The following is a 228,808-nucleotide window of genomic DNA, read 5'->3' on the forward strand; positions in this document are numbered from 1 at the left end:
GAGCAGATAGATCAGCAGGCTCGCGCAATAGACGACTTGCAAAATTACCACGCTGGCGACGAATGCTATCGCGCCCGTGGCGAAACCCTGCTCAAGACCCAAATACCACGCTGCAACCAGGATCAGCATCGTTGCGGGAATAAGGGCGTATGCGCGAAGAAAACGCCCAAGAAGAACACCCGCTACGGCGCTTGCGATCATCAGCACGACCAAGATCTGCCCTCCTGCTCTTGCACCAGAGATGTTCCGACGCATGATGGGCCGTATTGTAGCCACAGAACCGCTAAAAACATACCACTTTTACGCGGCCGCGGCCAATCTTTGGTGCGCCTGCCGCTGCGCTGTGGGCGCGCGGTTCTGTCGTAAAACGTGCTCGGTCGACCTGGTCTCCTGTTGGGTGCTTTTCGGTTCCAGGGGCTTACTTTTCCACCCGGGTGGTCGACCTCGGCAACAGGCCGACACGCAAATGCGGCAAGAGGCTTGTGATCAAGACGCCCCGGAGGAGACCAGTCCTAGCTCCCCTGGCTTTTACGCAGCAGGAGCCCGACCAGTTCTTCGAGGCTCTGCTCAATGTCCGCGGACTGCAAAGATCTGGTATCGGGCTCAGAGGAACGCGGCTCGATCAGACGCAAGCTTGCGCCGGAAGGCCCGGATTTCACTGGCTTCGGCTCCCGAATGGATACGGGTTTAAACGACTGAGGCATGTCATGGTTCGTCTGCTCAGTCATTGCGGGTTGAGGTGTGGCGTATCGCGCCCTGGTGCTTTCGTCCGAAGCTGGTCGCCTGGTTCTGAGCGCGGGCGAAACGTAGGGCTGCAAGTTCAAGTACTCGGCGTGCCGCTTACGAGAGATCAGCTCACGTGTGCCGTAGCCGGCCGCGAAGCCAATCGCGAGCAGAACAAATATGATGAGAAGCCCAACCATCAAACTATACGCGCCCACTCATAATTCTGCCTCAGAGTTAACCTGCTACCGTCTATATCCTGTAGTTGATAGATGCCGTAATTGACGATTTGAAGGCACGTCGTTCGCCGTATCCGTGTCGGGCTGCGCTCGCCTCAGGAGCGCTTCTGACGCGTCGTGAGCGATACGAGATATTCGCTGCATCCCCGCGATCCGGTGACTTGCCTATTTGCTGGTCAATGCGCCTTCGATTTGGCATCGCACGTTTCGTGGGTGATGCGACAGCCATCGATTGACAGCTCGCTCAACGTAGCGAACATCGCAAACAGGAAACCACGAATACCGAGATCGCCGTCTTGTCGTTACAATCCCCAGGTTCCGCCATCATAACCGACAGCCGCGCGCAGAAGATCGGGGCCGTCAACGGTTTTCGCGGACTCGCCATCTTGATGGTGATCCTTTTTCACTTGCTTGTTCCGTTTACATCCAGCGCGCCGGCATTTCCCGGCGAACTTGATCCGAATGGTCTCCTGGCCATTGTCGCGAAGCATGGCTTCTTGGGCGTAAATATCTTTTTTGTGCTCTCCGGATTCGTTCTGTACCTGCCCTATCGCACAAAGAAGCGAGTCATCGATCGGCTCGCCGACTTCCCGCATTTCTATTGGCATCGCGCAGCCCGGTTGCTTCCACTTTACTATACGGTTGTCCTCGTGACGGTTGCACTCCATGCCAAGTCGCCCGCTGGATCGCATGCGTGGTATCTGGAGCTCGGCGGACTGTTATCTACGCTTTTCATTTTTGTGCCGCACGGGTTTATGCCCCCTCCAATCCCGTATTGTGGTCCGTAGGCGTTGAAATCTGGTTCAGCCTTTTGTTTCCGCTGCTGATTCTTCTGATCGCGCGCTTCGGCCTTGGAAGACTGTTGCTGTTGAGCGTCGTCATCTGCTCAGCTTTCGTGGTGGCTGGGCATCTTATCGTGGTGGATCGGATTGGGATGTTTCGCCCGTTTGTGGGCGGAATATTTGGGTCGTGTTACCAATTCATTTTCGGAATGTTGGTTTGCGATCTCTACGTCAAGTCCAGGGACAGCGTTTCACTAAGGAGATTTCAGTCGCGCGGGCTGCTGCCCGGACTGCTGCTGATGATTGCCGCCATATATCTCAAGGATAACGGCCCCTGGGCTGTGAGCATTCTCTACGCCACGATCTTTTGCGCCGGGTTTTCCATGGTGCTGCTGGCGGTGTTGTGCGGGGCATGGTCCGCAAATCGCTTGTTCGAGGCGTGGCCAATTCAAGTCGTCGGATGCATGTGCTACAGTATCTATGCGTGGCATTCGATCATCATGGTTGAAATGATTCCACCCGATACGTCTTCGTTGCAAGCCACGCTTCGACTTTCGTTTCCGTATCTTGCAATAACGATCCTGCTAAGTGCGCTGAGCTATCGTTATATTGAATTTGGCCATCAAGGCGATTGGAGGTCGTTGTTCCTGTTGCGTAACTCCAATTCCGACGAGCTCACCGGCGCTGGGGTATCCCGTCGTGCTGAAGTCTAAACCGGTCGCATCGTCCTGAGAGGACGCCCTGCTGGGACATCTGGGACTGCGGGTCGAAGGTATGGTCGGTGCCCGAGTTCGCGGCTGCGCCTCAGTCCTGTGGCGAGGGCGTTGCGGACCTCGGCGGCTTACTGTTGTATTCGGCCTAGCGCGACTGCTCCGAAGGTCCGGCGGTGTGACAACCTGGGCGCTGATCATGCGAGTTGCTGCGCGTAGCCGCGGTGTCGAGCTGGCGATGGTCCACACCAAATTCTCTTTTACGTTTCAACGCTCTGTATAAGCAAGCGCCATCGATGACCGTCACGTCTCCGCTGGCGCCGCCTTGCTGCGTATCAGATCGCGGTGTAGATGTCGCGCATGAGCGATGAAACCCACTCCATTCGAAGCGGCTGGCTCAGCGCGGCCATCAAGGCGCACGGAGCCGAGCTGTGCTCGCTCAAGGACGGAGGCGGCATCGAATTCGTCTGGCAGGCGGGGCCGGAATGGCCGCGCCACGCGCCGCTGTTGTTTCCGATCGTCGGGCGCCTCGCCAATGACGAATTGCGGCACCGGGGCAAGACGTATCGGATGACCCAGCACGGCTTTGCGCGCGACAACCGCTTTGCGTGGACGGAGCGCGGCGAGAGCCGCTGCACCCTGGTGCTCGAAGACAGCGAGGCGACGCGTGCGCTCTATCCGTTCGCGTTCCGGCTCACCGCTGCCTATGCGATCGACGATTCCGGCCTTGATCTGACGTTCACGATCGCCAACACCGACAAGGAGATATTGCCGGCGTCGCTCGGCGGTCATCCCGCCTTCAACTGGCCGCTGCAATCCGGACTGGCAAAGGAGAGCTATGCGCTGACCTTTGCGAACGCGGAATCGTCTCCCGTCCGCCGTCTCGACGGCGGCTTGCTGCGCGCGACAACGGCACCAAGTCCGGTCAAAGATAAATCGCTGCCCTTGTCCGAAGCCTTGTTCGTGGATGACGCCATCATCTTCGACCGCATCGAGAGCAGCTCGGTCCGCTATGCCGCGGGGCAGGGCGCATCAACCGGGCCGTGGCTGAAAATGTCCTGGCGCGGTTTTCGCGAGCTCGGCGTCTGGTCGAAACCGTCGGGCGCGCCGTTCCTTTGCATCGAGCCCTGGCGCGGCCATGCCAGTCCCGCCGGCTTCGACGGCGAGTTCACCGACAAGCCCGGCCTGATGCATATCGAGCCGGGAGCGGAAGAACGCTTGTCGTTCCGGATCGAAGTCGGATCGTCCTAGAGCGATGCCTTCAGACCTCGATGCGCGTCAGGTCCTCACCGAGCACGACAGGACCTGAGTAGTCCCGCCGGACATCGTTGAGCAGCGCGTTCAGCATGGAATCGTCGGTGCGCGGCCGGTGATGGGTCAGGGCGAGCTTCTTGACGCCGGCCTTGGCCGCGACCTTGCCGACCGTATCGCCGCAGGCGATCGTGAATTTCGCAAGCCGGCGCAAGTGCTCATTGTTGATTTCTGGCGTTGCGAGGAAGCAGCACTGAACGAGCAGGTCGGCGCCCTCAGCCAGTCGCTCGAGACCGGGGCAGGGGACCGTGTCGCCGGAAATCGCAATGACCTTGCCCTCCGCCTCGAAGCGGTAGCCGAGACACATCCAGCGTTGGAGGAAGGCCCGCGGCATGTCGAGGCCGTCGCCATGCGAGACGAGCTCGGCGCTGACCTTCCAGCGGCCGGTGTCGAGAACGGGACCGGGCACGATGTCCGTTGCGACCACCGGTTTCCAGCCGCCGAAGGCCGGCTCGCCGCGATCCCGCCAGGTGATGTCCTTGTCGTAGACCTGCGTGATCAGCGTATTGACCAGCCGTTCGGTATCCGGAGGGCCATAGATGCGCAGCTCGTCCTTGCGGCCATGCATCCATGAATTCAGCATCACATCGTAGAGGTCGCCGATGTGGTCGAAATGGTGATGGGTGAGAAAGACCGTGTTGATGGCGCCGAGCGGCACGCCGGCCTTGCTGAGCTGCAGCGTGACGCCGCGGCCGGCGTCGATCAGGATGTTCTCGTCGCCGAGCCTGATCAGCGTGGTCGTCGCCATCCGGCGTGGATCCGGGCGTGGGCCGCCGGTGCCGAGCAGTATGACCTCCATGGCGCCACCTCCAGCGTGAAGATTTTTCACAGTAGATTTGAACACGGCAAGCTAAGCAAGCCGCATCAAGGACCAGCGCCGGAACGGAGCAGGCCGCTCAGCGCATGCCGGCCGCGGTGGCGGCGAGGGTCGGCCGGATGGTTGATCGGTCCACTCTCGCGGACGTCAGGCGATGCGCCAGATCTTGCGCATGCCGCTCGACCAGATGCCAGGTCGCGCGGGCGACGAGATAGCTGAGCGCGGCGGTGACGGCATAGGCGATGAGCAGCGAGACCAGCCCGTCCGCGAGCGGCCAGATCTGGCGCAGGCCATAGATCACCGCGAAGTGCGACAAATACATCGAGTAGGAATCGCGGCCGAGCGCCTCGAGCGGCCGCCAGCGGATCGCGAGACGGATGCAGCCGGCGACCAGCGCACCGAGCACGAGATTGATCATCAGATAATTGAATTCATGCGAGCCGGTGGCGCGGTCGGCGATGAAGGACAGTGCGATGAAGACGGCGAAGACCGCGGCATCCGATTTCGCAAAGCCGTCGCGCAGGGAGAAGAACAGCGCGCAGCCGACGAGGAAGACCGGAAGCTGGTTGAGGAAGCTGATGTGCAGCGTGGTCCAGACGAAGGCTTCGTTGCCCGATCCGTAATAGGCCGAGAACAGCGCGAAGGCGAACGGCTTGAACAGGCAGACATTGACGAGATGCAGCACGATCGCGAGCGCGAGATAGAGATGACGGCGTGCTCCGAACGCGATGATCAGAAGCGGAAAGACGAGATAGAACGTCATCTCCGCCGCGATCGACCAGTCGCCCGGCACGACGCTGTTGACGCTGTCCGGCCAGAAGCCGTGCAGGAACGTCGCGGTCAGGATCACCTGAAGCGGTCCGATGCCGTTGGGAGCGTTGGCGCTCGGCCCCGTGCCGTTGACGAGCAGGTAGACCGGGATCGCGAGCCAGAACAGCGGCGCGATGCGCAGGAAACGGCGGATATAGAACTTGCGCGCCGGATTCGTTTCGCTGCGCTGCGTCCACATCAGGCACATCGTCATGGCGCTGACGAAGTAGAACACGTTGACGCCGGTCCAGCCGCACATGAAGGCGAAGTCGACGGCGCCGATGTGCGACGGGAACGACTGCGAGACGTGGATCGCCATCACGCCGGCAATGGCGAGACCGCGCAGCAAGTCGAGCGTGTGCGAACGGCCGAAGGACGTTGCGCCTTCTTTGGTTCGACCGGCTGCCAAGCGGGCCTGCCCCTGCATCACGCCTTCTCCATGGCCTCGTGTCTGCGAGTGGGGACCATAGAGGCGGGGCCGGCGTTTCCGAAGCCGAAGGCGTCCTTTACGTTAACGGCGGTTGTCCGGAGCCGGATGTGCCGAATTGGCGGTGTCGGCTCGGCGACGGCCGTGCGGATCATGCTGGCATGATCATGCGCGGGATGAGAATTGTGGGCCAATTCATACTTAATACGTCAAGACCATGACCAATATTGTTTGGGCATCACAACACGCCTAGTATCGCGGCAGGCAATTTCGGGGGCTCGAACAGGTCGTGAATGGTCGTTCACAGGACAGCGCGTTGCGCGAGGACCTGAATTTCCAGGCCGTGCCGCAGACACACAGGACATCCAAGATCGTGGCCGATTCCGCCCGTCCGGAATTGCGCCCCGCCGGCCGCGAGCGGCTGATCGTCGTCGAAGACGATCCGGTGACGCGGACGATGCTGGTCGGCTATTTCAACGAGAACAATTTCGACGTGGTCGGCGCCGGCTCCTGCGCGGAATGCCGCCAGGCACTGCGCGCGCGTACCGATCTCGTCTTCCTCGACGTGCAGCTGCCCGACGGTGACGGCTTCGAGCTTGCCAAGGAAATCCAGGCGACCAGCAACGCCGGCATCATCTTCGTGACGCGCCGCGACACCGACGTCGATCGCATCCTCGGCCTCGAGATCGCCGGCGACCATTACGTCACCAAGCCGATCAACTTACGCGACTTGCTCGCACGCGTGCGCAGCGTGCTGCGGCGGCGCTCGCTCGATCGCAAGGCGGCGCGCAACCACAATTCGATCGCGTTCGGTGATTGGATCATCGACCTGACCCGGCGCGAGCTGCTTGGCAGCGACGGCAAGCCGGTGGCGTTGACCCGCGCCGAATTCGACCTGCTCGCCGCGCTGGTCGGCGCCGACGGCAGGCCGCTCAGCCGCGACTATCTGATCGAGGTGGTCAGCAACCGCCAAGCGGAAGTCGACATCCGCACGGTCGATGCGCTGGTGGCGCGGCTGCGCCGCAAGCTCACCGGCAGCGGCACGCCCGTGATCGGGACCGTCACCGGCGTCGGCTACAAGCTCGCATTAAGCGAACGGCTCTAGCGGCAGATCGGGGCATCGCCGTCAACGCGATGCGACGCGCTTCCATCTTGCTTCGATGCGAGCCTTGATTTGGCTGATCCGGGCCTCATGGGCGGCCCAATAGGCGCGGCTGGCGGCGGCCGTGCCCTGACGATAGCGGGCATAGACGGCTTTGGGCTGCGTCGACATCTTCGGTGCACTTGCCAGTTTTGCCGGCGCCGCGGGAATGGCCGGGGGCGCCGGAGCCGGAACGGCCGCGGCTTCGACGTTCAGCGATGCCGAGTTCATCGCGAGAAGCCGGTTACGAGCCCGGTTGCAATAGACTTGTGACCGCGGGGTCATCGTCTCCTCGCCATGACCCGCCCGATATTTCATGAGCGCACGGCAGAGATCCCCGGCCGCCAGGCGCCAAGCCTCGCTGAGATAAATCACCCCGTAATGGATGTTGATGTCCGGCTCTGCCAGTTCGGCATTGCTTCCGCGGAATCCCAGCATCGCCGCGGTCTCGGGCCGCACCTGCATCAGCCCGATCTCGCCGACGCTGCCGATCACGGCCGGGTTGTACCCGCTCTCGACGAAGACCACCGCTTCGGCGATGTCGGCAGGCAAATGGGTGTTTGCGATCTCTCTCTCGATGATCTTCCGGATCGCGGCGCGGGATGCCGGCGTTTCTCCGGCGCCGAGCTCGGTCCCGCCGTCCGGCAGCGCCGCCGTCGTGCGCGGCTCGTCCGGACCGCCGTCCTTGGCCTGCGCGCAGATCGGAGCCGACAAAAGCAGGGCGACCGCCACGCGTCCCCACGTCGCGCCAAGATTGAAGCGTGTTCGATCCCACAGCATGGGTCTGTGATAGAGCTTCCGAGTTAACAAACCGGCCTTGCGGCGCGGCAGCGGGGACGCATCAACCATAGCATGGTCCCGCAATTTGCATTGTGGTGCCTGCCTCTTTCGAGGCGGCCCCAGGGAAGTAAACGCCATGTGCGGCCGTCAGGAATGCCCTTTGGATGCGCCCGGCCCGCGGCGCTAGCGCTGGCTGGATGCCGCGGAGCGGTCTGCAGCGTCGCTGTGGAGCTCCCGTTCGAACTGCTGCTTCACCTTGGCGAGGTCATGATCCACGGCCGCGTTGCGCAGCATCGGGTTGAGTTCGACGTCGGTTCGCCCGACGTGTGCCGGAGACGATAGCGCCAAGGAACTGGCGAGCAGCAGGGTCGTTGCGAAAATGGTCATATCACTATTCATGGGCCCAAATGCGGCCATTTGTTGCCGGTGTCGGCCAATGGCTTTTGAGTTGGCGCGTGCAAGCCCAATGCTATGGTGCGGCAGGCCTCAATTTGACAAGGACGAGGTATTTCAGTGGCTGATGTTCATCCCGCGGCGGGCAAGCAGGCCTCGCCGGACGCGCTCACCAATATTCCGCGGCTGGTTACGGAATATTTCGCCGGCAAGCCTGATGCGGCCGACCCCGCGCAACGGGTTGCGTTCGGCACCTCGGGTCATCGCGGCACCTCGTTCAAGAACACCTTCAACGAGGGCCACATCCTCGCGACCACGCAGGCGATTTGTGACTACAGAAGAGAAAAGGGGCTGACTGGCCCGCTCTTCATCGGCATCGATACCCATGCGCTGGCAGAGCCCGCGTTGGTCAGCGCCGTCGAGGTGTTCGCGGCCAACGGCGTCGACGTCATGATCGACAAGGACGGCGGCTACACGCCGACGCCGGTGATCTCGCATGCGATCCTGACCTACAACAAGGGCCGTAGCTCGGGCCTCGCCGATGGCGTCGTGATCACGCCCTCGCACAATCCCCCCGAAGACGGCGGCTATAAATACAATCCGCCGCATGGCGGCCCCGCCGACACCGACGTCACCGGCGTGGTCGAGAAGCGCGCCAATGCTTATCTCGCCGATGCCCTGAAGGGCGTGAAGCGCATCGACTACGACAAGGCGCGCAAGTCTTCGAACGTTCACGCCTACGACTTCATCACGCCTTACGTGGCCGATCTCGGCAATGTCGTCGATCTCGACCTGGTCAAATCCGCCGGCGTCACGATCGGCATCGATCCGCTCGGCGGTGCCGCCGTGCATTACTGGCATCCGATCATCGAGCGCTACGGCCTCAAGGCCACCGTCGTGAACGAGGCGATCGATCCGACCTTCCGCTTCATGACGGTCGACTGGGACGGCAAGATCCGCATGGACTGCTCCTCGCCCTATGCGATGGCGAGCCTGATCGGGATGCGCGACCGCTTCGACGTCGCCTTTGCCAACGACACCGACGCCGATCGCCACGGCATCGTGACGCGCACCGGCGGCCTGATGAATCCGAATCATTATCTTGCGACCGCGATCTCCTATCTGTTCGCGCATCGCCCGGACTGGGGCAAGGATGCCGCGATCGGCAAGACCGTGGTGTCGAGCTCGATCATCGACCGCGTTGCGAAAAAGCTCGGCCGCAAGCTGGTCGAGACGCCGGTCGGCTTCAAATGGTTCGTCGACGGCCTCCTCACGGGCTCTTTCGGCTTCGGCGGCGAGGAGAGCGCGGGCGCCTCATTCCTGCGCCGCGACGGCACGGTATGGACCACCGACAAGGACGGCGTCATCCTCGGCCTGCTCGCCGCCGAGATCATGGCCAGGACTGGCCGTGATCCCAGCCAACTCTTCAATGACCTCACCGCCGAGTTCGGCGTGCCCCATTACGCGCGGATCGATGTTGCCGCCACCGGGCCGCAGAAGAACATTTTGAAATCCGTGACGCCCGAGCAGCTCGGCCTCAAGGACCTCGCCGGTGATCCCGTCCGCGCCACCCTGAGCAAGGCGCCCGGCAACGGCCAGCCTTTTGGCGGCATCAAGGTCGAGACCGATTTCGGCTGGTTCGCGGCCAGGCCGTTGGGGACGGAGGACGTCTACAAGATCTACGCGGAAAGCTTCCGCAGCACCGAGCACCTGACGCGGATTCAGGAAGAAGCCAAGGCGGGGCTTGCGAAGGTGTTCGGGGCGTAGGGCGCGGGGCCGGCGCCGCAGGGGGCCCCTCCAGCGGAGCGGTCGCCGTATCCTCCGGTGTCATCGCCCGCGCAGGCGGGCGATCCAGTACGCCGCGGCAGGAGTTGTGTGAACCCAATGTCCGCCGCGGAGTACTGGATTCCCCGCCTTCGCGGGGAATGACGGTGGATAGGTTTGTATACAGAATAGATGGATACGGTAATTAGATGCGCCACCTTTGAGCCTTGAATGATCTCCTTGCCGCCGCTACTGTATACAAAACGTATGCATAAGCCGTGGGAGCGAGCCGATGACAAAACCCTTCCCCATGAACGCCTGGTACGCTGCCGCCTGGGATGCCGAGGTGAAGCCGGTGCTGTTGCCGCGGACGATCTGCGGCAAGCACATCGTGATGTACCGCAAGGCCGATGGCTCGGTGGCCGCGCTGGAGGATGCCTGCTGGCACCGCCTGGTGCCGCTGTCCAAGGGCCGGCTCGAAGGCGACACCGTCGTCTGCGGCTATCACGGCCTGAAGTACAACGCGCAAGGGCGTTGCACCTTCATGCCCTCGCAGGAGACCATCAATCCCTCCGCCTGTGTCCGCGCCTATCCCGTGGTCGAGCGTCACCGCTACATCTGGCTCTGGATGGGCGATCCCGCGCTGGCCGATCCCGCGCTGGTTCCGGACATGCACTGGAATCACGATCCGGCCTGGGCCGGCGACGGCAAGACCATCCACGTCAAATGCGACTATCGCCTGGTGCTCGACAATCTCATGGATCTCACCCACGAGACCTTCGTGCACGGCTCTTCGATCGGTAACGATGCGGTGGCCGAGGCGCCGTTCGACGTCACCCATGGCGAGAAGACGGTGACGGTGACGCGCTGGATGCGCGGCATCGAGCCGCCGCCGTTCTGGGCCAAGCAGCTCGGCAAGCCCGGTCTCGTCGACCGCTGGCAGATCATCCGTTTCGAGGCCCCGTGCACCATCGCCATCGACGTCGGCGTGGCGCCGACCGGCACCGGCGCGCCGGAAGGCGACCGCTCGCAGGGCGTCAACGGCTTCGTGCTCAACACCATCACGCCGGAGACCGAGAAGACCTGCCATTATTTCTGGGCGTTCGTGCGCAACTACCAGCTCGGCGAGCAGCGCATCACCACCGAGATCCGCGAGGGCGTGTCCGGCATCTTCCACGAGGACGAGCTGATCCTCGAAGCGCAGCAGCGCGCAATGGACGAGAACCCGGATCGCATCTTCTACAACCTCAACATCGATGCCGGCGCGATGTGGTCGCGCAAGCTGATTGATCGCATGGTGGCGAAGGAAAACGCACCAACACATCTCCAGGCCGCGGAGTAGACGATGGCCGAACGTGAGGTTGACCGCTCCGTCTCGCAGACCGTGAAGGCACAGCTCGCGCTGCGCGACCAAATCCTGTCGGGCTCATTGCGTCCGGGCGAGCGCATCTCCGAGCTCCAGGCGGTGGAGACGACAGGCGTCTCGCGCACGCCGGTGCGCATGGCGCTGGTGCGGCTGGAGGAGGAGGGCCTGTTGGAGGCGATCCCCTCCGGCGGCTTCATGGTGAAGGCGTTCTCGGAGCGCGATATCTCCAACTCCATCGAGCTGCGCGGCACGCTGGAAGGCCTCGCCGCGCGCTTTGCCGCCGAGCGCGGCGTCTCCGCGCGCGAGCTCGAGCCGCTCAAGGAGTGTCTCGCCGCGATCGACGAATTGCTGCGCCAGGTGCCGATCTCGGTCGACGCATTTTCGTCTTACGTCACGCTGAACGCGCGCTTCCACGCCCTGCTTACGGAATTGTCGCGCAGCCCGCCCTTGATCCGGCAGATCGACCGCGCCTCGGCGCTGCCGTTCGCCTCGCCGAGCGGCTTCGTGATGGCGCAGTCGGCGCTGCCCGAGGCCCAACAGATCCTGATCATCGCCCAGGAGCATCATCGGGTGGTGATCGACGCCATCGAGAACCGCGAAGGCGCGCGCGCCGAAGCCGTCATGCGCGAGCATGCGCGGCTCGCGGTACGAAACCTGCGGCTCGCGCTGCGCAACCGGACCCATCTCGACCTCTTGCCGGCGCTCGCGCTGATCAAGACCGCAACCGATTGAGGCAATCGCCATGCGCTTCATCGAAACCTGGATTCCGGCGACGCTCGTCTCGACGCGCGACCTTGCGCCCGGCATCCGCGAATTCCTGATCCGGCCCGATCAGTTCGACGTCACAGCCTATCCGGTCGGCAGCCACATCAATGTCAGCGTCAGCATCGACGGCCTGCCGGAGACGCGGTCCTATTCGCTGGTCGGCGAAGCTTCGTCCCACGGCTTCAAGATCGCGGTGCGCCGCGCCGAGGATTCCCGCGGCGGCTCGCGCTATATGTGGCAATTAGCGCCAGGCGCGCGGCTCGACATCACGCAGCCCGCCTCGCTGCTCGCGGTGGACTGGGCGCGCGAAAATTATTGCCTGATCGCCGGCGGCATCGGCATCACGCCGATCCTCGGTGCCGCGCAGGCGCTAGCCCGCCGCGGCGCTGACGTCACGCTGCACTATGCCGTGCGTTCGCGCAGCGAAGCCGCCTATCTCGACGATCTCGCCGCGCTGCTCGGCGATCGTCTGGTCGTTCATGCCAGCGACGAAGGCAAGCGCCTCGATCTCGACGCGCTGTTCGCCTCGCTTCCTCAAGGCACGCTCGCGCTGTTCTGCGGCCCGATGCGCATGCTCGATGCCGCGCGCCACGCCTGGATCGGCGCCGGCCATCCGCTTTCAGATCTCCGCTACGAGACGTTCGGCTCCAGCGGCACGCTGCCGACCGAGACGTTCCGGGTGCGCTTGAAGGGCTCGAATGTCGAGCTCGAGATTCCACGCGAACGCTCGATGCTTGACGTGCTCAACGCCAGCGGCCACGACGTGATGTACGACTGCAAGCGCGGCGAGTGCGGTCTCTGCGCCATCGACGTGGTTGCGGTCGACGGCGAGATCGACCATCGCGACGTCTTTTTCAGCGACCATCAGAAGCAAAACAACCAGAAGATCTGCGCCTGCGTCTCCCGCGCGAGAGGCACGATTACGGTCGACACGCTGCTGCGCGCGGACGCGGTCTGACCGAGCCCGAAGCGGCATTCCGTTAGGAGAAATGGATAGCGCCGCGACCTCCACCTCTCCCGCCTGCGGGAGAGGTCGGCGCGAAGCGCCGGGTGAGGGTTCTCTCCTCTTGGGGAGTCCCTCTGCGGAGACACCCTCTCCCCAGCCCTCCCCCGCAAGCGGGGGAGGGAGCGCACCTCCTTCGTGGCCGCACCGATCCTAATCCGATCGAGGCCTACGCCGCGTAAATCGCCCGATACTTCTTCGCGTCCAGCAGCGCCAGCACGGCATCGGCCGCGACCGGCCGGCTGATCAGATAGCCCTGCACCTCGTCGCAACTGATCTGACGCAGATATTCGAGCTGGTCGGCGGTCTCGACGCCTTCGGCGACGACGCCGATGCGCAGGTCCCGCGCGAGCGAGATCACCGACTTCACGATGGCGGCGCAGTCCGGCTGCACCAAGACGTCGCTGATGAAAGACTGGTCGATCTTGATGCGGCTGAACGGCAGCTTGCGCAAATAGGTGAGCGAGGAGAAGCCCGTCCCGAAATCGTCGAGCGCCACGGTGACGCCGAGCTCCAGCAGCGCATTCAGGACTGATTCGGCCGAGCCGTATTTCGACAGCAGCATCGATTCCGTAATCTCGATTTCGAGCCGGCTGGGAGAGACCTTCGCATCGGCAAGCGCCTGCACGATGGTCTGGAGGACGCCGGTGTTGTGAAATTGCGCCGCGGAGAAATTCACGGCGACCCTGATCTCGTCCGGCCATTGCGCCACCGTCGCGCAGGCGCGGCGGATGACCCATTCGCCGATCTCGTGGATCAGCCCGGTCTCCTCTGCGATTGGGATGAATTCGCTCGGGGGCACCAGCCCCCGCGCGGGATGCTGCCAGCGCAGCAGCGCCTCGAAGCCGGTGATGCGGTTGTCGCCGAGGTCGAGGAACGGCTGGAACACCAGGAACAGCTCGTCCCTCGCGATCGCGCCCGCGAGGTCCGATTGCAGCGCCTTGCGGTCGCGCGACACCCTGTCGTCGCTGGTCTCGAAAAAGCAGATCGTGCCGGCTCCCGCCTTCTTGGCGCGATAGAGCGCGGCATCGGCATTCTTCATGACGTCGAGCGGCGAGGTGCCGTCGCGCGGTGCCAGCACGATGCCGACGCTGGTCGCGCCGACGATCTGGCGGCCCTCGATCTGGAACGGCTCGGTGAAGGCCGCGACGAAGCGCTCGGCGATCTCGAGCGCATCTTCCGGCCGCGCCAGATTGTTCATGACCAGCGCGAATTCGTCGCCGCCGATGCGCGCGACATGCTCGGCCGCGCGCGTGCAGCGTTGCAGGCGGCTGGCGACCTGGACCAGGAATTCGTCGCCGGCGGGATGACCGAACTGGTCGTTGACCTCCTTGAAGCGATCGAGGTCGAGCAGCAGCACCGCGAATTCCTCACCGGACAATGCCAGTCGTTTGAGCGCGGCATCGAGCGTTTCGTTGAAGGCGACGCGGTTGGGCAAATGGGTGAGGGGATCCTGCCGCACCGTGCGCTCCGCCTCGATCTGCCGCATCACGCGCCGCGCGAACGCGAACGAATTGACGAACACGCCGCGCAGCAGCACGCTGCCGTAGACCACGACGAGGAAGGCGATCAGCAGGAAGGCGAGATCGCCGTTCCTGCCGAGGCAGATGGCGATGCCGAGGAAGATGGGCGCGGTGAAGGCGATGGCCGCGATCGGAATCGTGGCGAACGCCAGCGCGCCGCCGGCTAGCATGCCCGAGCACAGGCAGGTGATGACGAGCTGGCCGCCGGTCGAAGCATCGGCGAAGAAGGCGACCGGGACGATGCCCCAGGCCGCGCCAAGGATGAAGGCGTTGCGCACCAGCCGGTGCATGGCGCGGCGCGAGACGAATTGCGGTTTGGTGATGCGGCGCGCGGCGTGGGATTGCACGCCGAACCCGATCGCGGCGCTGGCGACGGCGGCCGCCCAGATCAGGGCGGGCATCCTGTCCGGCGACTGCCACAACGCGATGGCCAGCACGATGGCGTTGCAGGCGTTGGCAAGCATGATGCCGACCGAATAGCCGAGCACCAGCGACATCTGCTCGGCCCGGATATGGCCGGCCACCGCCTCGTCGGTTGTGGGACCGCCAAAGGCCGACAGATCGCCGGCGAACAGCCGTGCGAAATAGCTGGTCGTTTGAGTCCGCATTCCAGAGCCTAGCAGCATCGGCCGATTGTCCGGCTAGAAGCGGAAAATTCGCTGCAAACCTTTGACGAACTATGAATTATCCCTAGCTGCCGCAATGGGAGTGAGCACTTCTACGTGTTCAAACGAAGGTATCGATAACAAATCGATACAAATGCGTGATGGCAGGAAATGTTCGCCCCTAACTCCGCTGTCATGCCCCGCGCAGGCGGGGCATCCAGTACGCCGCGGCCCCCCGACTTATCACAGCCGCCGCGGAGTACTGGATCGCCCGCCTTCGCGGGCGATGACAGCGGTGGCAGGGCGAGAGGCAGGCGCGGTCACCGCCCCAGCTGTTTCGGATCGTAGTAAAACCGTTCCTCGACCAGCTGGTCGCCCCGCCAGGTCTGCCACGCGATCTCGTCCAGTGTCCGCGTGACGCCCTCGGCGTTGGTGAAGCTGAAGAGCCAGCGGGTCGCGACGTGGTCGCCCTCGATCAGGCTCGGCCCGACACGCACGGCCTTGACGTCCTTGGATGCCGCCAGCACGCCACGCTCCTTGGCGACGAGCTTGTCGCGGCCAACCGTCGGGGCAGCGTTGTTCTCGTAGGTCACGGCATCAGGCGTGCAGAACTGTTCGATGGCGCCGATGAAGTCTCCGGCTTCCAGCCGCTGCGCAAACGCCTCGACAATGTCACGGCTCGGCATCGAACACCTCACAATCAAAACCGACTGATAGTCGGTAAATACCGACCGATGGTCGAAAAGTCAACTGGCCGCCGGTGCTCGATTGGATTAAAGCGAGAGTGAGTTGAAGCGATGCGAGCCGAGAACTCAGAACACCTCTCCCGTAGGGAGAGGTCGGATCGCATCGAAAGATGCGATCCGGGTGAGGGGTTAGGGTCTCCACTGTGTGCCCGCGGCCCCTCACCCGGATTGCACTGGACGATGCTTCGCATCGCCAGGCACAATCCACCTCTCCCCGTCGGGGAGAGGTGGACCTCGACGAGGCACATGGCGAAGCAGGCGGAACGGCGCGCGGCGACGATGGAAGCGATCCTGACGGCGGCACGCCGCCTGTTCGGGAGCCGAGGATTCGCCGCCACCACCATGGACGAGATCGCGGACGCCGCCCGCATTGCCAAGGGCGCGGTCTATCATCACTTCAAGACCAAGGAGGCGGTGTTCGAAGCCGTGTTCGACCAGGTCTCGCGCGACCTCGTTGTCGAGATCGATAGCGCCGCGCGCGCCGAGAAGGATGTTCTCGCAGCCATGGTTGCCGGTACCCAGCACTACTTTGCGGCGACGGCAAAGGGCCCCACCGGCCAGATCATCCTGCGTGATGGGCCCGCCGTGCTCGGCTGGGAACGCTGGCGCGAGATCGACGCCAAGCACTTTGGCGGCAAGCTGCCGCGCGCGATCGCGGCGGCGATGGAGGCCGGCCTGATCGCGCGCCAGCCGGTCGAGCCCCTGGCCCGGCTGCTGCTCGGCGCCGTCACGGAAGCCGCGGTCGCCTGCGCCGGGCGCGCCGATATCGCAAGGGCGGGTGCGGAATATGCCCGTGCGTTCAGGTCGCTGGTCGAGGCGCTGCGCCTGCGTGCATGATTGTGCTAATGCGAGATCAGTTTTGTAGGCGATGCGAGCCAAGAACTCGGATTCACCTCTCCTGTAGGGAGAGGTCGGATTGCATCGAAGATGCAATCCGGGTGAGGGGTTACAGTCTCACTCGCCGTTGCGGCCCCTCACCCGGATTGCTACGGACGATGCTTCGCATCGCCGAGCGCAATCCGACCTCTCCCCGTCGGGGAGAGGTGAAGCTCGCATCGCTGATCGAATTTAGCCTGCTCTAAGTGACGAAACTGGAAACGCCAACACCAACAAAAAGAACAGTAGCGCATGAACGCAAATTCCTCGCTCGCGCCGTCCGATCCCGAATTCGACTACATCATCGTCGGTGCCGGCTCCGCCGGCTGCGTGCTCGCCAACAGGCTCTCTGCGAATGGCAAGCACAGCGTGCTGCTGCTCGAGGCCGGCCCGAAGGATTCCAACATCTGGATCCACGTCCCGCTCGGCTACGGCAAGCTGTTCAAGGAGAAGACGGTCAACTGGATGTATCAGACCGAGCCGGAGCCCGAGCTGAAGGGACGGCAGGTGTTCCAGCCGCGCGGCAAGACGCTGGGCGGCTCGAGCTCGATCAACGGCCTGCTCTATGTCCGCGGCCAGCACGAGGACTACGACCGCTGGCGCCAGCTCGGCAACACCGGCTGGGGCTATGACGACGTGTTGCCCTACTTCAAGAAGGCCGAGAACCAATCCCGCGGCTCCGATCAATATCACGGCAGCGGCGGGCCGCTGCCGGTCTCCAATATGATCGTGACCGATCCGCTGTCGAAAGCTTTCATCGACGCCGCGGTCGAGACCGGTTTGCCCTACAACCCTGACTTCAACGGCGCCACGCAGGAAGGTGTCGGCCTATTCCAGACCACGACGCGCAACGGCCGGCGCGCCTCGACGTCGGTGGCCTATCTCGGCCCGGCGAAGACCCGCAGCAATCTCAAGATCGAGACCTCCGCACTCGCCCAGCGCGTCCTGTTCGAAGGGCGCCGCGCCGTCGGCGTCGAATACCGGCAAGGCGCGGCCTTGCGCCGCGCGCGGGCCCGCAAGGAAATCGTGCTGTCGAGCGGAGCCTACAACTCGCCGCAGCTGCTTCAGCTCTCCGGCGTCGGTCCCGCCGATCTCTTGCGCAAGCACGGCATAGACATCGTGCTCGATGCTCTCGGTGTCGGCCATGACCTCCAGGACCACATGCAGGTCCGCATCGTGATGCGTTGCTCGCAGAAGATCACGCTGAACGACACCATCAATCATCCGCTCCGCCGCACGATGGCTGGGGCGCGCTATGCGCTGTTCCGGAAGGGCTGGCTGACGATCGCGGCGGGCACGGCGGGCGCGTTCTTCAAGACCAGCCCGCGGCTGGCGTCACCCGACATCCAGGTGCATTTCCTGCCGTTCTCGACCGACAAGATGGGGGAGAAGCTGCACGATTTCTCGGGCTTCACCGCCTCCGTGTGCCAGCTCCGGCCCGAAAGCCGCGGAACCTTGCGCATCAAAAGTGCCGACCCGACCGTGCCGCCGGAGATCCGCATCAACTACATGTCGACCGAAACCGACCGCAGCACCAATGTCGAGGGCCTGAAGATCCTGCGCAAGATATTGAACGCGCCGGCGATGAAGCCGTTCGTGGTCAATGAGTACGATCCCGGCGCGAAGGTATCCACGGACGCCGAGTTGCTCGATTATTGCCGCGAGCGCGGCAGCACCATCTACCATCCGACCTCGACCTGTCGTATGGGCAATGACGCGCTCGCGGTGGTCGACCAGCGGCTGAAGGTGAGGGGGCTCGTCGGCCTTCGCGTCGTCGACGGCTCGGTCATGCCGGACCTCGTGTCGGGGAACACCAACGCGCCGATCATCATGATCGCCGAAAAGGCCTCCGACATGATATTGGAGGATGCGCGTTAGAGCATGATCCGGACCCGAAGGGCCGCGTTGGCGCAAAGTGGGAACCGGTTTTCCGATAAGATCATGCTCAAACAAAATGACGCGTCTCGAAAGGATCAGGACTTGGCTACGCGATTCAAGATCGGCACCCGCAAGAGCGCGATGGCGCTGGCACAGACGGAAGAGATTGCACGCCGCCTGACCGCCGCCGTGCCCGATCTCGACGTCGAGATCGTCAAGTTCGACACCACGGGCGATCTCGACCAGACCAGCAAGCTCCTGCCCCACGGCGGCAAGGGCGGCGCCTTCGTGGCGCAGATCCGCGCCGCCGTGCTGTCAGGCGAGCTCCAGGCGGCGATGCACTCGCTCAAGGACATGCCGGGCAACGAGGACACGCCCGGCCTTGTCATCGGCGCCACCTTGTCGCGCGATCCGCCCAGTGACGCGCTGGTGCTGCGCGACGGCGTGACGCTGGAGGCGCTGCGCCAGTCCCGCGGCAAGGGTTTCAAGATCGGGACCAACGCTGTCCGCCGGGCCGCCTATGCGCGGCGCCTGTTTCCGGAGGTGGAGGTGATCCACTTCCGCGGCGCCGCCGACACGCGCGTGCGCAAGCTCGACAACGGCGAGAAGCAGCGCCTGCCGGATGGCGGTGCGGTGGGACCGGCCGATGCGCTGATCATGGCGCGGTCGGGCCTCGACCGCGTCGGTCTTTCCAGCCGCATCGCCTACGAATTCACCGCGGCGGAGATGCTGCCTGCGGCGGGCCAGGGCATCGTCGCGGTCGAATGCGCCGCGCAGGACTGGCAGACGCGGCAGATCCTTTCATCGATCGACGATCCCGCCGCGCATGCCTGTGCCGATGCCGAGCGCGAAGTGCTGTGGGTGCTCAATGGCCACTGCAATTCGCCGGTGGCGGGGTTCTCGACCATTGCCGGCGATCAGATGTCGCTGTCCGCATCTGTGCTCGACCTCTCCGGCAATACCATCATCGAGGCCTCGCGCTCAGGCCCCGCCAATCGTCCGCGCGAGCTCGGCCGTGCTGTGGCGTTGGATCTGTTGGCCAGGGGGGCCGCCGAGATCATCGAACGCAGCCGGCCGCGCTGAGCCTGCCCGCGAAATCACAATCGGCGATGGTGTCATCCTGCGCCTGTTTTGCCCGACGTGTCAAACGCGCGGGGTGAGTCATGCCGGCCTAGATTTTTCAATGACTTGTCTACTGTGCATGGGGTTGTTTTCGCACTTTTTGTTTTGCCGCGCCCCTTTGGGCGAAATAAATCAGCCCCGCACGCGCCTCAGCATCTGCTCGACATGGGCGATCGGCGTTTCCGGCTGGATGCCGTGGCCGAGATTGAAGATCAGGCGCCCTTTCGCAAAATTCGCCAGCACGTCGTCGACGGCGCGGTCGAGCGCTGCGCCACCAGTGATCAACACCAGCGGGTCGAGATTACCCTGCACGGCGACCTTGCTCTGAACGCGCTCGCGGATGAAGGCCGGCTCCGCGGTCCAGTCGATGCTCACCGCGTTGACGCCGGTTGCCTCGACATAGGCCGGCAGCTGCGCGCCGGCACCGCGCGGGAAGCCGATGATCTTCGCATCCGGCACCTTTGCGCGCACGCCTTCGACGATGCGCCGCGTCGGCTCGATCGACCAGCGCGCGAACTCGGCGGGCGGCAGCACGCCGGCCCAGGTGTCGAAGATCTGCAAGGCATCGGCGCCGGCGGCGAGTTGCGCCAGCAGATATTCGACCGAGTTGTCGACCAGCGCATCGATGATTTGCGCAAAGGCCTCCGCATGCCGGTAGGCCATCATTCGCGCCGGCGCCTGGTCGGGCGTGCCCTGGCCGGCGACCATGTAGGTCGCCACCGTCCACGGCGCGCCGCAGAAGCCGATCAGGGCAACCTCGGGAGCGAGCGCGCCGCGCACGATCCGCAGCGCCTCGAACACCGGCGCGAGCTTGGAGAAATCGGCGCGCGCGGCCAGCGTCGCAACCTTCGCCGGATCATCCAGCGGTTCGAGCCGCGGGCCTTCGCCGACCTCGAAACGCACGGAGCGGCCGAGCGCATAGGGGATCACCAGGATGTCCGAGAAGATGATCGCAGCATTGAAGCCGAACCGCCGGATCGGTTGCAGCGTCACCTCGGCGGCAAGCTCCGGGTTGAAGCAGAGATCGAGGAAGCCGCCTGCCTTGGCGCGCACCTCGCGATATTCCGGCAGGTAGCGGCCGGCCTGCCGCATCATCCACATGGGCGGGATGGCCTGGCGCTGGCCGGAGAGCACGTCGATGAAGGGCTTTGTCGCAGATTGGGGCACGAGCTGTCCTGATGCAGATTGAGGTTCCTGATACACCGTGAGAGGCCTGAGCGGAACAGGGGAACCGGCGCAAATGCGCCGCGTTGACCAGCCAATCGAGGAGGATCTCATGGCTCAGACATTCAACCCTGCGCCGCACGACAAGCACGCCGACGATCTGCGCGAAGCGCTCGCCGCCGATCGCAACGCCAAGCTCGATGACGGTCTGAAGGATACGTTCCCGGCCTCCGATCCCGTGAGCGCCGCGCAACCGACACCCTCGAAGGCGGATGCGGATGCCGAGCACCCCTCGGTCTGGAACAAAGTTAAGGCCATCTTCAGCTAGCCGGCGGGAGCCGGATTCCGATAAGCACGCTAATGTTCTGTTAGCGATGGCCGATGCTTGCGTCCGTACGACTACGGGATCGCCGCGCATTGCTGCGGTAATTTCAGAGTTCAATAACAGAAGCGGCAGAGTTTCCGAACGATCGGAGAATTCTGCCGCATGAGTGCTGTGACCCAAAGAGCCGGATGGAGCCGTCTGCCGCTGCGCGCGGCCGCGTTCGTCGCGCTCACCTGCGCGACCATCCTTGGGATCAGCGCCTGGCGCGAATGGGCCGCGCGCGATGCCGTGCTCAAGGGTGCCGAGGCCGAGATGGCCAACGTTGCCCGCTCGCTGACACAGCATGCAGAGGACAGCCTCGATCTCCTGGATTCCGGCGTCGTCGGCGTCGTCAGCCGGCTGGAGATGGACGGCGCCGGCCCTGCCACGATCGCGAAGCTGCGTACCCTGCTGGAAGCGCGCAAGAAGGCCATCGAGCGCATTCACAGCCTCGGCATCATCGACGATCAGGGCAATTGGCTGACCTTGCCCGGCACGATCGGCTCGACCTTCAGCGACGACGCGTTCTTCCGCCATCACCAGCTCTCTCCGAAACGCGAGCCCCATGTCGGCCGTCCCGTGAAGAGCCTCCTGGACGGCGAATGGGTCGTCACCCTGTCGCGCCGCTTCAACAAGGCGGATGGCAGCTTCGGCGGCGTGGTGCTCGCGACCATCAGCTCGAAATATCTTTCGCATTTCTACGAGCAGTTCGAGATCGGCCGCAACAGCTCGGTGGCGCTGACGCATGGCGACGGCCTGATCGTCGCGCGCAACCCGAACAACGAAAAGTTCGTCGGACACAGTGTTGCCGACAAGCCGCTGTTCCGCGACGCCAGCCTGCAGCGGCCGGGCGGCGCCTATCATTTCAAGTCGCCGCTGGACGGCGCCCAGCGCGTCAGCTTCTTCAAGCGCGGCAGCCGCTACCCGCTGGTCCTGCTCGCTACCGTCGACAAGGACGAACTGCTGGCGCCCTGGCGCGCAGCCGCGATCTCCCGCATGCTCTACGTGGTCGCCCTGGTGATGCTGATCGCGATCATCGGTGCCATGCTGGTGCGGCAGTTGCAGCGGGGCCAGCGCATGGCCGCGGCCCTGATCGAGAAGGAGGCGCACTTCCGCTTGCTCGCGGAAGGCTCCAGCGACATGGTGACCCGCATCGGGCTCGACGAGCGGCTGCGTTATGTCTCGCCCGCGTCGGTGCGCCTCGTCGGCTGGCGCGCCAATCAACTCATCGGCACGCCTGCGCTCGCTGGCATCAATCCGGAGGATCTGCCGCAGGTCCAGGCGATCGTCGACGCCATGAAGCGCGGCGAGACGGAGGAGGCGCGCCTCGTCTATCGCAACGCGCACCGGGAGAACGGCGAAGTCTGGCTCGAATCGACCATGCGGGTGACGCGCAAGGACAATGGCCGCGTCGACGGCGTGGTGGCGATCTCGCGCGACATCACCGAACACAAGAAGCTGGAGACCAGGCTCGAGACGCTCGCGATCGAGGACAGCCTCACGGGTCTTGCCAACCGCCGTCGCTTCGACGAACGGCTGATGGAGGAATGGGCGCGTGCCTACCGCGACCGCTCCAGCCTCGCCTTGCTGATGATCGACGTCGACCACTTCAAGGCCTACAACGACGAATACGGCCATCCCGCGGGCGACGCCTGCCTCCGCCTGGTGGCACAGATCATCGCGACCGAAATGCAGCGTCCCGGCGATCTGGCGGCGCGCTATGGCGGCGAGGAATTCGCCATGCTGCTGCCGAACACCGATGCCGAAGGCTGCGCCCGGGTCGGCGACCGGATCAGGCGGGCGATCCGCGAGGCAGGCCTCGTCCACACCACCAACCATGCGACCGGTTGCGTCACCGCTTCGCTCGGAGGCGCGGCGTGCCGGCCGGTGCTGGAGCGCACGGCGGGCGTGGCCTCGCTCGTCGAGGCGGCCGATCAGGCGCTCTACGCCGCGAAGGAAGCCGGGCGCAACCGATTGATGATGTCGGGCGAAGTTGCCAGCCTGATGCTCAAGGCGTCCGGCCAGTAGCTCATCTTTTTCAATAATGCGGCGGGCGCTCGTTGGCAGGCCCCGGCGCATTCGCCTCGGCCTCCTGGAGCCGTTCGCTCAGCTGTGCGATCTGCCGCGTCAGCGCATCGATCTGCTTCCACTGCGCCGTGATGGTCTGGTTCAGCGTCTCGATCGTGTCGTCCTGATAGGCAAGGCGCATCTCCAGCGTGTCGATGCGCTCGCTCAGCGTCTTGATCTCATTCGTCACGGCCGTGGCCCTTGTCCAGTTCTCGCAGGCCAAGTTCTCGCAAGCCAAGTTCTCGCAATCCATGGCCGAGCGCGACGCGCTCGTCGAACACGAAGCATTCGCCGCGCCAGCGGCTCTGCGTCTCCGGCACCTGTTCCAGATATTTGAGGATGCCGCCTTTGAGGTGATAGACCTCGGCAAAGCCGCGCGCGAGCAGATGCGCGCTGGCCTTCTCGCAGCGGATGCCGCCGGTGCAGAACATCGCGATCCTGCGGTGCTTTGCCGGATCGAGCTGCGCGGCGGCAAAATCCTTGAACTGGCCAAAACTCTTGATGCCGGGATCGACCGCGCCCTCGAACGTGCCCATCGCCACCTCGAAGGCATTGCGGGTGTCGAGCAGCAGCGTATCGGGTGCCGCAATCAGCGCATTCCATTCGGCGGCGTCGACATAGGTGCCGACCTGCTTTGTCGGATCGGCGGCCGCATCGCCGAGCGTGACGATCTCCTTCTTCAGCCGCACCTTGAGCCGGCCGAACGGCATCGCCGCGGCGGTCGAGAATTTGAGCTCGAGATTGTCGAGCCGGCCGCCGAACATGTCGCCGTGCGCGAGCTCGTGAGCGAAGGCGCCGATCGCCTCCGGGGTGCCCGCGACAGTGCCGTTGATGCCCTCCTGGGCCAGCAGCACGCTCCCCTTCAGCGCCAGGCGAGCGCAGAACGCACGCAACGGCTCGCGCAGCTCGCGGTAATCCGGGAGGGCGGCGAATTGGTAGAAGGCGGCGACCTTGGTGACCGAATTGTTGTCAGACATGGCGGCTCGTTTAGCAGGCGACGGCCGCCCGGAAAACCCGCCATGGCTGAAAGCCGCGAGTGGTCCATACGCCCAGCGGATGGCAGCCATTTCATTGGTATGCCAGCATTGCTCCGGCTGGCCGGAATATGTCATGTAGGCCGGGTTTTTCCGAGATGGCGCGCCGTCGCGCCGGATGTCCAAGAAAGCAAGAATCGCATGAGAAACTTCCATTTCCCCGGCAGGTCCACGGTCCACGCCACCAATGCGATGGTGGCGACCTCGCATCCGCAGGCTTCGCTCGCCGCGATCGAGGTGCTGCGCGAGGGCGGCACGGCGGTGGACGCAGCGGTCGCCGGCTCGGCCGTGCTCGGCGTGATCGAGCCGCAATCGACCGGCATCGGCGGCGACTGTTTTGCGCTGATCCAGCCGCGGGGCGAGGGCAAGATCATCGCCTATAACGGCTCCGGCCGCGCGCCGAAGGCGGCGAACGCCGACTGGTATCTCGAGCGCAAGATCAATTCCGTCCCGCTGACCTCGGCCCATGCAGTCTCGATCCCCGGTGTGGTCGACGCCTTCGCCACCGTGCTGCGCGATCACGGCAAGTTCGGCTTCGACCGGCTGCTGCAGCCCGCGATCAAGGCGGCGGAAGAGGGCTACGTCGTCGCGCCGCGCATCGCCTTCGATTGGAAGAACCAGTTCGAGAAGCTGAAGGGCGGCACCAACACCGTGCGTTACCTGTTGCCGGGCGGCAAGCCGCCGGTGGCCGGCGACGTCATCCGCCAGGCAGAGCTCGGCAACACCCTGCGCGCGATCGCCAAGGGCGGCCGCGACGCCTTCTACAAAGGCCCGATCGCGGAGGACATGGTCGAGACCCTGCGCGGGATCGGCGGCCTGCACACGCTCGATGATTTCGCCGCGCACACGACGGAAGTGACCACGCCGATCGGCACCATGTACAAGGGCTATGACGTCTGGCAGTGCCCGCCGAACGGGCCCGGCGTCACCATGCTGCTGATGCTGAACATCCTGTCGCGGTTCGATCTGACCAAGTTCGCACCGCTCAGCGTCGAGCGCTTCCACCTCGAGGCGGAGGCCGCGCGCATCGCCTACATGAATCGCGAGATGCATGTCGCCGCCCCCGATCATATGAAGATCAACGTCGCCGAGATGCTCGCCAAGGGCTTTGCCGACGAGTACATCAGCAAGATCCGGATGGACGGCATGCTCGAGCTGCCGAATGTCGCGCCGCCGATGAATCCGTCGACCATCTACATCACGGTGGTGGACAAGGACCGCAACGTCTGCTCGTTCATCAACTCGATCGCCCATTCCTTCGGTTCGGCGATCGTCTCCAACAAGACCGGCGTCCTGTTCCAGAACCGAGCCGGCGGATTCCGCATCCAGCCGGGCCATCCCAACTGCATCGCAGGCGGCAAGCGCCCGCTGCACACGATCATGCCGAGCCTGCTCACCAAGGGTGGCCGTTCCGTGATGCCGTTCGCCGTGATGGGCGGACAGTATCAACCGACCGGCCAGACGCATGTGCTGACCAACATCCTCGACTATGGCTGCGACGTGCAGGAGGCGATCGACATGCCGCGCGGCCTGCACTACGAGGGCCAGTATCAGCTCGAGGACAGCGTGCCCGCCGCGATCGTCGAGGGCCTGAAGAAGCTCGGCCACAAGACCACCAGCGTGGTCGGTCCGCTCGGCGGCGCCCAGGCGATCTGGATCGACTGGGAGAAGGGCACGCTCACCGGCGGTTCCGATCCGCGCAAGGACGGCTGCGCGCTGGGCTATTGAGCGCCCGCGCGGTTCCCCGCGCAAGATCAGGAAAAGTTGACGAAGGGCGACGCGGCATTTGCTGCGTCGCCCTTTCTCGTTCGGAACGGAGCCCATTGCTTCAGGTTAAGGGGCGATGAGCGGTGCAGGCGTGCGCTGCTTGGTTTGAAGCAGTGGAGGCCGTCCATGTCCGATAAATCAAGTTCCAGAGCATCCGCATTCGATCGGCGCGCCTTCATGGCCGGCGTCGCTGGGAGCGCGCTCGTGCCGATGACGGCGCGTGCCGCCGCGCAGGACGCAAATGCGCCGGTCGCACAAGATCCGGCGCTTCCTGTCGAGGTCACCCTCCACGTGAACGGCAAGGACAAGCGCCTGAGCATCGATGCGCGAACCACTGTGCTCGACGCGCTGCGCGAACAGCTCAAGCTCACCGGCAGCAAGAAGGGATGCGATCACGGCCAGTGCGGCGCCTGCACGGTGCTGATCGGTGACCGGCGCGTGGTGTCGTGTCTGACGCTCGCGCTCGCCGCCGAGGGGCAGGAGATCACGACGATCGAAGGCCTCGCCACCGACGACCGCCTGCATCCGATGCAGCAGGCCTTCATCGACAACGACGCGTTCCAGTGCGGCTATTGCACGCCCGGCCAGATCATGTCTGCCGTCGCCTGCGTCAAGGAGGGGCATGCAAACAACGAGGCGGACATCCGCGAATATATGAGCGGCAATATCTGCCGCTGTGCCGCCTATCCCAACATCGTCGCCGCCGTGAAGCAGGCCGCGCCCGAGATCATGAAAGGCTAGGCGCATGCGACCGTTTTCGTATCAGAGGGCAACAGACCCTGACATGGCCGTGCAGGCGCTCAGCGCCGCCGCGGCCGCGAACAATCCGCTGACACAGGCCCCTGCGCAGCCGCTCGCCGGCGGCACCACGCTGATCGATCTGATGAAGCTGGATGTGATGCGGCCGGCCGCGATCGTCGATATCAATCCGCTCGCGCGCGACTGGTCGGCGATCGAGCCGAAGGATGACGGCCTGCGGCTCGGCGCGCTCGCGAAGATGTCCGACGTCGCCGCGCATGACGGCATCCAGCGCAACTATCCGGTGATTGCCAATTCGCTGAAGCTCGCGGCGAGCGCCCAGCTGCGCAATATGGCGACGCTCGGCGGCAACGTGATGCAGCGAACGCGTTGCAGCTATTTCCGCGATGTTTCCTATGAGAACTGCAACAAGCGCCATCCCGGCTCCGGTTGCGCCGCGATGGACGGCGTCAACCGCATGCATGCCGTGCTCGGCGTCTCCGACCAGTGCATCGCGACCTATCCAGGCGATTTCGCCCAGGCGCTGATCGCTCTCGATGCCATGGTCGAGATCACGGGCAAGGCCGGCACGCGCAACATGCCGTTTGCCCAGCTTCACAAGACGCCGGGCAGTACGCCCGACATCGAAACCACGCTTCAGCCCGGTGAGCTGATCTCGGCCTTCGCGGTGCCAGGACGCTGGCCGCGCTCGGTGTATCTCAAGGCGCGCGACCGGCAATCCTACGAGTTCGCGCTGTCCTCGGCTGCGGTCGCGCTCGACGTGCAGGACGGCACGATCAGGGACGCGCGCGTCGCGCTCGGCGGTGTCGCCACTGTGCCCTGGCGGGCGCGCGAAGCGGAGGCGCTGCTCAAGGGGCAAAAGTTCGACGAAGCCCTTGCGCAGCGCGTCGCCGATGCCGCTTTCGCAGATGCCAGGGGGCGGCGGCACAACAGCTTCAAGATCGCGCTCGGCAAGCGCGTGGTGGCACGCGCGCTCCAGCAGGCCGTAACGATGGAGATCTGATCATGACCGCTGCTGCTCCCGAGCCGAAGACGAACATGGGCCAGCCCGTGCCGCGCTATGACGCGGCCGTAAAGGTGACTGGACGCGCGACCTATGCGTCCGACATGCCGCTCGCCGACCCCGCCTATGCGTTCCTCGTCACCAGCGCCATCGCCAAGGGACGGGTCGATCGTTTCGATCTCGATGAGGCCGGACGTGTGCGCGGCGTGATCGACATCGTCACCCACGAGAACGCACCGAAGCTGAAGGACTCGAAGCTCTTCAGCAATGGCGGCTATGCGGGCACGACGATCCAGCCGTTGAAATCGGCCGACATTGCCCATGACGGCCAGATCATTGCGGTGGTCGTTGCCGAGAGCTACGAGGCGGCCCGCGAGGCCGCCAACCGCGTCAAGGTCAGCTACACGGCCACCACGCCAAGCGCGACCTTCGACTCGCCCGGAACGACCACGGCGGCAGCGAAGGGGCAGAATGCCCAGTTCAAGGAAGACCCGAAGGTCGGCGATTTCGCCAAGGCGTTCGACGAGGCCGAGGTCAAGCTGACGGCGTCCTACGACACACCGACGCAGCATCACAATCCGATGGAGCTGTTCTCGACGAGCTGCGTCTGGATGGGTGACAACCTCGTCATCTACGAGCCGAGTCAGTTCGTCTACGGCCTGAAGAACGGCGTCGCCGAACAGCTCGGCATCGACGCAGACAAGGTCCGCGTGGTCAACCCCTATGTCGGCGGCGGCTTCGGCTCGCGCGGATCGATGACGCCGCGCACCGCCATCATCGCCGCTATCGCAAAGCGCCTGAATCGGCCGATCAAGCTGGTCCCGACCCGCGATCAGGGCTTTACCATCACCACCTATCGCGCCGAGACCCGCCACGAGATCAAGCTTGGTGCGCGTCGCGACGGCAAGCTGGTCGCGCTCAGGCACGAGGGCGCCGAGGTCTCTTCGCGCCCCGATCCCTATTGCGTCGGCGGCACCAAGACGACGACGCGGCTCTATGCCTGTCCGAATGTCGACAGCCTCGTCTCGATCGTGCGCGCCGATCGCAACACGCCTGGCTTCATGCGCTCGCCACCGGAGGTGCCGTATCTGTTCGCGCTGGAGAGCGCGATGGACGAGCTGGCGGTGAAGCTGAACATGGATCCGATCGAGCTCCGCCGCATCAACGACACCACCATTGAGCCGATCAGCGGCAAGCCCTATACGTCGCGCTCGCTGATGGCCTGCTTCGACGAGGCCGCCAAGGCGTTCGGCTGGGCGCAGCGCTCGCCTCAGCCGAAATCGATGTCGGATGGCGACTGGCTGATCGGTTATGGCTGTGCCACCACCTGCTATCCGACGCACATGGGGCCGTCCGCCGCGCGCGTGCGCCTCCAGCGTGACGGCCGCACCCGTGTGGAGATCGCCGGCCACGAGATCGGGACCGGCGCCTACACCGTCATCGCCCAGACAGCCGCTGAGCGGCTCGGCGTGCCGCTTGAGAAGGTCGCCGTCTTCATCGGCGACAGCGATCTGCCACCGGCGCCGGTTGCCGGAGGCTCGAATTCGACGGCCAGCACCTGCTCCGTGGTGATGATGGTGTGCGACCAGATCCGGCAGCGCCTGTTCAAGGCGGTGATGCCGAGCCAAAGCCTGACGGACAAGGCCAAGGAGACCGTGGGTATCGGCCAGACACCGGCCACGCAGGCGGCGAAGGGCGACCGCGCGCTCGACCTGGAGAAAGCCTTCGACGCGCTTGGTGTCGGCGTCGTCGAGGAATATGGCGAGTGGAAGCCGGAAGACGCGCCGCTGGATTCCTTCCGCGCCATGCACAGCGGGCAGGTGCGGCTGGTCGGTGGCCACGCCATGAAAGACCAGATCGCCTATGCCTTCGGTGCGGAGTTCGTCGAGGTCCGCGTCAACCGCTTCACGCACGAAATCCGTGCGTCCCGTCTGGTCGGCGCGTTCGCGGCAGGCCGCATCATGAACCCGCGCACCGCGCGGAGCCAGCTGATGGGCGGGCTGATCTGGGGCATGTCGTCGGCGCTGCTCGAGGCCACCGAGATCGACGAACGCAATGCGCGCTACGTCAACGACAACTTCGCGGACTACCTCGTGCCCGTGAATGCGGACGTGCCCAGCGTCGAGGTCATCATGCTCTCCGAGCAGGACGATCACATCAATCCGGCAGGTGCGAAGGGCCTCGGCGAGCTTGCCAATGTCGGCACCAATGCGGCGGTCTGCAATGCGATCTATCACGCCACGGGCCAGCGCATCCGCAAGCTGCCAGTCCGGCTGGAAAATATCGAGGTGTGAGGGGTGGAAACCTCACCCGCGTTGCGCTAGACACCTCCCGCTTCAAACGGAAGGTGCCTAATGCAGCGTTTCCAGCGCGCACTCCTCGCCCTGATGTCGGCAGTCGCGATCACCGTGATCGCCGGCGTGTCGCATTTCGTTTCCACCACGGCCTCGGCCCAGACTGCAGGAAAGACCATGACCACAGCTTCAGGCTTGCAGATCATCGACAGCGTCGCCGGCACTGGCGCTTCGCCAAAGCCGGGCCAGATCTGCGTGATGCACTACACCGGCTGGCTCTACGAGAACGGCCAGAAGGGCAAGAAATTCGACTCGTCCGTCGATCGCAACGAGCCGTTCGAATTCCCGATCGGCAAGGGCCGCGTCATCGCCGGCTGGGACGAGGGCGTTGCCTCGATGAAGGTCGGCGGCAAGCGCACGCTGATCATCCCGCCGCAGCTCGGCTACGGCGCCCGCGGTGCCGGCGGCGTGATCCCGCCGAACGCGACGCTGATGTTCGACGTGGAACTGCTCGCGGTAAAATAGTTTGCGCCGTCATCCCGGGTTCGTGCTGCGCATCGCCCCGGGATGACTGAGCCATACGGGTTTGCTCGCGAAAGCAAGGTCTCGTGACTATGAGGGTTTCGATTTTGCTGTGGCTCGTGGGCGCGGCTTTGGGTTAGTTTGCCGCCCAAGGAACCAACAGAAAGCAAGTCCCATGACCGGCCATGACCACACGCATTCGCACCATGCACACGATCACGAAGATCGCTGGAAACATGACGGCGTGCGCGTCATTCCCGGCGACCAGCTCGATACGAACGTGCCGTCGACGGCAGGCATGGACCGTGCGGCCGCGATCAATTTCGCGCGCGTCGGCGCGCAGAAATTGTGGGCGGGTACGGTCAGCATCAAGCCCGACGCCAAGACCGGCGCGCATCACCACGGCCATCTCGAAAGCGTCATCTATGTGGTGAAGGGTAAGGCGCGGATGCGCTGGGGCGAGCGTCTGCAATTCACCGCGGAGGCCGGGCCCGGCGATTTCATTTTCGTCCCGCCCTACGTGCCGCATCAGGAGATCAACGCCAGCCCCGACGAGGTGCTGGAATGCGTGCTGGTGCGCAGCGACGGCGAGGCGGTCGCGATCAATCTCGATATCGAGCCGGTCGAGAAGCCCGAGACGGTGCTGTGGATCGACCCCGTTCACCGCGATCCCAACGAGAAGAAGTAAGGCCGTCCGAGGAGCGAGGTTCGGTGCGACAGAATCTCGCTGGGGGAAGGTCAAAAGATATTCGGAAGCCGTGTCGGATGGCCGCCGGCTGGTCCGTCCTTGGGCAGAACCCCCGCCAAGGAGCTTCCGATGCCCAAGATGATCTTCGTCAATCTGCCGGTGACCGACCTCAAGCGCGCCACTGCCTTCTACGAGGCGATTGGCGCGGTCAAGAACCCGCAATTCAGCGATGAGACAGCGAGCTGCATGGTCTTTTCCGAGACCATTTTCGCCATGCTGCTGACCCACGACAAGTTCCGTCAGTTCACGCCGAAGCCGATCGCGGATGCCAGGACCTCGAACCAGGTGCTGTTCTGCCTGTCCGCGGACAGTCGCAGCGATGTCGACGATATCGTCGGCAAGGCCGCGGCTGCGGGCGGGGTGGCCGATCCCAGTCCGAAGGACGAATACAGCTTCATGTACGGCCGCAGCTTCGAGGATCCGGATGGCCACATGTGGGGTGTGAACTGGATGGATCTCGCGGCGGCCCCTCTGCAGCCCGAGATGGCGAACGCCTGATCGCGGCCCAGAGCAGGAGTATTCAAATGTCCAAGGTCACGCCCTGCCTATGGTTCAACGGCGATGCTGAAGAAGCCGCCAACTTCTACGTCTCGCTGCTGCCCGACTCCAAGATCGTGCACGTCCAGCGCAACGTCTCCGATGGCCCCTCCGGCAAGCAGGGTTCGGTGCTCGTCGTCGAGTTCGCGCTCGGCGGGCAGCGCCTGGTCGCGCTGAATGGCGGAATGAAGATGGAGTACACCCACGCGCTGTCGCTGATGATCAATTGCGACGACCAGGCCCAGGTCGACAGCGTCTGGAACGCTTTCCTCGCCCATGGCGGAAAGGAAGAGCAGTGCGGCTGGCTCAGGGATCGCTGGGGCGTGGCCTGGCAGGTGGTGCCGAAAGTGATGTTCGAATTCCTGTCGAGCCCGGACAAGGCCGCGGCCGCGCGCGCGATGCAAGCGATGATGAAGATGGTCAAGCTGGATGTCGATGCGTTGCGTCGCGCGTTCGAGGGCAAGTCGGCGGCGTGAGCCGCGGCATGGTCACGCCACACACTCACTGTCATCGCCCGGCTTTGACCGGGCGATCCAGTACTCCGAGACGGTCGTGGTTCAATGATGGGCCGCGGCGTACTGGATGCCCCGCCTTCGCGGGGCATGACAGCTGAATGTGCGGCAAGCCATCACCCTAATAACTAATCCTAAGCCCCACGCCGCCATGGATGGTGTTGCCGACCGGCTGCGGGCCCAGCGTGCCGTTGGCGAAGAGATCCACGATCCAGCCTTTTTGCACGCGGAAGCCGAGGCGGCCGCCATATTCGAACCAGCCCTGGTTGCCCGTGGTCGGGACCACCACGCCGTTGCCGGTCACGGTCGCCACGATGCCGCTGTGCCCAGCAAACGACTGCACCCAGCCGCCGTTGATGTTGGCCTCGATGTTGCTGCCGTAGAGATGCGTCCACTGGCCGCCGATCTTGACCAGGCTGGTGCGGTCGGTACCGGTCGCGATCGTGGCATCGAACGGATTGAAGGCCACTGCGCTGTCGGTGTAGCCCGACACGCGCTGCCAGAGCTGCCAGACCTCGATGGAGGCCGCGACCTCGTCGCGCGGCGACAGGCGGCTGATCCAGCCGGCGCGGCCGTAGACCGCGTAGTTCGACGCGTTGGTCGAGCTGGTCACGCTCACAGGGCCGAGGCTGGTATTGTAGCTGCGCGTGTAGCGTGCCTTCTCCCACGGCGTCAGGATCGTGCCGACGTCGAAGAACGGGCGCGACGAGCCCCAGTCGGTGAAGTCATAACGCAGCGCGAAGGCGCCGATCGGTGCGCTCGTGATCTTGTAGCCGCCCTCGTTGTAGTGCGTGTAGGCGATGCCGGCGAGCAGCGACAGATTGCTGGTCAGCTCCTTGCGGCCGTGGATGCCGGCGGAGAACGAGCCGGCCGAGCCGAACGCGCTGATGCAGTCGCTGCAATTGATCTGCTCGTTGACGCCGAGCAGCACCGTGCCGAGCACGCGGTTGGTGATCATCTGGTTGAAGCGCTGATTGGCGAGGCCGCTGATCGAATTGCCGCTGGAATCCGCGCCGGTCGGCGTCGGGCTTGGCGATGGATCCGGGCTCGGCGCGGACGCAGGATCCGGGGTCGGCGAGGGTGACGGAGAATAGGTCGGCGTTGGGGACGGCGAATAGGTCGGGTCAGGCGTCGGCTCATCGCATCCGGATCCGCACGTCGCATGGGCTGCAGCCGGTCGAATATCCAGCGCAAAGGCAAGCGCAGCCAAGCCGGCCAGCGCGCCAGCGAGAACCCAGCGCTTGAAGCGGAGTTTCACCATTGTCACCGCCCGCACAGCATGCCGTCGTCTTGGACGGCAGGCGTGATGGTCGGCGAGGCGGCGGCATATTGGTTGACGGCGCAAAGCCCAGCGCTTGCTGCGCAGTTGGCGGCGAACGTCCAGGGCGGCGTGTTGGTCTTGGTGATGCCGACCTTGCCACCGGTCGAGGTGATGATCGCGGTGTCGCCGGGCTGGGTGAGCTGCACGCACTGAGAGCTCTTCGTGCAGACGTTGGCTGCGCCCTCCTGAAGCACGACGACGGAGCGGCCGCGCTGCGAGAGGATATCGAGCGTGGTGCCGCGCACGCCGATGGTCGCGAGCGGGGTCGTGATCTTGTAGGCGGCCTTGTCGGAGTGCCCGGTGACGAAGCGGAATGCGCCGGTGGTCATGCGGATCGCGACGTCGCGATAGCTGTGCTCGTCGTTGAAGACGGTGCGGTCGAGCTTCAGCGTGGCGCTCGGGCCCAGCGACAGGTTGGTGCTGTCGGCCATGACGAAGCGCGCCGCGCTGTCGGCGCCGGTGCGCACGGTCTCGTCGCGCAGCATGCTGTCGCCGACATTGATCGGCGTGGCGGTCGCGGCCACGCGCACCACTTCGTTCTGGATCACGACGGCTTCGCCGACGCGCGTCTGCGCCTGCGCGCAAGGGCCTGCGCACAATGCGGCCGACAACAGAGAGGGGAAAAGCCAGAAACGCAAATTCATTCTGCAACCGATCGATATGTCCCTGATCGTACCGGATCGCGCGCACTTGCGATGTGGCGGAATTATCACAAGCGGCGCGGGACGTGCGTGATGCTTAGTGACAGTTGCGGCAGAATGCGTTCAATGAAGATCGCGATCTCCTTTTTTGTCCGCGGTGACGCCAATTTGCCACGCAAAACATCTCCACAGCCGACGCTCGAATTGTCCGCGGTTCCAAAGGTGTCGCGGAGCGCAGTGATTGCCGTCGCGATTTTCCTGGTTGCTCATCTCGCACTCCTGATCGGTCTCGCGACGCCGGAGAAGTTCGTCTTCGACGAGGTGCATTATGTGCCGGCGGCGCGGCAGATGCTGACGCCCGTGATGTCGGAGCCGATGCTCAATCCGATGCACCCGCCGCTGGGCAAGGAGCTGATCGCGGCATCGATCGCAGCCTTTGGCGACAACGCGTTTGGCTGGCGCTATCCGGCGACCTTGTTCGGCGCACTCGCGGTCGTCGCGATCTATCTGTGCGGCCTCGCGCTGTTCTCCGCGCAAGGGCCCGCGATCGCAGCCGCGCTCATCGCTGGCAGCAACCAGATGCTCTTCGTGCAGGCGCGTATCGCCATGCTCGACATCTTTGCGCTCGGCTTCGGCCTGCTCGCGACCGCCGCCTTCATGCATGGCTTTCGAAAAGAGCGGCCGCATGCCCTGTTCGCGCTCACGGGCAGCCTGTTCGGCTGTGCTGCGGCCTGTAAATGGAGCGGCCTGTTTCCACTGGGCGTCTGCATCGTCATCGTTGCGGTTATCCGCCTGATGCAGGGCTGGCGCACGCTGTTTGCCGACGCCAGGCCGAGCGACTGGTACCGGCCCGATCTCTGGGACGGTTTTCGGGCGCAGCATGCCGCGCTCTGCTTCGCCGTCCTGCCGGCCTTGACGTATCTTGCCGCTTTCGTTCCGCTCTACGGATTGTCGTTGCCGGATTTGATCGAGGCGCAGCGGCGGATCTTCACCGACAACACCACGACGGCGATCGCCGGCCACACCTATATGAGCGCGTGGCCATCCTGGCCGTTGCTCGCCCGCCCGGTCTGGTTCCTGTTCGACAAGACGGCGGAGGACCACGTTGCCGCGATCGTCTTCCTCGGCAATCCGCTGGTGTTGTGGCCGGCGCTGCTGGCGCTCGCCGTGGTGCTGCGCGATTTCATCATGGCGCGGCGCTGGGATGCATTCCTGATTGCGGCGTTCTATTTCGGTCCCTGGCTCGCCTGGGCGTTGCTGCCGCGCACGCTGGGTTTCATCTATTACTATTTGCCGGCCGCGACCGCGGCGTCGCTTGCGCTGGTCTATGTGCTGCGCCGGGAGGGGCTGCCGCGCTGGCTGCTGTGGGCCTATGTCGGCGTCGCCGCGGCCGGCTTTGCGGTTCTGTTGCCGATCTCCGCGGCCTTCGTCGGCACCTCCATGCGAACCTTCGGCCGGCTGATGCTGTTCCAGAGCTGGATATGACATCGCCGCCTGCCGGATTAGAGCAGGCGGCGCGTTTCGTCAGGCGTAACTTGGAGATCACTTCGACGCGGTCTTGGTGTCCATGTTCACGACCTGGACGCGGCGGTTGATCGGGTCGGCGCCGTTGGCGGCGTCCTTCAGCTTGGTCTCGCCGTAACCGACGGTGACGAGATCAGCGCCGTTCAGGCCGTAGTTCTGCACCAGGTACTTCTTGATGGTGTCGGCGCGCCGTTCGGAGAGGCCCTGGTTGTACTGTTCGCCGCCGATCGCGTCGGTGTGGCCGGCGACCACGAAGGTCGAGCCCTTGAGCGCCGGATCGGACAGCGCCTTGCCGAGCGCTTGCACCGATGCCACCGACGTCTTGGCGATCTCAGCCGAGTTGTAGTCGAACTGAATCTCCAGATCGATCTTCGGCTTGGTCGCCGCGAGCTCTGCGATCTGCTCGCGTTCGCCCGTCGATAACGACCGGGTCGAGCGGTTGCGCACGGTGTTGAGGAAGGTCAATTCCTTGGCCTGCGCGGCGGTATCGACCTGCGGCCCCACGGAGAGGCCACGGGTTACCGGCTTCGGCTTCAGTGCATCCAGGATCTGGCCCGCGGAGACGTTGTTGTCGCCGGCCAGTGCAAGGCTCGCTGTCATCGACAGGGCCGCGGAGAGAGTAATCGCCTTCAGTCCAAAAAATTTATCAAAACGGGTCATTGTCGTGTCCTCGCTGTTACGCCTGATGGCGATTTGATGTTGCGAGCTTAGGGAAGGTTCAAAGGCCCGGATGTGATCCTTGTCACATTCGAAGCCACGAGCCGGAGGTCATTGTGTTCGTTCGTGGGTTGCGCCGAACCAAGCTCCCCGACCGTTCCCGGAAATCCGCGTTCACCGATCGTCGCAAAGGCGTCGCCCCACGGCCCGCCTACGAACAAGAATTCGTCCAGATGCGCGCCTAGCAGGCTTTGATCATTCAACAATTCGTCCGCGAGTGAGCCGAGTTCCATCCAGTGCCGAGGCCGAGCGATTACCAGCGTGACTACCAGTTCTATCGCAGCGGCCCGCCGGATCGGACAGTATCCCTGAGCTCAATGCCCATCTATATCGGCGCGGCGATGATCGCGGTGGCGATCCTGCTGTCGACGTTGATCACGGGGCTGACCTCCCGCTATGTCGGCCTGGAAGGGCCGGCCGAGGATAACATGTGGCTGGTCGATCGTCTTACCGGCAGCGTTTATCGCTGCCAGTCGGAGGGGCGCGGCAAGGCCTCGTGCGAGCCGGACGTCGCCACGGGTAGCATCGGGGAGCGGTCCACGACCCCGAAGGGAGGCCGCTGAGCCTTCCTGCCTTCGCACCGCAGCAAGAAAATTGTCTTCTCCACGAAACGTCTCTGCTGGAAAATACGTAGTTGCGAAGGCCGGCATGACGCCGGTTTCGTTTTACTTGAGGAGACGTTTCGATGAAGACCTTGCTCACGGCCGCAGCCTTTATCGCGTTCACGCTTTCGCTGTCGCCCGCTTCCGCGATGATGGCCTGCACCAAGGACAACATGATGAAGTCCGCCGCCGCGATGGGTGGCACGCCCGACACCCCGGCCAAGATGGCGGCGAACAAGGAAATGGCCATGGCCAACACCGACATGAGCAATGGCAAGATGAAGAGCGCCTGCATGCACTACATGAAATCGCAGAAGGCGATGATGGCCAAGTAGGCCTCGGCGCGTCATCCGGCCGCGCTGTCAGCAGATGGCAGCGCGGTTTCTCATTGGCCGCTTCTGAATCGTCTTCCTCTCGTCTTGTTCGCGCGAATCCCGCTACATTGCCTGCTGCAATGTCCCGCCCGCCCAAACCGCTTCCGATCACCACGACACAGGCCCGGCAGATCTGGCTACATGCCCAGCGGCTGGACGGGCGCGCGCCGTTCGGCGATGGCGCGCAGGCCGTCGCGGACGCGGTCGCTCATCTCGGCTATGTGCAGATCGACACCATCAACGTGATCGAGCGCTGCCACCACCACATCCTGTTCAGCCGGATCCCATCCTACCGCCGCGCCGACCTTCGCCATGCCCAGAGCGTCGAGCGAAGTGTGTTCGAATACTGGACGCATGCGCTGTCCTATGTGCCGGCGAGCGACTTCCGCTTCTTCCTGCCGGCGATGCGCGAGCACCGGCGCGAGGGCCATAAATGGTTCGCTTCGGTGCAGCCGGCAGACACACGCAAGGTGATGCGGCTGCTGCGCGCCGGTCCGCTGACGATCCGCGACATCGAGGACGACGTGCTCGTCGAGAAGGAGCATTTGTGGCAGAGCCGCAAGCCGTCGAAGCGGGCCTTGCAGCTCGCCTTCTATACCGGCACCGTGACCATCAGCGAGCGTCAGGGCATGCTCAAGACCTATGAACTGATGACGCGGCATTTCGGCTGGGACAAGCTGCCGAAGCCCGCGTCAGCGAAGGAGATCACGGCCTATCTGCTCGAGCGCGCGCTGCGCTCGCAGGGCGTGGTGAGCCTGGAGTCGATCTGCCATCTCGATGCGCCGCGCAAGAAGGCGGTGGCGGGCCTGATCGCCTCGCGCGTCCGCCGCGGCGAGCTCGTGCCCGTCGCGATCGACGGCGCGGGCAAGCAGGAGCATTGGGCGGCGCCGGGCGCGCTGGAGCTGGGTGAGCGGGCATCGCCGGATCTCGTCCATATCCTGTCGCCGTTCGATCCGCTGATCATCCAGCGCAAACGCACCAATCTCATCTTCGGCTACAACCATCTCTTCGAAGCCTATGTGCCGAAGGCCAAGCGCAAGCTCGGCTATTTCGCGCTGCCGGTCCTGGTCGGCGACGAGATCGTTGCCGCGCTCGACCTCAAGACGAACCGGCAGGCCAAGAAGCTCTTGATGCAGAAATGGACCTGGGTCGGCGAGGGCAAGAAGACCGCAGGCCGTAAGGAGCTCAAGCGCAAGATCGAGGACGAGCTCGATCGCTTCGAGAGGTTTCAATTAGCGGAGTGAGGCAGCTCGCCACGGTGTCGGTCTCGTAGCGTGGGCAAAGCGAAGCGTGCCCACCATCGTCATAGGTGATGCGGATGGTGGGCACGGCGCTATGGCGCCTTTGCCCATCCTTGTAGACCACGCACTGCGACAATTCGATCGAGCCAAACGCCAAGCAAAATCCCCACCGCATAGGCCACTAAATTCCACAGCGAAAAAATCCGCCCCAGCAGCAGCGCGCCGGCCGTCGTCAGCCGGAATGCATCGAGCCAGGGCGTATGCACCAGCCGTGAGAACTCGACCACGATGGCGATCATCACCGCGATCGCCGCGATCTGCGTCCGAGTAAGCCGCGGCAGCAAAACGCCGACCAGCAGAAACACCATCGTCGCCCACAACAGCGAGCCGCCGTACTTCACGACGAAGGCGGGCAGCCCGAGCGGAAAGCCGTACCAGCGCAAGGAGAGTCCGCTGACGATCACCCCGAGCGTGAGGGCGGCGCGGATCAGCGATGTCCGTAGCAGCGCAACAGGTTTATCCGGCTGCGCTCCATGCATTGCTCGCTCCATTGACTCTTTGCCCGCGATGCTGAAAACCGCCAACCAGCCCACAAAAGCAACAACCCGGGGGGAAGCCATGAGCCAGACCACCACCTATGCCGGTTCCGCCGGCGGTGCCAGGAACGCCAGCAAGAGCACCATCGAGACCTCGACCATCCGCGCCATCTCCTGGCGCCTGATTCCGTTCCTGGTGCTGGCCTACTTCTTCTCCTATCTCGACCGCGTCAATCTCGGCTTCGCCGCGCTGACCATGAATGCGGAGCTGAAGTTCACGCCGCTGATCTTCTCCTGGGGCGCCGGCATCTTCTTCATCGGCTACTTCATCTTCGAGGTGCCGAGCAACCTCGCGCTGGAGAAATTCGGCGCCAGCCGCTGGATCGCCCGCATCATGGTGACCTGGGGCATCATCTCGGCGCTGATGGCGCTGGTCAGTGGTGTCACGAGCTTCTATGTCCTGCGCTTCCTGCTCGGCGTCGCCGAGGCCGGCTTCTTCCCGGGCATCATCCTGTATCTGACCTATTGGTACCCGGCCGAATACCGCGCGCGATTCCTGGCAGCGTTCGCCATCGCCGTGCCGGTCTCGACCGTGATCGGCGCGCCGGTCTCGGGCCTCTTGCTCGGGCTCGACGGCATCATGGGGCTGAAGGGCTGGCAGTGGTTGTTCATCATCGAGGGCATCCCTTCGGTGCTGCTCGGCCTCGTCACCTGGTTCTATCTCACCGACAGACCGGAGAAGGCGAATTGGCTCTCGGCCGAGCAGAAGGCCTGGCTCAAGGCCAAGCTCGATTCCGAGATCGCCGCCAAGCAGGCGGTGAAGCATCCCTCGCTCGGCCAGGCGCTGTCGTCGCCGAAGGTGATCGCGCTCAGCCTGATCTATTTCGGCTTCGTCGGCGCGCTCTATGGCATGCAGTTCTGGCTGCCGCAGATCGTCAAGGCGTTCGGCCTCACCAACGCGCAGACCGGCTTCGTCACCGCGATCCCCTATCTGTTCGGCACCATCGCCATGATCCTGTGGGCGCGGCATTCGGATGCAAGCCGCGAGCGCGTGATGCATGTCGGTGCGCCGCTGCTGCTCACCGCGGTCGCGCTCGGCATCTCCTCCTATCTCACCGATCCCACCCTCACGATGGTGGTGCTGACGGTGGCCGCGATCGGCGTGTTCTGCCGCTTCGGCGTGTTCTGGACCCTGCCGACCGCCTGGCCGTCCGGCACGGCGGCGGCCGGCGCCATCGCCCTGATCAACTCGATCGGCAATCTCGCCGGCTTCGGTGGGCCCTATCTGATCGGTTGGGTCAAGGAAGCCACCGGCCAGACCTCGACCGGCCTGCTCGTGCTCGCCGTCCTGCCGCTGATCGCCGGCATCCTGGTCTTCATCGGCGGCCACGACAGCAAGCACGAGTTTGCGGAACAGGGCGGTAAGGGGGCCGCTAACCTCGCGATTCCGGGGTAGTCCTTCGGGCTATCTCGGAACGACGGCTCGGTACGGCTCGCTAATCCGCTTCGGCGGTTCTTTGCGAGCCTGCCAGCCCCAGAAATACCAGCATAGCGCGGTTGAGGCGCAAGACGTCTTCATCGTCGAGCCGCCCGACAAGCGTTCCCATCTTGGCTTTCGCCACCGTGGTGATCTTGTCGACCATCAGCCGTGATGGTGCTCGGAGGCCGTTGCGTTCGTTCGGCTCAATCTGCAATCGGAAGAGAGGTGCCTCAGTTTCGGCAGTCGTTAATGGGCAAACCGTGATCGATTCCGTTGCGTCAAAATTGTCGTCCTGCACGGATTACAGCCGGACGCGGCTTTCCCGCGTAGTCCTTTCCGCCGGCTACAGTCCAGATTTCGCCGCGCTCCATTCGCTGATGAACAGCCATCCTAGGCTTGCTCCACTGCTGCGAATCCGTCCGCTCTCGGACGGGTTTCAAGGGACGCCAGCCTGCGCTGAAGCGGGGTGAGAAAGTGTTCCAGTCTGAGACCCGTAGACCGCATGCGGTTGGGTCTATTCACAGATTATTCTGTCTCGTCAGGCCAATCGGAGATCGCATCAACGAAGGCCTGATCCTCGGATGCATGCGGGCTCGCCGCGACGGCCAGCGACTGACGATGTGCTTCTGACTTGAATGAGGGCGAGCGGACATCGGGTACCCATATCTGGATCGGCCGAAGTCCTTGCGCGCGGAGGCGCTCTCGATGCTCGCGTACCTTCACCCGTGACAACTTTGGCCTGGAAGAAGAGGGCATAGGGTCTCTCATTTCGGTTACATGTAACCCTACCACAAAAGAAGGCGTCGAGCCAATCGAAGGTCGACCTTACCACACCTTAACGATCACGCTTTCCTGATGACTGACGATTATTGACTTTTATCAGTGATTAGTCGACATTCCTCTCATTCGAGATGCAGGAGTGTCCTTCGATGTTCGTCCGGTCGGTTTTGTCCAGCTATTCCAGGCTCTTGGCGGGTGTCTCGCTGGCGCTGATGGCCGCTGCACTGGCCGGGTGCAATGATACCGTCGCCGAGAAGGCCGAGCCGCCGCGGCCGGTTCTGGTTGCGGCCGCCCATTATGATGCCGAGACGCCGGAGCGCAGCTTCGTTGGCACCATCCGGCCGCGGATCGAGAGCGACCTCGGCTTCCGAGTTCGCCGGCAAGGTCGCAAAGCGCCTGGTCGAGGTCGGCCAGACCGTCGAGATCGGTCAGCCGCTGGCAACTCTCGACGAGGTCGATTTGAAGCTGCAGGCCGAGCAGGCGCTGGCCGAGCAGACCGCCGCGACCGGCGTGCTGGCGCAGGCCGCCGCCGCCGAGCAGCGCGCCAAGGACCTGAAGGCCAAGGGCTGGACCACGGACGCGCAGATGGATTCGAGCCGCGCCGCCGCGGATGAAGCCCGCGCCCGCCTGAACCGCGCCGAACGCGCGCTCGAATTGAGCAAGAATTCCCTTTCCTACGCGACGCTCGTTGCCGACGCCCGTGGCGTCGTCACCGCAACGCTGATCGAGCCCGGCCAGGTGGTCGCCGCGGGCCAGGCTTCGATCCGTGTTCGCCCGCTTTGCCGAGAAGGAAGCGGTCGTCGCGATCCCTGAGACGCTGGTTGGACGCGCCAAGTCGGGCGTCGCCAGCGTCACTCTTTGGTCCGAACCGGACAAGAAGTACACGGCCAAGCTGCGCGAGATCGCGCCGGCGGCCGATCCGGCCACCCGCACCTATCTGGCAAAATTCTCGCTGCCCGAGGCCGACGACAAGGTCGCGCTCGGCATGACCGCGACGCTGACGCTGTCGGACGCGGCCACCGAGCGCGTCGCGCGGCTGCCGCTGTCGGCGCTGTTCAATGAAGGCGGCAAGCCCTCGTTCTACGTCGTCGACGACAACGGCGCGATCACGCTGAAGCCGGTCGTGGTGAAGTCCTACGAGAGCAACGACGTCGTCATTACCGGCGGCGTGGAGGAGGGCGCCAAGATCGTCGCCCTCGGCGTGCAGAAGCTCGATCCGAGCCAGAGGGTGCGGATCGTGTCGTCGCTGTCTTTCTAAGCGTTTACGAGTTCCGTCGTTGCAAGGCGAGTTTCGGCCCGAGCGCAAATGCGAAGGCTGAAGCGGCGAAGCGATCCAGAACCTGCCCAGCCCCCTGGATTGCTTCGCTGCCTCGCGATGACGCCTTGAACAGAGTGGCTGTCGTTTTTGGCAATTGGATCGTCTTTCGGAGAGTGCGATGAAGCGCTTCAACCTTTCGGCCTGGGCCGTCAGCCATCCGACGCTGGTGCTCTTCCTGATGATCGTGCTCGGCGTCGCCGGCTTCTTCTCGTATGAGAAGCTCGGCCGCGCCGAGGATCCGTTCTTCACGGTGAAGGTGGTCAACGTCTCCGTGATGTGGCCGGGCGCGACCGCGCAGGAGATGCAGACCCAGGTCGCCGATCCCATCGAGAAGAAGATCCAGGAGCTGCCCTATTTCGAGAAGGTGCAGACCTATTCAAAGCCCGCCTTCACCGCGCTGCAGGTGACCTTCCGCGACAACACCCCGCCGAAGGACGTGCCCTATCTCTTCGATCTGCTGCGCAAGAAGCTGGTCGACGTGCAGGGCCAGTTGCCGTCCGGCATCCTGGGACCCGTCGTCAACGACGAGTTCTCCGACGTCGATTCCATCCTCTACATGATGACCGGCGACGGGGCCGACTACGCCCAGCTCAAGAAAGTTTCGGAAGGCTTCCGTCAGCGCCTGTTGAAGGTGCCTGGCGTGACCAAGGTCGACGTCTACGGCAATCAGGACGAACGCATCTTCGTCGAGTTCAGCCACGCCAAGCTCGCCACCCTCGGCATCACGCCGCAGGCACTGTTCGATTCGCTCGCGAAGCAGAACAACGTGACGCCGGCCGGCACGGTCGAGACCTCGTCGCAGCGCGTGCCGCTGCGCGTCACCGGCGCGCTCGACGGCGCCAAGGCCGTGGCCGAGACGCCGGTCGAGAGCAACGGCCGCGTCTTCCGCCTCGGCGACATTGCCACCGTCACCCATGGCTATGTCGATCCGCCGAGCTTCGTCGTCCGCCAGGAAGGCAAGCCCGCGATCGGCATCGGCGTCGTCACCGCCAAGGGCGCCAACATCCTTGATCTCGGCAAGGAGGTCGAGAAGGCGACGAGCGAATTCATGAAGGCGGTGCCGCAGGGCATCGACATCAAGCTCATCGCCGACCAGCCCAAGGTGGTCGAGCACGCCGTCGGCGAATTCGTGCACTCCTTCATGGAGGCGCTCGTCATCGTGCTGTTCGTCTCGTTCCTGGCGCTCGGCTGGCGCACCGGCATCGTGGTCGCGCTGTCGGTGCCGCTCGTGCTCGGCATCGTCTTCGTCGTCATGAACACGATGTCGCTCGACTTGCACCGCATCACGCTGGGGGCGCTGATCATCGCGCTCGGCCTGCTTGTCGACGACGCCATCATCGCGGTCGAGATGATGGTGGTGAAAATGGAGCAGGGCTGGGACCGCATGCGTGCGGCGTCCTTTGCCTGGGAATCAACTGCGTTTCCGATGCTCACGGGAACGCTGGTCACGGCCGCTGGCTTCCTCCCCATCGGCTTTGCCAATTCCGCGGTCGGCGAATATGCCGGCAGCATCTTCTGGATCGTGGCGATCGCGCTGGTCGCCTCCTGGTTCGTGGCGGTGATCTTCACGCCCTATATCGGGGTCAAGCTGCTGCCGGAGATGAAGGCCCACCACAACCACGATCCGCATGCGGTGTACGAGACCCGCATGTACCGCGGCCTGCGTGCCATCGTGCAATGGTGCGTCAACCACCGCATCACCGTGGTGGTCGCGACCGTCGGCGTCTTCGTTGCCTCGATCGTCGGCTTCGGCCATGTCCAGCAGCAGTTCTTCCCGCTGTCGGAGCGGCCCGAGCTATTCCTCCAGCTCCGTCTGCCGGAGGGCACCGCCTTCAACGTCACCGAGAAGGCTGTGAAGAAGGCCGAGACGTTGCTCAAGGACGACAAGGACATCGAGACCTATACGTCCTATGTCGGCCAGGGCTCGCCACGCTTCTGGCTCGGCCTCAACCCGCAGCTCCCGAACGAGGCCTTTGCCGAGATCGTCATCGTCGCCAAGGGCGTCGAGGCGCGCGAGCGGATCAAGGCCAAGATCGAGAACGCCGCTGCCGAGGGCGTGCTGACGGAGGCGCGCGTCCGCGTCGACCGCTTCAATTTCGGTCCGCCGGTCGGCTTCCCCGTCCAGTTCCGCGTGATCGGCCCCGACGCCAACAAGGTGCGCGAGATCGCCTACCAGGTCCGCGACGTCATGCGCCAGAACAAGAGCGTCAAGGACGTGCAACTCGACTGGAACGAGCAGTCCCGTACCTCAAGCTCGTCGTCGATCAGGACCGCGCTCGTGCGATGGGCCTGACCCCGCAGGAGGTCTCGCAGGCGCTGGCGATGCTGATCTCGGGTTCGCAGGTCACGACGGTACGTGACGGCATCGAGAAGGTCGGCGTGGTCGCCCGTGCGATCCCGTCCGAACGCCTCGACCTCGGCGGCGTCGGCGATCTCACCATCACCTCACGCAACGGTGTGGCCGTGCCGCTGCAGCAGATTGCGAAGATCGAATATGCCCACGAGGAACCGATCATGTGGCGGCGCAACCGCGACATGGCGATCACCGTGCGCTCCGACGTGGTCGACGGCGTGCAGGCGCCCGACGTCACCAACCAGATCACGCCGAAGCTGAAGGCGATCAAGGACCACCTCGAGCCGGCTTACCGGATCGAGCCGGGCGGCGCGTTCGAGGAATCCGCCAAGGGTAACGCCTCGATTTTCATCCTCTTCCCGGTGATGGTCATGGTGATGCTGACGCTGCTGATGATCCAGCTGCAGAGCTTCTCGCGCCTGATCCTGGTGTTCCTGACCGCGCCGCTCGGCATCGTCGGTGCCTCGCTCGGGCTCAACGTCGCCAATGCCCCGTTCGGCTTCGTGGCGCTGCTCGGCCTGATCGCGCTTGCCGGCATGATCATGCGCAACACCGTCATCCTGGTCGACCAGATCGAGACCGACGTCTCGCACGGTCTGACCCGGCGCGAGGCGATCGTGGAGGCGACCGTCCGCCGCGCCCGTCCGGTGGTGCTGACGGCGCTGGCCGCGATCCTCGCCATGATCCCGCTGTCGCGCTCGGCCTTCTGGGGCCCGATGGCGATCACCATCATGGGCGGCCTGTTCGTCGCGACCTTCCTGACACTCTTGTACCTGCCGGGCCTCTATGCGCTCTGGTTCAGGAAGAGCCTGGACGAGGCGGGCACCCCCGAGCAGCCTGCCGCGCCGCAGCATGGGAGCGATGACCAGCACGCAATTCCGCTTGCTGAAGCGGCTGAATAAGTGAGAAGTAGTGCTGAATGACGAGTCCTGACAGATGACACTGGTTGCGGAACATATCGAAGGCGACACCCGGGATCGTATCCTTGAGGTGGCCGAGCGGCTGTTCCGCCAGATCGGCTATCAGAAGACCACGGTCGGGGACATCGCCAAGGAGCTCAGGATGAGCCCCGCCAATGTCTATCGCTTCTTCGAATCGAAGAAGGCGATCCATCAGGCGGTGGCGCGGGGCTTGATGGGCGAGGTCGAGCTGGAGGCGCAGCGGATCGTGACCCGGCCCGGCCCGGTGCTCCCGCGCTTCCGCGAGCTGCTCACCACCATCCATCGAATGAACACCGAGCGCTATGTCGGTGACAACAAGCTGCACGAGATGGTCGCGATCGCGATGGAGGAGGACTGGGACGTCTGCGTCGCCCACATGGAGTGCATTGCGGGCGTGATCGGCCAGATGATCGCGCAAGGCGTTGCCTCCGGCGAGTTCGAGGCGCCCGACCTGCAGCTCGCCTCGCTCTGCGCCTGCACCGCGATGATACGCTTCTTCCACCCCCAGATGATCGCCCAGTGCGCCACCAAGCCGGGCCCGACCATCGACCAGATGATCGATTTCGTCATCGCGGGTCTGTCGCCGCGCCACTGACGGCCGAAGCCGTTTCTTCCTATAAGCAAGCCGATCGCCCCGCGGCAGACCGGTTGGTGGCGGGCCAGGACGGATCAACAAATTCCGTCATTGCGAGCGCAGCGAAGCAATCCAGACCGTCTCCCCGGAGGGATTTTGGATTGCTTCGCTGCGCTCGCAATGACGATCAGGGGAAAGTCAGCGTGACCGACAAAGACCTGTACTTCTACGAGCCCTCCAAGGGGCACGGCCTCAAGCACGATCCCTTCAACGCCATCATCGCGCCGCGGCCGATCGGCTGGATCTCCTCGCGCGACGCCAGGGGCCACGTCAATCTCGCTCCCTACAGCTTCTTCAACGCGTTCTGCTACGTGCCGCCGATCATCGGTTTCTCCTCCACCAACTGGAAGGACACGGTCGAGAACATCCAGCAGACCGGCGAGTTCGTCTGGAATCTCGCCACGATGGATCTGGCGAAGCACATGAACGCGACCGCCGCGCATGTCGCCCCCGAGGTCGACGAGTTCGAGGTCGCGGGCCTCACCGCCGTGCCCGGTCGGCTCGTCAACGTGCCTCGCGTGGCTGAGAGCCCCGTCGCCTTCGAATGCAAGGTCTCCGACATCGTCCGCCTCAAGGGCGCTGACGGCAAGGAAGCCGACGCCTGGCTGACGCTGGGCGAGGTCGTCGCCGTCCACATCGACAAGGCCATGATCAAGGACGGCATCTACCAGACCGCCGCCGCCCGCCCGATCGTCCGCGCCGGCCGCCGCGGCGATTATTTCGAGATCAAGCCGGAAAATATGTTCGAGATGGTCCGGCCGGATTAGGCAGGCGCCTCTCCCTATGCCGTCATTCCGGGGCGCGCCGCCAGGCGCGAACTATGATGCGCAATTGCGCATCAGAGAATCCATTCATCCACCGACGCTGCCGGACGATGGATTCTCAGGTGCGCAATTGCGCACCATAGTTCACGCTTCGCGCGCCCCGGAATGACTTGGGGAGGCATTCAGCCCCATTCCCCCTCCCGGAACTGCCCCCACGCCCCGGCCGTTATGACCTTGGGGGCCACCCGGCCGCGTCAATTTTGCAGGCGAAGTGTTCGCTTCCGCCAGCCAGTTTCCGCTAAAATGCCCGATACCGCGCCGATGCATGAGGTCCGCCATGAGCTTCCGCCGCGACACTCTGACGAAGCCGATCTTCACTCTCGCGCGCGGCGTGCTGCCGGCGATGTCCGATACCGAGCGCGAGGCGCTGGAGGCCGGTGACGTCTGGTGGGACGCCGATCTCTTCACCGGAAACCCTGATTGGTCGAAGCTGCTGAAGGTCCCGCAGGCGAGGTTGACCGCGGAGGAGCAGGCTTTCCTCAATGGCCCCGTCGACGAACTCTGCGCCATGCTCGACGAGTGGAAGATCTTCTGGGAATGGCGCGACCTGCCGCAGGACGTCTGGCACTTCGTCAAGCGCGAAAAGTTCTTCGGCATGATCATTCCGAAGGAGTTTGGCGGCCTCGGCTTCTCGCCCTATGCGCATTCCGAAGTCGTGCGGAAAATCTCGACGCGCTCGATCGCGGCCGCGGTCACGGTGATGGTGCCGAACTCGCTCGGCCCCGGCGAACTGCTGATGCGCTTCGGCACGAAAGAGCAGCAGCAGCGCTGGCTGCCGCGCCTCGCCGACGGCCGCGACATTCCCTGCTTCGGCCTCACCAGCCCCGAGGCCGGCTCCGACGCCGCCTCGATGGTCGATACCGGCATCATCTGCAAGGGCGATTTCGAGGGCCGCGAAGTCCTCGGCCTCAGGCTCAACTGGCACAAGCGCTACATTACGCTCGGCCCCGTTGCTACGCTGCTTGGCCTCGCCTTCAAGGCCTATGATCCCGATCATCTCGTCGGCGATCAGGAAGAGCTCGGCATTACCGTGGCACTGATCCCGACCAATCTGCCCGGCGTCGAGATCGGTCACCGTCATCTGCCGTCGATGCAGGTGTTCCAGAACGGCCCGAACCGGGGCCGCGACGTTTTCATTCCGCTCGACTATGTCATCGGCGGCAAGGAGCGGCTGGGGCAGGGCTGGAAGATGCTGATGACCGCGCTCGCCGCCGGCCGCGGCATCTCGCTGCCGTCACTCTCGGCCGCCGGCGCTGCCTTTGCGGCGCGCACCACAGGTGCCTATGCCCGAATCCGCGAGCAGTTTGGCATCTCCATCTCCAAGTTCGAAGGCGTCGAGGAGCCGCTCGCGCGCATCGTCGCGACCGCCTATCAGCTCGACGCCGCGCGGCGGCTGACCTGCGCGGCGCTGAATGCCGGCGTTCATCCTGCCGTCATCTCCGGCATCATGAAGCTGCATGCGACCGAGCGGATGCGGGTCGCGATCGACGATGCCATGGACATCCACGGCGGCAAGGCCGTGATCGACGGTCCGCAAAACTATCTCGGCAATCTGCATCGCGCCGTGCCGGTCGGCATCACGGTGGAAGGCGCCAACATCCTGACCCGCAATCTCATCGTGTTCGGGCAGGGCGCCATCCGCGCCCATCCCCATCTGCTCGACGAGATGAACGCGCTCGCCGACACCGACCGCGAGCGTGGCCTCGCCGCGTTCGACAAGGCGTTCTGGAAGCACGTCGGCCACAGCTTCCGGACCCTGTTCCGCGCCTTCGGCCGGAGCTGGACCTTTGGCGCCTTCGCGCTTGCGCCTGACGCGGGCGATGCCACGCCATTCTATCGCCAGCTCTCGCGTTACTCCGCCGCCTTCGCGCTCTGCGCCGACATGGCGCTGCTGACGCTCGGCGGTGCGCTCAAGCGCAAGGAGATGCTGTCGGCGCGGTTCGGCGACATCCTGTCCGAGCTCGATCTGCTCTCGGCGGTACTGAAACGCTGGCAGGACGAGGGCCGGCAGAAGGAGGATTTCGCCGCGCTGGAATGGTGCATGGCAACGGGCTTCCGGACTATCGAGAACCGGCTCGCCGAAATCCTCGCCAATCTGCCGAACCGCTTTGTCGCAATCTTCCTCAAGCTCGTGGTCCAGCCGTTCGGTGCCCGCGTGCTCGGCCCCTCCGACCGTGTCGTGCACCAATGCGCGAGCCTCGTGCTGGAGCCCTCGGCGGCGCGCGAGCGTCTGACGCCGGATCTGGCCCAAGTCGATGACAACGGCGGCTTTGCCCGGCTGGAGCGCGCGTTCAAGCTGGTCGCAGGCACGGAGGCCATCGCCAAGCGCATGCGCGCGGCGCATGTCCGCGATTGGAAGGAAGCGGTCACCAAAGGCGTGATCACGCAAGCCGAGGGCGAGCAGCTTGCCGCGGCCCGCGACGCCGTCACTGAGGTGATCGAGGTGGACGATTTTGCGCCGGAGGTGCTGTCGCCGATTTACAAGAAATCCAGCGACGTGCATCAATTCTTCCAGGAACTCGGTGAACAGAGGGCGGCGAGCTGATGGCACGACCGGTTTTCATCGTCGACGGCAGCCGGACGCCGTTTCTGAAGGCGCGTTCGGGACCAGGGCCGTTCACGCCGGTCGATCTTGCCGTGCAATGCGGCCGGCCGCTGCTGGCGCGCCAGCCGTTCGCCCCGACTGACTTCGACCAGGTCATCCTCGGCTGCGTCAACGTGATCGCGGACGAGATGAACCCGGCCCGCGTCGCGGCGCTGCGGCTCGGCATGGGCGAGGACATGGTCGCCTTCACCGTGCAGATCAATTGCGGCTCCGGGATGCAGTCGATCGACACCGCCTATCGCTACATCCGCGAGGGTCATGCCGACATGATCCTGGCCGGCGGCACCGAGGCGCTGAGCCACGCGCCGCTGGTCTGGCCGAATTCCGGCGTGCGCTGGTTTGCCGGCCTTGCCAACGCCAAGGGCGTGGCTGCGAAGCTCGGCGCGGCCTTCAAGCTGCGCCCGCGTTATCTCAAGCCGATCATCGGCCTCGAGCGCGGACTGACCGATCCGGTCACCGATCTGAATATGGGCCAGACCGCCGAGGTCGTCGGCCATCTCTTCGGCATCACCCGCGCGCAGTCCGATGCCTATGCCGCCGAGAGCCATCGCCGGCTCGCGCATGCGCAAGACGCGGGTTTTCTCAAGGGCGAGGTCGAGACCGCGTTTTCCCGCGACGGCAAGTTCTTCGACCATGACGACGGCGTGCGCAAGGACTTCGACGGCCGAGACGCTGGCAAAGCTCCGGCCGGTGTTCGAGCGCCCCTGGGGACAGGTCACCGCCGGAAATTCCTCGCAGATCACCGATGGCGCCTCCTGGGTGATCCTGGCGTCCGACGCCGCCGTCGCCAAGCACAAGCTGGCGCCGAAAGCCGTCATCGTCGACAGCCATTGGGCTGCGCTCGATCCCAGCATCATGGGCCTGGGTCCGGTGATGTCGGCGACGCCGCTGCTCCAGCGCAACGACCTCACCATCAAGGACGTCGAGACCTGGGAGCTGAACGAGGCTTTTGCGACGCAAGTGCTCGGCTGCCTCGCCGCGTGGAAGGACGATAAATTCTGCCGTGAGATTCTCGGCCTCGACGGCGCAGCCGGCGAGATCGACCACGAAAGACTGAATGTCGACGGCGGCGCGATCTCGCTCGGCCATCCCGTCGGCACCTCCGGCAACCGGATCGTGCTGCATCTCGTCAATGCGATGAAGCGGCTTGGCACGCGGCGCGGCGTTGCCACCGAATGCATCGGCGGCGGGCTCGGCGGCGCCATGCTGATCGAGGCGGTGTGACCATGGATTCCAAGATCATGACCGCGCTTGGCGACCGCGTGCTGGTGCTCGGGCCCAAGCCTGCGATCGACAGTCCTTACAAGCACTTCAAGCTGACGCGCGATGCCGATGGTGTCGCCTGGCTGCTGTTCGACCGCGCCGAGACAAGCGCCAACACGCTGTCCTCGGATGTGATGGAGGAGTTCGACGCTGTGCTCGCGGCGATCGAGACCGAGCGCCCCGCCGGCCTCGTGATCCGCTCGGCAAAGCCCTCCGGCTTCATTGCGGGCGCCGACGTCAATGAATTCCGCGGCGCCAGCGATCCCGACATGGTGGAGACGCGCATCCGCGCCGCGCATGCGGTGGTCGACCATCTGGAAGCCCTGAGGTTGCCGACGGTGGCGGTCATCCACGGCTTCTGCCTCGGCGGCGGCCTCGAGGTTGCGCTCGCCTGCCAGGCGCGCATCGCCATCGAGGGGGCCCGGTTCGGCTTCCCGGAGGTGATGCTGGGCCTGCATCCCGGCCTCGGCGGTACCGCGCGCTTCACCGCGCTGGTCAATCCGACGCAGTCGATGGCCCTGATGCTGACCGGGCGCACCATCGATGCGCGCCGCGCCAGATCGCTCGGCCTCGTCGACACCGTCACGCAGGAGCGCCACGTCCACAACGCTGTGAAGGACGCGCTGTTCGGACGCCTGAAGCGGGCGCGGCCGGGCTTGCTGACGCGCGCGGCGGGTTTCGGCTTCGTGCGCGGGCTGCTCGCCAAGCGCATGCGCTCGGAGGCGGCGAAGGCCGCATCCCGCGAGCACTATCCCGCACCTTATGCGCTGATCGATCTCTGGGAGACCCATGGCGGCAGCAAGGCTGCGATGCTGAAGGCCGAGCAGGCGTCGTTCGCCAAGCTGATGGTGACGCCGACCGCACAGAACCTGATCCGCGTGTTCTTCCTGCGCGAGCAGATGAAGAAGGCGGCGGGCAGCGGCAATGCCGTCAAGCATGTCCATGTCATCGGCGCCGGCGCCATGGGCGGCGACATCGCGGCCTGGTGCGCGGGGCAGGGGCTGCGCGTCTCGCTCGCCGACATGAAGGCGGAGCCGATCGCCGGCGCGGTGAAGCGCGCCAACGAGCTCTACGCCAAGATCATCCGCAAGCCGACCGACGTGCGCGACGCACTCGATCGGCTCATCCCTGACATGGACGGGGAAGGCGTGCGCAACGCCGATCTCATCATCGAGGCCGTGCCGGAAAAGTTAGAACTGAAGCAGAAGGTCTATGCCGGCCTCGAGCCGCGGATGAAGCTAGGGGCGATCCTTGCGACCAACACGTCGAGCATTCCGCTCCAGGATCTGCGAACGACGCTGGCGCGGCCGGAGCGGCTGGTCGGCCTGCACTTCTTCAATCCGGTATCGCGGCTGCAACTGGTCGAGGTCGTCAGCCATGACGGCAACGACCCGCAAGTGCTGAAGGAAGCGCTCGCCTTCGTCGGCGCGATTGACCGCCTGCCGCTCGCCGTGAAGAGCTCGCCCGGCTTCCTCGTCAACCGCGCGCTGACGCCGTACATGCTGGAAGCGATGGTGATGCTGGACGAGAAAATCGATCAGCGGCTGATCGACGCCGCGGCCGAGCAGTTCGGCATGCCGATGGGACCGATCGAACTGGCCGACCAGGTCGGGCTCGACATCTGTCTCGACGTCGGCGACATGCTGCGCACCAAGTTCGGCGATCTCTTGCCGCCGACGCCCGCCTGGCTGCGCGAGAAGGTCACCAAGGTCGAGCTCGGCCGCAAGAGCGGAAAGGGTTTTTATGTTTGGAAGGACGGCAAGGCGGAGAAGGCAAAGCTTCCGGAGACCGGTCCGCGCGTCACCGACCAGATGATCGATCGCCTAGTGCTGCCGATGTCCAATGTCTGCGTCGCGGCGCTGCGCGAAGGCATCGTCGACAATGCCGACGCGGTCGATGGTGCCATGATCTTCGGCACCGGTTATGCACCGTTCCGTGGCGGTCCACTCAACTACGCGCGCACGCGCGGTGTGGAGAATGTCGTATCCACCTTGCGCGCACTGGCCGAGCGATTCGGCGAGCGCTTCGCGCCCGATCCGGGCTGGGACAATTTCAAGTGAGACAGGCATGAACGAACAAGCCATGACCGGGCCGAGCGGCGATCTCTGCATCCGCACGCTGGCGATGCCCGCCGACACCAACGCCAATGGTGATATCTTCGGCGGCTGGCTGCTCAGCCAGATGGATGTTGGCGGCGGTGTGTTCGCCTCGAAGGTCGCGAAGTCGCGCACGGTGACTGTCGCGATCGAAGCGATGAATTTTCGCAAGGCGGTCTATGTCGGCGATCTCGTGTCCGTCTACGCCAATCTCGTGCGCGTCGGCCGCACCTCGCTCACCGTGCATCTGGAAGCCTGGGCGCTGCGGCGCGGCGAGGAGCATCCGTTCCTCGTCACCGACGGCAACTTCACCTACGTCTCGATCGACGAGCACGGCCGCCCGCAGGCGGTTCGCGCGACCGACACGAGGATCGCGACGTAATCGCGCGCGACGCTCTGCCTCATCTCACGAAGATGTGCAGCACCGCCAAACGCGGCGCGACTAAGTCATCGCGTCGCGCCCTCGCCAAGAACCAGTCAAGAACCAGTCATAAAACGGATGAGGTCCCAGCGTACTCAATTGCGTGTCGATTCGGGGTGGAAACGGCCTCAAATGCCTGAGGAACCTTTGGGCAGGAGCACCGTTATTTGCCCGCACTGAGGAATCCACGGACCATGCCGGATAGCTACATCATCGAAGTCGAACTCGCAGACCGCAGGTATCGTCGTTCGTTCTTCCGGAGGCTACTGCTTCTTCGCTTCATCCCACCGCTTCAACCGCCTCGAAGGTCAACTCTTCCGTAACGCCCGCGAAGCCGAGCGCGCCGCGCGCAAGCTGATTAACGGCGATGAGAAGGAGGCGGCGTAAGCGCCGCACTCGTCATTCTGCGGCGCGCGAAGCGCGAGGTCGGAATTTTTTGCCGAGCACACAGCTGCCGTTCCTTCTCCCCTTGCGGGCGAAGGTGGCATAGGCTGCCTTCAGTGGCCGTTCTTAAGAAAACGCCGAAGCAAGGCTTCGGCGTTCTAAGAACGGCCGCCGAAGGCCGCCTATGCCACCCTCTTCCGCGCAAGGGGAGAGGGTAAGAACTGTCATCACAACTTCGTCGCAGCCCGCGAGAGCAGCTTCCAGTCGTCGCCCTGTTTCTGCCAGTTCATCAGGATGTGAAGGTTGGTCGACACTTTTTTCCTATCGGCTGCCATCTCCTGCTCGCCGAGCCAGTGGAAACGGACGATCGCCGCAGGGCCGACGACCTTGATGGTCGGGTCCTTGTATTCGATCGACAGGAATTTCGACTTGCCGTCGGTGGCGTTGGCGATGAAGGTCGCCTTGTCCTCGACCTTGCCGCTGGAATGGCTGTAGCTGAGATCGTCCCAGCACAGCGCGCCGAGCGCCTTCGGGTCGGCCGCGATCTGGGCGAGGCGGAAGGCCTCCACCTTCTTCGCCACGGCCTCTTCGTCTGCCGAGGCAGCGAACGCCGGCGCGGTGAGAGCGAGCGCGGAGACGGCGAGAGTTGAGAGAGCCAGATCGCGTCGGTTGATCGTCATCGTTTCCTCCTTTTTGATCTTGCGACGAGTGTTGCAGCCGCGCGCGACTTTGTCGAGTGTCGCATTGTCGTCATGTGGATACGTCATTGCGCGTGCGAGGTCGTATTGATACGTCTTTCGCATTGATGCGCTGCGCATGTGGGAAAGTACGGAAATGATCGAGGCCAAAAGGCAAGCGATGGGCAGGGCGTTGCTGTTCGACATCGACGGTACGCTGGCCGATACGGATCCGCTTCATCGCGAGGCCTTTCACCGCGTGTTCGCTCCGCGCGGGCACGTCGTGGATGATGAGCGCTTCAAGCGCGAGCTTCAGGGCTTTTCCAATGTGTCGATCGGGGAGCGATTTCTGCCGGACGAATCGCCGGAACGGCGGCTCGCGATCCTCGGCGAGAAGGAGGCGATCTTTCGTGATCTGGTGGTCGGGCAGATCGCGCCGATACCGGGGCTGATGGCGCTGCTCGACCGTGCAGATGGCGCCGGCATCCCCATGGTCGCCGTGACCAACGCGCCACGCCTCAACGCCGAGCTGCTGCTCTCGGGCCTCGGCATCACCGAGCGGTTCAAGGCCATCGTGATCGGCGACGAGCTGCCGCACGGCAAGCCGCATCCGCTGCCCTATCAGGAGGGGCTGCGTTTCGTCGGCGCCAGCGCGCCAGCCTCGATCGCGTTCGAGGATTCACGCTCGGGCGTGCAATCGGCCGCGGCGGCCGGCATTCCCACCATCGGGCTGCGCACCACGCTCAGCCATGCTGACCTCGTTGCGGCCGGCGCGGTCGCTTCCGCCAGTGCGTTCGACGATCCGGAGCTGCTTGCGCACCTCGCAGCCGCGATGGCGTGGTGAAGATCCTTGTCCGTTAACCGTGATCACGCATTGACCGGACGCGTGAACCGCCGCACCATGCAGCTTCCTGATGTGAGGCCCTTGCCGTGACCGGATTGACCCATCGCCAAGCCGAAATCCTCAACATCGCGCGCGCCTCGGGCCGCGTCATGGTCGAGGAGCTCGCGCGCCGGTTCGAGGTCTCCGCGCAGACCATCCGGAAAGATCTCAACGATCTCTGCGAGCGGAGATCGCTGACCCGCATCCATGGCGGCGCCATCATCGCCTCGGGCGTCGAAAACCTCGCCTATGAGGCGCGCCGCTTCGTCGCCGCCGACGAGAAGAAGGCGATTGGCGCCGCCGCGGCCTCGCTGATCCCGAACGGCTGCTCGCTGTTCATCAACATCGGCACCACGACCGAGGAGGTCGCGAGCGCGCTGACCTCGCACGAGGACCTGCTCGTCATCACCAACAATCTCAACGTCGCCATGCTGCTCTACCGCCATCCCCGCATCGAGGTGGTGGTCGCCGGCGGCACGGTGCGGCGCGCCGACGGCGCGGTGGTCGGCTCGACCGCGACGCAGCTGATCGGCCAGTTCAAGGTCGACTATGCCATCATCGGTGCGTCCGCGATCGATGAAGAGGGCGCTTTGCTCGACTTCGACTATCGCGAGGTGCAGGTGGCGCAGGCCATCATCGCCAATGCCCGCAGCGTCATGCTGGTCGCCGATTCCACAAAGCTGCGCCGCAGCGCGCCGGTGCGCATCGCCCACATCACCCAGATCCAGACCTTCGTCACCGACCAGGAGCTGCCCGAGCGCCTCGCCACCATCTGCCACAGCAAGGGCATCGAGGTGGTCGAAGCAATGCCGAAGGAGGTGAGGGAGATCGATGAGGCCCAGGCCGATGCACAAGACGCCGCGCCTGAAGCGGCGCCGGTGGTCAGGCTGCGATAGTACCTTAGGCGTCGCCCCACGGGTTGAGTAGCGGCACGCCGGTAGGTTCGAAATCCCCGACGTTGCGCGTAACGATCGTCAAGCCGTGAACAAACGCGGTTGCCGCAATAAGAGCGTCGCGTTCGGCCCGCGGGTTGGGAACGTGAAGTTGTGCGCAGCGCTGCGCCACGGCCGTGTCGATGGCCAGGATTCGGTCTTCAAAACGAGCCAGAATATGATTGTCGATCCAAGCGCGCAGAATGGCTCCTTGCGTGGTATCTTTGCGCTCGATAAGGCGTGCGCCAAGTTCGATTTCGAGTATCGAGATGACGGATATGAAGAAGCTTGCCGCCGGAATTGTGCTGGCCCAGGCGGCGACGTTGCGATGAGCTTTGTCTGGTCGCCTCAGTTCGGAAATGACATTGGTGTCCAGCAGAAACATCAGTCGAGATCGGCCGGCTTGAAGATCCCGCCGGCAATGCGCGGCGGATCGAAATCGAAGTCCGTTCCGGCCTGCGCCAAGGCTTCGGCAAGGCTCATGTGCCCGCCAGTTAGGCGCAAATAATCTTCGATCGTCAGCAGGACATGGGCCGGGCGGCCGCGGTCCGTAATAAAGACCGGTCCCCGCGAAGCCGCTTTTTTTGCGCCGCTGGTATCGTGATTGAACTCTCGGCTGGTGAGAGTGGTCACCATTGCTTGCACCTCCTGGCCGGGGCTTCGCCGGTACAAATCTTATGTAGGCATGTTACTACATTCAAGCCGTCAACGCATTTACTGGTAGCTCAATTCCCCGCTCCACTCAGTGAGTTCCTGCTTTGGGTCTGCGACTTGTCCGTCGCAACGTCCACAAAAAATGTTCCGCTTTCACTTCCTTTCGCCTCTCTTTCATCTTGCTTTCGTTTTGCGGTGTGATCTAATCAAAAGCGAAAGTAGCCGCTCGATGGAATGGGCGGTCTTCGGGGGATGCGTCTGTTGGAGCGTATTTTCGACCTCGCCATCATCGGAGGCGGTGTGAATGGCTGCGGCATCGCGCGTGATGCGGTGGGCCGCGGCAACACGGTTTTCCTGTGCGAAATGAACGATCTGGCGAGCGGGACGTCGTCCTGGTCGACCAAGCTGGTGCATGGCGGCCTGCGCTATCTCGAATATTACGAGTTCCGCCTGGTCCGCGAGGCGCTGATCGAGCGCGAGATACTCTGGGGCATCGCGCCCCACATCATCCGCCCCCTGAGGTTCGTCCTGCCGCATCACGCCGGCCTGCGCCCGGCCTGGCTGCTGCGCCTCGGCCTTTTCCTCTATGATCACATCGGCGGCCGCCACCTGTTGCCCGCCACGCGCACGATCGATCTCCGACGCGACGAGGTCGGCCGCCCGCTGATCCCGAACCGCTACTCCCGCGCGTTCGAATATTCCGACTGCTTCGTCGATGACGCCCGCCTCGTCGTGCTGAACGCGCGCGATGCCGCTGACAAGGGCGCCGAAATCCGCACCCGCACCCGCGCCACCGAGATCCGTCAGTCCGACGGCGTCTGGACCGTGAGCATGGTCAACACGCTGACTGGCGCGCGCTCGTCGATCCAGGCGCGCGCGCTGGTCAATGCCGGTGGTCCCTGGGTCGAGGACGTGCTCGGCCGCGGCGCCGGCGTCAACGCGAAGGCCAAGGTACGCCTGGTCCAGGGCTCGCACATCGTGGTCAAGAAGCTCTACGACCACGACCGCGCCTACATGTTCCAGAACGCCGACGGCCGCATCATCTTCGTGATCCCGTACCAGGACGATTTCACGCTGATCGGAACCACCGACCGCGACTATGACGGCGATCCTGCCAAGGTGAAGACGACACCTGAGGAGATCCAGTATCTTTGCGCCGCCGCCAGCGAATATCTGGCCAAGCCGGTCACGCCAGAGGACGTGGTCTGGACCTATTCCGGGGTGCGCCCGCTCTATGACGATGGCGCCAGCGAAGCCAAGGCCGCGACCCGCGACTATGTGTTCGAGCTCGACACACCCGGCGGCGTGCCGCTGCTGTCGATCTATGGCGGCAAGATCACGACCTACCGCCGACTCGCCGAAGAGGCGCTGGAACGGCTCGCGCCTTATCTTCGCAGCGCCAAAGCGCGCGAGGGCTGGACCGGCAAATGGCCGCTGCCCGGCGGGGACATGAACGTATCCGACATCGACGGCCTGATCGCCGAGCTCCAGCGCGGCTATCCCTTCCTCAGCCACGAGCATGCGCGGCGCCTCGCCCGCGCCTACGGCACAAGGGCGATCAAGCTGCTCGGCGATGCGAAATCGGCGGCCGATCTCGGCCAGGCCTTTGGCGCGACGCTGACCGAGCGCGAGGTCCGTTATCTCATGGCCAATGAATGGGCCGTTACCGCCGAGGACATCGTCTGGCGCCGGTCCAAGCTCGGCCTGCGACTATCTGCCGACGAGATCGCGGCGCTTGACGACTGGATCAGGACCCACGCTGTGCCGCAAACTCCCCTGCTGGAAGCGGGAGGACGCTCATGACCGTGACGCTCGATCACGTGACCCGGACTGTCGAGGGGATCCCGCACATCCGCGACGTCTCACTGACACTCGAGAGCGGAACCCTCAACGTGCTGCTCGGGCCGACGCTGTCGGGCAAGACCTCGATCATGCGGTTGCTCGCCGGCCTCGACAAGCCGACCACGGGCAAGGTGCTGGTCAATGGCAAGGACGTCACCGGCGCCGATGTGCGCCAGCGTTCGGTCGCGATGGTCTATCAGCAATTCATCAATTATCCCTCGCTCACGGTCTACGAGAACATCGCATCGCCCCTGCGCGTGCAGGGCAAGCCGCGCGACGAGATCGAGGCGCGTGTCGCGGAGGCTGCAAGACTGCTCCGCCTCGAGCCGTTCCTGAAGCGCACGCCGCTCCAGCTCTCCGGCGGCCAGCAGCAGCGTACCGCGATCGCGCGCGCGCTGGTCAAGGGCGCCGATCTCGTGCTGCTCGACGAGCCGCTCGCCAATCTCGATTACAAGCTGCGCGAGGAGCTGCGCGCCGAGCTGCCGCGCATCTTCGAAGCTTCCGGCGCGATCTTCGTCTATGCCACGACCGAGCCGACCGAAGCGCTGCTGCTCGGCGGCAACACGGTGTGCATGTGGGAGGGCCGGGCGCTCCAGATGGGCGAGACCGCCAACGTCTACCGCCGCCCGCAGACGCTGCGCGTCGCGCAGGTGTTTTCGGATCCGCCGCTGAATCTCGTCGGTCTCGAGAAGAAGAACGGCTCCGTGCAATATGCCGGCGGCACGACCTCACCGGCCTCGGGGCTCTATGCCGGCCTTGCCGACGGCGCCTATCGCGTCGGCTTCCGCGCGCATCAGCTCGCCCTTGCCAATGGCGAGGCCGACCGCCACGCCTTCCACGCCACGGTGACGGTGACCGAGATCACCGGTTCGGAGAGTTTCGTGCATCTGACCCGCGACGGATTGAATTGGGTGGCGGTGCTGCACGGCGTGCACGAGTTCGAGCCGGGCCAGACCATCGATGCCGTGCTCGACCCCAATGATGTCTTTGTCTTCGACGCGGCCGACCGGCTCGTCGCGGCTCCTGGCATAGCGTTTTCAAGCGAAGTGCGTAGCGGTTCGCGTGAAGAAAACGCGTCGAACAGAAAAAGCTCTTGAGGGAGGTGCGACATGGCCCGCATTGACCTCGTCGATCTCGCGCACTCCTACGGCGGCAACGATGCCTCGCCGGAAAGCTTTGCGCTGAAGCCCGTCACCATGACGTGGCGGCAGGGCGGCGCCTATGCGCTGCTCGGGCCGTCCGGCTGCGGCAAGACCACGCTGCTCAACGTCATCTCCGGCATCATCACGCCCTCGCGCGGAAGGATCATGTTCGACGGGGTGGACATCACACCGCTGTCGACCCAGAAGCGCAACATCGCCCAGGTATTCCAGTTTCCGGTGATCTACGACACCATGACGGTGGGGCAGAACCTGGCGTTTCCACTGAAAAACCGCGGCGTGCCGAAGGCCGAGATCGACAAGCGCGTTGCCGAGATCGGCCGCCTGCTCGATCTCGAACCCTATCTGAACCGCAAGGCGACGCGGCTTACGGCCGACGCCAAGCAGAAGATCTCGCTCGGCCGCGGCCTGGTCCGCTCCGACGTCGCCGCCGTGCTGTTCGACGAGCCGCTGACGGTGATCGACCCCGAGCTGAAATGGCAGCTTCGTTCCAAGCTGAAGGCGCTGCATCGCGAGCTCGACCTCACGATGATCTACGTCACCCATGACCAGACCGAGGCGCTGACTTTCGCCGACACAGTGGTCGTCATGCATGACGGCCGCGTGGTGCAGAGCGGCACCCCGGCCGAACTGTTCGACAAGCCGGCACACACCTTCGTCGGCTATTTCATCGGCTCGCCTGGCATGAACATCCTGCCCGCGGAGGTGAGGGGACGCGAGGCGCGGATCGGCGGCCATGTCATCGCGCTCAACCGCAGCTACGACAATTTGCCTTCGGGCGCCAAGATCGAGATCGGCGTCCGTCCCGAATTCGTCGAGGTCGTCGCGCCCGCGCCCGACCTGCTCACCGCGAAGATCGAGCGCATCGACGATCTCGGCCGCATCCGTTTCGCGCGGGCGCGGCTCGGCGACGCAAAGCTCGCGGCGCGCGCCCCTGGCGGATTCACCAGCCCGGACGGCAACGCCGGGCTGCAATTCGATCCGTCGCACGTCCACGTCTATGCCGACAGCCTTCTGGTGGAGGGAGCCGCCTGATGGACAAGACCGTCAACCAAAAAGCCTGGTTCCTGGTGCTGCCGGTGTTCCTGGTCGTCGCCTTCTCGGCGGTGCTGCCGCTGATGACGGTGGTGAACTATTCGATGCAGGACACCTTCGGCAACAACCAGTTTTTCTGGAACGGCGTCGGCTGGTTCAAGGAGCTGCTCGATCCCTCGACCGATCTCGGCGGCCGCTTCCTCGCCTCGCTCGGCCGTAATCTGTTTTTCTCGCTGGTGATCCTCGCCATCGAGGTGCCGCTCGGCATCGTCGTCGCGCTGTCGATGCCGCGCGAGGGCTGGACCGTCGCGGCCTGCCTCGTCATCCTCGCGCTGCCGCTATTGATTCCGTGGAACGTGGTCGGCACGATCTGGCAGATCTTCGGCCGCCCGGACATCGGCCTGCTCGGCTATGTCCTCAACGCGATGGGCTTCGACTACAATTACGTCTCCAACGACATCGACGCCTGGGTCACGGTCATCGTGATGGATGTCTGGCACTGGACCAGCCTCGTCGCGCTGCTCTGCTATGCCGGCCTGAAGTCGATTCCCGAAGCGTATTACCAGGCCGCCCAAATCGACGGTGCCTCGCGCTGGGCGGTGTTCAAGGCGATCCAGCTGCCGAAGATGAATCGCGTGCTCTTGATCGCGGTGCTGCTGCGCTTCATGGACAGTTTCATGATCTACACCGAGCCCTTCGTCGTCACCGGCGGCGGGCCCGGCAACTCCACGACCTTCGTGTCGATTGAGCTCGTCAAGATCGCGCTCGGCCAGTTCGACCTCGGCAAGGCCGCCGCGCTGTCGCTGGTCTACAATCTGATCATCCTGATCGTCTGCTGGATCTTCTACACCGTCATGACCAATGCCGGCGTCGAACGCAAAGTCCAGGCGGAGAGCGAGCCGGCGGTGGAGCCCAAGCCTGCGGCCGCGCTCAAGCCCGTGCCCGCGCTCAAGCCAAAGGAAGGAGTGGCCTGATGCATTCGATCCCCGGCCGCCGCCTCGTCATGGGGCTGTTCCTGATCTTCCTGTTGTTGCCGATCTATTGGCTCGTCAACATGAGCTTCAAGACCAACAGCGAGATCGTCTCGACGATGACGCTGTGGCCGCACACCCCGACGCTGCAGCACTACAAGCGCATCTTCACCGACGAAAGCTGGTATTCCGGCTATATCAACTCGCTGGAATATGTCGTCCTCAATACCATCATCTCGATCGCGGTGGCGCTGCCGGCGGCCTACGCGTTCTCGCGTTACCGCTTCCTCGGCGACAAGCACCTGTTCTTCTGGCTCTTGTCGAACCGCATGGCCCCGGCCGCGGTCTATGCGCTGCCGTTCTTCAACCTCTATTCGGCGATCGGCCTGTTCGATACGCCCTGGGCGGTCGCGCTGGCGCACTGCATCTTCAACGTTCCGCTGGCGGTGTGGATCCTCGAAGGCTTCGTCTCCGGCGTGCCGCGCGAGATCGACGAGACCGCTTTCCTCGACGGCTATTCGTTCCCGCGCTTCTTCATCAGGATCCTGGTGCCGCTGATCGCGAGCGGCATCGGCGTCGCCGCCTTCTTCTGCTTTATGTTCTCCTGGGTCGAGCTCCTGCTCGCGCGCACGCTGACCTCGGTGCAGGCCAAGCCGATCGCCGCGATCATGACGCGCACGGTGTCGGCCGCCGGCATGGACTGGGGCCTGCTCGCCGCCGCCGGCGTGCTCACCATCATCCCGGGCGCGCTCGTGATCTGGTTCGTCCGCAACTATATCGCGCGCGGCTTTGCGCTCGGTCGCGTGTAAGGAGGCGAGCATGGAATCCATCGCATGGATGGCCTGGACATTGCCGACCGCGATCTTCTTCGCTGGGCTGGCCTGCACGCTCGCGGTGATGACGTGGCTCGCCGCGGTCTACCCGGAGGCCGAGCGCGTCGGCGTGCTCAGTATTCCGACCACGCGCGGCGACCGCCTATTCATCTCGCTGATCGCGGCCGCCGTCATTCACCTCGTGTGGATCGGCCTCGTCGGCACCGATGCGATCGCCACGCTGCCGATCGGTGAGGAGGGTTTTGAGATCTCGAGCCTGTGGCTCGCGTCAGGAATTTCGCTGGCCACGGCCGTGCTCATTTTCCGCACGGTCTGAAGCTCGCGAAGGGACGGCCAGATCCGGGACCAACCCGGGCCTGTATAAAAGTTTGTCGCTGCAACGGAGGAATAACATGCGACAGTTTAGGAGAAGGAAAGGTCCATTGACCAAGAATAGCTTTCTGACCATGTCCAGCGTCGCCGCGATTGTTGCGGTGTCGTTCGCCGTCTCGGCGCCGGTTCGCGCCGCCGACGACGCCGTGATCCAGAAGTGGATCGCGGAATTCCAGCCCTCGACGCTGTCGAAGGAAGACCAGAAGAAGGAGCTGGAGTGGTTCGCCAAGGCCGCCGAACCCTTCAAGGGCATGGAGATCAACGTCGTCTCCGAGACCATCACGACCCACGAATATGAATCGCAGACGCTGGCCAAGGCGTTCTCCGAGCTCACCGGCATCAAGCTCAAGCACGACCTCATCCAGGAAGGTGACGTCGTCGAGAAGCTCCAGACCCAGATGCAGTCGGGCAAGAACGTCTATGACGGCTGGATCAACGATTCCGACCTGATCGGTACGCACTTCCGCTACGGCCAGACCATCGTGCTGTCGGATTACATGACCGGCGAGGGCAAGGACGTCACCGATCCCATGCTCGACGTCAACGACTTCATCGGCAAGTCGTTCACCACGGGGCCGGACGGCAAGCTATATCAGCTTCCCGACCAGCAGTTCGCCAACCTCTACTGGTTCCGCTACGACTGGTTCACCAATCCCGACTACAAGGCCAAGTTCAAGGCCAAGTATGGCTACGAGCTCGGCGTGCCCGTGAACTGGTCCGCCTATGAGGACATCGCCGAGTTCTTCACCAACGACATCAAGGAGATCAACGGCGTCAAGGTCTACGGCCATATGGATTATGGCAAGAAGGACCCCTCGCTCGGATGGCGTTTCACCGACGCCTGGCTGTCGATGGCCGGCAACGGTGACAAGGGCATTCCGAACGGCCTGCCGGTCGACGAGTGGGGCATCCGTATGGAAGGCTGCCGTCCGGTCGGCTCCTCGGTGGAGCGTGGTGGCGACACCAACGGCCCGGCCGCGGTCTACTCGATCACCAAGTATCTCGAGTGGCTGAAGAAGTACGCGCCCCGCAGGCGCAGGGCATGACCTTCTCGGAGGCGGGCCCGGTGCCGGCGCAGGGCAACATCGCCCAGCAGATGTTCTGGTACACCGCCTTCACCGCCGACATGGTGAAGCCGGGCATCGCCGTGATGAACGCGGACGGTACGCCGAAATGGCGTATGGCTCCGTCGCCGCACGGCTCGTACTGGAAGGAAGGCATGAAGCTCGGTTATCAGGACGCCGGCTCCGTGACGCTGCTGAAGTCGACCCCGGCAGATCGCCGCAAGGCGGCCTGGCTCTATCTCCAGTTCATCATCTCCAAGTCGGTGAGCTTGAAGAAGAGCCATGTCGGTCTCACCTTCATCCGTGAATCCGACATCTGGGATAAGTCCTTCACGGAACGTGCGCCGAAGCTCGGCGGCCTGATCGAGTTCTACCGTTCGCCCGCCCGCGTGCAGTGGACCCCGACCGGCAACAACGTGCCGGACTATCCGAAGCTCGCGCAGCTCTGGTGGCAGAACATCGGCGATGCGTCGTCCGGTGCGAAGACGCCGCAAGCCGCGATGGATGCCCTTGCGGCCGCCCAGGACTCCGTTATGGAGCGCCTGGAGAAGTCCGGCGTGCAGGGGGCCTGCGGCCCGAAGCTGCACAAGAAGGAATCGGCCGAATACTGGTTCGCCAAGGCCCAGAAGGACGGCACGATTGCTCCGCAGCGCAAGCTCGCCAACGAGAAGCCGAAGGGCGAGACGGTCGACTACGACACGCTGATCAAGTCGTGGCCGGCCACCCCGCCCAAGCGCGCGGAAGCCAAGTGAGCGGCGCGTAAAGCATCATCAAGCACGAAAGGCCGGGAGCGATCCCGGCCTTTCTCTTTTCTGGAGTTCGGCGCGCTATCTCCACACCGTCATTGCGAGCGCAGCGACTTGTCCGCCGAAGCCTTGGCGTAGGCGGAAGCAATCCAGACTGTCGCCGCGGAAGGATTCTGGTTTGCTTCGCTGCTCTCGTCATGACGAGCCTGTGGCGCGCGCCTTCACTCCTTCCGTCTCACCAGATCCTCGATCATGGCCTGCACATGTGCAAGCCACGCGCTCCGCATCTCCTGATCGGCGAGGTCGGTCTGCATGTAGCTCGACAGCGTATAGAGGTTGGCACGGTAGAAATAGGTCAGCGATAGGATCGACAGATAAAGGTGGAGGCGGTCACAGTCCGGCCTGAACTCACGCCGCTCGATGCCGCTCTGGAGCACGCGCTCCAGCATGCCCAGTTGGGTATTTGCGAAGCTGCGGCGGATGTTGTTCTTGACGTGACGACCCTTGAAGAGATTCTCCGTAGCGAGAATGCTCAATAGCTCCGGGTGGGCCCAATAGTAGTTCCAATTGAAGGCGACGAGTGCCGCCAGCGCCTGGCGCGGGCTGGAAAAGTCGAGATCGAGCGCCTCTTCCGACGCGACCAGATCGGCATAGCAATGCTCGATGACCTGATGAAAGAGCTTCTCCTTGCTCTTGAAGTAGTAATAGAGCATCCGGTCGTTGCTCTTGGCGGCCTTGCTGATGCGATCGACCCGCGCGCCGCCATAGCCTTCGCGGGCGAACTCGGCGACGGCCGCACGCAGAATGGCCTCGCGGGTCTGATCGGGCGCTCGCGTCCGTCGAACCGTTGAAGCCTTTTTCCGCTTGGCTGCCCGCTTGAGGCGCGGGCCGGCCAGTGTACGGGCTGGCAGCTCTGTATCGTTGGGCATCGCGTATCCCAGGGAATCACAACCAGCAGGATGGGGCTTGCCGTTTTTTTGGCAAGCCCGCCGATTTCTTCGCCATTGACAATCATTAGCTCTTGGTATTCGCTATGTAGTAAGTACTACATACATGAGCTGGTCCGAATGACGGGAGGCTGATATGCGCATTTCGGCTGTTGCGAAGTTCGTCGGACTTGTCCTGGCGGTGGCCTGCGGCGCAGGTCGGGCCGCAGAGCCGCCGCCGATCAGGATCGGAGAGATCTCAAGCTATTCGGCCCTCCCGCTGGGGACCCGCGGCTATCGCCAGGGCTGGGAGCTCGCGCGCGACGAGATCAACGGCAAAGGCGGCGTGCTCGGCCGCAAGCTCGAGATCATCGCCCGTGACGACGCCGGCAAACCGGACGTCGCCATCACCGCAGCCGGTCAGCTCGTCGACGGTGAGCAGGTCGACCTCCTGACGGGCACGATCCTCTCCCATGTTGGCCTCGCCGTCGCCGATTTCGCCAAGCAGAAGCGGACATTCTTCCTCGCCTCACAGCCTCTGACTGACGCCCTCATCTGGGAGAAGGGCAATCGCTATACGTTCAGGCTGCGGCCGAGCACGTATACCCAGGCGTCCATCCTCGCAAAGGAGGCGGCCAAGTTCCCCGCGCGGCGCTGGGCGACGATTGCACCGAACTACGAGTTCGGTCAGGCGGCGGTGGCGAGCTTCAAGCGCGAACTGAAGCGATTGAAGCCCGACGTCGAATTCGTCTCCGAACAATGGCCGCCTCTCGGCAAGATCGACGCGGGCGCAGTGGTGCAGGCGATGTTGGCGGAGAGCCCGGATGCCATCTTCAACGCGACATTCGGGGCCGACCTCGCCAAGTTCGTGCGCGAGGGGTCGACGCGCAAGGCGTTCGCAAACCGCGCTGTCGTCAGCATCCTCTCCGGGGAGCCGGAATATCTCGCGCCGCTGAGGGACGAGGCGCCGCCCGGTTGGCTGGTCACCGGATATCCCTGGAGCGAGATCAAGACTCCGGCCCATGATGCGTTCCTGCAAGCTTATGTCGCTCGTTTCAAAGAGCCGCCCAACATCGGCGCACTCATCGGCTACACCAACACGCTGGTTCTCGCGAAGGCGATCGAGATGGCCGGCTCCACCAAGACCGATGATCTGATCAAGGCGATGGAGCATCTGAAGGTCGACACGCCGGTGGGGCCGATCGCCTTCCGTGCGATCGACCATCGAATCCACCATGGGCGTTTATGTCGGCAGGCTCGCAGTACGGGACGGCCAGGGCGTGATGACCGACTGGCGCTATGTCGACGGCGCCGACTACCAGCCCGCCGACGCCGAGGTGATGGCCAAGCTCAAGAACTAGAGGGTGCCGCATGAACCGTGCTGCTCCCCGCAACACCTGGTACCCGCTGACGTGGTCGCGCAACGTCACGCGCACGCTGTCGCGCCACCGCATTCTCGGCATGGACCTTGTCGTCTACCGCAGCGAAGCGGGCGGCGTCGTTGCGCTCGACGACGCATGTCCACATCGGTTGGCGCCGCTGTCGATGGGCAAGCTCAAGGGCGATGCAATCGAGTGCGGCTATCACGGCATGACTTTCGGGTCCGACGGGCGCTGTGTCCGGATTCCGGGTCAGCCGATGATCCCGCCGAATGCACGGGTGTCGTCCTATCCGCTCAGGGAGAAGATGGGACTGGTCTGGATCTGGCCCGGCGATCCCGCGCTCGCCGACCCGTCGCGGATTTATGATCTGCCGCAATACGGTCAGAACGACTGGCATGCGGCGGAAGGAGACGCTCTTCGAATCGAAACCAACTATCTCAACCTCGCGGACAATCTCTGCGATCCCGCGCATGTCAGCTTCGTCCACCTGTCGACGCTCGGCAATTCGGCCAGCGAAGACATTCCGGTGGAGCACACTTTTTCCGAGGATGGCGTGCTGGTGTGGCGGTGGATCAGGAACGCGCCGCCGATCCCGCTGTTCGCCAAGTACGGCAATTTCGCCGGCAATGTCGATCGCTGGCACTACTATGACTATATCGCGCCCTGTATCGCGGTGATCGATTTCGGCAGCGCGGACGCCGGCAAGATCGTCGATGCCGCGGACCGGGGCAGGGGATTGCGCATCTTCGCATGCCACTTCATCACGCCGGTCGACGATCACATCTGCATCGATCACTGGCTTCATGTGCGCAATTTTGCGCTTGACGATGCCGGTGTCGATCAGCGCCTGCACGCCGATTTCCGTATCGCTTTTAATGAGGACAAGGAGATTCTTGAGCGCATCGAGATGGTCGCGCAGGCCCGCCCCAATGCCAAGACCATCCGCCTCGCCATCGATGCCGCCCCGCAGCGCATGCGTCGCATCGTGGAACGCATGGTCGCTGCAGACGCCGAGACACGCGCATTGGCGTGAGGCCTATAGGCAGGTACAGGCCGGGAGCAGTCCCGGCCTTCCTTGTTGGTGAGCGCACCCTGCAACCGCGCCGTCATTGCGAGCGTAGCGAAGCAATCCAGAGTCTTTCAACGGAGCCAGTCTGGATTGCTTCGTCGCCAGCGCAAAATTGCTTCGCAATTTTGTCGCGAGCTCCTCGCAATGACGGAAGAAGCAGCCTTATTCCGCCGGCTCGGCCGCCAGCGTCGGGTAATCCGTGTACCCCTCGGCGCCGCCGCCGTAGAACGTGGCCTTGTCCCAATCGTTCAGGCCCGTGCCCTGCTTCAGCCGCTCGACCAGGTCGGGGTTGGAGATGAAGGGCTTGCCGAAGGCGATCAGGTCGGCCGCGTTCGCGTCCAGCACCTTGGTGGCGAGATCGAAATCGTAGCCGTTGTTGGCGACATAGGTGCCGGCAAAGCGCTTGCGCAAGGACGCATAGTCGAACGGCGCGATGTCGCGCGGACCGCCGGTGGCGCCCTCGACGACGTGGAGATAGACCAGCTTGAGCGCGCTGAGACCATCGACGATGTGATCGAACAAGGCTTGTGGGTTGGAGTCGGAGAGGTCGTTGGCCGGCGTCACCGGCGAGATGCGGATGCCGGTGCGGTCGGCGCCGGCTTCAGTGGCAACCGCCTTGGAGATCTCGAGCATCAGCCGCGCGCGGTTCTCGATCGAGCCGCCATAGGCATCGGTGCGCTTGTTGGCGCCGTCCCGGGCGAACTGATCGAGCAGATAGCCGTTGGCGCCATGGATCTCGACGCCGTCGAAGCCGGCCTCGAGCGCATTCTTCGTCGCGCGCTTGAAGTCGTCGATGATCCCAGGGATTTCGGAGAGCTCGAGCGCCCGCGGCTCGGAGACGTCGGCGAAGGTGCCGTTCACAAAAGTCTTGCCCTTGGCGCGGATCGCGCTCGGCGCCACCGGGGACGCGCCATTCGCCTGGAGATCGACATGCGAGATGCGGCCGACATGCCAGAGCTGGATGAAGATCTTGCCGCCGCGTTCGTGCACGCGATCGGTGACCTTGCGCCAGCCGGCGACCTGGTCCTTGGAATAGATGCCCGGCGTGTCCTGGTAGCCCTGACCTTGCTGCGAGACCTGGCTCGCTTCGGTGATCAGAAGCCCGGCGGAGGCGCGCTGGCTGTAATAATCGGCGGCGAGAGGGCTAGGCACGAACGTGCCGGGCGCGGCACGGTTGCGCGTCAGCGGCGCCATCACCAGGCGATTGGCCAGCGTGATCGGGCCGAGCTTGTAGGTCTCGAACAATTTGGTCGGACGGCTCATGGGGAATGCTTCCAGGCAATGAGAGGTCACGAACACTTGTGCATCGCGACATCAGGCGCAAGGGCGCAGCCATACTCAAACTGCAGGCGAGCTACGCGGCAAGGCCGCGTAGCATGATTCATGTGCAATTTCGGCCGCGACAGGGGAATTCCGCTACGCGGCCGTGCGATTTGGCAAATCAGTTCGCGCCGAGGAAATCGCGCTTGCCGATCTCGACCCCGTTGTGGCGCAGGATGCCGTGGGCGGTCGTGGCGTGGAAATAGAAGTTCGGCAGCGAGAACGCGCTCAGGAATTGCTGGCCCTTCATGGTGATGGATTTGTCCGGACCGGCCGGGAAGGTGACGTCCTTGACGTCGGCACCTTCGAACTGCTCGGGCTTGAACGATTTCACGTAGTCGATGGTCTTGGCCAGCCGCTGCTTCAATTCCGCAAAGCTCGTCTCGGTGTCAGGCGTCGCGGGCACCTCGCTATGGGTCAGCCGCGCACAGCCCTTGGCGGCGAAATCGCTGACGAGCTGGACCTGCTTCGACAGCGGCAGCATGTCCGGAAAGAGGCGTGATCCGAGCAGGACGCCGGGGTCGATCTTTTTGGCCGCGCAATGCGCCTCCGCCTTGGTGAGCAGGCCGGTGAGGCTGTTCAGCATTTGCAAATAGGCGGGGACGACGGCGTCGTAGAAGGACATGTGATGCTCGCTGTGATGGTGGGAAACCTCAGGAGAAAACCTGAGCCACTCACATGGGAGCGTCATGGAAAAATACGATCGCGGAAGCGGCTTGTGCGATGCGAAAATTCTATCGCGCTGTCATCGCCCGGCTTGCCGTCTTCGCTGAACCTTCGCCGGCCCAATACCGAATGCCCGGCGAAGCCTTTGGCGGAGCCGGGACCGGGCAATCCAGTACGCCGAGACGGCTGTGGCTGAACCGATGGGCCGCGGCGTACTGGATGCCCCGCCGGAGCCTGTCATCGGGCTCGCCGAAGGCGAGACCCGGTGGCGGGGCATGACAGCGGATGGACCGCTATCGCAACACGCTCGCCGGCTGCGCCTGCGCCGTGCCGCCGCGCATGCGTGCCAAGAGCTCCGCGGTCGGCCAGGAATCGGCGGGCAAGCCGTATTTGATCTGCATCGCCTTCACCGCGGCACGGCTCTGCTGGCCCAGCACGCCGTCGACCTTGCCGACATTGAAGCCGGCACGCACCAGTAATTGCTGCAATTCCTTGAGCTCGTTGAACGGCAGCTGCGCCACCGGCGTCGTTGGCTTGCGCATTGGCGGGGCGCCGGCGATGCGCGAGGCGAGATAGCCCGCGGTGGTCGAATAGATCAGCGAGTTATTCCACTCGGTGTAAGCCGCGAAATTCGCATAGGCCATGAAGGCCGGCCCAAAGCGTCCCATCGGCAGCAGCACGGACCCCGCGAGATTGTCGTTCGGCAGCGGCCGGCCGTCGGGATAGGTCACCCCGAGCTGGGCCCATGTCGAGCGTGGCTCTCGCACCGTGAGATCGGTCTTATCCCACGGCAGGTTTTGCGGCACCTTGATCTCTTCCAACCACGGCTCGCCGCGCCGCCACTTCAATCCATTGGCGATGTAATTCGCGGTCGAGCCGATCACGTCGGGACCCGAGCGCAGCAGGTCGCGCCGTCCGTCGCCGTCATAGTCGACCGCGTAGTTGACATAATGCACGGGCAGGAATTGCGTCTGCCCGAGCTCGCCGGCCCAGGAGCCGATCATCTCCTCGGGATGCAGATCGCCGCGGTCGATGATCTTCAGCGCGGCGATGGTCTCGTTCACGAACATCTCGGAGCGGCGACAATCATAGGCGAGCGACACCAGCGATTTCAGCGTCGGCAGATTGCCCATGTTGGCGCCGAAGTCGCTCTCGAGCCCCCAGAAGGCGGCGATCACGGCGGGCGGCACGCCATATTCCTTTTCGGCGCGCGCGAATGCGGCAGCGTATTGCTTGATGTGCTGCTGCCCGTTCTGCATGCGATAGGGCGCGGCCATGCGGCCGGCAAATTCGGTGAAGAGCTGACCGAACACGCGCTGGCCGCGGTCGCGGTTGACGATGCCCTGGTCGTAGACGAGATACGGCGAGGCCTCCGCGATCGTGCGCTGCGACACGCCGGCGGCCACCGCCTGTTGCTTCACGTCGGCCAGGAAGCGATCGAAGCTCGCGCCATTGTGGCACGATGCCGCGCGCGGCGAGGGCGCCTTCGGCGCTGCGGGCTTGGCGGGCGTTGGCGCGAACTGGGCGGAGGCAGCAAAGGAGCACGCGACGAGAGCAATGGTCGCGATCGCACATCGGGTCAGGAGCATGAGATTTCCGGAGGGGAGGAGGAATCTGTCGCAGTCTAAAGCAATGAAAGCGGCCGAGCCATTCCCTTCGTCATTCCGGGCCCATTGGGTGACCCCGAATGACCTCTTCCTACAATAGCCGCGGCCCCGCGACGCACCTTGAAACCTTGCACCCGGGCCGGGGTCATCCCTACCTCAGGCTTGCCGGCCTGCAATGCCTCCAGCGGCGCGGCCGCGCCAGGAGACGGCCATGAACTATCTTCGTACCGCAATGCTGCTCGCAGGCCTCACTGCCCTGTTCATGGGCGTGGGCTATCTGATCGGCGGTGCCTCGGGCGCCATAATCGCGCTTGTCATTGCCGCCGCGACCAATCTCTTCACCTACTGGAACTCCGATCGCATGGTGCTCTCGATGTACGGCGCCCATGAGGTCGACCGTGCCAGCGCGCCCGAGCTGGTCGGTCTCGTCGCCGAGCTTGCCGGCCGCGCCGGCTTGCCGATGCCGCGCGTGTTCCTGATGGACGAGCCGCAGCCCAACGCGTTCGCGACCGGACGCAACCCGAGAACGCCGCGGTTGCCGTCACCACCGGCCTGATGAACCAGCTCAGCCGCGAGGAGCTCGCCGGCGTGATCGCGCATGAGCTCGCGCATATCAAGCATCACGACACGCTTCTTATGACTGTTACCGCGACCATCGCCGGCGCGATCTCCATGCTGGCGCAGTTCGGCATGTTCTTCGGCGGCAATCGCGACAACAACAATGGTCTGGGCATCGTCGGCTCGATCCTGATGATGATCCTCGCCCCGCTCGGCGCCATGCTGGTGCAGATGGCGATCAGCCGCACGCGCGAATATGCCGCCGACAATTTCGGCGCGCGCATTGCGGGACAGCCGATGTGGCTGGCGTCTGCGCTGATGAAGATCGAGAGCGCCGCGCATCAGGTGCCGAACTTGGAAGCGGAGCGAAATCCCGCGACCGCGCACATGTTCATCATCAATCCACTGTCGGGCCACGGCGTCGACAATCTGTTCGCCACCCATCCCTCGACCCAGAACCGCATCGCCGCGCTTCAACAGCTCGCGGCCGAGCTCGGCGCGCAGGCACCGTCGGTCGGCGCCAACGAGAACTATCCGCCGCGAAGCCCGTGGGGCCGCTCCTCTTCACGCGGTCCTTCACGTGGTCCTTGGGGCTGACGCGGAACCGGCTGGAATTTGCGCCAGGCTTTGTGACCTGGCGCACACAAATTCCCCGGCGCCGGTGCTAACACCGCGGCGAGACCATTTCTTCGAAAGGGGATGCGTGGCCGGACCTCAGCCGGCCAGCGTCGAAGATGACCAGAGCTGCCGTACCATTGCTGATCGTCCTTTGCGTGCTCATTGGGCTGTCCACGCACATGGTCGTCAATTGCGGCGACGAGGACGATCCCGACATCTGCTCGGCCGTGATCGGCTTCTCGCCGCTGCGCGGCTCGCTGATCGCCTTCGCCTATGAGGGTCGCGGACGGATCGCGCTGCGCCACGGCGACTTCAGGCGGGCGATCGCCGATTTCGACGAGGCCATCCACCTCAATCCCAACCGCGCCTCGCTCTATCGCGACCGGGCGCTGGCGCGTCGGCAGAACGGCGACCTCGAGCTTGCGATTGCGGATTATGACGAGGCGATCGCGCATGATCCCAAGCTCGCCGGGCCCTATCACCAGCGCGGTCTCGCGCTCGCCGCCAAGGGCGATCTCGACCGCGCCATCCTGAGCTACAGCACCGCGGTCCGCCTCGATCCCTTGGATGCGCAGGCCCGCCTCGACCGGGGCTTCGCATTCCTCGCCCATGGCCAGACCGACGATGCACGTGCCGATTTCGAAGCCACGCTGGCACTGCCGCCCGGCAAGGACGCCCGCACCCGCGAAGCCGCGCGCGCCAAGCTCGCCGAGCTTTCGAATGTCGAGCCGACCCGGCTCGCCGCGCCGAGAAGGTGATGGGAGTCTCTCCCTCTCCCCGCAAGCGGACCGCAAGCGGGGCGAGGTGAAGTGCGAGCTCCGCGCCTTACTTCGCCTTCTTCGCTTTCGCCTTCTTCGCCTTGGCAGCCTTCTTCGCCGGCTTCTCTTCCTTCGCCGTCTTCTCCACCTTGGCCGCAACCGGCGTGCTGGCGGCGAGGCGCATGGCGCGGGCGTAGCTGTCGGCGACGTTGTCGGCGGACATCTGGAGGCGCTTGGCGGCGGCGGTGGCCTGCTCCAGGGTGGCCTTGGCCATCATCTTGAAGCGGTCGCTGGTCTCCTTGCCCTTGGCCTTGGCCGCAAGGCCGTTGAAGCGATCCCGCCGCTCCTTGGCGCGGGTCATCAGGCCCGTATGCAGCTGTCTGGCCAGTTGCCGGATCACGACATCCAGGTCGGCGTCCGCCATGTTGTTCTATCCCCTTCGAAAACGGTATCGATGCGGGCGGGACTATGCAGATCGGGCTCCGCCTTGGCAATTGCCGCGGAGGCGTCATCCGCAGCTTCCGGCTGACAAAACAAAAAAGCCGCGCATTTCGCGCGGCTCTGATGTGGTCTGGCGCAGGACGCGCGACGTCTGCCTCACTTCAGCGAGGCGACGGGACCGCTCGAGGCTGTCGGGTCGGGATCGAAACCGAATACGCCGACCAGGTATTTGTAGTAGTCCGGCATCTTCTCCTTGAGCGTCTCGCGCGACTTCGGATCGTGGAATTCGCTCTTTCCGGAGAGGAAGATGCTCGCGGTCACGGCAAAGAACTCCATGGGATTCTTCATCGCATAGGATTCCTTGGGCAGCAGGTCCTTGGACTTGGCCAGGGCATAGTGGGCGATCACGCCCTTGTTGGCATAGCCGTCCGGCAACAGCCGCGCGTGATAGGCGTGCAGGAGCTCGTGCAGCAGCACGGCCTCCTTCTCGTAGCGCATCATGTCGGGCCGCAGCATGATCACGCCGAGGCCCGAATCGACCGCGAGATCGATGGCATTGGGATTGGTCCAGCGCTGCTTGCTGGGGTCCCAGACCGTCAGCGTCCGGGGAGCGCTGCGCTGGATGTCCGGCGTGACCCGGCCGTAGCACGCGGTCGCGGCACCTTCGTCGAGGCAGGCCAGCTCGCTCGCGACGATCGGAACGGTGTGGAAGAAGCGCAGCACGCGCGGCGACAGGCCGACGCCTTCGACGACGTCAATCTGGCTCTTTAAATTGTCTGTGAGCTTGTCGACATCCTTGCGGTCGCGATTCTCGGACAGATCGAACATGTAGCCGCGGTAGCTCTGGAAGCCCGGCGGCAGCGGCTGCGCTGCGTCAGTGGACGCATCGGGCGATCCGGCAATGGATGGATTGGCGAAGAGCGCGCCGACGATGGTTGCGGTCAGCAGCAACGCAATGCGCATGATGAACCCCCTGATCTCACTTCGCCCGGCAGGATAGGCCACCGTTGTTTGCGAAAAGTGAGTGGGGCAAGACTAAGGCACCGATGTTGAGGCGTGCTTAATCCTTGGTTGCAGATCGCGGAGGCGGATTAGGGCGGGGTTAACCAAGCGTGGATTGGCGGCGCGCTTCGGCGTAACATCCGCTCCGGGCACCAGGCCCTCACATCAGTAGCCGGAAGGAGGATGCCATGTATGCCGCCATCCGTCAGGCCAAGGCGAAAAGCGGGAGTGCGGAAGAGCTGGCGCGCCGCATCAAGGACGGCGCCGTTCCGATCATCAGCGACGTCGACGGTTTCCGCGCCTATTACGTCGTCTATGCCGGCGACGACACGGTAACCGCGATCTCGATCTTCGACAAGTTCGAGCAGGCGGAGGAGGCGAACCGGCGCGCGATCGCCTGGATCGAGAAGGATCTGGGGCCGCTGCTGGCGGGCCATGCGAGTGCTGCGGCCGGGCCGGTGATCGTGCACACGCTGGCGTAGCGGTTTAGGCTGCCGCCACACATTCAACTGTCATCGCCCGGCTTGACCGGGCGATCCAGTACGCCGTGACGGCTGTGGTTGAGCCGATGGGCTGCGGCGTACTGGATGCCCCGCCTTCGCGGGGCATGACAGCGGAACGAGTGGCGCGCGCCTTTCGCCAAACGTGGAGCCGCGCCTTGCAACTCTGCAGCCTCACAACTCCCTGGCATTCGAGAACGCGAAACTCGACACCCGCCGTGTGGTCTCGTCCAGGATCAGCGTGCGCGTGATCGGTGGCTCGGCGCGCTGGGCGCAGTTTTCGCGCTCGCAGAGGCGGCAGTTGACGCCGATCGGCGTGCCCTCGGTCTTCTCCAGGTCGATGCCCGCGGCATAGGTCAGGCGCGCGGCGTGGCGAATTTCGCAGCCGAGGCCGATGGCGAAGCGCGGTTGCGGCAGCGGATGCGGCGCGACCGGGCGGCGCACCATCTGCGCGATCGAGAAATAGCGCGTGCCGTCGGGAAGCTCGATCACCTGCTTGAGCAGGCGGTCCGGTGTGTCGAAGGTCGAATGCACGTTCCACAAGGGGCAGGTGCCGCCGAATTTCGAGAACGGGAACGTGCCGGAGGAGAAGCGCTTCGAGACGTTGCCGGCATTGTCGACACGGAGCAGGAAGAACGGAATGCCGCGCGCGTTCGGTCGCTGCAGGGTGGTGAGGCGATGGCAGACCTGCTCGAAGCCGGAATTGAAGCGCTGCGCCAGCACATGGATGTCGTAATTGAGCGCCTCGGCTGCGGCGAGGAATGCCGGGTAGGGCATCATGACAGCGGCTGCAAAGTAATTGCCGAGCGTGATGCGGAACAGCCGCCGCGGCGCGTCGTCGAGCGGACCAGATCGACCGATGATAGTCTCCAGATGCTGCGCGCATTCACCTAGGCCGAGCTGGAAGGCGAGCTGGAATGCGCGGCCAGGCGGGTCGACCAGCTCGGAAATCAGCAGCTGGCGGCGGTGGCGGTCGAACCGCCGGAGCGTCTCGCGCATCACGTCGACGGGCATGATGCGGGTCTGGATCGAATGCTTTTCGCGCAAGCGTGCGGCCAGCGCCGCGTAGAGCCCTTCGGCCGGCACGTTCAACTCGTCGCGAAGATTTTCCGCGGCCTGCTCCAGCTCCGGGAAATAGTTGCGGTTGGCCTCGATCAGCTCGCGCACGCGCTCGACCGGATTGGCCTCATAACGCGTGCCGACGTCGCGATCGGCCATTTGCGCGGCCGCCAGCGTCTCGCCCTGGCGCGCCTCGGTATAGGCGGCATAGAGCCGTTGCAGCGCATGGGTCACGCCCGGGCAGAGCTCGGCGAGGTCGCGCAGCTCCTGCTTGGGCACGTCGATCTGGCGGAACAAGGGATCGGAGAAGATCTCGTTCAGCTCGGCGAAGAAGCGGTCCTCGTCGGCGGTGGCGAGGTCGCGCAGATCGAGGTCGTAGGTCTCGGCCAGCCGCAGCAGGATCTGCGCCGTCACCGGGCGCTGGTTGCGTTCGATCAGGTTGACATAGCTCGGCGAGATTGAGAGTCCCTCGGCGATCTGGGTCTGCGACAGCCCCAATTGCTGCCGGATCCGCCGGAAGCGCGGGCCGACGAAGAGTTTCTTGCCGGAATCGGCGGCCATTTCTCAGATCTCCTCTCAGGTCCTCGTGCGCATTAAGGACAGCGTCGCTGACCTATAATTTACAAGATTTACAAAATAACATCTATTACATGTTCCGATGTTACATGACATCACCAATAAAAAACAAGGCGTCTGTACGAAGTTTCCGTTTTCGCGTTTAGCTCCTGAGACGCATTTCGCAATGCACTGTCAAAAATGTCGACGGCAAAACGGCCGTCGTCAGCGAAAAGGATCAGGCCATGAATTATCAACCCCGCGGCATCAGCCCCCTTCTGCGCCCGGCGTCGTATCAGAGCGAGGTCGAGGCGGCTCAGACGCTTCTTAAGACCCAGCCGACCTGGAACGGGGTGACGGCCGAGGCGGTCGCACGCATGCGCCTGCAGAACCGCTTCAAGACCGGCCTCGACGTCGCCCGCTACACCGCGGCCTTGATGCGGGCCGACATGGCCGCCTATGACGGCGACCCCACCAAGTACACCCAGTCGCTGGGCTGCTGGCACGGCTTCATCGCCCAGCAGAAGCTGATCTCGGTCAAGAAGCATTTTGGCAAGACCGATCGCACCTACCTGTATCTCTCGGGCTGGATGATCGCCGCGCTGCGCTCCGAATTTGGCCCGCTGCCCGACCAGTCGATGCACGAGAAGACCTCGGTGCCCGCGCTGATCGAGGAACTCTACACCTTCCTGCGTCAGGCGGATTCCCGCGAGCTCAACGACATCTTCCGCGCGCTCGACAAGGCGCGCAAGGAAGGCGACAAGACCAGGGAGAAGGAGCTGATCGAGAAGATCGACAACTTCCAGACCCATGTCGTGCCCGTCATCGCCGACATCGATGCCGGCTTCGGCAATGCGGAGGCGACCTATCTGCTCGCCAAGAAGATGATCGAGGCGGGCGCCTGCGCGCTCCAGATCGAGAACCAGGTCTCAGATGAGAAGCAGTGCGGCCACCAGGACGGCAAGGTCACCGTGCCGCATGAAGTCTTCCTCGCGAAGATCCGGGCCTGCCGCCACGCCTTCCTCGAGCTCGGCGTCGAAGACGGCGTCGTCGTGACCCGCACCGACTCGCTCGGCGCCGGCCTGACGCAGCAGATCGCCGTCAGCCACAAGCCCGGCGACATCGGCGACCAGTACAACAGCTTCCTGGATTGCGAGGAAGTGACGGCGGAGAATGCCCGCAATGGCGACGTCATCATCAACCGCAACGGCAAGATGATGCGTCCGAAGCGGCTGCCCTCCAACCTCTACCAGTTCCGCCCCGGCACCGGCGAAGACCGCTGCGTGCTGGACTGCATCACCTCGCTCCAGAACGGCGCCGACCTGCTCTGGATCGAGACCGAGAAGCCGCATATCGAGCAGATCGCCAAGATGGTCGACCGCATCCGCAAGGTCGTTCCGAATGCGAAGCTGGCCTACAACAACTCGCCGTCGTTCAACTGGACCCTCAACTTCCGTTGGCAGGTCTACGACGCGATGAAGGAAGCCGGCAAGGACGTCAGCCAGTACAACCGTGCCGAGTTGATGAAGGCGGAGTATGACGACACGCCGCTGGCGAAGGAAGCCGACGAGCGCATCCGCACCTTCCAGGCGGATTCGGCCAAGCGTGCCGGCATCTTCCACCATCTGATCACGTTGCCGACCTATCACACGGCGGCGCTGTCGACCGATAATCTGGCTCGCGAGTACTTCGGTGAGCAGGGCATGCTCGGCTACGTCAAGAATGTCCAGCGCGCCGAGATCCGTCAGGGCATCGCCTGCGTGAAGCATCAGAACATGGCCGGCTCCGACATCGGTGACGACCACAAGGAGTACTTCGCCGGCGAGGCTGCCCTGAAGGCGGGCGGCGCCCACAACACCATGAACCAGTTCGGCTAACGCATCACGCTATTGGACAGGAGACTGACAATGACCACAGGCAGCAATTTCTGGGTGATCGGCGGCGAGTTCGGTTCGATGAACTTCCACAAGCTCGTGGAAGGCTCGGCCCAGGTCAAAGGTCCGTTCAAGACCCGCAAGGAAGCCGAGGACTGCTGGCGCGAGGTGTCGGAGGAGAGCCGCCACAAGGCCGGCGTCCGCTTCTCCATTGTGGAAGAGCCGTCGCGGGTCCCGGCCTGACGCACTGAATCAAGAAGACGTCCAAGGACGGATGGTCCCATCCAGGCCCTGCCTGGGTGGGATCGTCTGTTTTTGGCACAGGTTAAACGTCTGTGGGCGCGTAAGTATCTGGAATTGCGGACCCTTTGCGGGCGCTGTGGTTGCTGATAGGTTAACCATGGTGTTTGAGGACGAGGCCGACAATGTCAGAGCCCGAAACCAGCGGAATCCATCCCAGCCAGCCGCGCCCGGTGCGGCTGCGCGATGCGCTGTTGCGCGCCCGGATCGAGGCCGCCGACCGGACCGGTGTCGTCGTCGATCTCAGGGACGCCGAGGTGGCCCGGCTGGAGATCCTCAATGACGCGCTCGATCCCCTGTTCGCGCAGGTGCCTGATAAGATCGACCTGTTCGACCGCGGCATCAGCCAGGGCGATACGCCCAGGCTTTGGATCGACGTCGTCGCCCATATCATGATGGGGCGTGACAAGCGGATGTACCGCTTCGTCCAGGACACCCGCTTCGGCCGCATCGTGCTCGCCGAATCGCACGACACCGCTGTTATCGTCGAGGCCGTCACCGACTATGTGGCGCGCCGCATGATCGAGCGCGAGCATGCGATGGTGGTCCCGCCCGAACCGCAAGCACCGGCCACCGAGCCGCCGCGCCGCTCGCGCCTGTGGCCGTTCGCGTTTGGCTTCATCCTCGGCGCCGCCGCCTTGTTCGGCGTCGCCGTGCTGGCGGCCCTGCGGAGCTGGTGAGGCTCTCTCCATCGTCATTGCGAGGAGCCCTTGCGACGAAGCAATCCAGGAATTCTTCCGCGGCGGGACTCTGGATTGCTTCGCTGCGCTCGCAATGACGGTGAACTAGATCAACCGCGCATGCTTGATCTGCTCGATCTGGAATCCAGCCCCCAGGCTCCGCACCGTATGCTCGCAGCGCCAGCCGGCATTGTCCTTCTCGATCGTGAACAGATTATACGCCGCCGCCGGGTAGCGTCCGTGCGCGAGCGCGGAGGCGGATGGCACGCCGAGCGCGGGAATGTTGCCGTTCGGGCCTTCGAACCACATCGTCGAATGAATGTGGTCGTGGCCGTGCAGGATCAGCTCGACGCCGTGGCGTTTCAACAGGGCCAGCAGCTCGGCCGCGTCCGTCATCCGCTTCTGGCGCGCGACGGATTTCAGCGGATGATGCACCAGCAGCACGCGGAAGACGTCTTCCGCGGCGAGCCGGTCGAGAACCTGTTCGAGCGACGCGAGCTGATCGCGCCCGAGCGTGCCCGTCGCCATCAGCGGCAGGGTCGGCACCGCCGTCGAACAGGCTGATCAGCGCCAGCGGTCCGCGCCGGCGGACGGCTGGGAAAGCCACGGTATCGGGCGTGTCCGCGGCGATGTAGTGCAGGAACGTCTCGCCGAAGCGATGACGTGTCGCGCTGACATAGGCGTCGTGATTGCCGGGAATCGCGGTGACGCGGTCGGGCGTGCCGACGCTTTCGAGCCAGGCCAGGGCCGGCGCGAATTCGGCTTCCAGCGCCAGGTTGACGAGATCGCCCGTCACCGCGATGTGGTCGGGCGCCTGGGCCTTCATGTCGGCAACCAGCGCGTCAAGCACCTCGCGGCGCTGGTATTTGTGCCGGTTGCGCGTCCAGTTGACGTAGCCGAGCGCGCGCTTGCCCGCGAGCTCGATCAGCCGCGGCTTCGGCAGTGGCGGCAGATGCGGATCGGACAGATGGGCGAGCGTAAAGGGGGCCATGGCGCGCGATTGCCTCGCTATTGCTCCGCTGTAATGGCAAGGTCGCAGCCGGCGCGCAAGCAGGGCCTCAAAAGGGGGCGTCAAGGAAAACCTGATGGGAGAACGTCTGAACACCATTCGACGAAAATTCGAGCCGCTGCTGCGGCGCATCTTCCATGTCTATTTCCTGCTGGTCCGCGGCATGACGCTCGGCGTCCGCGCCGTGGTGCTGGATGCGGAGAACCGGGTGTTCCTGGTCAGGCACAGCTACGTCAGCGGCTGGTATCTGCCCGGCGGCGGCGTCGATTTCGGCGAGACCATGGCGCACGCGCTACGGCGCGAGCTCAAGGAGGAGGGCGACATCGATCTGATCGGAGACGCCGTGCTGCACGGCATCTTCCTCAACAGCCACGTCTCCCGCCGCGACCATGTCGCGGTCTACGTGGTCAGGCAGTTCAGCCAGGACCGCCTGCCCGCGCCCAACCACGAGATCGTCGAATGCGGGTTCTTCGCGATCACGGCGCTGCCCGAGGGGACCACGCCCGGCACACGGCTGCGGATCGCGGAAGTGCTGGGCGGCACGCCCCTGATTGCGACGTGGCGCTGAGGGCGGGCTGTGCTGGTCGTTCAATGGATTCAGACCGGCGAGTCAGAATACCTCTCCCGCCGGCGCTGAAAAGGAACTGAGCATCTTTGCTGCCCGATGGACCGCGCTGCGTTCAGGTGCTATCCCGCCAACTGACATGACCGATCTCTCACTCACCATCCTTCCTGAGGCCGCCGGCGACGCCCAGGCGATCGAACGGCTGCATGAGCGCACCTTTGGTCCCGGCCGCTTCGTGCTCAGCGCCTACCGGATTCGCGAGCACGTCGACCATCTGCTCGAATTGTCCTTCACCGCGCGCATCGGCACGCTGCTGGTCGGCTCGGTCAGGCAATTGCCGATCCTGATCGGCGACACGCCGGCGCTGCTGCTGGGGCCGCTCACCGTCGAGCCGCCGTTCCGCGACCGCGGCATCGGCCGTCTGTTGATGGAGCGCGCGCTGAAGGATGCCAAGGAAAAAGGCCACGCCATCGTGCTCCTGGTCGGCGACGAGCCCTATTACAGCCGGGTCGGCTTCAAGCCGGTCCCCAAGGGCCGCGTCACCATGCCGGGCCCGGTCGACGCCGCCCGTATCCTGGTGTTCGAGCTCGTCGACGGCGCTTTCGAGGGCATGTCGGGGGCGGTCGGTCCCGACTGGAGAAAGGCGCGGGCAGGGTAGGGGCTACGACGCTGTGAATTGGAAGCGCGGCGTTGCCTCGTGCACCGTCATTGCGAGCCACCGGGTCCGCGCAAAGCGCGGCCCGATGACAGGCTCCGCGAAGCAATCCAGAATCTTTCCGCAAAGGCAGCCTGGATTGCTTCGTCGCAAGGGCTCCTCGCAATGACAATGTATGTCGGGGCCCGTAGGCCCCGACTGACGCGAGATCAGAACTTGAAGTTCGCGAATGCCCTGACACCGATGCCGGGCATCAACACCTCGTCCTTGGTGTAGGACACCGAGTTGCGGATGTTCTCGTTGAGCAGATTGTTGCCGACGATGCCGGCCATCATCTCGCGTGCACCGAACCAATTGCGGTCGAGCTTGGTCTTGTAGCTGACCTCGGCCTTCAGCAGATTGTAGCCCGCCGTCGGCGTCTCCGCGATCACCGCGACGTTGTTCTGCGCGAAGGCATGCAGCAGGTTGACGCGCATCAGCCAGTTGTCGTCGCGCCAGAACACGCCGCCGCCCATTCTGAGCGGCGGAATCCGCGGCACGTTGGTGCCGTCGCTGAAGGTGGCGCGGACGAAATCGAGCTGGTTCTCGATGCCCCAGATGCCGCCCTGGAACGCGCCGACGTCGAGCTGCGACTGGAATTCGCCGCCGCGGAAATTCGCATTGCGTTGCGAGTAGACCGCCTGGTTCAGCTCGGCGCCCGGCGTGCCGCAAGACGCAAAGTCGTCGTCGCAGGACACGCCGGTGAGACGGCGGAAGATGAAATTGTCGAAATGCGTGTAGTAGACCGTCGCCTCGAAGCGGAACGGCCCCGTCGCCTTGCGCACGCCGAGCTCGACCGATTTCGCGGTCTCGATGGTGAGGTTCGGATTGCCGATGTCGAAGGTCGCGGTCGCGTCGTGGCCGCCGCGGGAAAACAGCTCGGCCGCCTTCGGTGCGCGTTCGACATATTGTGCGGTGATGCTGCCGACCATGCCGCCCGGCAGGTCCTGCAACAGACCGATGCTGCCGCTCTTCGGCGTGAAGGACGGATTGCGCGAGATCGCCGTCTGCGGCGTGCCGTCGGGCAGGTAATCGGCGGGGAAGTCCGGCGTCGTGCCGTGCAGCTCGACATGTTCGATGCGGCCGGCGATCTGCGCCCGCGTCGCCTCCGTGAACTTGAACTCGTTGAAGGCGTAACCGGCAACGCGCGTGCTGTTGTTGGGGTCCCACAGGCCGTTGAACAGCGTGCCGGGATTGTCGGGGCTCGGCGCGCTCAATTCCTGATGCCCGACCTGGAAGCCCAGCGCCGTCGTCACCTCGGCGAAGCGGGCGTTGAACGGCATCAGCTGCACCTCGGTGCGGATCTCCTGCTCCTTGTTGGTGAAGGTCTGCCTGATGCCGTCGCTGCTCAGGTCAGCGGGATCGGCAAGACCGATCTCGTTGTGTCGGTAGTCGGTCGCGCCGGCCCAGAAGCGGACAGCGTCGATCGCGGCCGCGTCGGGATGGTATTCGCCCTTGACGTTGATCTTGGTCTGGTGGCCGTCGATCCGCGTGTTGTGGTCGGCGCCGTCGATGCCGGGGATGTGGTAGAGCGAGTCGTTCTGCGTGATCGACGCGCCGATATAGCCGCCCTGGAAGAAGTAGGAGCCGCCGATCGAGGCGCCGTCCGAGCGCGTCGCCGTGTTGGGCTGGCGACCGTTCACGGGGCGCGACTGATCGGTCAGATAGGGATAGCTCGGGATGTAATAGTCGGAGGTCGTGCGGCCATAGGCGTCGGCATGGAACGCAAAATTGCCGCCGCCGGTATCGAGCAGCACGCCGCTTTCGACACCGCGATCGACCGAGCTGAAGGCAGTGCGCGTCTCGGCGGTGACGCAAGGCGAGGTCGCGGCGCTCGCGAGCGGGGCCTTGGTCGGCAGGCCGTAGGTCTGGAATGACGGCGCACAGGACGGCAGTGCATCCGGAATCCGGTTGTTGGTGGCGCTGACGACGCCGCCGATCGAGGTCGAGCCGTAGCGCAGCGCCGCCGGCCCGCGCACCACTTCGACCTGGTTGGTGGCGAGCGGATCGATCGGGACGAAATGATCCTCACCGAGATCGGACGCGCCGCCGGAATTGGTGCCGTTCTCGACGATGCCGACGCGGTTGACGTCGAGGCCGCGGATGATCGGCCGGCTGGAGGCGCCGGGCGCGAAGCTCGAGCCGGTGATGCCGGGCTTGGAGAACAGGAGATCGCCGAGCTGACCGCCGCCCTCGCGGCGGATCTCCTCGTTCGGCACCACCGTGACGGTCGCGAACTGGTTGGTCACAACAGGCAGCACGCCCTGCTGAGGCGCGGCGGGCGCGGGGGCTGCGGGCGGGGCTTCCGCCGTTTGGTGGCGGCTGCGCACCCGCGCGGTCCGCGTGCCGCGACCTGCGCTGCGGGACGGTACCACCGCTCGGCGCACGATCGGGCTCGGCGCCGTCACGGTCACGGCCGGGATCTCGGTCGACGATTTGTCTTGCGCAGGCTGTTGTGCCGGCTCTTGGGCGAAGGCGGGCGTGGCGGCGACGCCGAGCAGGAGCAAGCTTGCTCCGCCAAGGCGCTGCGCGCGTCGCAATTGAAATGACATGGTCCTGATTCCAGTCAGGCCGTCCGCGTGATGGTCCGTTGATCGGAGGCGGCCTGCCGTCGCGGCGCGACGGAATTCGACTTCAACTTCTCCCGGGCATTCGCCGCCATGCGGCGAGGCTGGGCGTGATCAAGCGTTGGAGGTCAGGAGGCGGGAGGGGCACGGGGCTGGAACGCCGTGCCGGCCGATTTCAGATGGATGAATTCGGCATCGGTGGTGCGGTGGAGCAGTTCGATCGCCTGCGGCAGCAGCCAGCACGGGCGGCGTTGCCGATAAAACGGTGCCCGCCATCGCAATGATGGCGCAGATGGCGCAATTGTCCTCGCCCGAATGCTCGCGGTCAGGACGGGCGGGCCATTGCTTCTGGACCGCGGCGCGATCGATCGCAGCAACGCCCTTGGCGCTGTCCGCCTGCTGCAGCGAGGATTGGGCGAGGGGCGCGGCCTGCGCGAACCAGTGGCTGTGGCCGAACGTCAGCGCGAACTGCACCAGCATCGCGAACAGCGCGAGCCGGGCGGCGTGCCTCACATTTGACCGAACCCATTTCATCCGAAAGTGCCCCACACCGCGCGGCCAATCCCCTGGCATCGCGGCGTTACAATGTAACATCGCCCGATCGGTCAGGGGATGTCAACGGCAGGCGGACCGGCGCGCGCAGGCCGCCGACCCGATGTGTCGTTCCGGCAACTAGAGTGGATTGAGATTAGGCCTGATGCAGCAACGAAGAAGGTGCGCTCCCTCTCCCGCTTGCGGGAGAGGGCTGGGAGAGGGGGTCTCCGAAAGGCGAGAACCCCTGTTTGGAGAGAACCCTCACCCGGCGCTTCGCGCCGACCTCTCCCGCAAGCGGGAGAGGTTGAACGAGCCCGCGACCAAGAGATCAGCGCCCTTCGCGGACCCAGGTCGCGGCGAAGGCACCGAGCGGCACGCAACAGGCCGATCAGGCCGGCGAAGATCGGCAGCACGCCGACGCCCTTCACGACGCTGGCGTCGCGCATCCGCACGCCCATCCAGCCGTCGCCATGGAAGACACTGGTGGAGCGCACTGGCAGAATGCGTGGCAGCTCGACGCTGTTGCCGTCGACGACGCGCACGGCATTGCCGCCGGTTGCCTGCGTCAGCGGCCTCAATGTCTCGGTGGTGGAGGTGACTTCCGAAAACTCCTTCGGATTGGTCGGGCCGACATTGATCAGCGCCTTCAGCGTGCCGTCTGTCGCCTGCCACAGGCCGAGCTCGTTCGCCGGCAGGCTGGCGCGCCACTCGCCGGGATCGCCGGGGCTGAGCGTCAGGTCGTGCGACACGCCCGACGGCGAGGTCACGTTCACCGGCTGGACGCTGTCCGACATGGTCTGGCGCACCACCACGAGATCCTTGCCCTGCACCTGGAGGCGCAGCGCTTCTTCATCGAGATCCGGCTGCTTCATCAGCCAGTGCGACATCCGCCTGAGCAGGTCGAGATGCGGGCCGCCGCCCTCATAGCCGCGCGCCCATAGCCAGATGTGATCGGACAGCAGCAGCGCAACGCGGCCCTCGCCGAAGCGCGACAGGAACAACAACGGCTTGCCGTCGACGCCGGTCATGACCGGCGGGTTGACCGCATTGCGGGTGTCGACGGTGCGGAAGAACCGGCTCCAGTGCGGCGGCTCGGATCCCGAGCCCTCCAGCCCGCGCGTGACGGGATGGCGTTTGCCGATGTCGGACAGATGTGCATAGAACGGCTTTTCCGTCACGCCGACGGGTTCGGCCGGCAACACCGAATCCAGCGGCGTGCGCCAGATGCTGGTGTTGGAGGCGTAGTCGGGGCCGGCCGAGACCAGCACCGCGCCGCCGGAGCGCACATAACGCGCGATGTTGTCGAAATAGGCGATCGGCAGCACGCCCTGGCGGGCGTAGCGGTCGAAGATGATCAGCTGGAATTCGTTGATTTTCTGCTGGAACAGCTCGCGGGTCGGAAACGCGATCAGCGACAATTCGTTGATCGGCGTGCCGTCCTGCTTCTCCGGCGGACGCAGAATGGTGAAATGCACGAGGTCGACGCTGGCGTCGGATTTGAGCAGATTGCGCCAGGTGCGCTCGCCGGAATGCGGCTCGCCCGAGACCAAGAGCACGCGCAGCTTGTCGCGCACGCCGTCGATGGCGACGACCGCGCGGTTGTTCACCGGCGTCAATTCGCGTTCGAGCGGCGAAGCCTCGATCTCGACGATGTTCGGGCCGGCATGCTTGATGTCGACGTCGACGCTTGCGGCCTGGCCGCTCGATAGCGTGCGCTCGTTGATGACCTCGCCGTCGCGGCGGACCGTGACCTTGGCGCGCTCGCCGGAGACGCCTTGGTCGTCGAGGCGGTAGCTGATGGTCTGGGTCTGCCCGACGATGCCGAAGCGCGGCGCTGCCGTGATCGCGATGCGGCGGTCGCGCTCGTCCTTCTGCCCGGTGACCAGCGCTTGCACCGGCGCCTGGAAGCCGAGCGCGGCGGCGTTCGCCGGAATGTCGTGGACGCGGCCGTCGGTGATCAGGAACGCGCCGGCGACGCGGTCGACCGGCACGTCCGACAAGGCCGAGGCGAGGGCGCCGAACAGTTTCGTGCCGTCGGTCTCGCCGTCGGCCTGTCCGGCATCGACGACGCGGACTTCGAGGCCCTTGATCTTCTTCAGGCCGTCGACCAGCGCTTCCTGCGCTTGCGCGGCCTCGCGATTGCGGTTGCCAAAGTTCTGGCTCGGGCTCTTGTCGACGACGACGGCGGCGACCGAGGTGAGGGGATCGCGGTCCTCGCGGGTGAAGGAGGGATTGGCGAGCGCCAGCAGGAACAGCGCCAGCGCGGCGACGCGCACGGCCGCGCCGCGTGCGCGCGCCAGCAACAGCACCAGCGCGACGATGACGATCGCCGCCAGCGCAAGCCAGAGGACGATCGCGGGAACAAGCGGCGTGAACGCGATGCCGTAATTCATATCTATCCTATTGCCCGAGCCGTTCGATCAGGGCGGGTGCGTGCACCTGGTCGGCCTTGTAGTTGCCGGTCAGGGTGTACATCACGATGTTGGCGCCGGCGCGGTAGGCGAATTCGCGCTGGCGGGTATCGCCGCCGGTCACCGGCAGCATGGCCTGGCCGTCGGGCCGCACCGCCCAGGCGCCGGCGAGGTCGTTCGAGGTGATGATGATCGGCGAGACGCCGTCGCCGCCGCGCGCCGGCCGCTGCGCGCTGTCCTCGTCCTCGTCGCGCGGCAGGGTCTCGACCCAGGTCTGGCCGGTGACGAAGCGGCCGGGGAAGTCGCGCAGCAGGTAGAAGGTCTTGGTCAGCACGTGCTCGCGCGGCACCGGCTCGAGCTCGGGCACGTCGAGCGAGGACAGGATCTCGCGCAGCGTCTGCATGGCCGGCGTTTGCGCCGCGCCGTTCGCGCCGGGCGGTGCTTCGATCGCATCGCGGGTGTCGAACAGCACGGTGCCGCCCTGCTTCATGTAGGCGTCGATCTTGTTGATGGCATCCTGCGGCGGCTTGGGCGCCCCGGGCACGATTGGCCAGTAGATCAGCGGGAAGAAGGCGAGCTCGTCGCGCGCGGGATTGACGCCGACGGGGTCGCCGGCCTCGAGCGCGGTGCGCTGCGCCAGGAACAGCGTCAGCCCGTTCATCCCCGCCCTGACGATGGAATCGACGTCGGCATTGCCGGTCACGACATAAGCGAGGCGGGTCTGCGACACCGCCTTCATCGCGAACTCGTCGGCGGCGCCGTCGGCGCGCGCTGGCGTCGGCGAGAACGCCGCGACGCCCGCGAGCACCAGCGCGAAGACGATCATCGCTGGCGCAGCGCGGCGGCGCAGCAGCGCGGCGATCCCGCCGCCGAGCAGCGCGACGATGATGGCGTCGATCAGGAACAATGCCAGCGCCGTCGACAACAGCCAGCCGCGCAAATCGCGCGGCTCGGCGTTGGTGTAGGTGGCGTGCCGGGCGCGCAGGCTCGCGGTGTTCAGGGCTGCGATGCGGTCGGCGGCGGCAAGCGTGTTCACAGCGAGCGGTCCTTCGGCCGGACCATAGAAGCCCGGCGGATGATCGGGTGTGGCGCGGTCGCGATAATCCGCGGGCAGCGGTTTTGCGGTGGCCGGCGGCGGGCCGAAGGCGCCGAAGCCGTCGAGGATGTGCAGCGGCGCCACCGTCTCGGCGGTCGTCTCGGCCGCGACCCCGGCGCCGGGCTTGGCGGTGTAGCCGGACATGTCGACCACCCGCCGCAGCATTTCGACGAAAGTGCCTGACATCGGCAGATCCGACCAGCGCATGTCGGCGCTGACGTGGAACAGGCTGACCAGGCCCTTGCCGCGATGCTCGCCGGTCACCAGCGGCGTGCCGTCTTCCAGCGAGGCCCAGCTCTTGGTGGCGAGCACCGCGTCGGGCTCGGCCAGCACCTGGCGGCTCACGGTGACGTCCTTGGGGGCCACGACGCCGGCAAACGGACCGTCGGCGGCGAAGGAGGCGAGATGCTGCGGCTTCTCCCAGGTCAGGCTGCCGCCGAGCGTGCGGCCGCCCTTGCGCAGCTTGACCGGCACGAGATCGTCTTCGGCCTGCGCCAGCCGGGGCCCTGCGAACCGCACCAGCACGCCGCCCTGGTCGATCCAGGCATTGAGGCGCTCGCGCAGCTCAGGCGCGATGGTGCCGACATCGGCGAGGATGATCATCGGCAGCTTCTGGTCGAGGAACTGGGTGATGCCCTGCTGCGGCGAGCCCTTGTCGGCGAGCCGCACGTCGGCGAACGGCGCCAGCGCGCGGGTGAGATAGAAGGTCGGCGCCAACAGCGGCTGCGCGGTTTCGCTGGTCGAGCCCGAGACGATGCCGATGGCGCGGCGGCGCCAGCGCTTGTCCAGCAGCTGCACCGCGCCGGCGGAGCGCTCGCCCGAGATCTCGAGCCGCGTGATGTCGTTACGCAGCTCGACCGGCAGATCGAACGCCGCGTCGGTCTCCTTGTCCTGCGGGCCGAACGAATAGCGGGCTTCGCCGATCGGCGAGGCCTTCTGGTCCAGCGCGCGCACGGTGCCGACGGCGATGCCGCTGTCGGTGCGCAGCACCTTCACCGTCATCCTGGCGGCGGCGTTCTCGGCCGCAACCAGCGCTAGCGGCGCCGAGGTGCCGCCTTCAAACACGGTCAGGCTGCGATCGCCGATGGTCTTGCCGAGGCCAGCTACGAATTCCTCGCCGCGGCCGGTGTCGACGCCGTCGGAGAGCCAGGCGATCTCGCAGTCGCCGGTCGCTTTGAGGAAACGATCGATCGCGGCCAGGGTCTCGACGCGGTCGATCGAATAGGGCTTTGGCGCGAGCTGGCGCAGCGCGACGCGCGCCGCACCCGCCGGCATCAGGGTGATGTCGCGGTTCGGCTCGGACAGCGGCACCAGCGCGATGGCGCGGCGGTCATTGTCGGCGTTGGCGATCAGCTTCGTCGGCGGCCCTGATCCTGACGTCCCAATGCGACGCCGCGCTCCAGCCGTCGTCGAACATGATCATCAGCGGCGCCTTGCTGCCGGCAAGACCCGTCTGCGGATTCCAGATCGGGCCGGCGGCGGCGAAGATCACCAGCGCGGCCGCGAGCAGGCGCAATGCGGTCAGCCACCATGGCGTCCGCGAGGGTGTCTCTTCGCGCGGCGCGATGTCGAACAACAGCCGCGTCGGCGGAAACTCGATCCGGCGCGGCCGCGGCGGCATCACCCGCGGCAGCCACCACAGCACGGGCAGGCTGACGAGGCCGATCAGGAGCAGCGGTTCGGTGAAGGCGAGCGGCAATCCCGTCATGCGGCCGGCCCCGCCTTGATCGTCGTGGTGCGCGTGCCCGACTTGCTCACCTGCAGGCCGGCATGCAGGAACAACAGCAGTTCGGCGGCCGAGCGGTCGGTCGCGTGCGTGGTGAACAGCCAGTCGAGCTTGTTGGTTTCGGCGCGGATCTGGTCGCGGTGCAGCGTGAGCCGCGTCGTGTAATCCTGCACCCAGCTCTCGGCCCGGCCGGCGGTGATCACGCCGAACCCTTCCGGCTCGACGAACTCGATGCGGCCGGAGTACGGAAACAACTCTTCGGCGGGATCGACGATCTGCACCATGGTGCCATGTGCGCCGGAGCCGGAGAGCCCTGCGAGCGTGGCCCTGATCTCGGAGATTGGCGACCAGAAATCCGACAGCACGATGGTCTCGGCGAGCGCCGAGGGCACGAAGGACGGCGGCAGGCTGAGGCGTTCGGCGTCGTCATGCAGCATCGCCTGCGCCATCTTGTCGATCACGCTGCGGCTCGCGGTCGGCGCCATCAGCCCGGGAATGCCGACGCGTTCGCCGCCGGACACCAGCAGCTCGGCCAGCGCGAAGGCGACGATCAGTGTGCGTTCGAGCTTGGATTCGCGCGCGGTCTTGGAGGCGAAGGCCATCGAGGGCGACCGGTCGGGCCAGATCCAGACCGTGTGCGCGGCTTCCCACTCCTGCTCGCGGACGTAAAGATGGTCGTCACGCGCCGAACGCCGCCAGTCGACGTTCTGCGACGGCTCGCCCGAGACGAAGCGACGATACTGCCAGAAACTTTCGCCGGAGCCGGCGCGGCGCCTTCCGTGCAGGCCGTGGATGACGTTGGCGGCGATACGGCGGGCCTCGAGCACCAGGCGCGGCAGTGAAGCGGCGAGCGTGCGGCTTTCGCCATCGGCACGTCGGATCGCTATGATCTCCTTTGCTGTGTGCCCGTTCTCTGCCGCCATCAACCGATCCGTGTCTTCAATTGCCGGATCACGTCCGGAATCGTGCGTCCTTCGGCGCGCGCCTGGAACGTCAGCGCCATGCGGTGCTTCAGCACGGGCTCGGCGAGGTCGAGCACGTCGTCGACAGAGGGCGCGAGACGGCCGTCGATCAGCGCACGCGCGCGCACGGCCAGCATTAGCGATTGGCTGGCGCGCGGGCCGGGTCCCCACGCGATGAACTTGCCGGCTTCGCCGGCGTCGGGACCCGGACGGGCCGAGCGCACCAGCGACAGGATCGCCTCCACCACGGAGTCGCCGACCGGCAGGCGGCGGATCAGCCGCTGCGCGGCGATCAGCGCATCGGCGGTCATCGATCCCCTGGCCAGCGTCTCCTCGGCGCCGGTGGTCTCGAACAGGATGCGGCGCTCGGCGTCGCGATCGGGATAATCGACGTCGATCTCCATCAGGAAGCGGTCGAGCTGCGCCTCGGGCAGCGGATAGGTGCCTTCCTGCTCCAGCGGGTTTTGCGTGGCGAGCACATGGAACGGCTTCGGCAGGTCATGGCGTGCACCCGCAACCGTGATGTGCTGCTCCTGCATCGCCTGCAGCAGCGCCGACTGCGTGCGCGGGCTGGCGCGATTGATCTCGTCGGCCATCAGGAGCTGCGCGAACACCGGGCCTGCAATGAAGCGGAAGGCACGCCTGCCCGCGGTGCTCTCGTCTAGCACCTCGGCGCCGAGAATGTCTGACGGCATCAAATCGGGCGTGAACTGGATGCGCTTGGCATCTAAGCCGAGCGTGACGCCGAGCGTCTCGACCAGCTTGGTCTTGGCGAGGCCGGGGACGCCGATCAGCAGCGCATGACCGCCGGAGAGGATGGTGACGAGAGTGTTCTCGATCACGCGATCCTGGCCGAAGATGACGGATGCGATCGCTTCCTTCGCCGCGCGAATCTGGCCCGACACCTGCTCGGCCGAACGGACAATACCGTCCTCGAGTTTCTCGACACTTTCCGCCATTCGCTCGCTCCTTCAGCCTGCCACGCGGCTTGCCTGCGTCGTCACGTCAGCACTTCACCTCAGCACATCACGTCAGGCCATCCGTCGGATCATGGGCCCTATGCTAGACTTGCAGGAAGGCCATGTATTCGTTGAATTAACCTATCCCCACCTTATCGGCTTCGGGTTATGTACGGCATCACGAAGTGGCGACCTCGCACACCGGACTCATCCGGAGTGGAACCGCTCACCGAGGTACAACGTAGACCGGCACCAATCGTGCCAAATGACAAAGTCAGGGCAAACCATGGCGAACCAAGGGCAGAGTGCCGATCGCGGTCTCGAGGGGCTGACTGCCGCCGCCAAAAGCGCTGCCAATGCCGAAGGCGCCAAAAAGGGCCTGCCTCCGGTGCATCTGTGGAATCCGCCGTTTTGCGGGGATCTCGATATCCAAATCGCCTCCGATGGTACTTGGTTCTACATGGGGACGCCAATCGGACGTCACGCGCTGGTCCGCCTGTTCTCCACCATCCTCAAGCGCGAGGGCGACAAGCATTTCCTGGTCACGCCGGTGGAGAAGGTCGGCATTCGCGTCGACGACGCGCCGTTCATGGCGGTCGAGATGCTGAAGCACGGCGAGGGCAGCCACCGCGTGCTGAGCTTCCGCACCAATGTCGACGACTGGGTCACCTGCGATGCCGCGCACCGGCTGCGCTTCGAGCAGGCGAAGGACGGCGGGCTGACGCCCTATCTACATGTCCGCGCCGATCTCTGGGCCAAGGTCACCCGCGCGCTCTATTACGATCTGGTTGACATGGGCGAGGAGCGGATGGTCGATGGCCAGCCGATGTTCGGCGTCGAGTTCGGCCGGCGAATTCTTCGCCATGGCCGACGCGGAGCAGGTGAGGGCCGCGCTTTGAACAAAACTATCCTGAAGAACGATCCGGTCGCGCTCAGCGCGGCGGATTTCTTCGCCCGCTCCAGGGCCAGGCTCGGCTTCGACGTCCCACCCGGCCTCTATGATCCGAACATCATTCCCGCCTCGGGCGATCCCGGCACCGACAAGATGCTGGAGATCATCGCGCGCGAGCAGCCGGTGCGACCGGCGGCGGTCCTGATCGCGGTGGTCGACCATCCCGAGCCGACCATCCTGCTGACGCAGCGCTCGGCGCATCTCAACGACCATGCCGGCCAGATCGCCTTTCCCGGCGGCAAGATCGACGCGACCAACTCCTCCCCGCTCGATGCGGCGCTGCGCGAGGCCGAGGAAGAGGTCGGGCTGTCGCGCGACTTCGTCGAGCCGATCGGCTATCTCGATCTCTACGGCACCGCCTTCGGCTTTCGCATCCTGCCGACGGTCGCGAGGGTCAGACCGGGCTTTGCGCTCACCATCAACCATTCCGAGGTTGATGACGCGTTCGAAGTGCCGCTATCCTTCCTGATGAACCCGGTGAACCACCAGGTGCACAGCAAGGAATTCCGCGGCATGGAGCGGTTCTACTACGCGATGCCGTTCGCGGAACGCTACATCTGGGGTGCGACGGCGGGTATGCTGCGTGTGCTTTATGAGCGGATCTATTCATCATGATCCGGCCGGTTCTGACCGAGATCGGAATCTTCCTCATCCCCTTTGCCGTCTATGCGCTGTTCCTGGCCGCCACCCGGACCGGCCTGTTCGCGCGATCTTCCTGGCCGGTTGCGATCGTCGCGCGCCTTGCGCTGGCGGCGATCGTGCTGGTGATCGCGGGGTTGATCGGCCTCGCGCATTTCTCCGGCGCGGCGCCGGATTCGACCTACGTTCCCGCTCATATCGAGAACGGCAAGCTCGTGCCGGGCGTGGAAAGATCGGGGCCGACGGATGATCGCGGAGCCTTTACTTGTCCATGCGCCCTGGCTGACCGCAGGCGGGACTGCGCGTGTCCTGGAACTGCTCAGCACTGACGGCGAGGAGGCGCGGGTGGTCGGCGGCGCGGTACGCAACGCGCTGCTCGGTCTTAAGCCCGGTGACATCGACATCGCGACCACCGCGTTGCCGGACGAAGTGATGCGGCGCGCCAAGGCCGCCGGCATCAAGAGCGTGCCGACCGGCATCGATCATGGCACCGTCACGCTCGTCATCGATGGGCATCCCTATGAAGTGACGACGCTGCGCGAGGATACCGAAACCTTCGGCCGCAAGGCCAAGGTCGCATTCGGCCGCGACTGGGTGAAGGACGCCGAGCGGCGCGATTTCACCATGAACGGCCTGTCGGTCGATGCTGATGGCGTCGTGCACGACTATGTCGGCGGGATCGCGGACGCCAGAGCGCGTCGCGTGCGCTTCATCGGCGATCCCGGCCAGCGCATCGCCGAGGATTTTCTGCGCATCCTGCGCTTCTTCCGCATCCACGCCGCCTTCGGCGCCGGCGAGCCAGACCGCGACGGCTATCTCGCCTGCATCCGGGGACGCGCGGGCCTGGCTAACCTCTCCGCCGAGCGGGTGCGCATGGAGATGCTCAAGCTGCTGGTCGCCGGCGGTGCATCCGCGGCCGCGCTGGCGATGGCCGAGGGCGGATTGCTGCAGGCGCTGACCGGGGGCGTCGTCTATACAGGTCCGCTGTCGGCGATGATCGCGATCGAGCGCGAGCTCAGCCTGCCGGCGAATGCCACGCGGCGCCTGGCCGCGCTGACGGTTGCCGTGACCGAGGATGCCAAGCGCGTCGCCACGCGCCTGCGGCTCTCCAATACCGAGACCAAGGCGCTGGATTCGATGGGGCATCGCTGGTGGCGCTTGGTCACCAAGGATGAGGCCGATGCACGCCGGCTGCTCTATCGGCTCGGCGCGGAGCGCTATCACGATCGCGTGTTGCTGGCCTGGGCGCGGGCCGGCGGCGACGTCGGATCGTCGCGATGGCGTGCGCTCGCCGAGCTGCCGCAGCGCTGGACTGCGCCGAAATTTCCGCTGAAGGCCGCCGATTTCATCGCGCGCGGCATGGCGGAAGGACCTTCGCTCGGACACGTGTTGACGCTCGCCGAGGACGCTTGGCTTGCGGCGGATTTTCCACTAGAGCAAGCGGCGCTCGCTTCCATCGCCGATCAAGCTGCGGCACGCGTCAGCCGCGATGAGAAAACGTGACCATCGTTTCAGGCTTCGCCGACATCTCGATTCTGCAGCTCCTGCTGGTCGCGTTGATGGCGTTGTTGGCTTCGATCATCGGTGGTCTCGCCGGCTACGGCACCGGCGCCTTGATGCCGCTGGTGCTGGTGCCGCTGGTCGGCGCCGAGCCCGTGGTGCCGATCATCGCGATCTCCGCCATCTTCACCAATTGCAGCCGCGCCATCGCCTATCTGCGCCATGCCGACCGCCGCCGCGCGCTGATCGTGCTTCTCTGTGCGGCGCTGACGACGGCGCTCGGCGCCTATGGCTATACGCGGCTGACCAATGCGGGCGCGGCGCTCGTGATCGGCTCCATGCTGATCCTGAGCGTGCCGCTGCGCCGCGTGCTGCGCCGCCGCGAGGTCAGGATCGGCGACACCGGCCTTGCCGCCGGTTCGATCGGTTATGGCGTGCTGGTCGGCGGCACCTCGGGCTCCGGCGTGATCCTGCTGTCGCTGCTGATGGCCGCCGGCCTCGAAGGCGCAGCCGTGATCGCAACCGATGCGATGATCTCGCTCGGCACCGGCCTGATCAAAATCTCGGTGTTCGGCCTTGCCGGTGCTGTGACCGCGCAGGTGCTCGCCTTCGCGCTGCTGATCGGCGCGATTGCGATCCCCGGTGCGTTCCTCGCAAAAGCCTTCGTCGAGCGGATGCCGGTGCACATCCACACCGCGATCTTGGACGTCGCGGTGATCACCGGCGGGCTGGTGATGATCTCGGCGGTGGCGAGGCAGCTGACCTGATACACGGTCGAGGCATTGACGGCGCTGCCAGTGGAGCGCTTTCTAACGTCGTCCGACTTCAAACTCGTGCTCCATCTGCAAGATGCGCTGTCGCAGCGCGCCGAAGGTCTCTTCGGCAGCCTCGCTAAACAGCGGATACTCATGATCGATTGAGGTCGAAGCGATTTCGCTCCAATCTGCAGGCTTTAGAGCCTTGAGAGCGGCAGGAAAGAAATCGCGGTCTTCAATCATGATGTGACGCCGCTCGCTCTCTATGAAGTCGCGAACGATATTGTCCACGTTTTGCCGAAGGATTTCCCGATCCGACAGGACACCGTCGATCGCCCGAGCAACGCGGCGCAATCGATCGGTCCCCTTTTGGTGCTCAAGTCTCAGGTTGCCGACGCTTGCCGCCGCAGCCGGATCCCGAAGCTCTAGCTTGGCAAGGACCAGCTCCTCCAGGGGATGATGGTAAATCTCGGGATAGAGTTCGAAGTAGCTGATGATTGCGCGAATAACCTCATAGTCGGGGTGGTCGCCGCGATCGAAAATCTCAAGCTCGTGCTCAAGCACGGCGAGCAGCGTCTCAATATTGCGGTGTTCTTGGGATAGACGTTCAATGATCATTGTTGCCTCCAACGAACCATTGAATGATCAAAGCTATCCTGAAAGCGATTTAGAATCTTGCGCTGGATCAAACCCGGAGGACCGGGTCGCCGGGGCTGAACAGCCCGCCCTGCATCTGGCTGCACCCGACCGGCGCAGCACCTCGCGCTGGTCTCGCGGAACAGATCGCCTTCCATGCCATCCAGAGGCAATGCACGTCCTCCTCCTTCACTTCCGCAACCGTCCGCGCCGGCCGCCAATTTCGTGCCTGGCCCGCCGAAAAGGGGTAGAGTGCCCCAGGGTCACATCCGAGGAGCAACACCATGACCCTACTCCCCGAGCTGGTTCCGGCCGAGATCGACCGGCACGTCTTCGCGATCATGCCCGACACGATGCCGCCCCGAGATCCTGATGACGACGAAGAGGATGAGGAGGAAGAGCAGGACGATGAAGAGAACCAAACCGACGAACCGCCGGTCGTGCGCGAGCCGGACGAGGACTAAGCAGGACGCTTAGACGTCACCTGAGTTTCGGTGAGTGCGATCCCCAGCCTGCGTGCGGCGCGCTGGTGCGTCCGGCGGCTTCCAAGGTCGGTCTGATTCCGAGAGCAGCGGGCAGGCGCTGAATGGACCACGGTTCTCGGCGCAGCAACCTATCGGCGTTCGCAGGTAGAGGAGGTGAGCATGACTCTCATATGGCTTGGTGTGCTCCTCGTTTTCGTCGGCATACTCCAAATGGCGTTTCAGCCCATCTGGCGAGGCCGATTTAGCGGTGGAAAGTGGCTTCGCTCCGGGCGTGACACGCTGGAACCTGAAAGGCCAGGTAGCGGCTTCGGCATCAAATCGAACTGGCCCGGGCTCGTGATGGTCGCGCTTGGCGGCGCTTTCTTGCTGGCCGGAGCTGCCATCTGAGTTGAAAGCAGACGAAGGCTTGGGAAGCGACAGCCAAACCCGTCGAGCCGAGCCAGGCAGTGACGGAAGCGCAACGACGTTCGTGGTGAGCTCTTAGCCGGTGTTTCTGACCGCCTCAGCCAGCATGGCGTAAAGCTGCTGCTTGCTGAATTCCTTGGGCTGCCGCCTCTCCGCTGTGTTCCGCGACACCTTCTTTGCGACCGGACGGACGCAAGCTGCCGATGACGTCGGCCTCAGCTTCGGGGGCGGCCTTATCTTGGGTCTCGCCGTGGGCGGCTTGTGGCCGCGCTTCAGGCCCTGACGAGTCAGCATGCCGCAGACCGCGTTACGACTGCACCCGAGACGGCGCGCGATCTGCGCTGCGCTCTGTCCTGCGGACCAGAGCCTAGTGAGGAGCGCTATGTCTTTCGCATCCCAGCCCATGGCAGATATTATAGCGCCGACTGTCGAGCACGCGCTAGCCTAGTCTTCGTCCGGCTCGCGCACGACCGCCGGTTCGTCACCGTCATCGTCCTCTTCGTCGTCTTCCTCCTCCTCGTCTTCATCGGGATCTCGTGGCGGCATCGCGGTGCCCATAAGCACGAGCGGTATCCAGTCGATCGCTGCGGTGAAAAATGTTTCGGGTGTGTGTAGCTTCATGTCGTTGCTGCTCCTCGAAAAGCGCGTGCAGTCGCATATTCCTGGTCGACGACATGCAGATGCCCAGGGCGTGATCGCCGCAAACGCGACGGGGACATCAGGTCGACGACATGAGCAAGGGACGGCACCCGCCACGCAACTGGTGCGGTTTGCGGCTACTTGATGCCCGAGGACCCATTAGGCTCGATGTTCACCAAAACCTCACCGGCAGCGATTTCGGGAACTCCAAGATCGAGGTCATGCAGACTGGCTTGAACAAACGCCAGTATCTTGGCGTTCGCCGCATTGGCGCTTTCGCGGTCGTCAAATATCATCACGGCGATACCGACACCGTCGCCGGCATCCAGCACATGGTAAGATCTGAAGCCGTGCGATTGCCTTAGGATCTCGCCGACGCCGCTCTTGGCGCGGCGGGCGGCGTCCGCGACCGAACGAACCTTGGTGTACTTGCGAATGACCATGTACATGAGGCCACCACGCGCCACTCGCCCCAACCCATCAAAGCATATCGCCCCCGGTCGGACCAGTGCCTACTTCCGCGCTGGGACACAGCGCCCGGTTGGGCGGACCGCGCAACGCGCCTTTGCGTCATCCAGCGACCAACCGCAATGTCGGCGCGCTCCGCCTCAAGCTGGAGATCCGGAAACTTGAAGTTTAGGCGCAGCCACAGAGGGCACCTGCACGGGTCTCAAAGCCTAGCGCAGGAGTCGCTGGTATGCCAATGTTAGTCTTGTGCCAAACCCGCGGGAGGTCAGCATGCGAACGAACATAGTGGGAGCACTTTGCGCCATCGCAATGGTCGCGAGCGCACACGCAGCGGTCAGGGAAGAACCGGTCACCTACACGGATGGTCAGACCACGATGAAGGGCTTCGTTGTCTACGACGACGCGACCCAGGCCAAGCGGACCGGCATCGTCATGGTGCCCGAATGGTGGGGCATCACCAAGCATATCCATAACGAGGCACGGAAATTCGCACAGCAGGGCTACACGGCGCTCATTGCGGACATGTACGGCGACGGCAAGACCGCCGACAACCCTAAGGACGCCGGCGCGCTCTCGGGGGCAGTGATGAAGGACCCGAAGGCGATGGAGGCGCGCTTCAACGCCGCGCGGGAGCAACTCGCCAAGCAGAGCTCGGTCAATCCCCAGCGGATCGGCGCAGTCGGTTACTGCTTCGGCGGCGCGGTGGTGCTGAACATGGCACGCGCCGGCGCTGATCTCGCCGCCGTTGCGGCCTTTCACGCAACGCTTGGTCTCAACACTCCTGCACCGGCGCCGGGAACCGTCAAAGCTAAAATCCTCATTCTGAACGGCGCGGACGACCCGTTCGTGAAGCGCGAGCAGTACGATGCGCTCAAGAAGGATTTCGGCGCAGCGAAGGCCGATTATCGGATCATCGAGTATCCCGGCGCTGTGCACGCGTTCACGAACCCCGAAGCGACCGAACTCGGCAAGAAGTTCAATTTGCCGCTCAGATACGACGCCAAAGCTGATCAGGAAGCGAAGGCCGAAGCAGCCAAGTTCTTCGCCGCAAACCTTCAAAAATGATCAAAAGGGCCACCGCGGGGTGGCCCTTCACGACGCGCCTCCATTGCCGAACTCGCCGGAAAACTTCATCTTCCGATCATCTATCCCTTTCGCAACTATGTGGATTCAGGTGGGCTGATGAGCTATGCGCCGGATCTGGGCGAACTTGCCCAACGCCTTGCCATCGACGTGCATCAGATCCTGAACGGGACCAAGGCCGGCGACATCCCGATCTATCGGCCCAACAAATTCCAGTTGGTCATCAATCTGAAGGCTGCCAAGGCGCTCAGCCTCGAAATGACCCCGACACTCCTCGCCGGCGCCGACGAGGTAATTGAATGATGTCCTCTTGTGGCCCGATCCTGCCTAGCTCGATGCCGGTCCAAGCGTCGGCTGTTGGGTGTAGACCGGAAGGGGCTCACATCGGTGCAGACTGCCGATTTTGACCCCATATGAGACGTCGGCAGGACTCTCGACCGTGGCCATCGATAACCGCCCGATTCGATTGACGCACTATCTGCACCGAAGGGACCTGCAAGCGAGGCCGACAAACGTCTGCTCGTTGGACAACGACGTGACCTGCGACTTCACATGCGCAAGTAGCCTTCAACCTCGCCCTCAGCCCAGGCGAGCGTCTTCTCCAGCCGCTCGCCCTGCATGTGGCGGACTGTCATCTGGGTCATGAGGCCCTAGGAATAGATCTGCACTGCGATCTTGAGCGGTGTTGGCTGCGCGGCAATCGATAGGATCTGGTGGTTGTAGGGATTCGGGTAGTGGTAGAGCGTGCCCTTCGGCGGTCCTTCGTCGGCCCAGGTCTTGAGCGTCGTCAGGTTGTTCGAAGGCCCGAAGGTCGTGGCCTCCGCCTGCGGCCACCATCCTTTCGATTGCCTTCGGCTGCGACAGGTGCGCCAGCAGGCCCTTTGCCGTCGGCTTGCTCTTGGTGAAGGACCAGATCTCCAGAAGAAAGGAATGAAGGGTGCGAAGCGGCCCTTTCGACCCGCCGGCGACCTGGCGCGATTGCCCCAAAGGAGACTCGTCAATTGGCCGCGAACCCGCAAAGAGAGCCGAAGTGAGACCATGGCCGGCGCGTCAAAGCTAGCACTTGATTTCCTGCTGCGACGGGCGACAATGACGTCACGCCAGCTTCCGGTACTGAACTTCATATAAGACGGGGAAAACCCGCTTGGCCACGGCAATACCGTCGCTGCGCGGGAGGGACCGTTATGACGGTGCGGTTCATGCTGCAGCGCCGACACGATCCGGGCCGCCGGGCGTATCGCCGCGACGATTGGGAACGACGTGGTCGCGCCGCTGCTCTGCGAAGAATTCACCATGTTTCGCGGCGAACTCGCCACCACGGCGCTGCAAGTGGAACACCTACAAAAGATCATCGAGCCAACGTATTGCGCAGGCGACAGCGTGGGCATGCGTTGAGCCACGGAGGCGCGATAGGCTGAAAGGGAGTCCAAGCCGGCGTAAGACCGGCCGAAGGGCATCAGCTCAGACACACCGAGGGAGGGATGCATGACGACGGTAACCCGACGTAACGTCCTCAAGGGCGGTGCCGCGGTTGTGGGCGGCATGGCCGGCATCTTGGCGACCGGCAGGGCGCCCGCCTATGCGCAAGCCGCCACGGTGCACTGGCTGCGCTGGACCGACTTCGTTCCGGCGTCAGATCAGCTTCTGCGCAACGAGATCGCCAAGGAGGGCGAGAAGGCGCTCGGCATAAAGCTCAATATCGAGACCATCAACGCCAACGATATCCAGGCCCGCATCACCTCGGCTATCCAGTCGGGGTCAGGCCCGGACGTCGTCTGTGTCCTCAACAATTGGGGGCAACTTTACGGCGAGAGCGTCGCGGATGTCAGCGATCTCGCTGAGGCACTCGGCAAGAGCCAGGGCGGCTTCTACGAAACATCCCGCGCGGTCGCCAATGACGGAAAAAAATGGATCGCAGTGCCGTGGTGCATCGTCGGCCTGCAGATCGCATACCGAAAGTCCTGGTTTGCCGAGATCGGCTACACGGATGGAAAATTTCCCCAGACTTGGGAAGAGTATCGCGAGGCCGGCAAGAAGCTGAAGGCAAAGGGACGGCCGATCGGCCAAACGCTGGGTCACACGTTCGGCGATGCGCCCGCCTTCGCTTACCCCTATCTGTGGTCCTGGGGCGGCAAAGAGGTCGAAGCAGACGGCAAGACGGTTGTGCTGAATAGCCCAGCGACAGTCGAGTCGGTAAAGTTCATGGTGGCCTTCTGGAAGGACGCCCACGATGAAGGCGGGCTCGCCTGGGACGATTCCAACAACAACCGCGCTTTTCTGTCCGGGACGTGCAGCGCCACGCTCAATGGCGCCTCGATCTACATCGAGGCTCTGCGTAAGCCGGATACCTACAAGACGGAAGCAGGCGGGCAATTGAAGGACGACATCCTGCACGCCGCGCTGCCCAAGGGCCCCGGCGGGCAGTTCAGCTATCACGTCCCGTTCTCGAACCTCCTGATGGGTTATTCGAAGAACCAGGATGCGGCGAAGAAATTCCTTGGCTGGATTCACTCCAAGGACGTCTACGACAAGTGGTTCGTCTCCCAGAAGGGCTTCTCAGTCGGCCCGACCACGGATTGGGAAAAGCACAAGCTGTGGGGCGACGACCCGATCATGCTGCCCTACAAGCAAGCGGCGCGCACAGGGCGCTTCGCTGGCTACCAAGGCCCCTCTACGCGCAAGGCAGCCGAGGTCGTTACCAAGTACATCATCATTGATATGTACGCAAAGGCCGTGCAAGGCATGCCCGCCGAGGATGCCGTGAAGTGGGCAGAGGCTGAGCTCAAGAAGGTCTACGTCTGAGGTTAAGCCGTCCCTCTCCCGTTTTCGTGGGGGAAGGGCATCTTCCGGCCGACGAGGATCGAACATGGCGATAAGCGCGGTTTCCGCCACCACGCTCCGCGAGGCGCCCCCTCCGCGGCGACAGCGGTTGCTCGAGGACGAGCGCTGGTTGGCATTCGTGCTGCTGGTGCCGACCATCGCGCTGCTCGGCATGTTCATTGCCTATCCCTTCATTCGAGGGATATTGCTGTCGGTCACCAACTCGCGCGTCGGTATGCCCGGCGACTTCGTCGGCCTCGCTAACTTCTACAAGATCTTCAATGACGGAATATTTCGCACCTCCGTTTACAACACCTTCCTCTATACGGGCGTGACCACCGTCTTCAAGCTGGCGCTCGGGCTGTGGCTGGCCATGCTGCTCAACCGTAATTTCCGCGGCAAGGCCTTTACCCGTGCTTTCATCCTGCTGCCTTTCATTATCCCGACCGTGCTCTCGACTTTCGCCTGGAAGTGGATGTTCGACCCGACGTTCAGCGTTCTCAATTGGCTCCTCTACCATTTCGGCTTGATCACCGGTCGGATCAATTGGCTGGGCGATCCCGACCTCGCCATGATCTCGATTATCATCGTCAACATCTGGCGCGGGGTGCCGTTCTTTGCCATCAGCCTGCTCGCAGGCTTGCAGACTATCAGTCCCGAACTCAACGAGGCCGCTGCCATCGACGGCGCCAAGCCGTGGCAGCGGTTCTGGCACATCACCTGGCCGCTGCTGCTGCCCGTGACCATGGTCGTGGTGCTGTTCTCAGTGATTCAGACGTTCGCCGACTTCCAGATCGTCTATGTGATGACGGGCGGCGGACCAGCCAACGCAACGCACCTGTTTGCCACCTACGCCTATCAGATTGGTATCGGCACCGGCCTCTTGAGCGAGGGCGCCGCAATATCGCTCGCAATGTTTCCGGTCCTGTTTCTGGTCGTCATCATCCAACTTCTCTACATCCGCCGCGTGGAGGTCCGCTGAGCCATGATCGAAGGCGCAAGGTGGCGAAAGTGGATATTCTTCTACGTCCCCATGGCGCTGTTCCTGCTTTTCCTGCTGTTCCCGTTCTACTGGATGGTGATCACTTCGGTGCGGCCGGACGGCGAGCTTTACCGGCCTTGGAATTCGATCAACTACAATCCGTTCTGGACTTGGAAACCGACCTGGGACCATGTCAGGTACTTGTTCGAGGAAACGCTGTTCGCATCGTGGCTGTGGAACACGACGTTCATCGCGCTCGCGTCAACCGCTATCTCGCTCGTGTGCGGCGTGTTCGCCGGCTATGCTCTGTCGCGGCTGAACTTTCCATTTGCCGGCAGCCTGGGCACCGGCATCTTCATTACTTATCTGGTACCGCAAACGCTGCTGTTCATTCCGCTGGCAGAGATCATACGCAACTATCGGCTGGGTGACACGCCTTGGTCACTGATTCTGACCTATCCGACCTTTCTTATTCCGTTCTGCACCTGGCTCATGATGGGCTACTTCAAGGCGGTACCCAAGGAGCTCGAGGAATGCGCGCGCATTGATGGCGCCTCGCGCTGGCAGGCTATGCTCTACATCGTCATCCCGGTGGCGATCCCGGGCATCCTCTCGGCCGGCATCTTCGCTTTCACGCTGTCGTGGAACGAGTTCATCTATGCGCTTGTCTTCCTGTCCTCGCCTGAGCAGAAGACTGTGCCGGTCGGCGTCACATCGGAGCTGATCCGTGGCGATGTATTCTACTGGGGACCGCTGATGGCTGGGGCCCTGCTTGGATCGATACCGGTTGCTATCGCCTATTCGTTTTTCGTCGAGCACTACGTCGCAGGATTGACCGGATCGGTGAAGGGCTGACAGCACGACGGATCATAGGGATTCGAAGGCGCGAATCCAGATTGCGCGTAGGTCGTTAGGAGGCAGGTGAAAGTGAATGGGCCAGGTCGTCCTCAAGGGGATCAACAAGTTCTTTGACAGCGTGCACGCTGTCAAAGACGTCAATCTGCAGATCCGCGATAAGGAGTTCGTGGTGTTCGTCGGCCCCTCCGGCTGTGGCAAGACGACGACGCTCAGGATGATCGCCGGCCTTGAAGCGATCAGTTCCGGCGACATTTCCATCGACGGCAACGTGGTCAATGAATTGGCGCCCATGGACCGCGACATCGCCATGGTGTTCCAGAACTACGCGCTGTACCCGCACATGAGCGTGTACGACAACATGGCGTTCGGCCTGAAGATGCGCAAATTCGAAAAGTCCGAGATAGACAAGCGCGTGCTGGAGGCGGCTGACATCCTCGGCATCGGCGAACTGCTAAAGCGCAGGCCTCGCCAGCTCTCAGGCGGCCAGCGCCAGCGCGTGGCGTTAGGCCGTGCTATCGTACGCCACCCTCGCGTGTTCCTGTTCGACGAGCCGCTGTCGAACCTCGATGCCAAGCTGCGGGTGCAGATGCGCGTTGAGCTGAAGAAGTTGCATCTGCGACTCGGCACTACAGCCATTTACGTTACTCATGATCAGGTCGAAGCCATGACGCTGGGTGACCGGGTCGTGGTCATGAAGGACGGCGTGGTGCAGCAGGTTGGGGAGCCGCTAGAGCTGTACAATCAGCCCGCCAACAAGTTCGTCGCCGGCTTCATCGGCTCCCCGGCCATGAATTTCGCCGCCGTTACGGTGACCGAGGCGAACGGATCGCTGATCGCCGAGAACTCCGGCCTGCGCATCAAGCTACCGGACGAGACCGCGCAGCGGCTGCGCGGCCATATCGGACGCGAGGTCATGCTCGGCGTGCGGCCGGAGGACCTCACCGTGGCGGGTAGCGTTGATCTCGGCCACCCATGCTTCGATGCTGTGATTGAGGTGGTCGAGCAACTCGGCTCGGAAATCCTGCTCGATATGAAGGTCGGCGAGAGCATCATGGTGGCGAGCATCGAGCCGACCGCGAGGGTGAGGGTGGGCGATAAGGCGCGCGTTGCCATGCGGCCCTCCAGGCTTCACGTTTTCGACGCGCAGACCGAGGCGGCCATCTAACGCCGGCAGTTGGCCAATTCCGGCGGTTCGCTCAGGACTGGTGACCTCCCTGTCACCAGCTTCGATGACGCCCGGCGAGTGCGAGGGGCTGCTGGCCTAACCATTCCCGAGCCCTTCTTGCTACGTGCTGACGAGGGTTATTGATGTGCCATTTGATGCGGCGGTACGGAGTCCGTTATTGGCCGATTCTGTTGAAAAAGACGGCTGTTGCGACGCAGAGATATCAGTGATTCAGTCTGTCTAATTGGCAGGACTGAAGATCATGATGGGGCATCGGCAAGTCGAACAGACCGCGTTGTTCTATGAGTTCTCGCTCGAAAGACATATCCCGACTGATCACTTGCTGCGGTTGATTGACAGGTTTGTCGATCTTGAACAGGTCCGGCGGGACCTGGCGCCTTTCTACAGCAGCATCGGTCGGCCTTCGATCGATCCCGAGTTGATGATCCGGATGCTCCTGATCGGTTACTGCTTCGGCATCCGATCGGAGCGGCGCCTGTGCGATGAGGTTCACCTCAATTTGGCCTACCGGTGGTTTTGCCGGCTCGGTCTGGACGGGACGGTGCCGGATCATTCGACATTCTCCAAGAACAGGCACGGCCGCTTCCGGCAGAGCGACCTCTTCCGTCGCGTGTTCGAGAGCGTGCTGCGCCGCTGCATCGAGGAACGACTGGTCGGCGGTGAGGGATTTGCAGTCGATGCGAGCCTAATCAAGGCCGATGCCAATCGGCAGAAGGGGATCGAAGGCGATAAGGGACTTCCGCCGGAGGCTGCCAGCCGAGCAATCGATGAGTATCTGGCCGGCCTTGATGATGCCGCTTTCGGAGCCGCGACCGAGGTTACCCCGAAGTTCGTATCGCCTTCCGATCCGGCGGCGCGCTGGACGGGGGCGCACGGCGGCCAAGCGTTTTTCGCCTATTCGACGAACTATCTGGTCGACATCGAGAACGCGATCATCGTCGATGTTGAGGCAACGACGGCAATCCGGCAGGCGGAGGTATTGGCCGCCAAGCGCATGATTGAGCGCTCGCTGGAGCGGTTTGATCTCTATCCGAGCCGGCTGCTCGGTGACAGCGGCTATGGCTCGGCCGAGATGCTCGCCTGGCTGGTCTATGAGCACGGGATCGAGCCGCACGTTACAGTCTTCGACAAGTCGGCCCGCACAGACGGGATCTTCTCGCGCGACGACTTCACCTATGACCATGCTGGGGACATCTATCGTTGCCCCGGTGGCAACATTCTTACCACGACCGGAACGTTGGTGAATGATGGTGCTACCATGCTTTACCTCGCCAGCAAGCGCGATTGTGATCGATGCGCATTGAAGCCCCGATGCTGCCCCAAGCAGGCTTCACGGAGAGTGCCCCGCTCGATCTACGAGGGCGCTCGCGACATGGCGCGCCAGATCGCGAGATCGTGGGAGGGAGGCACCTCGCGCCGGCTCCGCAAGAAAATCGAGATGTTGTTCGCGCACCTCAAGCGCATTCTCAAGCTCGACCGTTTGCGTTTACGAGGTCCAAACGGCGCGCGCGACGAGTTCATCCTCGCAGCCACCGCCCAAAACCTTCGAAAGATGGCCAAGCTGATCCCGATGCCCACCCCGACGCTCGCATAGGGTCAGTAAGAGCAGTTCCGGCCACGTCGCGACGGAGCTATTACAACGAAATACTGCCGGCCTTTTTCAACGGAATCGGCCCGAATGCGAAGTCTAAGGGGGCCGCCAAACAGTCTGCTTATCGGGGGTGACCGGAAACGGCGATGCGCCCGCGAGCAATAGCCGTTGCGCTCGCGGCCTGTTGTTCAAGGGCGTCCGACAAGCAATGGCAGCACGTCTGCACCGCCCGCCATGAGCGGATTCGACGGCTCGAAATGTTCCCGCAATTCTCGCTTCCGGACGAGTGAGCGCGCATCAAGAAACGCATCCTTCAGGCTGACGGCTTTCCGGAGCGCGACATTGAAAAAAGCGTCGCCAAAATAGGTCCACTTGGCCTTGTCCTGGCAGCCGAACGACGGATGCTTGTCATCGGCCGCGGTGATGACCAGCACATCGCGACTCGCCAGGCGCGGGATAAAAACCCCGGAATAACAAGCCGAGATGACCACCACCTTGTGGCGCACACCTGTCTTCGCGAGCATGTCGCGGAGACGAGATGGTGTGAGCGTTTCTGTGAGCCGCCCCGCCTTGATTGCAAGGCCATCAGGAGAGCCATGCGAGGTGAGAATCAAGAAGAGAACATCTTTCTCGGGATCCAAGCGGTTGGCGGCCGACTGCAACGACTTGGTCAGAGCTTCGATCGTTGCACGTCCCCCTTTCTTGGAATTGTACTCCACGTTGATCGGTCCAGTCTCGAAACGGCCGGCCACGACCTCAGCCGCGCCGGTCGCCTCGGATCTAAACACGCCTTGATCTCCGTACAGACCAAAGGACACCACGCCAACCTTTGCAGCGTCCTCAATCGCATGTACCGGAGGGACCAACGGCCAGATGGTCAGAAAAAAAGCGACGAGCGGCGCGCCGAGCCGCCTGATCGAGGACCTGGAGGTCATCGCGAACCTCGTTTCGAGATCGCCGCTACAGAACTGCGGCTCAACACAAAATAGCGGAAAGCCAGTGAATTTCCATCCTTGGGAATGGCAAGTGCAATATGGCCCGTTTGAGACGAGCCGACGCGCGGTAACGATGTCTGTTTATAGGGGGAGGGCGGAAGTCGTCGGCACCGGCCAAACCGACGCGAATGCCCCAGAGACGACCTGCCGAGGCCAGAGCAATCGGGCCAACAAAATCCCCGGGGGTGCGATGCCGAAGGCTGGCACGCCTTTGTGCACGAGGCTGTTTGAGACGAAGTTGAACGTCAAGATATGGTGAACATCATCCAATGAATTCCGGCTGCTCCGCCAGTTCTTGCGCCGGGAGCCCTGCTCATTTTGGCGACCGCAATTCGACATTGTAATGCGCGTAGATCCGCGCGAGGGTGCCGTCGGCGAGCAATGCTTCAAGGGCTGCGTCGAGTCCTTCCCTGAGCTTCTCGTCTGGGCTGAGCATCCCAACAGCGACATTCCAGTTCAAGTCGGGATCGTCTTCGAAAGCAGGAATGCGGCGCACGTGCGCATCGGGATGAACTTGGTTGAACCAACCAATTGCGGCGGGTGTAACTGCCGCGGCGTCGATCTCGTTCTTGGCAAGCGCGTCCATGATTTCATCTTCAAAGACAAACGGTGAGGTTTGGACGCCTCGCTTGCTGAGTGTCATGGAGGCGATCGAGCCGACCTGCACCCCGAACGCGCTGACCAGGCCTCAAATCCGCCAGTGACGCCGCGCCAGAGTCGGCCCGGACGGCCAACGCGACCCCGCTGCGCTGATAGGGCCGCGACATGCGCAATCCCACCTCCGCCAGCGCCGCCGGGTTCGCGATCGCATCCATGATGATGTCGCAGTCCGCACGGCGGTACTGAAAGCTGTTGACGACCCAGTGCTGCTCCAGCGCGACCTTCAACTGCTTCGCCAGTTCACGGGCGATCTCGACCTGGAATCCGGGGTCGACATTGCGCTTGCTGGCAAACGGCAACGCATTGGGGTGTGCGCAAAGCGTGAGCGCCCCACGTGTACGAATCGCCTCCAGCGAGCGCGCGCTGGCACCGGTGGCTCCGAGCAGGATCAAAAGGCCTACGAAAACGCTTTGGCGCATCTCCGGCCTCATTCTTCCAGACTTCGGATGTAGGCCAGGATCGCCATGATCTGGCTCTCCGAAAAGGCGCCTCCGAAGGCGGGCATGGCTCCGGGCTTACCCTTCTTGATCCGCTCCACGATAAAATCGTCGCTGCGCGCCGTACCCGCGAGCTTCGGCCCTTTGCCGGCGGCGCGGCCGCCGTTCTCGTGACAGAAGCCACACGAGGTCGCGAACATCGTCCCGCCCTCGATATCGGTTTCGCGGGCCGATTGATCCTGCTTGGGAGCCTGGCTCTGCTGCGCGGAGAGGCCGAAGGGCAATGACAACGCAATGCCGGCGATGAGAAGAATCGACTTCAACATTGGCATCCGGACCGGAGAGGCAGGGGGCGACTGCACCCTGGCTCTCCTCACCATTCTTATTGCTTCAGCGTGAAGACAACGAGCGCACCGGCATCCTTCGGCATGCTCGTAAAAGGTTCGCCGAAAAGGGCCGGGAACTCGTCCGCCACCATGCCGCCCCAACCAGCCGGCACTGCGATGTATTGCTTGTCGCCGGCGCTGTAGCTGATGATGCCGCCATTGTGACCGACGCCATTAAAATGCGACCACAGTTCCTGTCCGGTCTCCGCATTGTAAGCGCGCAGCACACCACGCGAGTCAGGCACGAACACCAGATTGCCGGCCGTCGCAAGCACGTTCGCCAGCGGAGGCTCGTCGAAATTGACCTCCCATTTCTTCGCACCAGTCACGGGATCACGTGCATCAAGATGACCGCGCGCCGCTCCGTCCGGCGGCGGAACGAGCTTGAAATTCGCGCCGATATTGAGCTGCGCCATCGGCTCGGTGATTGGCGTGGTCTTTATCACGTCCACATCCATGCACCATTCCTGGGCGAGCTTGTACCACAGGCCTGTCTTCGGGCTGTAGGCGCCCGAGTTCCAGCTGACGCCGCCGGCAATCGCCGGACAAAGCGGCTCGCTCGCTTTCCCGAGAGTCGAGTCGCGCCGGCCGATCAGTTCGCCGGTTTTCGGATCGATATCCTTGACGAAATTGATATTCTTCGCGATCCGCCACACGTTCTGCACCTTCCCATCGGCGCGGTCGTAGACGAACACAAAACCCCCCTTGTTCGGATGCACGACGAGCTTGCGGCCGTCGCGGTCGATCATGACGAACTCACCGACTGCCGAGTCGAAATCCCATGCATCATGGGGCAGCTCCTGATGATAGAATTTCAGCTTGCCGGTGTCGGGATCGAGCGCGATGACCGAAGTTGTGTAGAGGTTTGTGCCTGGCCGCGGTCCGCTGTTCTTCCAGTCCGCGCCGGACCAGTCGTAAAGCGGTGCAGGATTGGCCGTTCCCCACCAGACGGTGTTGGTTTCAGGATCGTAGGTGCCGGGCATCCATGCGCCACCCCCGCCGGTGCGCCAGGATTCATTACCCCAGGTGGCCTTGGCGTCCTCGGTGCCGGCGACGGTGAAGAATTCCCATTTCTTCTTGCCCGTCTTGATATCGACTCCGAACAGCGGACCGCGCGAGGTCCATTCGCCGCCCTGGCTGCCGATGATGACGGTGTCCTTCACCACCAGCGGCGCACCCGTGAAGCCGACCGTGAGCTTCTTGGAGTCGACCAGCTGCGTGTTCCATACCTCCTTGCCGGTTTTCATGTCGAGCGCGAGGAGATGCCCGTCGACGGTGCCAACGAAGACCTTGCCATCGCCGAGCGCGACACCGCGGTTGTACGGTGAGTGCGTCTGCATCGCGACGAGTTCCTCGTCGAGCACCGGAAAGTGCGACCAGATCATCTTGCCGGTTGCCCCGTCGAGCGCATAGACGCGGCTATAGGACCCCGAATAATAGAGCACGCCGTCAGCAACGAGCGGCATCGACTGCAGACCGCGCGTGGAACGTCCGGGCATATGGATCCAGGCGACTTCGAGATTCTTTACATTGCCCGCATTGATTTGATCGAGCCCGCTGTAGTGATACGATTTATAGCCGCCGTGATAGGTCAGCCAATCACCTGGGTTCTGCTCGGCCGCCTCGATGCGAGCGGAATTGATCTCTGACGGCGCGATCGCCCAAGCTGATGGTGCAAGCATAGCGGCCAGTGCGGCAACATAGGTAAGGTGCCTTGTACTGACTGTCATTGTTCTGCCTCCCTTATTGTATCGCGGGAACTACATCCAACATGCAGTCTGCTGCGGCCTCTTGCAGAAGCTGCCTCATCCGTGCAGCTCGTCTCCTGACCTCGGCGAGGGGTGCAGACACCAGACGGTGATCGCTGCGGCCGAATGTATTCGTTCAGCAGCGCCGTAGCATCACGATGAATTCAACGCTCAAAGTAGCACGGGCGCAAGCGATGTAATTTGGCAGCCAGACTGTCCGAACGCCCATTCTCTTTGAGCCGACACATCGCCAACGTCGGATGATGTCCGAACAGTGGATGCGACTCTGTGTTCTCGCGGCGTCCGGTACGGCGGCCGAGGCGCGGGTCCAAGAAGGCGGCGCACAGGAGCCTGGTTCACCCCCTTGCCAGAAGCAGCACGATGGCTATTTGACAGCGCCCCCGGTGATGCCGGCGATGAAGCGATCGAGGAAGATATTGTAGGCGATGGCTACGGGGATGGCGGCAATCAAGGCGCCCGCCATGATCTCGCCCCAGAAGAACACGTCGCCCCGGATCAGGTCGGTCGAGACGCCCAGCGTGATCGGCTTTTGGTCGGACGACGAGATGAAGGTCAGCGCGTAGACGAATTCCTGCAAGGTCAGGGTGAACGTAAAGATCACCACCGTCAGGATCGCCGGAACCGACAGCGGGATCGCCATCTTGATGAAGGCGCCAAACAGGCTGCAGCCGTCGACGATTGCGGCTTCCTCGATCTCGACCGGGAGCGCCTTGAAGAACCCCATCAGCAGCCAGGAGCAGAACGGGATCGTGAAGGTCGGGTAGACCAGCACCAGCGACCACATCGAGTTTTGCAGTCCGAGTTCGGCGATGATCCGGGACAGCGGCAGGAACAACAAAGTCGGCGGCACCAGGTAGGTCAGGAAGATCATGATTCCGAGCGCTTCGCCCTTGCGACTGGTCATGCGGGCCAGGCTGTAACCGGCCGGAACCGCGGTGACCAGGGTGATCGCGGTAACGCAGACGCCGACGATCAGCGAGTTCAACAGCCAGCGCGCGAACAGGGTTTCCTCGAACAGGTACTTGATGTGCTCCAGCGTCGGCGGCTCGTTGAACCAGAACGGGATGTTGGTGACGTTGTAAAGGTCACTGTTCTGCTTGAACGCCGTGATCATCATCCAATAGAACGGAAACGCGGCCAGGATAACGAAGAATGCGACGCCGACGAAAAACCCGGTTCCGCGGAGCGAGCGAACAAGAGGCTCCGACATGTCAAATCTCCCGGCGACGAATAAAGCGAAGCATGAAGATCACCACGACTAGCAGCACCGGCAGCATGAACAGCGAGATCGCGGCGCCGTGCGCCACGTCGCCGGAGACAATACCGGTCTGAAAGCCTTCAAAGCCCAGCACCGAGGTTGCGCCACCGGGGCCGCCCTGGGTCAGCAGGAAGACGATGGAAAGATCAGTGAACGTGAACACGATGCCGAAGATCAGGCCGATGGCCATGATCGGCAGGATCATCGGCAGGATGATCTGGTAGTTGCGGCGCCAAAAGCCTGCACCATCGACCGTCGCGGCGTCGATCACGTCCTGCGGAACCGCAGTGATGCCGGCGAGGAAAATCACGATGGCAAATGGAAAGAAGCGCCAAGCGTTGATAATGACAATGCACAGCATCGCAAGATACGGATTGCCGAGCCAGTTCGGCGCCTCTTCGCGAGTAAGGATGCCAGCCGCAATCAAGGTCCAGTTGATCACGCTGTAGAGCGAATCGAACATCCACTGCCAGGCGATCGTGGCGAGCGCGACCGGTACCGCAAAAGGCAGGATGATTAGCGCTCGCACGATCTTGCGGCCGGGGAAGGGCTGCAACAGCAGGAAGGCGCCGAACTTTCCGAGCACGAGGCCGAGCAATTGCGACCCGAATGTAAAGATGAAGGTGTTGCGCAACGTGTCGAGGAAATTCGGATTTTGCAGGATCTGCTCGAAATTCGCCAGACCGACGAACTTCCAGGTTGGGTTGTAGATGGTATAGGCGCTGAGCGAGTAATAGACCGCGAGCAGGAGCGGCAGGCCGACCAATAGCAAGACGTAGAGGATCGCCGGCGCGACCATGACCGCTTCAAGCACCTCGCGCCGGTCCAGGACGAAGCGAAAGCGTGAAATTGGCTTTGCAACAGGCTCCGCGATGACAGCCATCGGCGAATCCCCGGTTCAGTGGCGAGTGCGACGATTGCCGTTGGCGTCGAAATGGCGCAGCGCGCTGTTCTTCACGGCGAACGGATGCCACTCTCCGGGCCGAATGCTTCCTTCGGCGACGTGGGCTGGCGGCAACTTCGCCGTGATCGGCTGCTTCGAGTCAAAGCCATCCATCACGCCGTAAACAATGCGCTCGGACCCGAGATATTCCGAACGGTCGACGCGAAACAAAAATTCGGTCGCGCCTCCGTCTTCAATCATGTCCCTGGGCAAGAAATTCTCCGGCCGGAATCCGAGATAGCCGCCGCCATTGCGGGTGACGATGTTCATCGGCGGCGCGCCGACAAAGGTTGCGACAAAAAGGTCGGCAGGATCTTCATAGATATCGGTTGGCGTTCCCACTTGCCGAACCCTTCCATGATCGATGACCGCGATACGGTCGCCCATGCCCATCGCTTCGATCTGGTCGTGGGTCACGTAAATGGTGGTGAGGCCAACGCGCTGCTGAAAGTTCTTGATCTCCTGTCGGGCCGAGGTACGGAGTTTGGCATCCAGATTGGACAATGGCTCGTCGAGCAGAAGCGCGGTCGGTTCGCGAACGAGCGCGCGCGCAAGCGCCACACGTTGGCGCTCGCCGCCTGAGAGCTGGCGTGGCCGCCGGTCGAGAAGATGGCCGATGCCGAGCAACTGCGAGGCCCACTCGACCTTGTTTTGGATGTCCTGCGAGGGCATGCGCTGCGTGCGCAGCGGAAAGGCAATGTTATTACGTACCGTGTAGTGCGGATAAAGGCCGTAGCTCTGGAACATCATCGCAATGCCGCGGGCGCGGGGCGGGATGTCGTTGACGACATTGCCGCCGATCAGGAGATCGCCACTGGTCTGTTGCTCGAGGCCGCAGATGATGCGCAGGAACGTCGTCTTGCCGCAGCCCGAGGGGCCGAGCAGCACCATGAACTCGCCATCCGGCACCCTCAGCGAGATGCCGTTGACGGCATTAATCTCGCCGAACTTCTTGACGATATCCCTGGTCAATACGGCTGCCATCGATCCTCCCGGAGCTCATGTGGCGCTCTGCTGCCAATCGCTGGGCAGGGCGCCAATCGTGTTTGCCAATGAGCTGCAACGTGGCCGGCTGCCGGAGCGCGCAAAGGAGGGCTGCGTCCGGACACGGCTTCAGGCTTTCTCGTGCCACTTCTTGAAAATGGCATCAGACTGTTGATGCGCCCATTTGACCGAGTCCTCGGCGGACATCTGACCGCTCGCCGCCTTTGCCATCATGTCGCAGATGACGAAGTTGTTATAGACCTCGTCGACGGCGGGCCAGGACGGGCCGGGATATCCGGGGGAGGCCGACCACTGCTCGGACTCCTGTAGCACCGCTAATTTGTCTGATGGCGTCGAAGTCGGATCGTTCGAGAGGATCGGCATCGGCTTCGGCACCAGATTGGCGAAGCAGGGGTTATTGTAGCCTTCGCTCGCCTTGAACGCCTCCGGCCAATGATCGGCGTAGTATTTGAGGAACTCGATTGCGCCTTCCTTGTTCTTGGCGAACTTCCAGATGCCGTAGAATTCGGAAGCGCCGCCCATGATCTGGCGTACCGGCCCCCTTGGCGGAGCCATCACGAAGGTGTCGTCGGCGCCCTTCTTGTTCGCCTTCTGGAACGTCCGATAGGCCGAGATCGGGTTCACGATCAGCGAGCCGATGCCCGAAACGAGATAGCGATTGTTGCTGGAGTCGTCCCACGACAGCACTTCGGACGTCATCGCCTCCTTGTACAGCGCGGTGACGAACTTGACGGCTTCGATCGTCTCCTTGCTGTTGAGCACGACGTTCTTGCCGTCGGTGTCCTGAAGTGCACCGCCAAAGCTCCAGAGCAGGCCGCGCCAGGTCGTGTTCGGGTCGTTGCTGTGTCCGAGCGAAATGCCGACCGGATGGCCCTTGGCTTTCAGCTTGGCGCCGCCGATACGCACGTTGTCCCACGTGTCCGGCTGCATCCCGATCTCGTCCCACATGCTCTTGCGGTACATGGCGGGGAAGTTGATGTAAAAATCGGGGAAAGCTGACCAAGTCTTATCGTCCTGGTTGTATCCGATCTGGCGGCCGATCCTGCTGACCTTGCCGTACTTCTTCTCGGTTGCCTCGACGAGGCTTGTCACGTCGACGAGGAATTTGCGGTAGAGGTGCGCTCCGCCTGCGCCGTTCCATCCGAACAGATCGTGACCTGACTGAGCCGAGGCTTCGGCGGCCGCGCGCGCGGCGACGTTGGCGACCGGGATGTGGTCTACGGTGACGTCGAGGTTATTTTTCGTGCCCCAGTCCTTTGCGAACGTATCGAACCACTTGTCGTACTCCGGGACGAAATGGCTCCACTGTACGATGGAGATGGATTTGGTGTCGGCAAGCGCACGGGAGACGAATGGGGCAGCAAGGGACGGCACCGAAGCGGCGGCCAGGATAAGACCAGTTTGTGTCAGGAAACGACGTCGCGTGACGCGCAAAAAATTGCCCGTGCTCATCTGGACTCCTCCTGCGGATATCGCCAGTTGGAGAAAGGCTCATCCAGATGAGGGATCAGTCTAGCTCCGCCCTGGATCTTGTTATCGCTGGCGTCACTATAGCTTTGAGGCCCGGACCGGCCTTTCTACTAAAGCCGGTCAGTCGGTACGCTGCCGTACAAAGATTGACAGCGGACGAAGTCGCGCGGCGCTGGCTGGAAGCAAGCTGTTTGGATGGCTGCGTCAGACGCAGCAAAGGCAGGCGCGCATAAGGTCGGCGTCCGCGGAAATGCGGTGCTCGTGCAGGCCGCTGCGATTTATGTACCGGTATTCCGACGCTATGATCTGATAGCATTCGCATGTTCTCAGCTCGAGGGCCGCGTGATCGCACACGTCGATGCTACCTCGCTGCCTGATGAGCCCGCCAGATTGTTCCAGTTCCGCAAGCGTCGTCGTGATGCTGGCGCGTCGCACGCCGAGAATGACCGACAGCATGTCATGCGTCACGGGGATGATCCGGTCGTCCAGACGGTCGGCTGCGAGCAGCAGCCAGCGGCTCAGCCGTTCCTCCAGGCTGTGGCGGGCGCTGCAAAGCGTTGTCTGGGCATTCTGGACCAACAGCGCGTGGATATAGCTGAACAGCTGCTGCTGGATGTCCGGGGATCTGTGCGCGGCCCTGCGCAGGTCCGGCACCGCGATGCGCAATGCATAACCGGGGACCGACATCAGGCAGCGATTGGGTGAGCGCTGCATACCGAGCGCCGCCGCCACGCCGACAAAACCGAGCCGTCCAACCATGGCGATTCCGACCGGACCATCACGCTGAGTTCGCACCAGCAGCGAGGCGACGCCGCGTTCGATGAAGTAGATATGCGCGATGGGGTGGTGGTAGTCTTGAAGAATTGCCCTGCGCTTGAGCGCAACGGGCTGCAGGAAGGGACGAAGCCGCTCAAAGGACGCCGGCGTAAGACCGCCCAGCAGACGGTTCTGAACCCGCACCGTCTGCTCGCGGTCGGCACCACTCAGCGCACTTTTGAACACTATCCCATGGGGCTGTCCGCCGGATGCGTCCCGATCCGGTCTTGTTCCGCCGGCATTGGGGCTTTCTCCGCGCGAAGCTACTCCCTCTTCGACCTGGAGTCACCGGCACCCGACAATCCAGCGACGGCCGGTCAAAGGCGCCTTCAACTCCCCAACGAATAGGCTGTAAGCTGGCGGCCCAATCTGTTCACTCGGGCATCAGAGGCGATTTGATTTCGGTCATCGAGCTCTACACCGACTTCGCTTATTGGGCTTATTGGCCCGATGCTGCCTAGCTCGATGCGCGTCCAAGCGGCGGCCGTCGAGTAGACAGGAAGCGGCTTGCACCGGTCCAGACCGCCGGTTTTGACCCGAAGCGGTCCTGGACCTTCGCTCGCCATCTCGCCTGACGACGCAAGCCGAAGTGATGTCATTTATTGCGTCGCTTCGCGCCGTTAGTGGTTCAGGCGGGGTTCGTCTGCGCAAGATTGCCGCAGTGCAGCGTGGCCGCTTCCCAATCCATCCGGTCCTATTCGACTTTCAGGTGGTGGCTGTCCGCATCTCCTGCGCATCCCTATGTCTGATATAATTGATATCTGCCGGGTTCATCCAAGAAAGGCCCGCATGAAAAATTGATCCCCGGAGGAGTACTGCCGTCGAAATGGCCGCGGGCCGGCGGTTTTATTCAATGCGCAATCATCCACAGGGGGAAACGCCATGAAACGTCGTCAATTTCTAAGTACGGCAGGCGCCGGCCTCGCCGCGTCTGCCGCCGTTGTTGCGCCAGCCATCGCCCAGTCGATGCCTGAACTAAAGTGGCGCTGCACCACGAGTTGGCCGAAGTCGCTGGATGTGCCTTTCAGTGCATCAGAGACGATCGCGAAATATGTTGCGGAAGCTACCGACAACAAGTTTCAAATTCAGCCCTTCGCAGGCGGCGAGATCGTGCCTGCCTTGCAGGCTGTCGATGCAGTAAGCAATGCAACGGTCGAAATGTGCCACACCGCCGCCTATTATTTCATCGGCAAGGATCCGACCTTCGCACTCTATTGCTCGGTACCGTTCGGCCTGAACTCGCGCCAGCAGAATGCATGGTTTCAGGATCACGGCGGTCAGGACATGCTCAACGAGTTCGGCAAGAAGTACAACATATACGGTATTGCGGGCGGCAATACCGGCACTCAGATGGGCGGCTGGTTCCGCAAGGAGATCAACAGCGTCGAAGATCTCAGCGGATTGAAGATGCGGATTGGCGGTTGGGCGGGCAAGACCCTTTCAAAGCTCGGCGTGGTTCCGCAGCAGATCGCAGGCGGCGACATCTATCCCGCATTGGAAAAAGGCACGATCGACGCAACCGAATGGGTCGGTCCCTATGACGACGAGAAGCTCGGCTTCTACAAGGTCGCGAGGTACTACTATTATCCGGGCTGGTGGGAAGGTGGCACGGCGCTGCATTTCTTCATCAACCTGGACAAGTGGAACGCCCTGCCAAAGGCTTACAAGTCGCTCCTCGCTCTGGCCTGCGGCTATGCCAACATGGACGTTCAGGCGCGCTATGATGCGCGCAATCCGGCGGCCATCAAACGGCTCGTCGCCAACGGGACACTTCTGCGTCCGTTCAGCCAGGCGGTGATGGAAGCGTGCCTAAAGGCTTCGAACGAGGTCAATGCGGAAACCTCCGCATCCAACCCTGATTTCAAGAAGATCTACGATTCGCAAGTGGACTTTCGAAACGACGAGAATCTCTGGTGGCAGATCGCGGAGTATTCATATGAAACATTCATGATCCGCATGCGTTCAAAGGGCTGAACGAGCCGCGCGCGGGCCCTGCGGGATACTCTTCGACCTGTCTTATCAGCTTCAGCCGGAAGGAAGCCGGCCGTCGCGGCCCGACGGCGGGCCGACGACAGCATTCGCGCTGACCGCTTCGATGACGGCACGCTTCCAGAACTCGGTTGTCTTCTCCGGTCAGCAGCAGATCGCTCTTCGGATTGATGTGGTCTTGTCTTGAAAGTTCGTCACGTTAGTCGGATACTGGATAGGATCCCTTGGGCCATTATCAATCCGAGGAGGACGATCATGGCGATTCAGATCGTGATGGACCGCGCCGGCGACAGCCATCACCCTTTCAACCCCCGCGACCTGCAGGAAGTGGCGAAGGCGGAGCAGCGGTTCTATGAGCTGACGAATGCCGGCTTCACCGCCGCGGTCCGGACGGGTCCCGGTCAGATCTCGCAGATCCGATCGTTCGACCCCAGTGCGGATGAAACCCTCTTTTTCCCCAGATTGATCGGCGGCTAGCCGCTCATGTTCGGCTTTCGGCCGTCGGCGTCGGGCGTCCGCTCTCGCACGAGAGCGGCGCGAATGCTCTTTATCAGGCACGGCGCCGAGCGCACACCAGAGGGGCGGTCGCTGCTGCTCTTGCGGCGTTGGCTATCGCCCGCGCAGTGGGAGCAGTTCGCAAGGAGGGGCTACTTCGAGGTTGTCGGAAGCGAAAGTGGGAAGCGGTACCGGATCCACGCCGGGACGTCGGTGAACGTGTGCGAGATTGACGAAAGAGGCCGCGTGCGGGAGGGGCTGTGCTTCATGCCGATCGGCGCGCTGCCGATCGGAGATGTCATGCTTGCCCAGAAGATTGCGTTGGAAACATGCGAGGGCAAGGCGCGCGCCGTGGCCAGGAGGTTCACGCCGAGCACTTTCCAGTTCAGACAAGCCCGACCTCTCGGTTGACGCCACCTACCTCGTCGCACCGCTGCACCAACTTCAACGCGGCACTTGAGAGCTGGCCCGTTCGCTTGCCGCTGGCGTTGCTGGACCGCTGGCCTTGCGCACGTCGATGGGCGAGAGACGGCAAGATCAGATACGCAACATGATTACGTGTATCTCGAAAGGCGTGATTGCCCCTTGCGAACTGATTGCACGCAAGACTTGAGCCGTGGTCCGGCGGAGCCGCCGACCGGCGCTCATGCCCCGAAACCGACACCAGTGCCGCGCTCAACAGTGTTCGCCAATGCGCTGTCGGACCGCGAATGCAGCGCTCTCATAAGCGACGTCGCCAACGCGGTGCGGCTGGGCAATGACTCCATCATCCCGATCCTTCTTCGGACGGCTTGTCTTCGCTGCGTAATGAGGCACTGTACGGGCGATCTGACGAGAGACTCGCCTGAAAACAATTATGGCTGCCCATCTACCGAACAGAGAGGCAATAACTTGCTCACGGCACCACTGACCAGGCTTCTGAACCTAACGCGATTTATTGCGCCACAAAAGTCCGGAAATGGCCGTGGCTGACCTCCGCTCTGGGCGTCGCACTGCCCGCTTCCCAGGGCAGCCTTTGACCCGTTATACGTCGTCGAAACGAGAACCAACCATCGCCGGCTTGAATGACTGAACCTCTGACCGAACGCACGGTGGTTATTGGAAACAGTGGCTCTGGTAAGAGCACGTTGGCCGAAGCCGTCGCCAATTTAGCCCATATCCCTGTGGTCGATCTTGACCTGCTGCACTGGGAAGAAGGCAGCTATGGCCAAAAGCGAAATGAAGACGTCGCGCGAAAGATGGTTTTGGATATTTCCGACCAGCCGCGCTGGATTATCGAAGGCGTATTCGGATGGCTGGCAGAAGTGGCCCTTCCCAAAGCTACCACTCTCATTTGGCTAGATTTTCCGTGGAGCGTTTGCCGCGCCGGGCTACTAGCCCGCGGCCTGCGGCGGGGAGCAACAAGTCATGACGCCGCGGAACTGATGAAGTGGGCGGAAGCCTATTGGACTCGGCAGACACCATCCTCCTTTGCTGGCCATTCTAGGATGTTCAACGATTTCTCCGGGACCAAGTTGCGGCTGGAGAGCCGAGAACAAATTGTGCAGTTGCTCGAAAATTTACGTACCAACATGACCAATACGGATCTCCGGCTTTAAGCACCACTGGCAACGCTGACGGCAGCGTGTCACGCCCGCTTCTGGCCCTGAGCTGAACAACGAACGAGCCGCCGCAATGTCGGCGACCGGACGCTGCACGATGGTTGCGGTGACCGCCGCTCATGACCCTGGCTGTGTGAAAACGCTGCGCTTGATGTGATTCGCGCGATATGATTCCCGCACGATTTGCGGGGGGTGGGATGAAGCGCTTCGTTGCGGAGGCGGATCGTGGGCAATCGACGCTATTGCCCGAGTGCCTCGATGATTTCATTGACGAGAGCAACCCTGTTCGCGTGATCGACGTGTTTGTCGATGCGCTCGATTTGGCCGAGCTAAGCTTCGAGGGGGTGAAGCCGGCGGCGACCGGTCGGCCGTCATACCATCCCTCGGTTCTCCTGAAGCTTTACATCTACGGCTATCTGAACCGGGTGCAGTCGAGCCGGCGGCTCGAACGAGAGGCCGGACGCGATGTCGAGGCCATGTGGCTGCTGGGCCGGCTCGCACCTGATCACAAGACGATCGCGGACTTCCGCAAAGACAATGGCCTGGCGCTCCGCAAGGTATGCGCACGCTTCGTCGAACTCTGCCGTGAAATGGGTCTCCTCGCGACGTCGAGCGTCGCCATCGATGGCAGCAAGTTCAAAGCTGTGAACAACCGGGACAAGAACTTCACACGCGCGAAGGTGGAGCGGCGGCGCGCGCAGCTGGAGGAGAGCGTCGCGCGCTATCTGAGCCAACTGGACACGGCCGACCGGCAGGAGCCGAGCGAGGCGTTGGCCGCCAAGGTGACGAGGCTAACCGAGAAGCTGACGAAGCTGAGGGAAGAAATGGGCAAGCTTGCCGTCTACGAGAAGCAGATGCTTGCGTCACCCGATCAGCAAATCTCGTTGACCGATCCCGACAGCCGTTCGATGGCGACAAGCGGCCGGGGCTCCGGCACCGTTGGCTACAACGTGCAGGTCGCCGTCGACACCGAGCACCATCTGATCGTAGCGCACGAGGTGACGAACAGCGGCTCAGATCGGGCACAACTCGCCAATATGGCCAAGCAGGCGAAGGCTGTTCTCGAGACCGAGACGCTCGAAGCTGTAGCCGATCGCGGCTACTTCAACAGCCCGGAGATCCTCGCGTGCCACGAGGCCGGCATCACCGTAACTCTGCCCAAGCCGCTGACGTCGGGTGCCAAATCGGAGGGGCGCTTCGGTAAGCAGGACTTTGCCTATTTGCCAGAGGAGGACGCCTATCGCTGTCCGGCTGGGGAGCGATTGCCGTATCGCTACACAAACGAAGAAGACGGCAAGATGCTGCGGCGCTACTGGACCACTGCCTGTCAAAGTTGTTCGCTCAAATCGCAGTGCACGACAGGACCAGAGCGGCGAATTACACGCTGGGAGCACGAGCATCTGCTGGAGGCTGTGCAGCAGCGCCTTGACGCAAACCCAGAAGCCATGCGTCAGCGTCGGGAGACGGTCGAGCATCCGTTCGGCACGATGAAGGCCCGCATGGGAGCGACACACTTCCTCACCAAAACGCTCCCAAAAGTAGCGGCCGAGATGGCACTCTCGGTCTTGGCCTATAATCTTACACGGGTCATGAACATCGTCGGGGCCAAGCCACTGATCACTGCGATCGCGGCCTGAGACAGGCGCGGTTCCTAGCTTCCGGACCGATGCCCTTTGAAGCCGTTTTTACACGGCCAAGACCCATAGCAGAAATTGACAACAGTTTTAGCAGCCCTCGACAATGTGCTAGGCTGATGGCCCGATGGAGCCTGTCGAAAGTGGCGGCGGGAAATTCACCCGTGCAACTGTCGGCAGGCGCCTGCGAGAGGCTGCTGCGACCGGCCCTGTCACGCTGGCCGGTCGAAGCACTGGCTCCAGGTGAAGAACCGCAAGCATCCGGCGATGGCAAGAGTGATGGAGTCGTTCGGATAGAAATCCCGGAGGACGTCCGTTGACGCTGATCAAGCCCAATCCGCCTCAAATTGCTTAACTCCAGTCGTGCAGACCGCCGGAGCGCGGGAACTAGGATAGGAGACAAAGATGCATTTCGCTATCTCCGCCACATATGGTCCGACTGATCCAACTCGGGCAATGCTGCCGTTTATCTTCGCTACGTCCGCGGTGCAGAGCGGCGACAGCGTCACGCTGATGCTATTCGCCGATGCCGTATTCACAGCAATCGAGGGCGTGGGCGCGAAGCTCGTCCCGGTCGGACCACCGAACCGGTACGAGGAGATCGCAGCGCATCCCAATGTGACGTTGATGGTGTGCAAGCCTTGCGTAGAGGCGCGCGGTCTAGCGGCATCAGCGCTCGACAAACGGGTGAAGCTTGCTGGGATGAACGAGTTCCACGCCGCAGCCAAGCAGCCGGACTCGCGAGTGGTCAATTTCTAGAAGATCGCCCTGCGAGCATTGGATCAAGGTGAAGACCGCAAGTATTCGGCGATAAACCGGGTGATGGAGTTGGCGGTCTCCTTCATTTCGCGAATGTCACCTGTTGGCCCATACCGACGAAATCCAGCACTCGCGCACATGTCGGCTGCTAGGGGAAGACGAGAAACGGCTGACGTCCGGCCAAAACGACGCGAGTGACCCTGAGCGGACTCCATTGCGTTGATTTACGCGGCGCGTTCCCTGTTTGACTGTTCCTCTACGGCGGTCGCGGTTTCTTCCAACCCCTTTTCGTAATTGCCCGCCAACCTCTCAATACTGTCGGCCCACATCCTCAGCATTGAGACTTGAAAGTGCATAATTGGCTTCAAGGCATTCATACCGATTGCAGTCGCTGCGCTGATGGGACTTTGTGGGTCGCGCGCGAAACGGTTTTCGTTAGCGGTCTTGTCTGCCATGCGGTTCTCTCCCTCGTTTTGGTGTTCTGGCCGTAAGCTATGTGGTGGGTTGTGCCCTGCGTGACTCTAAGCACTCAGCCAAGACTTGATCTGCCGCGAGCCTCGCACGTCGGTCGTCGTGCAGTTCGTCCAGTTTTTTTAGGTAAGCGACGGCCGCTATTTGCAAGAGATCGAAATCATCTCCACCGGCATCACGAACATTGGCGACGTAGCGATAGAGGGCAGAACGCCTGTTATCGTTCTCGCTGATGCCGCTGTGGAACAGCAGGTAGTTCCGCCAAGCGAACGCACACGCACCTTCTATGGTTTGAGAGTTCATTGCCACCCTCCCAAAGCCCAGAGAAAGGCTGACGACCGGTTTCGTTCCGCGAATCTCTCAGATGTAATATCGTTCCGTAGCTGCGCTGCAAGGTGCGGACGAGAGATGAGGGACGGGCGGGTAGGCCTGCGCGAGCGCGACGGCTCACAGGCCGACGTTCCGCTGGCTGAGGCGGTGTCCCGCTTGCAGGCGAGAGCACGGCCGGGCGCCCTTGCGACTGACGCGTTGTAGCACAATGCTTGAGGCGCTTGTCACACAATGAAATCTATATGGTGGGCGCTGTTTGAGGTGGCCGCGTCCAGGATGCACGACCTGCCTCCCGGGCGTTGGCTCAGCGCTCGACGAGCGAGGGGCGAGCATGCTCGGAAGAGGCTATGTCGCCTTGTGGCCGATTCTGTTGAAAAAGGCCGGCAGTATTTCGTTGTAATAGGTCGTCGCGACGTGGCCGAACTGCTTTACCGACCCTATGCGAGCCTCGGGGTAGGCATCGGGATCAGCTTGGCCATCTTTCGAAGGTTCTGGGCGGTGGCTGCGAGGATGAACTCGTCGCGCGCGCCGTTTGGACCTCGTAAACGCAAACGATCGAGCTTGAGAATGCGCTTGAGGTGCGCGAACAACATCTCGATTTTCTTGCGGAGCCGGCGCGAGGTGCCTCCCTCCCACGATCTAGCGATCTGGCGGGCCATGTCGCGAGCGCCCTCGTAGATCGAGCGCGGCACTCTCCGTGAAGCCTGCTTGGGGCAACACCGAGCTTTCAGTGCGCATCGATCACAATCGCGCTTGCTGGCGAGGTAAAGCATGGTGGCACCATCATTCACCAACGTTCCGGTCGTGGTAAGAACTTTGCCACTAGGGCAACGATAGATGTCCCCAGCATGGTCATAGGTGAAGTCGTCGCGCGAGAAGATCCCGTCTGTGCGGGCCGACTTGTCGAAGACTGTAACGTGCGGCTCGATCCCGTGCTCATAGACCAGCCAGGCGAGCATCTCGGCCGAGCCATAGCCGCTGTCACCGAGCAGCCGGCTCGGATAGAGATCAAACCGCTCCAGCGAGCGCTCAATCATGCGCTTAGCGGCCAATACCTCCGCCTGCCGGATTGCCGTCGTTGCCTCAACATCGACGATGATCGCGTTCTCGATGTCGACCAGATAGTTCGTCGAATAGGCGAAAAATGCTTGGCCGCCGTGCGCCCCCGTCCAGCGCGCCGCCGGATCGGAAGGTGATACGAACTTCGGGGTAACCTCGGTCGCGGCTCCGAAAGCGGCATCATCAAGGACAGCCAGATACTCATCGATTGCTCGGCCGGCAGCCTCCGGCGGAAGTCCCTTGTCGCCTTCGATCCCCTTCTGCCGATTGGCATCGGCCTTGATTAGGCTCGCGTCGACGGCAAATCCTTCACCCCCGACCAGTCGCTCCTCGATGCAGCGGCTCAAGACGCTCTCGAACACACGGCGGAAGAGGTCGCTCTGCCGGAAGCGGCCATGCCTGTTCTTGGAGAATGTCGAATGATCCGGCACCGCTCCATCCAGACCGAGCCGGCAAAACCACCGGTAGGCCAAATTGAGGTGAACCTCATCGCACAAGCGCCGCTCCGATCGGATGCCGAAGCAGTAACCGATCAGGAGCATCCGGATCATCAGCTCGGGATCGATCGAAGGCCGACCGATGCTGCTGTAGAAAGGCGCCAGGTCCCGCCGGACCTGTTCAAGATCGACAAACCTGTCAATCAACCGCAGCAAGTGATCAGTCGGGACATGTCTTTCGAGCGAGAACTCATAGAACAACGCGACCTGTTCGACTTGCCGATGCCCCATCATGATCTTCAGTCCTGCCAATTAGACAGACTGAATCACTGATATCTCTGCGTCGCAACAGCTGCCTTTTTCAACAGAATCGGCCCGTTTGAGACTTTCGGATTTGCGCCGAGGACGTCAGCTAAGCAGCGCCGACCGGAAGCCCTAGCAGCGCGGCGCAACCGACGCGATTGACCCAGAGCCGATGTAGCTCTTGCCTGCACACGACAGTATATGTTCGGCAGAATCGCACGGGAGCATACCATGCAGATCACGATTGCCGGTTCGGGCAATGTAGGCCGTGCGCTAGCGGGCGGATGGCTCAAGAGGGGCCATCGCGTGACGTTCGCGACGCGCGATGTGGCCGGCGACAAAGCCGGAGAGCTGAGAGAGCAGGGTTTTGGCGTTGTCCCCCTGAACGATGTGCAACCAGTACCGATGTGATTGTGCTCGCGGTCCCCTGGGCCGCCGTCGAGGCGACGATAAGATCGCTGGGTGACTTCGCCGGCAAAGTGTTGATCGACGCGACCGATCCTCTCAAATCCGAAAGGGAGCTTGCGATCGGATTTGGCGATTCAGGCGGCGAGACCGTAGCGCGGCTTGCGCCGAGCGCGCGCGTCGTCAAAGCGTTCAGCACCACGGGCTCCCGCAACATGGCAGACAGCGACTATCCCGGTGGAAAGCTGATGATGGCACTTGCCGGCGACGATACGCCCGCCAAGCAGATCGTCATCGCGCTTGTCGCAGACCTCGGTCTCGACCCGATCGACACCGGCCCGCTGGCCATGAGTCGCTACCTCGAGCCTTTGGCAATGCTGTGGATCAACCTCGCTTACACGCAGCAGCTCGGACCAAATATCGGGTTCGCGCTGCTGCGAAGATGAAGCACCGATCCGGTCTGACGAAATGGCGACCCGAGCTGTCATTTCGGCAGTTCGATCGCGAGGAAACGATCGGCCAGAACTGATCGGTAGGTCCCCTTCTGGCCGATTTTGTTGAAAAAGGCAGCTGTTGCGACGCAGAGATATCGGTGATTCAGTCTGTCTAATTGGCAGGACTGAAGATCATGATGGGGCATCGGCAAGTCGAACAGGTCGCGTTGTTCTATGAGTTCTCGCTCGAAAGACATGTCCCGACTGATCACTTGCTGCGGTTGATTGACAGGTTTGTCGATCTTGAACAGGTCCGGCGGGACCTGGCGCCTTTCTACAGCAGCATCGGTCGACCTTCGATCGATCCCGAGCTGATGATCCGGATGCTCCTGATCGGTTACTGCTTCGGCATCCGATCGGAGCGGCGCTTGTGCGATGAGGTTCACCTCAATTTGGCCTACCGGTGGTTTTGCCGGCTCGGTCTGGATGGAGCGGTGCCGGATCATTCGACATTCTCCAAGAACAGGCATGGCCGCTTCCGGCAGAGCGACCTCTTCCGCCGTGTGTTCGAGAGCGTGCTGCGCCGCTGCATCGAGGAACGACTGGTCGGCGGTGAGGGATTTGCAGTCGATGCGAGCCTAATCAAGGCCGATGCCAATCGGCAGAAGGGGATCGAAGGCGATAAGGGACTTCCGCCGGAGGCTGCCAGCCGAGCAATCGATGAGTATCTGGCCGGCCTTGATGATGCCGCTTTCGGAGCCGCGACCGAGGTTACCCCGAAGTTCGTATCGCCTTCCGATCCGGCGGCGCGCTGGACGGGGGCGCACGGCGGCCAAGCATTTTTCGCCTATTCGACGAACTATCTGGTCGACATCGAGAACGCGATCATCGTCGATGTTGAGGCAACGACGGCAATCCGGCAGGCGGAGGTATTGGCCGCCAAGCGCATGATTGAGCGCTCGCTGGAGCGGTTTGATCTCTATCCGAGCCGGCTGCTCGGTGACAGCGGCTATGGCTCGGCCGAGATGCTCGCCTGGCTGGTCTATGAGCACGGGATCGAGCCGCACGTTACAGTCTTCGACAAGTCGGCCCGCACAGACGGGATCTTCTCGCGCGACGACTTCACCTATGACCATGCTGGGGACATCTATCGTTGCCCTGGTGGCAACATTCTTACCACGACCGGAACGTTGGTGAATGATGGTGCTACCATGCTTTACCTCGCCAGCAAGCGCGATTGTGATCGATGCGCATTGAAGCCCCGATGCTGCCCCAAGCAGGCTTCACGGAGAGTGCCCCGCTCGATCTACGAGGGCGCTCGCGACATGGCGCGCCAGATCGCGAGATCGTGGGAGGGAGGCACCTCGCGCCGGCTCCGCAAGAAAATCGAGATGTTGTTCGCGCACCTCAAGCGCATTCTCAAGCTCGATCGTTTGCGTTTACGAGGTCCAAACGGCGCGCGCGACGAGTTCATCCTCGCAGCCACCGCCCAGAACCTTCGAAAGATGGCCAAGCTGATCCCGATGCCTACACCGAGGCTCGCATAGGGTCAGTAAGAGCAGTTCGGCCACGTCGCGACGACCTATTACAACGAAATACTGCCGGCCTTTTTCAACAGAATCGGCCCTTCTGCGACATTCAGCGATGTCCGCTATTGTGCGCTAGTGGCAGAGAAGCGGACATCGGGCGGGCCGGAGCCGGCACTCCGATCTGACCAGGGTGCGGTCTTCGGTGTGCCTACTCCTCGTCGTCTTCGTCCTCGTCTTCATCCTCGTCTTCGTCGCTCTCGTCCTCTTCGACGCGCGCGAGCGTGGCCAGCGGCAGCGTCTCGCGGAACAAATCGCCTTCCATGTCCATCCAGAGGCAGAGCACGTCGTTCTCCTTCACCTCCGCGACCGTCAGCGGATGGCCACCGGAGGGCGGCTCCGAGCTAACCTGGCGGACCAGCGCCATCATGTCCGCTCATGGCGGGTCGACGGGAAAGGGTCCGATTGGCTGTCACTTCTGCGAGAGGCAGGATTAATGCAGCGCGCATTGAGAATCGCGCGCACGCATGAGGTCAGCCGTTTCGGCTCCTTCGTCAAACCAATCGCAGATCGGTTCTAGCAGGGCGCGCGCCTCATCAATCCTTCCTTGCCTCCGCCAGAGTTCTGCGAGGCTTGTGGCAGCGCGCAACTCCAAGGACTTGGCGCTTTGACCACGCGCCACTTCAATGGATTTCCTAAGATGAGACTTGGCGTCGCCGACTTTCGATGGGTCGAGCGATAGGAGAATTTGGGCCTTTTGCCGGTGTAATTCCGACTCCCATGCCCTGCCCGTCACATCATCTATGCCGGCCAGGAGCCTTTCGACCAACGATAGTGCGCGTTCATTCTCGCCGGCCTTGGCGTCAATTTCCGCCAGCCAGCTATTCATCATTGGCAGCATGAAACCGACACCGCTGCGCCGCGCCTCGTCGATTCCCAGTGCGATCTCGGATCGGGCCTCCTCAATTCGGCCCATCTCGCCGACGGCCCGGCCTCGCGAAATTCGCGATAGAATTACGTACAGCGAAAACCGCTGTTCTTGTGACATTTCGAAGCTGTTCTGGGCGCTCTCGAGAGCGCGAGCGGCATCCCCGCGCAGAAGGTGCACGACAGAGGTCATGTAATGAGCGAACGCCACTGTGTACGGGTGAGCAAGATCCTGAGCCAGGGCCAACGCTTCCGACACGCGCGAAAGGGATCGATCGGGATAGCCGAGGAACCACAAGTCCCAGGACTGAAGCAGCAGTGAAGCCGCTTGAGGCTCCACCATGTAAAGGTGATAAAGGGGCTGTCTTCCTTCGCTGATCGAAAGCCTGATCGTCTCTTCGAAATGGTTCGCTGAGGATTGGAAGTCCCCGATGGTCAACAACGTGCTGCCCATCACTCTATGAGCCACCATCGACAGCACGGGGCTAGACAAGCCTCGTGACCGCAGCAGAAACTCATCGGCCATGCTGAGCGCCTCATCATTCCTTCCACCCATCCATGAGTGTCCCCACAACCCAAACAGGGCTTGGAAATATTCAGGGATGTCGCCGAGACGCAGGCATAAGGAGCGAGCTCTGGAAAACGCTTCGCGGGTTTCCGTGGAGGCATACCCTTTGACGGCGATAAGCGGTATTCCCAGCGCCAGCTGAACCTCGACCTCTTGTTTGGTCCGCTCGGGCGTTTCGGGCATCGTTTTCAGAAGCTGAAGCGCACTTCGAAAATTGGCAATCGCTTCGATGTTGGCGGAGTGCGCGAGCGCGCGCTGCCCGGACTTGAGCCAATAACGGATAGCCGAATTGTGATTGCCTGCTTCCTGATGATGATACGCCACGACTTCGGTCTGATTTTCCGCAAGCTCCGGAAAGTCATGCTCCAGGACCGTGGCGATCTCGGCGTGGATCTGCTGTCTTTTGCTCCTGAGCAAAGAATTGTAGATCGCATCACGCAGCAACACGTGTTTGAACGCGAAGCGGAGGGAAGGCGAAATGTCGACTCGATAAATGATGTCGGCCTGTTCGAGCAGCGAGAGTGCTGACAGGATATTATCTTCGTCGAGTTGCGATACGGCCGACAACAGATCATAGGAGAACTCGCGCCCGATCACCGCCGCAATCATTGCAAGTTTGCGACTTGGCGCAACGCGGTCGAGCCGCTCCATCAATGCGTCACTCAGCGTGTCCGGAACCCTGAGCAATGCTGCTTGTGCCGTCCGCTCGGACGCACCTCGACCGAGTACAGGTGCGCTCAACATACTGTTTGTCAGTTCCTCGATGTATAGCGGGACGCCATCGGCCTTTTCGATAATTTGGTCCAGCAGCGGCTGAGGCATCTCCCGCCCCTCAACAGACCTCCAATCATCGCCTTCACTTCCGTGTGCGATAATCGAGTTAGCGAGTGCACGGTGATATTCGCATGAGTGATCCATGCCGGGCGGAACTCCGGCCGGCACGACACGATAAGCAGCACGCGGGCGTGGTCGATCCGGCTGATAATCAGGTCAAGCAGCTCGACCGTCGACGGATCCAGCCAGTGTGCATCCTCAAAGATGCAGAGCGTGGGCCCTTGGACGGAGAACGCCAACAGCATATCGACAAGCGTGCTTATGGTTCTGTTCTTTATTTGCTGCGGGGTCAGGCGGGACAATTGGAGGTGATCATGCACCGGGATGGATAACAGCCTGGCGACCAGCAGGACCGGTTCGGCGGAATTGTCGGGAAGGTAAGCCCTGAGCTTGGCGAGCTTGTCTGCATCGGGCTCGCGCGGTGTTATTTGGGCCGAATGTTGGATCTGCTCGATGACGGGGAAGAACGCGCTCTGATTGTGGTAGGGCGAGCATTGATGATGCAGCAGAATATGCGGTTCCTGCTGAATATGCGATTTCAACTCGTGGAGCAGCCTCGACTTCCCGACTCCCGGAATACCCGAAAGAAGTATGACTTGGCCATCACGCTCCTTGACTTTTTGCCACCTGTCGAGCAGCAGGCTCAGCTCGCTTGAGCGTCCAATGAGCGGAGTAAGAGAGCCCGTATGCGCAGCTTCGAAGCGGCTAACCGTGCTTTTCGCCGCCAGCACGCGATACAAATGAAGGGGTTGAGTCACACCCTTGAGTTTCTGGATGCCGAGGTCCTGAAAATCAAAAGCGGCCGATATGAGACGCCTCGTCGTCTCTGAGATGAGTACCGTATCTGGAGCGGCAAGGGCCTGCAGGCGCGCCGCAATGTTCGGCGTCTCTCCCACCGCGTCCATCGACCAGCGGCCGCTATCTCCAATGTCACCGACAACAACCGGTCCAGAACAAACACCCACTCGACAAGACAGAGTAACCGGACCTGAAATCTTCGTGACCCCGGACGCGATCTCCAGTGCGGCGTGAACGGCACGAATGGCGTCATCCTCATGAGCGGAGGGCCAGCCGAAAAATGCCATGACGCCATCGCCGAAATACCGGGCCACCTCGCCGCCATACCGCCCGATCGCGGTGCTGCATTCCTCCCGGTATGCGTCGATAATTTTTTGGAGATCCTCAGGGTCCAGCTTCTCGGAGAGCTGTGTAGAAGCCACAAGGTCGCTGAACAGTACGGTAATCTGACGGAACTCAGGTTCGCGATGCTGCGCAATGGAGGGCGGCGCCACAGCGACTCTTGAACCCGCAAGCGTCTCGCCGCCGGGCTCGCGCGAAGCGGTCAATGCTTCAATCGCCCTAAGCAGCTTCTTGCGGTGACCTAAGGAAGAAACTCCAATTTGCTTGAGATCGTTTTCCGTCAAATCCGGAAGGAGGGAATATTCGATGTTGTTTTCCGCGAAGGCTTGGGCGTACTGGCCTAGACCGTGTCTGACCAGCCACTCGGCTAAGTCGGTGTTTGTCCTCGTCATCGAAGAGGCCCTCCTCTTACCGCCGTAGGACCCCTTATACTATCTCACGACGGGGACGCCGGAACAGTGCGTGCTTGCGCTCAGGCCCAGCAAACCGCGATGACGTCGCGCCGTTCTGCTCAAGCCGCGGGGCGAGCGCTGCAATCCTCGTCTTTTGAAGGCCCTGAACTGAGACAGTATGGGAGCGCTTCTCCGATCGCCTGTCGAAGCTCGTCGACCATCTCGGCTTCGGATTTATGGAGTTCGTGGTTATAGCCTTCCGCCATGATCAGTGCCGATTCATACGTCTCCTGAACGACTGTGATACGGTCACTCGCAGGAAGAGACGCGACGAAGTCGATGGTGTCTTTGACGTGCGTGGCCTCACTTCCGAGAGAGCTATGGCTTCTGAGAAAGCGGGTCGCGTCGACGCCATCCGGACACAGCGCCTGGACCTTCTCGACGTCGGCCTTCTGCTTGAGCGCGGCGATGCGCTCCAGGCAGTAGGAGTACCCTATGCAGCCGATCGGGTAGTCCTGCGAGCAAAGGTCATCGAAGCGCTTGCAGAGCGGCTTGATCCCCTGCGGGATGAAATTGGTGACGAGTCGCTCGGCCGGCAAACCGAGCGCGCGCAGGTCCTTGAGCGCGAGGCGATCGTGACCAGACTCCTCGCGCGCCCGTTCTTCAAGGTAGGCCGCGACCTCGGGCCTGCCCAGCTCCTCGAAGCGGCTGGCCGCGCGCCGCAGATTTCGAGGCGTATCGACAGACGTGTGATAGGCGCCGACCAGGGCCACAACATAGCCCGCGAGCGTCTGGTCCGGACGCGCGAGGCGTTCTTCAATCGCGGCAAATCCGAGATTGATCGCGCCGTCGAGCAGCCCGATCGCGCTGCCCGCCGTACCCACGCCCGTCATCGGCGTCGCGAATGGATCTACGTTCCCTTTCGTCCCACCCGTGGTGTGGAACCAGACCTGTCCGGAGTCGCGAGCAATGATCGAAATATCACCCGTGACGTTGACCCACTCCGTCCTCAACCGCTCCATTAGAAACCTCCCAACCTGCAGTGCTCAGCACGGACCGTCTGTCTGCCGTTGCCACTTCGGACACGCGCTTCAAACTGGAGACGGATCGCGCCTCCCCTCGAACCGAGCGGTAACGGCGCTAGATTCCGTTGGGCGTACAAGACATCAGCAAGCGAGCCGTTTCCAGAAGAGACTGGCCGGGTCGAGGGGTCACGCGGCCTCTGTTCGGCAGCACAAAGACGACTTCATCGGGGTCTTGCATGATGTAGTGACTATCGTGCTCTTCTTCCGTGATGATGACCGCGCGGTTCAGATAGATACCTCGCGCCGCGAGCGCGACTTTGGCTCGGTTCGCGGCGGCGGCCGTCACGGTAGTGTTGTCCGCCTCACGTTCCAGCAGCGAATTTCGGAAATCATCTTCGACCCACGCGTCGACGATCAACTGCGCGAGGGAATCGTTGGGGCTGAAGGAGAAGGTTGGAACCGTTACCTCTGTCGGAGCCGCCGCGCCCCTCAAAACGACATTCTTTTTAATGGCCATTGATCAGCCCTCCCTAATTAAAGCGGGCTCGGGATCTCGCCGTCCCGCATCATTTAAATGCATTATATTTTTTGCATTTTAATTGTATAACCTCAGGATGGCAAGTTAGAATAGCGATCACGGCCGCATGATCATAAGTCCATCGTGCCGCTCTGGGGGAGAGCCGCGCTGGTGACGGTATTCGGATTGGCCAACTCCAAACAAATTGGATACGAAATTTAAATATCCAGCACGCGCCTCTACCCGGCGTTGCAATTTAAATGTCTGCCGATTGCGGCACGCTTTGTTGCTTGAAAATCGGGAATGCGTAGGCCCCCGGCATCTCCAATCTTGCCCCCACTCAGAGGTTGGCCGAAAAAATTGGTCTAGGGCTTCGAGACGCGCGATGTACGAGCGGCAGCACACGTCATCATTCTTTAGATTTCGAAGAGGAGGGCAGCGCATGGCCTCAAAAATTATCCAGCGCATGTTAGGAATTGTACTATTTGCCCTCGCCCTTGCCCCAGCGGCGACGGCCCAGGGGCGCCGGTGAAGTCCGCTTTCGGCTATCGCATCGACTATTCCGGTCGCTCTGTCGTGCTCTCCGGAGATACCCGCACCTCTGAAAATCTTATCCAACACGCCCAGAACGTTGATCTCTTGGTTCACGAGGTCGCTTCCCCTGAGACGTTCCAGCGCGTTGGAGTTCCGCGAGCGCGTGCGCACTGCCCGCTTCCGAGAGGTGAGCAGAATAGCATCATGCAGACTGCCAAGGGCAGCCTTTGACCCATCTGCGACATGGTCAGCCCGTTTTTGCTGTGATGCACCCGTTTCACTCAAAGATCTGAGATTGAATATTCCATTCGCTTTGACGTCGGCGAACTGCAGCTGCTTTTCTCCGTTTCGTCAGTGTTGCTGACAGTAATCTCCGCTGTTCCGCCAATATTTGGATGGTTTAACAAAATGGCAGGACGCCTCCGTCCCAAAGACTTCGCAACGATGGTGACTGGCGTCGCAGCATGATGGCAGGCAAGGCGCTTGAAAAGGGCTTGTGAAGGTCGGAGGATGGAGATCGATCTTTGAGCCGGCCGCCCCGCCCAACTAGAAGCGATGGCGACGTAGGTGCATGTACGGGAGGCCGGAACAGCCGGCGCAAAGTCGCGATTGAAGGGCGCTCCTCTCGTCAATCGGAGAGTTCTGCGGAGCCGTGTGCTCTTCCAGTAGGGAGGCTCGCATGCCCAGCGCGGATAAATCTACAGCTCCAAAACACGCCAAGCGGAGACTGGCCGCGATCTTGGCCGCCGACGTAGTCGCCTACTCTCGCCTCATGGGTGCAGACGAAGAGGGCACCCTTGAAAGCCTCAAGGCTCATCGGCGTGAAGTGATCAATCCAAAAATTACCGAGCATAAAGGCCGCATTGTCAAAACGACCGGTGACGGCGTTCTAATCGAATTCCCTAGCGTTGTGGAAGCATTGCGCTGCGCCACCGAGGTCCAGCTCGGAATGATTGAACGCAATGCGGATGTGCCGAGGGAGAGGCGGATTGAGTTTCGTGTTGGGATCAACGTCGGCGATATCATTTTGGATCAAGGGGACATTTACGGCGACGGAGTGAACATCGCTGCTCGGTTGGAGAATCTGGCCGAGCCGGGCACAGTCTACATCTCCGGTGCAGTTTTTGATCAAGTTAGGAACAAACTTCCCCTCCGATATGACTTTCTTGGCGAGCAACGAGTTAAGAACATCGCAGAGGCCGTGCGGGTGTATCGTGTCCACCCAGGCAGCAGTTCGCGTGCGCCATTGCTGCTCAGGAGCCGCGGTTGGCTCGTTGCGGCGGCACTGCTTGCGCTGATGGGTGTGACCAGCGTTACGTATTGGCTGCAGCGAACTTCGCCTACTGAAACTGCCGCTGTGCTGCCGAAACCTTCGTTTGGAGGTTTGCTTTCCGAGCAACCGTCAATCGCTGTGCTACCTTTTGCAAATATGAGCAGCGATCCGGCGCTTGAGTATTTCGTCGATGGTATCACTGAAGACCTAACTACATGGCTCTCGCAGAACCCGGAGCTCCGCGTAATTTCGCGCACCTCGGCCTTCGCGTATAAGGGAAAGGCTCCTGACATTCGGCAGATCGGCCGCGAGCTCGGCGCGCGCTACATTCTCGAAGGTAGTGTTCGGAAGGATAGCGATCGGGTGCGGATCACGGCGCAGCTAATCGAGACAGCATCGGGGCACCATGTCTGGGCGCAGCGTTACGATGAGGAGGGCAATGATGTTGCCGCCCTACAGGATGCGGTCACTCACAAGATTGTCAGTTCAGTGGGCAGCATGCACGGCGAGATTTGCGGGGCGGATTACCGTAATGCTTGGAGCAAGGATCCCGCGAAGCTTCAGGAATACGACTATTTCCTGCGGATACATGGGCTAATCATGCGCGGCCCAAAAGAGGACCTGGAGCAAGCGCGGCAGATCGCCTTTGAGGGGCTGAAGCGGTTCCCCGATTCGGCCATCATCAAGATCAAGCTGGCTTGGACATATCTTCAGGATGTTCGCAGAGGCTTCAGCGACGACCCGCGGCGCGATCTTGATCGCGCCTTCGCCCTCGGAAATGAGGGAATGGCTGGGAAGGATGTCCCGCGGCTGGGGCAGATGCACGGCCATTGGCTGATGGCTCTTGCCTATGTCTATTGCAAACAGGATTACAGCCGCGCGCTTGACGAGCGGGAGATCACGCTTGCGATGGCGCCGGTCGACGCCATTGTCCACGTCGATCTATCGCAGACGCTGACCTTTGCGGGACGGCCGATGGAGGCGTTGGCCTCCATTCGCAAGGCGAGCGAGCTCGATCCTAACTATCCGCCCTGGTTCCACACCTATTTGGCAGAAGCATATTACGCGGCCGGCAAAATCCACGACGCTGTCGATGAGCTGGCGAAGATCAATCAGCCAGCGTTTAGGGACTTAGTGTACAGGGCAGCGGCTCATGCCTCGCTCGGTCAACTTGAGGAAGCCAGAGTAGCAGTGGCAGGATTGCAAAACTGGAATTCGAACGTCAGCCTAGCGAACATTCGCTACGTGTTCCCCTATCGGTCCGATGCTGTTCGGCAACGCGTGCTCGATGATTTGGGCAAAGCGTCGCTGCCCCAAGGATGAAGAAACTTCTGGTCCTGCAAGCGGGGCTTCTGCGTGGAAAGTGGACCGATATTCGCGTCATAAGAACTCCCGAACTGACAACGTGCACAGGCAAACGTGCGGTTTGCGCCAGAAGCGTCCGTTCAGGTGAAATCGCCTGTTGGCCCTTCTGCGACATTCAGCGATGTCCGCTATTGCGCGCTAGTGGCAGAGAAGCGGACATCGGACGCGCCGGAGCCGAGCACTCCGATCTGACCAGGGGGGCGGTCTTCGGTCTGCCTACTCCTCGTCGTCTTCATCCTCGTCGTCTTCGTCGCTTTCGTCCTCTTCAACGCGCGCGAGCGTGGCCAGCGGCAACGTCTCGCGGAACAAATCGCCTTCCATGCCCATCCAGAGGCAGAGCACGTCGTTCTCCTTCACTTCCGCGACCGTCAGCGGCTGGCCGCCGGACTTCAGCATCACGACATCGCCGACTTTCACTTCCATGGATTGTCCTTTCGCGTTGATTGACCGGACGCGAAGCTAGCAATTTGTCATGACATCCGGAAAACGGGGGCGGTGGATCAGACCGCGCATTCCCATGCACGGAACGCTCAAGTGCCGGGGCCCCCGCAAAGGGGCCTTCATCGCAAAGCCCGCGACGATGCCATCATGCCCCTGTTTTGCCCGACGTGTCAAAAGAATTTCGTAAAATCGAAAATCGAATTGCGTTTGCCGTAAGTCCTTGAGTTTGCAACAGCCGGCTACTGTGCATGGGGTTGTTTTTCGATAATTTGTTGTCGCGGGCTTTGGTTACGCCGGCAGCAGCTCGGTCAGCGAGCGGATGATGCGATCGGGCTTGACGATCGAGCCTTCGGGCAGGCCGTCGCCATGCACGTCGATCCAGATCGAAAAGATGCCGAGGCGCTGCGGCGTCACGACTTCCCATTCCAGATTGTCGCCGATCATCCAGGTGTCCTTCGCGCTGACGCCGAGCGCCTCCATCGCGTGCAGATAGGCGCGCTCCTCGGGCTTGCCGAAGCCGTGCTCGCCCTCGATCTGGATGTGGTGGAAGCGGTGCGCGAGCTCGAAGCGCTCGACCTTGGCGCGCTGGGTATCGGCGGCGCCGTTCGTCACCAGCGCGAGCTTGATGCCGAGTGCCTTCAACTGGTCGATGGCCTCATGCGCGCCGGGGAAGACAAACATCTCCTCTTCGCGATAGGCGGTGAAACGGTCGGCGAGGCAGATGGCGAGATCGTCGGGCAGGGCGCGATGGCCGGCGGCCGCGAGCGCGGCAAAGCCGCCCTTGACCGTGAGGTGGCGGGCTTCGGCGAGCTTCAGCCGCCATGCGGCTTCCGCATTGGCCCAGAAGTTTCGCGCGAACGCCAGCACCGCGGTTGCGACCAGCGATGGCGGCAGCGGCGCGAGTTCTTCGGCGAACTCGGCCGTGATCGTGTTCCAGGCGATCTCGGGCCGGCCATAGGCCGACAGGATGGTGTCGTCCATGTCGATCAGCATGGCGCGAGGGAGCGGCGGCATGGCGAGGCTCATGGCCATTTCACTTCCGGCGGCAGCGACGACAGGATCGAATCCACATTGCCGCCGGTCTTGAGCCCGAAGATGGTGCCGCGGTCGTAGAGCAGGTTGAACTCGACATAGCGGCCGCGCCGGATCAATTGCTCCTCGCGATCCGCAGCGGTCCAGCTTGTTCGCGAAATTGCGCCGCACGATCTCAGGATAGATCATCAGGAAGGCGCGGCCGACGTCCTGGGTGAAGGCAAGATCTGCGTCCCAGTCGCCGCTGTCATGCCAGTCGTAGAAGATGCCGCCGATGCCGCGCGCCTCTTTGCGGTGCGGCAGATAGAAATATTCGTCGCACCACTTCCTGTACTTGTCGTAGTCGGCGACACCGCTCGGCTGCGCGCAGGCCTCCCTCATCGCGGCGTGGAAGGCGATGCTGTCGGCATCGTCCTGCGTCCGCCGCCGCTCCAGCACCGGCGTAAGGTCGGCGCCGCCGCCGAACCAGGCTTTTGTGGTAACGACGAAGCGTGTGTTCATATGCACCGCGGGCACATGCGGATTGTGTAGATGCGCGATCAGCGAGATGCCGGAGGCCCAGAATTTTGGATCCTCCGCGGCGCCGGGGATCTGAGCACGAAATTCAGGGGCGAACTCACCGTGAACGGTCGAGCAGTGCACGCCGACCTTCTCGAACAGGCGGCCATGCATCATCGACATCACGCCGCCACCTCCGGCCGCGCCGGTATGATCGGTGCGCTGCCACGGCGTGCGCTTGAAGCGGCCGGCTTCGCCCGGATAGAGGCTTTGCGGCGCGTCGTCCTCCAGCCGCTCGAAGCTCCCGCAGATGTCGTCGCGCAAGGCTTCGAACCAGGCGCGGGCGCGGCCCTTGCGGTCTTCGATTGTTGAGGCGTCCATCTGCATTCCCGTCGTCAACCAAGCGGAGTGTGCCGTAGGGTGGGCAAAGGCGCCCTTGCGCCGTGCCCACCCTTTCTTGTCGTGATCCTGATTGGTGGGCACGCTTTCGCTTTGCCCACCCTACGAAGTCTAACCTTGCGGACCGTAATAGGTGCAGCTCTCGTTGCAACTGTCGCGGTGGATGCTGACGCGGGTGAGCTTATCGATATGGGCCAGCCGCTCCCAGACGAAGCGCGAGAGGTTTTCCAGCGTCGGGGTGCCCAGCGCCTCGATCTTGTTGAGGTACTTGTGGTCCAGCATCAGGCGCACGTCCTCGATGGCGCGCTGAAGGAGCCCGAGGTCGACGACCATGCCAGTGTTGGGATCCGGCGTGCCGCGAACCGTTACCTCGGCGCGGAAGGAGTGGCCGTGGATCTCTTCGCTCGCCGCACCGAACGTTGTGCCCGACAAAGAGTGCGCCGCCTCGAAGCGGAACGATTTCGTCAATTCCCACATCTGTCCGTCAACAATCCTATCTGATGCCGAGCGATTTATGTGTCTGCACGCTCAACCGCCATTGCGGATGGCGCAGGCAATAATCGATCGCGCGCGCGGTGTTTTGGGCGACCTCGGGTCCGTCCATCGGCTGCAGCGAGAAGCGCTCGAAGGCGAGGCCTTCGAAGGCTTCGGGCGCGGCGAGCGCCTGCGGGTAGACCAGCTTCAGCTCGTGGCCCCGGCGGAGCACGAGTTCGCTGCCGCCCTTGGGGCTGACACAGATCCAGTCGAGCCCCTCCGGGGCGGCAATCGTGCCGTTGGTCTCGACGCCGATCTCGAAGCCTCTCGCGTGCAGCGCATCGATCAGCGCGGCATCGACCTGGAGCAGCGGCTCGCCGCCGGTCAGCACCACATAGCGATTGGCGGTGGATGCGGCCCATTGAGCGGCGATGGTGTCGGCGAGTTCCGCAGCTGAGGCATAGCGGCCGCCGAGCGTGCCGTCGGTGCCGACGAAATCCGTGTCGCAGAACTTGCAGGTCGCCTCGCTGCGGTCCGCCTCGCGGCCGCTCCAGAGGTTGCAGCCGGCAAAACGGCAAAACACCGACGCGCGCCCGGCATGGGCGCCTTCGCCTTGCAGGGTCAGGAAGATTTCCTTGACCGCGTAACTCAACTCTCTCTCCTCAATCCTTTGGGCCTTCGGGGTTCCGGATCTGGCGCAGCGCCTCGCCGGCGGCCATCGCCGCGGTCATGGCCACATTGAGCGACCGCAGGCCGGCCCTGATCGGTATCACCAGCCGCGCATCCGCAGCCTCGAGCACCGCATCCGTGACGCCGGCGCTCTCGCGTCCGAATAGCAGGATGTCCGACGTCTGGTAACGGAAATCGCGATAGTCGGTGGCACCTTTGGTGGTGAACAGCAGCAGGCGGTAGCCTTGTGCCGCACGCCAGTCCTCGAATCTCGCCCAGGAGTTGTGGCGGGTGATGCTAACCTGGTCAAGGTAGTCCATTCCCGCCCGGCGGAACGAGCGGTCCGAGACGGGGAACCCTGCCGGTTCGATGATGTGAGCGGCCATGCCCAGACAGGCGCAGAGCCTGAGAATCGTGCCGGTGTTCTGGGGAATGTCGGGTTGGAAAAGCGCTATCTGCATGGGCTGTGGCGGGCTGGTTGCGGGCGCAAAATGTCTCAATAAAACATCGCATCCCCGGGAATTCGTGCATTGCACGCTCCCGCGCCGATAGCGGGCTTGCGCTCGCCCGGCAAGGGTGCCAATAGAACGATTCTGGACTGCTGTTTTCCCCGCTTTGGGCGTGAGCAAGCAAAGTTCTGCCGCCGCGGGGGGCCGCGGGCGCCGGCAGCCTTCCGGGGACCTCATGGGCGCCCCCCGGAGCGGTTCGACCGGTCGCATAAGAAGAAAGGGTTGGAATCGTGACGACAGCGTCTTCGGCGGACCATCCGACACGCCGTGATTTCTTATTCGTTGCAACGGGGGCAGCCGCAGCAGTAGGGAGCGCGGCCGCGCTCTGGCCCTTCATCTCTCAAATGAATCCGGATGCCTCGACCATCGCCGCCGGTGCGCCGATCGAGGTCGATCTCAGCCCGATCGCCGAGGGCCAGGACATCAAGGTGTTCTGGCGCGGCAAGCCGATCTACATCAGCCACCGCACCAAGAAGCAGATCGACGAAGCGCGCGCCGTCAACGTGGCGAGCCTGCCCGATCCGCAGTCCGACGAAGCCCGGGTCAAGTCCGGCCACGAGCAGTGGCTGGTCGTGATCGGCATCTGCACCCATCTCGGCTGCATCCCGATCGCTCATGAGGGCAATTACGACGGGTTCTTCTGCCCCTGCCACGGGTCGCAGTACGATTCGTCCGGCCGCATCCGCCAGGGGCCCGCGCCCGCGAACCTGCCAGTGCCGCCGTACCAGTTCGTTTCCGACACCAAAATCCAGATCGGCTGAGCTTCGGACCCGCGTCCGAAGCTTCGCGCCGTCTCGTCGTATTATTTCCTCAGGATCGCATCATGAGCGGACCATCCGACTACCAGCCGAGCAATCCGGCCCTGCAATGGATCGAGCGGCGTCTGCCGATCTTTGGTCTCATCCATTCCTCCTTCGTCGCCTATCCGACCCCGCGCAACCTGAACTATTGGTGGACCTTCGGCGCCATCCTCTCCTTCATGCTGGCGATGCAGATCCTGACCGGCGTGATCCTGGCGATGCACTACACGCCGAATGCCGATCTCGCCTTCAAGTCGGTCGAGCTGATCGTCCGTGACGTCAATTACGGCTGGCTGCCGCGCAACATGCACGCCGTCGGCGCCTCGATGTTCTTTGTCGCAGTCTACGTCCACATGTTCCGCGGCCTCTATTACGGGTCGTACAAGGAGCCGCGCGAAGTGCTGTGGATCCTCGGCGTCATCATCTACCTGCTGATGATGGCCACGGGCTTCATGGGCTACGTGCTGCCCTGGGGCCAAATGAGCTTCTGGGGCGCCACGGTCATCACCAATCTGTTCTCCGCCATTCCCTATGTCGGCGAGAGCATCGTGACACTGTTGTGGGGGGGCTATTCGGTCGGTAACCCGACGCTGAACCGCTTCTTCTCGCTGCATTACCTGCTGCCGTTCCTGATCGCGGGCGTCGTCGTGCTCCACGTCTGGGCGCTGCACGTCGCCGGTCAGAACAATCCGGATGGCGTCGAGCCGAAGACGGAAAAGGACACGGTGCCATTCACGCCGCACGCGACCATCAAGGACATGTTCGGCGTCGCCTGCTTTATGCTGCTCTACGCCTGGTTCATCTTCTACATGCCGAACTATCTCGGCGACGCCGACAACTACATCCCGGCGAACCCGGGCGTGACGCCGCCGCACATCGTGCCGGAATGGTATTATCTGCCGTTCTACGCGATCCTGCGCTCGATCCCGAACAAGCTCGCGGGCGTCATCGCGATGTTCGGGGCGATCATCATCCTTGCCTTCCTGCCCTGGCTCGACAGCGCCAGGACGAGGTCGTCGAAGTACCGTCCGCTGGCCAAGCAGTTCTTCTGGATCTTCGTCGTGGTCTGCATCCTGCTCGGCTATCTCGGCGCGCAGCCGCCGGAAGGCATCTACGTGATTGCCGGCCGGGTGCTGACGGTCTGCTACTTCGCCTACTTCCTGATCGTGCTGCCGCTGCTCGCGCGCATCGAGAAGCCGCGACCGGTTCCGAACTCGATCTCGGATGCGGTGCTGGCCAAAACCGGGAGCAGATCGACGCCGATGGTGTCGACCGCGATCATGCTTGCGCTCGCCGGTTCGTTGTTCGCGGGCTCGATCGACAGCGCGAAAGCGTCTGAAGGCAACGACCAGCCGCCGGCCAACAAATGGTCGTTCTCGGGCCCTTTCGGTAAGCTCGACCGCGGCGCGCTCCAGCGTGGCCTGAAGGTCTACAAGGAAGTCTGCGCCAGCTGCCACGGCCTGTCCTACATCGCCTTCCGCAACCTCGCGGAAGCCGGCGGCCCCGGCTATTCGGTGGCGCAGGCCTCGGCGTTTGCCTCCGAGTACAAGGTCAAGGACGGCCCGAACGATGCCGGCGACATGTTCGAGCGTCCGGGCCGGCCGGCGGACTATTTCCCCTCGCCATTCCCGAACGAGCAGGCCGCGCGTGCGGCGAACGGCGGTGCGGCGCCGCCGGACCTGTCCCTGATCACCAAGGCGCGCTCTTATAAGCGCGGCTTCCCCTGGTTCATCTTCGACTTCTTCACCCAGTACCAGGAGCAGGGTCCGGATTACGTCGCGGCCGTGCTTCAGGGCTTTGAAGAGAAGGTGCCCGAGGGCGTCACAATCCCCGAAGGCTCCTATTACAACAAGTACTTCCCGGGTCACGCCATCAAGATGCCGAAGCCGCTCAGCGACGGCCAGGTGACCTACGATGACGGCTCGCCGACCACGGTCGCGCAGTACGCCAAGGACGTCACCACGTTCCTGATGTGGACCGCGGAGCCGCACATGGAAGCGCGCAAGCGCCTCGGCTTCCAGGTGTTCGTGTTCCTGATCATCTTCGCGGGCCTGATGTACTTCACCAAGAAGAAGGTCTGGGCCGGCTCGCACTGAGTGGCGTAAGACGAGACGAAAATGAAGAAGCCCCCGCGAGGGAGCTTTTTGTTGGGCGGTCATTCTGGGGCGATGCGTAGCATCGAGCCCGGAATCCATTCCTCCACCAATGCTGTAGCCTGATGGATTCCGGGTTCGCCCCTTCGGGCGCCTCGGAAAGACGTGAGTGTGGATTGCGTCATCCTCTTGCACCCGCCAGAATACCCACAACCGCTCCCCAAAACTCGTCGGAGGACACCATGGGAACCACCATCACCTTCAAGCGCCCGGACGGCAAGGACGCCTCGGGCTATCTCGCCAATGCCGGGCGCGGCAACGCGCCGGGCGTGGTTGTGATCCAGGAATGGTGGGGCCTGTCGGACCAGATCAAGGGCCTGTGCGATCGCTTTGCGCTCGCGGGCTTCGATGCGCTGGCGCCGGATCTCTACAAGGGCAAGGTGGTGCCCTATCACGATACGGACAGTGCCAACAAGGAGATGAACTCGCTCGACTTCATGGACGCCACCACGCAGACGGTGCGCGGCGCCACGCAATATCTGTCGCGCAACGGCGCCAAGGTCGGGCTAACAGGCTTCTGCCTCGGCGGCGCCGTCACCATCATCGGCGCGACCAAGATCCCGGAGCTCGCGGCCGGCGTCGTGTTCTACGGCATCCCGCCGGAGCAGGCGGCCAAGCCCGCCGACGTCAAGATCCCGCTCCAGGCTCACTTCGCCAACAAGGACGATTGGTGCACGCCGGAGCTGGTCAGTGGCTTCGAAAAGGCCATGAAGGCCGCCGGCAAGTCGCTGGAGCTGTTCCGCTATGACGCCGAGCACGCCTTCGTCAACGAGCAGCGCCAGGCCGTGCACGACCGCGAGGCCGCCGAGCTCGCCTGGGGCAGGGCGACGGAGTTTTTCCGAAAGCATCTCGGCTGATAGCCCGTAGCCCGGATGGAGCGAAGCGTGATCCGGGATCTGCTCGTGGCATGACCCCGGATTACGCCGCGCTCCATCCGGGCTACAGCCCTTGACGCCGCCCCCGCGCCATGGTGAGTATCTGCCCCATGAGCACCGCCGTCCGCCCAGCCCGTCTCTGGTGGCGCACCTCCTAACGAGGTGGCCGGTGCGATTTTCCTTTCCCAAATCGTCTGAGGTCGCCAACGCAGTGCGGCGGCCTGATCGTTTGTCCTGTGTGGCGTTCCCTCGGCAAGTTTCGTAAGAGGACGACATGAACAGGACAGTCTTTGCCCTCCCGGCCAGAAGCGACTATGTGACCCGTGCAGGTCTCGCGATCACGCGCGTGGCCGAGCAGTTCACCGGCGGCGCGAGCCGGCTCGACGATCTCGTCAGCCTACTCGACCGCCGCCGCGGCGTGGTGCTGTCCTCGGGCACGACCGTGCCCGGCCGCTACGAGAGCTTCGATCTCGGCTTCTCCGATCCGCCGCTCAAGCTCGAGACATCGGGCGTCAATTTCAAGCTGGAAGCGCTGAACCAACGCGGGCAGGTGCTGATCGCCTTTCTCACCGAGGTCCTGCGCGAGCCCTGCGTGGCGATCTCCGAGAAGACGGCCACGCGGCTTGCAGGTCACATCATCCGCGGCGACGCGCCGGTCGAGGAGGACCAGCGCACCCGGCGTGCCAGCGTGATGTCGCTGGTGCGCGATCTCGTCGCCGCCTTCGCCGCCAATGACGACGGTCTGCTCGGCCTGTTCGGCGCCTTCGCCTACGACCTCGTGTTCCAGATCGAGGACCTCGTGCAGAAGCGCCCGCGCGAACAGGACCAGCGCGACATCGTGCTCTATGTGCCCGATCGCCTGCTGGCCTATGACCGCGCCACCGGCCGCGGCGTGGTGCTCACTTACGATTTCGCCTGGAAGGGCAAGTCGACCGAAGGCCTGCCGCGCGAGACTGCCGACAGCCCATATCTGAAGACGCCGCGCCAGGGCTTTGCCGATCACGCCCCCGGCGAATACCAGGCCACCGTCGAGACCGCGCGCGCGGCCTTTGCCCGTGGCGATCTCTTTGAAGCCGTGCCGGGCCAGCTGTTCGCCGAGCCCTGCGACCGCTCGCCCGCCGAAGTGTTCCAGCGCCTTTGCGTCATCAACCCGTCGCCCTACGGCGCGCTGATGAATCTCGGCGAGGGCGAATTCCTGGTGTCGGCCTCGCCGGAGATGTTCGTGCGCTCGGACGGACGCCGCGTCGAGACCTGCCCGATATCAGGCACCATCGCGCGCGGCACCGATGCGATCGGCGATGCCGAGCAGATCCGCCAGCTCCTGAACTCGGAGAAGGACGAGTTCGAGCTCAACATGTGCACCGACGTCGACCGCAACGACAAGGCGCGCGTCTGCGTTCCCGGCACCATCAAGGTGCTGGCGCGGCGGCAGATCGAGACTTACTCAAAGCTGTTCCACACCGTCGATCATGTCGAAGGCATGCTGAGGCCCGGCTTCGACGCGCTCGACGCCTTCCTCACCCATGCCTGGGCGGTGACGGTAACAGGCGCGCCAAAGCTCTGGGCGATGCAGTTCGTCGAGGATCACGAGCGCTCGCCGCGGCGCTGGTATGCCGGCGCGATCGGCGCGGTGAATTTCGACGGCAGCATCAACACTGGCCTTACCATCCGCACCATCCGCATGAAGGATGGTCTCGCCGAGGTGCGCGTCGGCGCCACCTGCCTGTTCGATTCCGATCCCGCCGCGGAAGATCGCGAATGCCAGGTCAAGGCCGCTGCCCTATTCCAGGCGCTGCGCGGCGATCCGCCAAAGCCGCTGTCGACCTTCGCGCCCGATGCCACCGGAAGCGGCAAGCAGGTGCTGCTGATCGATCACGACGACAGTTTTGTCCATATGCTCGCCGACTATTTCCGCCAGGTCGGTGCCAGCGTCACCGTGGTCCGCTACGTGCATGCCCTCGACATGCTCAAGCAGAAGAGGTGGGATTTGCTGGTGTTGTCGCCCGGCCCCGGGCGTCCCGAGGATTTCGCGATCAAGAAGACCATCGATGCGGCGCTGGAGAAGAAGCTGCCGGTGTTCGGCGTCTGCCTCGGCCTGCAGGCGATCGGCGAATATTTTGGCGGCGAACTCGGGCAGCTCACCTATCCCGCCCACGGCCGGCCCTCGCGGGTGCAGGTGCGGGGCGGACGCTTGATGCGCAATCTGCCGAACGAGATCGTCATCGGCCGCTATCACTCGCTGTTTGTCGAGCGCGACAGCATGCCCGAAGTTCTGAGCGTCACCGCCAGCACCGAGGACGGCGTCGCCATGGCGCTGGAGCATAAGACCCTGCCCGTCGCCGGCGTGCAATTCCACCGGAATCGCTGATGTCGCTTGGCGGCGAGGTGGGGCTGCGTATTGTTGAAAACGCGTTCCGGCTGGATGCGCGCGTTGATTGAGAGGCACCGATGACCTTTGACCACGATCTGAAGGCGAGCGTCCGCACCATTCCTGACTATCCCAAGCCGGGGATCATGTTCCGCGACATCACGACCTTGCTTGCGGATGCGCGCGCCTTCCGCCGCGCGGTCGATGAGCTCGTCAATCCCTGGGCCGGCAACAAGATCGACAAGGTCGCCGGCATGGAGGCGCGCGGCTTCATCATCGGCGGCGCGGTGGCGCATCAGCTCTCGGCCGGCTTCGTGCCGATCCGCAAGAAAGGCAAGCTGCCGCACACCACCGTGCGCATCGCTTACTCCCTCGAATACGGCATCGACGAGATGGAGATGCATGTCGACGCCATCCTGCCCGGTGAGCGCGTGATCCTGGTCGACGATCTCATCGCCACCGGCGGCACCGCGGAGGGCGCGGTGAAGCTGTTGCGCCAGATCGGCGCCAATGTCGTCGCGGCCTGCTTCATCATCGACCTGCCCGAACTCGGCGGCGCGGCCAAGCTGCGCGCCATGGACGTGCCAGTGCGCACGCTGATGACGTTCGAGGGGCACTGAGCGGGCGAAGAATATCGTCCCGATTTTAGATGTATCGCCGCCGGCTGCTGTGGCCTTGGTTCACCTCTCCCGTAGGGAGAGGTCGGATCGCATCGCAAGATGCGATCCGGGTGAGGGGATCCGGTCTCACTGGTTGCCGCAGCCCCTCACCCGGATTGCACTGACGATGCTTCGCATCGCCAGGCGCATTCCGACCTCTCCCCGACGGGGAGAGGTGGCACCGAGACGCCTGATGCTCATCCCGCTCTAGGACCGCTGCAGAATCAGGTTCAGCTCGAGTTCCCGGAAGGCGATGTAGTTCCGCCGGGTCCACTGGTGCAGCTCGGTCGAGGCGTCCTTCTCCTGACGCAGATAGCCAGTGAAAGAGAAGGTCAGCCGGTCGATATAGGTCTTGAGGAAGCCGGGGAGCGCGGGCAGGCGGAACAGCCGGCCGCCGGCCATTGCGGGCGGCAGCTCGCCCCGCACGACATATTCGTTGTCGACCGTGATCAGGTTCATTCGCGGGATCTGCCCGCGCAGCATCTCATGGGCGCGGGCCGAGACGCGGTCGGTGTCGGCGACGAACAGGATCTGAGGCGCGACGTGACGGCGGGCCGCCTCCTTGAGCAGGCCGATCTCCTCGGTCATCTTGAAGAACTCGTCGAAGGCGTGGAAGCCGAGGTCGATCACCTTGGCAAGGCCGTCATCAACGATGACACGGTCCATCAGCTGCATCTTGCCGTAGGTGTCGATCACGTCGGCGGTCTCGGTGATCTTCGGCAAGTAATCCAGCAGCGACGGCTCCTTCAGGTTGACGTCGAAGGCCGCGACGTTGCCGTTCTTGAGCAGCAGGAATTCGCTCAATAGCCGCGCCAGCAGGGTCTTGCCGACCTGCGGGCGGGGCGAGCAGATGATGTAGACGGGTGTCGCGGGCATCACACATTATCTGAGCGAGCTTGTCGCCCAATCCAGCCGTATCAGCCCTGCTTGCGCAACTATTTTTCGCTGTTGCGGGTGACGGGTTTCGAACCGACGATGTCGGTCAGCCGGATCCGATCGAACTCGCTCCAGACATTCGCGAGCCAGTGCCGGACATAGCCGCGCAGCACGAAGGAATAGTTCGCAGCGTCGTCGTTCATGCCCTTGTTTGCGACGAATTTCAGGAACGGGACGGAGGAGACCTCGACCTGCTCATAGGCCATTTCATTGAGCTTGGGGATGGTCAGCTCGGTCGCGTCCTTGATGCGGTGGAAGTAGGAATTGTAGGTCGACTGGTCCCATTGGAAGAACTGGGTGTCGTTGATGAAGTTCTTGACCAGGAAGTATTTTGCGCCGGCCATGAAACCCGCGGTCTCGGCGATCTCGTCCAGCGAGGCGATCGAGGGTCCTAGGATGTGGAACACCGCGAAGGTGATCTGGCCGGCCTTGGCGGCGTCGAGGAAACCGATGTCGCGCAGTGACGCCAGTGCCGGCGAGAGCAGGCCGGCGCGGACGTCGATCACGGTCACCGACGGGCTCGCCGCGTTGAGCGTGTCGAAGATCTTCATCTGGTCGGCCGTCGTCATCATGTCGACGATCTCGGTGATGTCGGGGTGGAAGCGCTTCAGCGTTCCGCGCGGCGACTCCGTGTCGAACGCACGCGTCGGCACGTTGTTGGCGGAAAAATAATCGAGCAAGGTACGCGACACCGTGGTCTTGCCGACCCCGCCCTTGTCCGCGCCCACCACAACCACTGCCGGCTTTGCCATTGCTGTCCCCTAACGCGCGCCCCCGATCGCGAGGTCGCAATCGGCCGGGCCCCAAATCGATGTCCCAAGTCTGCTGTTGGGCGTGAACATGGCAGAAACAAGGGAGAATTCAATTCCGTAGGCCCCAGTTACGGCAATTCCCGAGGTTTTTCCCAATCGCAGTGAAACTCGCCGCGTGTGGCGGGAATCAGGTGCTCAATGGCGGCCCCAAGGCCCCATAGAGTTACCCATAGAATTACCCATTGGATTGCCCGCCGGGTTGCTGGGGGCGGTTCCGGAGGGATTGGGTGCGGATACGGGCGGCGGGCTGGCCGATCCGTCGGCGTCATCCCACGGGCCATGGCGCAACGGCGGCGGGGCGTCCTGCCGGTCGGCTTGCGCCCCCAGCTCCTCCGTCTCCTCCGTGAGCGTCGGCAGGGGCCGGGGTCGCGGCCGCCGGCAAACCTGACCAGCGCGTCGACCCGGGACTGCACCGAGGGGTGGGTCGCGAACAGATCGGCAAAGCCCTCGCGCGGGTTGTCGACGCAGAGCTCCATCACCGCCGAGGTCGCGCCGGGGAGCTCGCCGCGGCCCTCGATCTTGCGCAGCGCCGAGATCATGGCGTCGGGGTCTTTCGTCAGCTCGACCGAGCCGGCGTCGGCGAGATATTCGCGCGACCGCGACAGCGCGAGCTTGACCACCTGCGACAGCAGCCAGGCCAGCACGATCAGCACGACCGCGATGATGATGACGATGATTGCGCCGCCGCCGGAGCTCTTGCTGTCGCTCGACGACGAGGACGACCGCGACGACGAGGAGGAGCCTGAGGACCACGAGCCGCCGGAGCTGGGGCTCCAGTCAAAGCTCGTGAACAGGCGGAAGAACAATTCGCCGAAGAAGCCGACCACGCCGGCGATGATGACGGCGACCACCATGAGCTGCACGTCGCCGTTCTTGATGTGGGTCAGCTCGTGGCCCAGCACTGCCTCGAATTCCTTGTCGTTCAGCGCATCGAGGAGACCGGTGGTGACGGTGATGGAATATTGCCGCGGATTGAGGCCGGTCGCGAACGCGTTCAGCGCCGGGCTCTCCATGATCTTCAGCTTCGGCATGGTGATGCCGCGCGAGATGCAGAGGTTTTCGAGCAGGTTGTAGAGCCGCGGCTCCTCCTGCCGCGTGACGTCGTGGCCGCCGGTCACGGCGTCGATCATCGACTGGTGGAAGAAATAGGCGATCGCGATCCAGGCGATCGCCGCCATGGTCGCGAACGGCGCGGCTTTGAGCAGGTCGGCGAAGGCGCGGCTCAGATAGTAGGCCACCGTGCCATTGCCGTTGATGACGACCTCGGCGACCAGCGCGCCGGCATAGACCAGCACGTAGACCAGCATGAACAGGCCGGCGAGCAGCAGCATCGAACGAAACTTGTTCGAGGCGATGTGCGTGTAGAGACCATACGCGGCCATGACGCGGGTGCCCTGCCGGCCTATCGGCTCAAATCAGAACTTCACCTGCGGCGCCGCCTCGACCTCGGTGCGGCTGGTGCCGAGATCGAAGAACTCCTTCCTGGTGAAGCCGAACATGCCAGCGAACAGCGCAGCGGGCATCTGCTGGATGCCGGTGTTGTATTCCTGGACCGCATTGTTGAAGAAGCGGCGGCTCGCCGCGATCTTGTTCTCGAGGTCGGAGAGCTCGGATGCGAGCTGCTGGAAATTGGCGTTGGCCTTGAGGTCGGGATAGGCCTCCGACAGCGCGATCAGCCGGCCGAGCGCGCCGGACAGCTGGTTCTCGGCCGCGGATACCTGCGCCGGTCCCTGCGCCGACATTGCCGAATTGCGCGCCTTGATGACGTCGTCGAGCGTGCCGCGCTCATGCGAGGCATAGCCCTTCACCGTCTCGACCAGGTTCGGGATCAGGTCGTGGCGCTGCTTGAGCTGGACGTCGATGTCGGCAAAGGCCTGGCCGACGCGCTGGCTCAGCGCCACCAGGCGGTTGTAGGCGCTGAAGGCGAACAGCACGAGGACGACGATGACGCCGAGAACGATCCAGCCGGTCGACATGGAGAACTCCTGAGGGGGAAGAAGGCGGGCGCTAGGGTAGACCAAATTGGCGCGAAGCGAGAGCCCGGCGCAGAGGGGAGGTAAGGCTTGGTCGGATCAGGAACCACCCAAGTTCAAGGCCAAAGTGCCGGACGAGGTTAACTTTCGGACATGATCGCATCGCCCCAGCGCCAGCGCCGGGCGTCCGCATAGGCGGGCTTGTCGCGTCGTGGGACTTTCGTCAGCGCGATCCCAGCCTCGGTGCAGAGCTTTGCATTGATCTCGGCCTTGCCGACATCAGGTGGCGTCAGCACGCGAGCGGCGCGCGCGGCGGGCGGCGTGCGGGTCAGGGCGACGTAGATGAAGCGCTCGTCCTCGAATGGCACCTCGGCGCCCTTGATCTGCCGGTGCGCCTGCGAGCGCGGCAGGCGCTGGGAGAAATGGCACCAGTCGGGCGCGATGAGCGGGCACGGTTTTTCGTGTGGGCAGGGGGCGGCGACGTAGGCGCCTGCCGCGATCAGCTGCTGGCGCAGGGCGAGGATGCGCGCGTAGCCGGCTGGCGTACCGGGCTCGATCACCACCAGCGCGTGGCGCGCTTTCGCCCACATCGCGTCCGCGAGCTTGCGCTGGTCGCCTTCGTTGAGCTCGCCGATGATGTAGCTGGCAACGACGAGATCGGCTTGCGAGACCTCGGCGAGGTTACCGCCGGCATCCCCTGGCAGATAGCGGCACTCCGCCAGCCGCGTGCTGTCCCGTGCCAGTTCAAGCGCGAGCCGGCTGAGCGAGGCGTTGGCGTCGAGTAGGGTGAAATCCTGCAGCGACGGAAACGCCTCGGCAGCGGCCCAGCTGGCGGTGCCCGGACCTGCGCCGACGTCCAGCAATGTTTCCGGGGCGAAGCCCGGCGCGATCTCGGTCAGCGCATTCAGGCTTGCGGCCACCGCCGCATACGTCGCCGGCATGCGCGCCAGCGCATAGGCAAGCGCATCGGCCTCCGATTTGATCGTGGCGGAGCCGCCGCCGGCGCGATAGGCGGTCGAGATTTTCTGCGAGCGTTGTGCGGCGTCAGTGCGCGAGAAGCCCTGGAGCTTGCCGTCGAGGGCTGCTTTCAGTTCGGCCGGGAGGGTGGGTCCGATCATCATCCGCGGTCATGCCCCGCGCAGGCGGGGCATCCAGTACTCCGAGACAGTGCCGTTCGACTGAGACGCCGCGGCGTACTGGATCATCCGCCTTCGCGGATGATGACGTCAATGGTTGTGGCGCGAGATTCCGGGTTCTCGCTTTGCGAGCCCCGGGCCGACGGCAGAGATATCACGCCACGTTCTGGTCGAGAATGTCCACGGCCTCTGCGAGGCTCACCGACACCAGCTGCGAGACGCCGCGCTCGGCCATGGTGACGCCGAACAGCCGGTTCATCCGCGCCATCGTGATCGGATTGTGCGTGATGATGATGAAGCGCGTGTCGGTCGAGCCGGTCATCTCGTGCAGCAGGTTGCAGTACCGTTCGACGTTGTGGTCGTCGAGCGGCGCGTCGACTTCGTCCAGCACGCAGATCGGCGAGGGGTTGGTGAGGAACACCGCAAAGATCAGCGCCATCGCGGTCAGCGCCTGCTCACCGCCCGAGAGCAGGGACAGCGTCTGCGGCTTCTTGCCCGGCGGCTTGGCGATGATTTCGAGACCGGCCTCCAGCGGGTTGTCGCTCTCGATCAGGTGCAGCGCGGCCTCGCCGCCGCCGAACAGCTCGACGAACAGGCGCTTGAAGTGGTTGTTGACGATCTCGAACGAGGTCAGGAGCCGCTCGCGCGCTTCCTTGTTGAGGCTCTGGATGCCTTGGCGCAGCCGCTTGATGGCCTCGACCAAATCGTCGCGCTCGGTGACGAGGCCGGTGTGCTGGGTCTCGACCTCGCGCAGCTCTTCTTCGGCGCGCAGGTTGACTGCGCCCAGGCGCTCGCGGTCGCGGCGCATCTTTTCGAGGTCTTCCTCGATGTCGTGCAGCGGCGGCAGCTCGGCGCCGGGCTCGATCTCGGCGAGGCCGGCGACGGCCTGCGGCTCGACTTCGAGCATGTCGCGGATCTCGCGCTCGATGTCCTCGAGCCGGCGCCGCGCGCTTTCCATGCGCTCCTCGGCGCGGGCGGTGGCCTCGCGGGCGCTGGAGAGCGCCTCTAACGTCAGCTTCGCGACGCGGTCGGTCTCGGCCATCGCGGATTCCGCGGTGGCGAGCGCGTCGGCGGCCATCCGGCGATCGTTCTCGGCGTATTCGATCTCAGTGATCAGCGCGCTGCGCTTCTCGGCGAACACGGCCGGTGCGTTTTCGAGCTCGCTGCGCTCGATCGTCAGTTCGGCGATGCGGGCCTGGATGGTGTCGATGTGGGAGGCCGCGCTCTCCTTGCGGTTCTGCCACTCGGTGCGCTCGGCCAGGATCGCCTGCACGCGGCGGTCGGCGAGCTCCGCCTCGCGGGCCAGCGCCTGCGCCTCGGCGCGGACCTGAGCGGCCATGCGGCGATGGGCTTCGATATCGCTGCGGACGGCGGCGAGCCGGTTCTCAGTGTCCTCGCTCGACGGCAGTTCGGAGATGCCGGCCTCGGCGTATTCGTAGGCCGCCTCGGCCTCGGCACGGTCGGCGGCGAGACGGCTGTGCGCTTCCGACAGCGTCGCCTTGCGTGCGGCGTGGCGGCTGATCTCGCGCTCGGCGCCAGCGTGGCGCTCGCGGGCGACGTTGAGCTCGCGCTGCGCGGCCCGCCAGGCTTCGCGGCTGGCACCTTCGGTGCTGGCGGCCATCTGCAGCTCGGACTCGGCATTCTCCAGCGCCTGGCGCTTGATCTGCGCGTCGATGCGGGCCTGCTCCAGCTCGTTCTCGATGTCGACGAGGCGGGCGCGTTCGGCGAGCCGCCGCGCGGCGCCGGTCGGGGCGTGGGCCGCGGCGACAAAGCCGTCCCAGCGCCAGACGTCGCCCTCGGGCGAGACCAGCCGCTGGCCGGTCTTGAGCTGCGAGACCAGCTCGGCGCCGCGCTCGCGCGGCACCACGCCGATCTGCGCCAGGCGTCGCGCCAGCTCGGCCGGCGCCTGCACGTGGTTGGCGAGCGGCACGACGCCTTCGGGCAGCTCCGGATCGCCGTCGGTGACGCCGGCATTGGTCCAGCGCATCGGCGCCGACGGATCGACCGGCGCGTCGAGGTCGTCGCCGAGCGCAGCGCCGATGGCCTTCTCAAAACCCTTGTCGACGGTGATGCCGTCGATGATCGGCGGCCACAGATTCTTGGTCTCGCCGTTGACGATCTTCGAGATCGTGCGCGCCTCGGTCTCGAGCCGCTGCACGCGCTTGTCGGCTTCGACCAGCGGCGAGCGCGAGGATTCCAGCGTCTGGCGCGCGGCGACATGGGCGGCTTCGCTCGCCTGCGCCGCGGCTTCCGAAGCGGCCAGCGTCTGCTCCGCGGTCTCGACCAGAGCGGTCAGCTCGTTGAGATCGCCGAAGCCGCCGGTCTCCTGCGCAAGCTTCTGCTCTTCCGCCGCGACACTCGCGATCTCCTGGTCGAGCCGGGCGAGCTTGTCGCGATGGGTGCGGACATTGGCTTCAAGCTGGTTGCGCTTGGCGGTGAGGTCGGCGAGCGCGGTGGTGAGCTCGGCGAAGCGCTGCTCGGTTTCGGTCAGCACCGCTTCGGCTTCCGCGACGCGCTCGTCGACGCCGGAGCGCTTCTCGACGCGCGACTTGATCTCTTCCTTCAGCTCGGCGTCCTCAGCGTCGAGCCGCTGCAGCGCGACATCGGCATCCATGGTCTGCTGCTGGGCGCGCGAGATGTCGCCCTCGAACTGGGCGAGGCGCCGCTCGAGCTCGGCGACGCGCTCCTTGGCGCGCTCTTCCTCGCGGTCGAGCTGCTCGCGGGCATTGGTGAGGCGCTGCAGCCCGGCGGCGGCGCGCGCTTCGGCATCGCGCAGCGCCGGCATCTCGGCGGCGCGAATGGCCTGGATGCGGGCGGCTTCGGCCTGGTGCTGGGTGCGCTCGGCCATCTCGCGGACCGCGAGATCGTGCGTCTGCCCGGACTCGTCGACGTCGGCATGGGCGCCGATCCAGCGCAGGTGGAACAAGGTTGCTTCGGCCTTGCGCACCTTGGCCGCGACCTCGCGGTAGCGCACGGCCTGGCGGGCCTGCTTCTTCAGGCCTTCCATCTGGCCGGAGAGCTGGCCGATCACGTCCTCGACGCGGGTGAGGTTGGTTTCGGCCGCCTTCAGCCGCAGCTCGGCCTCGTGACGGCGGGCGTGCAGGCCGGCGACGCCGGCGGCGTCTTCCAGCACACGGCGGCGCTGCTCGGGCTTGGCCTGGATGATTTCGCCGATCTTGCCCTGGTGGACGAGGGCGGGCGAGCGCGCGCCGGTGGCGGCATCGGCGAACAGGATCTGCACGTCGCGGGCGCGCACGTCGCGGCCGTTGATGCGATAGACCGAGCCGGCCTCACGCTCGATGCGGCGGGAGACTTCCAGAAGCTGGCTGTCGTTCATCGCCGCCGGCGCGGTGCGATCGGCATTGTCGATCGTCATCGTCACTTCGGCGTGGTTGCGTGCGGGACGGTTGCCGGAGCCGGCGAAGATCACCGCGTCCATGTCGGCGGCGCGCAGCGACTTGTACGAGGTCTCACCCATCGCCCAGCGCAGCGCCTCGACGAGATTCGACTTGCCGCAGCCATTGGGTCCGACCACGCCGGTCAGGCCGGGCTCGATAACGAAGTCCGTGGGCTCAACGAAGGACTTGAAACCGTGAAGGCGCAGGCGGGTGATTTTCATAAGCACGCATCTCTGTTGGCAGGCGCGAATCCCCTGCCGGGACAATACCATGGAAGGCGTTGTCGCTGTCTGGGCGAGTCGCGCGAGGCGGCTCGTGCGGCGGACAATGGCCGCGGTGCGCCGCGAGGGCAACCGGCGAAAGCCGTTTTTCCCAAGGGATTTATGCCGGGAATGATACGGCTTTAGATGCGCGAATCAGGATTGTGGCGTTGCGAATCAGCTCTTCAGCAGCGGATTGATCTTCTTGGCGAACTCCTCGAACGAGGCCTCGCCCTTGATCTTCTCGCCGTTGATGAAGAAGGTCGGCGTCGAATCCACCTTCAGAACGTTGCTGGCGTATTTCTGGTCCGCGGCGATCTTGTCGAGCAGCGACTGGTCCTTCAGGCAGGCCTCGACCTGCTGCTGGGTGAGGCCGGCCTGCTTGCCGATCCGCGTCAGGGTCTCGGTGGTGTTCTTCATCACCCAGTCGCTCTGCTGGCGGAACAGCATGTCGGTGACCGCGAAATATTTCGGCGCGTCGTCCTTGGCGATGCAGCGCGACAGCATCGAGCCGGCGGCGGCTTTGATGTCGAGCGGGAACTCGCGGAAGATGTAACGCACCTTGCCGGTGTCGATGTATTCCTTCTTGATCTTGGGGAACACCTGCTCGTTGAAGGCCGCGCAGTGCGGGCAGGTCATCGAGGCGTATTCGGTGATGGTGACGGCGGCATCCTTCGGGCCGAGCGCCATGTCGGGCAACGACACCGGCTTGGCCACATCCGCGGCGGATTGCGCCATTGCTTCAGGGATCATGGCCTCGGAGATGAATCGCAGCGGCGAGAGCCCGGCGAGCGCGGCAAGCCCGGTCAGCGACAGCATCGTGGTGAAGGCGCGGCGGGTGATGATCAAGGTCGGCTCCCGGATTGGCAAGGTGTCGCCCAGGGGTCTAGCGAGTTCCCGCCTGGGCGGCCTGTCGCTAGCTTGAAACGTCGTGTGAGGCAATGGCGAGCGGCAGCGACGGGTCCAGATTAGCGGCGGAATAAGGCTCAATTTCGCTTGATGGCGGCCCCGAGCCGCGCCAGCGCGGTCTTGAGTTGTTCATCTTCGATATCGCCCAGGCTCTCCGCCACCTTGGCCACCGCTTTGGGATCCGGCGGGCCTGGCCGTGCCGGCCGCCGGGCGCGCGACAGGGGGGCCTGGCGGAAGGCCAGCTTGCCGACCGCGCTCCAGCCGAAGAAGCGGTTGACCCGTTCCAGGATCACATCGGCCGAATGCTGGATCTCCAGCGCCATCGGCCCTTCGACCCGCAGCACCAGCGTCGCCGGCTCCTGCGGCTGGCCCTCCACCGGCCGCGGCCATTGCATCTTCAAGGGCTCGGCATGGGCCGCGATCTCCGGCCCGGCGATCTCCGCCCACCGCGTCACCAACTCGCGCGCCGCAAAGCCCTGCTTGGCATAGGCCTCGGCAAAGACGTCGTTGAGCAGGAGCGAGAGCGGCTTGGCGCTGATGGGACCGGGCTTGGGAGGGAATTTGGACATCGGGCCCTTATAGCACCGTGCGCGATGCCTCAGGAACTGCTGCCGTCATGGCCGGGCTTTGTCACGGCCATCCATGTCTTGCCGCGAAGAAAGACGTGGATGCCCGCGACAGGCGCGGGCATGACGTGGAGAGACCGGCGCGTTGCCGCTACAGTGTAGCCATGAGCCCCAGATCTGCCCTCATGGCCAAGTCGGAACCAGTTCAGTCGAAAGCCTCATCGCGCCCGAAACTCCTACTCGCTTGGTACGACCGCCACCGCCGCCGGCTGCCCTGGCGGGCAGTGCCGGGCGAGGCAACGGACCCTTATCGCGTCTGGCTGTCGGAGATCATGCTCCAGCAGACCACGGTAAAGGCGGTCGGCCCTTACTTCGAAAAATTCGTCGCGCGCTGGCCGGACATCACGGCGCTGGGGCGGGCCTCGCTCGACGACGTGCTGCGGATGTGGGCCGGGCTCGGTTACTACTCGCGGGCGCGCAACCTCCATGCCTGCGCGGTCGCGGTGACGCGCGAGCATGGCGGCGTCTTTCCCGACAGAGAGGAAGGCCTGCGCGCGCTGCCGGGCATCGGGCCTTACACGGCGGCCGCGATCGCGGCGATCGCGTTCGACCGCCGCACCATGCCGGTCGACGGCAACATCGAGCGGGTGGTGTCGCGCCTGTTCGCGGTCGAGGAAGAGCTGCCACAGGCCAAGCCGCTGATCCAGCAGCTGGCCGCGACGCTGCTGGCCGCCTCCCGGGCCGGCGACAGCGCGCAGGCACTGATGGATCTCGGCGCCTCGATCTGCACGCCGAAGAAGCCTGCCTGCTCGCTGTGTCCGCTCAACGAGGATTGCAACGCGCGTGCGCAGGGCACGCAGGAAACATTTCCGCGCAAGGCGCCGAAGAAGAGCGGAACGCTTCGGCGCGGTGCTGCCTTCGTCGTCACGCGCGGCGATGAGCTGCTCGTCCGCTCAAGACCGGAAAAGGGCCTGCTCGGCGGCATGACCGAAGTCCCCGGCTCGGATTGGCTCGCCGGCCAGGACGATGCGGCGGCGAAGCTGCAGGCGCCGGAGCTGAAGGGGCTGACGCGCTGGCAGCGCAAGGTGGGCGTCGTCACCCACGTCTTCACGCATTTTCCGCTGGAGCTGATCGTCTACACGGCGAAGGCGGAGGCCCGCACCCGCGCGCCCGGGGGCATGCGCTGGGTGCCGATCGCCACGCTTGCCGGCGAAGCGCTCCCCAACCTCATGCGCAAGGTGATCGCGCATGGATTGGATCTCTAGCGCCCACCCTGCTGACATCATGCTGGCAGCAGGCCTGCGTTATCCCCTTCGACGGCAACGGAGGTTCGTATGGTCAAGACTGCGCTGGACAACTTTCGAAAGCCGCCCTGCGCCGAGCTATTGGGCTGGCGCCTGCTCGATGCCCGCCCGCAGGAGGGCTGGATCAAGCTCGGCTTCGAGGGCAAGCCGGAGTTCTGCAATCCCGCAGGCTTCATCCAGGGTGGCATGCTCTCGGCCATGCTCGACGACACGATGGGCCCGGCCGTGCTCGTGATGAGCGAGGGCCGGCTCTACACCACCACCATCAGCATGACCGTGAATTTCCTCAGCCCGGCAAAGCCCGGCCCGATCATCGGTGAGGCCAGGGTGACGCAGCTCGGCAAGACCATTGCGTTCGTCGAGGGCAAGCTGACGGCGGAGGACGGCACCGTGCTGGCGACGGCGAGCGCGAGCGAGCGGCTGCTGGAGGCGGCGAGGGTGGTGAAGTGAGGTGTGCACCGCTCTCTCACTCCCTCGCCCCGTTCTTACGGGGAGAGGGTTGGGGTGAGGGGCTTCTCTCCACACGGGAGATTGTCGAGAGACCTGTACCCCCTCACCCGGATTGCATCTTCGATGCAATCCGACCTCTCCCGCAAGCGGGGCGAGGTGAAGAGGAGCCCGCGGCTCGACGATCAGCAAAAACTCACGCCCCCGCCCGCTCCGCGCCTGCGTTCACGATCGCCGGCTTGGCATTCAGCGCCTCGACCTGGAATCCCGCGACACGCTTGTAGTTGGCGGCGATGTCTTCCAGCTCCTTCTGCGACAGCACGTCGGTGACGAGCTCAAAGCCGTCGGGCGCGCGCTCCTCGACCAGCTGCATCACCTGCTCGGGGCCATTCTTGCGGTTGAGCAGGACGAGGTCGGTGGTCGCGGGCCGCCGCTCGGCCTCATAGGCGAGCAGCGCGGCTTCCGTCGGTCCATGCGCCAGGATTTCGCGCGTGATGACGCGTGCATCGAGGATCGCCTGCGAGGCGCCGTTCGATCCGATCGGGTACATCGGATGTGCGGCATCGCCCATCAGCGTGACGCGGCCGAACGTCCATTGCGACACCGGATCACGGTCGACCAGCGGATATTCATAGGCGTGCGGGCAGTTCTTGATCAGGCCGGGCACGTCGAGCCAGTCGAACGTCCAGCTCTCGAACCAGGGCAGAAACTCCTCCAGCCGCGCGGTGCGGTTATAGTCCTCGCGGCGCCATTGATAGGTCGGCGGCATGTGGCGCTCGGCCACCCAATTGATGAGGTGATTGCCCGCCGCATCCGGCTCTTTCGAGATCGGGTAGCAGACGAATTTCAGGATCTCGTGCCCGGCCATGATCATGGTGCGGCCACTGAGGAATGCTTTGGCCGGCGTGACGCCGCGCCAGAGGATGCGGCCGTTCCAGATCGGCGGGCCTTCGCCCGGGTACAGCTTTTCGCGCGCGGCGGAATGGATGCCGTCGGCGGCGATCAGGATCGCGCCGTCGTAGGTCCCTGCGGGTTTGCCGGTCGCCTTGTCGATGAAGTCGGCGCGCACGCCATCCGCCGTCTCGGTCCAGCCGGTCAGATGATGGCTGGTGAGCATGTTTTCGCGGCCGAGCCGCTCGACCGTGGTGTCGAGCAGGAGTTGCTGGAGCGTGCCGCGATGGATCGAGAATTGCGGCCACTTGTAGCCGGCCTCCAGCCCGCGCGGCTCGCTCCAGATCGGCTTGCCGTGCTTGGAGAAATAGGCGAGCTCGCGGGTGCGCACGCCGCTGGCATCCAGCTTGTCCATCAAGCCGAGCTCGATCAGCTCGCGCACCGCATGCGGCAGCACGTTGATGCCGACGCCAAGCGGCTTCAATTCCGCGACGCTCTCGAACACTTTTACGGGAACGCCGATTCCGTGCAGGCTGAGCGCAAGCGTCAGCCCGCCGATGCCGCCACCGGCGATGAGTACCGTCATGACAAAACCCCTCCGACTGCGGGCGTCTTGGCATAGGCGGGCGGCGGTGGGCAACTGCGAAGAGGAGCTCGTGCTATGGACCTGACGGCCGACAGCCGCTAATTTCCAGCTTTCCTAGGAGGTCCGACATGCTCAAGCTCTATTACGCCACCGGCACCTGCGCGCTCGCCACCTACCTCACCCTGGAGGAGGTTGGCGCCGACTACACGGCCGAGCGGCTGAGCTTCAAAGACAACCAGCAGAACAGTCCGGACTATCTCGCGATCAACCCGAAGGGCCGCGTGCCGGCCCTGGTGACCGATCGCGGGATCCTGACCGAGACGCCGGCGATGCTGGCTTATATCGCGCAGACCTTTCCCAAGGCGAAGCTCGCGCCGCTCGACGATCCCTTCGATTTCGCCCAGGTGCAGTCGTTCAACTCCTATCTCTGTTCGACCGTGCACATCAACCATGCCCACAAGATGCGCGGCGCGCGCTGGGCGACGCAGGAGAGCTCGTTCGCGGACATGAAGGCGATGGTCCCGAAGACCATGGCGGCCTGCTTCGCCCTGATCGAGCAGAAGATGTTCAGAGGGCCCTGGGTGATGGGTGAGCAGTTCACGATCTGCGATCCCTATCTCTATACGCTTTCGACCTGGCTCGAAGGCGACAGCGTCGACATCAATGCGACGCCGAAGATCGCCGATCACTTCAAGCGCATGTCGGATCGATCCGCGGTGCGCAAGGTGATGGACGCGCAGAAGGCGTAGGGGCTCTTGTAGGGTGGGCAAAGGCGCGAAGTGCCGTGCCCACCATCTTCCCACGATTGTGAGAGCGGTGGGCACGCTTCGCTTTGCCCACCCTACGAGAGCTTGCGCTTGGCTTGCTCCAGCTCCCGTCCCGTCTCCAGCATCAGCCGTCGCAGCCAGATCGAGCCGGGGTCCATCTGCGCGCGCGTCGGATGGAACATGAACTGCTCGTCGATCCCAGGCTCGAGCGGCGGCGTCACCGTGACGAGGCCGAGCTGCTTCGACAGCGCCGCGATCAGCCTTCGCGGCACGAAGGCGACGAGGTCGGTGCGGGCAGCGACGTGCAGCGCTTCGAGATAGCCTGCCACCACCAATGAGATGTGCCGCTCGATGCCCTTGCTGCGCAGCCAGGTGTCGATCAGATCCTCAGCGCTGCCGCGGATGATGACGCCGACATGGCGTGCGGCCAGGAACGTTTCGCGCCGCGTCAGCTTCGCAGCCATCGGATGGCCGCGCCGCACCGCCAGCGCGTCGCTGTCGGTGTAAAGCAGCTGGCGGTGAAATCCCTTGAAGGCGTTGCCGATCGAGATCACGAGGTCGATGGTGCGGGCGAACTCGGCGTGGAAGATCGCAGATCCGCGCCACGGCACAATCTCGATGCGGACGTTGGGCGCAAGGCGCGTCACCTTCTCCATCAACGGCGGCATCAACAGCTCTACCGCCAGATCCGGCATCATCAGGCGAAATTGCCGTTCGCTGCGCGTCGCGTCGAAATCCTCAGGCACGAACAACCCGCGCACCTGATCGAGCGCGTGGGCCAGCGGTGCGCGGAGCGCCTCGGCCCGGGGCGTCAGCTCCATCCGCGCGCCGGTGCGCACCAAGAGCGGATCGCCAAAGATGTCGCGCAGGCGCTGGAGCGCATGGCTCGCCGCCGGTTGCGACAGGCCGATCCGAAGTGCGGCGCGGCTGACATTGGCCTCGCGTAGCAGTGCGTCGAGGGCAGTCAGCAAATTGAGGTCAAGCGAATTCAAATTCATGAGGTGAATAGATAACATATTCGCTATCGATTTGAAGAATTCTCGTTGAGCGGCGATGTTCTCCGTGTTGCCACCAAAAGGAGATGCCGCCATGAGCGCGAGCGCCAACAAGAAACTGATGCAGGATATCTTTGCCGCCGCCGCCAACCCTGATCCCGCCGCGCGCGATCGTGCGCTGTTCACCGCGAGCCTTGCCGACGACGCCAAATGGGTCGTGACCGGGCAATATTCCTGGTCGCGCACCTTTTCGGGCAAGGAGGCGATCCTCAACGATCTGCACGGCTATGTCCGCACCCGCCTGCGTGACCGCACGCGCACGGTCGCCCACCGCTTCATTGCCGATGGCGACATCGTCGTGGTGGAAGCCAAGGGCGACAACGTCACGCCCGAAGGCGTCCGTTACGACAACGACTATTGTCTCGTGTTTCGCCTCGAGGACGGCAAGATCAAGGAGATCCGGGAATATTGCAACTCGGTCCTGACCGAGAAGGCACTCGGTCCTTTTCCGCAAGCGGGCGCGGGGGCTGCGAGCTGACGAACTTGAGCTGCATCACGTCCGCCGGCCGATCTCGTCCGTCAGAGCCGGTGATGATCGTGCGGGCCTGGCAGGCGCTGGTCGAGATGGTTCGTACCAGCCGCGAGCGGTCTCGGGCACGGTGTCAGCTCGCCGCCATGACCGAACGGGAGCTGCAGGACTGTGGGATGAGCAGGGCGGAGATTGCGTACGAGCTGGAGAAGCCTGTCCGGCGGAAGTAGGGAGCGGGAGCAACTGCCGACAAAATCAGCAGGTTTTGTCGGCGCTGCCGCGGCTCTGCGCGAACAATTGGAAGGTTCAATTAACGAGTGTCCCCCATTGTGTCGCGGTGCAGCGTGAGTCGCAAAGACGCGACACGCGGCTGCCGGGGTGGCCGGTGACGATCGCCGGAATCGTTCGGCCGCTCGAAGTGAAATGCATCTGGGTGGACAGTGGGAATGCCGAAGTTTCGTTTGCGGATCAGGGGACGCCTGTACGCAGGCTTCATGGCCCTCGTGGCGGTCGGTCTGGTGATGGCGGTGGTCGCCGTCTGGAATTTGCGGGCGGTGCAGGATCAGGTCGCAAGACAATCCGCGCTCTCGGACAGCACGGCGCGGGTGCTGGAGATATCGACCCATCTTCAGGCGATCCAGCGCGCCAATCTGCGTTACGTCTATGACGCCAACGAACCCGCGATGAAAGAGGCGCAAGAGCGGGAGACCGCGGCGACCGAGCTGTTGCAGGTCGGGGCGAAGGGCACGCTCTCGGAGGAGCGGCGAGCGCTCTACAACGGCCTCATCGGCGACATCGCCAAGATGCGACGCCTGCGTGACAATCTCGGGGATGCCGTCAACGAGGCGAGAACGGGCAAGGCGACGCTGCTGCCGAGCGGGGAGGAGTTGGCCGTCAAGATGGGCAAGCTGGTCGATGCGGCGCGCGCCGCCGTCGATGAAGACACCGCGGCCCTGGTCGCCGACCTCGAATCCAGGATCCTCCTTGTCCGGGTCGCAAACTGGCGTTTCCTGGCCCTGCGCGACGCGCAGGGACCGGCGAATTTCAGGGCGAGTGTGGACAGGGCGGCGCAACGGCTCGCGGCGATCGAGAAAAGCCCGCAGGCCGCGGACTTGCGCGCCACGCTCGCGCCGGTGAAGACCTCGCTTGGAATCTACAAATCCGCGTTCGAGACGACATCGGCCGCGATGCTTCAGGCCGATGAGATCTATCACAAGAACCTCGCGCCCCTCATTGTCGAGAGCATCGGCAAACTCAAGGCCGCAGAAACGACGCTGAAGAAGGACTATCAGGAATCGCGCAACCATGCCGCAGCCGTGATCGCCGGCACGACGACCGTTCAGGAGATCGCCGGCGGTCTCGCCATCCTGTTCGGCGGCATCGTCGCCTTCCTGATCGCCCGCAGCATCGTCGGTCCCCTGACCTCGATGACGCGTGCGATGGGGCGGCTGGCCGGCGGTGATCTCGAGATCGAGATTCCCGGGCGCGGGAAGGCCGACGAGACCGGCGACATGGCCAAGGCGATCCAGGTGTTCAAGGACAACATGATCGACACCGAGCGCATGCGCGCCGAGCAGGCCGAGCTCGAGGCGCGGCAGGCCGAGAGCCGCAAGAAAGACATGGTCAGGCTCGCCGACCAATTCGAGCAGGCTGTCGGCGAGATCGTCAACACCGTGTCGTCGGCGTCGAACGAGCTGGAAGCCTCCGCCGGCACGCTGACCACGACCGCCTCGCGCGCCCAGGATCTGTCGACCGAAGTGGCATCCGCATCGCAGGAAGCCACCGCCAACGTGCAGGCGGTCGCCTCCGCCACCGAGGAGCTGTCCTCCTCGGTGAGCGAGATCGCCCGCCAGGTGCAGGAATCCGCCCGCATCGCGGGCGAGGCCGTCGGTCAGGCGAGCAGGACCAACGACCGCGTCGGCGAGCTCTCCAAGGCGGCCGCCCGGATCGGCGACGTGGTCGAGCTGATCAGCACCATCGCCGGCCAGACCAATCTCCTCGCGCTCAACGCCACCATCGAGGCCGCGCGCGCGGGCGAAGCCGGTCGCGGCTTCGCCGTGGTCGCCTCCGAGGTCAAGGCGCTCGCGGAGCAGACGGCGAGGGCGACCGGCGAGATCGGCCAGCAGATCGCCAACATCCAGGCCGCCACCGAGCAATCGGTTGGCGCCATCAGGGAGATCAGCGGCACCATCGAGCGGCTGTCGGAGATTTCCTCGGCGGTCGCCGCCGCCGTGGAAGAGCAGGGCGCCGCCACGCAGGAAATCTCCCGCAACGTGCAGCAGGCCGCTCACGGGACCCAGCGCGTCTCGACCAATATCGGCGACGTGCAGCGCGGCGCCTCCGAGACCGGCTCGGCTTCGTCGCAAGTGCTCTCGGCGGCGCGCTCGCTGTCGGCCGACAGCAACCGCTTGAAGGTCGAAGTCGCCAGGTTCCTGGAGACGGTTCACGCCGCCTGAGCTTTAAAAGCAAGAGGCCACGCGCATGCGCGTGGGCTCGAAGAACGGCGCGCGATCAGGCCACTTTCGTTTTCATGTGCTTGAACATGTTGGCTCTCGCCTCCTCGTCCATCTCGGCCTTGAAGGTGAACTTGTCCTTCAAGGCGATGGCGCGCGCCGCCGCGGGCCGTGCCGAGATCTCGTCCACCAGTCGCTTCACGTTCGGGTATCGCGCGAAGGCGTCGTCGCCGAGCTTGAACGGCACCATCCGCGCCCAGCCCCACAGCGCCATGTCGACGATCGAATAGTCGTCGCCGACCATGTAGCGGCGGCCTTTGAGGTGACCGTCGAGAACCCTGTAGTGGCGATCGGTCTCGTACTGGTAGCGGTTGTGGGCGTAGTCGTGGTTCTGGTCCTTCGGCGCAAAATGCTTGAAGTGCACGGCCTGACCCGAATAGGGCCCGACGCCGGTCGCGATGAACATCAGCCACGACAGCGTCTCGCCGCGCACGCTGGCGGCGGGCAGGAATTTTCCGGTCTTCTCGGCGAGATAGGGCAGGATGGCGTTCGAGTCGAACACGATGGTGCCATTGTCATCGATCGCCGGCACCTTGCCGTTCGGATTGATCTTGAGGAACTCCGGCGAGAACTGCTCGCCCTTGCGGGTGTCGACCGCGACCGGCTCGAAGGGCAGGCCGGACTCTTCGAGATAAAGCGCGACCTTGGTCGGGTTCGGCGATCCGTTGAAATAGAATTTGAGCATCGATCATCTCCCCAGGGAGTTGTTGCCGAGAGCGAGCGCAGCATCATTGCAGCGAGGCCGCTTGTCTTGCCCGAACCTTTCGGAAGCGCAACCGGCGAGTTTGCCGGGCGGTATCTGCGCGCAGCGCAGATCAGGCGGCGTAACAGAGGCCGATCGCCGCCGTAATGATCATCGCCGCACCGACCGCTTCCGGCCGCAGGCCGAGTCGCGTGGCGAGATGCATATCGGACGCCCGCGCCTTGCGCTCCGTTCCGCGCGCGTAACCGTGCACGATGACGTCGTGATTGAAATTGTCGTGGGCCTCGTTGCTGCTGGCGAGCCCGACGCAGACCACGAGCACGCCGAACAAGGCGAGGCCGAAAAATCCCAAGAGCGCAATCAGGAACATCGGAAACATGCCGAGCAGGAAGATCGGCAGCAGCGGCAGCAGCAGCAATGTCTCGGACTGTCGTCGCATGGGAGGACCGGTCGGGACGAGACTGATCGGGCGAATCTAGTCCTGGCTGTGGCGGCATTCAAGCAGCTGTAGGGTGGGCAAAGGCGCGAAGCGCCGTGCCCACCGGGTCCTAGACGGCATTCGAGATGGTGGGCACGCTTCGCTTTGCCCACCCTACGAGATCACGATCGGATTACTCCGCCGCCATGCCAGCGCGGATCTCCGCGCGCAGCTCGTCGATCAGCTTGAGGCCCTTCTTGGTCTCGACGTGCCAGAAGGTCCAGCCGTTGCAGGCGGCCGAGCCTTGCGCCACGGCGCCGATGCGGTGGATCGAGCCGACCTTGTCGCCCAGCATGATGGCGCCGTCGGCGCGCACGAGGGCGCCGAGTTTCTTCTTGGCATCGAACAGTTTCGTGCCGGGCATGATCATGCCGCGCTCGATCAGCTCGGAGAACGCGACCCGCGGCGCCTCGCGCGCGGTCATGAATGGGGCGAGGCTCTGTTCCGGCAGCGGCTCGACCGCCGCGATGCGGGCTTCGGCCGCCTTCGCATAGGTCTTGTCACGCTCGAAGCCGATATAGGAGCGGCCGAGACGCTTTGCGACCGCGCCGGTGGTACCGGTGCCATTGAAAGGATCGATCACGAGATCGCCGGGCTTGGATGAGGACAGCAGCACACGCGCGAGCAGGCCCTCCGGCTTCTGCGTCGGATGAACTTTCTTGCCGTCGGCGCCCTTGAGGCGCTCCTCGCCGGTGCAGAGCGGGATCAGCCAGTCGGAACGCGCCTGCACGTCCTCGTTCGCGGCTTTGAGGGCCTCGTAGTTGAACGTGTAGCCCCTGGCCTTCTCGTCGCGCGCGGCCCAGATCATGGTCTCGTGCGCGTTGGTGAAACGGCGGCCGCGGAAATTCGGCATCGGGTTGGTCTTGCGCCAGACGATGTCGTTCAGGAGCCAGAAGCCGAGGTCCTGCATGATGGCGCCGACGCGGAAGATGTTGTGATAGGAGCCGATCACCCAGATCGTCGCCGACGGCTTCATCGCGCGGCGGGCGGCAAGCAGCCAGGCGCGGGTGAAATCGTCATAGGCTGAGAACGAATCGAATTTGTCCCATTCGTCGTCGACGGCATCGACATGGGATTCGTCGGGACGCTTGAGATCGCCCTTAAGCTGAAGATTGTAGGGCGGATCGGCGAACACGAGGTCGACCGAACCGGCCTGAAGCTTCGACATCTCGGCGACGCAATCGCCGAGGATGATGCGATGCGAAGGGGACTCAAAATTTGTGCGGGGCGCCCTTGCAGACGCCCCGCGACGCGAACTCTACCATGAACTCAAGAACTCTGACTCAGGCGACGCTGTCGGCGACGCGGGACCAAACAACCGACTGACCGATACATTGAAGCGGCAAAGTAAAAATCGACTTAACCCGCCGCTTTCGTGAGCAGCCTCCGCATCGCGCCTCGTGTGCGGGACGTTGCGCGCATTCGCCGTGTTTTACAGTGCATTTCGTGCTTCTTCGCCTCACGCGAGCAGTCGAGGCTTCAGAAAAGATCCAAATTTCTCTCGGAAAAAATTGCTCGACCCTCGGAAAAAATTGCTGGCATCGGCATGGTGTCGCACTAGGCAATTTTTGCCGGCCACGATATTGATAAACGCAACGGAAATTTTACCTGTGTGGCGCGTTGAGCTTTGGCGCTCATGCGCCCGACGAAGCCGACGATACCAGGGACCCCCAGGGGAAAGGCCGCCATGCGTTACGATGACTTCCGCCGCAGCGACGACATCGAGGATCGTCGCGACGAAGGTGGTGGGTTTGGCGGCGGCGGAGGAGGCGGGTTCGGGCTGCCGATGGGCGGCGGCGGGCTCGGCATCGGCACCATCATCATCCTCGGCCTGGTCGGCTACGCCTTCGGCATCGACCCGCGCATCCTGATCGGCGGCGCCGAGATCCTCACCGGCGGCGGCCATGCGCCCACCTACCAGACCGACCGCCAGGCCTCCTCCGGCAAGCGCGGCGCACCGACCGACGAGATGGGCAGCATGATCTCCGGCATTCTCGGCGAGATCGACGATCGCTGGAGCGAGATCTTCCAGGCCAGCGGCCAGTCCTATACCGGTCCGAAGATCGTACTGTTCCGTAACGCCACCAATGGCGGCCGCTGCGGCATGGCGCAGTCGGCGATGGGGCCGTTCTATTGTCCGCCGGATCGCACCATCTTCCTCGACACCGGCTTCTTCCGAGAGGTCGAGACGCGCTTCCGCGGCTGCTCCGGTAAGTCCGCCTGTAACTTCACCACCGCCTACATCATTGCGCATGAGGCCGGCCATCACATCCAGAACCTGCTCGGCATCATTCCGCGCGTGACGCGGCTGCAGCAGCAGGCCGGCAGCAAGGCCGAGGCGAATGCGCTTCAGGTGAAGGTGGAATTGCAGGCCGACTGCCTGTCCGGCGTCTGGGTCAACCGCGAGGCCAAGAAGCGCCCGAACTTCCTCGAGCCCGGCGACATCGACGCCGCGCTGACCACGGCGAGCGCGATCGGCGACGATACGCTCCAGCGCCAGGCGACGGGCCGCGTCGTGCCCGATTCCTTCACCCACGGTTCGGCGGCGCAACGCAAGCAGTGGTTCATGACCGGCTACCAGCAGGGCTCGGTGCAGGCCTGCAACACGTTCGGTGCCGGGGCGCTGTAACGAAGGCTTCGTGCCCCGGACGCAACGCAGCACGAATTATGTTGCGCGGTTGCGCTTCTGAGGATTCAGAAGTAGTGGCGTCAGCCCGAGGTGCTCGCCCGGCGAGCCTCGAAGGATGGCGGAGCCCGTGGCCCATCCTTCGCCCTTCGGTGCGCTTGCACCGCAGGGCGAGCGCCCCAGGATGACGGCGGTGGGCGGGATAGAAGGTGCGATACAATGGCCTCCATAGACGAGACAAAGCAATTCATCCCGCTCAACATCGCGGTGCTCACCGTATCAGACACGCGCGTCCTCGCCGACGACAAGTCGGGCCAGACGCTGGCCGACCGTCTCCTGGCTGCCGGCCATAAGCTCGCCGCGCGCGAGATCGTCACCGACGACATCGAGGCGATCCGCAACGTGATCCGCCGCTGGATCGCGGATGCCGGCATCGACGTCGTCATCACCACCGGCGGCACCGGCTTCACCGGGCGCGACGTCACGCCGGAGGCGATCGAGCCGCTGTTCGAGAAGCGCATGGATGGTTTCTCGATCGCGTTCCATATGCTGAGCCATGCCAAGATCGGCGCGTCGACGATCCAGAGCCGCGCCACTGCGGGCGTCGCGGGCGCAACCTACATCTTCTGCCTGCCAGGTTCGCCCGGCGCCTGCCGCGACGGCTGGGACGGCATCCTTGCCGCCCAGCTCGACTACCGCACGCGTCCCTGCAATTTCGTCGAGATCATGCCAAGGCTGGACGAGCATCTGCGAAGACCGAAGGCGCAAGGCGCGACGGTGTGATTGCGGTTGCTTTGACGCTCTCTCCGCTGAGCTAGGCGCGGACCTCTTCCCCTCTCCCCTTGCGGGAGAGGGTGGATCGCCGCGGTAGCGGCGAGACGGGTGAGGGGTCTCTATCGGCACGGAGAGTTCGGAGACATACCCCTCACCCAAGCGAGTTCTGTGTCTGCCAGCGTCGCCGCCCTCTCCCGCAAGGGGAGAGGGCACATCAACGTGCATCTCGCCGCAACATGCATTTCTTCCGCAGCAAGCTCGTCAGAGATCCCGCTCCCAGGTCTCCCCGACCAGATCGGCACCGAAGCTGTGGTGTTTCTCTTCCTTCACGAGCTTGAAGCCTGCACTTTGATAGATGCCGCGCGCGGCGACGAGGATACTCTGCGTCCACAGCGTCATCTTGCTGTAGCCCCTCTCGCGTGCGCCTTGGATGCATTGCTCGACCAGCGCGCGACCGATGCCGAGCCCCCGCGCTTTCTTCTCCACCTGCAAGAGGCGCAGCTTGGCGATCTCATCCGTGGCCTTGACCAGAAAGATCGAGCCGACCGGCTCGCCACCTACTTCCGCGATCCAGCAGTGCTCGCGCGCGGCGTCGTAGTTCCTGATGAACTGTGCACAGATCTCGGCGACCAGCGCCTCGTAGCTGATATCCCAGTTGTAATCCGCGGCGTAGGCGGCGGCCTGTCGGGAGATGACCCAGCCCATGTCACCGACGCGATGGCTGCGCAGCATGAAAGCCGCGGGCTGGCTTCGACGTTGCTCCAGCACAGCCTCAATGGTCGCCATCGCCTGCGTGAGCCGCGTTGCATCGCTGGCCGAAAGCTGAGCGAGCATGGCGGCAACGTCGTTTTGCGAGCCTAGGTTCAGCTTGGCGAAGGCCTGGCGGCCCTTGGCGGTGAGGCTGAGCTGGTATTGCCTGCGATCTGCGGGCAGGGGTCTTCGCGTGATTAGCCCCTTTTCGTCGAAGCTTTGCACGATGCGGCTGAGATAGCCGGGGTCGAGACCCAGCTCGTTTCCGATCTCTTTGGCCGCCAGGTCGTCGCGATGCGCGAGTTCATAGAGCACCCGGGCCTCGCTGAGCGAAAACGGGCTTTTTCCAAGGTGCTGGTCGAGCACACCAAGCTTGCGGGTATAGAAGCGGTTGAAGGCGCGGACCGCTGCGATGTGGTCGTCGGTAGCTTCAAAGGACATGGGTCACCTCAATACTTGCCATTGTCAAACAATTATTTGACTTTGGCAAGTATTGGGCGGCTTCAGCCGACCATGACGATCCGGCTGCGCAGCATGGTCCGGGACGAGCGGCCGAGCCGCCGGAGCAGCCGTGCCTCGGACCGGCGGGCCTGCGGCGGGTAGCCGCCGATCCGGTCATAATGATCGCGCGCGATCAAAAGCCCCTGATCGCCGAACGGGCCGACGAGCTTGCGCGCCACGGCGCGGAGGATGTCGCCGAGCCCGGTGTCGGCGTAGGGTGAACGCGCATAGCGAAACACCGCCGCTCGATCGCGGCCGCTGCTCGAGACGGCCTGGATGAACTGGGTGGTCTCCTCGATCCAGCCGGTTTCCAGCACCGCGCCGGCAGGGAGGAACATCAGCCACGGCGAACGGGCCTGGAGGGCGCCGGCGGCGCGCGCGGCCCCTTGCGAAGAGCCCTCGAAGCTGATGAAGCGGCAACCTGCGACGTCGGCGACGCGCTCGATGACGCCGTTGCGGGTGCCGTCGACCAGGAGCACTTCCCGGATGATGCCGGCCGCGGCGCCGGGGACGAGCGCGGCCAGCGTTGCGACTGCCGTCTGCTCGACGCCTTCGGTCGGAATGATGACGCTCAGCATGATTGAAGCTTCAATATCTGCACTTCGGAAGAAGCGTAGCTTTTCATGATGTTGTCATAAACACTTGGCGTTGCCGAGTGCAACTTTTTCGGCGGGGCTTCGGCATGCAATGGTAAACTCCCAGCCAAATGTGTCGCGCGCGGGATGGTATTTTGGTCGATTATTTCGGCACAAGCTCGTCCGGTCCGTATTAACCCGGAGTCCGACGATGATGTTGCGCGGCGCAGGGCAGTTCGCAACCGTCCAAGGAGGGGATGGGCTGCAACCAACCGTCGAACGGGAACGATGTGCGACTTGGGTCCTGATTGGTGCTGACGGAGGCCTTGCATGAATGCCGATCAACTCGCCGTCAACGCGACGGCAACGACGCCGAAGCAGGACGCCGTGCCGACCCTGCGGGTTCGCGCCCTGATGCTGGGCGACCGCATCAATGCTTCCGGCCTCGAGATCGGCACGCTGGTCTCCTCGACGCCGGCTGCCTTCCGCGTCCACGCCGGACTTGTCGTGATTTTCCGCTACGGCGTCGTGGTGCTGATCGGTCTTCTGCCCTCGGAGGAGAAGGTGCTGATCAACAGCCTGAAGCCGCGGGTGATCGGCGAGTTCAGTCCTCATGAGGAAGAGACCGCGCAGGCGCAGCTCTGCAAGGACGAGAATGTCGAGGCGATCCAGCCGGGCGGGCCGATCTGTCTCGCCAAATTCTCCGACGACCGGCTGCTCCTGATCGCGGATGCGCTCGCCAAGAGCACGTCGCTCGCCCGCGACGAGCGGCGCGTCGCGGCGGTCTTCGACGTGATCGAGCCGTTTGCGCGGGAGCTCGCCGAGCGCGGCCGCACGCCGCGCCGGCGCAAGGGCATTTTACAGCTGATCGGCAATGCGCTTCTCGTCCAGCAGCGTGTCGCGGGCCGTGTTGCCGTCGCCGAGAAACCCGACGTGCTCTGGGAGAAGCCCGAGCTCGACCGGCTCTATGCCCGGCTCGAGGACGAGTATGAGCTGAAGGAGCGCCTCGACACGCTCGAGCGCAAACTCACGGCGGTGTCGGAGACCGCCAACGCATTGACCGACATCATCGACACCCAGCGCTCGCTCCGCCTCGAAATCGCGATCGTGGTGCTGATCGTGATCGAGATCGCGATCGGGTGTTTTCAGATATGGTCGGGCACGCATTAGCCAAGCTGAATTTTGTTCGCGAGCGAGACGCGCGTTACTTTGCCCTCTCCCCTTGTGGGAGAGGGCGGCGACGCTGGTCGACACAAGCTCACTTCGGTGAGGGGTTGTCGCCGCATAATCGCTGGTGCGTTGTGATGCGTTGCTTTGCCGCATTCGTCGTCATTGCGAGCGAAGCGAAGCAATCCAGAGTCCCGCCGCAGAGCCAGTCTGGATTGCTTCGCGGAGCCTGTCATCGGGCCGCGCTTCGCGCGGACCCGTTGGCTCGCAATGCCGGATTGGCGGCCATCACGGGCTAAATCGGATGAGCACCTATTGTCTGCAGCACCGCCGCACAATGCCGCGCGATCGTTAGTTCCTCATTCGTTGGTATGACGAACACCTCAACAGCGCTATCGCTCCCGCTGATGCGCTCGCGCGCGGCATCATTTGCAGCGGCATCGATGCTCACACCGAGCCAGCTAAGACGTTCGCCGATCGCGCTGCGGATCTCTTTCGCATGCTCGCCGATGCCGCCGGTGAAGACCAGGCAGTTCAATCCTTCAAGCGTGGTCGACATCATCGCGATCTCCTGCGCCGCCCGGAAAACGAACAGATCGACCGCCTCGCGCGCCGCAGTCTCGCGGCTTGCCAGCAGCGTACGCATGTCTGCGGAGATGCCGGAGACGCCGAGTAGGCCGGACTCGAGATACAGCAAATGCTGGATGTCCTCGACCGACATGTTCTGGTGCTGTTGCAGATAGAGCAGCACGCCGGGATCGATCGTGCCGCAGCGCGTGCCCATTACGAGGCCGTCGAGCGGTGTCAGTCCCATCGTGGTGTCGACGCTGCGGCCATCGCGCAGCGCGCACAGGCTCGCCCCATTGCCGAGATGCGCGATGACGGTGCGCTTTGCGACGAGCTGCGGCGCGATTGCCGCGAGGCGCCCCGCGACATATTCGAAGGAGAGGCCGTGAAACCCGTAGCGCCGGACACCGCGCTCCTCATAGCGCCTCGGAATGGCGAACCGGCTCGGGGGCTGGGCCATGCTGTGATGAAAGGCGGTGTCGAAACAGGCAATCTGCGTCAGACCGGGGCGGATCGCCTGGATGGTGCGGACCGGCTCGAGGCAACGCGGCTGGTGCAGTGGAGCAAGCGGGGTCAGCGCCGCCAGCTTGGCATAGACGTCGTCCGTCAGTTCGACCGGGCCGTAGTAATCCGGGCCGCCGTGGACGATGCGGTGACCGATGGCGCGCAGGCGGTGCTCGCCAAAACGCTCGTCGATGAACGCCAGCACCTCGGCGAACAGATGACCACTGTCCGTATCGGATGAGTCCTTCCGCGCCTCGAACATTATCTCGCCCGCTGGGCTCTTCACCACGAGCCGGGGCGCCGCCTCGTGCTCGTCGAGCAAGCCGTTGCAGAGCAGGTCGGGGTCGGACGCCGCCAGCTCGAACAGGCCGAACTTGATGCTCGATGATCCCGAGTTAAGCACAAGGACAGTGTCCGACATGGCTTCAGTTGCCGGCTTTGGCCGGCGTTTTGCCGCCGGCGGTGTTCGACCAGACCCAATCGCGGACCTCAGGCATGTCCTCGCCATGCTCGCGGACATAGCGGGAGTGTTCGATCAGCTTGTCGCGGAACTGTTGCTTGACCTGCGCAGCCCTGGTCGCAAGCCCCGGCACGCGCTCGATCGCCTCGATCGCGAGATGGTATCGGTCGAGCTCATTGAGCACGACCATGTCGAACGGCGTCGTCGTGGTGCCTTCCTCGGCAAATCCGCGCACATGCATGCCGGCATGGTTGGTGCGGTTATAGGTCAGCCGGTGAATGAGATAAGGATAGCCGTGGTAGGCGAAGATGACCGGCTTGTCTGATGTGAACAGGCTGTCGAAATCGCGGTCGGACAGACCGTGCGGATGCTGCTCCTTCGGCTGCAGCGTCATGAGGTCGACGACATTGACGACGCGGATATTCAGGTCAGGCAGCGCCTTGTGCAAGAGGTCGACGGCGGCGAGCGTCTCCAGTGTCGGCACGTCGCCGGCGCAGGCCATCACCACGTCGGGCTCTGTGTTTGTGTCCTCCGTGCCCGCCCAGGTCCAGATGCCGATGCCGGCATCGCAATGCGTGGCCGCCTCCTGCATCGACAGCCATTGCGGCGCCGGCTGCTTGCCGGCGACGATCACATTGATGCGGTTGTAGGTGCGCAGGCAATGATCGGCGATCCACAACAGCGTGTTGGCGTCGGGCGGGAAATAGATCCGGACGATATCGGCCTTCTTGTTGGCGACGAGATCGACGAAACCAGGGTCCTGATGGCTGAAGCCGTTATGGTCCTGGCGCCAGACATGCGAGGTCAGGAGATAGTTGAGCGAGGCGATCGGGCGCCGCCAGGGCAGATCGCGCGTCACCTTCAGCCATTTGGCGTGCTGGTTGAACATGGAATCCACGATGTGGATGAAGGCCTCATAGCAGGAGAACAAGCCGTGCCGGCCGGTGAGCAGATAGCCTTCGAGCCAGCCCTGGCAGAGATGCTCGCTCAGGATCTCCATCACGCGGCCGTCCCGCGCGAGATGCACGTCGTAAGGTTCGGTTGGTTCCATCCAGACGCGTTCGGTGGCCTCGAACACCGCATCGAGCCGGTTTGATGCCGTCTCGTCCGGGCCCATGATGCGGAAGTTGCGCGTCTCGGCATTGAGGCGGACGACATCGCGCAGGAATTTGCCGAGCTCGCGGGTGGCTTCCGCCACCATGCCGCCGGGCTGCGGCACCTCGACCGCGAAGCTGCGGAAATCCGGCAGCTTCAGCTCCTTCTTCAACAGACCGCCATTGGCATGCGGATTGGCGCCCATCCGCCGCTGGCCTTCGGGCGCCAGCGCCTGAAGCTCGGGAATGAACGCGCCGCCGGCGTCGAACAACTTGTCCGGCTCATAGCTGCGCATCCAGTCCTCGAGCAGCTTCAGATGCGCCGGGTTCTCGCGGCAGCTCGCAACGGGGACCTGATGCGCGCGCCAAAAACCTTCGACCTTCTTGCCGTCGACCTCCTTCGGGCCGGTCCAGCCCTTGGGGCTGCGCAGCACGATCATCGGCCAGCGCGGTCGCTCGACGTTTCTGCGCCCGTCGCGGGCGTGCTGCTGGATCGAGCGGATGCTGGCGAGCGCGACGTCGAGCGCATCCGCCATGGCCTGGTGCATCAATTTGGGATCGTCGCCCGCGACGAACAGCGGCTCATGCCCGAGCCCGCGGAAGAGATCGCGGATCTCTTCGTCCCGCATCCGCCCGAGCACGGTCGGGTTGGCGATCTTGTAGCCGTTGAGATGCAGGATCGGCAGCACCGCGCCGTCATGGGCAGGGTTGAGGAACTTGTTGGAGTGCCAGGACGCCGCGAGCGGGCCGGTTTCGGCCTCGCCGTCGCCGACGACGCAGGCGACGATGAGGTCGGGATTGTCGAATGCGGCGCCATAGGCGTGCACCAGGGCATAGCCGAGCTCGCCGCCCTCGTGGATCGAGCCCGGCGTTTCCGGCGCCGCATGGCTCGGAATGCCCCCGGGGAAGGAGAACTGCCTGAACAGCTTGCGCAATCCGTCCGCATCCCGGGCGATGTCGGGATAGATCTCGCTGTAGCTGCCTTCCAGATAGGTGTTGGCGACCATGCCCGGGCCGCCATGGCCGGGGCCGCAGACGTAGATCACGTTGAGGTCAAGCGCCCGGATGACGCGATTGAGATGGGCATAGATGGAGTTCAAACCGGGCGTCGTGCCCCAATGGCCGAGCAGGCGCGGCTTGATGTGCTCGGGCCGCAGCGGCTCGCGTAGCAGCGGATTGTCGAGGAGATAGATTTGCCCGACGGAGAGATAGTTGGCGGCACGCCAGTAGCGATCGAGGAGATCGAGTTCGCTGCTCGCCGCGCGCAATTGTCGTTGATTTGTCATGTTCTTGCCGACCTTCACCCAGCGATCGTCACCAACATTGTTCCGGCGCGATTGATCCCTTCGCCATGAAACGGGATCGCCGCGGCGCCGGCGTTGCGTGAGGTCAAGGGCGCGCCGAAAGTTTGGGCAGCGCTACTGTGCATGGGGTTGTTTTCGCGTTTTTTGTTCTTGTTCTTGATTTGTTCCGTTCGGGTGCTATGTTGGCTTCATGAGTTGAGCATCTTCTCGTGCCCTCAAGCACCCGCCGGTCACGGCGCCCTCCGAGCCGGCGGGTGCGCCTTCTGATTTTCCTGCCGATTTTCCCGAGCTTGGCGTCGCCATCGACCGTGCGCGCCGGCGAGGGCGGGGTGCCCAGTCCAATGCCAGCGGCCGCTACGAGGCCGAGGCGCGCGTCGCCTTCGACGATGGCTGGCAGAGCCTGGAGGAGCTGCCGCCGTTCAAGACCACGGTTGCCGTCGACACTTCGCGCAAGGTGATCACCCGCAACGACTCCCCCGACATCGGCTTCGACCGCTCGATCAATCCCTATCGCGGCTGCGAGCACGGCTGCGTCTATTGCTTCGCGCGGCCGACCCATGCGTATCTCGGCCTGTCGCCGGGGCTCGACTTCGAGTCGAAGCTGTTCGTGAAGCCCGAGGCGCCGGCGCTGCTCGAGAAGGAGCTCGCAGCAAGCGGCTACGAGCCGCGGATGATTGCGATCGGCACCAACACCGATCCCTATCAGCCGATCGAGCGCGAGCGAAAGATCATGCGCGGCATCCTCGAGGTGCTGGAGCGCACCGGGCATCCGGTCGGCATCGTCACCAAGTCGGCGCTGGTGGTGCGAGACATCGACATTCTCGCGCGGATGGCCAAGCGCAATCTCGCCAAGGTCGCGATCTCGGTGACGTCACTCGATCCGAAGCTCGCGCGCACCATGGAGCCGCGGGCCTCCACGCCGCCGAAGCGGCTGGAGGCGCTGAAGCAGCTCTCCGACGCCGGTATTCCCACCACCGTGATGGTCGCGCCCGTGATTCCCGCGTTGAACGATTCCGAGATCGAACGCATCCTCGATGCCGCAGCCCATGCCGGCGTCAAGGAAGCCTCCTACGTGCTGCTGCGGCTGCCGCTCGAGGTGCGCGATCTGTTCCGCGAATGGCTGATGGCGAACTATCCGGACCGCTACCGCCACGTCTTCACGCTGATCCGCGACATGCGCGGCGGCCGTGACTACGATGCGAAATGGGGCGAGCGGATGAAGGGAACCGGCCCGATGGCTTGGACCATCGGCCGCCGCTTCGAGATCGCCTGCGACAGGCTCGGCCTCAACAAACGGCGCTCCAAGCTGACCACGGATCACTTCGCGCGACCGAAGCGGAACGGCGATCAGCTCAGCCTGTTCTGATCGGGAAGTGGACGAGGCGTAGCATGAGCGAGGAACTTACCGTGCCGGTGCCGCGGCTGACCGTCATCACGCTCGGTGTCGGCGACATCCGCGCCAGCGTCGCTTTCTACGACGCGCTCGGTTTCTCGCGCCGGCTGAAGGTGACCGGTGAGGCGGTCGCCTTCTATGATACCGGTGGTCCGGTGCTCGCCCTGTATCCCTGGGATCAGCTCGCTGCCGACGCGTCGTTGCCGGACAATCCGAGGCCGTCGACCTTTCGTGGGATGACGCTCGCCTGGAACTGCCGGACGCGCGCGGAGGTCGATGCGGTGCTGGCTTTCGCTGTCGACAAGGGCGCAACGCTGCTGAAAGCGGCGCACGAGACCGATTACGGCGGCTATTCCGGCTATTTTACTGACCCTGACGGGCATCCGTGGGAGGTCGTGGTCGCGCCCGGCATCCATGTCGGTGACGATCGGCGGGTGCATCTGGGGAGTAGGGCGGCTCACCTGAATAACGGGAATTATCTGGGGTTCCTAGTTGCGCTGGCGAAGTCCCTTGCGCACGATCCCGGCCATGATTCGGGACAAGTCCGCGACGAAGCCAGCCAAAGACGCGCCAAAAAAGAACGGTGCGAAGAAGGCCGCGCCTGCCAAGGCCTCGGAAGCCAACACGCCGGAAGCCAAGCCGTCGCAAGCCAAGAAGTCGGAAACTAAGCCTTCGGAGGTTGAGGCTTTAGCCGGCAAGAGTGCGGGCCCGAAAGGCATCATCGCCGTAGCGCCGCCGAGCTTCCGTCGGGAGCGCGCGCTGATCAAGCGCGGCGTCTGGCCGGTCGCGGGCTGCGACGAGGCAGGCCGCGGCCCGCTCGCCGGCCCCGTGGTGGCGGCGGCGGTGATCCTTGATCCCAACCGCATTCCCCGTGGCATCGACGATTCCAAACGGCTGACGGTGGAGGAGCGCGAAAAGCTGTTCGACAAGATCTGCGCCACCGCGCAGGTCTCGGTTGTCGTGGCTTCGCCCGCGCGGATCGACCGCGACAACATCCTGCGCGCCTCGCTGTGGGCGCTGAAGCGCGCGGTGGTGGCGTTGCCCGAGACGCCGCGCCATGTCTTCGTCGACGGCCGCGACCGGCTCGATACGGAATGCGACTGCGAGGCCGTGATCGGCGGCGACGGCATCGTGCTGTCGATCGCGGCGGCGTCCATCGTCGCCAAGGTCACCCGCGACCGGCTGATGTGCGCGCTGGCGCAAGACTGCCCCGGCTACGGCTTCGAGCAGCACAAGGGTTACGCCGTGCCCGAGCATCTCGACGCCCTCGACCGCCTCGGCCCCTCCATCCACCACCGCCGCTTCTTCGCCCCCGTCGCTGCCGCCCGCGCCAAGCATATGCCCTGGACCGTCGAGCCGGTGCAGGATCTGTTCTCCGTCACCGAGGTCGAGATGGAGGTGGAGGCGGGTGTCGAAGCCGGCGCCTCCACAGGTCTCTAGGACTCCGCTTTTCGCTGCGGCCTCTTTGCCTCTCCCCGCGTGCGGGAAGAGGGGAGAAGAGACACTGTCGGGGAGAGGCAGCAGACCGAAGTTGCCACGACGCGCTGCGCCCTTTATCAAAACAGACGTGAGCGAATAGGGCCGGCTGGACGGGTTGGCTGCATCTTTCGGACCTTGCATGCGGTTTACCTCCCTGGTCATCGAGCTCATTCGCGCCCGGCCGCGGCTGATCGTGTGGATCGCCGTGTTGCTTCAGGCGGCGATGTGGCTGTTCGTGGCGCTGGCGTTCTACCGCAGCCCGCCCGGCACCCTTGCGACGCTGCTGGCTTTCGGCCGCGAGTACCAGGTCGGCACCGATCTCGGCCCTCCCTTGCCGATCTGGCTCGCCGACATTGCCTATCGCGCCGCCGGCGGTCACATGTTCGGCGTCTACGTGCTCGCCCAGCTCTGCGAGATCGCGACCTTCATCGCGCTCTTTCATCTGTCTCGCGCCGTGGTCGGCTCCCAGCAGGCCGTGCTCGCCGTGCTGCTGACCATGACCGTGCTGGCCTTCTCCTCGTCCGCGCTCGACTTCGGCCCGCTGGTGCTGGCGCGACCGCTTTGGGCGCTGCTGCTGCTGCACTCCTGGCAGATCATCGGCCAGCGCCGCGGCAATGCCTGGTTCGCTTGGTCGATCGAAGCCGGCCTGTTGTTGCTCACGACGCCCGCCGCGATCTTCCTCCTCCTGCTGATCGTCGTCTTCGCGATCTCGACTGCGCGCGGCCGCAGGACGCTATGGGGGCTCGATCCGCTGTTTGCGCTGATCGTCGTTGCCGTGCTGGCGCTGCCCTACGCGGTCTGGCTGATGCGAGCCGAGACGTTGACCATGCCGGCCTTGCCGCAGGTTTCGGAGCTCAACGCCCGCGCCCTGCACGCAGCCTGGCTGCTCGGCGGGCTCGTGCTTGGGGCGGCGGCGATTCCGGCGCTGACCTTCCTCAACACTGGGATGTTCGCCGACAAGGGCGAGGAAGCCCCGATCATCTATCGCCCGCCGGTCGAGCCGCTCGCGCGCAACTTCGTCTATTTCTTCGCGCTGGCGCCGCCGCTCGGCGCGGTGCTGATCTCCGGTCTGCTTCGGGCTGGAATCCGCCGCCGGTGGCGCCGGTGTCGTGCTCGTCATGTCCGGGCTTGTCGTGGTGGTTGCCGCAGGGGATCTCATCGCGATGCGCCGCGCGCGGATGCTGCGCATGGTATGGGCCGCCGCCGTCGTCGCGCCGGCCGCGGGCGTCGCGCTCGCCGTCCTGGTCATGCCCTGGACCGGCACCGGCGAGATCGCGACTTCGATGCCGGCCCGCGCGATCTCGGATTTCTTCGACGAGAGCTTCGCCCGCCGCACCAATCATCGCCTACGCGCGGTCGCCGGCGAGACCCAGCTTGCGAGCCTGATCACGCTGCATTCCGGGCGGCCGCATCTCTTCATCGACGCCGACCCGGCGCGCACGCCGTGGATGAATCAGACTAAGTTCAGCGAGACCGGCGGCGTCGTGGTCTGGCGCGCCGCGGATACCGCCGGCACCCCGCCGCCGGAGATCCTCAAGCGCTTCCGGGGATTGTGCCGGAGGTCCCGCGCGCCTTCGAATGGCTGGTGAACGGCCGCCAGCAACTGCTGCGCATCGGCTGGGCCATCGTGCGGCCGAAGGGGACGTGAGGCGATCTCGCGCCTCGGGCGCGGACGATTGTAGGGTGGGCAAAGCGAAGCGTGCCCACCGCCTCCATCGCTACCTGGGATAAGCTTATGGTGGGCACGGCGCTTTTGCGCCTTTGCCCACCCTACAGCAGATCGCTATCCCGCCAGCACCTTTGCGACCGCGCGCAGATCCTGCCAAGCCAACCGCTTGTAGGACGGTGAGCGGAGCAGGTACGCCGGGTGAAATGTCGGCAGCGCGCGGATGGTGCGCTGGCCGGTGTCGTAGTCGAACCAGCGGCCGCGGGTGCGCATGATGCCTTCGCGCGTCGACAGCAGCGTTTGCGTCGAGGGATTGCCGAGCGTCACCAGCACGTCCGGATTCACCAGCTCGATCTGGCGCTGGATGAAGGGCAGGCAGATTTGAGTCTCCTGCGGCGTCGGGGTGCGATTGCCGGGCGGCCGCCAGGGAATGACGTTGGCGATATAGGCGGTGGTGCGGTTGAGACCGATCGCGCCGATCATGAGGTCGAGCAGCTTGCCGCTGCGCCCGACGAAGGGCAGTCCCTCGATGTCCTCGTCGCGCCCGGGCGCCTCGCCGACGAACATGATGCGCGCCTTGGGATTGCCGTCGGCGAACACCAGCCGCGTCGCGGTATGCTTCAGCGCGCAGCCCTCAAAACTCTGCATCAGCTCGCGTAGCGCCTCCAGTGTCGGCGCGGTCCGCGCCGCCTCGCGTGCGGAAGCGATCGCGACGTCGGGCGCAGGGGCAGCCTCGCCGCGCAGGACCGTCGGCCCAGCGACCGGCCGCGATGGCTCGACCGGCGCTGCCACGCGGGCGGCTGGCGGCGGGGCATCTAATCCGCCAGGCGGTCGATCGGTTCCTCCGCGAGCGTGCAGTCGACACCGGCCTCCAGATAGAAGGCGAGGAGCTCACGGACGGTGGGTGCGGGTTCGGGGATCATGGGAAAGTTTGACTATTATATCACCTTGGGCGGCCTTGCATCCCGGCAGAACGCAATTCCGAGGTTGTCCTACCCGGAAAAATCGGAAACAAGAGGGCGCAATCGACCAAGGACCGTCTCAAGGGCTGAGATCAGATGAGCACCGAAGAACTTCCCCCGCGCGAATCCATGGAATTCGACGTCGTCATCGTCGGCGCCGGCCCCTCGGGCCTGTCGGCTGCGATCCGGCTGAAGCAGCTCAACGCCGATCTCAACGTGGTCGTGGTGGAGAAGGGCTCCGAGGTCGGCGCGCACATTCTCTCCGGCGCCGTGATCGATCCGGCGGGGCTCGACAAGCTGATCCCGGACTGGCGCGATGATTCCGACTGCCCGCTGAAGACGCAGGTGAAGGACGACCGCTTCTACTGGATGACGGGCGCCGGCGCGATCAAGCTGCCGAATTTCATGATGCCGCCGCTGATGGACAATCATCACTGCTACATCGGCTCGCTCGGCAATGTCTGCCGCTGGCTGGCGCGCAAGGCCGAGGCGCTCGGCGTCGAGATCTATCCGGGCTTTGCGGCGGCCGAAGTGCTCTATGACGAGGAGGGCAAGGTCAAGGGCATCGCCACCGGCGACATGGGCATCGGCCGCGACGGCAAGCCGAAAGATTCCTTCACCCGCGGCATGGAATTGCTCGGCAAGTACACGCTGTTTGCCGAAGGCGCCCGCGGCAGCCTGACCAAGCAGCTCATCAACAAATTCGCACTCGACGCCAAGGCCGAGCCGCCAAAGTTCGGCATCGGCCTCAAGGAGGTCTGGCAGATCGATCCCGCCAAGCACCAGAAGGGCTTGATCCAGCATTCGTTTGGCTGGCCGCTCGATATGAAGACCGGCGGCGGCTCGTTCCTCTATCACTATGACGACAATCTCGTCGCCGTCGGCTTCGTCGTGCATCTGAATTACGACGATCCCTATCTGTCGCCGTTCGACGAATTCCAGCGCTTCAAGACCCATCCCTCGATCCGCGGCACTTTCGAAGGCGCCAAGCGGCTCGCTTACGGCGCGCGCGCCATCACCGAGGGCGGCTATCAGTCGGTGCCGAAGCTGAGCTTCCCCGGCGGCGCGCTGATCGGCTGCGCAGCCGGCTTCGTCAACGTGCCGCGCATCAAGGGCGTGCACAATGCAATGGGCACCGGCATGCTCGCCGCCGAGCACGTCGCCGCGGCGGTCGCCGCCGAGCGCGCCAATGACGAGCTCGTCGAATACGAGAATGCCTGGCGCACGTCGTCGGTCGGCAAGGATTTGTTCCTGGTCCGCAACGTCAAGCCGCTGTGGTCGAAGTTCGGCACCGTGCTCGGCGTCGCGCTCGGCGGCTTCGACATGTGGTGCAATACGCTGTTCGGCGCGTCGCTGTTCGGCACGCAATCGCATCGCAAGCATGACCGCGCCACACTCGATCCGGCCAAGAGCCACGCGCCGAAGAACTACCCGAAGCCGGATGGCAAGATCACCTTCGACAAGCTGTCCTCGGTGTTTTTGTCCAACACCAATCACGAGGAGGACCAGCCGATCCATCTGAAGGTCACGGACATGAACCTCCAGAAGACCTCGGAGCACGACGTGTTCGCCGGTCCCTCGAACCGCTATTGCCCGGCCGGCGTCTATGAGTGGATTGAGGAGGGTTCTGGCCCACGCTTCCAGATCAACGCCCAGAATTGTGTCCACTGCAAAACCTGCGACGTGAAGGACCCCAACGGCAACATCACCTGGGTTCCCCCGGAGGGCGGTGGCGGTCCGAATTACGAGGCAATGTAAGCCAGGAACGTGCAGCCAGCGCCGATGGGACCAAGGTTACGCGACCCCGGCAATGTGACGCACGTTCGCGTGAGAACCGGGCCGCGGGGGCAGCCCGCGGCCACGATAAGGCCATAGTAGCGGCGTCTTGGGGCGCTCTTGGCCGATTCGCCTGACCGATTTGGGGCGTGCGGCGGGGATCGCCCGGTCCGAATCCTTGCGGCGAAGCGCCAAAAGCGGCATTGTCGGCCTGACGGTTCCGGGTCCCGATGCCACCGGCCGCGTTCGCATGCGATACGGCCTTCTGCTGCAGACCCAGGCACTACCAACTCAAGGCGAGCCCTGATGTTTTCAAATCGTTTCAACCGCTGGACTGCTGCCGCCATCGCCCTCATGGGCACCGCGTTCGTCGCGGTCCCCGGCGCGGTCCTGGCGCAGACGCCGGATCACCCGGAAAACACAGCGGCGCAGTTTCCGACCCGGAACGATTTGAAGTCGCTCACCGGCGCCGGCAGCTATCTCGCCGCCCGCCACGCCAGCGTCGAGCGCGACGCCTCCTCCGCCGCGGCGTTCTACCGCTCGGCCCTGCGCACCGATCCGAAGAACAACGAACTGCTCGACCGCGCCTTCATCTCCTCGGTCGCCGACGGCGACATCGACGAGGCCGTCAAGCTCGCCGAGCGCATCCTCACCATCGACAAGACCAACCGCGTCGCGCGGCTCGTCGTCGGCGTGCACGATCTCAAGCTGAAGAAGTACGCGACGGCGCAAACCAACATCAACCAGTCGATCCGCGGTCCGATCACCGATCTCGTCGCTACGCTATTGTCGGGCTGGGCCGCCTATGGTGCGGGCGACGCCAAGGGCGGTGTCGCCACCATCGACAAGCTGGCCGGCCCGGAATGGTATCCGCTGTTCAAGGACCTCCATGCTGGCATGATCCTCGAACTCTCCGGCAAGGAGAAGGACGCCGGTACCCGCTTCGAGCGCGCCTACAAGCTCGACGATTCCATGCTGCGCGTCACCGAGGCCTATGCGCGCTGGCTGTCGCGCAACAAGGATTCCGCCGCCGCGACCACCGTCTACCAGGCTTTCGACAAGAAGCTCGCCCGCCATCCGCTGATCGTGGAAGGCCTGCGCGAGACCAAGGCCGGCAAGAAGATGCCGCCGCTCGTCGATTCCGCGCAAGCCGGCGCCGCCGAAGCGCTCTACGGTATCGGCGCCACGCTGACCCGCCGCGGCGGCGAGGATCTAGCGCTGGTCTATCTCCAGCTCTCGCTCTACCTCCAGCCCAGCCATCCGCTGGCGCTGCTCTCGCTCGCCGATCTCTATGAATCGGTGAAGCGGCCGCAGATGGCGATCAAGGTCTATGAGCGCGTGCCCTCGTCCTCGCCGCTCAAGCGCAACGCGCAGATCCAGCTCGCCATTGACCTCGATTCCGCCGACCGCACCGACGAGGCGATCAAGATCCTCAAGGGCGTCACGTCGGAGGATTCCAAGGATCTCGAAGCCATCATGGCGCTCGGCAACATCGAGCGCGGCCGCAAGAAGTTCGGCGATTGCGGTGCGACCTATTCGCAAGGCATCGATGTGCTGCCGGCCGGCAACGACAAGGCCAACAGCGTCTGGTACTACTATCGCGGCATCTGCGAGGAGCGCTCCAAGCAGTGGGCCAAGGCCGAATCCAACATGAAGAAGGCTCTCGAACTTCAGCCCGATCAGCCGCACGTCCTCAACTATCTCGGCTATTCCTGGATCGACCAGGGCGTGAATCTCGACGAAGGCATGAAGATGATCAAGCGCGCCGTCGAGCAGCGTCCCGACGACGGCTATATCGTCGACTCCCTCGGCTGGGCCTATTACCGCATCGGCAATTACGAGGAGGCGGTGAAGAACCTTGAGCGCGCGATCGATCTCAAGCCCGAGGACCCCACCATCAACGATCACCTCGGCGATGCCTACTGGCGCGTCGGCCGCACGCTGGAAGCAAAGTTCCAGTGGTCGCATGCGCGCGATCTCAAGCCCGAGCCGGAAGAACTGCCGAAGATCGAGGCCAAGATCGCCAATGGGCTCTCGGACGACAATTCGAACTCTTCGGCGGCGCAGGCCGAGAAGAAGAAGGACGACGGCAAGGGCGGCTGAGGTTTGTTGGGGGCGTGTCGCCGATGTCGGCGTTGATTGAAGAGGGACGGGCGAAGGTCAATTTGAGCCTTCGCGTCGTCGGCCGTCGTGCCGACGGCTATCATGATCTCGAAAGCGTGGTTGCATTTGCCGACTGCGCCGACCGGCTGACGCTGGAGCCGGGTGACGAGCTGAAGCTCACCACCACCGGACCGCTGGCGGCAGCTTGCGGCGACACCGCCGACAATCTCGTGCTCAAGGCCGCCAAGCTTCTCGCCGAGGCTGTGCCCGGCCTGAAGCTGGGCGCCTTCGCACTCGACAAGGTGCTCCCGGTTGCAGCCGGCATCGGCGGTGGCTCGGCCGATGCCGCGGCGGCGCTGCGGCTCTTGGCGCGTCTCAACGATTTGTCGCTTGATGATCCCCGTCTTCAGAAGGTCGCGCTCGCAACCGGCGCGGACGTGCCGGTGTGCCTCCTCTCGCGCGCTTGCGACATGACCGGGGTCGGCGAGCAGCTGCTGTCGCTCGCGTTGCCGAGCATGCCCTGCGTCATGGTCAATCCGCGCGTGCCGGTCGCGACCAAGGACGTGTTCAAGGCGCTGGGCCTGCGCAATGGCGAGCTCCTGGTCGGCGTCACCGACGTCATCCGCGCTCCGGCCTGGCCGGAGGAGGGTGCGTCGATCGCGGACTGGGTCGACGTTCTCGAAACCGTCCCCAACGACCTCGAAGCGCCCGCAATGCGCATCGAACCTGTGATTGGCGAGGTGCTGGAAGCCTTGCGCGATTCCGCCGGCGTCAAGCTCGCCCGCATGTCTGGCTCGGGGGCGACGTGCTTTGCGATCTATGGCGCGCCGGCCGAGGCCCATGCTGCCGCCGAAAAGATCCGGCGCGATCACCCCGGCTGGTGGGTGCATGCGGGGACGTTGAGCTAGGTATTTCTGCGAAGACGGTGCCGTGGGCAAAGCGAAGCGTGCCCACGAACTTATTCGTGCAATCTGGATGCATGGTGGGCACGGCGCTGTTGCGCCTTTGCCCACCCTACGGCAGTTGAGTTAGCCGCTGACCGCTGCCAGCCCAAGAAACTTTCGGATCGCACCCAACACCTCCCGCGGCTTGTCATGCTGCAGCCAGTGTCCCGCCCCGACGATGGTCTCGATGCGCGCGTTCTGGAAATACCGCTCGAGGCCTGCTGCCTTTGCGCCCGCCAGAAAACTTTCGCCGGCGTTGAGCAGCAATGTCGGGCAGGCGATGCGTGACCACAGCGCGACGTGGTCGTCCGGCCAGAGCCGGTGCGGCGCGCTGGCGCGCTGGTAGGGATCGAACTTCCAGCTATAGGTGCCGTCCTCGTTCCGCCGCGCGCCATGCGTGGCGAGATGCAGCGCGAGGTCGCGGGCGAGGCGCTTGTTGTGCAGCATCATCTGCGCGGCTGCGGCCTCGAGGCTCGCATAGCGACGCGGCGTGCGGTCATGCAGCTTGTCGAGCTGGGCGATCCATTTGCCGATGCGCTCATGCGCCGGCGGTTTTGGCGTATCCGGCAACATGGTCACGCCGTCGAGGACGACGAGTTTCGCGACCTGCTCGGGGAATGATCCTGAAAAAATCAGGCTGACCATGCCGCCCATCGAATGGCCGATGAGCGTCACCTGAGGCGCTGCGATGTTGCGGACAAGCTGGGCAAGATCGTACACATATTCCGTCAGCGCGTAGCTGCCGCCTCGGGTCCAATCGGAATCGCCGTGTCCGCGCAGGTCGGGCGCGAGCACGTGGAAATGCGGCCGCAACGATTCTGCGATGACGTCCCAGCTCCGGCCATGATCGCGGCCGCCATGGACCAGGATGGCGACGGGCGCGCCGTCATTGCCCCAATCGGCATAATGCAGCCGCAGGCCGTGCGATTCATAATAGCGGCTTTGCGGGGCGCTAGCCATTTGCCGGCCGCCGCGCCAGTGCGAGCGACAGGCCGAGGCCGGCGATGAAGACGCCCGAGCCTTGCGTCAGGCGCCGCATCAGATGCGGCCTTCCGATCAGCTGCTTGCGCGTCGCTGATGCCATCAGCACCACCACCACATCCGCGAGCGTGTTCAGCGCGACTGAGATCGAACCGAGCATGATGAATTGCGCCGTGGGGTTCGATCCCGCGGGATCCAGGAATTGCGGAATGAAGGCGAGGAAGAACGCGGCGGTCTTCGGGTTCAGCGCCTCTACCAGCACGCCGTCGCGGAATGCGCGCCGGTCGCCGACGGGTTCGCTCTCGAGCGACAGCGTCCGGCCGGCACTGCGAAACGTCTTGATGCCGAGCCAGATCAGATAGACCGCGCCGACGAATTTTACGGCCGCGAACAGTTCGGCGCTGGCCAGGATGATCGCGGAGATGCCGAGGCTGCCCGCCACCACATGAACCAGTCCGCCCAGCGCCGTGCCCGCGGTGGATGCAAAACCGCTGATGCGTCCCTCCGACAAGGTCCGTGCCGCGACATAGAAGATGCCGGGGCCGGGAAGGGCGGCAATGAGACAAGCGGCGGCCAGGAACAGCCAGAAATTCGTCGTGATCATGCTGTTTTGGTAACGAAGCCTGACGCGATTGCAAGGCCCCTCGTTTAACCCATCCGGCGGAAGATCACGCTGGCATTGACCCCGCCAAAGCCGAAGCCGTTGGAGATGGCGCTCTGCATCGGCATCGGCCGCGCTGCGCCGGAGACGATGTCGATGCCATCAGCGCCAGGATCCGGGTTGTCGAGATTGAGTGTCGGTGGCGCGATCTGGTCGCGCAAAGCGAGCACCGTGAAGATCGCCTCGAGACCGCCGGCGGCGCCGAGCAGATGGCCGGTGGCCGATTTGGTCGCGCTCACGGCAATGCCGCGGTTACGGCCGAACAGCCCGCCGATCGCGCCAAGCTCGCTCTCGTCGCCGGCCGGCGTCGACGTCGCATGCGCGTTCAGGTGCTGCAAATCTGCGGGCGTAAGCTTGGCCTGCCGGAGCGCGATCTCCATGGCGCGGCGGGCGCCATCGCCATCGGGCGGACCCGATGTCATGTGATAGGCATCCGCGCTCGTGCCGTAGCCGACGATCTCCGCGATCGGCGTTGCACCGCGCGCCAGCGCATGCTCCAGCGTCTCGATCACCAGGATGCCGGCGCCTTCGCCCATCACAAACCCGTCGCGGTCGCGATCGAACGGGCGTGAGGCGCGCGCGGGCTCGTCGTTGAAGCCGCTCGACAGCGCACGTGCTGCCGCAAAGCCACCGAGGCTGACGATATCGATACAGGCCTCCGCACCGCCACAGATCGCGACATCGATCTCACCAGCGCGGATCATGCGCGCGGCATCGCCGATAGCCTGCACGCCGGCGGCGCAGGCGGTGACCGGTGTCCCCAGCGCACCCTTGTAGCCGTATTTGATCGAGACGTGACCCGCGGCGAGATTGGCGAGGAACGAGGGGATCGTGAACGGCGAGAGCCGGCGGGCGCCGCGCTGCTCGGTGATGCGCACCGCCTCTGCCATCGCCGGAAAGCCGCCGACGCCGGAGGCGATGATCGTCGCGGTCCGTTCCTGCGCCGCTGCGTCTTGCGGCATCCATTTGGCTTGCGTCACCGCTTCTGCGGTGGCGAGCAGCGCGAACAGGATGAAGCGGTCCATCTTGCGCTGGTCTTTTGGCGCGGCCGCCTGTGCGGGATCGAAGCCGCCTTCGGCGTCATCGGCCCTGTCGGGCACGAGCCCGGCAATGCGCGCCGGCAGTACCTGTGCCCATTCCGGCAGCGGGCGCAGCCCGCTTTGGCCGGCGAGCAGCCGGCGCCAGGACAGTTCGACACCACAGCCAAGCGGCGACACCGCGCCCATTCCGGTCACGACGATACGACGCATGTCAGTCTCCAGCCGGCGCGACGGCCGGGTTCATGGCCTTGAGCGAAGCGAGCCGCGCACGCATCCCGCGGCTGGCGCGGGGACCTGCGATGACGACTGCATTGGTGAGCGTGATCGGACGCATGTCGGCGGCGTCGACCACGACCGGATCGAAGGGGCGAACGTCGCTCCGGTTCGCCAGCAGGATGGACTCGCCCTTGGGCGCGAGATGCTTGTTGCCCAGGCGAGCAGCGCCACGATCACGGGAAAGAAATCCCGCGCCTTATCCGTCAGCACATATTCGTAGCGCGGCGGCCGCTCATGATAGCGGCGGCGAACGAACATGCCGCTCTCGGTGAGATGGGCGAGCCGCCGCGACAGGATGTTCGGCGCGATGCCGAGGCTTTGCGAAAATTCGTCGAACTTCGTCGCGCCCTGAAACGCATCGCGCAGGATCAGGATGCTCCACCATTCGCCGACCGTCTCCACGGCGCGGCCAACCGGGCATTCCAGGATGGAGGGGGATTTGGGCTGCATGGCGGGAAGGTAGGGTAGTTACTTTCAAAATGCAAGTTACTAGGTGAGCGCGGGTGGAGGCCGGTAAGGAAGCGGCGCGACCGCGGGGCTGTGGGTGAGTTGAAATGCGAGTTGGCGCAAGATGGTCGTGCGCCACACTCCGTCATTGCGATGGTGGGCGCACCCTCCCAAGATCGTCGTCCCGGCGAAGGCCGGGACCCATAACCACAGGGAGAAGTTTGGCGAAGATCGGTAGTGAAGGTGTCGTCGCGCGGTGACACTGCGCGCTTAGCTATAGATCACGCGGTATGGGTCCCGGCCTTCGCCCTAGGGCATGCACATATCTGGTGCGGCGGATTGACTCGGATCGGCCTGGGAGGATTCCAGAATCAGAGTTCTGTGTGATTCGTATTGCGGCACTCCATGATTTGGACGGGGTGCCGCGATGTTGTCACGGATTGACTGGACGCTGGGCCGGTTCGGGGATCGTCGTCTCGATAAAGGGGGGCGGCGTTCGTCGAACGCATGGTTGTGGGCAAAACTGTCTGCCTTCGGCAGCTCTCCAGGGGGAACCGCGCGCTGGAAGTGCGGTTCAACCGCTTTCTTGGCCATGACAAGGTGACGGTGGAGCGGATCATCGAAAGCTGGAGCGAAAGCACGGTCGCTGCGGTAGAGGGCCGCCACGTGCTGGCCATCCAGGACACCAGCGAGATCCACTTCAACACCACACCGCAACGCCGGCGCGGGCTCGGAGAAATCGGCAAAGGCAATAACCACGGCGTGCTGCTGCATCCGCTGCTGGCTGTGGATGCCGATGACGGCAACTGTCTTGGACTTTTGAGCGGGCAGATATGGACGCGCACAGGTCGCCGCACGACCTCGCACGACGATCGGGAGTTATCGGACAAGGAATCGCAGCGCTGGATATCCACTGCCATGGCGGCCAAGCCGCTCCTCACCAAGGCCACAGCGGTGACGGTGCTGGGTGACCGCGAGAGCGATATTTTTGCCCTTTATGCCAGCTCGGCCGAGCAACACTTCCACGTCATCGCGCGCAGCATGCATGATCGCAAGCTTGCCGACCGCAGCGGCTTGTATGAGGTCAGCGATGCCATGGCCGCGGTGGATCGGCGTGCGATCCAATTGCCTGCGCGCGCCGCGCGGCCCGCCCGCCTGGCTCACCTCGAACTTCGCTTTGGCGCAATCGAGCTCGCCCGCCCACAGAGTAAGTTCCTGCGCCATCTGCCGGAAAGCTTGCCATTGGCGGTGGTCGATGTGCGCGAGATCAATGCCGAAACCGGGGTCGAGCCGCTGCACTGGCGGCTTCTCACCTCTCACGAGGTTACCGGCATCGAGGACGCCTGGCGCATCGTCCAATGGTACAAGCAACGCTGGATCATCGAGCAGTTCTTCCGCATCCTGAAGACACAAGGCTTCAAGCTCGAAGACAGCCAGATCGGAACCGCCGATCGCCTTCTCAAGCTGGTCGCGATTGCCGCTAAGGCGGCCGTCATCACAATCCAACTTCTGCAGGCCCGCAATGGCAGTCGCCAACCCATTCTCGCTGCCTTCGACAACGGCCAAATTAACGTGCTCACCGCCCTCAACCGTCAACTCGAAGCCGGGAGCAAGCGATTAAAGAACCCACATCCGCCCGATAGCCTCGCTTGGGCCGCCTGGATCATTGGTCGCCTCGGCGGCTGGGACGGCTACCCATCGTCCAAGCCGCCGGGCCCGATCACCTTCAAGAACGGCCTCGAATACTTCCACGCCGTCGCAGCAGGATGGAGCCTCAGAGATATGTGCATGCCCTAGGGCCTTCGCCGGGACGACATCGAGAGCGTTGCGGCTGTATGCCCTAACGCGAAAACCTAATGCGACCGCGCCAAACAGAACGCCACGACCTGCTCCAGCGCGCTCTTCATCGGCGAAGAGGGGAACAGTGCCAGTGCGTCGACCGCCATGGCGCCGTAGTGCTGGGCGCGGCTCAGCGTGTCCTCGAGGGTGCGGTGCTTGTTCATCAGGCCGATGGCGTGGTCGAGATCGGAATCGCCGATCTCGCCGCGCTCCAGTGCCCGGATCCAGAAGGCGCGCTCGGTGTCGTTGCCGCGGCGGAAGGCGAGCACGACCGGCAGGGTGATCTTACCCTCGCGGAAATCGTCGCCGGTATTCTTGCCGAGCTTGGCGCTCTTGCCACCATAGTCGAGCACGTCATCGACGAGCTGGAAGGCGATGCCGAGATTCATGCCGACCGAGCGGCAGGCGGTCTGCTCCGCCTTCGGGCGGTTAGCGATGACAGGGCCGACCTCGCAGGCGGCCGCGAACAGCTCGGCGGTCTTGCCGCGGATCACGGCGAGATATTCGTCCTCGGTGGTCGCGGTGTTCTTGGCAGCCGCGAGCTGCATCACCTCGCCCTCGGCGATGGTAGCAGCGGCCGCGGAGAGGATGTCGAGCGCGCGCAGCGAGCCGACCTCCACCATCATGCGAAAAGCCTGGCCGAGCAGGAAGTCGCCGACCAGCACGCTCGCCTCGTTGCCCCAGAGCATGCGCGCCGACAGCTTGCCGCGGCGCATCTCGCTCTCGTCGACGACGTCGTCGTGGAGCAGGGTCGCGGTGTGCATGAACTCCACGGAGGCGGCGAGCTTGATGTGGCCGTCGCCGGTGTAGCCGGCGAGGTTGGCCATGGCGAGCGTCAGCATCGGCCGCAGGCGTTTTCCCCCGAGGAGATCAAATGATTGGCGACCTCCGGGATCATGGTCACATCCGAACCGGTCCGTGACAGGATCGTGGCGTTGACGCGCTCCATGTCACCGGCGACAAGGGCAACGAGCTCTTCGATCGACGCGCCGGGAGTTTCGAAAGGTACGATGACGGCCACGCCGGTCTCCAATATTTGCCCCGGAAGGGCTATTCTGATGGAAAGACAATAGAAACTGGCGGCGGATGCGGCAAGTGCCGCGGAACCATTGACATTTGCCGCTATCCCCTTTTTCAGGCAGGAGACCTGCGTTTTGCGTGAACTGGTTCGGACCAACGACATGGTGCTGGTGTCGGCGATTGGCGCGCTGCTCGACGGTGCCAACATCCATCATCTGGTGCTGGACCAGAACATGAGCATCATCGAGGGCTCGCTCGGCATTTTGCCGCGGCGGATCCTGGTCCATGAGGACGACGCCCTCGAGGCCCGCCAGCTCCTCACCGAAGCCGGCCTCAGCCACGAACTGCGCGGCGATGATTGAGGCGCCGGCTGACATCACCGAGGACGCCTTTCTCGGCGGGCAGTTGCGCCTGAAGCAGAAGCGGTCCGGCCATCGTGCCGGGCACGACGCCATCCTGCTCGCCGCGGCGACCGAGGCCAGGGCAGGCGATCGCGTGGTCGATCTCGGCGCCGGCATCGGCGCGGCGGGCCTCGCGCTCGCCCGGCGCGTGGCGGGGATCAACCTCAGCTTGGTCGAGATCGATCCGAAGCTGGCGGAGCTTGCGCGGGCCAACGCTGCGGCGAATGGAATTGCCGCCGAGGCGATCGTGCTCGACGTCACGGCCGATGCCCAGGCGTTTGCGGCACATGGGCTCGTGCCCGACAGCGTCGACGTGGTGCTGATGAACCCGCCTTTCAACGATCCGGCTCGGCATCGCGGGTCGCCGGACCAGGCGCGCCACACCGCCCATGTCGCGAGCGACGAGACGCTGAATGCATGGGTGCATGCGGCGCGGCGCATCCTGCGATCGAATGGCGAGCTGACATTGATCTGGCGTGCAGATGGGATCGCGAACGTCCTGGCAGCGCTGTCACGCGGCTTCGGCAGCCTGTCGATTCTTCCGGTGCATGGGGAAGCCGGACGGCCCGCGATCCGGGTGCTGGTGCGCGCGGTCAAAGGCGGCCGGGCGCCGGCGCGACTGCTGCCGGGCCTCATGCTCAACGACAGAGTCAGGCGTGCCTAAAAAAGAGGTGAAGGAGATTCTGGAGGGGAGGGCGGTGTTGCCGCTGGCGGAGCCGTGACGGCCTTACTGCGGAAGCGATTCCGACTGCTGCTCCTGCGGCGTCGTCAGACGGATCGCCATGAATAGCGCACCGATCAGCAGCATCAGCAAATAGATTTTCATGGCGTTCTCCGCTGCCGCATTGCAGCCTCCCAACGGAAAATCTGCAAAACACGTTCCAGCCACTTCCAATGACAGTCGCGTGATAAGAAATGGTTAAGCAGAGGTAACGGCATGGCCGAACAATTGAACGATCGTGAGAGTTCCGGCCTGGCCGACAAGCTCATGCAATATCTGCCGGCGCGTTTCCGGCCCGGCGCGGCAATCGTGCCGGTGGTGCGGCTATCCGGCGTGATCGGCGCAGTGACGCCGCTGCGTCCGGGCATGACGCTCGCGACCGTCGCCCGGGTGCTGGAGCGGGCGTTTTCGTATCGGAACGCCAAGGCGGTGGCGCTGGTGATCAATTCGCCCGGCGGCTCGCCGGTGCAGTCGCGCCAGATCTACCTACGCATCAAGCAGCTCGCGGCGGAGAAGAAGCTGCCCGTGCTGGTCTTCGTCGAGGATGTCGCGGCCTCAGGCGGCTACATGATCGCCTGTGCCGGCGATGAGATCATCTGCGATCCCTCTTCGATCCTCGGCTCGATCGGCGTGGTCGGTGGCAGTTTTGGTTTCCAGGAGGCGATCAGGCGGCTCGGCGTCGAGCGGCGCCTCTACACGGCCGGCGCCCACAAGGCGATGCTCGACCCGTTCCTGCCGGAAAACCCGGATGACGTCGCCAAGCTGAAGGCGATCCAGCGCGAGATCCACCAGATCTTCATTGCCCTGGTGAAGGAGAGCCGCGGTGCGCGGCTGAATGGCGCGGACGACACTCTGTTCACGGGCGAGTACTGGGCCGGCGAGAGCGCAATCGCGCTGGGGCTCGCCGATAGCATCGGCGACCTCCGCTCAACTCTTCGTGCCCGCTATGGCGAGAAGGTTCTCACCCCCGTGATCGCGCAGCCGACCGGGCTCCTCTCTGGCCTTCTGGGCCGGAAAGCGCCCGGCGCGGGGCAGCTTTCGGCCCTGGAATCAATGGCCGGCCTGCCGGATGAGCTGATCTCGGCAGTCGAGACGCGGGCGATTTGGGCGAAATTCGGGTTCTAGGGCTCGCACTCCCGCGCCATTTGGCCCCTCGACGCTCCGATTGCGGCGCAGGTCCATCTGCGCAACAATACGCGTGGGGGCTGAGCACTAGACAAGGATCGACCGATGCCGCCGTTCGTCGCTTTCGCGGGCGTCCTGGGCGGGCTTGCCGTGGTCCGCTGGGCCTACAAGACCGCTGTCCGGATCAACCAGGAGCTGGAGGAGATGCGCCTGTCGCGCGTCACCGAGGCCGCCCCTATGGGGGACATCCAGACGCTGAAACGTGACCCCGTGACCGGAGCTTACCGCCCGGGGTAGCTCTTCCCGCGTGCAAGGTGCGCCCCCTCTCCCGCTTGCGGGGGAGGGCTGGGGAGGGGGTCTCTCCAAGCGAGAACCCCCAAGAGGAGAAAGCCCTCACCCGGCGCTTCGCGCCGACCTCTCCCGCAGGCGGGAGAGGTAAGAAAGCCCCCTTCGCCTTGATTCCCATCCCCGCCGTCGATACGGTCCCGCGCAATTCAAAACCCCCCGCGAGAGCCTGATCTGACGATGGACGCCTCATTGCCCGCCCATATGCGCCCGGAACGCTCGTTCCAGGGCTTCATCCTCGCACTCCAGCGGTTCTGGGCCGAGCAGGGCTGCGTGATCCTGCAGCCCTACGACATGGAGATGGGCGCGGGCACCTTCCATCCGGCGACCACCCTGCGCGCACTCGGGCCAAAGCCCTGGAACGCGGCCTATGTGCAGCCCTCGCGCCGGCCGAAGGATGGCCGCTACGGCGAGAATCCGAACCGGATGCAGCACTACTACCAGTTCCAGGTGATCATGAAGCCGTCGCCGCCGAACCTTCAGGAGCTGTACCTGAAGTCGCTCGCCGCGATCGGCATCGCTTCCGCCGTGCACGACATCCGCTTCGTCGAGGACGATTGGGAGAGCCCGACGCTGGGCGCCTGGGGCCTCGGGTGGGAATGCTGGTGCGACGGCATGGAAGTCAGCCAGTTCACCTATTTCCAGCAGGTCGCGGGCTTCGAATGCGCGCCGGTGGCGGGCGAGCTCGCCTATGGGCTCGAGCGCCTCGCGATGTACGTGCAGGGCGTCGATCGCGTCTACGACCTTAACTTCAACGGTCGCGACGGCGACGCCAAGGTCACCTATGGCGATGTGTTCCTGCAAGCCGAGCAGGAATATTCGCGGCACAACTTTGAATACGCCGACACCGCGATGCTGTTCGAGCAGTTCAAGATGGCGGAAGCGGCCTGCAGGAAATATCTCGACGCAGGCTGGCGCGAAGGCGGCAACAGCAAGCAGCATCTGATGGCGCTGCCGGCCTATGACCAGTGCATCAAGGCGAGCCATGTCTTCAATCTGCTCGATGCGCGCGGCGTGATCTCCGTGACCGAGCGGCAGAGCTACATTCTGCGCGTGCGCGAGCTGGCCAAGGCCTGCGGCGAAGCCTGGATCCACACTGAAGCGGGCGGAGCGGCCTGATGCCCGATCTTTTGCTTGAACTGTTCTCGGAAGAAATCCCCGCGCGCATGCAGGCCAAGGCGGCCGACGATCTGCGTCGTATGGTCACCGACAAGCTCGTCGCCGAAGGCCTCGTCTACGAGGGCGCCAAGGCGTTCGCGACGCCGCGCCGCCTTGCGCTGACCGTGCACGGCATCCCTGTGCGCCAGCCGGACCTCAAGACCGAACGCCGCGGACCGAAAATCGGCGCGCCCGATGCGGCGGTGCAGGGTTTTCTGAAGGCGACGGGTTTGACTTCGCTCGAGGAAGCCAAGATCCAGCGCGACCCCAAGGGCGATTTCTACATCGCGCTGATCGAGAAGCCCGGCCGCGACGCGATCGACGTGCTCGCCGAGATCCTGCCGGTGATCATCCGCACCTTCCCCTGGCCGAAATCGATGCGCTGGGGGGCGCGCTCGGGTAAATCAGGCTCGCTCGACTGGGTGCGGCCGCTGCACGCGATCACCGCGACCTTCGGGCTCGAGACCGAAGAGCCTGACGTCGTGAAATTCTCGGTCGACGGCATCGAGGCCGGCCAGACCACTTACGGCCATCGCTTCCTCGCACCCGCGGCTATTTCCGTGCGTCGCTTCGAGGACTACGAAGCAAAGCTGCTCGCAGCAAAAGTCGTGCTCGACCCTGAGCGCCGCAAGGATGCGATCCTCACCGACGCCAAGCAGCTCGCCTTCGCGCAAGGCTTTGAGCTGGTCGAGGACCAGAACCTGCTCGACGAGGTCGCCGGCCTCGTCGAATGGCCGGTCGTGCTGATGGGCTCGTTCGAGCCGGAATTCTTGACGACGCCCGCGGAAGTCATCCGCGCCACCATCCGTAACAACCAGAAGTGCTTCGTGGTCAGCGATCCCAAGAGCACTGACAAGACGGGCAAGCTCGCGAACAAGTTCATCCTCGTTGCCAACATCGAGGCGACTGACGGTGGTGCGACCATCATCGCCGGCAACGAGCGTGTCATCCGCGCGCGGCTCAGCGATGCGAAGTTCTTCTATGAGACTGACCTGAAGACCAAGCTCGAGGACCGGCTGCCGAAGTTCGAGCAGATCGTGTTCCATGAGAAGCTCGGTACCCAGGCCGCGCGCATCAAGCGCATCGAGCGCCTTGCCGCGGAGATCGCGCCGCTGGTCAGCGCCGATGTCGCCAAGGCAACGCGCGCCGCGCAGCTCGCGAAAGCGGATTTGCTGACCGAAGTCGTCGGCGAATTCCCGGAAGTCCAGGGATTGATGGGCAAGTATTACGCGTTGGCCCAGGGCGAGGACGTCTCGGTGGCCGCAGCTTGCGAGGAGCATTACAAGCCGCAGGGTCCGGCGGACCGCGTGCCAGTCGATCCCGTGAGCGTCGCGGTCGCGCTCGCCGACAAGATCGACACGCTGGTTGGGTTCTGGGCCATCGATGAAAAGCCGACGGGCAGCAAGGATCCGTATGCTCTGCGGAGAGCTGCCCTCGGGGTGATCAGACTGATTGCCGAGAACGCGTTGCGTTTGTCGCTCATGGAGGTGGCGGCGTCCGCACTCGCCGGTTTGCCGGTCAAGCCGGCCGATGCGCAAAAGCTTCCGAGCGACCTACTCTCCTTCTTCGCCGATCGCCTCAAAGTCCAACTCCGCGAGCAGGGCGCGCGGCACGATCTCGTCGATGCCGTGTTCGCACTCGGCGGTCAGGACGATCTGCTGATGATCGTCCGCCGCGTCGACGCACTCGGCAAGTTCCTCGACAGTGACGACGGCAAGAACCTGCTCGCCGGCACCAAGCGCGCCAGCAACATCCTCTCGATCGAGGAGAAGAAGGACAAGCGCACGTTCGACGGCGCGCCGGATGCTGCGCTCTACAGCCTCAACGAGGAAAAGGCGCTGGCGAAGGCGATCGGCGAGGTCAAGGCGGAAGCGAGCGCCGCCGTCGCCAAGGAAGACTTTGCCACCGCGATGAGCGCGATGGCGAAACTGCGTCCGCCGGTCGACGCGTTCTTCGACAAGGTTCGCGTCAATGACGACGATGCGAAGGTGCGCGAGAACCGCCTGAAGCTGCTGAACGAGATCCGCAGCGCCACGCGGGCGGTGGCGGATTTCTCGAAGATCCAGGACTGATCGCGCAGGAGCCTGTCATTCCGGGGCGCGCGGAGCGCGAGCCCCGGAATCGATTCATCCTCATGCGCTGCGGCCCGATCGATTCCGGGTCCACGCCTTCGGCGTGTCCCGGAATGACAGCTATTGCTGTGGCACAAAAAAGCCCCACCCGGCGGGGGGAGGACCGGGCGGGGCCTGATGTCCGATTAACACTGCTCGCGCCAGCCTGATGTGGCGCGCCGGACATCTAGTCGATCTCAGGTCGTCGATCTCAGTTCAGCACCTCGACGATGCGGCGCGAGCGCGGCTCGACCAGCACGGTCTCGCCGTTCACGACGGTGTAGCGATAGGTGGTGGCGCCGAAACGTTGCGGCACGTCATAATAGGTGATGCCGCTCTCGGGTAAGATGGCGCCGACTACCACGCGATCCGGGATACGGAACGGCGGCACACGTTGTTCGACGACATAGTCGCGGAAGGCCAGCCGCTGGTCGGCCGCAATGGTCGGGCTGCTGTCGACCACGGCGGGCGCGCGTCCCACCGTGACATCGCTTTGCGCCTGTGCCGCGAGGGGCGAGCCGATCGCAACGCACAGCGCCGCGAGGGCAAGAATCCTGTTTCGCATGGGCAACTCCTTCGAAGTGATGTTCGGCAAGCGCCAGTGGCGCAGTCGGTTGCCAATGCATGCGACTTCGCAATGTTCCGGGAAAGGGCCTGCCGTATCCGCGGCAATTTCGGGCAGTTTTCGCGAAGCCGGGAACTCGCATCGGTCTTACGCGTCTCTACTCGCGGAACCGGGACCGCTATGATCCGCCCGCGATTCGTCCACCTCCACAGAAAGATAATTCATGCACATCACCGTCGCCCACATTTCGCCGATCCTGTCGTTGATTGCGGGCGTGCTCATCCTGATCATGCCGCGAACTCCTCAATCTGATCGTCGCGATCTTCCTCATCGTGAACGGCGCGATCGGGCTCGGGCTCCTGAAGTGGCTCCACCTCTAGGCGTTCACTTTTCGGAACTGTCCGTCTTGCGCGGGCCCGCCCAAAATGGTGTAAGGCCCGCGATTTCCCATTCCTCTCGCAGGTTGTGTGCAAGCTATGGCCAAAGCCGCTTCGAAGCCGAAGAAAATGCCAGCGAAAATCCCAGCGAAATCAAAGTCCTCCGCCGCGGCGAAGGCCGCGCCGCCGGCCCGCAAGGCGCTGGCCAAGAGAGCGCCGAAGCCGGTCGCCAAGCCCGCTGCCAAGCCGGCGGCAAAGGCTGTGACCAAGGCGGCTCTGCCGAAGGTCGCTGCGAAGCCCGCACCGAAGAAGGCTACGCCCGCGAAAGCGGCGCCAGCAGCGGCCAAGGCCGGCAAATGGGTGTTCACATTCGGTGACGGCAAGGCCGAGGGCCGCTCGGAAATGCGTGACCTGCTCGGCGGCAAGGGCGCCAACCTCGCCGAGATGGCCAATCTGGGCCTGCCGGTGCCTCCGGGCTTCACCATCCCGACCTCGGTCTGCACCTATTTTTACGCACACGACAAAACCTATCCGAAGGAACTGCAGTCTCAGGTTGAGAAGGCGTTGGAGCATGTCGGCAAGTTGACCGGCAAGGTGTTCGGCGACACCAAGAACCCGCTGCTCGTCTCCGTGCGCTCCGGCGCGCGCGCCTCGATGCCGGGCATGATGGACACCGTGCTCAATCTCGGCCTCAACGACCAGACCGTGGAAGCGCTGGCCGAGCTGTCGGGTGACCGCCGCTTTGCCTATGACAGCTATCGCCGCTTCATCACCATGTATTCGGACGTGGTGCTCGGCTTCGAGCATCATCATTTCGAGGAGATCCTCGACACCTTCAAGGACGGCCAGGGCTATACGCTCGACACCGATCTGTCCGCCGACGACTGGGTCGAGCTGGTCGGCAAGTACAAGGACGCGGTCGCGCGCGAGACCGGCAAGGAGTTCCCGCAGGATCCGCACGACCAGCTCTGGGGCGCGATTGGTGCTGTGTTTTCCTCCTGGATGAACGCGCGCGCGGTGACCTACCGCAAGCTGCACGACATTCCGGAATCCTGGGGCACCGCGGTCAACGTGCAGGCCATGGTGTTCGGCAACATGGGCGAGACCTCGGCGACGGGCGTTGCCTTCACGCGCAATCCCTCGACCGGCGAGAGCAAGCTCTACGGCGAGTTCCTGATCAACGCGCAAGGCGAGGACGTGGTGGCGGGCATCCGCACGCCGCAGGACATCACCGAGGAGGCGCGCAAGGAATCGGGCTCCGACAAGGCGTCGATGGAATTGGCGATGCCGGAGGCCTTCAAGGAGCTGACGCGGATCTACACGCTGCTCGAGAAGCACTACCGCGACATGCAGGACATGGAGTTCACGGTCGAGCAGGGCAAGCTCTGGATGCTCCAGACCCGCGGCGGCAAGCGCACCGCGAAAGCGGCGCTGCGCATCGCGGTCGAGCTCGCCAATGAGGGCCTGATCTCGAAGAAGGAAGCGGTGACGCGCATCGATCCGGCCTCGCTCGATCAACTCCTGCATCCGACCATCGATCCCAATGCCAAGCGCGACGTGATCGCGACCGGCCTGCCGGCCTCGCCTGGCGCTGCCTCCGGCGAGATCGTGTTCTCCTCGGACGAGGCGGCCAAGCTCCAGGCCGACGGACGCAAGGTGATCCTGGTCCGCATCGAGACCAGCCCGGAAGACATTCACGGCATGCATGCCGCCGAAGGCATCTTGACCACGCGCGGCGGCATGACCTCGCACGCGGCGGTGGTCGCGCGCGGCATGGGCAAGCCCTGCGTCTCCGGCTGCGGCACCATCCGCGTCGATTACGGCCGCGGCACCATGAACATCGGCTCGCGCACCTTCAAGACCGGCGACGTCATCACCATCGACGGCTCGCTCGGCCAGGTGCTCGCCGGCCGCATGCCGATGATCGAGCCGGAGCTGTCCGGCGAGTTCGGCACGCTGATGAACTGGGCCGACCAGGTCCGCAAGATCGGCGTGCGGGTCAATGCCGATACGCCGGAGGACGCGCACACCGCGATCAAGTTCGGCGCGGAAGGCATCGGCCTCTGCCGTACCGAGCACATGTTCTTCGAGGAGACGCGCATCCGCACGGTGCGCGAGATGATCCTCTCCGAGGACGAGCAGTCGCGCCGTGCCGCGCTCGCGAAGCTGCTGCCGATGCAGCGCGCCGACTTCGTCGAGCTGTTCGAGATCATGAAGGGCCTGCCCGTCACGATCCGCCTGCTCGATCCGCCGCTGCACGAGTTCCTGCCGCACACCCATGCCGAGGTCGAGGAAGTGGCGCGCGCCATGAACACCGACCCCAGGCGCCTCGCCGACCGCGCCCGCGAGCTCTCGGAGTTCAACCCGATGCTCGGCTTCCGCGGCTGCCGCATCGCAATCGCCTATCCTGAAATCGCCGAGATGCAGGCGCGTGCGATCTTCGAGGCGGCGGTCGAGGCGCAGAAGCGCACCGGCAAGGCCGTCGGTCTCGAGGTGATGGTGCCGCTGATCGCGACCAAGGCCGAGCTCGACCTCGTCAAGGCGCGGATCGATGTCACCGCACAGGCGGTGATGCGCGAGACCAATACGAAGCTCGCCTATCAGGTCGGCACCATGATCGAGCTGCCGCGCGCCTGTCTGCTCGCGGCCGAGATCGCGCAGTCCGCCGAGTTCTTCTCGTTCGGCACCAACGATCTCACGCAGACGACATACGGCATCAGCCGCGACGACGCGGCGAGCTTCCTCGGTCCTGTACGTGGCGAAGGGTATCCTCTCGGTCGATCCCTTCATCGCGCTCGATCAGGAAGGCGTCGGTGAGCTCGTCAAGATCGGCGTCGCGCGCGGCCGCAAGACGCGGGCCTCGCTCAAGGTCGGCATCTGCGGCGAGCACGGCGGCGATCCCGCTTCCGTCGCCTTCTGCCACACGATCGGCCTCGATTACGTCTCCTGCTCGCCCTACCGCGTGCCGATCGCCCGCCTCGCCGCCGCGCAAGCCGCGCTCGGCAAGGAGATCGCGAGCCAGGCGTAAGTAGAATTAGAATGCTGGAATGAAAGAGGCGGGGTCAAACCCCGCCTCTTTTATTGAGCAGTGCTTCCTCCACGTCGTCATTGCGAGCCAACGGGTCCGCGCGAAGCGCGGCCCGATGACAGGCTCCGCGAAGCAATCCAGAGTCCTTCCGCGGAACGATTCTGGATTGCTTCGCCGCAAGTGCTCCTCGCAATGACGATCGTGTTGCATGCGCCTCGCGCCACACACTCACTGTCATCGCCCGGCTTCGCGCAATACCGGGAACCACACCAGCGTCCCGTATTGATACGTGCCGTCAAGAGTTCCTTCACCATTCGCGTTGACGAGACGTTTACCGCTTCACCTCGCTCGGCATTTACCAACACGCGCGATCACTCCGTGAAAACACCTGTGTTCGCTTGAGTGTGCCGTGCGCGCCACGTCGATTAACGCCCCGGCAACCTAAATTAGATACTTACGATAAAGATCGAATTGCACGGACGTACTGCGGTTCGATTTTTCTGGCGTAAGCGTAGCGTGAGCGTATCGATGTCAGTGTTGCGTAACCATCCGAAGGGCGCGCGGTTTGCGTCCTTCGGCATCGGTCTCTGCATCTTCGCATTGATGCCGAGAGAGACCGGCTATCAGGACATTGCCTCGCTGCTGGCGCGCCAACCCGGCGTCGCCGAGCGGTGGCAGAAGCAGGTGTATTCCGCGGCCTCCTCGATCCAGCTCGCCACCTACAGTTTTTCCCGGCCGATCGGCACCTCGGTTCCGCAGAGCGCGATGGTTCGCCTTGCCAGCATCGATGGCCGCGACGTCACCGGCGCGATCAGCCGCAATCCGGCGCTGCAGGCGCCGCCGCGCTACCAGGCCGCCGATTTTCCCAAGGTCGATCGCTCCATGAAGGGTGATCGTCTCGCGATCGTGACGCCGACGACGTCTCCCGATGCGGCTGCGCCGCCGGCAGCGCCCGCGCAGGAAGATCCGGCGACGTCGAACAGCTCCGTGTTCGGCGCCAAGACCGTCGCGTTACCGCAGCCGATGTCGCCGGAGTCCGCAGCCGCGCTCGATCCCGAGCTCCAGGAAGCGCTGCGTGCGCCGCCGCTGCCGCAATATACCAATGCGCCGCCGGCGCGCGATGCCGCGCGCGCGTTCGTGGTGCAGCCGCTGGAAGCGCTGAAGCAGGTCACCGCGCCGGCCCCGCCGGCGCGCGATCCCTTCACCGTCAAGACGTCGAACCTGTTCTTCGGCAGCTCCTCGCTCGGCGGCAATCTCGAAAGCATCGAGAGCTGGCAGCCCGGGGCCGAGCCGCTGATCGTGATGCCTGATCCCGATATGAAGGTGACGGCCTCGCTGTCGCCGCCGACGGCGGAGATTGCCAAGGACATCGAAAGCGGCGAGAGCGTCGCGCCGAAGGGCGAGGTCAACGCCGACAACCAGCGCGCCAGATCGCCGGCGGAGCGGCTCGCGCTCGACGACAAGTCGCGCGCCAAGTCCGAGAAGTGCCTTGCCGAGGCGGTGTATTTCGAATCGCGCGGCGAGGCCGTGCGCGGCCAGATCGCGGTGGCGCAGGTCGTGATGAACCGCGTCTTCTCCGGCAAATATCCCGACACCGTGTGCGGCGTCGTCTACCAGAACAAGTACCGCCATTTCGCCTGCCAGTTCACCTTTGCCTGCGACAACAATCCGGACGTGATCCGCGAGCCCGAGATGTGGGAGCGCGCCAAGAAGATTTCGAAAGCGATGCTCGATGGCCAGATCTGGCTGCCCGAGGTCGGCAAGTCGACGCACTACCACGCCTATTGGGTGCGCCCGTCCTGGGTCGCCGAGATGAAGAAGATGTACAAGACCGGCGTGCACACCTTCTATCGGCCGCGCAACTGGGGCGACGGCAGCGAGGAGCCGAGCTGGGGCACGCCCGCGCAGACCGCGGCGCTCTCCGCCGAGCTCGCGCAGGAAGCCAAGAGTTCCGCGGAGATGGGCGAGCGGCGGTAGTTCTCTTACCTCGCCCCGCTTGCGGGGAGAGGCAAGGACCATCACGCCTCGATGTCCAGCGCGCAGTCGAAATTCGGCGCCGAATGCGTCAGCGCACCGGCAGAAGCGTAGTCGACGCCGGTGGCCGCGATCGCCGCGATCGAGTCCAGCGTGACGCCGCCGGACGCCTCCAGCTTGAGGCGGCCCTCGGTGAGCCGCACCGCCTCGCGCAACGTCGCGGTATCCATGTTGTCGAGCAGCACCGCGTCGGCCAGTCCGGTGGCCAGCACCTCGCGCAGTTGCGCAAGCGTGTCCACCTCGATCTCGATCTTGACGAGATGGCCGGCATGAGCGCGGGCGCGCTCCAGCACGGGGCGGATGCCGCCGGCGACCGCGATGTGGTTGTCCTTGATCAGGATCGCATCGTCGAGGCCGAAGCGGTGATTGAACCCGCCGCCGCAGCGCACGGCATATTTCTCCAGCGCTCGCAATCCCGGCGTGGTCTTCCGCGTGCAGCAGATGCGCATTTTCGTGCCTTCGGTGCGCGCGACATAGTCGGCCGTGAGTGTCGCAACGCCCGACAGGCGGCCGACGAAGTTCAGCGCGGTCCGCTCCGACGTGAGAATGGCGCGCGCGGGCCCTGAGATCGTCAACACCTGCTGTCCGCGGGCAACCCGCGCGGCGTCGCGGACATGCGCGCGGACCTCGATGTCGGGTGAGAGCTTTTGCAGCGTCGCCAGCGCCAGCGGCAATCCGGCGATCACGCCGGATTGGCGCGCGACCAGGATCGCCTGCGCCGTCGTGGCTTCCGGAATCGTTGCCAGCGAGGTGACGTCGCCGGCGCGCCCGAGGTCTTCGTCGAGCGCGCGTTGCACAGCTTCGTCGATGGCGAGCGGCGAGAGAAAGGCGTCGGGATAGAGCAGTGAGGTTGCGGTGATCATGAGAACTCCGTCAGGCCATGATGGATTGCGCGGTGCGCGGCATTAAGCGATCGGCGAGGCCGTCGGCCACCTTGCGTACCGCGGCGAGCGTGGTCATCGTTCGTCGCGCCAGGGCAGGGACTTCCGCCGGATGGTCAGAGCGGAAATGCGCGCCGCGGCTCTCCTTCCGGCTCCAGGCCGCGGCCGCGACGAGCAGCGCGGACGTCGCCATGTTGCGTAACGCGATGCTCGTAGCCTCGCGTTCGAGCGCGGCGAAGCTGCGGACGGCCTCGGCGAGTCCGTCACCGTGGCGGATCACGCCGACGCGTGCGATCATCATCGCCCGCAGCCGCTTCACGGCCGCAGCATCCGGCGCGCTGCCGCGCGGCGTCACCAATGCGTCAGGCCAGTGGGCAGGCGAGGGCACCGTGCGACCGGCGATGTCCTCAGCGATGCGCGCGGCGTAGACCACGGCCTCCAGCAGCGAATTCGACGCCAGCCGGTTGGCACCATGCGCGCCGGTGGAGGACACTTCGCCGCCGGCCCAGAGCCCGTCGATCGAGCTGCGCCCGCGTGCGTCCACCGCGATACCGCCCATATGATAGTGCGCGGCCGGCGCGATCGGGATGGCTTCTGTCGCGGGATCGATTCCGGCGGCGATGCAGCTTGCATGCACGGCCGGAAACTTTTCGGCGAAGCGTGCCCCAGCGCCTGCCGTGCATCGAGGAAGGCGCCGCGCCCGGCCGCGATCTCGGCAAAGACGCCGCGGGCGACGATGTCGCGCGGCGCGAGTTCGGCGAGCGGATGGCGCGCCGGCATGAAGCGCTCACCATGGCGGTTGATCAGCGTCGCGCCTTCGCCGCGCAGCGCCTCGGTCGCTAGCGGCGCCGGATCACGCCCGACCATGATGGCGGTCGGATGGAACTGCACGAATTCGGGATCTGCGATCACCGCGCCGGCGCGAGCGGCGATCGCAAGACCCGAGCCGCTGGCCTCGAGCGGATTGGTGGTGGCGGCATAGAGATGCCCGAGGCCGCCGGTCGCGAGCACAATCGCGCGCGAGGCGAGGATGATCGGCCGTGCAGCGGGACTGCCGGCCTCGCGTAATTGGAGGCCCGTGACGGCGCCGTCCTCGCTCAGCAGTGCTTCGGCGACGAGACCTTCGATGATGCGGATCGACGGCGTGCGGCGCACGGCCTCGCTCAAGGCCGCGATGATCGCCGCGCCCGCGCCGTCGCCGCGCACATGCACGATGCGCCGGGCCGAGTGTGCGGCTTCGCGTCCCACGGCGAGCTTTCCTTCGAGGTCGCGATCGAATGGGACGCCATAGGCGAGAAGGTCATGGATTCGCGACGCCGCCTCCCGCGCGATGCCAAGTGCAACGGCTTCATCGACGAGACCGCCCCCGACGGCAATCGTGTCCGCGGCATGCGCTTCCGGCGTATCGCCTTCGGCCACCGCCGCCGCGATGCCGCCTTGTGCCCATGCCGAGGATGCGCCCTGCCCGAGCGGCGCCGCCGAGATCGACGTCACCGGCCGCGGCGCGAGCTTCAGCGCGCAAAACAGCCCGGCAAGGCCGCCGCCAACGATGACGACGTCTTCGGTGCCGCGGGTGAGATTGTGGATGTTGTTTGTTGTTGTCATCGCTATTTCCTCTTGCTCCACCGTCGTCCCGGCGAAGGCCGGGACCCATACTCCGCGGCAGCAATTGTTTGGCTCAGCTGCTCAACGTCGGTTTTTTTGCAACCACGTCGGCCTGTGGTTATGGGTCCCGGATCTGTGCGCGCTTGAGGCGCGCTTGTCCGGGACGACGGCTGTGTTTGTGCCTACGTCTCAAGCTCAATTCTTCAGATTGATCATTCGCTCGACCGAGCGCCGTGCGCGCATCGCGAGCGCGGGGTCGATCGTCACTTCCTCGCGGAGCGTCCGCAGGCTTTCCAGGATGTTGGCAAGCGTGATGCGCTTCATGTGCGGGCAGAGATTGCAGGGGCGCAGCATCTCCACGTCGGGCAGTTCCGCCCGCACGTTGTCGGCCATCGAGCACTCCGTGATCATCACCAGCCGCCGCGGCCGCTTGTTACGCACCCAGTTGATCATGTGCGCGGTCGAGCCGGTGAAATCGGCCTCAGCCAGAACGTCCGGCGGGCATTCGGGATGCGCGATGATCTGCACGGTGGGATCGCCATCGCGAAGGTTGCGCAGCTCATCGCCGGTGAAGCGCTCGTGCACCTCGCAGGCGCCCTTCCAGGCGATGATCCTCACGTCGGTCTGGGAGGCCACGTAGGTGGCGAGATAGCGGTCGGGCAGGAAGATCACGCTTGGCGCGTTCAGGCTCTCGACTACCTGCACCGCGTTGGACGAGGTGCAGCAGATATCGACCTCGGCCTTCACCTCGGCCGAGGTGTTGACGTAGGCGACGACCGGCACGCCGGGGAATTTTTCGCGGAGCAGGCGCACGTCTGCGCCGGTAATGCTGGCGGCGAGCGAGCAGCCGGCACGCAAATCCGGGATCAGCACCGTCTTGTCCGGGTTGAGCAGCTTCGACGTTTCCGCCATGAAGTGCACGCCGCACTGGACGATGATGCCGGCCTTCACCTTGGTCGCCTCGACCGCCAGCTGGAGCGAGTCGCCGCCGATGTCGGCGACGCAGTGGAAGATCTCCGGCGCCTGGTAGTTATGCGCGAGGATCACCGCGTTCCGGGCGCGCTTCAGCTCGTTGATCGCCTTGATGGTCGGCGCTAGCAGCGGCCACTCGATCGGCGGGATCACGTGCTTCACGCGTTCGTAAAGGGATGCAGTGGCGCGCTCGACCTCGGGCGTCCAGTCCAGCGAGGGCATTGGCAGCGCGGCTCCCGCTCGGGAGGGCGCGGCGCGAGGGGAGCTGATGTCTTGGACATTCACTTGGCCATTGATTTGGCCGTGCGGCCGGTTGGCGAAGTCGTCGGGACCGTAGATTCCAGTGATCGGCATCGAAGCCTCCCTTGCGTGCCAATTATGCTCAATATGAGTATATTTTGGGCCCGAGTAATCCGGCCGAAAGGCCGGAGCTGGATGTCATCGAAGCTCTAATATGCTCAATATGAGTAAATCAAAGATAACACGCTCCGCCGAAGATCGCTAGGCCCCTTCGCACACATTCCCGTCAAGTCGCCCCGATGCGAGTCTAGGCGAGGCCGCGTGAAACGCAATGCTCCCGCGATAGCTCCTCGTGGAATGCAACCGTTTTTGACTTGGGATTTTCATGCAAATGCATTAAACGACCTGACTCGTGGCTTCCTATTTGCGAATCCGCCAACAGACGAGGAACACCATGTCGACACAGATAGGCGAGCTCGCTCCGGTCTCACGTTCCTCGATCTGGCGCACCCCGGCCGTCATCATTCTCTGCGGCTGCGCGATCGGCATGCTCGGCTTCGGCCCGCGATCGGCGCTCGGCTTTTTCGTGCAGCCGATGAGCCATGAGTTCGCCTGGGGCCGCGACGTGTTCGGCCTTGCGATCGCCGTGCAGAACCTGCTGTGGGGCTTGGGCCAGCCCCTCGCCGGCGCGGTCGCCGATCGCTTCGGCCTGTTCCGGGTGATGTGTGTCGGCGCTCTGCTCTATGCCGGCGGCCTGCTCTTGATGCGCTACTCCTCGACGCCGCTGTCGCTCGACCTCGGCGCCGGCGTCATGATCGGCTTCGGCCTCGCCGGTTGCTCGTTCAATCTGGTGCTGTCGGCGTTCAGCAAGCTCCTGCCGGCCGAGAAGCGCGGCCTTGCGCTCGGTGCCGGCACCGCGGCGGGATCGTTCGGGCAGTTCCTTTTCGCGCCGATCGGCGTCGCGCTGATCGATAATTTCGGCTGGCAGCAGGCGCTCTCCGTGTTCGGCTTCCTGATGCTGCTGATCATCCCGCTATCGCTGGCGCTCTCGACGCCGCCGGTCGCAAGCGCGGCGACCGCGGCGCCTGCGGATGAGCAGACCTTCACCAGGGCGCTGGCGGAAGCCTTCGGTCACCGGTCCTACGTGCTCTTGGTGCTCGGCTTCTTCACCTGCGGCTTCCAGCTCGCCTTCATCACGGTGCATCTGCCGGCCTTCCTGGTCGATCGCGGCATCTCGGCGCAAACCGGCGGCTGGGTGATCGCGGCGATCGGCCTGTTCAACATCATGGGCTCGTTGAGTGTCGGCTACCTCCAGAACACTCTGCCCAAGCGCTACATCCTCTCGACGATCTATTTCACCCGCGCGCTCGCGACGCTCGCCTTCATCTCGTTCCCGATCACGCCGTTCTCGGCGATCGCATTCGGTGCGATCTCCGGCCTGACCTGGCTGTCGACGGTGCCGCCGACCTCGGCGCTGGTGGCGCTGATGTTCGGCACGCGCTGGCTCGCAACGCTCTATGGCTTTGCCTTCGTCAGCCATCAGGTCGGCGGCTTCCTCGGCGTGTGGCTCGGCGGCATCGTGTTCGAGCGCTTCGGTTCCTACACGCCGATCTGGTGGCTCTCGATCCTGTTCGGCGTGCTCTCCGCATTGATCAATCTTCCGATCGTGGAGAAACCGGTCGCAAGGGCGGTTGCGCAGCCGGCCTGATCGGCTAAACATCCCTGACAAACAAGTCAGGGAGTTCAGTCGTGGCCACGTTCAAGGCAATCCGGATCGACAAGGCGGACAAGGGCACCACCGCGCAGCTGACGCAGTTCGACGAAGCCGAGCTGATGGACGGCGACGTCACCGTGCGCGTGGAATGGTCGACGCTGAACTACAAGGACGGCCTCGCACTCACCGGCAAGGCGCCGGTGGTGCGCCGCTTCCCGATGATCGCTGGCATCGATTTCGCCGGGACGGTCGAAGCGTCCTCGCACCCGCAGTGGAAGGCGGGCGACAAGGTGGTCTGCACCGGCTGGGGCATGGGTGAAACCCATCTCGGCGCCTATGCCGAGAAGGCGCGAGTGAAGGGCGACTGGCTGGTCGCGCTGCCGCAGGGTCTGTCGGCGCGCGACGCCATGGCGATCGGCACCGCCGGCTTCACCGCGATGCTGTCCGTGTTGGCGCTGGAGAAACACGGCATCTCGCCGAAGAGTGGCCCGGTGGTGGTGACGGGCGCCGCCGGTGGCGTCGGCTCGGTTGCGACCGCGGTGCTGTCGAAGCTCGGCTACCACGTCATCGCATCGACCGGTCGCGCCTCGGAGGCAGACTATCTGAAGCACCTGGGCGCAGCCGAAGTGATCGACCGCAACGAATTGTCGGCACCGGCGAAGCCTCTGGCCAAGGAGCGCTGGGCGGGTGGCGTCGATAGCGTCGGCTCGACCACGCTCGCCAACCTCCTGTCGATGACGAAATACGGCGGAGCGATCGCGGCCTGCGGCCTGGCGGCCGGCATGGATCTGCCATCTTCCGTCGCGCCGTTCATTTTGCGCGGAGTGTGCCTTCTCGGCATCGATTCGGTGATGTGCCCGATCGAGCCGCGGAAAGCCGCCTGGCAGCGCCTGGCGTCTGACCTGGACCGGACGAAACTAGCTGAAATCACTCATGAAATTCCGCTTGCCGAGGTGCCCGACTGGGGCGCGAAAATTCTGGCTGGCGCGGTCCGCGGGCGCATCGTGGTAAAAATAGTCTGACGGCGTTCAGACTTTACCAACCAAGCTGCTCCAATCTTGCCATGGTTAGTATGGTAAGCAGCGGGTAAAGAGAGATAAGGCATCGCCCGCCGCGGGGTTGGTTCGGAGTTGAGCATGCTTGCGCGTATTGTGTTGGGGGCTGTCACGGCGGCAGCGACGTTTGCGCCGGCCATTGCCGGAAGCATGAATGCAGACGAGGCGCGCCGCTTCGTCGCCGGCAAGGTGTTTGCTTTCACCTGTTTCGACGGCACCCGCGGTGCGGGCCGCATCCTCGACGACCTCGGTGCCGCCGGCGCGGTGCAGTTCTCCGGCGCAGGCCCGGTGAAACATCTCCGCCTGCCCGGTAACACGCTCCAGATTCGCGGCCAGAACGTCTGCGCCTCGATCAAGGGCATTCCGTTCGAGCCCTGTTTCAACCTGGAAAAGACCGACGAACGCAGCTTCCGCGGCTCGGTGTCGGGCATGGGCTTCGCCTATTGCGACTTCCACCATCAGGGTGGCAATCAGATGCTGATGGCGCGCGCCGTCGCGCGTCCGCGCTCGTTGCGCTCGTCGGAGCGCACAGGTTCGATCGGCGCGCCCAACACAGAGGTCGCCGCGCGGGTCGAGACGCCGCGCGTCGAGAGCGGGCGCCTTGAGCCGGTGAAGTCGGAACCCGCGAAGACCGAGGCCCCGCTGGAGCTGCGCCGCTCGACTCAGTGAGCTGGCTGCGCGGGGCAGGCCGCGCACTTTGTCGTTGAAGATCCCCATCGAACACGAAGCCGCCGCGCCGTAGTCATACGGACGGCGGCTTTCATGCGTTGGTAGCTGTTCGCGTCCCAGTTTGCGTACGGCCGGGGGACGCGGCCCTACGCAAGGGTTCAACGATGTCGCTGTACTTTTTCCGCATCAGCACCGGCCGCTATTCCGGCGCTGCCGACCAACCTTACGAGTTCGAGGATCGCGCAGCGGCCTGGACCGAGATGACCGAGGTTTGCGCCAATCTGCTCGGCGGCATCGCCCGCGGCCTGAAGCCGAATGCCGAGTGGCGCATGGAGCTGCTCGACGAGAACAAGCAGCCGATTTTTCGCGTCAGCCTGGTTGGAGAGGCTGTCGGATGCAAAACGTCCTAGGTCCGACTTCAAGCTGCAATTTACAACTATGACGAGACTATCCTCGTTCAATTTCAATTATTTAGCGCGCAAAATCAGTATTTCTGCGAGGGCGCTCATTAACCAAAAGAGGAACTCTGACCGATAGGCTTTCACGGTAAGGGCGATCAACGTCCAAGCGGCCAGCAATGACTTGGCAGCTCGTTGCTTGGGAAACGTACCATGTTGAGCCTTTTTCAGGATATGCGGATCGGGACCAAGCTGGCGATCGCTTCGGCTCTCGGAGTGCTCCTGGTTGGAGCCATGATTGCGAGCCAGATGCTCGGCAATGCGAGCACCCGCGAGACCAGCCAAAGTGCACTTGCACAGCAGGAGATCGCGCGCGACGCAGTCAGGGCCGAAGTTGCAGTTCGCGGCATGCAACTCGCAGTGCGCGACCTTCGTCTCGCCAATAGTGCGGCCGATCTTCACAAGGCCAGCCAGAGTCTCGGCGATCAGCAGAATTCGATGAGCATGCTGGTCGAGGCGATGCTGAGGCTTTCTCACGCGGCTGAGAATCGTGTCCGCATGGAGAAACTGAGATCGCTCGCGGCGGACTATGGCAAAGCTGCGCAGCAGATTGCCGGCGTGCGCGGCGAAGCCATCGCCGTTACTGCGTCTGGCCCGGACGGCGCGACGCGCGCCGCGAAGCTCAATGACGAAGGCATTCGCATCGCGCGGGAGCTTACGCTGCCGATCGCAGCCCAACTCGAACGCGCTGATCAGCCAGATCGCCGACTATGCGAGACACAAATCCGACGAGGACAATGCCGCGGCTGCCGCTCAGATGAGATCGAGCGAGCAGATCGGAACGGCGGTCGGCGCCTTCGCGGCGCTCGTTCTGATCGGCTCCTGGCTCCTCTCCTTCCTCAGCATCGCGCGGCCGATCCGCGCGCTCACCGTGGCCATGGACAAGCTCGCCGGCGGCGATTTTTCAGTGGTGCTACCCGGGCTTGGCCGCAAGGACGAGGTGGGCGGCGTTGCCGCTGCCGTCGAGAAGTTCAAGATTGTGTCCGAGCAGAAGGCGCAAGAGGAGGCCGAAGCCAAGATCAGGCAGGACCAGATCGCGGCCGCGCGACGCAAGGCCGAGATGCACAAGCTCGCCGACAGTTTCGAATCCGCCATCGGCGAGATCGTCGAGACCGTCTCTTCGGCCTCGACCGAGCTCGAGGCCTCGGCTTCGACGCTCACCTCGACCGCCGAGCGCGCGCAGGAGTTGACCACGGTGGTTGCTGCCGCCTCCGAAGAGGCCTCGACCAACGTGCAGTCGGTGGCATCCGCGACCGAGGAACTGTCCTCATCGATCAACGAGATCAGTCGTCAGGTTCAGCAGTCCGCGCGCGTGGCCAACGAAGCGGTCGGCCAGGCTCGTGTCACGACCGAGCGGGTCAGCGAGTTGTCCAAGGCTGCGACGCGCATCGGCGACGTGATCGAGTTGATCAATTCGATCGCGGGCCAGACAAATCTGCTCGCACTCAATGCCACGATCGAGGCCGCCCGCGCCGGCGAAGCGGGCAAGGGCTTTGCGGTGGTTGCCTCCGAGGTCAAGGCCCTGGCCGAGCAGACGGCGAAGGCAACCGGCGAGATCGGGCAGCAGATTTCCAGCATCCAGACCGCGACCGAGCATTCGGTCGGCGCGATCAGGGACATCAGCGACACCATCGAGAAGCTGTCGGAGATCTCTTCGACGATTGCGGCGGCCGTGGAAGAGCAGGGCGCCGCGACGCAGGAAATTTCCCGCAACGTGCAGCGGGCGGCACAAGGCACTCATCAGGTGTCGTCCAACATCACCGACGTGCAGCGCGGCGCGAGCGAGACCGGCTCGGCGTCCTCGCAAGTCCTGTCTGCCGCGCAAATGCTGTCCGGTGACAGCAGCCGCCTCAAGCTCGAGGTCGGCAAGTTTCTCGGCTCTGTGCGCGCCGGCTGACGGTGGCGTCGTGAGCAGACCCCGATCTGCAACCGCCGCGCGCGAAACTGCGATGGTTGCGCGCGTTCGTATTTCGACGCCGCGACCGATGCGCGCAGGGTTAACCTTCCGGAAAAGCGATGCAGGCATGATCTCCGCAATATTCCGGGCGCTGAGGCGCCCTTCATGTATTGCGTCTCAGTCGTTGGAGCACATTCAATGAGCGGCATTTCCATTCGCCTCACCCATAAGGTCATGGCGATCGGACTCTTCGGCCTTATCGGTCTCGCCGCCTTCGGTGTGATCTACGAGATCGGCAGCCTCTCCCAGGATGCGTCGCGCGATGTTGCCAGCCGCGCCCGCGCGATCGCTGATCTCGACAAGCAGCTTTCGATCGAAATGCTGGAAGCGCGCCGCAACGAGAAGAATTTCCAGCAGCGGCGGAACGAAAGCTTCGCCAAGGCGCATGCCGAGCTGATCGGACCGATCAACCGTGATTTCGACGATGTGGAGCGGTTGTTGACGACTGGCGGCATGAGTGCGCTGTCCGACAGGATGAAGCAGGCCCAGACCGGCTTCAAGCGCTATGCCTCGGATTTCGGCGCCCTGGTGGCGGCCGAGACCAGGCTCGGCCTGAACGAGACGCTCGGCCTGTCCGGCTCGCTCCGCGCCGCGGTGCACGACATCGAGACCAAGCTCAAGCAGATCGACGATCCGCGAACGACGAGCTGGATGCTGATGATGCGCCGGCACGAGAAGGACTTCATGCTGCGGCGCGACCCAAAATACATTGCCGAGATGAAGAAGGCCGCGGCCGAATTCTCCAAGGCGATAGAAGTCGTCGCGGTCCCTACGGCGGTGATGAACGACATCACCGCCAAGTTGCAGAAATACCAGTCCGAGTTCGCGGCCTGGGCGGAGACCGCGCAGCAGAGTGCGGCCCTCGACGCCAGTATGATGAAGACGTTTCGCGAGCTCGAGCCTGTCATGGCGGAAGTGCAGAGCGCAGTCGATGCCGTGCAGAAGCAGGCCGATGCTGCCGAGGCCGCGACCCGCGATGCCGTACGTCTGTGGATGATGGTCGCCTTCGGCCTCACCGTCGTCGTGCTCGCGGCGGTCGGCTTCCTGCTCGGACGCTCGATCCCTAGGGCGCTCGGCGCCATGGTGGGCGCGATGACGCGGCTGGCGCGCGGCGAGCTTTCGATAGCCGTTCCCGGTGTCGGACGCAGGGACGAGATCGGCGAGATGGCCGGCGCAGTCGAGGTGTTCAGGACCGGCATGGCGGAGGCCGAGCGGCTGCGCGTCGAGCAGGCGGAGGCCGATGCACGTGGGCGCGAACAGCGCAAGGCGGACATGCAGCGGCTTGCCGATGCCTTCGAGGGCGCGGTCGGCGAGATCGTCGAGACCGTATCATCGGCGGCAACCGAGCTCGAAGCGTCATCCAACACGCTGACTGAGACCGCAGAGCGCGGCAACGGGCTCGCCACGGCTGTGGCTGCGGCCTCGGAGGAGGCCTCCGCCAACGTTCAGTCGGTGTCGGCTGCAAGTGAAGAGATGACCTCCTCGATCACCGAGATCAGCCGTCAGGTGCAAGAATCGGCACGGGTCGCCGACGTCGCGGTGGAACAGGCGCAGCGTACCAATGCGCGCGTCGCCGAGTTGACAAAAGCGGCCGGCCGCATCGGCGACGTGGTCGATCTGATCAACACCATCGCCGCCCAGACCAACCTGCTGGCGCTGAATGCGACGATCGAGGCGGCGCGGGCGGGCGAGGCCGGCAAGGGTTTCGCCGTGGTGGCGACGGAAGTGAAGGCGCTTGCCGAGCAGACAGCCAAGGCGACGGGCGAGATCGGCCAGCACATCGGCGCGATCCAGGCCGCGACGGAGGACTCCGTCGGCGCGATCAAGGAGATCGGTGACACCATAGCGCGCATGTCGGAGATCTCGTCGACCATCGCCGCCGCGGTCGAGGAGCAGGGCGCTGCGACGCAGGAGATCTCCCGCAACATCCAAAACGCTGCGCAGGGCACCTCGGAGGTCTCGGCGAACATAGGCCATGTGCAGAGCGGCGCCGGCGAGACTGGGGCTGCTTCTGCGCAGGTGCATTCGGCCGCCCAGTCGCTCTCGCAGGAGAGCAACCGGCTGAAGAGCGAAGTGGCACGTTTCCTGGAGTCGGTGAGGGCGGCGTGACGACGTCGGCCCTGTCTGTTGCTATGCATGAAGCACGGCGCAGCGCGAGATCTGTGCAGCTGCAGCGGATGGTCGGAGAAAATAGTGATTGTCGGGCCGCCCAGTAGTTTACGTAGGACCATGTTAACGCCTGCTTGCGAATATAGGGCGCAATTCTACGGAATAAGAACCAGCCAGCATTGTTGAATTGACCTCCGCCCGGTCGTCCGTCGTGACGCCTGTGGCGCAGGTGACGTGCGCGCTGCCAGCTATCATCGGGATTCGTGCGATGTCGAAGTTGTCGATCGTCTTCAAGCTGCTGACCGTGTTGTCGGTCCTCGTGCTCTCGCTCGCCGGTGTCGGCGTGACGGCGATCGGCACGATGCAGAACATCAACGCTCACACCGTCGAGATTGCGCAGAGCTGGCTGCCGAGCGTGCGTGCGCTCGGCTCGATGCGCGCCGACATCAACGAGCTGCGCGTCGCACTTCGTCTGCACCTGATGCAGGACACCGCTGAAGGCAAGGAAGCCGCAGAGAAGCGCCTGGCCTCCTTGCGCGAACGTATCGAGAAGACCCGCAAGGTCTACGAGCCGCTGATCACCGCTACCGAGGAGCGCTCGCTCTACGAACAATGGACCAAGGCGTGGGCCGAGTATCTGAATGGCGTTCAGGACGTGATGGCGCTGTCGCGCAAGAGCGTCGGCCGCTTCCCGACCGATGCCAACGAGCTGTTGCAGACCAAGGTCGCGAAGATGGCCCAGGCCGCCGATCCCCTGCTCCAGAAGGGCATCGAGTTGAACAATCAGGGCGCCGAGCTGGAGACGAAGCAGGCCGCCGACAGCTACGCCACGATCTTCCGGGTGCTGGTCGGCATCATCGTGCTCTCGGTCGTGATCGCGATCGGCGCCGCCTATTATCTCGTGCGCGACGTCTCCCGCGGCATTGCTTCGATCATCCGTCCGATGCAGTCGCTCGGCGAAGGCGACCTCTCGGCCGAGGTGCCGCATCGCGGCGAGAAAACCGAGATCGGCTCGATGGCCGATGCGCTGCAGATCTTCAAGGAGGCGCTGATCGCCAAGAAAACCGCCGACGAGGCAGCGGCGCGCGACGCCGAGGCCAAGATCGAGCGCGGCCGCCGCGTCGACGCCATCACCCGCAAGTTCGAAGCCATGATCGGTGAAGTGGTCGGGACCGTGTCGTCGGCCTCGACCGAGCTGGAGGCTTCGGCGACGACGCTGACCAACACGGCGCAGCGCGGCCAGAAGCTCGCGACCGTCGTCGCGGCTGCCTCCGAGGAGGCCTCCACCAACGTCCAGGCCGTGGCCTCCGCCTCGGAGGAGCTGTCCTCCTCCATCACCGAGATCAGCCGCCGCGTTCAGGATTCGGCGCGGATGGCCGCGGAAGCCGTCGAACAGGCGGCGCGGACCAACGAGCGCGTCAACGCGCTGTCGCAGGCGGCATCCCGCATCGGCGACGTCGTCGAGCTCATCAACACCATCGCAGGCCAGACCAATCTGTTGGCGCTGAACGCGACCATCGAGGCGGCACGCGCCGGCGAGGCCGGCCGCGGCTTCGCCGTCGTTGCCTCGGAAGTGAAGGCGCTCGCCGAGCAGACCGCGAAAGCGACCGGCGAGATCGGAGCGCAGGTGTCGGGCATCCAGGCCGCAACGCAGGAATCCGTCAGCGCCATCCAGGAGATCGGCGGCACCATCGAGCGGCTGTCCGAGGTCTCCGCGGCGATCGCCGCCGCCGTCGAAGAACAGGGCGCGGCGACGCAGGAAATTTCGCGCAACGTGCAGCAGGCTTCGGTCGGCACCCAGGAGGTCTCGATGAACATCACCGACGTGCAGCGCGGTGCGACCGAGACCGGCTCGGCCTCGACCGAAGTGCTGTCGGCGGCGAAATCGCTGGCGACCGACAGCACCCGTCTGAAGGTCGAAGTCGCGCAGTTCCTGGAGTCGGTCCGCGCCGCCTGATCCTCAACTGCCCGTCTGCGGAGCCGGCGGCGGTGCGACCTGTCGCCGGAACAGGATGCGCTGGTAGAGCCAGCCGATCGCGACCAGCACGATGCCAAGGCACATGAACGACAGCGCGCGGTAGACGCCTGTCAGCGTCGACATGTCGATGACGAAGGCCTTGAGGATCGTCAGCGCGATGACGGCGGCAGAGGCCAGCCGCGCGCGCTCCGAATTCACCAGGATGCCGACGCCGAGCAGCACCACGCCGAAGGCGAGCCAGCCGATCGAATAGGTGTATTGCTCCGCGCCCGTGGTGCCGCCGTAGAGCAGGACCGGGCCGTGATAGCAGCGGCGGATCTCCAACGTCACGTAGGTGAGCGCGAACACCAGCGCCCCGCCCGCGATCGTATTGGCGTAGGCGGCCGGGCGATGTCCCGCCACCGCATAGGACAGCAGCAGCATCAGCACCGCGGGGAGCGCATAGCCGAGCAGCAGCAGGTTGAACACGAGGCCGCCGACATTGGCGCTGGAGAACAGCAGTGGGTTCTCCAGGATCAGCAGGCCGAATACGCTGATGAGCGCGGCGATCGCGGTGAGTGCGATCGCGCCGACATTGTGCACGATGCTGTGGCTGCGCAGCCGCAGGCGCTCCAGCCCGATCGCCATCGCGAGCGCGACGCAGACCTGCAGCGCGAACTCGAGCAGCGACGGCGGCGAGATCATGTCGCCACCAGTCGCAAAGTGCCGGATCTTCATGAAGGCGAGCAGCGCGGTGAACAGGATCGCGGCGGTCTCGACCATGCGCAGCGGCGGATCGTCGGCGCCGCGGCGCAGGAAGATGCTCGCGCCCCAGAACGATGCCGCCGGTAGGCCATAGCCCCACAGCAGCCAATTGAAGATCGGCGTGGTGCCGACGGCATCGCCGACGATGCGCGGATCATAAACAATGCGCGCGGTGACGATGCCGGCAAAGATGGCGGCGAGCCAGCGCAAGAACGGGATCGGCCGCTGCATCGAGATCCAGGCGGTGCCGAGCGACATCAGCGCGAGCGCGATGGTGAGCCAGCCCTTCTCCAGCGCGAAGGTTAGCGCCAGCGCCAGCGCGCCGAGCGTGCCGGTCGCGAACAGCGCCGTGGAGATCATGATGCCCGGCCGGGTGTCGCGGCGCGTGAGCGATTCGGTTGCAGCACCAAAGGCGGCGGCGAGCAGCACCGCGAGGATCGCAAACGGGATCGAGCGGTCGAGATGGGCGATGCGCGCATAGAGCGCAACCAGGATCGCGATCGGCGTCGCGACCGCCGCCGCCGACCACACCACGGGGATGACAGCCGAATTCGACCGGCCCTGCGCGAGGAAGCCGGCGATGCCGAAGCCGGCGGCGAAGGCCGCGGCCATCACCAGATGCAGTGTCACGGAGCTGTCGATCGCTGCTGGCCCGACACCCGGCAGGGGACCGCCCGGCAGCACCAGCATGTCGGGATTGGCCCGCACCGCCCATTCGGCGAACACGATGAAGACGGTTGCCGCGGCCGCGCCCAGCGCACCGGTTGCTGCCGGCGCACGCCAGGCGACAAACAGCGTTCCCGCGACCAGAAGGGTGAAGGCGATCAGCGCCAGATCGGCATGCGCGCTCGACAGCACGATGATCATCGCTGCGAACAGATAGGCGCCGAGCGAGCTCGACGACACCGGCTCGATCTCGCCGTCCTCGATGGTCGGGCCGAACATGAAGCCACAGACGACGAGGAGCGCAGCGAGCGTGAAGCCCGCAATGACGTGGAAGGTGTGCGGCGCCACCTGCAACTCGGGCTCGAGCCCCACGAAGGTCCAGAGTACCGCAAAGACGATGGTGGTCACCGCGAGCCAGCGCCACAGCCGGATGCGGGCGAGGCCGAAGCTCGCGGCGGTCACGATCGCGAGATAGATGTAGAGCGCCCAATAGTCCGGCTTGCCGCTGGAGACGAGGACCGGCGTCACGAACGCGCCGACGACGCCGAGGCCCGCGAGCGCGGGCCCATGCAGCAGCGCGGCGGCCAGCGTGCCGAGCGCGACGAGGCCGAGCAGCACGAAGGCGGTGGCGGGCACGAGGAAACCGTAGAGCGCATAGGCTGCATAGATGGTCGCGAACGCCACCGCCGTGCCGGCCGCGGTGAGGATCGCCGGGATGTTGGCGATCGGCAGCGCCTGGATGGTCGAGATGCTTTCCTTGCGCCGTGTCCATTCGCCGGCACCTAACAGCGCCAGCGCGAACAGGCCGCCGAGGAAGACGCGCACGCCGGGGCCGACAAGGCCGGCCTCGATCGAGTAGCGCACCATGAAGAAGCCGCCGAGCGCGAGCGCAAGCCCGCCGATCCACACCACCCAGCGCGTGCCGAGTCGCTCCTCGAAGCTGGGTGCGGGTGCAGGCAGCGGAGGCGGTGCAGCGGCCTCGGTGCTCGTTTCAAGCGGCGGCGGCGAAACAGCTTCGGTGGCGGGTGGGGGCGTGGGCTCGGCTTCCGGCGCAAGCGGCGGCGGCTCCGCGGCGGCCGTCGCGGTTGCGGGCGCCTGCTCCCACGTCGGCGTGAGTGGCGGCGGCTGAACTCGCCGCTGCGCGTCAAACGTCTCTTCGAGCGAGCTTAGTCGGCGGCGCAGTTCGGCTGCCTGACTGGAGGCCTTGATCGCGACGAGGAAGGCGGCGATCGCAATGATCAACGCAAAGACGTCGAACGGGCCGTCGAACATGAAGCCTCCAGGCAGCCGGCGGGCAGGGCCGATCGCGAAATCTTAGAGTCTTCGGTTTCGAGCATGATCTTGCTCGGAAAACCGCTTACGCACTTTTCCGGATCATGCTCAGCGCCGGGAGCGTACGCGCAAGCCCGGCGCGGGCCGCTCCTGGAGCACGTCGCGGCGGAAGCGATAGAGCGCCGCCGGCCGTCCGCCGGTCTGTGTCGACATCGCCCCGGTCGGTTCGACCAGAGCTTCCGTTTCGACGAGGCGGCGGAAATTCTGCTTGTGCAGGTGGCGGCCGGAGATGGCCTCCACCGTATGCTGCAATTCCGTGAGTGTGAACTCGGCGGGCAAAAGTTCAAAGACCACAGGACGATACTTCAGTTTTGCACGCAGCCGCGCGATGGCTGTGGCGAGGATGCGCCGGTGATCGAACCGCATCGAGGTCCCAAGCGCGGGAAGCGTCTTGCGCGCTAATGCCGCAGGCCTGCCGTCGCGCCGCGCCTCCTCGATCAGCCCGGCCTCGTACAGGAGCTCATAGCGGTCGAGCACGCGCTCCTCGTCCCAGGGCGCACCGTCGAGACCGAAATAGAACCGCACGCGATCCCTCCGCGGCAGCGCGCGCGTGGTCTCCGGTGTCTCCTCCTCGGCCCATTTCATCAGCGCCGGGATGATGTCGCGGGCGATGATCTCCGGCGGCTGCTCGCGCCAGTCTTCCCAGGGGAAGAAGCGATACCATGGCTCGAAGCTCGCGCCGGTCGCGGCGAGCTCGCCATCGACGGCGCGCGTCAGCGCGAGATAGCCGATCGACACCATGTGCGCGCCGGTGTGGCCGGCTTCGGCATGACGGCCGCGGTCGCCGAACGTGTAGAGTTGCTCGACATAGCCGAGCCGCAGGCCCGCCTGTTGCTCGACCCAGGCGCGCAGGCCGATCTCGAAGGTGCGGTGGGCGAGCGCATCGAACGGCCCGAACGGCAGGCCGGCAAGCCCGTCACCGCCGCGTGCGGTGAGGATCTGCGGCTCGTGGTCCTCGATCGCGACGATCGCGGCGGTCAGGCCAATCTCGATCGGCGTCAGCAGCATTTCGCTCATGCGGCTGAGATCGCTGGTGTTGCGAATAAGATATGCCGGCTGATTGAGCCGGTCTCTCCGCATGCTCGCTGCAACCTCTCCCGCTTGCGGGAGAGGTCGGCGCGCAGCGCCGGGTGAGGGCTCTCTCCACGCTGGGAGTGCCCCGATGCGGAAGCACCCTCACCCATAGCCGATGCTTCGCATCGGCGTCTTCTTAAAGGACGGCGGCCGAAGGCCGCCTGTGCCTCTCCCGCAAGCGGGAGAGGGGGCGCAGTCCCGTCGCGGCTGCTATTCGGCTCCCGACTCATTCGAGCTCGATCACGAAGGGGCGGCCCTCGACCATCATCGCGCCCGGGCCCATTTCGTCGAGCGCGCGCAGCATGCGGCCGTTGCGTCCCAATGCACGATCGGCGAGGCCGACGATGCGCCGGTTCGGCGAGGCGATCGGCGAGGCCGCGCGGATCTTCTTGGCGATCTCGATCTCGTCGCGGTTCGGATTGAGCGCGCATACCGCTGCAAACGCGCTGGCGGTGGAGCGGCTGATGCCGGCGTAGCAATGCACCACTAGCGGCGCGCTGCGGTCCCAGCCGCGCACGAAATTCAACACTTGCTCGATATGCGTCTCTGACGGTGCGACGAAGCCGTCCATCTCCTCGGTGATGTCGTCCATCGACACCTTGAGATGGTTGGCCGGCAGCACGGACACGGGACGCGCCACCTGCTCGACATTGGCCATCACCGTCAGCACGTGGCTGGCGCCGGTGAGGCGGACGGTTTCGGGAAGTGCGGCGAGGGAACAGACGTGGATCATGGCGGACCTTTTTAGCGCCGATTATAGCGAGCGCCGGTAGGGTGGGCAAAGCATCCCACATTGTCGTCCCGGCGCAGGCCGGGACCCATAACCACCGGCCGGCGTGACTGAGGCGGTGGCAACTCCCTGTCTTCGCAAAACCCCTTCCCGGAGTATGGGTCCCGGCCTGCGCCGGGACGACAGCAGAGATCGAGGCACCACTGCCCTACGCAATCACCGCGCCAAACCGCTCCAGAAACTGCTTCTCGGCCCGCGCCGCGGTCCAGGGCGTGAGATAGTCGCGCCGGACGCTGTCGGGTAGGCCGGGATCCTTGCCGAACAGGCGCCGTGCCTCGCTCTCGCTGAAACCGGCAAGCTCGGTCGCCTCCAGATAAGCCGCGCCGCGATCGGCGGACTTGATGGCTTGCGTGATCTCCTCCGGCAGCACGGGCGGCAGCCCGAAGCGGACGTGGATGGCGCCAAGCAGGCGTTTCTCGACTGCCTTGTAATGGCCCTCGAGCACGGCCTTGAACGGCGAGATCATGTCGCCGATGACATATTCGGGTGCGTCATGCAGCAGGGCTGCGAGTTCGCACGCGCTGGTCGACGCGCGGCATCTCGTGCCGCATCACGGTCTCCACCAGCAACGTATGCTGCGCGACCGAGAAGATGTGGGTGCCGATGGTTTGGCCGTTCCAGCGGGCAACGCGCGCCAGCCCGTGCGCGATGTCGGCGATCTCGACGTCGAGCGGGGAGGGATCGAGCAGATCGAGCCGTCGGCCCGACAACATGCGCTGCCAGGCGCGGGACTGCGCATCGCGCGCGGTCTTCTTCTCGGCTGTCATTTGGCCTTGAGGCGCGGCTTGCGCTGCGTCTTGCCGCAGGTCGCGTGACAATGGCAGTCGACCAGATGGTCGTTGACCATACCGGTCGCCTGCATGAAGGCATAGACGATGGTCGGGCCGACGAACTTGAAGCCGCGCGAGGACAGCTCCTTGGAGATCTGCACCGACAACGGCGTCGAGGCGGGTACGCTCGCGGTGGTCTTGAAATTGTTGACCTTGGGGCGGCCGTCCATGAAGTCCCACAACAGCTTCGAGAAGCCCGGTCCCTTCTCCATGATCTCCAGATACGATTTTGCGCTCAGGATCGTGCCGTCGATCTTGGCCTTGTTGCGCACGATGCCGGCATCGTTCATCAGCGCGTGCACCTTTTTGTCGTTGTAGCGCGCGATCTTTTCTGGCTGGAAATCGTCGAAGGCTTTGCGGAAATTGTCGCGCTTGCGCAGGATCGTGATCCAGGAGAGGCCTGCCTGGAAGCCGTCGAGGATCAGCTTTTCGTAGAGTGCGCGGTCGTCATACTCAGGCACGCCCCATTCGGTGTCGTGATAGGCGACATAGAGCGGATCTTCGCCGGGCCACGGGCAGCGGGTCTTTCCGTCGGGATGCAGGCGAGGGGCGCGGCTGATGCGGTGGGTTGCTTCGATGGAATGCGGACGATGTCGGGTTCGGCGAGTGTCAGCGCGAGGCCGCCCGCGGTGAGCGGCTGGCCCGCATCGAGCGCATCCGCGACACGATCGATGCGCACCAGCGCGATGCCCTTGCCGCGGGCGGTCGAGCCGATTGTGCCGACCGGCTTGTCGCCGGCGAGAATGGTGGCGCCAATCTCGGGCGAGGGACCCTCGAGCAACACCTTGACGCTGCGGGTGCGCGCGGTGCCGCGATGCTGCATGCGCGAGACGACCTCCTGGCCGACATAGCAGCCTTTGTCGAAATCGACGCCGGCAAGCCGGTCCATGTTGGTCTCGTGCGGGAACGCGTCGCTATACATGAAATCGAGCCCGCCGCGCGGCACGCCGAGCGCGATGCGGTGGGCCTCGTATTCGGCCGCGTCGACCAGCTCGGCGCCGATGAGATCGGACAGCTTCTGCTTGAGATCCTCGGGGATCAGGATGCGATAGCCGAGCTGATTGTGGCGCGGATCGGCGAAGCCGAGGTCGGGCTGAGCGGCAGGCTGGCCGTCCCAGGCCGCGAGCACGCCCAGAGCATCGGAGAGGTTTTCCACCGTGACTTTGGCGCGCAGCTTGTAGAATTTCAGCTTGGTGGCGAGCCCCTCGGCCAGCGCCTTCGGGCAATCGATCAGGAACCCGCCGCCATGGCCGGAGGGCACCTCCGTGATCAGGAAATCGACGATGATCTTGCCCTGCGGCGTCAGCAGCGCGCCGAATCGCCCCAGGCCCGGCTTGAGCCTGTCGACATCGGTGGTGACGAGGCCATTGAGGAAGTTGCGCGCATCCTCGCCCGCGACCTTGACCACGCCCCGGTCGGGAAGAAACGCTGATTTCATGCGAAAATCTCTTGCGACATGTTGCTCCGGAACGTAAGCCCGCAAGGCAAAAACGACAAGACCTCGAGCCCTGCGCTTGGGGATGAGAGAGGTCCCATGACCCAGCGTTTCGACGTGATCCTCAAAGGCGGCACCGTGGTCAACCAGGACGGCGAGGGCCTGCGCGATATCGGCATCACGGGTGGCCGCATCGCCGAGATCGGCATGCTGTCGCAAGCCAGCGCCGCGGAGGTGATCGACTGCAAGGGCCTGCACATCCTGCCCGGCGTGATGGACACGCAGGTGCATTTCCGCGAGCCCGGGCTGACGCACAAGGAAGACCTCGAGACCGGCTCGCGCAGCGCCGTGATGGGCGGCGTCACCGCCGTCTTCGAGATGCCGAACACCTCGCCCCTCACAGTGACGGAAGCCGAATTCACCGATAAGGTGAAACGCGCTCGTCACCGCATGCATTGCGATTTCGCCTTCTTCATCGGCGGCACCCGCGAGAACGTGCAGGATCTGCCGGTGCTGGAGCGCGCGCCGGGCTGCGCCGGCGTCAAGGTGTTCATTGGCTCGTCCACCGGCGCGCTGCTGGTGGAGGACGACGAGAGCCTCCGCCGCATCTTCCAGGTCATCCGCCGCCGCGCCGCCTTCCATGCGGAGGACGAGTACCGCCTCAACGACCGCAAATCGCTGCGCATCGAGGGCGATGCGCGCTCGCATCCGGTCTGGCGCGACGAGACCGCGGCGTTGATGGCGACGCAGCGCCTGGTCAAGCTCGCGCATGAGACGGGCAAGCGCATCCATGTGCTGCACATCTCGACCAAGGAAGAGATCGAGTTCCTGCGCGACCACAAGGACGTCGCCTCCTGCGAAGCGACGCCGCATCACCTCACGCTGGTCGCGCCGGAATGCTACGAGCGGCTCGGCACGCTGGCGCAGATGAATCCACCGGTGCGCGGCGCCGATCACCGCGCCGGGATCTGGCGCGGCATCGAGCAGGGCATCATCGATGTGCTCGGCTCCGACCACGCCCCGCATGCGCTGGACGAGAAGCAGAAGACCTATCCGGCCTCGCCCTCCGGCATGA

The 228,808-nt window shown here is 64.0% G+C and carries 182 protein-coding genes and 31 pseudogenes (2 of these 213 only partly in view); 118 read left to right on the top strand and 95 right to left on the bottom strand.

The window, feature by feature from the left end; translation table 11 throughout:
• Window positions 1-213: the 5' portion of a hypothetical protein gene (locus tag ACSKB8_RS42510; RefSeq protein WP_438111358.1), read on the bottom strand. 78 nt of this gene lie to the left of the window's left edge; the window shows 213 of its 291 coding nt (coding positions 1-213); it begins with the start codon at window positions 211-213; the stop codon falls past the left edge of the window.
• 1,045 nt (window positions 214-1,258) lie between these two features.
• Between ACSKB8_RS42510 and ACSKB8_RS42515 the strand changes: the two genes are divergently transcribed.
• From ACSKB8_RS42515 to ACSKB8_RS42525, 3 genes are all read left to right on the top strand, one after another.
• The gene (locus ACSKB8_RS42515) at window positions 1,259-1,750 is read left to right on the top strand and encodes an acyltransferase family protein (RefSeq protein WP_438111360.1); all 492 of its coding nucleotides are present in this window, start codon (window positions 1,259-1,261) and stop codon (window positions 1,748-1,750) included.
• Between the two features lie 23 nt (window positions 1,751-1,773).
• Window positions 1,774-2,457, top strand: a complete 684-nt coding sequence (locus tag ACSKB8_RS42520; RefSeq protein ID WP_438111362.1) for an acyltransferase family protein — start codon at window positions 1,774-1,776, stop codon at window positions 2,455-2,457.
• Between the two features lie 357 nt (window positions 2,458-2,814).
• Window positions 2,815-3,705 (top strand): aldose 1-epimerase family protein, encoded by an 891-nt coding sequence (locus ACSKB8_RS42525; protein WP_438111364.1) that lies wholly within the window; start codon window positions 2,815-2,817, stop codon window positions 3,703-3,705.
• Between the two features lie 10 nt (window positions 3,706-3,715).
• Here ACSKB8_RS42525 and ACSKB8_RS42530 read toward each other — a convergent pair whose 3' ends face one another.
• Together ACSKB8_RS42530 and ACSKB8_RS42535 are read right to left on the bottom strand one after the other, a co-directional pair.
• Entirely contained in the window at window positions 3,716-4,564 is an 849-nt protein-coding gene (locus ACSKB8_RS42530; RefSeq protein WP_438111366.1) for an MBL fold metallo-hydrolase, read from the bottom strand.
• 97 nt (window positions 4,565-4,661) lie between these two features.
• Window positions 4,662-5,819: an acyltransferase family protein gene (locus tag ACSKB8_RS42535; protein WP_438111368.1), complete on the bottom strand. Its 1,158-nt coding sequence runs from the start codon at window positions 5,817-5,819 to the stop codon at window positions 4,662-4,664.
• Window positions 5,820-6,108: 289 nt separating this feature from the next.
• Between ACSKB8_RS42535 and ACSKB8_RS42540 the strand changes: the two genes are divergently transcribed.
• Window positions 6,109-6,924 carry a response regulator gene (locus ACSKB8_RS42540; protein ID WP_438111369.1) on the top strand — a complete coding sequence of 272 codons (816 nt, stop codon included), beginning with the start codon at window positions 6,109-6,111 and terminating at the stop codon, window positions 6,922-6,924.
• Window positions 6,925-6,945: 21 nt separating this feature from the next.
• Here ACSKB8_RS42540 and ACSKB8_RS42545 read toward each other — a convergent pair whose 3' ends face one another.
• Together ACSKB8_RS42545 and ACSKB8_RS42550 are read right to left on the bottom strand one after the other, a co-directional pair.
• A complete protein-coding gene (locus ACSKB8_RS42545) occupies window positions 6,946-7,740 on the bottom strand; it encodes a transglycosylase SLT domain-containing protein (protein ID WP_438111371.1) in 795 nt (264 codons plus the stop codon).
• Window positions 7,741-7,923: 183 nt separating this feature from the next.
• Complete coding sequence (locus ACSKB8_RS42550) at window positions 7,924-8,127, bottom strand: hypothetical protein (RefSeq protein WP_091894083.1); 204 nt, start codon at window positions 8,125-8,127, stop codon at window positions 7,924-7,926.
• Window positions 8,128-8,253: 126 nt separating this feature from the next.
• Between ACSKB8_RS42550 and pgm the strand changes: the two genes are divergently transcribed.
• The 4 genes from pgm to ACSKB8_RS42570 all read left to right on the top strand — a co-directional run bounded on the left by pgm (window position 8,254) and on the right by ACSKB8_RS42570 (window position 12,986).
• Window positions 8,254-9,900 (top strand): phosphoglucomutase (alpha-D-glucose-1,6-bisphosphate-dependent), encoded by a 1,647-nt coding sequence (gene pgm, locus ACSKB8_RS42555; protein WP_438111373.1) that lies wholly within the window; start codon window positions 8,254-8,256, stop codon window positions 9,898-9,900.
• Between the two features lie 289 nt (window positions 9,901-10,189).
• On the top strand, window positions 10,190-11,239 hold the full coding sequence (locus ACSKB8_RS42560; protein WP_438111375.1) for an aromatic ring-hydroxylating dioxygenase subunit alpha: 1,050 nt from the start codon (window positions 10,190-10,192) through the stop codon (window positions 11,237-11,239).
• Between the two features lie 3 nt (window positions 11,240-11,242).
• Window positions 11,243-11,995 (top strand): GntR family transcriptional regulator, encoded by a 753-nt coding sequence (locus ACSKB8_RS42565; RefSeq protein WP_438111377.1) that lies wholly within the window; start codon window positions 11,243-11,245, stop codon window positions 11,993-11,995.
• Between the two features lie 10 nt (window positions 11,996-12,005).
• Window positions 12,006-12,986: a PDR/VanB family oxidoreductase gene (locus tag ACSKB8_RS42570; protein WP_438111378.1), complete on the top strand. Its 981-nt coding sequence runs from the start codon at window positions 12,006-12,008 to the stop codon at window positions 12,984-12,986.
• A 214-nt stretch (window positions 12,987-13,200) separates the two neighbouring features.
• Here the strand turns inward: ACSKB8_RS42570 and ACSKB8_RS42575 are convergent, their stop codons facing one another.
• Together ACSKB8_RS42575 and ACSKB8_RS42580 are read right to left on the bottom strand one after the other, a co-directional pair.
• On the bottom strand, window positions 13,201-15,162 hold the full coding sequence (locus tag ACSKB8_RS42575; RefSeq protein WP_438111380.1) for a putative bifunctional diguanylate cyclase/phosphodiesterase: 1,962 nt from the start codon (window positions 15,160-15,162) through the stop codon (window positions 13,201-13,203).
• Between the two features lie 317 nt (window positions 15,163-15,479).
• Window positions 15,480-15,845: a nuclear transport factor 2 family protein gene (locus ACSKB8_RS42580; RefSeq protein WP_438111382.1), complete on the bottom strand. Its 366-nt coding sequence runs from the start codon at window positions 15,843-15,845 to the stop codon at window positions 15,480-15,482.
• 306 nt (window positions 15,846-16,151) lie between these two features.
• Between ACSKB8_RS42580 and ACSKB8_RS42585 the strand changes: the two genes are divergently transcribed.
• From ACSKB8_RS42585 to hemC, 3 genes are all read left to right on the top strand, one after another.
• Window positions 16,152-16,742 (top strand): TetR/AcrR family transcriptional regulator, encoded by a 591-nt coding sequence (locus ACSKB8_RS42585; protein WP_438111384.1) that lies wholly within the window; start codon window positions 16,152-16,154, stop codon window positions 16,740-16,742.
• 291 nt (window positions 16,743-17,033) lie between these two features.
• The gene (locus ACSKB8_RS42590; RefSeq protein WP_438111386.1) at window positions 17,034-18,659 is read left to right on the top strand and encodes a GMC family oxidoreductase; all 1,626 of its coding nucleotides are present in this window, start codon (window positions 17,034-17,036) and stop codon (window positions 18,657-18,659) included.
• A gap of 102 nt (window positions 18,660-18,761) precedes the next feature.
• Complete coding sequence (gene hemC / locus ACSKB8_RS42595; RefSeq protein ID WP_438111388.1) at window positions 18,762-19,742, top strand: hydroxymethylbilane synthase; 981 nt, start codon at window positions 18,762-18,764, stop codon at window positions 19,740-19,742.
• 171 nt (window positions 19,743-19,913) lie between these two features.
• On the opposite strand, the gene hemE is transcribed toward hemC, so the two are convergent.
• Window positions 19,914-20,948, bottom strand: a complete 1,035-nt coding sequence (gene hemE, locus ACSKB8_RS42600) for a uroporphyrinogen decarboxylase (RefSeq protein ID WP_438111390.1) — start codon at window positions 20,946-20,948, stop codon at window positions 19,914-19,916.
• 109 nt (window positions 20,949-21,057) lie between these two features.
• Here hemE and ACSKB8_RS42605 point away from each other — a divergent pair, with 109 nt between their 5' ends.
• Window positions 21,058-21,273, top strand: coding sequence for a hypothetical protein (locus ACSKB8_RS42605; RefSeq protein WP_438111391.1), 216 nt, complete (start codon window positions 21,058-21,060; stop codon window positions 21,271-21,273).
• Between the two features lie 159 nt (window positions 21,274-21,432).
• Window positions 21,433-23,337: a diguanylate cyclase domain-containing protein gene (locus ACSKB8_RS42610; RefSeq protein ID WP_438111393.1), complete on the top strand. Its 1,905-nt coding sequence runs from the start codon at window positions 21,433-21,435 to the stop codon at window positions 23,335-23,337.
• A gap of 10 nt (window positions 23,338-23,347) precedes the next feature.
• Here the strand turns inward: ACSKB8_RS42610 and ACSKB8_RS42615 are convergent, their stop codons facing one another.
• A complete protein-coding gene (locus ACSKB8_RS42615; protein WP_091898967.1) occupies window positions 23,348-23,566 on the bottom strand; it encodes a SlyX family protein in 219 nt (72 codons plus the stop codon).
• Window positions 23,556-24,353, bottom strand: a complete 798-nt coding sequence (gene trhO / locus ACSKB8_RS42620; protein WP_438111395.1) for an oxygen-dependent tRNA uridine(34) hydroxylase TrhO — start codon at window positions 24,351-24,353, stop codon at window positions 23,556-23,558. Before trhO ends, ACSKB8_RS42615 begins: the two co-directional genes overlap by 11 nt.
• Before the next feature lie 198 nt (window positions 24,354-24,551).
• On the opposite strand from trhO, the gene ggt reads away from it, so the two are divergent.
• From ggt to ACSKB8_RS42660, 8 genes are all read left to right on the top strand, one after another.
• Window positions 24,552-26,138, top strand: coding sequence for a gamma-glutamyltransferase (gene ggt, locus ACSKB8_RS42625; protein WP_438111397.1), 1,587 nt, complete (start codon window positions 24,552-24,554; stop codon window positions 26,136-26,138).
• Window positions 26,139-26,303: 165 nt separating this feature from the next.
• Complete coding sequence (locus tag ACSKB8_RS42630; RefSeq protein WP_438111399.1) at window positions 26,304-26,918, top strand: (2Fe-2S)-binding protein; 615 nt, start codon at window positions 26,304-26,306, stop codon at window positions 26,916-26,918.
• 4 nt (window positions 26,919-26,922) lie between these two features.
• A complete protein-coding gene (locus ACSKB8_RS42635; protein WP_438111401.1) occupies window positions 26,923-27,939 on the top strand; it encodes an FAD binding domain-containing protein in 1,017 nt (338 codons plus the stop codon).
• A 2-nt stretch (window positions 27,940-27,941) separates the two neighbouring features.
• A complete protein-coding gene (locus ACSKB8_RS42640; RefSeq protein WP_438111403.1) occupies window positions 27,942-30,233 on the top strand; it encodes a xanthine dehydrogenase family protein molybdopterin-binding subunit in 2,292 nt (763 codons plus the stop codon).
• A gap of 60 nt (window positions 30,234-30,293) precedes the next feature.
• Entirely contained in the window at window positions 30,294-30,758 is a 465-nt protein-coding gene (locus ACSKB8_RS42645) for an FKBP-type peptidyl-prolyl cis-trans isomerase (RefSeq protein ID WP_438111405.1), read from the top strand.
• Window positions 30,759-30,930: 172 nt separating this feature from the next.
• On the top strand, window positions 30,931-31,443 hold the full coding sequence (locus ACSKB8_RS42650; protein WP_438111406.1) for a cupin domain-containing protein: 513 nt from the start codon (window positions 30,931-30,933) through the stop codon (window positions 31,441-31,443).
• Window positions 31,444-31,572: 129 nt separating this feature from the next.
• Window positions 31,573-32,001 carry a VOC family protein gene (locus ACSKB8_RS42655; RefSeq protein WP_438111408.1) on the top strand — a complete coding sequence of 143 codons (429 nt, stop codon included), beginning with the start codon at window positions 31,573-31,575 and terminating at the stop codon, window positions 31,999-32,001.
• Window positions 32,002-32,027: 26 nt separating this feature from the next.
• Complete coding sequence (locus ACSKB8_RS42660) at window positions 32,028-32,516, top strand: VOC family protein (protein ID WP_438111410.1); 489 nt, start codon at window positions 32,028-32,030, stop codon at window positions 32,514-32,516.
• Between the two features lie 157 nt (window positions 32,517-32,673).
• Here the strand turns inward: ACSKB8_RS42660 and ACSKB8_RS42665 are convergent, their stop codons facing one another.
• Together ACSKB8_RS42665 and ACSKB8_RS42670 are read right to left on the bottom strand one after the other, a co-directional pair.
• Window positions 32,674-33,813, bottom strand: coding sequence for a hypothetical protein (locus tag ACSKB8_RS42665; protein WP_438111412.1), 1,140 nt, complete (start codon window positions 33,811-33,813; stop codon window positions 32,674-32,676).
• Window positions 33,814-33,815: 2 nt separating this feature from the next.
• Window positions 33,816-34,517 carry a FecR family protein gene (locus tag ACSKB8_RS42670; protein ID WP_438111414.1) on the bottom strand — a complete coding sequence of 234 codons (702 nt, stop codon included), beginning with the start codon at window positions 34,515-34,517 and terminating at the stop codon, window positions 33,816-33,818.
• Window positions 34,518-34,568: 51 nt separating this feature from the next.
• Between ACSKB8_RS42670 and ACSKB8_RS42675 the strand changes: the two genes are divergently transcribed.
• A complete protein-coding gene (locus ACSKB8_RS42675) occupies window positions 34,569-35,999 on the top strand; it encodes a phospholipid carrier-dependent glycosyltransferase (RefSeq protein ID WP_438111415.1) in 1,431 nt (476 codons plus the stop codon).
• Window positions 36,000-36,056: 57 nt separating this feature from the next.
• On the opposite strand, the gene ACSKB8_RS42680 is transcribed toward ACSKB8_RS42675, so the two are convergent.
• Window positions 36,057-36,698 carry an OmpA family protein gene (locus ACSKB8_RS42680; RefSeq protein ID WP_438111417.1) on the bottom strand — a complete coding sequence of 214 codons (642 nt, stop codon included), beginning with the start codon at window positions 36,696-36,698 and terminating at the stop codon, window positions 36,057-36,059.
• 374 nt (window positions 36,699-37,072) lie between these two features.
• On the opposite strand from ACSKB8_RS42680, the gene ACSKB8_RS42685 reads away from it, so the two are divergent.
• The 3 genes from ACSKB8_RS42685 (at window position 37,073) to ACSKB8_RS42695 (ending at window position 38,975) form a co-directional block, all read left to right on the top strand.
• Window positions 37,073-37,318 (top strand): hypothetical protein, encoded by a 246-nt coding sequence (locus ACSKB8_RS42685; RefSeq protein WP_438111419.1) that lies wholly within the window; start codon window positions 37,073-37,075, stop codon window positions 37,316-37,318.
• Window positions 37,319-37,440: 122 nt separating this feature from the next.
• Window positions 37,441-37,692, top strand: a complete 252-nt coding sequence (locus tag ACSKB8_RS42690) for a hypothetical protein (RefSeq protein ID WP_438111421.1) — start codon at window positions 37,441-37,443, stop codon at window positions 37,690-37,692.
• 119 nt (window positions 37,693-37,811) lie between these two features.
• On the top strand, window positions 37,812-38,975 hold the full coding sequence (locus ACSKB8_RS42695; RefSeq protein ID WP_438111422.1) for a winged helix-turn-helix domain-containing protein: 1,164 nt from the start codon (window positions 37,812-37,814) through the stop codon (window positions 38,973-38,975).
• An 89-nt stretch (window positions 38,976-39,064) separates the two neighbouring features.
• On the opposite strand, the gene ACSKB8_RS42700 is transcribed toward ACSKB8_RS42695, so the two are convergent.
• Window positions 39,065-39,511, bottom strand: coding sequence for a DUF2809 domain-containing protein (locus ACSKB8_RS42700; protein WP_438111790.1), 447 nt, complete (start codon window positions 39,509-39,511; stop codon window positions 39,065-39,067).
• A gap of 79 nt (window positions 39,512-39,590) precedes the next feature.
• Between ACSKB8_RS42700 and ACSKB8_RS42705 the strand changes: the two genes are divergently transcribed.
• Complete coding sequence (locus ACSKB8_RS42705) at window positions 39,591-40,964, top strand: MFS transporter (protein WP_438111424.1); 1,374 nt, start codon at window positions 39,591-39,593, stop codon at window positions 40,962-40,964.
• Window positions 40,965-41,004: 40 nt separating this feature from the next.
• On the opposite strand, the pseudogene ACSKB8_RS42710 reads toward ACSKB8_RS42705, so the two are convergent.
• Both ACSKB8_RS42710 and ACSKB8_RS42715 read right to left on the bottom strand, forming a co-directional pair.
• Window positions 41,005-41,359 (bottom strand): annotated as a pseudogene (locus tag ACSKB8_RS42710) (type II toxin-antitoxin system PemK/MazF family toxin).
• 154 nt (window positions 41,360-41,513) lie between these two features.
• A complete protein-coding gene (locus ACSKB8_RS42715) occupies window positions 41,514-41,756 on the bottom strand; it encodes an antitoxin MazE family protein (RefSeq protein WP_438111425.1) in 243 nt (80 codons plus the stop codon).
• A gap of 161 nt (window positions 41,757-41,917) precedes the next feature.
• Here ACSKB8_RS42715 and ACSKB8_RS42720 point away from each other — a divergent pair.
• The 9 genes and pseudogenes from ACSKB8_RS42720 (at window position 41,918) to ACSKB8_RS42760 (ending at window position 54,610) form a co-directional block, all read left to right on the top strand.
• A pseudogene (locus tag ACSKB8_RS42720) lies at window positions 41,918-43,026 on the top strand (efflux RND transporter periplasmic adaptor subunit).
• 178 nt (window positions 43,027-43,204) lie between these two features.
• Window positions 43,205-46,341, top strand: a pseudogene (locus ACSKB8_RS42725) (efflux RND transporter permease subunit).
• A gap of 34 nt (window positions 46,342-46,375) precedes the next feature.
• Complete coding sequence (locus ACSKB8_RS42730; RefSeq protein WP_028160320.1) at window positions 46,376-46,975, top strand: TetR/AcrR family transcriptional regulator; 600 nt, start codon at window positions 46,376-46,378, stop codon at window positions 46,973-46,975.
• A gap of 182 nt (window positions 46,976-47,157) precedes the next feature.
• On the top strand, window positions 47,158-47,781 hold the full coding sequence (locus tag ACSKB8_RS42735; protein WP_091898115.1) for a flavin reductase family protein: 624 nt from the start codon (window positions 47,158-47,160) through the stop codon (window positions 47,779-47,781).
• A 334-nt stretch (window positions 47,782-48,115) separates the two neighbouring features.
• Entirely contained in the window at window positions 48,116-50,383 is a 2,268-nt protein-coding gene (locus tag ACSKB8_RS42740; protein WP_438111427.1) for an acyl-CoA dehydrogenase, read from the top strand.
• Window positions 50,383-51,667: pseudogene (locus ACSKB8_RS42745) on the top strand (acetyl-CoA C-acetyltransferase). Before ACSKB8_RS42740 ends, ACSKB8_RS42745 begins: the two are co-directional and overlap by 1 nt.
• 2 nt (window positions 51,668-51,669) lie before the next feature.
• Window positions 51,670-53,766 (top strand): 3-hydroxyacyl-CoA dehydrogenase NAD-binding domain-containing protein, encoded by a 2,097-nt coding sequence (locus ACSKB8_RS42750; protein ID WP_438111429.1) that lies wholly within the window; start codon window positions 51,670-51,672, stop codon window positions 53,764-53,766.
• A gap of 7 nt (window positions 53,767-53,773) precedes the next feature.
• Window positions 53,774-54,184 (top strand): acyl-CoA thioesterase, encoded by a 411-nt coding sequence (locus ACSKB8_RS42755; protein WP_091898051.1) that lies wholly within the window; start codon window positions 53,774-53,776, stop codon window positions 54,182-54,184.
• 233 nt (window positions 54,185-54,417) lie between these two features.
• A pseudogene (locus ACSKB8_RS42760) lies at window positions 54,418-54,610 on the top strand (hypothetical protein).
• Window positions 54,611-54,834: 224 nt separating this feature from the next.
• Here the strand turns inward: ACSKB8_RS42760 and ACSKB8_RS42765 are convergent.
• A complete protein-coding gene (locus ACSKB8_RS42765; protein WP_438111431.1) occupies window positions 54,835-55,287 on the bottom strand; it encodes a nuclear transport factor 2 family protein in 453 nt (150 codons plus the stop codon).
• 154 nt (window positions 55,288-55,441) lie between these two features.
• On the opposite strand from ACSKB8_RS42765, the gene ACSKB8_RS42770 reads away from it, so the two are divergent.
• A complete protein-coding gene (locus ACSKB8_RS42770; RefSeq protein WP_370990670.1) occupies window positions 55,442-56,128 on the top strand; it encodes an HAD family hydrolase in 687 nt (228 codons plus the stop codon).
• A gap of 86 nt (window positions 56,129-56,214) precedes the next feature.
• On the top strand, window positions 56,215-57,063 hold the full coding sequence (locus tag ACSKB8_RS42775) for a DeoR/GlpR family DNA-binding transcription regulator (protein ID WP_091898058.1): 849 nt from the start codon (window positions 56,215-56,217) through the stop codon (window positions 57,061-57,063).
• 4 nt (window positions 57,064-57,067) lie between these two features.
• Here the strand turns inward: ACSKB8_RS42775 and ACSKB8_RS42780 are convergent, their stop codons facing one another.
• Both ACSKB8_RS42780 and ACSKB8_RS42785 read right to left on the bottom strand, forming a co-directional pair.
• Window positions 57,068-57,484 (bottom strand): type II toxin-antitoxin system VapC family toxin, encoded by a 417-nt coding sequence (locus ACSKB8_RS42780; protein WP_438111433.1) that lies wholly within the window; start codon window positions 57,482-57,484, stop codon window positions 57,068-57,070.
• Window positions 57,484-57,735: a type II toxin-antitoxin system prevent-host-death family antitoxin gene (locus tag ACSKB8_RS42785; protein WP_091898062.1), complete on the bottom strand. Its 252-nt coding sequence runs from the start codon at window positions 57,733-57,735 to the stop codon at window positions 57,484-57,486. The genes ACSKB8_RS42780 and ACSKB8_RS42785 overlap by 1 nt, the downstream gene beginning before the upstream one ends.
• A 270-nt stretch (window positions 57,736-58,005) precedes the next feature.
• On the opposite strand from ACSKB8_RS42785, the gene glpD reads away from it, so the two are divergent.
• The 7 genes and pseudogenes from glpD (at window position 58,006) to ACSKB8_RS42820 (ending at window position 65,782) form a co-directional block, all read left to right on the top strand.
• Window positions 58,006-59,556: a glycerol-3-phosphate dehydrogenase gene (glpD, locus tag ACSKB8_RS42790; RefSeq protein WP_438111435.1), complete on the top strand. Its 1,551-nt coding sequence runs from the start codon at window positions 58,006-58,008 to the stop codon at window positions 59,554-59,556.
• Entirely contained in the window at window positions 59,553-60,692 is a 1,140-nt protein-coding gene (locus ACSKB8_RS42795) for an ABC transporter ATP-binding protein (protein ID WP_438111437.1), read from the top strand. The genes glpD and ACSKB8_RS42795 overlap by 4 nt, the downstream gene beginning before the upstream one ends.
• 12 nt (window positions 60,693-60,704) lie before the next feature.
• Complete coding sequence (locus tag ACSKB8_RS42800) at window positions 60,705-61,790, top strand: ABC transporter ATP-binding protein (RefSeq protein WP_438111438.1); 1,086 nt, start codon at window positions 60,705-60,707, stop codon at window positions 61,788-61,790.
• Window positions 61,790-62,764 (top strand): carbohydrate ABC transporter permease, encoded by a 975-nt coding sequence (locus ACSKB8_RS42805; RefSeq protein ID WP_438111440.1) that lies wholly within the window; start codon window positions 61,790-61,792, stop codon window positions 62,762-62,764. The genes ACSKB8_RS42800 and ACSKB8_RS42805 overlap by 1 nt, the downstream gene beginning before the upstream one ends.
• The gene (locus ACSKB8_RS42810; protein ID WP_128935647.1) at window positions 62,764-63,570 is read left to right on the top strand and encodes a carbohydrate ABC transporter permease; all 807 of its coding nucleotides are present in this window, start codon (window positions 62,764-62,766) and stop codon (window positions 63,568-63,570) included. The genes ACSKB8_RS42805 and ACSKB8_RS42810 overlap by 1 nt, the downstream gene beginning before the upstream one ends.
• Window positions 63,571-63,580: 10 nt before the next feature.
• Window positions 63,581-63,910 carry a DUF2160 domain-containing protein gene (locus ACSKB8_RS42815; RefSeq protein WP_091898074.1) on the top strand — a complete coding sequence of 110 codons (330 nt, stop codon included), beginning with the start codon at window positions 63,581-63,583 and terminating at the stop codon, window positions 63,908-63,910.
• A 130-nt stretch (window positions 63,911-64,040) separates the two neighbouring features.
• Window positions 64,041-65,782 (top strand): annotated as a pseudogene (locus tag ACSKB8_RS42820) (ABC transporter substrate-binding protein).
• A 215-nt stretch (window positions 65,783-65,997) separates the two neighbouring features.
• Here the strand turns inward: ACSKB8_RS42820 and ACSKB8_RS42825 are convergent.
• On the bottom strand, window positions 65,998-66,705 hold the full coding sequence (locus ACSKB8_RS42825; protein ID WP_128938078.1) for a TetR/AcrR family transcriptional regulator: 708 nt from the start codon (window positions 66,703-66,705) through the stop codon (window positions 65,998-66,000).
• Between the two features lie 154 nt (window positions 66,706-66,859).
• Between ACSKB8_RS42825 and ACSKB8_RS42830 the strand changes: the two are divergent.
• Window positions 66,860-68,063 (top strand): annotated as a pseudogene (locus tag ACSKB8_RS42830) (ABC transporter substrate-binding protein).
• Between the two features lie 10 nt (window positions 68,064-68,073).
• Window positions 68,074-69,117 (top strand): aromatic ring-hydroxylating dioxygenase subunit alpha, encoded by a 1,044-nt coding sequence (locus ACSKB8_RS42835; RefSeq protein ID WP_438111443.1) that lies wholly within the window; start codon window positions 68,074-68,076, stop codon window positions 69,115-69,117.
• Between the two features lie 198 nt (window positions 69,118-69,315).
• On the opposite strand, the gene ACSKB8_RS42840 is transcribed toward ACSKB8_RS42835, so the two are convergent.
• From ACSKB8_RS42840 to ACSKB8_RS42850, 3 genes are all read right to left on the bottom strand, one after another.
• Window positions 69,316-70,416: an alkene reductase gene (locus tag ACSKB8_RS42840; RefSeq protein WP_438111445.1), complete on the bottom strand. Its 1,101-nt coding sequence runs from the start codon at window positions 70,414-70,416 to the stop codon at window positions 69,316-69,318.
• A gap of 178 nt (window positions 70,417-70,594) precedes the next feature.
• The gene (locus tag ACSKB8_RS42845) at window positions 70,595-71,098 is read right to left on the bottom strand and encodes a DUF1993 domain-containing protein (protein WP_091898086.1); all 504 of its coding nucleotides are present in this window, start codon (window positions 71,096-71,098) and stop codon (window positions 70,595-70,597) included.
• Between the two features lie 334 nt (window positions 71,099-71,432).
• Window positions 71,433-72,728: a lytic murein transglycosylase gene (locus ACSKB8_RS42850; RefSeq protein ID WP_438111447.1), complete on the bottom strand. Its 1,296-nt coding sequence runs from the start codon at window positions 72,726-72,728 to the stop codon at window positions 71,433-71,435.
• Between the two features lie 229 nt (window positions 72,729-72,957).
• Between ACSKB8_RS42850 and htpX the strand changes: the two are divergent.
• Window positions 72,958-73,901 (top strand): annotated as a pseudogene (gene htpX / locus ACSKB8_RS42855) (zinc metalloprotease HtpX).
• A 137-nt stretch (window positions 73,902-74,038) separates the two neighbouring features.
• Window positions 74,039-74,680, top strand: coding sequence for a tetratricopeptide repeat protein (locus ACSKB8_RS42860; RefSeq protein ID WP_438111449.1), 642 nt, complete (start codon window positions 74,039-74,041; stop codon window positions 74,678-74,680).
• A 67-nt stretch (window positions 74,681-74,747) separates the two neighbouring features.
• Here the strand turns inward: ACSKB8_RS42860 and ACSKB8_RS42865 are convergent, their stop codons facing one another.
• Window positions 74,748-75,104 (bottom strand): hypothetical protein, encoded by a 357-nt coding sequence (locus tag ACSKB8_RS42865; RefSeq protein ID WP_370990682.1) that lies wholly within the window; start codon window positions 75,102-75,104, stop codon window positions 74,748-74,750.
• 173 nt (window positions 75,105-75,277) lie between these two features.
• A complete protein-coding gene (locus tag ACSKB8_RS42870; RefSeq protein WP_438111451.1) occupies window positions 75,278-76,084 on the bottom strand; it encodes a hypothetical protein in 807 nt (268 codons plus the stop codon).
• Window positions 76,085-76,311: 227 nt separating this feature from the next.
• Between ACSKB8_RS42870 and ACSKB8_RS42875 the strand changes: the two genes are divergently transcribed.
• On the top strand, window positions 76,312-76,605 hold the full coding sequence (locus ACSKB8_RS42875) for an antibiotic biosynthesis monooxygenase (RefSeq protein ID WP_014497428.1): 294 nt from the start codon (window positions 76,312-76,314) through the stop codon (window positions 76,603-76,605).
• Window positions 76,606-76,797: 192 nt separating this feature from the next.
• On the opposite strand, the gene ACSKB8_RS42880 is transcribed toward ACSKB8_RS42875, so the two are convergent.
• Window positions 76,798-78,243: a helix-turn-helix domain-containing protein gene (locus ACSKB8_RS42880; protein ID WP_438111454.1), complete on the bottom strand. Its 1,446-nt coding sequence runs from the start codon at window positions 78,241-78,243 to the stop codon at window positions 76,798-76,800.
• A gap of 239 nt (window positions 78,244-78,482) precedes the next feature.
• Here ACSKB8_RS42880 and ACSKB8_RS42885 point away from each other — a divergent pair, with 239 nt between their 5' ends.
• The 3 genes from ACSKB8_RS42885 (at window position 78,483) to ACSKB8_RS42895 (ending at window position 81,091) form a co-directional block, all read left to right on the top strand.
• Complete coding sequence (locus ACSKB8_RS42885) at window positions 78,483-80,114, top strand: isocitrate lyase (RefSeq protein WP_438111455.1); 1,632 nt, start codon at window positions 78,483-78,485, stop codon at window positions 80,112-80,114.
• A gap of 30 nt (window positions 80,115-80,144) precedes the next feature.
• Window positions 80,145-80,354: a DUF4170 domain-containing protein gene (locus tag ACSKB8_RS42890; protein ID WP_128935631.1), complete on the top strand. Its 210-nt coding sequence runs from the start codon at window positions 80,145-80,147 to the stop codon at window positions 80,352-80,354.
• 182 nt (window positions 80,355-80,536) lie between these two features.
• Window positions 80,537-81,091, top strand: a complete 555-nt coding sequence (locus ACSKB8_RS42895) for a hypothetical protein (protein WP_438111457.1) — start codon at window positions 80,537-80,539, stop codon at window positions 81,089-81,091.
• 105 nt (window positions 81,092-81,196) lie between these two features.
• Here the strand turns inward: ACSKB8_RS42895 and ACSKB8_RS42900 are convergent.
• Window positions 81,197-82,082 (bottom strand): annotated as a pseudogene (locus tag ACSKB8_RS42900) (metallophosphoesterase family protein).
• A 94-nt stretch (window positions 82,083-82,176) separates the two neighbouring features.
• Between ACSKB8_RS42900 and ACSKB8_RS42905 the strand changes: the two are divergent.
• Both ACSKB8_RS42905 and ACSKB8_RS42910 read left to right on the top strand, forming a co-directional pair.
• Window positions 82,177-82,668, top strand: a complete 492-nt coding sequence (locus ACSKB8_RS42905; protein WP_438111459.1) for an NUDIX domain-containing protein — start codon at window positions 82,177-82,179, stop codon at window positions 82,666-82,668.
• Between the two features lie 136 nt (window positions 82,669-82,804).
• Complete coding sequence (locus tag ACSKB8_RS42910; RefSeq protein WP_438111461.1) at window positions 82,805-83,323, top strand: GNAT family N-acetyltransferase; 519 nt, start codon at window positions 82,805-82,807, stop codon at window positions 83,321-83,323.
• A gap of 206 nt (window positions 83,324-83,529) precedes the next feature.
• On the opposite strand, the gene ACSKB8_RS42915 is transcribed toward ACSKB8_RS42910, so the two are convergent.
• From ACSKB8_RS42915 to ACSKB8_RS42940, 6 genes and pseudogenes are all read right to left on the bottom strand, one after another.
• A complete protein-coding gene (locus tag ACSKB8_RS42915; RefSeq protein ID WP_438111463.1) occupies window positions 83,530-85,911 on the bottom strand; it encodes a TonB-dependent receptor in 2,382 nt (793 codons plus the stop codon).
• A 143-nt stretch (window positions 85,912-86,054) separates the two neighbouring features.
• Window positions 86,055-86,460: pseudogene (locus ACSKB8_RS42920) on the bottom strand (DUF2946 family protein).
• 328 nt (window positions 86,461-86,788) lie between these two features.
• A pseudogene (locus ACSKB8_RS42925) lies at window positions 86,789-88,853 on the bottom strand (hypothetical protein).
• 7 nt (window positions 88,854-88,860) lie between these two features.
• Window positions 88,861-91,675, bottom strand: a pseudogene (locus ACSKB8_RS42930) (DUF4159 domain-containing protein).
• A complete protein-coding gene (locus tag ACSKB8_RS42935; protein ID WP_438111465.1) occupies window positions 91,672-92,616 on the bottom strand; it encodes a DUF58 domain-containing protein in 945 nt (314 codons plus the stop codon). Before ACSKB8_RS42935 ends, ACSKB8_RS42930 begins: the two are co-directional and overlap by 4 nt.
• Entirely contained in the window at window positions 92,616-93,614 is a 999-nt protein-coding gene (locus tag ACSKB8_RS42940; RefSeq protein ID WP_128935621.1) for an AAA family ATPase, read from the bottom strand. Before ACSKB8_RS42940 ends, ACSKB8_RS42935 begins: the two co-directional genes overlap by 1 nt.
• A gap of 286 nt (window positions 93,615-93,900) precedes the next feature.
• Here ACSKB8_RS42940 and ACSKB8_RS42945 point away from each other — a divergent pair.
• The 5 genes and pseudogenes from ACSKB8_RS42945 (at window position 93,901) to ACSKB8_RS42965 (ending at window position 97,472) form a co-directional block, all read left to right on the top strand.
• Window positions 93,901-94,513: pseudogene (locus tag ACSKB8_RS42945) on the top strand (DUF1285 domain-containing protein).
• On the top strand, window positions 94,510-95,181 hold the full coding sequence (locus ACSKB8_RS42950; RefSeq protein ID WP_438111467.1) for a CoA pyrophosphatase: 672 nt from the start codon (window positions 94,510-94,512) through the stop codon (window positions 95,179-95,181). The pseudogene ACSKB8_RS42945 and the gene ACSKB8_RS42950 overlap by 4 nt, the downstream one beginning before the upstream one ends.
• Window positions 95,178-95,438: pseudogene (locus tag ACSKB8_RS42955) on the top strand (DUF6111 family protein); the annotation flags it as partial. The gene ACSKB8_RS42950 and the pseudogene ACSKB8_RS42955, both read left to right, overlap by 4 nt.
• A gap of 13 nt (window positions 95,439-95,451) precedes the next feature.
• Window positions 95,452-96,708: a CCA tRNA nucleotidyltransferase gene (locus ACSKB8_RS42960; protein ID WP_438111469.1), complete on the top strand. Its 1,257-nt coding sequence runs from the start codon at window positions 95,452-95,454 to the stop codon at window positions 96,706-96,708.
• The gene (locus ACSKB8_RS42965) at window positions 96,705-97,472 is read left to right on the top strand and encodes a TSUP family transporter (protein ID WP_438111471.1); all 768 of its coding nucleotides are present in this window, start codon (window positions 96,705-96,707) and stop codon (window positions 97,470-97,472) included. Before ACSKB8_RS42960 ends, ACSKB8_RS42965 begins: the two co-directional genes overlap by 4 nt.
• Before the next feature lie 42 nt (window positions 97,473-97,514).
• Here the strand turns inward: ACSKB8_RS42965 and ACSKB8_RS42970 are convergent, their stop codons facing one another.
• Entirely contained in the window at window positions 97,515-98,078 is a 564-nt protein-coding gene (locus ACSKB8_RS42970) for a hemerythrin domain-containing protein (protein WP_438111472.1), read from the bottom strand.
• Between the two features lie 302 nt (window positions 98,079-98,380).
• Between ACSKB8_RS42970 and ACSKB8_RS42975 the strand changes: the two genes are divergently transcribed.
• Both ACSKB8_RS42975 and ACSKB8_RS42980 read left to right on the top strand, forming a co-directional pair.
• Window positions 98,381-98,560, top strand: a complete 180-nt coding sequence (locus ACSKB8_RS42975) for a hypothetical protein (RefSeq protein WP_438111806.1) — start codon at window positions 98,381-98,383, stop codon at window positions 98,558-98,560.
• A gap of 180 nt (window positions 98,561-98,740) precedes the next feature.
• Window positions 98,741-98,968, top strand: a complete 228-nt coding sequence (locus tag ACSKB8_RS42980) for a hypothetical protein (protein WP_438111474.1) — start codon at window positions 98,741-98,743, stop codon at window positions 98,966-98,968.
• 93 nt (window positions 98,969-99,061) lie between these two features.
• Here the strand turns inward: ACSKB8_RS42980 and ACSKB8_RS42985 are convergent, their stop codons facing one another.
• The 3 genes from ACSKB8_RS42985 to ACSKB8_RS42995 all read right to left on the bottom strand — a co-directional run bounded on the left by ACSKB8_RS42985 (window position 99,062) and on the right by ACSKB8_RS42995 (window position 100,074).
• On the bottom strand, window positions 99,062-99,391 hold the full coding sequence (locus ACSKB8_RS42985; protein WP_438111476.1) for a GcrA family cell cycle regulator: 330 nt from the start codon (window positions 99,389-99,391) through the stop codon (window positions 99,062-99,064).
• Between the two features lie 39 nt (window positions 99,392-99,430).
• Window positions 99,431-99,607 carry a hypothetical protein gene (locus ACSKB8_RS42990; RefSeq protein WP_438111478.1) on the bottom strand — a complete coding sequence of 59 codons (177 nt, stop codon included), beginning with the start codon at window positions 99,605-99,607 and terminating at the stop codon, window positions 99,431-99,433.
• A gap of 155 nt (window positions 99,608-99,762) precedes the next feature.
• Window positions 99,763-100,074, bottom strand: coding sequence for a hypothetical protein (locus tag ACSKB8_RS42995; protein ID WP_370991012.1), 312 nt, complete (start codon window positions 100,072-100,074; stop codon window positions 99,763-99,765).
• A gap of 289 nt (window positions 100,075-100,363) precedes the next feature.
• Here ACSKB8_RS42995 and ACSKB8_RS43000 point away from each other — a divergent pair, with 289 nt between their 5' ends.
• Both ACSKB8_RS43000 and ACSKB8_RS43005 read left to right on the top strand, forming a co-directional pair.
• Window positions 100,364-101,158 carry a dienelactone hydrolase family protein gene (locus ACSKB8_RS43000; RefSeq protein ID WP_438111480.1) on the top strand — a complete coding sequence of 265 codons (795 nt, stop codon included), beginning with the start codon at window positions 100,364-100,366 and terminating at the stop codon, window positions 101,156-101,158.
• Window positions 101,159-101,200: 42 nt separating this feature from the next.
• On the top strand, window positions 101,201-101,479 hold the full coding sequence (locus ACSKB8_RS43005; RefSeq protein ID WP_438111791.1) for an ABC transporter substrate binding protein: 279 nt from the start codon (window positions 101,201-101,203) through the stop codon (window positions 101,477-101,479).
• Between the two features lie 245 nt (window positions 101,480-101,724).
• On the opposite strand, the pseudogene ACSKB8_RS43010 reads toward ACSKB8_RS43005, so the two are convergent.
• Window positions 101,725-102,141: pseudogene (locus ACSKB8_RS43010) on the bottom strand (ABC transporter substrate-binding protein); the annotation flags it as partial.
• Window positions 102,142-102,436: 295 nt separating this feature from the next.
• On the opposite strand from ACSKB8_RS43010, the gene ACSKB8_RS43015 reads away from it, so the two are divergent.
• From ACSKB8_RS43015 to ACSKB8_RS43040, 6 genes are all read left to right on the top strand, one after another.
• The gene (locus tag ACSKB8_RS43015; protein WP_370991007.1) at window positions 102,437-102,571 is read left to right on the top strand and encodes a hypothetical protein; all 135 of its coding nucleotides are present in this window, start codon (window positions 102,437-102,439) and stop codon (window positions 102,569-102,571) included.
• Between the two features lie 90 nt (window positions 102,572-102,661).
• Window positions 102,662-103,978: an ABC transporter substrate-binding protein gene (locus ACSKB8_RS43020; RefSeq protein ID WP_438111482.1), complete on the top strand. Its 1,317-nt coding sequence runs from the start codon at window positions 102,662-102,664 to the stop codon at window positions 103,976-103,978.
• Between the two features lie 64 nt (window positions 103,979-104,042).
• Complete coding sequence (locus tag ACSKB8_RS43025; RefSeq protein ID WP_128938047.1) at window positions 104,043-104,978, top strand: carbohydrate ABC transporter permease; 936 nt, start codon at window positions 104,043-104,045, stop codon at window positions 104,976-104,978.
• Between the two features lie 3 nt (window positions 104,979-104,981).
• On the top strand, window positions 104,982-105,833 hold the full coding sequence (locus ACSKB8_RS43030) for a carbohydrate ABC transporter permease (RefSeq protein WP_370991009.1): 852 nt from the start codon (window positions 104,982-104,984) through the stop codon (window positions 105,831-105,833).
• A 76-nt stretch (window positions 105,834-105,909) separates the two neighbouring features.
• Window positions 105,910-107,001 carry an ABC transporter ATP-binding protein gene (locus ACSKB8_RS43035; RefSeq protein ID WP_438111484.1) on the top strand — a complete coding sequence of 364 codons (1,092 nt, stop codon included), beginning with the start codon at window positions 105,910-105,912 and terminating at the stop codon, window positions 106,999-107,001.
• A 262-nt stretch (window positions 107,002-107,263) separates the two neighbouring features.
• The gene (locus ACSKB8_RS43040; protein WP_091880269.1) at window positions 107,264-108,616 is read left to right on the top strand and encodes a transposase; all 1,353 of its coding nucleotides are present in this window, start codon (window positions 107,264-107,266) and stop codon (window positions 108,614-108,616) included.
• A gap of 185 nt (window positions 108,617-108,801) precedes the next feature.
• Here ACSKB8_RS43040 and ACSKB8_RS43045 read toward each other — a convergent pair whose 3' ends face one another.
• The 10 genes from ACSKB8_RS43045 to ACSKB8_RS43090 all read right to left on the bottom strand — a co-directional run bounded on the left by ACSKB8_RS43045 (window position 108,802) and on the right by ACSKB8_RS43090 (window position 118,538).
• Window positions 108,802-109,548, bottom strand: a complete 747-nt coding sequence (locus tag ACSKB8_RS43045) for a C13 family peptidase (protein ID WP_438111486.1) — start codon at window positions 109,546-109,548, stop codon at window positions 108,802-108,804.
• Window positions 109,549-109,921: 373 nt separating this feature from the next.
• Window positions 109,922-110,194 carry a hypothetical protein gene (locus ACSKB8_RS43050; protein ID WP_438111488.1) on the bottom strand — a complete coding sequence of 91 codons (273 nt, stop codon included), beginning with the start codon at window positions 110,192-110,194 and terminating at the stop codon, window positions 109,922-109,924.
• A 10-nt stretch (window positions 110,195-110,204) separates the two neighbouring features.
• Window positions 110,205-110,687 (bottom strand): hypothetical protein, encoded by a 483-nt coding sequence (locus ACSKB8_RS43055; protein ID WP_438111490.1) that lies wholly within the window; start codon window positions 110,685-110,687, stop codon window positions 110,205-110,207.
• An 8-nt stretch (window positions 110,688-110,695) separates the two neighbouring features.
• Complete coding sequence (locus ACSKB8_RS43060) at window positions 110,696-110,989, bottom strand: c-type cytochrome (protein ID WP_438111492.1); 294 nt, start codon at window positions 110,987-110,989, stop codon at window positions 110,696-110,698.
• Window positions 110,990-111,087: 98 nt separating this feature from the next.
• On the bottom strand, window positions 111,088-112,773 hold the full coding sequence (locus tag ACSKB8_RS43065) for a pyrroloquinoline quinone-dependent dehydrogenase (protein ID WP_438111792.1): 1,686 nt from the start codon (window positions 112,771-112,773) through the stop codon (window positions 111,088-111,090).
• Between the two features lie 451 nt (window positions 112,774-113,224).
• A complete protein-coding gene (locus ACSKB8_RS43070) occupies window positions 113,225-114,070 on the bottom strand; it encodes a carbohydrate ABC transporter permease (protein WP_438111494.1) in 846 nt (281 codons plus the stop codon).
• Between the two features lies 1 nt (window position 114,071).
• On the bottom strand, window positions 114,072-115,001 hold the full coding sequence (locus ACSKB8_RS43075) for a carbohydrate ABC transporter permease (protein WP_091894281.1): 930 nt from the start codon (window positions 114,999-115,001) through the stop codon (window positions 114,072-114,074).
• Window positions 115,002-115,016: 15 nt separating this feature from the next.
• Window positions 115,017-116,045: an ABC transporter ATP-binding protein gene (locus ACSKB8_RS43080; protein ID WP_091894279.1), complete on the bottom strand. Its 1,029-nt coding sequence runs from the start codon at window positions 116,043-116,045 to the stop codon at window positions 115,017-115,019.
• 129 nt (window positions 116,046-116,174) lie between these two features.
• Window positions 116,175-117,518 carry an ABC transporter substrate-binding protein gene (locus tag ACSKB8_RS43085; protein WP_438111496.1) on the bottom strand — a complete coding sequence of 448 codons (1,344 nt, stop codon included), beginning with the start codon at window positions 117,516-117,518 and terminating at the stop codon, window positions 116,175-116,177.
• A gap of 222 nt (window positions 117,519-117,740) precedes the next feature.
• Complete coding sequence (locus tag ACSKB8_RS43090; RefSeq protein WP_438111498.1) at window positions 117,741-118,538, bottom strand: Crp/Fnr family transcriptional regulator; 798 nt, start codon at window positions 118,536-118,538, stop codon at window positions 117,741-117,743.
• A 696-nt stretch (window positions 118,539-119,234) separates the two neighbouring features.
• Between ACSKB8_RS43090 and ACSKB8_RS43095 the strand changes: the two genes are divergently transcribed.
• From ACSKB8_RS43095 to ACSKB8_RS43120, 6 genes are all read left to right on the top strand, one after another.
• A complete protein-coding gene (locus ACSKB8_RS43095; protein WP_249761741.1) occupies window positions 119,235-120,326 on the top strand; it encodes a TRAP transporter substrate-binding protein in 1,092 nt (363 codons plus the stop codon).
• A 270-nt stretch (window positions 120,327-120,596) separates the two neighbouring features.
• Entirely contained in the window at window positions 120,597-120,818 is a 222-nt protein-coding gene (locus tag ACSKB8_RS43100) for a hypothetical protein (protein ID WP_370990418.1), read from the top strand.
• A gap of 6 nt (window positions 120,819-120,824) precedes the next feature.
• Window positions 120,825-121,247, top strand: a complete 423-nt coding sequence (locus ACSKB8_RS43105; RefSeq protein WP_128935601.1) for a hypothetical protein — start codon at window positions 120,825-120,827, stop codon at window positions 121,245-121,247.
• A gap of 716 nt (window positions 121,248-121,963) precedes the next feature.
• Window positions 121,964-122,434 carry an AAA family ATPase gene (locus tag ACSKB8_RS43110; protein WP_438111499.1) on the top strand — a complete coding sequence of 157 codons (471 nt, stop codon included), beginning with the start codon at window positions 121,964-121,966 and terminating at the stop codon, window positions 122,432-122,434.
• Between the two features lie 200 nt (window positions 122,435-122,634).
• Entirely contained in the window at window positions 122,635-124,074 is a 1,440-nt protein-coding gene (locus ACSKB8_RS43115) for an IS1182 family transposase (RefSeq protein WP_438111501.1), read from the top strand.
• Between the two features lie 402 nt (window positions 124,075-124,476).
• A complete protein-coding gene (locus ACSKB8_RS43120; protein WP_074120546.1) occupies window positions 124,477-124,830 on the top strand; it encodes a DsrE family protein in 354 nt (117 codons plus the stop codon).
• Window positions 124,831-125,054: 224 nt separating this feature from the next.
• On the opposite strand, the gene ACSKB8_RS43125 is transcribed toward ACSKB8_RS43120, so the two are convergent.
• The 3 genes from ACSKB8_RS43125 to ACSKB8_RS43135 all read right to left on the bottom strand — a co-directional run bounded on the left by ACSKB8_RS43125 (window position 125,055) and on the right by ACSKB8_RS43135 (window position 127,421).
• Entirely contained in the window at window positions 125,055-125,285 is a 231-nt protein-coding gene (locus ACSKB8_RS43125) for a hypothetical protein (protein ID WP_438111503.1), read from the bottom strand.
• Window positions 125,286-125,322: 37 nt separating this feature from the next.
• A complete protein-coding gene (locus ACSKB8_RS43130) occupies window positions 125,323-125,604 on the bottom strand; it encodes a hypothetical protein (protein ID WP_438111505.1) in 282 nt (93 codons plus the stop codon).
• 464 nt (window positions 125,605-126,068) lie between these two features.
• The gene (locus ACSKB8_RS43135) at window positions 126,069-127,421 is read right to left on the bottom strand and encodes a transposase (RefSeq protein WP_438111506.1); all 1,353 of its coding nucleotides are present in this window, start codon (window positions 127,419-127,421) and stop codon (window positions 126,069-126,071) included.
• Window positions 127,422-127,661: 240 nt separating this feature from the next.
• Here ACSKB8_RS43135 and ACSKB8_RS43140 point away from each other — a divergent pair, with 240 nt between their 5' ends.
• The 3 genes from ACSKB8_RS43140 to ACSKB8_RS43150 all read left to right on the top strand — a co-directional run bounded on the left by ACSKB8_RS43140 (window position 127,662) and on the right by ACSKB8_RS43150 (window position 129,816).
• Entirely contained in the window at window positions 127,662-127,841 is a 180-nt protein-coding gene (locus tag ACSKB8_RS43140) for an NAD(P)-binding domain-containing protein (protein ID WP_438111508.1), read from the top strand.
• Window positions 127,842-127,912: 71 nt separating this feature from the next.
• A complete protein-coding gene (locus ACSKB8_RS43145; RefSeq protein ID WP_438111807.1) occupies window positions 127,913-128,281 on the top strand; it encodes an NADPH-dependent F420 reductase in 369 nt (122 codons plus the stop codon).
• 182 nt (window positions 128,282-128,463) lie between these two features.
• A complete protein-coding gene (locus ACSKB8_RS43150; RefSeq protein ID WP_438111509.1) occupies window positions 128,464-129,816 on the top strand; it encodes a transposase in 1,353 nt (450 codons plus the stop codon).
• 190 nt (window positions 129,817-130,006) lie between these two features.
• On the opposite strand, the gene ACSKB8_RS43155 is transcribed toward ACSKB8_RS43150, so the two are convergent.
• The 5 genes from ACSKB8_RS43155 to ACSKB8_RS43175 form a co-directional block, all read right to left on the bottom strand.
• Complete coding sequence (locus ACSKB8_RS43155; RefSeq protein ID WP_438111793.1) at window positions 130,007-130,222, bottom strand: DUF2158 domain-containing protein; 216 nt, start codon at window positions 130,220-130,222, stop codon at window positions 130,007-130,009.
• 66 nt (window positions 130,223-130,288) lie between these two features.
• Entirely contained in the window at window positions 130,289-132,112 is a 1,824-nt protein-coding gene (locus ACSKB8_RS43160) for an ATP-binding protein (RefSeq protein WP_438111511.1), read from the bottom strand.
• On the bottom strand, window positions 132,043-133,656 hold the full coding sequence (locus ACSKB8_RS43165) for an adenylate/guanylate cyclase domain-containing protein (protein WP_438111513.1): 1,614 nt from the start codon (window positions 133,654-133,656) through the stop codon (window positions 132,043-132,045). The genes ACSKB8_RS43160 and ACSKB8_RS43165 overlap by 70 nt, the downstream gene beginning before the upstream one ends.
• 119 nt (window positions 133,657-133,775) lie before the next feature.
• Window positions 133,776-134,678, bottom strand: coding sequence for a hypothetical protein (locus ACSKB8_RS43170; RefSeq protein ID WP_370990424.1), 903 nt, complete (start codon window positions 134,676-134,678; stop codon window positions 133,776-133,778).
• 118 nt (window positions 134,679-134,796) lie between these two features.
• Window positions 134,797-135,198, bottom strand: a complete 402-nt coding sequence (locus ACSKB8_RS43175) for a hypothetical protein (protein WP_091894255.1) — start codon at window positions 135,196-135,198, stop codon at window positions 134,797-134,799.
• Between the two features lie 1,213 nt (window positions 135,199-136,411).
• On the opposite strand from ACSKB8_RS43175, the gene ACSKB8_RS43180 reads away from it, so the two are divergent.
• Entirely contained in the window at window positions 136,412-138,328 is a 1,917-nt protein-coding gene (locus tag ACSKB8_RS43180; RefSeq protein WP_438111516.1) for an adenylate/guanylate cyclase domain-containing protein, read from the top strand.
• 258 nt (window positions 138,329-138,586) lie between these two features.
• Here ACSKB8_RS43180 and ACSKB8_RS43185 read toward each other — a convergent pair whose 3' ends face one another.
• The 6 genes and pseudogenes from ACSKB8_RS43185 to ACSKB8_RS43210 all read right to left on the bottom strand — a co-directional run bounded on the left by ACSKB8_RS43185 (window position 138,587) and on the right by ACSKB8_RS43210 (window position 142,344).
• Window positions 138,587-138,793 (bottom strand): YodC family protein, encoded by a 207-nt coding sequence (locus tag ACSKB8_RS43185; RefSeq protein WP_438111518.1) that lies wholly within the window; start codon window positions 138,791-138,793, stop codon window positions 138,587-138,589.
• Window positions 138,794-139,099: 306 nt separating this feature from the next.
• Window positions 139,100-139,843, bottom strand: coding sequence for an HAD family hydrolase (locus ACSKB8_RS43190; protein ID WP_438111520.1), 744 nt, complete (start codon window positions 139,841-139,843; stop codon window positions 139,100-139,102).
• Window positions 139,834-140,722, bottom strand: a pseudogene (gene hemF / locus ACSKB8_RS43195) (oxygen-dependent coproporphyrinogen oxidase). Before hemF ends, ACSKB8_RS43190 begins: the two are co-directional and overlap by 10 nt.
• A gap of 129 nt (window positions 140,723-140,851) precedes the next feature.
• Window positions 140,852-141,217 (bottom strand): 6-pyruvoyl trahydropterin synthase family protein, encoded by a 366-nt coding sequence (locus ACSKB8_RS43200; RefSeq protein WP_370990428.1) that lies wholly within the window; start codon window positions 141,215-141,217, stop codon window positions 140,852-140,854.
• 16 nt (window positions 141,218-141,233) lie between these two features.
• Window positions 141,234-141,866, bottom strand: coding sequence for a 7-carboxy-7-deazaguanine synthase (gene queE / locus ACSKB8_RS43205; protein ID WP_370990429.1), 633 nt, complete (start codon window positions 141,864-141,866; stop codon window positions 141,234-141,236).
• A 10-nt stretch (window positions 141,867-141,876) separates the two neighbouring features.
• Window positions 141,877-142,344 (bottom strand): tRNA (cytidine(34)-2'-O)-methyltransferase, encoded by a 468-nt coding sequence (locus ACSKB8_RS43210; RefSeq protein ID WP_438111522.1) that lies wholly within the window; start codon window positions 142,342-142,344, stop codon window positions 141,877-141,879.
• A gap of 278 nt (window positions 142,345-142,622) precedes the next feature.
• Between ACSKB8_RS43210 and petA the strand changes: the two genes are divergently transcribed.
• The 5 genes and pseudogenes from petA to ACSKB8_RS43235 all read left to right on the top strand — a co-directional run bounded on the left by petA (window position 142,623) and on the right by ACSKB8_RS43235 (window position 149,208).
• On the top strand, window positions 142,623-143,153 hold the full coding sequence (gene petA / locus ACSKB8_RS43215; RefSeq protein ID WP_091894240.1) for a ubiquinol-cytochrome c reductase iron-sulfur subunit: 531 nt from the start codon (window positions 142,623-142,625) through the stop codon (window positions 143,151-143,153).
• A 62-nt stretch (window positions 143,154-143,215) separates the two neighbouring features.
• Window positions 143,216-145,288, top strand: coding sequence for a cytochrome b/c1 (gene fbcH, locus ACSKB8_RS43220; RefSeq protein WP_438111524.1), 2,073 nt, complete (start codon window positions 143,216-143,218; stop codon window positions 145,286-145,288).
• Between the two features lie 239 nt (window positions 145,289-145,527).
• Window positions 145,528-146,202, top strand: a complete 675-nt coding sequence (locus tag ACSKB8_RS43225; protein WP_370990430.1) for a dienelactone hydrolase family protein — start codon at window positions 145,528-145,530, stop codon at window positions 146,200-146,202.
• A 292-nt stretch (window positions 146,203-146,494) separates the two neighbouring features.
• Window positions 146,495-148,659, top strand: a pseudogene (locus tag ACSKB8_RS43230) (anthranilate synthase component I).
• A gap of 9 nt (window positions 148,660-148,668) precedes the next feature.
• Window positions 148,669-149,208 carry an adenine phosphoribosyltransferase gene (locus ACSKB8_RS43235; protein WP_091894232.1) on the top strand — a complete coding sequence of 180 codons (540 nt, stop codon included), beginning with the start codon at window positions 148,669-148,671 and terminating at the stop codon, window positions 149,206-149,208.
• A 246-nt stretch (window positions 149,209-149,454) separates the two neighbouring features.
• Here the strand turns inward: ACSKB8_RS43235 and ACSKB8_RS43240 are convergent, their stop codons facing one another.
• From ACSKB8_RS43240 to ACSKB8_RS43275, 8 genes and pseudogenes are all read right to left on the bottom strand, one after another.
• Window positions 149,455-150,123, bottom strand: a complete 669-nt coding sequence (locus tag ACSKB8_RS43240) for a hypothetical protein (RefSeq protein ID WP_438111527.1) — start codon at window positions 150,121-150,123, stop codon at window positions 149,455-149,457.
• Between the two features lie 59 nt (window positions 150,124-150,182).
• Window positions 150,183-150,935 (bottom strand): hypothetical protein, encoded by a 753-nt coding sequence (locus ACSKB8_RS43245; RefSeq protein WP_091894228.1) that lies wholly within the window; start codon window positions 150,933-150,935, stop codon window positions 150,183-150,185.
• Between the two features lie 195 nt (window positions 150,936-151,130).
• A pseudogene (locus tag ACSKB8_RS43250) lies at window positions 151,131-152,377 on the bottom strand (M48 family metallopeptidase).
• Between the two features lie 33 nt (window positions 152,378-152,410).
• Window positions 152,411-152,971, bottom strand: a complete 561-nt coding sequence (locus ACSKB8_RS43255) for a LemA family protein (RefSeq protein WP_091894224.1) — start codon at window positions 152,969-152,971, stop codon at window positions 152,411-152,413.
• Between the two features lie 137 nt (window positions 152,972-153,108).
• Window positions 153,109-154,089 (bottom strand): small ribosomal subunit Rsm22 family protein, encoded by a 981-nt coding sequence (locus ACSKB8_RS43260; protein WP_438111529.1) that lies wholly within the window; start codon window positions 154,087-154,089, stop codon window positions 153,109-153,111.
• A 169-nt stretch (window positions 154,090-154,258) separates the two neighbouring features.
• Window positions 154,259-157,723: a chromosome segregation protein SMC gene (gene smc, locus ACSKB8_RS43265; RefSeq protein ID WP_438111531.1), complete on the bottom strand. Its 3,465-nt coding sequence runs from the start codon at window positions 157,721-157,723 to the stop codon at window positions 154,259-154,261.
• Window positions 157,724-157,939: 216 nt separating this feature from the next.
• Window positions 157,940-158,611, bottom strand: coding sequence for a DsbA family protein (locus ACSKB8_RS43270; RefSeq protein ID WP_438111533.1), 672 nt, complete (start codon window positions 158,609-158,611; stop codon window positions 157,940-157,942).
• A 137-nt stretch (window positions 158,612-158,748) separates the two neighbouring features.
• Window positions 158,749-159,240 carry a DUF721 domain-containing protein gene (locus tag ACSKB8_RS43275; protein ID WP_438111534.1) on the bottom strand — a complete coding sequence of 164 codons (492 nt, stop codon included), beginning with the start codon at window positions 159,238-159,240 and terminating at the stop codon, window positions 158,749-158,751.
• 161 nt (window positions 159,241-159,401) lie between these two features.
• On the opposite strand from ACSKB8_RS43275, the gene mutY reads away from it, so the two are divergent.
• Window positions 159,402-160,502, top strand: a complete 1,101-nt coding sequence (gene mutY / locus ACSKB8_RS43280; protein WP_438111536.1) for an A/G-specific adenine glycosylase — start codon at window positions 159,402-159,404, stop codon at window positions 160,500-160,502.
• Window positions 160,503-160,571: 69 nt separating this feature from the next.
• Window positions 160,572-160,991 carry a PaaI family thioesterase gene (locus tag ACSKB8_RS43285; protein WP_128935578.1) on the top strand — a complete coding sequence of 140 codons (420 nt, stop codon included), beginning with the start codon at window positions 160,572-160,574 and terminating at the stop codon, window positions 160,989-160,991.
• Window positions 160,992-161,184: 193 nt separating this feature from the next.
• Here the strand turns inward: ACSKB8_RS43285 and ACSKB8_RS43290 are convergent, their stop codons facing one another.
• Entirely contained in the window at window positions 161,185-162,465 is a 1,281-nt protein-coding gene (locus ACSKB8_RS43290) for a flavin-dependent oxidoreductase (protein WP_438111538.1), read from the bottom strand.
• A gap of 128 nt (window positions 162,466-162,593) precedes the next feature.
• On the opposite strand from ACSKB8_RS43290, the gene ACSKB8_RS43295 reads away from it, so the two are divergent.
• Window positions 162,594-163,214, top strand: coding sequence for a glutathione S-transferase family protein (locus ACSKB8_RS43295; protein ID WP_438111540.1), 621 nt, complete (start codon window positions 162,594-162,596; stop codon window positions 163,212-163,214).
• A gap of 92 nt (window positions 163,215-163,306) precedes the next feature.
• Here ACSKB8_RS43295 and ACSKB8_RS43300 read toward each other — a convergent pair whose 3' ends face one another.
• A complete protein-coding gene (locus ACSKB8_RS43300; protein WP_438111542.1) occupies window positions 163,307-164,230 on the bottom strand; it encodes a LysR family transcriptional regulator in 924 nt (307 codons plus the stop codon).
• Between the two features lie 91 nt (window positions 164,231-164,321).
• Here ACSKB8_RS43300 and ACSKB8_RS43305 point away from each other — a divergent pair, with 91 nt between their 5' ends.
• The 3 genes from ACSKB8_RS43305 to ACSKB8_RS43315 all read left to right on the top strand — a co-directional run bounded on the left by ACSKB8_RS43305 (window position 164,322) and on the right by ACSKB8_RS43315 (window position 167,212).
• Window positions 164,322-164,765, top strand: coding sequence for a nuclear transport factor 2 family protein (locus ACSKB8_RS43305; RefSeq protein ID WP_438111544.1), 444 nt, complete (start codon window positions 164,322-164,324; stop codon window positions 164,763-164,765).
• A 5-nt stretch (window positions 164,766-164,770) separates the two neighbouring features.
• Window positions 164,771-164,986, top strand: coding sequence for a DUF1127 domain-containing protein (locus tag ACSKB8_RS43310; RefSeq protein WP_438111545.1), 216 nt, complete (start codon window positions 164,771-164,773; stop codon window positions 164,984-164,986).
• 216 nt (window positions 164,987-165,202) lie between these two features.
• Window positions 165,203-167,212 (top strand): HAMP domain-containing methyl-accepting chemotaxis protein, encoded by a 2,010-nt coding sequence (locus ACSKB8_RS43315; RefSeq protein WP_438111547.1) that lies wholly within the window; start codon window positions 165,203-165,205, stop codon window positions 167,210-167,212.
• Between the two features lie 55 nt (window positions 167,213-167,267).
• Here the strand turns inward: ACSKB8_RS43315 and ACSKB8_RS43320 are convergent, their stop codons facing one another.
• From ACSKB8_RS43320 to ACSKB8_RS43330, 3 genes are all read right to left on the bottom strand, one after another.
• Window positions 167,268-167,954, bottom strand: coding sequence for a glutathione S-transferase family protein (locus ACSKB8_RS43320; RefSeq protein WP_438111549.1), 687 nt, complete (start codon window positions 167,952-167,954; stop codon window positions 167,268-167,270).
• 130 nt (window positions 167,955-168,084) lie between these two features.
• Window positions 168,085-168,411: a hypothetical protein gene (locus ACSKB8_RS43325; protein WP_438111551.1), complete on the bottom strand. Its 327-nt coding sequence runs from the start codon at window positions 168,409-168,411 to the stop codon at window positions 168,085-168,087.
• A 172-nt stretch (window positions 168,412-168,583) separates the two neighbouring features.
• The gene (locus ACSKB8_RS43330) at window positions 168,584-169,618 is read right to left on the bottom strand and encodes a site-specific DNA-methyltransferase (RefSeq protein WP_438111553.1); all 1,035 of its coding nucleotides are present in this window, start codon (window positions 169,616-169,618) and stop codon (window positions 168,584-168,586) included.
• 519 nt (window positions 169,619-170,137) lie between these two features.
• On the opposite strand from ACSKB8_RS43330, the gene ypfJ reads away from it, so the two are divergent.
• Together ypfJ and moaB are read left to right on the top strand one after the other, a co-directional pair.
• On the top strand, window positions 170,138-171,079 hold the full coding sequence (gene ypfJ, locus ACSKB8_RS43335; protein ID WP_091894186.1) for a KPN_02809 family neutral zinc metallopeptidase: 942 nt from the start codon (window positions 170,138-170,140) through the stop codon (window positions 171,077-171,079).
• A 216-nt stretch (window positions 171,080-171,295) separates the two neighbouring features.
• Entirely contained in the window at window positions 171,296-171,859 is a 564-nt protein-coding gene (moaB, locus tag ACSKB8_RS43340; RefSeq protein WP_128943726.1) for a molybdenum cofactor biosynthesis protein B, read from the top strand.
• Between the two features lie 252 nt (window positions 171,860-172,111).
• On the opposite strand, the gene ACSKB8_RS43345 is transcribed toward moaB, so the two are convergent.
• Window positions 172,112-173,041 carry a bifunctional helix-turn-helix transcriptional regulator/GNAT family N-acetyltransferase gene (locus ACSKB8_RS43345; protein WP_438111555.1) on the bottom strand — a complete coding sequence of 310 codons (930 nt, stop codon included), beginning with the start codon at window positions 173,039-173,041 and terminating at the stop codon, window positions 172,112-172,114.
• Window positions 173,042-173,103: 62 nt separating this feature from the next.
• Entirely contained in the window at window positions 173,104-173,679 is a 576-nt protein-coding gene (locus ACSKB8_RS43350; RefSeq protein WP_438111557.1) for a glycosyl transferase, read from the bottom strand.
• A gap of 327 nt (window positions 173,680-174,006) precedes the next feature.
• Here ACSKB8_RS43350 and ACSKB8_RS43355 point away from each other — a divergent pair, with 327 nt between their 5' ends.
• Window positions 174,007-174,846, top strand: coding sequence for an RMD1 family protein (locus ACSKB8_RS43355; protein WP_438111559.1), 840 nt, complete (start codon window positions 174,007-174,009; stop codon window positions 174,844-174,846).
• A 292-nt stretch (window positions 174,847-175,138) separates the two neighbouring features.
• Here ACSKB8_RS43355 and ACSKB8_RS43360 read toward each other — a convergent pair whose 3' ends face one another.
• The gene (locus ACSKB8_RS43360) at window positions 175,139-176,335 is read right to left on the bottom strand and encodes an acetate/propionate family kinase (RefSeq protein WP_438111561.1); all 1,197 of its coding nucleotides are present in this window, start codon (window positions 176,333-176,335) and stop codon (window positions 175,139-175,141) included.
• 4 nt (window positions 176,336-176,339) lie between these two features.
• Window positions 176,340-178,754, bottom strand: a complete 2,415-nt coding sequence (locus tag ACSKB8_RS43365) for a phosphoketolase family protein (protein ID WP_438111563.1) — start codon at window positions 178,752-178,754, stop codon at window positions 176,340-176,342.
• A gap of 217 nt (window positions 178,755-178,971) precedes the next feature.
• On the opposite strand from ACSKB8_RS43365, the pseudogene ACSKB8_RS43370 reads away from it, so the two are divergent.
• From ACSKB8_RS43370 to ACSKB8_RS43385, 4 genes and pseudogenes are all read left to right on the top strand, one after another.
• Window positions 178,972-180,138: pseudogene (locus ACSKB8_RS43370) on the top strand (PA0069 family radical SAM protein); the annotation flags it as partial.
• A 23-nt stretch (window positions 180,139-180,161) separates the two neighbouring features.
• Window positions 180,162-180,608 (top strand): annotated as a pseudogene (locus ACSKB8_RS43375) (VOC family protein); the annotation flags it as partial.
• Between the two features lie 85 nt (window positions 180,609-180,693).
• Window positions 180,694-181,605: a ribonuclease HII gene (locus tag ACSKB8_RS43380; protein ID WP_438111565.1), complete on the top strand. Its 912-nt coding sequence runs from the start codon at window positions 180,694-180,696 to the stop codon at window positions 181,603-181,605.
• A 178-nt stretch (window positions 181,606-181,783) separates the two neighbouring features.
• Window positions 181,784-183,292: pseudogene (locus ACSKB8_RS43385) on the top strand (glycosyltransferase family 39 protein).
• Window positions 183,293-183,427: 135 nt separating this feature from the next.
• On the opposite strand, the pseudogene ACSKB8_RS43390 reads toward ACSKB8_RS43385, so the two are convergent.
• Window positions 183,428-184,233: pseudogene (locus ACSKB8_RS43390) on the bottom strand (uracil-DNA glycosylase).
• A 135-nt stretch (window positions 184,234-184,368) separates the two neighbouring features.
• On the opposite strand from ACSKB8_RS43390, the gene ACSKB8_RS43395 reads away from it, so the two are divergent.
• From ACSKB8_RS43395 to ACSKB8_RS43405, 3 genes are all read left to right on the top strand, one after another.
• Window positions 184,369-186,030: an electron transfer flavoprotein-ubiquinone oxidoreductase gene (locus ACSKB8_RS43395; RefSeq protein WP_438111567.1), complete on the top strand. Its 1,662-nt coding sequence runs from the start codon at window positions 184,369-184,371 to the stop codon at window positions 186,028-186,030.
• Between the two features lie 324 nt (window positions 186,031-186,354).
• Window positions 186,355-188,151: a tetratricopeptide repeat protein gene (locus ACSKB8_RS43400; protein WP_438111569.1), complete on the top strand. Its 1,797-nt coding sequence runs from the start codon at window positions 186,355-186,357 to the stop codon at window positions 188,149-188,151.
• Window positions 188,152-188,174: 23 nt separating this feature from the next.
• Window positions 188,175-189,059 carry a 4-(cytidine 5'-diphospho)-2-C-methyl-D-erythritol kinase gene (locus tag ACSKB8_RS43405; RefSeq protein ID WP_438111571.1) on the top strand — a complete coding sequence of 295 codons (885 nt, stop codon included), beginning with the start codon at window positions 188,175-188,177 and terminating at the stop codon, window positions 189,057-189,059.
• A 120-nt stretch (window positions 189,060-189,179) separates the two neighbouring features.
• On the opposite strand, the gene ACSKB8_RS43410 is transcribed toward ACSKB8_RS43405, so the two are convergent.
• The 4 genes and pseudogenes from ACSKB8_RS43410 to ACSKB8_RS43425 all read right to left on the bottom strand — a co-directional run bounded on the left by ACSKB8_RS43410 (window position 189,180) and on the right by ACSKB8_RS43425 (window position 192,503).
• Entirely contained in the window at window positions 189,180-190,055 is an 876-nt protein-coding gene (locus ACSKB8_RS43410) for an alpha/beta fold hydrolase (RefSeq protein ID WP_438111573.1), read from the bottom strand.
• Complete coding sequence (locus ACSKB8_RS43415; RefSeq protein ID WP_438111575.1) at window positions 190,048-190,680, bottom strand: LysE family translocator; 633 nt, start codon at window positions 190,678-190,680, stop codon at window positions 190,048-190,050. The genes ACSKB8_RS43410 and ACSKB8_RS43415 overlap by 8 nt, the downstream gene beginning before the upstream one ends.
• A gap of 44 nt (window positions 190,681-190,724) precedes the next feature.
• On the bottom strand, window positions 190,725-191,987 hold the full coding sequence (gene fabF / locus ACSKB8_RS43420) for a beta-ketoacyl-ACP synthase II (protein ID WP_438111577.1): 1,263 nt from the start codon (window positions 191,985-191,987) through the stop codon (window positions 190,725-190,727).
• A gap of 1 nt (window position 191,988) precedes the next feature.
• A pseudogene (locus ACSKB8_RS43425) lies at window positions 191,989-192,503 on the bottom strand (winged helix-turn-helix transcriptional regulator).
• Between the two features lie 504 nt (window positions 192,504-193,007).
• Between ACSKB8_RS43425 and ACSKB8_RS43430 the strand changes: the two are divergent.
• Entirely contained in the window at window positions 193,008-194,297 is a 1,290-nt protein-coding gene (locus ACSKB8_RS43430; protein ID WP_438103448.1) for an IS4 family transposase, read from the top strand.
• 56 nt (window positions 194,298-194,353) lie between these two features.
• On the opposite strand, the pseudogene ACSKB8_RS43435 reads toward ACSKB8_RS43430, so the two are convergent.
• Window positions 194,354-195,360, bottom strand: a pseudogene (locus ACSKB8_RS43435) (polyprenyl synthetase family protein).
• A gap of 133 nt (window positions 195,361-195,493) precedes the next feature.
• Between ACSKB8_RS43435 and ACSKB8_RS43440 the strand changes: the two are divergent.
• From ACSKB8_RS43440 to glyS, 6 genes and pseudogenes are all read left to right on the top strand, one after another.
• Window positions 195,494-195,721 carry a putative signal transducing protein gene (locus ACSKB8_RS43440; RefSeq protein WP_080135683.1) on the top strand — a complete coding sequence of 76 codons (228 nt, stop codon included), beginning with the start codon at window positions 195,494-195,496 and terminating at the stop codon, window positions 195,719-195,721.
• Window positions 195,714-196,482, top strand: a pseudogene (locus ACSKB8_RS43445) (tRNA1(Val) (adenine(37)-N6)-methyltransferase). Before ACSKB8_RS43440 ends, ACSKB8_RS43445 begins: the two are co-directional and overlap by 8 nt.
• Before the next feature lie 215 nt (window positions 196,483-196,697).
• A complete protein-coding gene (locus ACSKB8_RS43450) occupies window positions 196,698-197,606 on the top strand; it encodes a S49 family peptidase (protein ID WP_091892623.1) in 909 nt (302 codons plus the stop codon).
• Between the two features lie 105 nt (window positions 197,607-197,711).
• Window positions 197,712-197,903, top strand: a complete 192-nt coding sequence (locus tag ACSKB8_RS43455) for a hypothetical protein (RefSeq protein WP_091892621.1) — start codon at window positions 197,712-197,714, stop codon at window positions 197,901-197,903.
• A gap of 228 nt (window positions 197,904-198,131) precedes the next feature.
• On the top strand, window positions 198,132-199,070 hold the full coding sequence (locus tag ACSKB8_RS43460; RefSeq protein ID WP_438111580.1) for a glycine--tRNA ligase subunit alpha: 939 nt from the start codon (window positions 198,132-198,134) through the stop codon (window positions 199,068-199,070).
• Window positions 199,070-201,181 (top strand): glycine--tRNA ligase subunit beta, encoded by a 2,112-nt coding sequence (gene glyS, locus ACSKB8_RS43465; protein WP_438111582.1) that lies wholly within the window; start codon window positions 199,070-199,072, stop codon window positions 201,179-201,181. Before ACSKB8_RS43460 ends, glyS begins: the two co-directional genes overlap by 1 nt.
• 250 nt (window positions 201,182-201,431) lie before the next feature.
• Here glyS and ACSKB8_RS43470 read toward each other — a convergent pair whose 3' ends face one another.
• Window positions 201,432-201,785 (bottom strand): DUF1236 domain-containing protein, encoded by a 354-nt coding sequence (locus tag ACSKB8_RS43470; RefSeq protein ID WP_091892615.1) that lies wholly within the window; start codon window positions 201,783-201,785, stop codon window positions 201,432-201,434.
• A gap of 223 nt (window positions 201,786-202,008) precedes the next feature.
• Between ACSKB8_RS43470 and ACSKB8_RS43475 the strand changes: the two are divergent.
• From ACSKB8_RS43475 to ACSKB8_RS43485, 3 genes and pseudogenes are all read left to right on the top strand, one after another.
• Window positions 202,009-202,165: pseudogene (locus ACSKB8_RS43475) on the top strand (DUF3096 domain-containing protein).
• A gap of 96 nt (window positions 202,166-202,261) precedes the next feature.
• Window positions 202,262-205,190 (top strand): annotated as a pseudogene (gene ppdK / locus ACSKB8_RS43480) (pyruvate, phosphate dikinase).
• Window positions 205,191-205,718: 528 nt separating this feature from the next.
• Window positions 205,719-207,167 carry a cell wall hydrolase gene (locus ACSKB8_RS43485; protein WP_438111584.1) on the top strand — a complete coding sequence of 483 codons (1,449 nt, stop codon included), beginning with the start codon at window positions 205,719-205,721 and terminating at the stop codon, window positions 207,165-207,167.
• 41 nt (window positions 207,168-207,208) lie between these two features.
• Here ACSKB8_RS43485 and nadC read toward each other — a convergent pair whose 3' ends face one another.
• The 3 genes and pseudogenes from nadC to nadA form a co-directional block, all read right to left on the bottom strand.
• Window positions 207,209-208,087: a carboxylating nicotinate-nucleotide diphosphorylase gene (gene nadC, locus ACSKB8_RS43490; protein WP_438111586.1), complete on the bottom strand. Its 879-nt coding sequence runs from the start codon at window positions 208,085-208,087 to the stop codon at window positions 207,209-207,211.
• A 10-nt stretch (window positions 208,088-208,097) separates the two neighbouring features.
• Window positions 208,098-209,710, bottom strand: a pseudogene (locus ACSKB8_RS43495) (L-aspartate oxidase).
• Between the two features lie 195 nt (window positions 209,711-209,905).
• Window positions 209,906-211,036: a quinolinate synthase NadA gene (gene nadA / locus ACSKB8_RS43500; RefSeq protein ID WP_438111588.1), complete on the bottom strand. Its 1,131-nt coding sequence runs from the start codon at window positions 211,034-211,036 to the stop codon at window positions 209,906-209,908.
• A 340-nt stretch (window positions 211,037-211,376) separates the two neighbouring features.
• Here nadA and ACSKB8_RS43505 point away from each other — a divergent pair, with 340 nt between their 5' ends.
• The 7 genes and pseudogenes from ACSKB8_RS43505 to ACSKB8_RS43535 all read left to right on the top strand — a co-directional run bounded on the left by ACSKB8_RS43505 (window position 211,377) and on the right by ACSKB8_RS43535 (window position 220,841).
• A complete protein-coding gene (locus tag ACSKB8_RS43505) occupies window positions 211,377-212,630 on the top strand; it encodes an MFS transporter (protein WP_438111590.1) in 1,254 nt (417 codons plus the stop codon).
• A gap of 41 nt (window positions 212,631-212,671) precedes the next feature.
• Window positions 212,672-213,658, top strand: a complete 987-nt coding sequence (acuI, locus tag ACSKB8_RS43510) for an acrylyl-CoA reductase (NADPH) (protein WP_128943207.1) — start codon at window positions 212,672-212,674, stop codon at window positions 213,656-213,658.
• Between the two features lie 114 nt (window positions 213,659-213,772).
• Window positions 213,773-214,360 (top strand): hypothetical protein, encoded by a 588-nt coding sequence (locus ACSKB8_RS43515; protein ID WP_128935537.1) that lies wholly within the window; start codon window positions 213,773-213,775, stop codon window positions 214,358-214,360.
• Window positions 214,361-214,524: 164 nt separating this feature from the next.
• Window positions 214,525-214,770, top strand: coding sequence for a DUF6894 family protein (locus ACSKB8_RS43520; protein WP_091892596.1), 246 nt, complete (start codon window positions 214,525-214,527; stop codon window positions 214,768-214,770).
• A 201-nt stretch (window positions 214,771-214,971) separates the two neighbouring features.
• Window positions 214,972-216,715: pseudogene (locus ACSKB8_RS43525) on the top strand (methyl-accepting chemotaxis protein).
• 198 nt (window positions 216,716-216,913) lie between these two features.
• Window positions 216,914-218,884, top strand: a complete 1,971-nt coding sequence (locus tag ACSKB8_RS43530) for a methyl-accepting chemotaxis protein (RefSeq protein WP_438111592.1) — start codon at window positions 216,914-216,916, stop codon at window positions 218,882-218,884.
• 268 nt (window positions 218,885-219,152) lie between these two features.
• Window positions 219,153-220,841 carry a methyl-accepting chemotaxis protein gene (locus ACSKB8_RS43535; RefSeq protein ID WP_438111594.1) on the top strand — a complete coding sequence of 563 codons (1,689 nt, stop codon included), beginning with the start codon at window positions 219,153-219,155 and terminating at the stop codon, window positions 220,839-220,841.
• A 3-nt stretch (window positions 220,842-220,844) separates the two neighbouring features.
• On the opposite strand, the gene ACSKB8_RS43540 is transcribed toward ACSKB8_RS43535, so the two are convergent.
• The 6 genes and pseudogenes from ACSKB8_RS43540 to ygfZ form a co-directional block, all read right to left on the bottom strand.
• Complete coding sequence (locus tag ACSKB8_RS43540; protein WP_438111596.1) at window positions 220,845-223,544, bottom strand: DUF2339 domain-containing protein; 2,700 nt, start codon at window positions 223,542-223,544, stop codon at window positions 220,845-220,847.
• A gap of 108 nt (window positions 223,545-223,652) precedes the next feature.
• Complete coding sequence (locus tag ACSKB8_RS43545; protein ID WP_438111598.1) at window positions 223,653-224,621, bottom strand: NUDIX hydrolase; 969 nt, start codon at window positions 224,619-224,621, stop codon at window positions 223,653-223,655.
• Window positions 224,622-224,904: 283 nt separating this feature from the next.
• Window positions 224,905-225,411, bottom strand: a complete 507-nt coding sequence (locus ACSKB8_RS43550; protein ID WP_128935531.1) for a tyrosine phosphatase family protein — start codon at window positions 225,409-225,411, stop codon at window positions 224,905-224,907.
• Between the two features lie 205 nt (window positions 225,412-225,616).
• Window positions 225,617-226,235: pseudogene (locus ACSKB8_RS43555) on the bottom strand (YfbR-like 5'-deoxynucleotidase).
• Window positions 226,232-226,858 (bottom strand): DNA-3-methyladenine glycosylase I, encoded by a 627-nt coding sequence (locus ACSKB8_RS43560; protein WP_438111794.1) that lies wholly within the window; start codon window positions 226,856-226,858, stop codon window positions 226,232-226,234. The pseudogene ACSKB8_RS43555 and the gene ACSKB8_RS43560 overlap by 4 nt, the downstream one beginning before the upstream one ends.
• Window positions 226,858-227,736 (bottom strand): annotated as a pseudogene (ygfZ, locus tag ACSKB8_RS43565) (CAF17-like 4Fe-4S cluster assembly/insertion protein YgfZ); the annotation flags it as partial. The gene ACSKB8_RS43560 and the pseudogene ygfZ, both read right to left, overlap by 1 nt.
• A 96-nt stretch (window positions 227,737-227,832) precedes the next feature.
• Here ygfZ and ACSKB8_RS43570 point away from each other — a divergent pair.
• Window positions 227,833-228,808: the 5' portion of a dihydroorotase gene (locus ACSKB8_RS43570; RefSeq protein WP_438111600.1), read on the top strand. 359 nt of this gene lie beyond the right edge of the window; 976 of the gene's 1,335 nt are visible here — the first part of the coding sequence; it begins with the start codon at window positions 227,833-227,835; its stop codon lies off the right edge, out of view.

Origin of the sequence: Bradyrhizobium sp. BR 1432 (genome assembly GCF_051547705.1) — a bacterium.
Lineage (GTDB): Bacteria > Pseudomonadota > Alphaproteobacteria > Rhizobiales > Xanthobacteraceae > Bradyrhizobium > Bradyrhizobium zhanjiangense.

Excerpts from the sequence above, each read along its gene's own strand:
- ACSKB8_RS42525 (WP_438111364.1), top strand. The coding sequence starts at position 2,815 with ATGAGCGATGAAACCCACTCCATTCGAAGCGGCTGGCTCAGCGCGGCC.
- ACSKB8_RS42530 (WP_438111366.1), bottom strand. The coding sequence starts at position 4,564 with ATGGAGGTCATACTGCTCGGCACCGGCGGCCCACGCCCGGATCCACGC.
- ACSKB8_RS42535 (WP_438111368.1), bottom strand. The coding sequence starts at position 5,819 with ATGCAGGGGCAGGCCCGCTTGGCAGCCGGTCGAACCAAAGAAGGCGCA.
- ACSKB8_RS42545 (WP_438111371.1), bottom strand. The coding sequence starts at position 7,740 with ATGCTGTGGGATCGAACACGCTTCAATCTTGGCGCGACGTGGGGACGC.
- ACSKB8_RS42550 (WP_091894083.1), bottom strand. The coding sequence starts at position 8,127 with ATGACCATTTTCGCAACGACCCTGCTGCTCGCCAGTTCCTTGGCGCTA.
- ACSKB8_RS42560 (WP_438111375.1), top strand. The coding sequence starts at position 10,190 with ATGACAAAACCCTTCCCCATGAACGCCTGGTACGCTGCCGCCTGGGAT.
- ACSKB8_RS42565 (WP_438111377.1), top strand. The coding sequence starts at position 11,243 with ATGGCCGAACGTGAGGTTGACCGCTCCGTCTCGCAGACCGTGAAGGCA.
- ACSKB8_RS42570 (WP_438111378.1), top strand. The coding sequence starts at position 12,006 with ATGCGCTTCATCGAAACCTGGATTCCGGCGACGCTCGTCTCGACGCGC.
- ACSKB8_RS42575 (WP_438111380.1), bottom strand. The coding sequence starts at position 15,162 with ATGCGGACTCAAACGACCAGCTATTTCGCACGGCTGTTCGCCGGCGAT.
- ACSKB8_RS42580 (WP_438111382.1), bottom strand. The coding sequence starts at position 15,845 with ATGCCGAGCCGTGACATTGTCGAGGCGTTTGCGCAGCGGCTGGAAGCC.
- ACSKB8_RS42585 (WP_438111384.1), top strand. The coding sequence starts at position 16,152 with ATGGCGAAGCAGGCGGAACGGCGCGCGGCGACGATGGAAGCGATCCTG.
- ACSKB8_RS42590 (WP_438111386.1), top strand. The coding sequence starts at position 17,034 with ATGAACGCAAATTCCTCGCTCGCGCCGTCCGATCCCGAATTCGACTAC.
- ACSKB8_RS42605 (WP_438111391.1), top strand. The coding sequence starts at position 21,058 with ATGGCTCAGACATTCAACCCTGCGCCGCACGACAAGCACGCCGACGAT.
- ACSKB8_RS42610 (WP_438111393.1), top strand. The coding sequence starts at position 21,433 with ATGAGTGCTGTGACCCAAAGAGCCGGATGGAGCCGTCTGCCGCTGCGC.
- trhO (WP_438111395.1), bottom strand. The coding sequence starts at position 24,353 with ATGTCTGACAACAATTCGGTCACCAAGGTCGCCGCCTTCTACCAATTC.
- ggt (WP_438111397.1), top strand. The coding sequence starts at position 24,552 with ATGAGAAACTTCCATTTCCCCGGCAGGTCCACGGTCCACGCCACCAAT.
- ACSKB8_RS42630 (WP_438111399.1), top strand. The coding sequence starts at position 26,304 with ATGTCCGATAAATCAAGTTCCAGAGCATCCGCATTCGATCGGCGCGCC.
- ACSKB8_RS42635 (WP_438111401.1), top strand. The coding sequence starts at position 26,923 with ATGCGACCGTTTTCGTATCAGAGGGCAACAGACCCTGACATGGCCGTG.
- ACSKB8_RS42640 (WP_438111403.1), top strand. The coding sequence starts at position 27,942 with ATGACCGCTGCTGCTCCCGAGCCGAAGACGAACATGGGCCAGCCCGTG.
- ACSKB8_RS42645 (WP_438111405.1), top strand. The coding sequence starts at position 30,294 with ATGCAGCGTTTCCAGCGCGCACTCCTCGCCCTGATGTCGGCAGTCGCG.
- ACSKB8_RS42650 (WP_438111406.1), top strand. The coding sequence starts at position 30,931 with ATGACCGGCCATGACCACACGCATTCGCACCATGCACACGATCACGAA.
- ACSKB8_RS42655 (WP_438111408.1), top strand. The coding sequence starts at position 31,573 with ATGCCCAAGATGATCTTCGTCAATCTGCCGGTGACCGACCTCAAGCGC.
- ACSKB8_RS42660 (WP_438111410.1), top strand. The coding sequence starts at position 32,028 with ATGTCCAAGGTCACGCCCTGCCTATGGTTCAACGGCGATGCTGAAGAA.
- ACSKB8_RS42665 (WP_438111412.1), bottom strand. The coding sequence starts at position 33,813 with ATGGTGAAACTCCGCTTCAAGCGCTGGGTTCTCGCTGGCGCGCTGGCC.
- ACSKB8_RS42670 (WP_438111414.1), bottom strand. The coding sequence starts at position 34,517 with ATGAATTTGCGTTTCTGGCTTTTCCCCTCTCTGTTGTCGGCCGCATTG.
- ACSKB8_RS42675 (WP_438111415.1), top strand. The coding sequence starts at position 34,569 with ATGTGGCGGAATTATCACAAGCGGCGCGGGACGTGCGTGATGCTTAGT.
- ACSKB8_RS42680 (WP_438111417.1), bottom strand. The coding sequence starts at position 36,698 with ATGACCCGTTTTGATAAATTTTTTGGACTGAAGGCGATTACTCTCTCC.
- ACSKB8_RS42685 (WP_438111419.1), top strand. The coding sequence starts at position 37,073 with ATGCCCATCTATATCGGCGCGGCGATGATCGCGGTGGCGATCCTGCTG.
- ACSKB8_RS42690 (WP_438111421.1), top strand. The coding sequence starts at position 37,441 with ATGAAGACCTTGCTCACGGCCGCAGCCTTTATCGCGTTCACGCTTTCG.
- ACSKB8_RS42695 (WP_438111422.1), top strand. The coding sequence starts at position 37,812 with ATGTCCCGCCCGCCCAAACCGCTTCCGATCACCACGACACAGGCCCGG.
- ACSKB8_RS42700 (WP_438111790.1), bottom strand. The coding sequence starts at position 39,511 with ATGCATGGAGCGCAGCCGGATAAACCTGTTGCGCTGCTACGGACATCG.
- ACSKB8_RS42705 (WP_438111424.1), top strand. The coding sequence starts at position 39,591 with ATGAGCCAGACCACCACCTATGCCGGTTCCGCCGGCGGTGCCAGGAAC.
- ACSKB8_RS42715 (WP_438111425.1), bottom strand. The coding sequence starts at position 41,756 with ATGAGAGACCCTATGCCCTCTTCTTCCAGGCCAAAGTTGTCACGGGTG.
- ACSKB8_RS42730 (WP_028160320.1), top strand. The coding sequence starts at position 46,376 with ATGACACTGGTTGCGGAACATATCGAAGGCGACACCCGGGATCGTATC.
- ACSKB8_RS42740 (WP_438111427.1), top strand. The coding sequence starts at position 48,116 with ATGAGCTTCCGCCGCGACACTCTGACGAAGCCGATCTTCACTCTCGCG.
- ACSKB8_RS42750 (WP_438111429.1), top strand. The coding sequence starts at position 51,670 with ATGGATTCCAAGATCATGACCGCGCTTGGCGACCGCGTGCTGGTGCTC.
- ACSKB8_RS42755 (WP_091898051.1), top strand. The coding sequence starts at position 53,774 with ATGAACGAACAAGCCATGACCGGGCCGAGCGGCGATCTCTGCATCCGC.
- ACSKB8_RS42765 (WP_438111431.1), bottom strand. The coding sequence starts at position 55,287 with ATGACGATCAACCGACGCGATCTGGCTCTCTCAACTCTCGCCGTCTCC.
- ACSKB8_RS42770 (WP_370990670.1), top strand. The coding sequence starts at position 55,442 with ATGATCGAGGCCAAAAGGCAAGCGATGGGCAGGGCGTTGCTGTTCGAC.
- ACSKB8_RS42780 (WP_438111433.1), bottom strand. The coding sequence starts at position 57,484 with ATGTTTCTGCTGGACACCAATGTCATTTCCGAACTGAGGCGACCAGAC.
- ACSKB8_RS42785 (WP_091898062.1), bottom strand. The coding sequence starts at position 57,735 with ATGGTGACCACTCTCACCAGCCGAGAGTTCAATCACGATACCAGCGGC.
- glpD (WP_438111435.1), top strand. The coding sequence starts at position 58,006 with ATGCGTCTGTTGGAGCGTATTTTCGACCTCGCCATCATCGGAGGCGGT.
- ACSKB8_RS42795 (WP_438111437.1), top strand. The coding sequence starts at position 59,553 with ATGACCGTGACGCTCGATCACGTGACCCGGACTGTCGAGGGGATCCCG.
- ACSKB8_RS42800 (WP_438111438.1), top strand. The coding sequence starts at position 60,705 with ATGGCCCGCATTGACCTCGTCGATCTCGCGCACTCCTACGGCGGCAAC.
- ACSKB8_RS42805 (WP_438111440.1), top strand. The coding sequence starts at position 61,790 with ATGGACAAGACCGTCAACCAAAAAGCCTGGTTCCTGGTGCTGCCGGTG.
- ACSKB8_RS42810 (WP_128935647.1), top strand. The coding sequence starts at position 62,764 with ATGCATTCGATCCCCGGCCGCCGCCTCGTCATGGGGCTGTTCCTGATC.
- ACSKB8_RS42815 (WP_091898074.1), top strand. The coding sequence starts at position 63,581 with ATGGAATCCATCGCATGGATGGCCTGGACATTGCCGACCGCGATCTTC.
- ACSKB8_RS42825 (WP_128938078.1), bottom strand. The coding sequence starts at position 66,705 with ATGCCCAACGATACAGAGCTGCCAGCCCGTACACTGGCCGGCCCGCGC.
- ACSKB8_RS42835 (WP_438111443.1), top strand. The coding sequence starts at position 68,074 with ATGAACCGTGCTGCTCCCCGCAACACCTGGTACCCGCTGACGTGGTCG.
- ACSKB8_RS42840 (WP_438111445.1), bottom strand. The coding sequence starts at position 70,416 with ATGAGCCGTCCGACCAAATTGTTCGAGACCTACAAGCTCGGCCCGATC.
- ACSKB8_RS42845 (WP_091898086.1), bottom strand. The coding sequence starts at position 71,098 with ATGTCCTTCTACGACGCCGTCGTCCCCGCCTATTTGCAAATGCTGAAC.
- ACSKB8_RS42850 (WP_438111447.1), bottom strand. The coding sequence starts at position 72,728 with ATGCTCCTGACCCGATGTGCGATCGCGACCATTGCTCTCGTCGCGTGC.
- ACSKB8_RS42860 (WP_438111449.1), top strand. The coding sequence starts at position 74,039 with ATGACCAGAGCTGCCGTACCATTGCTGATCGTCCTTTGCGTGCTCATT.
- ACSKB8_RS42865 (WP_370990682.1), bottom strand. The coding sequence starts at position 75,104 with ATGGCGGACGCCGACCTGGATGTCGTGATCCGGCAACTGGCCAGACAG.
- ACSKB8_RS42870 (WP_438111451.1), bottom strand. The coding sequence starts at position 76,084 with ATGCGCATTGCGTTGCTGCTGACCGCAACCATCGTCGGCGCGCTCTTC.
- ACSKB8_RS42875 (WP_014497428.1), top strand. The coding sequence starts at position 76,312 with ATGTATGCCGCCATCCGTCAGGCCAAGGCGAAAAGCGGGAGTGCGGAA.
- ACSKB8_RS42880 (WP_438111454.1), bottom strand. The coding sequence starts at position 78,243 with ATGGCCGCCGATTCCGGCAAGAAACTCTTCGTCGGCCCGCGCTTCCGG.
- ACSKB8_RS42885 (WP_438111455.1), top strand. The coding sequence starts at position 78,483 with ATGAATTATCAACCCCGCGGCATCAGCCCCCTTCTGCGCCCGGCGTCG.
- ACSKB8_RS42890 (WP_128935631.1), top strand. The coding sequence starts at position 80,145 with ATGACCACAGGCAGCAATTTCTGGGTGATCGGCGGCGAGTTCGGTTCG.
- ACSKB8_RS42895 (WP_438111457.1), top strand. The coding sequence starts at position 80,537 with ATGTCAGAGCCCGAAACCAGCGGAATCCATCCCAGCCAGCCGCGCCCG.
- ACSKB8_RS42905 (WP_438111459.1), top strand. The coding sequence starts at position 82,177 with ATGGGAGAACGTCTGAACACCATTCGACGAAAATTCGAGCCGCTGCTG.
- ACSKB8_RS42910 (WP_438111461.1), top strand. The coding sequence starts at position 82,805 with ATGACCGATCTCTCACTCACCATCCTTCCTGAGGCCGCCGGCGACGCC.
- ACSKB8_RS42915 (WP_438111463.1), bottom strand. The coding sequence starts at position 85,911 with ATGTCATTTCAATTGCGACGCGCGCAGCGCCTTGGCGGAGCAAGCTTG.
- ACSKB8_RS42935 (WP_438111465.1), bottom strand. The coding sequence starts at position 92,616 with ATGGCGGCAGAGAACGGGCACACAGCAAAGGAGATCATAGCGATCCGA.
- ACSKB8_RS42940 (WP_128935621.1), bottom strand. The coding sequence starts at position 93,614 with ATGGCGGAAAGTGTCGAGAAACTCGAGGACGGTATTGTCCGTTCGGCC.
- ACSKB8_RS42960 (WP_438111469.1), top strand. The coding sequence starts at position 95,452 with ATGATCGCGGAGCCTTTACTTGTCCATGCGCCCTGGCTGACCGCAGGC.
- ACSKB8_RS42970 (WP_438111472.1), bottom strand. The coding sequence starts at position 98,078 with ATGATCATTGAACGTCTATCCCAAGAACACCGCAATATTGAGACGCTG.
- ACSKB8_RS42975 (WP_438111806.1), top strand. The coding sequence starts at position 98,381 with ATGACCCTACTCCCCGAGCTGGTTCCGGCCGAGATCGACCGGCACGTC.
- ACSKB8_RS42980 (WP_438111474.1), top strand. The coding sequence starts at position 98,741 with ATGACTCTCATATGGCTTGGTGTGCTCCTCGTTTTCGTCGGCATACTC.
- ACSKB8_RS42985 (WP_438111476.1), bottom strand. The coding sequence starts at position 99,391 with ATGGGCTGGGATGCGAAAGACATAGCGCTCCTCACTAGGCTCTGGTCC.
- ACSKB8_RS42990 (WP_438111478.1), bottom strand. The coding sequence starts at position 99,607 with ATGAAGCTACACACACCCGAAACATTTTTCACCGCAGCGATCGACTGG.
- ACSKB8_RS42995 (WP_370991012.1), bottom strand. The coding sequence starts at position 100,074 with ATGTACATGGTCATTCGCAAGTACACCAAGGTTCGTTCGGTCGCGGAC.
- ACSKB8_RS43000 (WP_438111480.1), top strand. The coding sequence starts at position 100,364 with ATGCGAACGAACATAGTGGGAGCACTTTGCGCCATCGCAATGGTCGCG.
- ACSKB8_RS43020 (WP_438111482.1), top strand. The coding sequence starts at position 102,662 with ATGACGACGGTAACCCGACGTAACGTCCTCAAGGGCGGTGCCGCGGTT.
- ACSKB8_RS43025 (WP_128938047.1), top strand. The coding sequence starts at position 104,043 with ATGGCGATAAGCGCGGTTTCCGCCACCACGCTCCGCGAGGCGCCCCCT.
- ACSKB8_RS43030 (WP_370991009.1), top strand. The coding sequence starts at position 104,982 with ATGATCGAAGGCGCAAGGTGGCGAAAGTGGATATTCTTCTACGTCCCC.
- ACSKB8_RS43035 (WP_438111484.1), top strand. The coding sequence starts at position 105,910 with ATGGGCCAGGTCGTCCTCAAGGGGATCAACAAGTTCTTTGACAGCGTG.
- ACSKB8_RS43040 (WP_091880269.1), top strand. The coding sequence starts at position 107,264 with ATGATGGGGCATCGGCAAGTCGAACAGACCGCGTTGTTCTATGAGTTC.
- ACSKB8_RS43045 (WP_438111486.1), bottom strand. The coding sequence starts at position 109,548 with ATGACCTCCAGGTCCTCGATCAGGCGGCTCGGCGCGCCGCTCGTCGCT.
- ACSKB8_RS43050 (WP_438111488.1), bottom strand. The coding sequence starts at position 110,194 with ATGGACGCGCTTGCCAAGAACGAGATCGACGCCGCGGCAGTTACACCC.
- ACSKB8_RS43055 (WP_438111490.1), bottom strand. The coding sequence starts at position 110,687 with ATGCGCCAAAGCGTTTTCGTAGGCCTTTTGATCCTGCTCGGAGCCACC.
- ACSKB8_RS43065 (WP_438111792.1), bottom strand. The coding sequence starts at position 112,773 with ATGCTTGCACCATCAGCTTGGGCGATCGCGCCGTCAGAGATCAATTCC.
- ACSKB8_RS43070 (WP_438111494.1), bottom strand. The coding sequence starts at position 114,070 with ATGTCGGAGCCTCTTGTTCGCTCGCTCCGCGGAACCGGGTTTTTCGTC.
- ACSKB8_RS43075 (WP_091894281.1), bottom strand. The coding sequence starts at position 115,001 with ATGGCTGTCATCGCGGAGCCTGTTGCAAAGCCAATTTCACGCTTTCGC.
- ACSKB8_RS43080 (WP_091894279.1), bottom strand. The coding sequence starts at position 116,045 with ATGGCAGCCGTATTGACCAGGGATATCGTCAAGAAGTTCGGCGAGATT.
- ACSKB8_RS43085 (WP_438111496.1), bottom strand. The coding sequence starts at position 117,518 with ATGAGCACGGGCAATTTTTTGCGCGTCACGCGACGTCGTTTCCTGACA.
- ACSKB8_RS43095 (WP_249761741.1), top strand. The coding sequence starts at position 119,235 with ATGAAACGTCGTCAATTTCTAAGTACGGCAGGCGCCGGCCTCGCCGCG.
- ACSKB8_RS43100 (WP_370990418.1), top strand. The coding sequence starts at position 120,597 with ATGGCGATTCAGATCGTGATGGACCGCGCCGGCGACAGCCATCACCCT.
- ACSKB8_RS43105 (WP_128935601.1), top strand. The coding sequence starts at position 120,825 with ATGTTCGGCTTTCGGCCGTCGGCGTCGGGCGTCCGCTCTCGCACGAGA.
- ACSKB8_RS43115 (WP_438111501.1), top strand. The coding sequence starts at position 122,635 with ATGAAGCGCTTCGTTGCGGAGGCGGATCGTGGGCAATCGACGCTATTG.
- ACSKB8_RS43120 (WP_074120546.1), top strand. The coding sequence starts at position 124,477 with ATGCATTTCGCTATCTCCGCCACATATGGTCCGACTGATCCAACTCGG.
- ACSKB8_RS43125 (WP_438111503.1), bottom strand. The coding sequence starts at position 125,285 with ATGGCAGACAAGACCGCTAACGAAAACCGTTTCGCGCGCGACCCACAA.
- ACSKB8_RS43130 (WP_438111505.1), bottom strand. The coding sequence starts at position 125,604 with ATGAACTCTCAAACCATAGAAGGTGCGTGTGCGTTCGCTTGGCGGAAC.
- ACSKB8_RS43135 (WP_438111506.1), bottom strand. The coding sequence starts at position 127,421 with ATGATGGGGCATCGGCAAGTCGAACAGGTCGCGTTGTTCTATGAGTTC.
- ACSKB8_RS43140 (WP_438111508.1), top strand. The coding sequence starts at position 127,662 with ATGCAGATCACGATTGCCGGTTCGGGCAATGTAGGCCGTGCGCTAGCG.
- ACSKB8_RS43150 (WP_438111509.1), top strand. The coding sequence starts at position 128,464 with ATGATGGGGCATCGGCAAGTCGAACAGGTCGCGTTGTTCTATGAGTTC.
- ACSKB8_RS43155 (WP_438111793.1), bottom strand. The coding sequence starts at position 130,222 with ATGGCGCTGGTCCGCCAGGTTAGCTCGGAGCCGCCCTCCGGTGGCCAT.
- ACSKB8_RS43160 (WP_438111511.1), bottom strand. The coding sequence starts at position 132,112 with ATGCCTCAGCCGCTGCTGGACCAAATTATCGAAAAGGCCGATGGCGTC.
- ACSKB8_RS43165 (WP_438111513.1), bottom strand. The coding sequence starts at position 133,656 with ATGACGAGGACAAACACCGACTTAGCCGAGTGGCTGGTCAGACACGGT.
- ACSKB8_RS43170 (WP_370990424.1), bottom strand. The coding sequence starts at position 134,678 with ATGGAGCGGTTGAGGACGGAGTGGGTCAACGTCACGGGTGATATTTCG.
- ACSKB8_RS43175 (WP_091894255.1), bottom strand. The coding sequence starts at position 135,198 with ATGGCCATTAAAAAGAATGTCGTTTTGAGGGGCGCGGCGGCTCCGACA.
- ACSKB8_RS43180 (WP_438111516.1), top strand. The coding sequence starts at position 136,412 with ATGCCCAGCGCGGATAAATCTACAGCTCCAAAACACGCCAAGCGGAGA.
- ACSKB8_RS43185 (WP_438111518.1), bottom strand. The coding sequence starts at position 138,793 with ATGGAAGTGAAAGTCGGCGATGTCGTGATGCTGAAGTCCGGCGGCCAG.
- ACSKB8_RS43190 (WP_438111520.1), bottom strand. The coding sequence starts at position 139,843 with ATGGCCATGAGCCTCGCCATGCCGCCGCTCCCTCGCGCCATGCTGATC.
- ACSKB8_RS43200 (WP_370990428.1), bottom strand. The coding sequence starts at position 141,217 with ATGTGGGAATTGACGAAATCGTTCCGCTTCGAGGCGGCGCACTCTTTG.
- ACSKB8_RS43210 (WP_438111522.1), bottom strand. The coding sequence starts at position 142,344 with ATGCAGATAGCGCTTTTCCAACCCGACATTCCCCAGAACACCGGCACG.
- fbcH (WP_438111524.1), top strand. The coding sequence starts at position 143,216 with ATGAGCGGACCATCCGACTACCAGCCGAGCAATCCGGCCCTGCAATGG.
- ACSKB8_RS43225 (WP_370990430.1), top strand. The coding sequence starts at position 145,528 with ATGGGAACCACCATCACCTTCAAGCGCCCGGACGGCAAGGACGCCTCG.
- ACSKB8_RS43235 (WP_091894232.1), top strand. The coding sequence starts at position 148,669 with ATGACCTTTGACCACGATCTGAAGGCGAGCGTCCGCACCATTCCTGAC.
- ACSKB8_RS43240 (WP_438111527.1), bottom strand. The coding sequence starts at position 150,123 with ATGCCCGCGACACCCGTCTACATCATCTGCTCGCCCCGCCCGCAGGTC.
- ACSKB8_RS43245 (WP_091894228.1), bottom strand. The coding sequence starts at position 150,935 with ATGGCAAAGCCGGCAGTGGTTGTGGTGGGCGCGGACAAGGGCGGGGTC.
- ACSKB8_RS43255 (WP_091894224.1), bottom strand. The coding sequence starts at position 152,971 with ATGTCGACCGGCTGGATCGTTCTCGGCGTCATCGTCGTCCTCGTGCTG.
- ACSKB8_RS43260 (WP_438111529.1), bottom strand. The coding sequence starts at position 154,089 with ATGATGATCGGACCCACCCTCCCGGCCGAACTGAAAGCAGCCCTCGAC.
- smc (WP_438111531.1), bottom strand. The coding sequence starts at position 157,723 with ATGAAAATCACCCGCCTGCGCCTTCACGGTTTCAAGTCCTTCGTTGAG.
- ACSKB8_RS43275 (WP_438111534.1), bottom strand. The coding sequence starts at position 159,240 with ATGTCCAAATTCCCTCCCAAGCCCGGTCCCATCAGCGCCAAGCCGCTC.
- mutY (WP_438111536.1), top strand. The coding sequence starts at position 159,402 with ATGAGCCCCAGATCTGCCCTCATGGCCAAGTCGGAACCAGTTCAGTCG.
- ACSKB8_RS43285 (WP_128935578.1), top strand. The coding sequence starts at position 160,572 with ATGGTCAAGACTGCGCTGGACAACTTTCGAAAGCCGCCCTGCGCCGAG.
- ACSKB8_RS43290 (WP_438111538.1), bottom strand. The coding sequence starts at position 162,465 with ATGACGGTACTCATCGCCGGTGGCGGCATCGGCGGGCTGACGCTTGCG.
- ACSKB8_RS43295 (WP_438111540.1), top strand. The coding sequence starts at position 162,594 with ATGCTCAAGCTCTATTACGCCACCGGCACCTGCGCGCTCGCCACCTAC.
- ACSKB8_RS43300 (WP_438111542.1), bottom strand. The coding sequence starts at position 164,230 with ATGAATTTGAATTCGCTTGACCTCAATTTGCTGACTGCCCTCGACGCA.
- ACSKB8_RS43305 (WP_438111544.1), top strand. The coding sequence starts at position 164,322 with ATGAGCGCGAGCGCCAACAAGAAACTGATGCAGGATATCTTTGCCGCC.
- ACSKB8_RS43315 (WP_438111547.1), top strand. The coding sequence starts at position 165,203 with ATGCCGAAGTTTCGTTTGCGGATCAGGGGACGCCTGTACGCAGGCTTC.
- ACSKB8_RS43320 (WP_438111549.1), bottom strand. The coding sequence starts at position 167,954 with ATGCTCAAATTCTATTTCAACGGATCGCCGAACCCGACCAAGGTCGCG.
- ACSKB8_RS43325 (WP_438111551.1), bottom strand. The coding sequence starts at position 168,411 with ATGCGACGACAGTCCGAGACATTGCTGCTGCTGCCGCTGCTGCCGATC.
- ACSKB8_RS43330 (WP_438111553.1), bottom strand. The coding sequence starts at position 169,618 with ATGTCGAAGCTTCAGGCCGGTTCGGTCGACCTCGTGTTCGCCGATCCG.
- ypfJ (WP_091894186.1), top strand. The coding sequence starts at position 170,138 with ATGCGTTACGATGACTTCCGCCGCAGCGACGACATCGAGGATCGTCGC.
- moaB (WP_128943726.1), top strand. The coding sequence starts at position 171,296 with ATGGCCTCCATAGACGAGACAAAGCAATTCATCCCGCTCAACATCGCG.
- ACSKB8_RS43345 (WP_438111555.1), bottom strand. The coding sequence starts at position 173,041 with ATGTCCTTTGAAGCTACCGACGACCACATCGCAGCGGTCCGCGCCTTC.
- ACSKB8_RS43350 (WP_438111557.1), bottom strand. The coding sequence starts at position 173,679 with ATGCTGAGCGTCATCATTCCGACCGAAGGCGTCGAGCAGACGGCAGTC.
- ACSKB8_RS43355 (WP_438111559.1), top strand. The coding sequence starts at position 174,007 with ATGAATGCCGATCAACTCGCCGTCAACGCGACGGCAACGACGCCGAAG.
- ACSKB8_RS43360 (WP_438111561.1), bottom strand. The coding sequence starts at position 176,335 with ATGTCGGACACTGTCCTTGTGCTTAACTCGGGATCATCGAGCATCAAG.
- ACSKB8_RS43365 (WP_438111563.1), bottom strand. The coding sequence starts at position 178,754 with ATGACAAATCAACGACAATTGCGCGCGGCGAGCAGCGAACTCGATCTC.
- ACSKB8_RS43380 (WP_438111565.1), top strand. The coding sequence starts at position 180,694 with ATGATTCGGGACAAGTCCGCGACGAAGCCAGCCAAAGACGCGCCAAAA.
- ACSKB8_RS43395 (WP_438111567.1), top strand. The coding sequence starts at position 184,369 with ATGAGCACCGAAGAACTTCCCCCGCGCGAATCCATGGAATTCGACGTC.
- ACSKB8_RS43400 (WP_438111569.1), top strand. The coding sequence starts at position 186,355 with ATGTTTTCAAATCGTTTCAACCGCTGGACTGCTGCCGCCATCGCCCTC.
- ACSKB8_RS43405 (WP_438111571.1), top strand. The coding sequence starts at position 188,175 with ATGTCGGCGTTGATTGAAGAGGGACGGGCGAAGGTCAATTTGAGCCTT.
- ACSKB8_RS43410 (WP_438111573.1), bottom strand. The coding sequence starts at position 190,055 with ATGGCTAGCGCCCCGCAAAGCCGCTATTATGAATCGCACGGCCTGCGG.
- ACSKB8_RS43415 (WP_438111575.1), bottom strand. The coding sequence starts at position 190,680 with ATGATCACGACGAATTTCTGGCTGTTCCTGGCCGCCGCTTGTCTCATT.
- fabF (WP_438111577.1), bottom strand. The coding sequence starts at position 191,987 with ATGCGTCGTATCGTCGTGACCGGAATGGGCGCGGTGTCGCCGCTTGGC.
- ACSKB8_RS43430 (WP_438103448.1), top strand. The coding sequence starts at position 193,008 with ATGGTTGTGGGCAAAACTGTCTGCCTTCGGCAGCTCTCCAGGGGGAAC.
- ACSKB8_RS43450 (WP_091892623.1), top strand. The coding sequence starts at position 196,698 with ATGGCCGAACAATTGAACGATCGTGAGAGTTCCGGCCTGGCCGACAAG.
- ACSKB8_RS43455 (WP_091892621.1), top strand. The coding sequence starts at position 197,712 with ATGCCGCCGTTCGTCGCTTTCGCGGGCGTCCTGGGCGGGCTTGCCGTG.
- ACSKB8_RS43460 (WP_438111580.1), top strand. The coding sequence starts at position 198,132 with ATGGACGCCTCATTGCCCGCCCATATGCGCCCGGAACGCTCGTTCCAG.
- glyS (WP_438111582.1), top strand. The coding sequence starts at position 199,070 with ATGCCCGATCTTTTGCTTGAACTGTTCTCGGAAGAAATCCCCGCGCGC.
- ACSKB8_RS43470 (WP_091892615.1), bottom strand. The coding sequence starts at position 201,785 with ATGCGAAACAGGATTCTTGCCCTCGCGGCGCTGTGCGTTGCGATCGGC.
- ACSKB8_RS43485 (WP_438111584.1), top strand. The coding sequence starts at position 205,719 with ATGTCAGTGTTGCGTAACCATCCGAAGGGCGCGCGGTTTGCGTCCTTC.
- nadC (WP_438111586.1), bottom strand. The coding sequence starts at position 208,087 with ATGATCACCGCAACCTCACTGCTCTATCCCGACGCCTTTCTCTCGCCG.
- nadA (WP_438111588.1), bottom strand. The coding sequence starts at position 211,036 with ATGCCGATCACTGGAATCTACGGTCCCGACGACTTCGCCAACCGGCCG.
- ACSKB8_RS43505 (WP_438111590.1), top strand. The coding sequence starts at position 211,377 with ATGTCGACACAGATAGGCGAGCTCGCTCCGGTCTCACGTTCCTCGATC.
- ACSKB8_RS43515 (WP_128935537.1), top strand. The coding sequence starts at position 213,773 with ATGCTTGCGCGTATTGTGTTGGGGGCTGTCACGGCGGCAGCGACGTTT.
- ACSKB8_RS43520 (WP_091892596.1), top strand. The coding sequence starts at position 214,525 with ATGTCGCTGTACTTTTTCCGCATCAGCACCGGCCGCTATTCCGGCGCT.
- ACSKB8_RS43530 (WP_438111592.1), top strand. The coding sequence starts at position 216,914 with ATGAGCGGCATTTCCATTCGCCTCACCCATAAGGTCATGGCGATCGGA.
- ACSKB8_RS43535 (WP_438111594.1), top strand. The coding sequence starts at position 219,153 with ATGTCGAAGTTGTCGATCGTCTTCAAGCTGCTGACCGTGTTGTCGGTC.
- ACSKB8_RS43540 (WP_438111596.1), bottom strand. The coding sequence starts at position 223,544 with ATGTTCGACGGCCCGTTCGACGTCTTTGCGTTGATCATTGCGATCGCC.
- ACSKB8_RS43545 (WP_438111598.1), bottom strand. The coding sequence starts at position 224,621 with ATGAGCGAAATGCTGCTGACGCCGATCGAGATTGGCCTGACCGCCGCG.
- ACSKB8_RS43550 (WP_128935531.1), bottom strand. The coding sequence starts at position 225,411 with ATGATCCACGTCTGTTCCCTCGCCGCACTTCCCGAAACCGTCCGCCTC.